Annotated in this window: 193 protein-coding genes, 4 tRNA genes and 1 pseudogene (2 of these 198 only partly in view); 122 read left to right on the top strand and 76 right to left on the bottom strand. The window is 35.8% G+C overall.

What is annotated here, in order from left to right; all coding sequences use genetic code 11:
* The 4 genes from EKL96_RS01485 to EKL96_RS01470 form a co-directional block, all read left to right on the top strand.
* Window positions 1-2835, top strand: partial view of a carboxypeptidase regulatory-like domain-containing protein gene (locus tag EKL96_RS01485; RefSeq protein ID WP_126457628.1) — the 3' portion only. It extends 411 nt beyond the left edge of the window; 2835 of the gene's 3246 nt are visible here — the last part of the coding sequence; its start codon lies beyond the left edge, outside the window; its stop codon occupies window positions 2833-2835.
* A gap of 261 nt (window positions 2836-3096) precedes the next feature.
* A complete protein-coding gene (locus EKL96_RS01480; protein WP_126457627.1) occupies window positions 3097-6390 on the top strand; it encodes a TonB-dependent receptor in 3294 nt (1097 codons plus the stop codon).
* Between the two features lie 96 nt (window positions 6391-6486).
* Complete coding sequence (locus EKL96_RS01475) at window positions 6487-6921, top strand: hypothetical protein (RefSeq protein ID WP_126457626.1); 435 nt, start codon at window positions 6487-6489, stop codon at window positions 6919-6921.
* A gap of 84 nt (window positions 6922-7005) precedes the next feature.
* Entirely contained in the window at window positions 7006-7518 is a 513-nt protein-coding gene (locus EKL96_RS01470; RefSeq protein ID WP_126457625.1) for a septal ring lytic transglycosylase RlpA family protein, read from the top strand.
* Between the two features lies 1 nt (window position 7519).
* On the opposite strand, the gene EKL96_RS01465 is transcribed toward EKL96_RS01470, so the two are convergent.
* On the bottom strand, window positions 7520-7987 hold the full coding sequence (locus EKL96_RS01465) for a CYTH domain-containing protein (protein ID WP_126457624.1): 468 nt from the start codon (window positions 7985-7987) through the stop codon (window positions 7520-7522).
* Window positions 7988-8375: 388 nt separating this feature from the next.
* On the opposite strand from EKL96_RS01465, the gene EKL96_RS01460 reads away from it, so the two are divergent.
* The 3 genes from EKL96_RS01460 (at window position 8376) to EKL96_RS01450 (ending at window position 12210) form a co-directional block, all read left to right on the top strand.
* On the top strand, window positions 8376-10460 hold the full coding sequence (locus EKL96_RS01460; RefSeq protein WP_233579247.1) for a site-specific recombinase: 2085 nt from the start codon (window positions 8376-8378) through the stop codon (window positions 10458-10460).
* Between the two features lie 60 nt (window positions 10461-10520).
* Entirely contained in the window at window positions 10521-11600 is a 1080-nt protein-coding gene (gene dinB / locus EKL96_RS01455; RefSeq protein ID WP_126457623.1) for a DNA polymerase IV, read from the top strand.
* A gap of 94 nt (window positions 11601-11694) precedes the next feature.
* A complete protein-coding gene (locus EKL96_RS01450) occupies window positions 11695-12210 on the top strand; it encodes a PAS domain-containing protein (RefSeq protein ID WP_126457622.1) in 516 nt (171 codons plus the stop codon).
* Window positions 12211-12270: 60 nt separating this feature from the next.
* On the opposite strand, the gene EKL96_RS01445 is transcribed toward EKL96_RS01450, so the two are convergent.
* Together EKL96_RS01445 and lepA are read right to left on the bottom strand one after the other, a co-directional pair.
* Window positions 12271-13041, bottom strand: a complete 771-nt coding sequence (locus EKL96_RS01445; protein ID WP_126457621.1) for a Bax inhibitor-1/YccA family protein — start codon at window positions 13039-13041, stop codon at window positions 12271-12273.
* 172 nt (window positions 13042-13213) lie between these two features.
* The gene (gene lepA / locus EKL96_RS01440) at window positions 13214-15010 is read right to left on the bottom strand and encodes a translation elongation factor 4 (protein ID WP_126452060.1); all 1797 of its coding nucleotides are present in this window, start codon (window positions 15008-15010) and stop codon (window positions 13214-13216) included.
* 294 nt (window positions 15011-15304) lie between these two features.
* Here lepA and dusB point away from each other — a divergent pair, with 294 nt between their 5' ends.
* On the top strand, window positions 15305-16297 hold the full coding sequence (gene dusB, locus EKL96_RS01435; RefSeq protein ID WP_126457620.1) for a tRNA dihydrouridine synthase DusB: 993 nt from the start codon (window positions 15305-15307) through the stop codon (window positions 16295-16297).
* Window positions 16298-16419: 122 nt separating this feature from the next.
* Here dusB and EKL96_RS01430 read toward each other — a convergent pair whose 3' ends face one another.
* Together EKL96_RS01430 and rbfA are read right to left on the bottom strand one after the other, a co-directional pair.
* Window positions 16420-17619, bottom strand: a complete 1200-nt coding sequence (locus EKL96_RS01430; RefSeq protein ID WP_126457619.1) for an ABC transporter permease — start codon at window positions 17617-17619, stop codon at window positions 16420-16422.
* A 3-nt stretch (window positions 17620-17622) separates the two neighbouring features.
* The gene (gene rbfA / locus EKL96_RS01425; RefSeq protein WP_126452046.1) at window positions 17623-18015 is read right to left on the bottom strand and encodes a 30S ribosome-binding factor RbfA; all 393 of its coding nucleotides are present in this window, start codon (window positions 18013-18015) and stop codon (window positions 17623-17625) included.
* Between the two features lie 556 nt (window positions 18016-18571).
* On the opposite strand from rbfA, the gene EKL96_RS01420 reads away from it, so the two are divergent.
* From EKL96_RS01420 to EKL96_RS01410, 3 genes are read left to right on the top strand one after another with little or no spacing between them, the layout of a single operon-like run.
* Window positions 18572-21409 (top strand): carboxypeptidase-like regulatory domain-containing protein, encoded by a 2838-nt coding sequence (locus tag EKL96_RS01420; RefSeq protein ID WP_126457618.1) that lies wholly within the window; start codon window positions 18572-18574, stop codon window positions 21407-21409.
* Window positions 21410-21419: 10 nt separating this feature from the next.
* Window positions 21420-22775: a DUF5689 domain-containing protein gene (locus EKL96_RS01415; RefSeq protein WP_126457617.1), complete on the top strand. Its 1356-nt coding sequence runs from the start codon at window positions 21420-21422 to the stop codon at window positions 22773-22775.
* 60 nt (window positions 22776-22835) lie between these two features.
* Entirely contained in the window at window positions 22836-23297 is a 462-nt protein-coding gene (locus EKL96_RS01410; RefSeq protein ID WP_126457616.1) for an FKBP-type peptidyl-prolyl cis-trans isomerase, read from the top strand.
* Window positions 23298-23624: 327 nt separating this feature from the next.
* Here the strand turns inward: EKL96_RS01410 and EKL96_RS01405 are convergent, their stop codons facing one another.
* On the bottom strand, window positions 23625-25805 hold the full coding sequence (locus tag EKL96_RS01405) for a glycoside hydrolase family 97 protein (RefSeq protein WP_126457615.1): 2181 nt from the start codon (window positions 25803-25805) through the stop codon (window positions 23625-23627).
* 597 nt (window positions 25806-26402) lie between these two features.
* On the opposite strand from EKL96_RS01405, the gene hflX reads away from it, so the two are divergent.
* Complete coding sequence (hflX, locus tag EKL96_RS01400; RefSeq protein WP_126456307.1) at window positions 26403-27653, top strand: GTPase HflX; 1251 nt, start codon at window positions 26403-26405, stop codon at window positions 27651-27653.
* A 226-nt stretch (window positions 27654-27879) separates the two neighbouring features.
* Here hflX and truB read toward each other — a convergent pair whose 3' ends face one another.
* From truB to EKL96_RS01380, 4 genes are all read right to left on the bottom strand, one after another.
* On the bottom strand, window positions 27880-28581 hold the full coding sequence (truB, locus tag EKL96_RS01395) for a tRNA pseudouridine(55) synthase TruB (RefSeq protein WP_126457614.1): 702 nt from the start codon (window positions 28579-28581) through the stop codon (window positions 27880-27882).
* Window positions 28582-28587: 6 nt separating this feature from the next.
* A complete protein-coding gene (locus EKL96_RS01390) occupies window positions 28588-29397 on the bottom strand; it encodes an undecaprenyl-diphosphate phosphatase (protein WP_126457613.1) in 810 nt (269 codons plus the stop codon).
* 72 nt (window positions 29398-29469) lie between these two features.
* Complete coding sequence (locus EKL96_RS01385) at window positions 29470-29709, bottom strand: DUF3098 domain-containing protein (RefSeq protein WP_126457612.1); 240 nt, start codon at window positions 29707-29709, stop codon at window positions 29470-29472.
* A gap of 59 nt (window positions 29710-29768) precedes the next feature.
* Window positions 29769-30644: a cell division protein FtsX gene (locus EKL96_RS01380; protein WP_126457611.1), complete on the bottom strand. Its 876-nt coding sequence runs from the start codon at window positions 30642-30644 to the stop codon at window positions 29769-29771.
* A gap of 405 nt (window positions 30645-31049) precedes the next feature.
* Here EKL96_RS01380 and leuS point away from each other — a divergent pair, with 405 nt between their 5' ends.
* From leuS to EKL96_RS01355, 5 genes are all read left to right on the top strand, one after another.
* Window positions 31050-33971 carry a leucine--tRNA ligase gene (gene leuS, locus EKL96_RS01375; protein WP_126457610.1) on the top strand — a complete coding sequence of 974 codons (2922 nt, stop codon included), beginning with the start codon at window positions 31050-31052 and terminating at the stop codon, window positions 33969-33971.
* Between the two features lie 177 nt (window positions 33972-34148).
* Window positions 34149-34997, top strand: a complete 849-nt coding sequence (locus tag EKL96_RS01370) for an alpha/beta fold hydrolase (RefSeq protein ID WP_126457609.1) — start codon at window positions 34149-34151, stop codon at window positions 34995-34997.
* A gap of 2 nt (window positions 34998-34999) precedes the next feature.
* A complete protein-coding gene (locus EKL96_RS01365) occupies window positions 35000-35470 on the top strand; it encodes an RNA polymerase sigma factor (RefSeq protein ID WP_126457608.1) in 471 nt (156 codons plus the stop codon).
* Window positions 35460-36056 (top strand): hypothetical protein, encoded by a 597-nt coding sequence (locus EKL96_RS01360; protein WP_126457607.1) that lies wholly within the window; start codon window positions 35460-35462, stop codon window positions 36054-36056. The genes EKL96_RS01365 and EKL96_RS01360 overlap by 11 nt, the downstream gene beginning before the upstream one ends.
* A gap of 95 nt (window positions 36057-36151) precedes the next feature.
* Window positions 36152-36838 (top strand): zinc metallopeptidase, encoded by a 687-nt coding sequence (locus tag EKL96_RS01355; protein WP_185964876.1) that lies wholly within the window; start codon window positions 36152-36154, stop codon window positions 36836-36838.
* Between the two features lie 173 nt (window positions 36839-37011).
* Here EKL96_RS01355 and EKL96_RS01350 read toward each other — a convergent pair whose 3' ends face one another.
* The 3 genes from EKL96_RS01350 to EKL96_RS01340 form a co-directional block, all read right to left on the bottom strand.
* Window positions 37012-37482: an Lrp/AsnC ligand binding domain-containing protein gene (locus tag EKL96_RS01350; protein WP_126457606.1), complete on the bottom strand. Its 471-nt coding sequence runs from the start codon at window positions 37480-37482 to the stop codon at window positions 37012-37014.
* A gap of 280 nt (window positions 37483-37762) precedes the next feature.
* Complete coding sequence (locus EKL96_RS01345; RefSeq protein WP_126457605.1) at window positions 37763-38512, bottom strand: uroporphyrinogen-III synthase; 750 nt, start codon at window positions 38510-38512, stop codon at window positions 37763-37765.
* Between the two features lie 13 nt (window positions 38513-38525).
* The gene (locus EKL96_RS01340; protein WP_126457604.1) at window positions 38526-39197 is read right to left on the bottom strand and encodes a DUF4271 domain-containing protein; all 672 of its coding nucleotides are present in this window, start codon (window positions 39195-39197) and stop codon (window positions 38526-38528) included.
* Between the two features lie 103 nt (window positions 39198-39300).
* Here EKL96_RS01340 and EKL96_RS01335 point away from each other — a divergent pair, with 103 nt between their 5' ends.
* Genes EKL96_RS01335 through EKL96_RS01325 form a run of 3 tightly spaced genes read left to right on the top strand, consistent with a single transcriptional unit; the run spans window position 39301 to window position 41834 of the window.
* A complete protein-coding gene (locus tag EKL96_RS01335; protein WP_126457603.1) occupies window positions 39301-40026 on the top strand; it encodes a polyprenol monophosphomannose synthase in 726 nt (241 codons plus the stop codon).
* A 12-nt stretch (window positions 40027-40038) separates the two neighbouring features.
* Window positions 40039-41379, top strand: a complete 1341-nt coding sequence (locus EKL96_RS01330; protein WP_126457602.1) for a dihydroorotase — start codon at window positions 40039-40041, stop codon at window positions 41377-41379.
* Window positions 41380-41390: 11 nt separating this feature from the next.
* Window positions 41391-41834 (top strand): DUF4296 domain-containing protein, encoded by a 444-nt coding sequence (locus tag EKL96_RS01325; RefSeq protein WP_126457601.1) that lies wholly within the window; start codon window positions 41391-41393, stop codon window positions 41832-41834.
* Here the strand turns inward: EKL96_RS01325 and EKL96_RS01320 are convergent.
* Entirely contained in the window at window positions 41831-42832 is a 1002-nt protein-coding gene (locus tag EKL96_RS01320; RefSeq protein ID WP_126457600.1) for an NAD-dependent epimerase/dehydratase family protein, read from the bottom strand. The two genes, EKL96_RS01325 and EKL96_RS01320, sit on opposite strands and share 4 nt — an antisense overlap.
* 94 nt (window positions 42833-42926) lie before the next feature.
* On the opposite strand from EKL96_RS01320, the gene tyrS reads away from it, so the two are divergent.
* Genes tyrS through EKL96_RS01305 form a run of 3 tightly spaced genes read left to right on the top strand, consistent with a single transcriptional unit; the run spans window position 42927 to window position 44676 of the window.
* Entirely contained in the window at window positions 42927-44219 is a 1293-nt protein-coding gene (gene tyrS, locus EKL96_RS01315) for a tyrosine--tRNA ligase (protein WP_126457599.1), read from the top strand.
* 32 nt (window positions 44220-44251) lie between these two features.
* A complete protein-coding gene (locus EKL96_RS01310; RefSeq protein WP_126457598.1) occupies window positions 44252-44458 on the top strand; it encodes a hypothetical protein in 207 nt (68 codons plus the stop codon).
* Window positions 44458-44676, top strand: coding sequence for a type II toxin-antitoxin system RelE family toxin (locus EKL96_RS01305; RefSeq protein WP_126457597.1), 219 nt, complete (start codon window positions 44458-44460; stop codon window positions 44674-44676). Before EKL96_RS01310 ends, EKL96_RS01305 begins: the two co-directional genes overlap by 1 nt.
* A 22-nt stretch (window positions 44677-44698) precedes the next feature.
* Here the strand turns inward: EKL96_RS01305 and EKL96_RS01300 are convergent, their stop codons facing one another.
* The 4 genes from EKL96_RS01300 to EKL96_RS01285 form a co-directional block, all read right to left on the bottom strand.
* Complete coding sequence (locus EKL96_RS01300) at window positions 44699-45805, bottom strand: acyl transferase (RefSeq protein WP_126459029.1); 1107 nt, start codon at window positions 45803-45805, stop codon at window positions 44699-44701.
* 144 nt (window positions 45806-45949) lie between these two features.
* A complete protein-coding gene (locus EKL96_RS01295; RefSeq protein ID WP_126457596.1) occupies window positions 45950-46288 on the bottom strand; it encodes a T9SS type A sorting domain-containing protein in 339 nt (112 codons plus the stop codon).
* A 106-nt stretch (window positions 46289-46394) separates the two neighbouring features.
* The gene (locus tag EKL96_RS01290; RefSeq protein WP_126457595.1) at window positions 46395-47606 is read right to left on the bottom strand and encodes a hypothetical protein; all 1212 of its coding nucleotides are present in this window, start codon (window positions 47604-47606) and stop codon (window positions 46395-46397) included.
* Between the two features lie 178 nt (window positions 47607-47784).
* Window positions 47785-50565 (bottom strand): TonB-dependent receptor, encoded by a 2781-nt coding sequence (locus tag EKL96_RS01285; protein WP_126457594.1) that lies wholly within the window; start codon window positions 50563-50565, stop codon window positions 47785-47787.
* Between the two features lie 175 nt (window positions 50566-50740).
* Between EKL96_RS01285 and EKL96_RS01280 the strand changes: the two genes are divergently transcribed.
* The 3 genes from EKL96_RS01280 (at window position 50741) to EKL96_RS01270 (ending at window position 55101) form a co-directional block, all read left to right on the top strand.
* Window positions 50741-51424: a response regulator transcription factor gene (locus EKL96_RS01280; protein WP_126455532.1), complete on the top strand. Its 684-nt coding sequence runs from the start codon at window positions 50741-50743 to the stop codon at window positions 51422-51424.
* The gene (locus tag EKL96_RS01275; RefSeq protein ID WP_126457593.1) at window positions 51425-52477 is read left to right on the top strand and encodes a sensor histidine kinase; all 1053 of its coding nucleotides are present in this window, start codon (window positions 51425-51427) and stop codon (window positions 52475-52477) included.
* A 362-nt stretch (window positions 52478-52839) separates the two neighbouring features.
* Complete coding sequence (locus EKL96_RS01270) at window positions 52840-55101, top strand: inorganic phosphate transporter (RefSeq protein ID WP_126457592.1); 2262 nt, start codon at window positions 52840-52842, stop codon at window positions 55099-55101.
* A 71-nt stretch (window positions 55102-55172) separates the two neighbouring features.
* Here EKL96_RS01270 and EKL96_RS01265 read toward each other — a convergent pair whose 3' ends face one another.
* From EKL96_RS01265 to EKL96_RS01250, 4 genes are all read right to left on the bottom strand, one after another.
* Window positions 55173-56264: a glycosyltransferase gene (locus EKL96_RS01265; protein WP_126457591.1), complete on the bottom strand. Its 1092-nt coding sequence runs from the start codon at window positions 56262-56264 to the stop codon at window positions 55173-55175.
* A 94-nt stretch (window positions 56265-56358) separates the two neighbouring features.
* Window positions 56359-59790: a hypothetical protein gene (locus EKL96_RS01260; protein ID WP_126457590.1), complete on the bottom strand. Its 3432-nt coding sequence runs from the start codon at window positions 59788-59790 to the stop codon at window positions 56359-56361.
* 158 nt (window positions 59791-59948) lie between these two features.
* Window positions 59949-61205 (bottom strand): aspartate kinase, encoded by a 1257-nt coding sequence (locus EKL96_RS01255; protein ID WP_126457589.1) that lies wholly within the window; start codon window positions 61203-61205, stop codon window positions 59949-59951.
* A 26-nt stretch (window positions 61206-61231) separates the two neighbouring features.
* Window positions 61232-61738, bottom strand: coding sequence for a GNAT family N-acetyltransferase (locus tag EKL96_RS01250; protein WP_126457588.1), 507 nt, complete (start codon window positions 61736-61738; stop codon window positions 61232-61234).
* A gap of 259 nt (window positions 61739-61997) precedes the next feature.
* Between EKL96_RS01250 and fbp the strand changes: the two genes are divergently transcribed.
* The gene (fbp, locus tag EKL96_RS01245) at window positions 61998-63017 is read left to right on the top strand and encodes a class 1 fructose-bisphosphatase (RefSeq protein ID WP_126457587.1); all 1020 of its coding nucleotides are present in this window, start codon (window positions 61998-62000) and stop codon (window positions 63015-63017) included.
* 46 nt (window positions 63018-63063) lie between these two features.
* On the opposite strand, the gene EKL96_RS01240 is transcribed toward fbp, so the two are convergent.
* Window positions 63064-63495 (bottom strand): TerB family tellurite resistance protein, encoded by a 432-nt coding sequence (locus EKL96_RS01240; protein ID WP_126457586.1) that lies wholly within the window; start codon window positions 63493-63495, stop codon window positions 63064-63066.
* Window positions 63496-63674: 179 nt separating this feature from the next.
* Here EKL96_RS01240 and EKL96_RS01235 point away from each other — a divergent pair, with 179 nt between their 5' ends.
* The 4 genes from EKL96_RS01235 (at window position 63675) to EKL96_RS01220 (ending at window position 66546) form a co-directional block, all read left to right on the top strand.
* Window positions 63675-64268: a HupE/UreJ family protein gene (locus tag EKL96_RS01235; protein ID WP_126457585.1), complete on the top strand. Its 594-nt coding sequence runs from the start codon at window positions 63675-63677 to the stop codon at window positions 64266-64268.
* Between the two features lies 1 nt (window position 64269).
* Window positions 64270-64701, top strand: coding sequence for a deoxycytidylate deaminase (locus EKL96_RS01230; protein ID WP_126457584.1), 432 nt, complete (start codon window positions 64270-64272; stop codon window positions 64699-64701).
* Between the two features lie 70 nt (window positions 64702-64771).
* Entirely contained in the window at window positions 64772-66343 is a 1572-nt protein-coding gene (locus EKL96_RS01225) for a S41 family peptidase (protein WP_126457583.1), read from the top strand.
* A gap of 20 nt (window positions 66344-66363) precedes the next feature.
* Complete coding sequence (locus EKL96_RS01220) at window positions 66364-66546, top strand: hypothetical protein (RefSeq protein WP_126457582.1); 183 nt, start codon at window positions 66364-66366, stop codon at window positions 66544-66546.
* A gap of 44 nt (window positions 66547-66590) precedes the next feature.
* On the opposite strand, the gene EKL96_RS01215 is transcribed toward EKL96_RS01220, so the two are convergent.
* From EKL96_RS01215 to EKL96_RS01200, 4 genes are all read right to left on the bottom strand, one after another.
* Window positions 66591-67175 (bottom strand): lysophospholipid acyltransferase family protein, encoded by a 585-nt coding sequence (locus EKL96_RS01215; protein ID WP_158615210.1) that lies wholly within the window; start codon window positions 67173-67175, stop codon window positions 66591-66593.
* A 232-nt stretch (window positions 67176-67407) separates the two neighbouring features.
* On the bottom strand, window positions 67408-67974 hold the full coding sequence (locus tag EKL96_RS01210; RefSeq protein WP_126459026.1) for an NAD(P)/FAD-dependent oxidoreductase: 567 nt from the start codon (window positions 67972-67974) through the stop codon (window positions 67408-67410).
* 44 nt (window positions 67975-68018) lie between these two features.
* The gene (locus EKL96_RS01205) at window positions 68019-68219 is read right to left on the bottom strand and encodes a hypothetical protein (protein WP_126456406.1); all 201 of its coding nucleotides are present in this window, start codon (window positions 68217-68219) and stop codon (window positions 68019-68021) included.
* A 127-nt stretch (window positions 68220-68346) separates the two neighbouring features.
* Window positions 68347-68922: a MarC family protein gene (locus EKL96_RS01200; RefSeq protein WP_126457580.1), complete on the bottom strand. Its 576-nt coding sequence runs from the start codon at window positions 68920-68922 to the stop codon at window positions 68347-68349.
* Between the two features lie 428 nt (window positions 68923-69350).
* Between EKL96_RS01200 and EKL96_RS01195 the strand changes: the two genes are divergently transcribed.
* From EKL96_RS01195 to EKL96_RS01170, 6 genes are all read left to right on the top strand, one after another.
* Window positions 69351-69917: a DUF3109 family protein gene (locus EKL96_RS01195; RefSeq protein ID WP_126456402.1), complete on the top strand. Its 567-nt coding sequence runs from the start codon at window positions 69351-69353 to the stop codon at window positions 69915-69917.
* A 261-nt stretch (window positions 69918-70178) separates the two neighbouring features.
* The gene (locus tag EKL96_RS01190; protein WP_126457579.1) at window positions 70179-71156 is read left to right on the top strand and encodes a ribonucleotide-diphosphate reductase subunit beta; all 978 of its coding nucleotides are present in this window, start codon (window positions 70179-70181) and stop codon (window positions 71154-71156) included.
* Between the two features lie 219 nt (window positions 71157-71375).
* Window positions 71376-73790 carry a ribonucleoside-diphosphate reductase subunit alpha gene (locus EKL96_RS01185; RefSeq protein ID WP_126457578.1) on the top strand — a complete coding sequence of 805 codons (2415 nt, stop codon included), beginning with the start codon at window positions 71376-71378 and terminating at the stop codon, window positions 73788-73790.
* Window positions 73791-74107: 317 nt separating this feature from the next.
* Window positions 74108-74584 (top strand): RDD family protein, encoded by a 477-nt coding sequence (locus tag EKL96_RS01180; RefSeq protein WP_126457577.1) that lies wholly within the window; start codon window positions 74108-74110, stop codon window positions 74582-74584.
* A gap of 104 nt (window positions 74585-74688) precedes the next feature.
* On the top strand, window positions 74689-76032 hold the full coding sequence (gene dgt, locus EKL96_RS01175; protein ID WP_126459023.1) for a dGTP triphosphohydrolase: 1344 nt from the start codon (window positions 74689-74691) through the stop codon (window positions 76030-76032).
* 90 nt (window positions 76033-76122) lie between these two features.
* Window positions 76123-78780 carry a T9SS-dependent M36 family metallopeptidase gene (locus EKL96_RS01170; RefSeq protein WP_126457576.1) on the top strand — a complete coding sequence of 886 codons (2658 nt, stop codon included), beginning with the start codon at window positions 76123-76125 and terminating at the stop codon, window positions 78778-78780.
* Window positions 78781-78823: 43 nt separating this feature from the next.
* Here the strand turns inward: EKL96_RS01170 and EKL96_RS01165 are convergent, their stop codons facing one another.
* The 3 genes from EKL96_RS01165 to EKL96_RS01155 all read right to left on the bottom strand — a co-directional run bounded on the left by EKL96_RS01165 (window position 78824) and on the right by EKL96_RS01155 (window position 82685).
* Window positions 78824-79774, bottom strand: a complete 951-nt coding sequence (locus EKL96_RS01165; RefSeq protein WP_317125127.1) for a DUF3078 domain-containing protein — start codon at window positions 79772-79774, stop codon at window positions 78824-78826.
* A 123-nt stretch (window positions 79775-79897) separates the two neighbouring features.
* Window positions 79898-81679: a 1-deoxy-D-xylulose-5-phosphate synthase gene (locus EKL96_RS01160; protein ID WP_126457574.1), complete on the bottom strand. Its 1782-nt coding sequence runs from the start codon at window positions 81677-81679 to the stop codon at window positions 79898-79900.
* A 34-nt stretch (window positions 81680-81713) separates the two neighbouring features.
* Window positions 81714-82685 carry an energy transducer TonB gene (locus tag EKL96_RS01155; protein ID WP_126457573.1) on the bottom strand — a complete coding sequence of 324 codons (972 nt, stop codon included), beginning with the start codon at window positions 82683-82685 and terminating at the stop codon, window positions 81714-81716.
* 61 nt (window positions 82686-82746) lie between these two features.
* Between EKL96_RS01155 and EKL96_RS01150 the strand changes: the two genes are divergently transcribed.
* Complete coding sequence (locus tag EKL96_RS01150; RefSeq protein WP_126455127.1) at window positions 82747-83190, top strand: nucleoside deaminase; 444 nt, start codon at window positions 82747-82749, stop codon at window positions 83188-83190.
* Window positions 83191-83445: 255 nt separating this feature from the next.
* Here EKL96_RS01150 and EKL96_RS01145 read toward each other — a convergent pair whose 3' ends face one another.
* Together EKL96_RS01145 and EKL96_RS01140 are read right to left on the bottom strand one after the other, a co-directional pair.
* Window positions 83446-84990 carry a ribonuclease E/G gene (locus tag EKL96_RS01145; protein ID WP_126457572.1) on the bottom strand — a complete coding sequence of 515 codons (1545 nt, stop codon included), beginning with the start codon at window positions 84988-84990 and terminating at the stop codon, window positions 83446-83448.
* A 315-nt stretch (window positions 84991-85305) separates the two neighbouring features.
* A complete protein-coding gene (locus EKL96_RS01140; RefSeq protein ID WP_016989051.1) occupies window positions 85306-85596 on the bottom strand; it encodes an HU family DNA-binding protein in 291 nt (96 codons plus the stop codon).
* A gap of 132 nt (window positions 85597-85728) precedes the next feature.
* On the opposite strand from EKL96_RS01140, the gene mutY reads away from it, so the two are divergent.
* The 4 genes from mutY (at window position 85729) to gldD (ending at window position 89214) form a co-directional block, all read left to right on the top strand.
* A complete protein-coding gene (gene mutY, locus EKL96_RS01135; protein WP_126457571.1) occupies window positions 85729-86766 on the top strand; it encodes an A/G-specific adenine glycosylase in 1038 nt (345 codons plus the stop codon).
* A gap of 44 nt (window positions 86767-86810) precedes the next feature.
* Window positions 86811-87251: a single-stranded DNA-binding protein gene (locus EKL96_RS01130; protein WP_126457570.1), complete on the top strand. Its 441-nt coding sequence runs from the start codon at window positions 86811-86813 to the stop codon at window positions 87249-87251.
* Window positions 87252-87274: 23 nt separating this feature from the next.
* Complete coding sequence (locus EKL96_RS01125; protein WP_126457569.1) at window positions 87275-88570, top strand: gliding motility-associated protein GldE; 1296 nt, start codon at window positions 87275-87277, stop codon at window positions 88568-88570.
* Between the two features lie 80 nt (window positions 88571-88650).
* On the top strand, window positions 88651-89214 hold the full coding sequence (gene gldD / locus EKL96_RS01120; RefSeq protein ID WP_126455137.1) for a gliding motility lipoprotein GldD: 564 nt from the start codon (window positions 88651-88653) through the stop codon (window positions 89212-89214).
* 193 nt (window positions 89215-89407) lie between these two features.
* Here the strand turns inward: gldD and EKL96_RS01115 are convergent, their stop codons facing one another.
* The gene (locus tag EKL96_RS01115; RefSeq protein ID WP_126455139.1) at window positions 89408-89785 is read right to left on the bottom strand and encodes a heavy-metal-associated domain-containing protein; all 378 of its coding nucleotides are present in this window, start codon (window positions 89783-89785) and stop codon (window positions 89408-89410) included.
* A 108-nt stretch (window positions 89786-89893) separates the two neighbouring features.
* Between EKL96_RS01115 and EKL96_RS01110 the strand changes: the two genes are divergently transcribed.
* Window positions 89894-90760, top strand: a complete 867-nt coding sequence (locus EKL96_RS01110) for a DMT family transporter (protein ID WP_126457568.1) — start codon at window positions 89894-89896, stop codon at window positions 90758-90760.
* Between the two features lie 95 nt (window positions 90761-90855).
* Here the strand turns inward: EKL96_RS01110 and EKL96_RS01105 are convergent, their stop codons facing one another.
* Window positions 90856-92904, bottom strand: coding sequence for an insulinase family protein (locus EKL96_RS01105; RefSeq protein WP_233579246.1), 2049 nt, complete (start codon window positions 92902-92904; stop codon window positions 90856-90858).
* A gap of 11 nt (window positions 92905-92915) precedes the next feature.
* Window positions 92916-94241: a M16 family metallopeptidase gene (locus tag EKL96_RS01100; RefSeq protein WP_126457567.1), complete on the bottom strand. Its 1326-nt coding sequence runs from the start codon at window positions 94239-94241 to the stop codon at window positions 92916-92918.
* A gap of 237 nt (window positions 94242-94478) precedes the next feature.
* On the opposite strand from EKL96_RS01100, the gene rplU reads away from it, so the two are divergent.
* From rplU to EKL96_RS01080, 4 genes are all read left to right on the top strand, one after another.
* Window positions 94479-94901, top strand: coding sequence for a 50S ribosomal protein L21 (rplU, locus tag EKL96_RS01095; RefSeq protein ID WP_126455145.1), 423 nt, complete (start codon window positions 94479-94481; stop codon window positions 94899-94901).
* A gap of 23 nt (window positions 94902-94924) precedes the next feature.
* On the top strand, window positions 94925-95191 hold the full coding sequence (gene rpmA / locus EKL96_RS01090; RefSeq protein WP_086453627.1) for a 50S ribosomal protein L27: 267 nt from the start codon (window positions 94925-94927) through the stop codon (window positions 95189-95191).
* 1148 nt (window positions 95192-96339) lie between these two features.
* Window positions 96340-99927 carry a M4 family metallopeptidase gene (locus EKL96_RS01085; protein ID WP_158615209.1) on the top strand — a complete coding sequence of 1196 codons (3588 nt, stop codon included), beginning with the start codon at window positions 96340-96342 and terminating at the stop codon, window positions 99925-99927.
* A 70-nt stretch (window positions 99928-99997) separates the two neighbouring features.
* Window positions 99998-103288 carry a reprolysin-like metallopeptidase gene (locus EKL96_RS01080; protein WP_126457565.1) on the top strand — a complete coding sequence of 1097 codons (3291 nt, stop codon included), beginning with the start codon at window positions 99998-100000 and terminating at the stop codon, window positions 103286-103288.
* A gap of 290 nt (window positions 103289-103578) precedes the next feature.
* Here EKL96_RS01080 and EKL96_RS01075 read toward each other — a convergent pair whose 3' ends face one another.
* The 3 genes from EKL96_RS01075 to ahcY form a co-directional block, all read right to left on the bottom strand.
* Window positions 103579-103917 carry a DoxX family protein gene (locus tag EKL96_RS01075; protein ID WP_126457564.1) on the bottom strand — a complete coding sequence of 113 codons (339 nt, stop codon included), beginning with the start codon at window positions 103915-103917 and terminating at the stop codon, window positions 103579-103581.
* Window positions 103918-103924: 7 nt separating this feature from the next.
* Window positions 103925-104263, bottom strand: coding sequence for a DoxX family protein (locus EKL96_RS01070; RefSeq protein WP_126457563.1), 339 nt, complete (start codon window positions 104261-104263; stop codon window positions 103925-103927).
* An 865-nt stretch (window positions 104264-105128) separates the two neighbouring features.
* Entirely contained in the window at window positions 105129-106445 is a 1317-nt protein-coding gene (gene ahcY, locus EKL96_RS01065; RefSeq protein ID WP_126457562.1) for an adenosylhomocysteinase, read from the bottom strand.
* 281 nt (window positions 106446-106726) lie between these two features.
* On the opposite strand from ahcY, the gene EKL96_RS01060 reads away from it, so the two are divergent.
* From EKL96_RS01060 to EKL96_RS01000, 12 genes are all read left to right on the top strand, one after another.
* Window positions 106727-107356, top strand: a complete 630-nt coding sequence (locus tag EKL96_RS01060) for a 4'-phosphopantetheinyl transferase family protein (protein ID WP_126457561.1) — start codon at window positions 106727-106729, stop codon at window positions 107354-107356.
* Window positions 107357-107504: 148 nt separating this feature from the next.
* Window positions 107505-108224 (top strand): geranylgeranylglyceryl/heptaprenylglyceryl phosphate synthase, encoded by a 720-nt coding sequence (locus EKL96_RS01055; protein WP_126457560.1) that lies wholly within the window; start codon window positions 107505-107507, stop codon window positions 108222-108224.
* Window positions 108224-108853 carry a nicotinamide riboside transporter PnuC gene (pnuC, locus tag EKL96_RS01050; protein WP_126457559.1) on the top strand — a complete coding sequence of 210 codons (630 nt, stop codon included), beginning with the start codon at window positions 108224-108226 and terminating at the stop codon, window positions 108851-108853. Before EKL96_RS01055 ends, pnuC begins: the two co-directional genes overlap by 1 nt.
* Window positions 108808-110928, top strand: a complete 2121-nt coding sequence (locus EKL96_RS01045) for a DUF4301 family protein (RefSeq protein ID WP_126457558.1) — start codon at window positions 108808-108810, stop codon at window positions 110926-110928. Before pnuC ends, EKL96_RS01045 begins: the two co-directional genes overlap by 46 nt.
* 13 nt (window positions 110929-110941) lie before the next feature.
* Complete coding sequence (gene arfB / locus EKL96_RS01040; RefSeq protein WP_126457557.1) at window positions 110942-111346, top strand: alternative ribosome rescue aminoacyl-tRNA hydrolase ArfB; 405 nt, start codon at window positions 110942-110944, stop codon at window positions 111344-111346.
* A 305-nt stretch (window positions 111347-111651) separates the two neighbouring features.
* A complete protein-coding gene (locus tag EKL96_RS01035; protein ID WP_233579245.1) occupies window positions 111652-113742 on the top strand; it encodes a TonB-dependent receptor in 2091 nt (696 codons plus the stop codon).
* A gap of 350 nt (window positions 113743-114092) precedes the next feature.
* On the top strand, window positions 114093-114335 hold the full coding sequence (locus EKL96_RS01030) for a hypothetical protein (protein WP_126457555.1): 243 nt from the start codon (window positions 114093-114095) through the stop codon (window positions 114333-114335).
* A gap of 64 nt (window positions 114336-114399) precedes the next feature.
* The gene (locus tag EKL96_RS01025) at window positions 114400-115116 is read left to right on the top strand and encodes a GLPGLI family protein (protein ID WP_126457554.1); all 717 of its coding nucleotides are present in this window, start codon (window positions 114400-114402) and stop codon (window positions 115114-115116) included.
* Window positions 115117-115456: 340 nt separating this feature from the next.
* Window positions 115457-116182, top strand: a complete 726-nt coding sequence (locus tag EKL96_RS01020) for a GLPGLI family protein (RefSeq protein WP_126457553.1) — start codon at window positions 115457-115459, stop codon at window positions 116180-116182.
* A gap of 28 nt (window positions 116183-116210) precedes the next feature.
* A complete protein-coding gene (locus tag EKL96_RS01015; RefSeq protein WP_126457552.1) occupies window positions 116211-118901 on the top strand; it encodes a TonB-dependent receptor in 2691 nt (896 codons plus the stop codon).
* A 376-nt stretch (window positions 118902-119277) separates the two neighbouring features.
* Window positions 119278-119994, top strand: a complete 717-nt coding sequence (locus EKL96_RS01005) for a DsbA family protein (protein WP_126455170.1) — start codon at window positions 119278-119280, stop codon at window positions 119992-119994.
* 138 nt (window positions 119995-120132) lie between these two features.
* Window positions 120133-121116, top strand: coding sequence for a Gfo/Idh/MocA family protein (locus EKL96_RS01000; protein ID WP_126457551.1), 984 nt, complete (start codon window positions 120133-120135; stop codon window positions 121114-121116).
* An 81-nt stretch (window positions 121117-121197) separates the two neighbouring features.
* Here the strand turns inward: EKL96_RS01000 and EKL96_RS00995 are convergent, their stop codons facing one another.
* On the bottom strand, window positions 121198-121869 hold the full coding sequence (locus EKL96_RS00995) for a hypothetical protein (protein WP_126457550.1): 672 nt from the start codon (window positions 121867-121869) through the stop codon (window positions 121198-121200).
* A 390-nt stretch (window positions 121870-122259) separates the two neighbouring features.
* Here EKL96_RS00995 and EKL96_RS00990 point away from each other — a divergent pair, with 390 nt between their 5' ends.
* Window positions 122260-123534 carry a Y-family DNA polymerase gene (locus EKL96_RS00990; protein ID WP_126457549.1) on the top strand — a complete coding sequence of 425 codons (1275 nt, stop codon included), beginning with the start codon at window positions 122260-122262 and terminating at the stop codon, window positions 123532-123534.
* Complete coding sequence (locus tag EKL96_RS00985; protein WP_126457548.1) at window positions 123525-123965, top strand: LexA family protein; 441 nt, start codon at window positions 123525-123527, stop codon at window positions 123963-123965. The genes EKL96_RS00990 and EKL96_RS00985 overlap by 10 nt, the downstream gene beginning before the upstream one ends.
* A gap of 108 nt (window positions 123966-124073) precedes the next feature.
* On the opposite strand, the gene EKL96_RS00980 is transcribed toward EKL96_RS00985, so the two are convergent.
* The 4 genes from EKL96_RS00980 to EKL96_RS00965 all read right to left on the bottom strand — a co-directional run bounded on the left by EKL96_RS00980 (window position 124074) and on the right by EKL96_RS00965 (window position 130360).
* Window positions 124074-127250, bottom strand: a complete 3177-nt coding sequence (locus EKL96_RS00980; RefSeq protein ID WP_126456161.1) for an efflux RND transporter permease subunit — start codon at window positions 127248-127250, stop codon at window positions 124074-124076.
* A 76-nt stretch (window positions 127251-127326) separates the two neighbouring features.
* Complete coding sequence (locus EKL96_RS00975; RefSeq protein ID WP_126457547.1) at window positions 127327-128394, bottom strand: efflux RND transporter periplasmic adaptor subunit; 1068 nt, start codon at window positions 128392-128394, stop codon at window positions 127327-127329.
* A 5-nt stretch (window positions 128395-128399) separates the two neighbouring features.
* Window positions 128400-129764, bottom strand: coding sequence for a TolC family protein (locus EKL96_RS00970; RefSeq protein WP_126457546.1), 1365 nt, complete (start codon window positions 129762-129764; stop codon window positions 128400-128402).
* Window positions 129761-130360: a TetR/AcrR family transcriptional regulator gene (locus EKL96_RS00965; protein WP_126457545.1), complete on the bottom strand. Its 600-nt coding sequence runs from the start codon at window positions 130358-130360 to the stop codon at window positions 129761-129763. Before EKL96_RS00965 ends, EKL96_RS00970 begins: the two co-directional genes overlap by 4 nt.
* Before the next feature lie 201 nt (window positions 130361-130561).
* Here EKL96_RS00965 and EKL96_RS00960 point away from each other — a divergent pair, with 201 nt between their 5' ends.
* Complete coding sequence (locus tag EKL96_RS00960; protein ID WP_126457544.1) at window positions 130562-131536, top strand: polyprenyl synthetase family protein; 975 nt, start codon at window positions 130562-130564, stop codon at window positions 131534-131536.
* A 127-nt stretch (window positions 131537-131663) separates the two neighbouring features.
* Window positions 131664-132014, top strand: a complete 351-nt coding sequence (locus tag EKL96_RS00955) for a hypothetical protein (RefSeq protein ID WP_126457543.1) — start codon at window positions 131664-131666, stop codon at window positions 132012-132014.
* On the opposite strand, the gene EKL96_RS00950 is transcribed toward EKL96_RS00955, so the two are convergent.
* Window positions 132015-133346: an alkaline phosphatase D family protein gene (locus tag EKL96_RS00950; protein ID WP_126457542.1), complete on the bottom strand. Its 1332-nt coding sequence runs from the start codon at window positions 133344-133346 to the stop codon at window positions 132015-132017. It lies immediately after the preceding gene.
* A 9-nt stretch (window positions 133347-133355) separates the two neighbouring features.
* Complete coding sequence (locus tag EKL96_RS00945) at window positions 133356-133898, bottom strand: hypothetical protein (RefSeq protein ID WP_126457541.1); 543 nt, start codon at window positions 133896-133898, stop codon at window positions 133356-133358.
* A 120-nt stretch (window positions 133899-134018) separates the two neighbouring features.
* On the opposite strand from EKL96_RS00945, the gene EKL96_RS00940 reads away from it, so the two are divergent.
* Together EKL96_RS00940 and odhB are read left to right on the top strand one after the other, a co-directional pair.
* Complete coding sequence (locus tag EKL96_RS00940) at window positions 134019-136793, top strand: 2-oxoglutarate dehydrogenase E1 component (protein WP_126457540.1); 2775 nt, start codon at window positions 134019-134021, stop codon at window positions 136791-136793.
* A 159-nt stretch (window positions 136794-136952) separates the two neighbouring features.
* Window positions 136953-138182 carry a 2-oxoglutarate dehydrogenase complex dihydrolipoyllysine-residue succinyltransferase gene (gene odhB / locus EKL96_RS00935; protein WP_126457539.1) on the top strand — a complete coding sequence of 410 codons (1230 nt, stop codon included), beginning with the start codon at window positions 136953-136955 and terminating at the stop codon, window positions 138180-138182.
* A 55-nt stretch (window positions 138183-138237) separates the two neighbouring features.
* Here the strand turns inward: odhB and EKL96_RS00930 are convergent, their stop codons facing one another.
* Together EKL96_RS00930 and EKL96_RS00925 are read right to left on the bottom strand one after the other, a co-directional pair.
* Window positions 138238-138993: a hypothetical protein gene (locus EKL96_RS00930; RefSeq protein ID WP_233579244.1), complete on the bottom strand. Its 756-nt coding sequence runs from the start codon at window positions 138991-138993 to the stop codon at window positions 138238-138240.
* A 28-nt stretch (window positions 138994-139021) separates the two neighbouring features.
* The gene (locus EKL96_RS00925; protein ID WP_126457538.1) at window positions 139022-139459 is read right to left on the bottom strand and encodes a retropepsin-like aspartic protease; all 438 of its coding nucleotides are present in this window, start codon (window positions 139457-139459) and stop codon (window positions 139022-139024) included.
* A 155-nt stretch (window positions 139460-139614) separates the two neighbouring features.
* Here EKL96_RS00925 and EKL96_RS00920 point away from each other — a divergent pair, with 155 nt between their 5' ends.
* The 6 genes from EKL96_RS00920 to EKL96_RS00890 all read left to right on the top strand — a co-directional run bounded on the left by EKL96_RS00920 (window position 139615) and on the right by EKL96_RS00890 (window position 146601).
* Window positions 139615-140394 (top strand): TatD family hydrolase, encoded by a 780-nt coding sequence (locus EKL96_RS00920; RefSeq protein WP_126457537.1) that lies wholly within the window; start codon window positions 139615-139617, stop codon window positions 140392-140394.
* Between the two features lie 67 nt (window positions 140395-140461).
* Window positions 140462-141598: a 1-acyl-sn-glycerol-3-phosphate acyltransferase gene (locus EKL96_RS00915; RefSeq protein WP_126457536.1), complete on the top strand. Its 1137-nt coding sequence runs from the start codon at window positions 140462-140464 to the stop codon at window positions 141596-141598.
* A complete protein-coding gene (locus EKL96_RS00910) occupies window positions 141588-142616 on the top strand; it encodes an asparaginase (RefSeq protein ID WP_126457535.1) in 1029 nt (342 codons plus the stop codon). The genes EKL96_RS00915 and EKL96_RS00910 overlap by 11 nt, the downstream gene beginning before the upstream one ends.
* A 60-nt stretch (window positions 142617-142676) precedes the next feature.
* Window positions 142677-142764, top strand: a tRNA-Ser gene (locus EKL96_RS00905).
* A 617-nt stretch (window positions 142765-143381) separates the two neighbouring features.
* The gene (locus EKL96_RS00900; protein ID WP_126457534.1) at window positions 143382-144860 is read left to right on the top strand and encodes a Fic family protein; all 1479 of its coding nucleotides are present in this window, start codon (window positions 143382-143384) and stop codon (window positions 144858-144860) included.
* 1039 nt (window positions 144861-145899) lie between these two features.
* Window positions 145900-146601 carry a porin family protein gene (locus tag EKL96_RS00890; protein WP_126454357.1) on the top strand — a complete coding sequence of 234 codons (702 nt, stop codon included), beginning with the start codon at window positions 145900-145902 and terminating at the stop codon, window positions 146599-146601.
* Here the strand turns inward: EKL96_RS00890 and EKL96_RS00885 are convergent.
* On the bottom strand, window positions 146596-147201 hold the full coding sequence (locus tag EKL96_RS00885; protein WP_126457532.1) for a hypothetical protein: 606 nt from the start codon (window positions 147199-147201) through the stop codon (window positions 146596-146598). The genes EKL96_RS00890 and EKL96_RS00885 overlap by 6 nt on opposite strands.
* 223 nt (window positions 147202-147424) lie before the next feature.
* Between EKL96_RS00885 and EKL96_RS00880 the strand changes: the two genes are divergently transcribed.
* From EKL96_RS00880 to EKL96_RS00820, 13 genes are all read left to right on the top strand, one after another.
* Complete coding sequence (locus tag EKL96_RS00880; RefSeq protein ID WP_126457531.1) at window positions 147425-149866, top strand: bifunctional UDP-N-acetylmuramoyl-tripeptide:D-alanyl-D-alanine ligase/alanine racemase; 2442 nt, start codon at window positions 147425-147427, stop codon at window positions 149864-149866.
* Window positions 149867-149958: 92 nt separating this feature from the next.
* Window positions 149959-150375 (top strand): large conductance mechanosensitive channel protein MscL, encoded by a 417-nt coding sequence (gene mscL / locus EKL96_RS00875; RefSeq protein ID WP_126457530.1) that lies wholly within the window; start codon window positions 149959-149961, stop codon window positions 150373-150375.
* A gap of 363 nt (window positions 150376-150738) precedes the next feature.
* Complete coding sequence (locus tag EKL96_RS00870; protein WP_126457529.1) at window positions 150739-151728, top strand: aspartate-semialdehyde dehydrogenase; 990 nt, start codon at window positions 150739-150741, stop codon at window positions 151726-151728.
* 156 nt (window positions 151729-151884) lie between these two features.
* A complete protein-coding gene (locus EKL96_RS00865; RefSeq protein WP_126457528.1) occupies window positions 151885-152229 on the top strand; it encodes a hypothetical protein in 345 nt (114 codons plus the stop codon).
* A 74-nt stretch (window positions 152230-152303) separates the two neighbouring features.
* Window positions 152304-154688, top strand: coding sequence for a TonB-dependent receptor (locus EKL96_RS00860; RefSeq protein ID WP_126457527.1), 2385 nt, complete (start codon window positions 152304-152306; stop codon window positions 154686-154688).
* 22 nt (window positions 154689-154710) lie between these two features.
* A complete protein-coding gene (locus tag EKL96_RS00855) occupies window positions 154711-155268 on the top strand; it encodes a type 1 periplasmic binding fold superfamily protein (RefSeq protein ID WP_126457526.1) in 558 nt (185 codons plus the stop codon).
* A 152-nt stretch (window positions 155269-155420) separates the two neighbouring features.
* Window positions 155421-156434 carry a YhcG family protein gene (locus EKL96_RS00850; protein WP_126459014.1) on the top strand — a complete coding sequence of 338 codons (1014 nt, stop codon included), beginning with the start codon at window positions 155421-155423 and terminating at the stop codon, window positions 156432-156434.
* Window positions 156435-156965: 531 nt separating this feature from the next.
* Window positions 156966-159068 (top strand): prolyl oligopeptidase family serine peptidase, encoded by a 2103-nt coding sequence (locus EKL96_RS00845; RefSeq protein WP_233579264.1) that lies wholly within the window; start codon window positions 156966-156968, stop codon window positions 159066-159068.
* A gap of 333 nt (window positions 159069-159401) precedes the next feature.
* Window positions 159402-159797, top strand: a complete 396-nt coding sequence (locus tag EKL96_RS00840; protein WP_231507410.1) for a (deoxy)nucleoside triphosphate pyrophosphohydrolase — start codon at window positions 159402-159404, stop codon at window positions 159795-159797.
* Window positions 159794-162937: a DUF3427 domain-containing protein gene (locus EKL96_RS00835; protein ID WP_126457524.1), complete on the top strand. Its 3144-nt coding sequence runs from the start codon at window positions 159794-159796 to the stop codon at window positions 162935-162937. Before EKL96_RS00840 ends, EKL96_RS00835 begins: the two co-directional genes overlap by 4 nt.
* 20 nt (window positions 162938-162957) lie before the next feature.
* A complete protein-coding gene (locus EKL96_RS00830) occupies window positions 162958-163227 on the top strand; it encodes a hypothetical protein (protein WP_126457523.1) in 270 nt (89 codons plus the stop codon).
* 120 nt (window positions 163228-163347) lie between these two features.
* Window positions 163348-163665 carry an HPF/RaiA family ribosome-associated protein gene (locus tag EKL96_RS00825; protein ID WP_126454329.1) on the top strand — a complete coding sequence of 106 codons (318 nt, stop codon included), beginning with the start codon at window positions 163348-163350 and terminating at the stop codon, window positions 163663-163665.
* Between the two features lie 189 nt (window positions 163666-163854).
* The gene (locus EKL96_RS00820; RefSeq protein WP_126457522.1) at window positions 163855-164682 is read left to right on the top strand and encodes a Bro-N domain-containing protein; all 828 of its coding nucleotides are present in this window, start codon (window positions 163855-163857) and stop codon (window positions 164680-164682) included.
* A gap of 189 nt (window positions 164683-164871) precedes the next feature.
* Here the strand turns inward: EKL96_RS00820 and EKL96_RS00815 are convergent, their stop codons facing one another.
* Window positions 164872-166449, bottom strand: a complete 1578-nt coding sequence (locus tag EKL96_RS00815) for a murein L,D-transpeptidase (protein ID WP_126457521.1) — start codon at window positions 166447-166449, stop codon at window positions 164872-164874.
* Between the two features lie 504 nt (window positions 166450-166953).
* Here EKL96_RS00815 and EKL96_RS00810 point away from each other — a divergent pair.
* The 7 genes from EKL96_RS00810 (at window position 166954) to EKL96_RS00780 (ending at window position 171680) form a co-directional block, all read left to right on the top strand.
* Window positions 166954-167463 carry a nuclear transport factor 2 family protein gene (locus EKL96_RS00810; protein ID WP_126457520.1) on the top strand — a complete coding sequence of 170 codons (510 nt, stop codon included), beginning with the start codon at window positions 166954-166956 and terminating at the stop codon, window positions 167461-167463.
* A 359-nt stretch (window positions 167464-167822) separates the two neighbouring features.
* On the top strand, window positions 167823-168500 hold the full coding sequence (gene trmB, locus EKL96_RS00805) for a tRNA (guanosine(46)-N7)-methyltransferase TrmB (RefSeq protein WP_126459008.1): 678 nt from the start codon (window positions 167823-167825) through the stop codon (window positions 168498-168500).
* A gap of 45 nt (window positions 168501-168545) precedes the next feature.
* On the top strand, window positions 168546-169181 hold the full coding sequence (locus EKL96_RS00800; RefSeq protein ID WP_126457519.1) for a LysE family transporter: 636 nt from the start codon (window positions 168546-168548) through the stop codon (window positions 169179-169181).
* A gap of 49 nt (window positions 169182-169230) precedes the next feature.
* Entirely contained in the window at window positions 169231-169560 is a 330-nt protein-coding gene (locus tag EKL96_RS00795; protein WP_126457518.1) for an MGMT family protein, read from the top strand.
* Between the two features lie 190 nt (window positions 169561-169750).
* The gene (locus tag EKL96_RS00790) at window positions 169751-170878 is read left to right on the top strand and encodes an Mrp/NBP35 family ATP-binding protein (RefSeq protein WP_126454314.1); all 1128 of its coding nucleotides are present in this window, start codon (window positions 169751-169753) and stop codon (window positions 170876-170878) included.
* Between the two features lie 70 nt (window positions 170879-170948).
* Window positions 170949-171188: a NifU family protein gene (locus EKL96_RS00785; protein WP_126454312.1), complete on the top strand. Its 240-nt coding sequence runs from the start codon at window positions 170949-170951 to the stop codon at window positions 171186-171188.
* Window positions 171189-171362: 174 nt separating this feature from the next.
* Entirely contained in the window at window positions 171363-171680 is a 318-nt protein-coding gene (locus EKL96_RS00780; RefSeq protein WP_039110363.1) for a 2Fe-2S iron-sulfur cluster-binding protein, read from the top strand.
* 85 nt (window positions 171681-171765) lie between these two features.
* Here EKL96_RS00780 and EKL96_RS00775 read toward each other — a convergent pair whose 3' ends face one another.
* The 5 genes from EKL96_RS00775 to EKL96_RS00755 all read right to left on the bottom strand — a co-directional run bounded on the left by EKL96_RS00775 (window position 171766) and on the right by EKL96_RS00755 (window position 176070).
* The gene (locus EKL96_RS00775) at window positions 171766-172548 is read right to left on the bottom strand and encodes a DUF3050 domain-containing protein (RefSeq protein ID WP_126457517.1); all 783 of its coding nucleotides are present in this window, start codon (window positions 172546-172548) and stop codon (window positions 171766-171768) included.
* A 91-nt stretch (window positions 172549-172639) separates the two neighbouring features.
* Window positions 172640-173818, bottom strand: coding sequence for an acyl-CoA dehydrogenase family protein (locus EKL96_RS00770; protein ID WP_126457516.1), 1179 nt, complete (start codon window positions 173816-173818; stop codon window positions 172640-172642).
* A gap of 372 nt (window positions 173819-174190) precedes the next feature.
* Window positions 174191-174898 carry a tRNA1(Val) (adenine(37)-N6)-methyltransferase gene (locus tag EKL96_RS00765; protein WP_126454304.1) on the bottom strand — a complete coding sequence of 236 codons (708 nt, stop codon included), beginning with the start codon at window positions 174896-174898 and terminating at the stop codon, window positions 174191-174193.
* Window positions 174899-174975: 77 nt separating this feature from the next.
* Window positions 174976-175500 (bottom strand): ribosome maturation factor RimM, encoded by a 525-nt coding sequence (gene rimM / locus EKL96_RS00760; protein ID WP_126457515.1) that lies wholly within the window; start codon window positions 175498-175500, stop codon window positions 174976-174978.
* Between the two features lie 15 nt (window positions 175501-175515).
* Window positions 175516-176070 carry a 30S ribosomal protein S16 gene (locus tag EKL96_RS00755; protein WP_126454300.1) on the bottom strand — a complete coding sequence of 185 codons (555 nt, stop codon included), beginning with the start codon at window positions 176068-176070 and terminating at the stop codon, window positions 175516-175518.
* 199 nt (window positions 176071-176269) lie between these two features.
* On the opposite strand from EKL96_RS00755, the gene EKL96_RS00750 reads away from it, so the two are divergent.
* Both EKL96_RS00750 and EKL96_RS00745 read left to right on the top strand, forming a co-directional pair.
* The gene (locus EKL96_RS00750) at window positions 176270-176746 is read left to right on the top strand and encodes a DUF6252 family protein (protein WP_126457514.1); all 477 of its coding nucleotides are present in this window, start codon (window positions 176270-176272) and stop codon (window positions 176744-176746) included.
* Between the two features lie 154 nt (window positions 176747-176900).
* Window positions 176901-177263: an RNA recognition motif domain-containing protein gene (locus EKL96_RS00745; RefSeq protein ID WP_126454296.1), complete on the top strand. Its 363-nt coding sequence runs from the start codon at window positions 176901-176903 to the stop codon at window positions 177261-177263.
* A 99-nt stretch (window positions 177264-177362) separates the two neighbouring features.
* Here the strand turns inward: EKL96_RS00745 and leuB are convergent, their stop codons facing one another.
* The 4 genes from leuB to leuC all read right to left on the bottom strand — a co-directional run bounded on the left by leuB (window position 177363) and on the right by leuC (window position 182402).
* Complete coding sequence (leuB, locus tag EKL96_RS00740) at window positions 177363-178424, bottom strand: 3-isopropylmalate dehydrogenase (RefSeq protein ID WP_126454295.1); 1062 nt, start codon at window positions 178422-178424, stop codon at window positions 177363-177365.
* A gap of 96 nt (window positions 178425-178520) precedes the next feature.
* Window positions 178521-180101, bottom strand: a complete 1581-nt coding sequence (locus EKL96_RS00735; protein WP_231507411.1) for an alpha-isopropylmalate synthase regulatory domain-containing protein — start codon at window positions 180099-180101, stop codon at window positions 178521-178523.
* Between the two features lie 129 nt (window positions 180102-180230).
* Window positions 180231-180827: a 3-isopropylmalate dehydratase small subunit gene (leuD, locus tag EKL96_RS00730; RefSeq protein WP_126457513.1), complete on the bottom strand. Its 597-nt coding sequence runs from the start codon at window positions 180825-180827 to the stop codon at window positions 180231-180233.
* Between the two features lie 180 nt (window positions 180828-181007).
* On the bottom strand, window positions 181008-182402 hold the full coding sequence (leuC, locus tag EKL96_RS00725) for a 3-isopropylmalate dehydratase large subunit (RefSeq protein WP_126457512.1): 1395 nt from the start codon (window positions 182400-182402) through the stop codon (window positions 181008-181010).
* Between the two features lie 639 nt (window positions 182403-183041).
* Here leuC and dnaE point away from each other — a divergent pair.
* The 10 genes from dnaE to EKL96_RS00680 all read left to right on the top strand — a co-directional run bounded on the left by dnaE (window position 183042) and on the right by EKL96_RS00680 (window position 192828).
* Window positions 183042-187577, top strand: a complete 4536-nt coding sequence (dnaE, locus tag EKL96_RS00720; RefSeq protein WP_126457511.1) for a DNA polymerase III subunit alpha — start codon at window positions 183042-183044, stop codon at window positions 187575-187577.
* Window positions 187578-187754: 177 nt separating this feature from the next.
* Window positions 187755-188618: an outer membrane beta-barrel protein gene (locus EKL96_RS00715; RefSeq protein WP_126457510.1), complete on the top strand. Its 864-nt coding sequence runs from the start codon at window positions 187755-187757 to the stop codon at window positions 188616-188618.
* A 352-nt stretch (window positions 188619-188970) separates the two neighbouring features.
* Window positions 188971-189288 (top strand): thioredoxin, encoded by a 318-nt coding sequence (trxA, locus tag EKL96_RS00710; RefSeq protein WP_126454285.1) that lies wholly within the window; start codon window positions 188971-188973, stop codon window positions 189286-189288.
* A 163-nt stretch (window positions 189289-189451) separates the two neighbouring features.
* Complete coding sequence (locus EKL96_RS00705) at window positions 189452-190378, top strand: DUF58 domain-containing protein (protein ID WP_126457509.1); 927 nt, start codon at window positions 189452-189454, stop codon at window positions 190376-190378.
* Between the two features lie 86 nt (window positions 190379-190464).
* A tRNA-Asp gene (locus EKL96_RS00700) sits at window positions 190465-190538 on the top strand.
* Window positions 190539-190756: 218 nt separating this feature from the next.
* The gene (locus EKL96_RS14260; protein ID WP_199739561.1) at window positions 190757-190993 is read left to right on the top strand and encodes a hypothetical protein; all 237 of its coding nucleotides are present in this window, start codon (window positions 190757-190759) and stop codon (window positions 190991-190993) included.
* Complete coding sequence (locus tag EKL96_RS14255) at window positions 190951-191127, top strand: hypothetical protein (protein ID WP_233579263.1); 177 nt, start codon at window positions 190951-190953, stop codon at window positions 191125-191127. The genes EKL96_RS14260 and EKL96_RS14255 overlap by 43 nt, the downstream gene beginning before the upstream one ends.
* Window positions 191128-191325: 198 nt before the next feature.
* Window positions 191326-191895: a hypothetical protein gene (locus EKL96_RS00690; RefSeq protein ID WP_126457508.1), complete on the top strand. Its 570-nt coding sequence runs from the start codon at window positions 191326-191328 to the stop codon at window positions 191893-191895.
* 4 nt (window positions 191896-191899) lie between these two features.
* Complete coding sequence (locus EKL96_RS00685) at window positions 191900-192403, top strand: transcriptional regulator (RefSeq protein ID WP_158615208.1); 504 nt, start codon at window positions 191900-191902, stop codon at window positions 192401-192403.
* Window positions 192403-192828 (top strand): hypothetical protein, encoded by a 426-nt coding sequence (locus EKL96_RS00680; protein WP_126457506.1) that lies wholly within the window; start codon window positions 192403-192405, stop codon window positions 192826-192828. The genes EKL96_RS00685 and EKL96_RS00680 overlap by 1 nt, the downstream gene beginning before the upstream one ends.
* A gap of 337 nt (window positions 192829-193165) precedes the next feature.
* On the opposite strand, the gene EKL96_RS00675 is transcribed toward EKL96_RS00680, so the two are convergent.
* A complete protein-coding gene (locus EKL96_RS00675; protein WP_126457505.1) occupies window positions 193166-193666 on the bottom strand; it encodes a DUF456 domain-containing protein in 501 nt (166 codons plus the stop codon).
* Window positions 193667-193986: 320 nt separating this feature from the next.
* Between EKL96_RS00675 and EKL96_RS00670 the strand changes: the two genes are divergently transcribed.
* Window positions 193987-194463 carry a hypothetical protein gene (locus EKL96_RS00670; RefSeq protein WP_126457504.1) on the top strand — a complete coding sequence of 159 codons (477 nt, stop codon included), beginning with the start codon at window positions 193987-193989 and terminating at the stop codon, window positions 194461-194463.
* 84 nt (window positions 194464-194547) lie between these two features.
* Here the strand turns inward: EKL96_RS00670 and EKL96_RS00665 are convergent, their stop codons facing one another.
* Window positions 194548-195648: a glycosyltransferase family 2 protein gene (locus tag EKL96_RS00665; RefSeq protein ID WP_126457503.1), complete on the bottom strand. Its 1101-nt coding sequence runs from the start codon at window positions 195646-195648 to the stop codon at window positions 194548-194550.
* A 7-nt stretch (window positions 195649-195655) separates the two neighbouring features.
* Window positions 195656-196642 (bottom strand): lysylphosphatidylglycerol synthase domain-containing protein, encoded by a 987-nt coding sequence (locus EKL96_RS00660; protein WP_126457502.1) that lies wholly within the window; start codon window positions 196640-196642, stop codon window positions 195656-195658.
* 163 nt (window positions 196643-196805) lie between these two features.
* Between EKL96_RS00660 and ruvC the strand changes: the two genes are divergently transcribed.
* From ruvC to EKL96_RS00630, 6 genes are all read left to right on the top strand, one after another.
* A complete protein-coding gene (ruvC, locus tag EKL96_RS00655; protein WP_091203117.1) occupies window positions 196806-197360 on the top strand; it encodes a crossover junction endodeoxyribonuclease RuvC in 555 nt (184 codons plus the stop codon).
* Between the two features lie 105 nt (window positions 197361-197465).
* Window positions 197466-197750 carry a four helix bundle protein gene (locus tag EKL96_RS00650; protein ID WP_126457501.1) on the top strand — a complete coding sequence of 95 codons (285 nt, stop codon included), beginning with the start codon at window positions 197466-197468 and terminating at the stop codon, window positions 197748-197750.
* A gap of 127 nt (window positions 197751-197877) precedes the next feature.
* Entirely contained in the window at window positions 197878-199005 is a 1128-nt protein-coding gene (gene hemW, locus EKL96_RS00645) for a radical SAM family heme chaperone HemW (protein ID WP_126457500.1), read from the top strand.
* Between the two features lie 421 nt (window positions 199006-199426).
* Window positions 199427-200215 carry a cyclase family protein gene (locus tag EKL96_RS00640; RefSeq protein WP_126457499.1) on the top strand — a complete coding sequence of 263 codons (789 nt, stop codon included), beginning with the start codon at window positions 199427-199429 and terminating at the stop codon, window positions 200213-200215.
* A gap of 20 nt (window positions 200216-200235) precedes the next feature.
* Window positions 200236-200607, top strand: a complete 372-nt coding sequence (locus EKL96_RS00635; RefSeq protein ID WP_126457498.1) for an MmcQ/YjbR family DNA-binding protein — start codon at window positions 200236-200238, stop codon at window positions 200605-200607.
* A gap of 68 nt (window positions 200608-200675) precedes the next feature.
* Window positions 200676-201386, top strand: coding sequence for a PH domain-containing protein (locus tag EKL96_RS00630; protein WP_126457497.1), 711 nt, complete (start codon window positions 200676-200678; stop codon window positions 201384-201386).
* Between the two features lie 75 nt (window positions 201387-201461).
* Here EKL96_RS00630 and EKL96_RS00625 read toward each other — a convergent pair whose 3' ends face one another.
* The 3 genes from EKL96_RS00625 to EKL96_RS00615 form a co-directional block, all read right to left on the bottom strand.
* On the bottom strand, window positions 201462-202562 hold the full coding sequence (locus EKL96_RS00625; protein WP_126457496.1) for a DUF4407 domain-containing protein: 1101 nt from the start codon (window positions 202560-202562) through the stop codon (window positions 201462-201464).
* A gap of 195 nt (window positions 202563-202757) precedes the next feature.
* Complete coding sequence (gene pckA, locus EKL96_RS00620; RefSeq protein ID WP_126457495.1) at window positions 202758-204359, bottom strand: phosphoenolpyruvate carboxykinase (ATP); 1602 nt, start codon at window positions 204357-204359, stop codon at window positions 202758-202760.
* Window positions 204360-204433: 74 nt separating this feature from the next.
* On the bottom strand, window positions 204434-204826 hold the full coding sequence (locus tag EKL96_RS00615) for a DUF423 domain-containing protein (protein ID WP_126457494.1): 393 nt from the start codon (window positions 204824-204826) through the stop codon (window positions 204434-204436).
* Between the two features lie 226 nt (window positions 204827-205052).
* Between EKL96_RS00615 and EKL96_RS00610 the strand changes: the two genes are divergently transcribed.
* The 3 genes from EKL96_RS00610 to EKL96_RS00600 all read left to right on the top strand — a co-directional run bounded on the left by EKL96_RS00610 (window position 205053) and on the right by EKL96_RS00600 (window position 208489).
* Window positions 205053-206423, top strand: a complete 1371-nt coding sequence (locus EKL96_RS00610) for a saccharopine dehydrogenase family protein (RefSeq protein ID WP_126457493.1) — start codon at window positions 205053-205055, stop codon at window positions 206421-206423.
* 517 nt (window positions 206424-206940) lie between these two features.
* Window positions 206941-207621 carry an Abi family protein gene (locus EKL96_RS00605; RefSeq protein ID WP_126562132.1) on the top strand — a complete coding sequence of 227 codons (681 nt, stop codon included), beginning with the start codon at window positions 206941-206943 and terminating at the stop codon, window positions 207619-207621.
* 505 nt (window positions 207622-208126) lie between these two features.
* Window positions 208127-208489: a hypothetical protein gene (locus EKL96_RS00600; protein ID WP_126457491.1), complete on the top strand. Its 363-nt coding sequence runs from the start codon at window positions 208127-208129 to the stop codon at window positions 208487-208489.
* Between the two features lie 180 nt (window positions 208490-208669).
* Here EKL96_RS00600 and EKL96_RS00595 read toward each other — a convergent pair whose 3' ends face one another.
* The 4 genes from EKL96_RS00595 to EKL96_RS00580 all read right to left on the bottom strand — a co-directional run bounded on the left by EKL96_RS00595 (window position 208670) and on the right by EKL96_RS00580 (window position 212618).
* Complete coding sequence (locus EKL96_RS00595) at window positions 208670-210130, bottom strand: energy transducer TonB (RefSeq protein WP_126457490.1); 1461 nt, start codon at window positions 210128-210130, stop codon at window positions 208670-208672.
* Complete coding sequence (locus EKL96_RS00590; RefSeq protein ID WP_126457489.1) at window positions 210127-210501, bottom strand: BlaI/MecI/CopY family transcriptional regulator; 375 nt, start codon at window positions 210499-210501, stop codon at window positions 210127-210129. Before EKL96_RS00590 ends, EKL96_RS00595 begins: the two co-directional genes overlap by 4 nt.
* A gap of 1 nt (window position 210502) precedes the next feature.
* A complete protein-coding gene (locus EKL96_RS00585; protein WP_233579243.1) occupies window positions 210503-210853 on the bottom strand; it encodes a hypothetical protein in 351 nt (116 codons plus the stop codon).
* A gap of 376 nt (window positions 210854-211229) precedes the next feature.
* Complete coding sequence (locus tag EKL96_RS00580) at window positions 211230-212618, bottom strand: dipeptidase (protein ID WP_126457488.1); 1389 nt, start codon at window positions 212616-212618, stop codon at window positions 211230-211232.
* 107 nt (window positions 212619-212725) lie between these two features.
* Between EKL96_RS00580 and EKL96_RS00575 the strand changes: the two genes are divergently transcribed.
* Window positions 212726-212807, top strand: a tRNA-Leu gene (locus EKL96_RS00575).
* 284 nt (window positions 212808-213091) lie between these two features.
* On the opposite strand, the pseudogene EKL96_RS00570 reads toward EKL96_RS00575, so the two are convergent.
* From EKL96_RS00570 to EKL96_RS00540, 6 genes and pseudogenes are all read right to left on the bottom strand, one after another.
* Window positions 213092-213244: pseudogene (locus EKL96_RS00570) on the bottom strand (RHS repeat-associated core domain-containing protein); the annotation flags it as partial.
* Window positions 213232-213492, bottom strand: coding sequence for a type IV pili methyl-accepting chemotaxis transducer N-terminal domain-containing protein (locus EKL96_RS00565; protein ID WP_126457486.1), 261 nt, complete (start codon window positions 213490-213492; stop codon window positions 213232-213234). The pseudogene EKL96_RS00570 and the gene EKL96_RS00565, both read right to left, overlap by 13 nt.
* A 12-nt stretch (window positions 213493-213504) precedes the next feature.
* Window positions 213505-214092, bottom strand: a complete 588-nt coding sequence (locus EKL96_RS00560) for a DUF4202 domain-containing protein (RefSeq protein WP_126457485.1) — start codon at window positions 214090-214092, stop codon at window positions 213505-213507.
* A gap of 29 nt (window positions 214093-214121) precedes the next feature.
* Window positions 214122-214472, bottom strand: a complete 351-nt coding sequence (gene nirD / locus EKL96_RS00555) for a nitrite reductase small subunit NirD (protein WP_126457484.1) — start codon at window positions 214470-214472, stop codon at window positions 214122-214124.
* Between the two features lie 447 nt (window positions 214473-214919).
* Window positions 214920-217079, bottom strand: a complete 2160-nt coding sequence (locus EKL96_RS00545; protein ID WP_126457482.1) for an alpha/beta hydrolase family protein — start codon at window positions 217077-217079, stop codon at window positions 214920-214922.
* Between the two features lie 905 nt (window positions 217080-217984).
* Window positions 217985-218057: transfer RNA gene (locus EKL96_RS00540), tRNA-Phe, on the bottom strand.
* 143 nt (window positions 218058-218200) lie between these two features.
* Between EKL96_RS00540 and EKL96_RS00535 the strand changes: the two genes are divergently transcribed.
* The 6 genes from EKL96_RS00535 (at window position 218201) to EKL96_RS00510 (ending at window position 224452) form a co-directional block, all read left to right on the top strand.
* Window positions 218201-218935, top strand: coding sequence for a type III pantothenate kinase (locus EKL96_RS00535; RefSeq protein ID WP_126457481.1), 735 nt, complete (start codon window positions 218201-218203; stop codon window positions 218933-218935).
* Window positions 218928-220178: a hypothetical protein gene (locus EKL96_RS00530; RefSeq protein WP_126457480.1), complete on the top strand. Its 1251-nt coding sequence runs from the start codon at window positions 218928-218930 to the stop codon at window positions 220176-220178. Before EKL96_RS00535 ends, EKL96_RS00530 begins: the two co-directional genes overlap by 8 nt.
* A gap of 45 nt (window positions 220179-220223) precedes the next feature.
* Window positions 220224-220778 (top strand): LPS export ABC transporter periplasmic protein LptC, encoded by a 555-nt coding sequence (lptC, locus tag EKL96_RS00525; protein ID WP_126457479.1) that lies wholly within the window; start codon window positions 220224-220226, stop codon window positions 220776-220778.
* 11 nt (window positions 220779-220789) lie between these two features.
* Window positions 220790-220984, top strand: coding sequence for a hypothetical protein (locus EKL96_RS00520; protein ID WP_126457478.1), 195 nt, complete (start codon window positions 220790-220792; stop codon window positions 220982-220984).
* Between the two features lie 3 nt (window positions 220985-220987).
* Window positions 220988-222247 carry a hemolysin family protein gene (locus EKL96_RS00515; protein ID WP_126457477.1) on the top strand — a complete coding sequence of 420 codons (1260 nt, stop codon included), beginning with the start codon at window positions 220988-220990 and terminating at the stop codon, window positions 222245-222247.
* Between the two features lie 108 nt (window positions 222248-222355).
* On the top strand, window positions 222356-224452 hold the full coding sequence (locus tag EKL96_RS00510; protein ID WP_126457476.1) for a peptidylprolyl isomerase: 2097 nt from the start codon (window positions 222356-222358) through the stop codon (window positions 224450-224452).
* Between the two features lie 104 nt (window positions 224453-224556).
* Here the strand turns inward: EKL96_RS00510 and EKL96_RS00505 are convergent, their stop codons facing one another.
* Entirely contained in the window at window positions 224557-225474 is a 918-nt protein-coding gene (locus EKL96_RS00505; protein WP_126457475.1) for a GYDIA family GHMP kinase, read from the bottom strand.
* A 51-nt stretch (window positions 225475-225525) separates the two neighbouring features.
* Window positions 225526-226842, bottom strand: a complete 1317-nt coding sequence (locus EKL96_RS00500; RefSeq protein WP_126457474.1) for a hydroxymethylglutaryl-CoA reductase, degradative — start codon at window positions 226840-226842, stop codon at window positions 225526-225528.
* A 179-nt stretch (window positions 226843-227021) separates the two neighbouring features.
* On the opposite strand from EKL96_RS00500, the gene EKL96_RS00495 reads away from it, so the two are divergent.
* Together EKL96_RS00495 and EKL96_RS00490 are read left to right on the top strand one after the other, a co-directional pair.
* Entirely contained in the window at window positions 227022-229193 is a 2172-nt protein-coding gene (locus EKL96_RS00495; protein ID WP_126457473.1) for a S9 family peptidase, read from the top strand.
* 9 nt (window positions 229194-229202) lie between these two features.
* Window positions 229203-230686 carry the 5' portion of a peptide MFS transporter gene (locus EKL96_RS00490; RefSeq protein WP_126457472.1) on the top strand. It continues 61 nt past the right edge of the window, so 1484 of the gene's 1545 nt are visible here — the first part of the coding sequence; its start codon is at window positions 229203-229205; its stop codon lies off the right edge, out of view.

Below are 230686 nucleotides of genomic sequence, written 5' to 3'. Positions count from 1 at the left end.
GCGCAAACAGTAATTAATTCTGATAAAATCAATTCATTACCTTCCTTATCCAGAAATATTTCTGATTTTGCACGATTAACACCTCAAGCTCAAATAAGGGGAGATGATCAATTATCTATTGGTGGTCAAAATAACAGATTCAATGCGATTTACATCGATGGAGCTGTAAGTAATGATGTTTTCGGGCTAGCTGCTAATGGAACTAACGGAGGACAAACAGGTGTAAGTCCAATCTCTGTGGATGCAATTGAGCAATTTCAAGTAAGTGTAGCTCCCTATGATGTGAAACTTTCAGGTTTTGCTGGTGGAGCAATTAGTGCAATTACTAAGTCAGGAACCAATGATTTTGAAGGATCTGCCTATTTTTTCAATAGAGATGAGTCTATTTCTGCTAAAACGCCCCCTTCATTGGCAGGTGCAAACGGAAGACAAAAGTTAGCTGATTTTTCTGCGCAAACGTACGGAGTTCGTGCAGGTGGATCAATTGTAAAAGACAAATTGTTTTATTTTATCAATTATGAAAAACAAAACAATGAGACACCACAACCGTTTGAATTTGGCACTTATACAGGAAGTTCTACATTAGCAAATATAGCGGCCTTAACTGCAAAATTAGCAGGTTTTGGATATGATCCAGGTTCTTATAATAATAATGTCAGAACACTTAAGAGTGATAAAATTATTGCTAAGTTAGACTGGAACATCAGTGACAATCATAAATTATCTTTGAAACATAGTATTGTTGATGCGGAGAATTTCGCTCCAAGTCGCTCCTCTGCAACTGCAATTAGTTTTATCAACGGAAGCCAATTGTTCAATTCAAGAACAACTTCAACAGCCTTAGAATTAAATTCAAGATTTAGTAACAAATTCTCTAATAACCTTGTTGTAGCTTACACTAAAGTGGTTGATGATAGAGACGCTTCAGGCAGTCCGTTTCCTACAGTGCAAATTAGAGATGGTGCTGGTAATATTTTCTTTGGTGCTGAAGCCTTTTCAACAGCGAACTTGTTAGACCAACAAACATTGACAATTTCTGATAATTTCGAGATAAATCTTGGAAGAAATAAAATCACGATTGGGACACATAATGAATTTTCACAATCTAAAAACGTATTCTTTGGTAACAATTTTGGTGCCTATCGGTACGATAATTTAGCTGATTTCTTGGGAGATAAAAGACCAAATAGATTTTTATTAAACTATTCTTTAATCGGTGGTAGTGGAGATGAGTCATTAGGAGCAGCTGAGTTTGGAACAAAACAATTTGGTTTGTATGTTCAAAATGACATGAGATTGACTGAAAATTTCAAACTTTCTTACGGAGTAAGAGTTGATATGCCAGTATGGGAAGATGGTTTAGTAAATAATGATTTTAATGTTAGAACGGTTGGTTTATTACAAGCAGCCGGTAAAAACTTGAAAGATGCCAGAGTAGGTCAAGGGATATCTAATTATGCTCATTTTGCACCGCGTTTGGGTTTTAATTATGATGTAAACGGTGCCAAATTGACTCAAATTAGAGGTGGATTTGGAGTATTTACTTCTAGATTACCGCTAGTATGGCCAGGTGGAACATACAATAATAATGGAGTTACTCAAGGTGCAATTCAAATTACAGGAACAACTAATACTCAAATGCCAGTATTTAACCCTAATCCAAGTGTTGATAGTCAAATAGCGCCGCTTCCTGCGTCTTTTCCTAGACCGGGTTCGGGTAGTAGAGGTGGTAACATTGATATTTTTGCAAAAGATTTTAAATTACCACAGGTGTTTAAAGCAAGTTTTGCAGTAGATCAAAAATTACCATTAGGCTTCGTATTTACATCTGAAATTACTTATAATGACAATATCAGTGCTATAAAGTATGAAAATTTGAATGTCAAAGCATCGACAAGTAATTTAACTGGAGCAGATACAAGACCTACTTATAACGCAAACAATAGAGTGGACAGCAAGTATTTAGGGATCTATTTAGCCTCTAATACAGATGAAGGAAAAGCTTATAATGTGTCTTTCACGTTAACTAAAAACTTTAGATCACCATTTATTGACGGTAATATTTCTGGTACGTATTCTTATGGTAAGTCTACCGTTCTATTGGATGCAACCTCATCTCAAAACAGTTCTCAGTGGAATAATACTGAAACCGTTAATGGAGCTAACTTCCCAACCTTGTCAAGATCTGATTTTGATCAAGGCGTAAGAATTATTTCAAATGGGAACGTTACTCTAAAATGGAGTAAATTCACAAAATCAAGAATCGGTTTCTTCTACGAAGGGGCACAAGGAACTCCAATTAGTTATGTTTATAATGATTTTGGAAATTTGTTAAAAGATACATTCTCTAATTCAGCATTGATTTATGTTCCTGCTGCAAGATCTGAAATTAATTTAGTTAGCACAACTAATGGTTTGACTGCTGATCAACAATGGGATGCACTTAGTGCTTTCATTGAAGGAAATGAGTATTTAAGAAGCAGAAAAGGTGGATATGCGGAGCGTAACGGAGATCGTTTAAAAACGACTCATGTTGTCGATTTGAAATTTGCTCAAGAATTTACTATCAATGTAGGGAATAAGAAACACACTTTAGAATTCACTGCTGATATTTTCAACTTTACCAATCTTTTAAATAAAAATTGGGGTAAACGATATTTCACTAGCTTCGACCAAGTGCAATTGCTTCAACAAGTTGGATTCCTAGCTAATGGTACTACACCAACTTTTAGATATAACCCTGCTGTAGGGAATAATGTTAACCAAGTTGATGATGTAGGTCTTAACTCATCAAGATGGCAAATGCAGACTGGTGTTCGTTATACGTTCAACTAGTTTAGCAAAAAATAAAAAAACCCTCATTTCAATTTGGAATGAGGGTTTTTTTATGACAAAAAAATACTTTTGTAGCTTTTTATAAAGAACAAACAGGAACAAGATAAAATCAAAACTATGGTTTTGTTCTAAAAAACATAAAAAATGTTTGCAGTCAAAAAAAATGTTTTAAAGTACAATATTCTTAACACTATGTTAACTTTTTAGGAAATTAATGTTATAGTTTTGCCAAACTTAATAAACTAAACAAAAAAAACAAAAATGAAAAAAATTATTTTTATTTTGATTATTTTTCTATCAGTTATAGCGCATTCGCAGGTTACTAGTTCTGCTATGTCTGGTACTGTTAAATCAAATGCTGGAGAGACTCTTCCGGGAGCTTCAGTTGAGGTTGTCCACATGCCTACAGGCACAAAGTATTTCTCTACCACAAGTGCTAATGGAGGCTATGCGGTTCAGGGACTTAGACCAGGTGGTCCGTACACCGTAAAAGTGACTTATGTGGGTTACAAAACAACTCAAATTACAGAAATTAATGCTCCTTTGGGGAATAATCTAACTGTAAATATTGTTGTAGAAGAAGAATCAAATGCTTTGAATGAAGTAATTGTTTCTACTAAATCAAAAGGGACTTTCAATAAAGGAAGAACTGGAGCATCTCAACAATTTTCTAACAGAGAAATCACAGCTGTGCCAGTAACAGGAGCACGTTCCATAAATGCTATTACCAAGTACAATGCCAATGCAGGTAGTAACGGTACTTTTGGTGGACAGGATTCAAGATTAAACAATTTTACTATTGACGGATCGGTATTCAATAATGGTTTTGGTTTAGGTAGTGATTCACAAGCAGGAGGAAGAACCGGTTCTACAGCTATCTCTTTAGATGCTATTGAACAATTACAGGTAAATATTGCTCCTTATGATGTACGTCAATCTGGGTTTTTAGGTTCTGGAATCAATGCGGTTACCAAAAGTGGAACCAATGAAGTGGAAGGATCAATATACAATTCATTCCGAAGCAACAAAAAAGACTTCATAGGAAGTAAAGCAGGAGAAAGAACAGTAGTGCCTGGAAAATTTGAAGAAAAAATTTGGGGTGCCAGAATTGGAGCACCAATCATTAAAGATAAATTATTTTTCTTTGGGAATGTTGAAACTATAGAGAACATTAGTCCGGCTACTACTTGGACATCTACAGGTTCGCCACAGGCAGGAGGTCAGGTTTCAGCACCTACTTTTACTGAAATGCAAACACTTTCTACTTTCTTACAAGATAAATTTAATTACACAACTGGACCTTGGGAAAACTATGATTCCGAAAGAATTTCCAAAAAATTCCTAGCCAGACTGGACTGGAATATCAATGAGAATCATCAATTGACAGCTCGTTATGTATTCCACGATTCAAGTTCTGACGAATTAACGTCTAACTCTTTTTCACTAGGGAATGGTAATAGAAGAACAAGCCCTCTTGCAATGTCCTTCAAAAATAGCGGATACGTTATTCAAGATAACACTAGATCAGCAGTTTTAGAATTAAACAGTAAATTAAGTAATTCTTGGCACAATAACTTCATAGCAGGTTACGATAAACAAATTGAAGATAGAGCATTACAAGGCGGTGGTTTGTTTCCAACAATCGATATCAAGAATGGATCAAACACTTATATATCAGCTGGTTTAGATCCATTTACACAGGGAAATAAACTTTCCTATTCTACTTTGCATTTTACTAATAATTTGACCAAAACGATAGGTAAACATTCATTATTGTTCGGTACTAACTTTGAGTATTTCAAATCAAGTAACTTGTTCTTCTCAGGTTCAAATGGTGTTTATATCTTTAACTCATTAACTGATTTTTATGCGGCCGCTAATCAATCTGCAAACACAGGAGGGGCGCCATCAACAACTGCACTTCCTGCACGTTTCCAATTTAGATATTCTGCATTGCCGGGAGCTCAAGAACCATTACAAATATTTAAGTCTAATAAATTAGATTTATATACTCAAGACGAAATGAAACTGAGTGACAGATTCAAATTAACAGTAGGATTACGTGCCTCAGCAGTATGGTTTGCTGATACAGCACTTGAAAATCCTGCAGTTACTGCTTTAACTTTCGGACAAGGAGAAAGATTTAATACTGGCGAAATGCCTGAAACTCAGTATTTGTTGGAGCCAAGAGTTGGTTTTAACTTAGACTTAAATGGCGATGCAACGACGCAACTTCGTGGAGGTAGTGGTGTTTTTACAGGAAGAGCACCTTCAGTTTATTTATCTAATGCAATTGGTAATAATGGAGTGCTTACAGGTTTTGTTGATGTAAGTGGCACTGCATTGGCTTCTGGTGGGTATGGTTTTACTCCAAACCCAAATGATTATTTTATTCCGGATACCCCAACGCTTCCTACTACTTTTGAATTGGCTTTCACCGATAAAAAATTTAAGTTTCCGCAAGTTTGGAAAACTAATATAGCGGTTGATCAAAAACTTCCTTTTGGTTTTGTAGGTACAGTAGAAGGGATTTTTCAAAGAAATATTAATGCGATACATTATTATAATGCTAATTTTGATGCGCCAGTTGGAACTTTCAGCGGTCCGGATAACAGACCAAGATATGCTCGTACCGATGCAGGTGTTCGTGTTAATGATAATGTTTCCAGTGCCGTTGTTTTAACAAACACGGACAAAGGATATTTTTATTCTTCAACCTTTAAATTAGAGTATCCATACAAAAAAGGGCTATGGGGATCGTTTGCATACACGTATTCAAGTGCTAATGATTTGTTATCTCCGGGTTCTATTGCTTCTGGTTCGTGGACGGGCGCTAGATCTGTAAATGGAAATAACGACTTACCTTTAGCATTGTCTAACAATAATACACCACATAGATTAGTTGGTATTTTAGGATACAAAATTGAATACGGTAAAAATGTAGGGGCGGCAACTTCAATCAATTTAGGATACATTGGAGAACAATCCGGACCGTTTTCCTATTCTTACGGGGGTGATATGAATGGTGACAGAGTAAATAACAATGACTTGATTTATGTCCCTAAAAATGCAAATGAAATTCGTTTTCAATCACTTTCAGTAACAAATGGGACTGTGACAACAGTCTACACTGAAGCGCAACAACAACAAGCTTACGAATCCTATATCAATCAAGATGATTACCTTTCTACTAGAAGAGGGCAGTATGCAGAGAGAAATGGAGGAGTTTTACCTATGCTACATAGATTAGATTTATCAGCAACTCAAGATTTTTATATTACAATTGCGGGTAAAAAGAATAATTTTCAATTCAGAGCTGATATCCTGAACTTTACTAATTTCATTAATAAAGATTGGGGAGTTACACAACGAGTTACAAATACAAATGTTTTGAACTACAGAACAACGACTACGAATGTTCCTTTTTATCAATTAGCGACTCAAGTAGAAGCTAACGGAACTCGAGTTTTAATAAAAGACACTTTTCAAAAAAATGCTTCAACTTTTGATGTTTGGCAAGCACAATTTACACTTAGATACATTTTTGGTAAGTAGGAGTAATTTAAGTGTTTGAATATTTAAAACCACGTTGAAAAACGTGGTTTTTTTATGCCTTTTTTGCTTATATTTGTTAAAACAAAAATATTATTTATGGAGGATTTTATTCAAAAATTTCATTCTGGCTGGGCTTATCTCGCACTTTTAGTTTTAGTGGTGGCTGTGGTTAATTCTTTGATAGGGATGTTTTCTAAAAAAGAATTTACTTCCAAAGACAGAAAGATAGCGCTGTTTGGCTTAATAGCAATACACACTCAATTAGTAGTAGGTGTACTTTTATACTTTGTGTCTCCCAATGGTTTGAATATGATAAAAGCCGTTGGAATGGGTGGGCTGACAACGGAAAGCCGATTGTTGGCTTTAGAACATCCTTTGATCAATATAATAGCAATTGTCTTGATTACTATTGGGTGGTCAAAACACAAAAAAGCAACTACAAGCGAATCTAAATTTAAAACATTTTCTATTTTTTATGGTTTAGGATTAGTGCTTATTTTAAGCCGAATCCCATGGAAAATATGGTTTTAAAAAAAACCGTGAAAGCTCTAGAAATAGAGCTTTTTTTATCTAGGTATGGTTTTTGTAAAATAGATTTAACTAAAAAAGACATAAATGAAAAAATCAATAACATTATTTTTTTTGTTGGCAATAATCACTTTAGCCAGTAGCCAAAGTTCCATCTCTGAAAGACAAAAAGCCACCATACAAAAAGCCACCATACAAAAAGCCACCATACAAAAAGACAGCATCAAAAAAAGTCGAACCGCAATGGAGCTGGAAGAAAAAAAAATAGACTCATTGATCTCTTCTTTAGGAAAATTTAAAATCTACAAAAAAGCCGCTCACGCATCCTATTACGCAGATAAATTCAATGGCAGAAGAACGACCAGCGGTACAAAATTTGACAATAATAAATATACCGCCGCCCACAAAAAACTGCCCTTTGGTACCAAAGTCAAAGTGACCAATGAAAAAAACGGGAAGTTCGTAATTGTAGAAATTACAGATAGAGGCCCATTTGTCAAGTCTAGAGAGATTGATCTTTCTAAACGAGCATTTATGGATATTGCAGCTAATAAAAACAGCGGAGGGCTGCAGGTAACTATAGCCGTAATGAGTAATTAGATTACCAGTTTCTAAAAGGCGAAGTGCTCAAATAAGAATTGTAATAGCGGGAGTCTCCGGTGACTTCCTTGTCCAGCCAAGCTGGTTTTTCAAAAAATTCTTCTTCAGAGTTTAATTCAATTTCTGCCACAACCAGTCCTTGATTTTCACCATGAAATTCATCTACTTCAAAAATATGAGAGCCCACTTTTATTTCAAAACGAGTTTTATCAATAGCTCCCTTTTCACACAAAAGCAGTAATTTTTCAGCGTCACTAATGGAAATTTCTTTTTCCCACTCAAAACGGGACAGTCCGGAGGTATTAGAAATCCCCTTTATCGTCAGAAACCCCTTTTTTCCTTTTATTCGTACCCGTACCGTTCGCGCTGGCGCGGAACTCAAATAGCCCTGCGCAATATGATTTTGAGTAAAAGCAGATTCTTTATAGGAATCATCTTTGACTAAAAATTTTCTTTCTATTTCTATCATTTCAAGCGGAATTTGTTATTTTTTGTTATTTATTTTTTCAGTTTACTTGGCTTGTATCCAGATATTCATTTCAATTGTTACTCATAAATCTTTTTTCAATTTGTAAAAAACAGTTTTTTTCAATCGACGATTTTTCATTGCTATTTGGGCTGATACCAGCAACCAAAGGTATTAAATATTTTGCTTTTGTTCCGTTTTTATCTCGTTGATAAAAGCGGGGGTTACGCTAGTTTGCTGTTTTTTATGTTCCAATTCGGTGTGTCGATTACCGATAATAGGAAGGAAATTTTGCGAATAGGTCTTTTTGTGCGTCCTTGAGCAATAATTTCAGGGATTTGTTAATGAAAAATGATCAGTCTGTTCGTATTTTTACAAAAATTAAACAAAGTTGATAAAACCATTTTTTAAAAGAAAACACAAGCCAACTCCAGTGGGAGTGCTAACTGAATTTTTTGGGGAAGCAGAGTCTTGGCGTGATACAGAAGACAACCTGGAGCCTTTAGTGGAGTTAATTCGGTTGATTCGGCCTTTGCAAACAAAAAAATTGGCAACCGTGGATTTGCAGGATATTATTACTTTTTTGAAAGAAAATTATTCTTGTCGGAAACAACTTTCCCTTTATCTCAAAGAAATTCTCAAAGACATTAAGTTTAATAAAATCCTCACAGACGCAGCTATTTTACAAGATGTAGATTTTCTTTTTGAAGTCAAAAAAAGAATCTTTGCTAAGATATTGCCTTATCAACCTCAAAAAGACACTTTAGAATACATTTTCAATCAGGTTTTTTACCTAGCCAATGATGGGATTTGGGTAAATAAAATTCCAGTGGAGCAATTAGAGGAATTATACAGCCTTTTAAAATTCAAATCTATTTATGAAAATGTAGCACCTCACTCCGTTTTATCAGAAATACTTGTTGCAATGCATCTTATTACACAACGCATCAGCGGTCGTGCCATGGAAACGGATGTGATTAAAATGGTACCTGAATTTGATGATTTTGAAAGTCCTTTTTCAGCTTTTGAAAAGGAATTGTTTCAAATAGAAGATCAAGTCCGGAGTTCTGAAAATCATTTCATCACTATAGATGATTTATCTTATTCCCAATTGATGGTTTTGCATAAGCAATGCGAAGAATTTGTGGACAGAGCCTTTCATAATAGTTCTAAATATGGCATTTCACTTCGGGTAAACCAGAATTTACTAAAAATCAGACAGCAATTAGAGCGGCTTAAATTTTTAATTCCGTTGCTGATCGTTGAAAAAGAGAGTGATAAAAAAAACAATGGAATTATTTTAGCCTTACGTTTGATAAAATTCAATTGCTACAAGAACAATGTTAGGAAATTCATAGCCGAAAGTACGCAATTAATCTCCTATGAAATTACTCAGCACACGGCTAAAACAGGGGAACATTATATCACAGAAAGTCGCAAAGAATATTTTAAAATGTTCCGTACCGCCCTAGGTGGAGGGTTTATTGTAGGTATATTATGTGTCATTAAGGTTTTGCTTGCTAGCGCTGACACTAGTTTTTTTGGGCATGCTTTTCTTTATAGTATGAATTATGCTTTTGGATTTATTGCTATTTATCTTCTGGGGTTTACTTTAGCTACAAAACAGCCAGCGATGACCGCCGCGGCCTTGATAAAAGCTCTAGAAAAAGGAGTTGCAAAACAAGGGAAGGAGGCGGAAAAATATGAAGCTTTTGCCATTCTTTTTGCACGTGTTTTCAGGTCCCAGTTTATTGCATTTTTGGGGAATGTAATTATGGCTTTTCCAGTTTCATTGCTTGGAATTTGGGCTATTGATTACTTATTCCATTATAATATTGCTGCAACTAAATGGGAAACGTTACTTATAGACATTAGTCCCATTCATTCATTAGCTATTTTTCATGCGGCAATAGCAGGATTTTTTCTGTTTTTATCTGGAATTATTTCGGGAAGTATTGCCAATAGGGATAAGCATAATCAGGTTTTTTTCCGAATAACGGAACACCCTATGTTGAAAAGAAGCTTAGGAAAAGTACGTACTTTAAAATTAGCCAAGCTTTACGAAAAAAGAGGAGCTGGAATTATTTCTAATTTTTGGTTTGGCGTTTTTATGGGAAGTACGGCTTCCGTTGGCTTGTTTTTAGGGTTAAATCTAGATATTAGACACATCACTTTTGTAAGTGGCAATCTTGCCTTAGGAGTGTATGGAGCAAATTATCAAGTAAGCAATACTATGTTGTTTTGGGGCATTTTTGGGATTGGAGTTATTGGGTTAGTGAATTTTACAGTCAGTTTTAGCCTTTCGTTGGGATTGGCGCTCCGCTCCAGGGCTATTTCTTTGTTTGAATTGCGATTTATTGCTGCTTCTATCTGGAATCATTTTAAATCCAGACCCATTAGTTTCTTTTTTCCAACGGAAAACAAAAAAAAATCAAAAGTAGTCGTCAATTATTTGAGTTCAGACGGTAAGAATTAATCAGAATGCTAGGTTTACTTGGAAGAAATCGAAGGGGAGTATTCAATTAGAAAATTATGCATGGATTCATTCCCAGAAAGAAAAATTATTCACGTTGACATGGATGCTTTCTACGCCTCTGTGGAGCAATTGGACAATCCATTGTTGCGGGGAAAACCCATTGCAGTGGGAGGTTCAGAGAATCGAGGAGTTGTCGCTGCAGCAAGTTATGAGGCTAGGAAATTTGGCGTAAGGAGTGCCATAAGTGGCGTTATGGCTAAAAAAAACTGCCCAGAACTTATTTTTGTTACACCGAGATTTGATCGGTACAAAGAAATATCAAAAAAAATTCACAAGATTTTTTATGAATATACGGATCTAGTAGAGCCACTCTCACTCGATGAGGCGTATTTAGATGTCACTACAAATAAAAAAGGAAATCCTAGCGCCACTTTATTGGCACAGGAAATAAGACAACGCATTTTTAATGAAGTAGGTTTGACAGCTTCGGCAGGGATTTCAGTTAATAAATTTGTCGCTAAAATCGCAAGTGATTATAATAAACCCGACGGGCAGAAAACAGTCGATCCAAATGAAGTGATTGCATTTTTGGAAGAATTAGCCATTCACAAATTTCATGGGGTTGGAAAAGTAACCACCGAGAAAATGTACCAATTAGGGATTTTTACGGGAGTAGAATTAAAAAGTAAATCATTGGAGTTTCTGGAGAGACATTTTGGAAAATCAGGACATTTTTACTACAACGTAGTTAGGGGAATTCATAATAGTGAGGTTAAATCCAATCGAATCACAAAATCAGTAGCGGCAGAACATACTTTTGACATCAACCTTTCTTCAGAAATTTTCATGATGGAGCAACTGGATCCTATTGCAAGTGCCTTAGAAAGAAGATTAAAAAAACAAACTATAGCTGGAAAAACAATCACTTTGAAAATTAAATACAGTGATTTTACCCAACAAACCCGCAGTAAAACCTTGCCTTATTTTATATCTGGCAAAGGACTGATTCTAGAGGTTGTGAAAGAACTTTTGTACCAAGAGCGCATGAAGGATTCCGTTCGTTTGCTGGGGATTTCTCTAAGCAATTTGAATACAGAGCAGAAAAAATTTGTTGTGGTGCAGCTGAAATTTGATTTCTAATGGAGAATGAAGGAGTTCAACAATGGTTAAAATCTGAAATTTGTAATTTTATCTTTGTGAATAAAATTACATTTGGTTCATTAAATTATATGTTATGAGCAATTTTAAAGAATATGAAGACGCTATTGCGATGTATCACAGCGCTTTAAGTATTAAGACGGTTCCTGTTTGTTCTTGGGATTTTCATAATGAATTTTTGAGTTCAGTCAAGAATGTTTTTTTGGATTTAAACAAGCTAAACTCAATTGCTTTGCAAAATAAATGGTCAAAGAATGATTGGGATCTCAATAGTAGCCTGAAAGAAGAGGTTGTTATTGTTACGGATGTAAAATTGAATATTATATTTGCTTCACACAACATGAAAAAAATGAACGGCTATGCAGAATCCGAAGTTTTGGGAAAAAGCCCTAAGATTTTTCAAGGGAAAGCAACGAGCAAGAGTACTTCAAGTGAAATTCGTACGGCAATAGTAGAGCAGAAACCTTTTGAAAAAACAGTGTTGAATTATAAAAAAAATGGGACTATTTATGTTTGTTTCATAAAAGGGTTTCCTATTTTCAACAATAAAGGGCTTTTAAGTCATTACATTGCTTTTGAGAAAGCAGCATAAAAAGAGTGACTCTTTTACACTTTAAAAGGTTCACTCTTTTTTATACAGCTATTAGCACGATTAGTTTTTACTGTTTAATTTTGAGAGCAATCTTAAAAATTCAATATACAGCCAAACAAGGGTGATCATTAACCCCATGGCACCATACCATTCCATGTATTTTGGCATTTTTTGTTCAGCTCCTTTTTCGATGCGGTCAAAATCCAAAAACAGATTTAAAGCAGCAATCACAATTACAAAAACACTGATTCCAATACTCATCCATGAGCCGCCATAATGCACGGGCACAAAACTGGTGAACATTGAAAATACCCAAGATATAAGATAATACGTGGCAATAGCCAATGTTGCAGCCACAACTACCGATTTGAATTGTTCTGTTACCTTCACAATTTTATATTTATATAATCCCAGACAAATCATGAAGGTTACAAATGTAGCTCCTACGGCCTGAATGACAATTCCAGGATACATTGCTTCAAATATTGCTGAAATTCCACCAATAAATAAGCCCTCAAAAAGTGCGTAACCAGGAGCTAAATAGGGGGAGTATTGAGGTTTAAACGCTGAAATTACGACTAGAATAAGCCCAACTACTGCACCGCCAATTGCCGGGACCATTGGGTTCATCCCATTAAAGGTCAACCACCATATTACTATAGCCGAAGCAGTAAGTAGTAAAAATAAAATCAAACTTTTATTTATGGTTCCTGACAAGGTCATCTCGTCATTATAATCAAGAATTGTGGTTTGATGTACTTGATCATTTTTTGAAACTGCAGTAGAAAAAGTTTTAGTATTTAAAAATGGATTTTTAGAATTAAAATTCATAATTGTTATATTTTTTTGTTATTCAAATATACGCTTTTGTCTCTTTGTTTCTGAACACTAAAGTAAACAACCAATTTCGTATTTAAATGTGGCATGAAATACCTAGTTCACTCCTCTAAAAAAACCGGTACTATCGTCAGGGTAATTAATGACGAGAAAAAATGTCAGGTCATTAATCATTCAACTTCAAAACAGCCATGAACGCTTCTTGCGGAATTTCAACATTTCCAACCAATCTCATTCGTTTTTTACCTTTTTTCTGTTTTTCCAATAATTTACGTTTACGGGAAATATCTCCACCATAACACTTAGCGGTAACGTCTTTACGCAATGCTTTTATTGTTTCGCGAGAAATCACTTTTACCCCAATAGCCGCTTGAACAGGAATATCAAATTGTTGGCGCGGAATCAATTCTTTCAGTTTTTCACACATTTTTTTTCCTATTTGATATGCGTTGTCGGCATGCATCAAGGAGGATAATGCATCCACAATCGTAGCGTTCAATAAGATGTCTACTTTCACTAAATTAGAAGTTCGCAACCCAATTGGCGTATAATCAAAGGAAGCATATCCTTTAGAAACGGTTTTCAAACGGTCGTAAAAATCAAATACAATTTCTGCCAATGGCATATCAAAAGTCAACTCTACACGTTCCGTAGTCAAATAGGTCTGATTCGTAATCAACCCACGTTTTTCAATACACAAACTCATTACATTTCCAACATAATCGGATTTGGTGATGATAGTTGCCTTAATAAAAGGCTCTTCCACGTGGTCTAAACGAGAGGGCTCCGGCAAGTCCGAAGGATTGTTTACAATAAGTGGAGTTGTTGGATCCTTTTTGGTGTAAGCCAAATACGAAACGTTGGGAACCGTAGTAATCACTGTCATGTTGAATTCACGCTCCAAACGCTCTTGGATAATTTCCATGTGCAACATTCCCAAGAATCCACAACGGAAACCAAATCCCAAAGCAGCTGAACTTTCCGGTAAAAATACTAATGAAGCATCATTCAACTGCAATTTTTCCATAGAGTTTCGCAACTCCTCATAATCTTCCGTATCCACAGGATAAATTCCCGCAAAAACCATTGGTTTTACCTCTTCAAATCCTTTAATTATATTCGTTGTTGGCGTTTTCGCATCTGTCAATGTATCACCTACTTTTACTTCTTTCGCTTCTTTAATTCCAGAAATTAAATACCCAACATCACCGGCTGAAATCACTTGTTTCGGAACTTGGTTTAATTTTAAAGTCCCAATCTCGTCTGCAAAATATTCGTTTCCGGTAGCCATGAATTTTATCTTCTGACCTTTTTTAATCTGACCATTTTTTACCCGGAAAATAACTTCGATTCCTCGAAATGGATTGTAATGCGAGTCAAAAATCAAGGCTTGTAATGGCTCATCAACACTTCCTTTTGGAGGAGGAATTCGATCGATGATGGCTGCCAAAATATTTTCGACACCAAAACCAGTTTTACCAGATGCATGAATAATATCTTCTAATTTACATCCAAGTAAATCAATAATATCGTCACTTACTTCCTCTGGATTCGCGCTTGGTAAATCTACTTTATTCAAAACCGGAATAATTTCCAAGTCATTTTCTAAAGCCAAATATAAATTCGAAATCGTTTGTGCCTGAATGCTTTGCGCTGCATCTACAATCAAAAGTGCGCCTTCACAAGCGGCAATCGACCGAGAAACTTCGTACGAAAAATCCACGTGTCCAGGAGTGTCAATCAAGTTCAAGATGTATTCTTGTCCTTTATACGTATATTCCATCTGAATCGCGTGACTCTTAATCGTAATCCCACGTTCACGTTCTAGATCCATGTTGTCCAGCAATTGCGCTTTTTCCTCACGAGCGGTAACGGTTTGTGTAGCGCCAAGTAATCGGTCAGCAAGCGTGCTTTTCCCGTGGTCAATATGTGCAATAATACAAAAATTCCGTATGTGTTTCATTTTCTGTTGATATCAAATTTATTTGGGTTTACCCTGATTTTTTTTCAGGGCGTGACCACAAGGGTCGGGCTTTCCGCTACAATCTTTTCCTTTTTTAAAGAAAAAAGGAAAAGGATTTCCACTGCAATCCCTCACGCAATCGCCAAACAGCGACTATTAATCTGCAAATATAAGCTAAATTCAACAGTTTCAAAGTCCCGAATTCGTAAACCAACACCTTTAATACGAAGTCTTTCTCCTTTCTTCTTTTATCCTTTCAGCTAAATGTCGTAATTTTGCAAAAAATTAAGGACGATGATCAAGATTGGCAACATAATATTACCCGAATTCCCTTTACTTCTCGCACCAATGGAAGATGTGAGTGATCCGCCTTTTCGCAGATTGTGTAAAGCGCACGGTGCCGATATGATGTATTCTGAGTTTATTTCTTCCGAAGGATTGATTCGGGACGCCATCAAAAGCCGCATGAAATTAGACATCTTTGATTACGAACGCCCCGTTGGGATTCAGATTTTTGGTGGAGACGAAGAAGCGATGGCCATGTCCTCTAAAATTGTGTCTGCCGTAAACCCGGATTTAATCGATATTAATTTTGGTTGCCCTGTTAAAAAAGTCGTTTGCAAAGGAGCCGGAGCCGGCGTTCTTAAAGATGTAGATTTAATGATTCGCCTGACTAAAGCCGTTATTGATAGTACCCATTTGCCGGTAACCGTAAAAACCCGTTTGGGTTGGGACGATAACTCGATTAATATTGATGAAGTAGCAGAGCGTTTGCAAGATATTGGTGTTGCCGCTTTGAGCATACACGCCAGAACTCGTGCCCAAATGTACAAAGGCCATTCCGATTGGTCGCATATTGCCCGAGTTAAAAATAATCCAAGAATCACGATGCCTATTTTTGGTAATGGCGACATTGATTCTCCGGAAAAAGCATTGCAATATAAAAATGAATATGGTATCGATGGCATTATGATTGGTCGTGCTGCCATTGGTTATCCTTGGATTTTTGACGAAATCAAACATTACTTTAAAACGGGAGAACATTTGCCAAAACCTACCGTTATTGATAGAGTCGAAGCAGTTCGAAATCACCTTACTTGGGCCATGGAATGGAAAGGAGAAAGATTAGGAATTGTGGAAACAAGACCACATTACACCAATTATTTCAAAGGAATTCATTCTTTTAAACCCCACAAACAAAAATTAGTAACGCTGGACCGCCCTGAAGAATTATTCGCTGCTTTGAATGAAATCGAAGAAGCGTATGCGGGATATGAGTTGGTTTAAGCAGTATATATTAATCAACTTCTACCGCCAATTCGCTAATTTATAATAGCTTATTAATTAAACATCTTTGCTAAATCTAAAGAGTAATTTTTTTAAAAATTAGCGAATTAGCGGTAAAAAACTTACTCCAATAACTTCTTACTCACGCGACTACTTGCAATCAAGGATGCAATAAAGCCAAGCGTAATAATCGTCCCCATAACAATAAGTACATTTTCGAGAGAGAAAATCACAGGATAAGCCAGTGTAGGAGTAATCATCACAAGCTGAAGATGTTCTTGAAGTAGTACAATTATAATCCCTAAGGTTAGCCCAATAATTCCGCCAAAAACACTCAATAAAGTCCCTTGAAGCAGGAATATTTTTCGCAAATTTTTGATTTCAGTTCCCAAATTAAAAAGGGTTTTTAGATTCCCTTTTTTGTCTAAAATCATCATAATTAACGCGCCAATCAAGTTGAATAGTGCCACAACAATTACCAGAGTAAAGATTAAATAAACAACGATATTCTCGGTATTCAACATTTTGTAGAGCGAGTCGTTAAGTTGAGCCCTATTTTTTACGGTGATTTTATTCTTAAAAATAGTTTGAAGTTGATTTATAATAGCAGTTTCATCAGCACCAGTTTTTGCTTTGATTTCAATCCCGGAAACCTGATTGGTTTTGTATTCCAATAGTTCCTGCGCTAAACCCAAATCAGCAAAAACATATCTAGAATCTAAATCTTCGCTAATGGCGTAAATACCAACAGGAATTATATCCGTTTTGTTAAAGGCCTGTTCTTGATTTTCAATCGTGCCTTTTCCAGCTTTAGGCACCATTACTTCCAAATGATTATTAAAATCCAATAATCCCATCGAGAATTTCTGAGCAATTCCATACCCAACAACTACTTGATAGGTGTCAGGTTTAAACCATTGCCCATTGAAAAGTTTGGATTCAATAGCATTTACTTTGCTAAAATTAGCATCAACCCCTTTTAAGTACGTAACTTGTTGTTTTCCGTCAAAAGTAAATAAAACACGCTCTTCGATGATTTTGGTATACCAAGCAAGACCGTCTATTTTTTTGATTTGGCTCTCCTGATTGGGAGAAATCAAAAAGGATTTTCCTAAAGTGCTGCTTATTTTTAAATCCGGATCGATGTCATTGGTAAACGAAAGACTAAATACTTTTAGCCCGCTAAAAACGGATAAAACAACAAACAAAGCCATTGCACCAACAATAATTCCCATGCTGGCAATGCGATTGATGATGTTTATAGCATTGTTTTTACTATTGCTGAGGATGTATCGTTTGGCTATGTAGAGGGAGAAATTCAAACTTTATTGGAATCTGCGTTTGTCTAAAAGATCCCTGTTTTCAATAGGATTGTCTCTGTTGGCTAACGCATTGTCAATTTTTTCAATGTAATCTAAAGAGTCGTCAATAAAGAAAACCAAATTAGGAACTTTTCTTAATTGTAAACGAACGCGTTGTGATAAATCATGTTTTATAGTTTTAGCATTGGACTTCACCGCCTCTAAAATTTCTTTCGCTTTGTCCTGAGGGAAAACGCTTAAATGCACTGTCGCCACTGATAAATCTGTAGTTACAGTAACTTTGGATACCGAGATAATTAAATTAGCTACTCCATTTTTTCTCACTTCACCTTGCAGAATATCAACCAAATCTTTTTGGATAACCCCACCTATTTTTTTCTGTCTATTTGTTTCCATAGTGCAAAAATACTACTTTTAAGTTTTATCCCGAAGTTTCGGGGCAAATTTTAAAAGTTACCTAACAATTGGTGCGTTTTTAGACGCTTTTTCCGAAGAATAAAAAAACACTTTAACTTTTATCAGGCCTTCAAATCGATAAAATCGCTAGTATTGGAAGCAAAAACAACAGATAATATTTGAATAAATAAGCTTAGGATCGTTTGAAAAGAATGAAAATTTTCAACTAAAACCGCGATTTTTTGTATGTTTTTTATTTTTAACCTAAAGAGTAATTTATTTATTGAAAATCAATATGTTATTGTTTTTTTTGTACATTTAACATTATAATTCGTTCGTGACAACAGGCTGAATTTTAAATACCACTTTTTTCAGCATTATAGTAGTAAGGTTTTATACTCTTTTTCCAAAATTCATTTTTAATTGTTTTCAAAGTTATTCCCTTTCGGATGACGCTTTCTATGTTTTAGTTCAACCGTTGCAATTCATTGTAACGGTTGAACTTTTTATTGGAATTTATAATTTTTATTAAATAGAACCCTCATCGTTTGAATATATGAATAATTTTTACATAGCTTTCTTTTTCATGGTTCAACTGGGATGCATTACGGCACAAAATAACACAGGCTTTTTTGGAAAAATCATCGATTCAAAAACGCAAATTTCGTTAGGTTTTGTGGTTGTCAGTGTTCAAAACACGACTTTAATGCAACTCACTAAAACGGATGGTAATTTCAGTTTTGATACCGTTCCCACAGGAAATATTTTGCTTCTGGTACACAGTCAGGGTTTCAAAGATGGCTTGTATCCCGTTGAAATTACCGAAGGACAAATGCTGGATTTGGGAACCATATCTTTAGAACAAGACCAATCCATAGAGCAGCAAAACAGTATCATCACACTTATTGAAAGTGATTTTGGCGAAGACAACAGCAGTTCCGAAAGTACTTCCGGACTCTTGCAATCCTCCCGAGATGCTTTTTTGCAAGCTGCCGCTTTCAACTGGGGACAAGCTCGTTTTAGAGTTCGGGGATTAGACAGCGAACATTCCACAATGATGATCAATGGCGTTTCCATGAATAAAATTTATGACGGCAGACCGCAATGGGGTGCATGGGGCGGATTGAATGACGCGCTACGTAATCAGGAATTTACCCTGGGAACTGCCCCTTCGGATTATACGTTTGGGGGTATTTTAGGGACACAGGAAATCAATACGCGAGCCTCTATTTACAGACCAGGTTCTCGAATTTCATTTTCTGGGACCAATACCAATTACAGTTGGCGCACCATGGCTACGCATGCTTCCGGAATGAATTCCCGTGGCTGGGCTTTTGTAGTTTCGGCAGGAAAGCGCTGGGCGCAAGAAGGGTATTTTGAAGGCAGCAGTTATGATGCGAATTCCTTTTTTATAAGTCTCGAAAAAAAAGTAGGCGAGAAGCATTCGTTGAATCTCACGGCACTGTACACTCCGAATTCCAGAGCCAAAAATTCCCCTAATACAGCTGAAGTTACCCAATTGACAAACGTAAAATACAATTCGTATTGGGGTTTTCAAGAGAATGAAAAAAGAAACGCCCGCATCAAAACCATTGAAGAACCCATGATAATGCTGAATCATTATTTTAAAATCAATGATAAAACCAATTTGAATTCGAGTGTGACGTATCAATTTGGAACAATTGCCAACAGCAACATCGATTATCAAAATGCGAATAGTCCTGATCCAACGTATTATCGAAATATGCCCAGTTATTACAGCTCTCTTTATGCGCCTGATAATGGAGAATTCTCGGGTGCATTTACTCCGGATTATGAAAATGCAGAAAAAAGTAAAGCGGAATTTTTAGCCAATTCGCAAATTGATTGGACCGCATTGTACCAAGCCAATCAAAATCCGGTTTTGGATGCTAATGGAACAATTACGGGCTACGAACCCACAAAAAGCAAGTATGTTTTGTATGAAGATCAAATAGAAGATCAAACAGCGGTGGCCACAACAAATTTGAGTGCGCAACTGTCGGAAAATATTTTTTTGAATGCAGGAGCATCTTTCAAAAAACTAAAATCGCATAATTCACAAAAATTGTTGGACTTGCTTGGCGGTTCCTATTTTGAAGATATCGATGCTTTTTATAGTGGAAATCAATCCCAGTCTGATTTGAATAGTCCCGACCGTCAAGTAGTTGTTGGGGATACGTACGGATACAACTATAATTATTTTGCCAATACTGTAGAAGCGTTTACCCAATTCAAATTCACCTACAACAAAGCGGATTTTTATCTGGCCCAGCATTTTTCTACTGCCAATTATCAAAGGGAAGGTCTGTACAAAAACGGAATTTATGAAACCAATTCCTTCGGGAAAAGCGAAAAAACAGCATTTGAAAACTTTGGCTTCAAAGCCGGATTCAATTTCAAAATCTCCGGCAAACAGCTGGTGACTTTTAATGCGGCGCATTTGACCAAAGCACCTTCTTTGAAAAATACGTTTGCGAATTCCCGATTGAATAATGCGATTGTAGACGGAATTGAAAGTGAGAACATCAGCAGTTTGGACGCCAGTTACATCTATCGTTCCCCAAAACTCAAAGCCAGACTAACTGCGTATTATTCCTTAATTAAAAATGCTACTCAAATTTCCTTTTTTTATGCCGAAGGAATTTTTGATGATGGCTCCGGTTATTTAAATACCGATGCTTTTGTGAGTCAGACATTAACACAATTGAATAAGAAAAATGTAGGGGCCGAATTCAGTTTGGAATACCAATTAAGCCAAACATTTAAAACCACTTTTTCGGCCGCTTTCGGGGAATATACGTATGACAGTAATCCAAGAGTGACTTTGACAAACGATGCTGAAGCAACTCCAGAAAATACCAGTCCGGTTTTTGATTTTGGAACGGCTTCCCTCAAAAATTATAAGCAAGCGGGAATGCCACAACGCGCGTATTCCGTGGGAATTGAATATCGAGATCCAAAATATTGGTGGATTAGCGCCAATGTAAATTACCTCACCAACAGTTATATTGATATTTCTCCTATTTCCAGAACCGAAATATTTTATAAAAATCCCGCAAGCGGTTTCAATTTTCCAGAGGCAACGGAGGAACGGGCTACAGTACTTATAAAACAAGAAAAATTTGATCCAACGATGTTGCTCAACCTTGTGGGTGGAAAATCATGGAGAATTTACGGAAAGAATGTTGGGATTTTTGCCAGCATCAATAATGTACTCGATGTTACCTATAAAACGGGTGGTTATGAACAAGCCCGAAACGCAAATTTCAGACAAATTAATCAAGATGTTTCCAGTGGCACGCCTTCTTTTGGACCAAAATATTTTTACGGATACGGAAGAACGTATTTTGTCAATCTTTATATCAATTTTTAAATTAAAGCACATGAAATCAATATTCAGCAAACCGGTTCTATTTTTACTGTTGACAATCACTTTCAGCAGTTGCGTAACGGATGAGGTTGTGGCTCCAAAACTCATGTGCACCCAGCCAGATTTAGTTATAAATAAAACAGTTAACGAAGTTCATGCGGTTGCGAATGCCATTGTAACACAGTACAAATACGAGGATATCATCGAGGCGTATGTGGTTTCCAGCGATGAATCGGGGAATTTTTTCAAGTCGATTTCCTTTCAGACTTTGGCAACAGCCACAACGCCAGCTATAGGATTTAGCGTTCCTGTGGATGCTACCAACTTGTATATTGACTATAGATTGGGCAATAAAGTATATATAAAATTGAAAGATCAATATACGGATATTTCATTTGGCGGGATGCGTATCGGAAGTATTTTTGTGAATTCCTATAATGAAGGTGGAGTGGGGCGACTTTCACAAAATGAGTATAAAAAAGTGTTGAATGCGTCGTGTAGGAATGTAAAGGAGGAGGTTTTGGTTCGGTCGTTAACCATGTCGGAACTGCTGAATGATTCTAATTTGAATACGTTGGTCGAATTGTCTGATGTTCAGTTTTCAGCTTTGGCCATAGGGCGTCATTATTTTGAGGAAACCAATAATGTGGGCGGTGCGACAAATTGGGGATTAGTAGATAAATTAGGCAATCAAGTCTATTTTAGAACGAGTAGTTTTTCTGATTTTTCGACTAAAGTTGTTCCCGAAGGAAGCGGAAAAGTAAGGGGAATTTTGACAAAATACGGAACGGATTACCAATTATTGCCGCGTTCCGAAAAAGATGTGGTGATGACTGGAAGCAGAGCTGTTCCTTTTTTCTCCCAAGATTTTGAAAAAGTTGTCGATAAGTCGAATTTGAGTCTTCCCGGTTGGGCAAATATGGTTCAAAAAGGAACACTTTTCTGGAAAGGCACCGTTTATTCCGGTAACGGGTATGCCGAGTTTGCCATTAGCGGAACTAAAGTTGTTTCGAATGTGGCTTGGTTGATCTCGCCAAAAATTGACATGGATGTTCATACGAAAGAAGTCCTTACTTTTAGAAGCGCTCAGCATCATTTAGACGTTGATTCCCAGTTAAATTCCTTGGAAGTGTATGCTTCCAGTAATTTTGACGGATTGAATTTTGCAACTGCCACTTGGATTCCTTTAATGGTTAATTTGCCCAAACAAGCCACGCCTTGGTATCAATTTGTAGGAAGTGGCGCAGTAGATTTATCTGCATTCCAAGGTAAAATCAGCATTGCTTTTAAATATACAGGCTCCGGAAAAAACCTGGCTTTGGATGGCGCTTTTCAAGTAGATGACGTCCAGATTTTTGGTGATAAATAATTTTTATAAAAGACTTTGCTTGAATTACTATATTTGCAGCATTAACGTTTAAATTAAATTATGAAATCTACTTTATTAGCCCTAATTTCTTTATTATTTGTTTCTTGTTTATCGGATAACGAAGCATCTAAACCTGTTGATTACACGGTTCAAAACGAAAAAGAAATCGTGGATTACATTGCGAAAAAGAAATTGACTGCCACAAAAACCGATTCAGGATTGTATTATGTGGTTAATGAAGCGGGAACTGGCGCTCAACCAACAGCTTCATCTAATGTAACAGTAGCCTACAAAGGATATTTTACTAATGGAAATGTTTTTGATCAAAGTGATGCTTCAGGCATTTCATTTGGTTTGAACCAAGTGATAAAAGGATGGACAGAAGGTATTCCCTTTTTTAAAGAAGGAGGAAACGGAGTTCTTTTAATTCCTTCTCATCTGGGTTATGGAAGCAACGGTAGTGGACCTATTCCAGCAGGATCTGTTCTTGTTTTCAATGTTAAACTGATTAAAGTAAATTAGTTAAAGAGAAAGATAAAACTAAAAAAGGCTGTCTAGATTTTCTAGGCAGCCTTTTCTGTTTTATGAATTTATGTGGTAGAATGAATTACAATACACGGATTATTATTATGAACTCGTTGGGTGTAATTAAAGAAAATTTCAATTAATCTTTAATAAAAAATTTGAACCGCATAGAGACATAGAAAAAAAGAGTAAGATAGCCTAATTCTTGGGTTCACATAGCTATGGTTTTCTAGGAAAAAGTGGAACGCATTACGGAATTTTAAAATCTATATTTCTATGTGGTTAAAAAATTAAACAAATTGAATTACACCCAACGGCTTATTATTATTTAATTTCAACGATGCTTATCGCATAACCTCCACCGGGCGCACTGAGTTGTGCCAGTTTTGATTTGTTAGTCACCGTCATTTTACGAATCGTATAGGCTTGTGGATTGGTTTTATAATGTGCCTCTTTTGCATCAGCATAAATAGTGGCAACATATTTTTTTCCTTTTTCCAAAAAATCAAATTTGATGGTTGATGTACGAGAAGTATCGCCATTTACATTACCAATAAACCAATTGTTCGTCACTTTTGCTTTACGCGCAACAGTAACATATTGACCAGGTTCTGCTTCAAGGTATTTGCTGTCAGACCAATCTACGGCTACATCTTTGATGAACTGAAAAGCATCAGGAAAGCGATCGTAATTTTCCGGTGTATCGGCTGCCATTTGCAACGGGCTGTACATCGTTACGTACAATGCCAATTGATTTGCAATCGTACTGTTGACATGGGAATTATTATCCGGATTCAATTTGCTTAAATCCATTTCAAAAATCCCAGGAGTATAATCCATCGGTCCGCCTACTAAACGGGTAAAAGGCAACACTGTCACGTGATTGGGTTTAGAACCACCAAAAGCTTGGTATTCTGTTCCTCTTGCTGCTTCGTTACCAATTAAATTGGGATAGGTTCTTGAAATTCCCGTTGGACGAACCGCTTCGTGAGCATTCAACATAATTTTATATTCGGCTGCTTTTTCCAAAGCATATTGAAAGTGATTGACAATCCATTGGCTGTAGTGGTTTTCGCCTCTTGGCATAATATCACCTACATAACCACTTTTTACAGCATCGTATCCATTGTCTTTCATAAACTGATACGCTTTATCCATGTGGCGCTCATAGTTACGCACAGATCCTGAAGTTTCATGGTGCATCATCATTTTAATACCTTTTGATTTGGCATATTCATGCAATCCTTTGACGTCAAAATCCGGATACGCAGTCAGAAAATCAAAAACATAATCTTTGGAATGACCAAACCAGTCTTCCCAACCTTCATTCCAGCCTTCTACTAAAACGGCATCAAAACCGTGTTTAGCTGCAAAATCAATGTATTTTTTTACATTAGTGTTGTTGGCACCGTGTTTTCCATTTGGTTTCGCTTTTGAAAAATCAGAAACGCCAAGTTGTACCGTTGGAAATTCATCCGTATACGCCCAAGAACTTTTTCCGGTGATCATTTCCCACCAAACACCTACATATTTAACGGGTTTTATCCATGATGTATCTTCAATTTTACTTGGGTCATTTAAGTTCAATGTCATTTTTGAAGCCAGAATTTCTCTTGCGTCATCACTAACAATGATGGTACGCCAAGGCGTATGATTTGGAGCCTGCATGTATCCTTTGTCTCCTTTGGCATCTGGTGTTAACCAAGATTCGAATACCATATTTTTATCATCTAGATTCAAATGCATGCACGAATAATTGATTAATGCTGCTTCATGTAGATTGATATACAATCCATCTGCTGTTTTTAGCATTAGCGAAGTCTGTACTCCTGTTGTAGAAAAAGACTTTTGAGAAACATTTGCGGTAGTTGCTTTTTCTGATAAGCCTCGGATTTCCGATAATTTTGATGTGGTGTAATCGTATTCTTGAGTGTCATAATCACCCGGAATCCAAAATGCAGTATGATCTCCTGTCATGGCAAACTGAGTTCTTTCTTCTTTAATTACAAAATAAGTAAGGTTCTTTTGCGAAGGAAATTCATAACGAAATCCTAAACCATCGTCAAACAAACGGAAACGAATCACAATCTTTCTGTCTGTTTCTTTTTGATTTAAGGTTACTGCCAATTCGTTATAATGATTGCGAATGGAAGCTACTTCTCCCCAAACGGGTTTCCAGTTTTCATCAAAAGTGGCTGTTTGGGTATCTGTTATCGTGAAATTATTTAACAACGAATTTTTATCAAATAGTAATTCTTTTTCAGCGGGATTAGTACTATATGTCAAATCAAACAACATTGTTTTTTTGTCGCTTTTTAGTTCGAGACCCAGTTTACTAGGTTTTATAACGACGTTATTTTTGTAGCTCAAAGTGTAACTTGGAGTGCCGTCACTTAACAATGAAAAATCCATTGTGAATTTTTGGTTGGGTGATTTTAATTGTTGTGCCGCAACGTTACTCAAGAACGTTAAAGTGAATAGTAGTGAAAAAAGATAATGCTTCATTTTTATTGAATATAAATTACTAGTTGATTTTTGGTTTTATAATTCGGCTTGATTTTTACGAAATCGTTTTATTTAAAACAGTAACAAAATTGTAGTTATCGTTGCAATTTCTTAAAAAGTAAAAGTAAACTCTTTATTGTTTATTTCACACTCTTTCCAGTGGAATAAAATTTGGAATGATGTGCTGTTTTGTTCAATTTAATTGATAGTAGGTCAAAATTAGCGCCTAAACTGTTTTCAAATGATGCACTTTATTAAAATAGAACTAACATTTAATGTGCGTAAGACAAAAACAAGGGTTTTTAAAATAACTTCAAATTCGACAAATTTTTTTAGCCACGAATTATCCGAATTTTCACTGATTTTTTTGAAATCAAATGCTAATCTGTGGCAAAACTTTTCTCGTTCTGGAGTTAAATAGCAGTTTCATCTGGAGAAATACACGGCTGAATTTATTTTATTCGCAGGAAAACATTTCAACAGTATAATTTTCGGATCGACCAAAAAACTATCATTATTCACGGCTACTAATTTTTTATAAACCCAGAACTCAATAAGTCCCTGACAAATCATTAAATTTGTAACTTATTCAAAAATATGTTAGAAAAAGAAGTAATAAATTTCGAAAAGACGGCTATAGTTGGTATTGTAACTCAAAACCAAAGTGAAGAGAAGCTGCGCGAATATCTTGACGAATTAGAGTTTTTGACTTTTACCGCAGGAGGGCAAGTGGTGAAACGTTTTTCGCAAAAAATGGAACGTCCTAATCCCAAGACTTTTGTTGGTACCGGAAAAATTGAAGAGATTCATCTTTTTGTAAAAGAAAATGATATCTCGACTTTGGTATTTGATGATGAATTATCACCTTCACAACAAAAAAATATATCTAAAATCATAACGGAATGTAAAATTCTGGACAGAACGCACCTTATCTTGGATATTTTTGCGCAACGTGCTGAAACTTCGTACGCCAGAACGCAAGTAGAATTAGCGCAATGTCAATATTTATTACCAAGGCTTTCCGGAATGTGGACGCACCTTGAACGCCAAAAAGGGGGAATTGGAATGCGTGGACCTGGAGAAACCGAGATTGAAACCGACAGACGTATTGTTCGTGACCGAATCGCGTTATTGAAAGAAAAAATAAAAACCATCGACAAGCAAATGGGTGTGCAGCGCGGCAATCGTGGCGCTATGGTTCGTGTGGCTTTGGTGGGATATACTAATGTGGGGAAATCAACCTTGATGAATGCCGTTGGTAAAAGTGATGTTTTTGTAGAGAATAAACTTTTTGCTACGCTGGACACCACCGTCCGAAAAGTAGTTATTAAAAACCTGCCTTTCTTGCTTTCGGATACGGTAGGATTTATCAGGAAATTGCCAACACAACTGGTTGATTCTTTCAAAAGTACGCTGGATGAGGTTCGCGAAGCGGATTTGTTATTGCACGTAGTTGATATTTCGCATCCTGAATTTGAAGATCATATTGCATCCGTAAACCAAACTTTATTGGATATTAAGGCAAATGACAAACCGGTAATTATGGTTTTCAATAAAATTGATGCTTACCAGCATTTGACTATTGACGAAGATGATTTAATGACCGAAAAAACGCCAAGACATTATACGCTGGAAGAATGGAAATCGACTTGGATGAGCAGAGTAGGCGAGCAAAATGCGTTGTTTATTTCGGCTACTAACAAGGAAAATTTTGAGGAATTCAGAGAACGTGTTTATGAAGCCGTACGTCACATTCACATTACCCGTTTTCCGTACAATAAGTTTTTATATCCGGATTATAAAGACGCGGTGGAGAAAGAAGACAAAGACGCGGAAGAAATGGAATAATTTTTTCCAAAACATAAAATAAACCAATCCCTTTTGAAGTTTTAAGAGGGATTTTTTTTGGGCATGCCCAGCTGTATCAGGTTGTAGGCTGCACAACAAGTTCTCATAAAAGATGGCTGAACGAAGTAATTTAAAAAAGATATAATTAGAGATGAATTAATTTGGAAATTATTCTCGTTTTAAAAAAGCAACTAAGAATGTTGTTAGGGTTGAAAGTCTCAAAACACTAATTATTGGAGTCTAAATTATTTTCAAAAACAGTAACAGCTACACCATTCTTTACATCATAATCGCCAATTTTGGTTCGGCGTAAAGCCGTTAAGTGCGAACCAGAACCCATGGCTTTTCCAAAATCAAATGCCAAGGAACGAATGTAAGTTCCTTTGCTGCAAACTACTCTAAAGTCTATTTCAGGAAGTGCAATTCTGGTGATTTCAAATTCGTGAATCGTTGTTTTTCTGGTGGCAATTTCAACAGTTTCTCCTGCTCTGGCATGTTCATACAAGCGCACGCCATCTTTTTTTATAGCCGAATAAATAGGGGGTTTTTGATCTATTTCGCCTAGAAACTGTTTTATGGTATCATGGATTAAAGCATCATCAATATGATCTGTCGAGAAAGTTTGATCGATCTCCGTTTCTAAATCATACGAAGGCGTAGTCGCTCCAATGTAAAAAGTTCCGGTATATTCTTTGGCTTGACCCTGAAGTTCAGTGATTCTTTTGGTGAATTTTCCGGTACAAACTAACAGTAATCCGGTTGCCAAAGGGTCTAACGTTCCAGCGTGACCTATCTTGAATTTTTTTGGCAGATTCAGTTTAGTGATTAATGCCCATTTCAATTTATTCACCGCCTGAAAAGAAGTCCAGTTCAAAGGTTTGTCAATCAGTAAAATTTGTCCGTTTTGGTAATCTTCGGCTGTCTTCAAAGGAAATTATTTAAAGTATGAAAAGTAGATCAATAAAAAGATACCTACAATTATTCGGTACCAGCCCCATGGTTTGAAACCATATTTTTTGATAATTTCAATAAAAAATTTAATTGCTATAATGGCAACGATAAAAGCCACGACATTACCAATCAGGAATAATTGGATGTTTTCGTTAGACTTTAAAATCAATTCGTAGCCTTTCATTTGTGAAGTTTCGTAGGTTTTCAAGAACACAGAATAGCATGTTACCGCCATCATTGTTGGCACGGCCAAAAAGAAAGAGAATTCTGCCGCAGCATGCCGCGTTAATCCTTGTTGCATTCCCCCAATTATCGAGGCAGCGGAACGACTTGTCCCCGGCATCATGGCTAAACATTGCCAGAAACCAATAATTACAGCTTTTTTTACAGTAATATCTTCTTCTTGAATGACAGTGGGGCTTTGAAAACGACTGTCAATAAAAAGCAGAATTACACCTCCTATAATTAACACCACCGCTATAGGGATAGGATCACCCAAAATAGCTTCAATTTTATCGTCAAATAATTTTCCTAAAACCAAAGCAGGAATTACGGCACAAATGAGTTTAATGTAAAAATTGAATTTGGAGAAATCGAAGAATTTTTTCCAGTACAATACCACGACAGCTAAAATAGCTCCAAACTGAATAGAAACCTGAAAAAGCTTCACAAAATCATCTTCTTGAATTCCAAAATAGGAACTTAGGAAAACCATGTGTGCTGTGGATGAAACGGGCAAATATTCTGTTAATCCTTCGATTATGGCAATTAAAAAAGCTTGTAATGTATTCATTATAGCGTGATCAGTGTTCTGTTTTTAGTAGTCTGTTAATCAGTATTGTAACTTATAATGCGTCAATGTTTGTTATTTTTTTGGGTTTTTAAGAATGGCATATACAGTAATGCCAAAACCAATTAAAACAGTTGTTGGCGCAAGTCGAATTCTTCTAAAATTGAAGATGTCTTCGCTAAATACATTTGGATCATCACTTCCTCCGCCGGCCATTAGAATAAATCCCAAGGCAATTACACCAATCCCGATTAAGAGAATTTTATAATTTATTTTGTCAAAAAGAAATTCTGGTTTGTGGTTGTTGTTTTCCATAAAATCATTGCGAGGAGTTGCGCGGCACGAAGCAAAGCAATCTTATCCTCATTGTTTAATTAATAAAGGTCGTCTGTTCTTAAATTCAAGAACCGTTGTGTTGCAAAATGCGTGCTTAACCAGGTAATTAAAATACCAATTCCTAGAACACTCAATAAAACAAGTCCAATTAATGCTTTGTCTTCTAATATGCCAAGATTTGGAAAACTGGTTTCTATATAAATCAGTACACCAGTCAAGGCTATTATGGCTAAAAAAGCTCCAATCATGCCCAGTTTTATACTTCGCATTACAAAAGGTTTTCTGATAAATGATTTGGTAGCACCTACCATTTGCATGGTCTTAATGATGAATCTGTTAGAATGTATGGACAAACGCAACGAACTATTGATCAGTAATACGGCAATAAAAGATAAAAAACCGCTGATTATCAAAATCCACATGCTTACTTTTTTGATGTTGTCGTTCACCAGATTTACTAATTGTTTGTCATACACAATATCGGAAATCATAGCGTTTTTGCGTAAGCTAGCTTCAATTTTTGTTATGCTGTCCTTTACTACATAATCTCCTTTCAGGTGAATGTCATACGAGTTTTGCAACGGGTTTTCTCCCAGAAATACCAGGAAATCCTCCCCAATAATATCGGTATGTTGTTTTGCTGCAGCTTCTTTGGTTACATAATCGTATGATTTTACAAAGTGACTTGCTTTTAATTCAGTTCCAAAAGCTTTTAATATCGTGTCATTGGCTTCGTTTTTGAAAAAAACGGTCATGGCAATATTTTCTTTGAAATCGTTCGCTAATTTTTTAGAATTTATAATGAAAAGACCCAATATTCCAAGTAGAAACAAGACCAAGAATACACTTAGCACTACTGAGAAATAAGAGGAAATTAAACGACGTTTTTGGAAATTATCAAAGGAAGAACTCATAGTTTACTGAAATTATTGGGTAAAAATAACAAAGAATTTCTTTATTTAAAGTTAATAACGCTCAAAGTTTCAACTTTCGTACAATAAACGTAAATTTGCCACCTAAAAATAGTCATCGTAATAAAAGGTAGAACCTCAGTTGCTCATTTGTTCAGAACCTTATAAAAAGGACTTGAGTGCGCGACAGCATGACTCCATTAAAAAACAATAAAAAAGAGGAATGACTTGAGTGCGCGACAGCATGACTCCATTAAAAAACAATAAAAAAGAGGAATGACTTGAGTGCGCGACAGCATGACTAGACTTGAGTGCGCGACAGCATGACTCCATTAAAAAACAATAAAAAAGAGGAATGACTTGAGTGCGCGACAGCATGACTCCATTAAAAAACAATAAAAAAGAGGAATGAAATACAATCCGAACGAAATAGAGACCAAATGGCAGCAATATTGGTTAGAAAACCAAACATTTAAAGCCGAAAACAACTCAGAAAAACCTAAATATTACGTACTGGATATGTTTCCGTATCCATCTGGAGCGGGATTGCATGTTGGGCATCCGCTGGGATACATTGCCTCAGATGTGTATTCTAGATACAAAAGACACCAAGGTTTTAATGTGTTGCACCCTATGGGCTATGACAGTTTTGGTTTGCCTGCTGAGCAATATGCGATTCAAACTGGGCAGCGTCCTGAAGATACTACTTCGGTAAATATTGACGGCGGAACGGATAAAGAAGGAAATAAAATTGCAGGATACAGAAAGCAATTGGACAAAATTGGATTCTCTTTCGATTGGAGTCGAGAAGTGCGTACTTCAAATCCCGATTATTACAAACACACACAATGGATTTTCATTCAATTATTCAATTCATGGTACAATAAAAACAGCGATAAAGCCGAAGATATTTCGACTTTGGTTTCGATTTTCCAAAAAGAAGGAAATGCAAATGTCAATGCGGTTTGCGATGAAAATATTAAAATTTTTTCAGCAAATGAATGGAACGCTTTCGCAAAAGAACAGCAGGAGAAATTGTTGTTGCAATACAGATTGACCTATTTGGCCGAGACTGAAGTAAACTGGTGTCCGGGATTGGGAACGGTTTTAGCAAATGACGAAATCGTAAATGGTGTTTCAGAGCGTGGTGGTTTTACAGTGGTGCGCAAGAAAATGACGCAGTGGAGCATGCGAATTTCGGCTTATGCAGAACGTTTACTGCAAGGATTAAACGATATTGATTGGAGCGAAAGCATTAAGGAAAGTCAGAGAAACTGGATTGGGAAAAGTGTTGGGGCGACAGTTTCTTTTAAAGTCGAAAGTCAAAAGTCAAACGTTGAAAGCGAGCAGCAATTTATCGATGTGTTCACAACGCGTCCTGATACCATTTTTGGAGTAACGTTTATGACCTTGGCGCCAGAACATGAATTGGTAGCTCAAATCACAACGGCAGAACAAAAAGCAGCAGTCGATTCTTATATAGAAAAAACGTCAAAACGTTCCGAAAGAGAACGTATGGCCGATGTTAAAACCATTTCGGGCGTTTTCACCGGAGCGTATGCCGAACATCCGTTCACGAAAGAACCAATTCCGGTTTGGATTGGGGATTATGTTTTGGCAGGTTACGGGACAGGCGCGGTTATGGCGGTTCCTTGTGGCGACGAAAGAGATTATGCTTTTGCTAATTTCTTCAAAGGTCAAAACGGAATGCAGGAAATCATAAACATTTTCGCGAATGTCGATATTTCTGAGGTTGCATACGGTTCGAAAGACAATGTAATTATCGCCAATTCTGATTTCCTAAACGGACTGACATACAAAGAAGCAACTAAAAAAGCGATAGAAGAATTAGAAAAACTAAACCAAGGAAAAGGAAAAATCAATTACCGTTTGCGTGATGCTGTTTTCTCGCGCCAGCGCTATTGGGGAGAGCCGTTTCCGGTATATTATGTGAATGGCTTGCCGCAAATGATTGCAGCAAAACATTTACCAATCATCTTGCCGGAAGTAGAGAAATACTTACCAACCGAAGACGGGCAACCGCCTTTAGGTAACGCTTTGGTTTGGGCTTGGGACAGTGTAAATAATAAAGTGGTTTCGAATGAGCTTCTCTCCCCTCCTTCGGAGGGGTTGGGGGAGGAAACTATATTCCCATTAGAATTGAACACGATGCCAGGTTGGGCGGGAAGTTCATGGTATTGGATGCGTTATATGGATGCGCAGAACGAAAGCGAATTTGCAAGTAAAGACGCATTGGCATATTGGGAAAGCGTAGATTTATATATTGGCGGAAGCGAACATGCCACCGGACATTTATTGTATTCCCGTTTTTGGAACAAATTCCTAAAAGACAAAGGTTTTGCACCAACTGAAGAACCGTTCAAAAAATTGATCAATCAAGGGATGATTTTGGGAATGAGTGCGTTTGTGTATAGATTAGACGGAACAAATACGTATGTTTCTAAAAATAAAATCGGTGGACAAAACGTGCAGCCAATTCATGTTGATGTTTCAATGGTTAATTCTTCTGATGAATTAGATATTGACAGCTTTAAAAGCTGGAGAGAAGATTATGCAGATGCGGAATTTATTTTAGATGAAAACGGAAAATACATTGTAGGTCGCGAAATCGAAAAAATGTCGAAATCCAAATACAATGTAGTAACGCCAGACGATATTTGTAACGAATATGGAGCTGATACATTGCGTTTGTATGAAATGTTCTTAGGACCATTGGAACAAGCAAAGCCTTGGAATACAGCAGGAATATCAGGAGTTTTTGGTTTCTTGAAAAAATTATGGCGTTTGTATCATACTGGACCAGACGACTCTTTCTACGTTTCTGACTCCCCTTCTTCGGAGGGGTTGGGGGAGAATCTAAAATCATTGCACAAAACTATCAAAAAAGTGGCAGAAGATATTGAAGGGTTCTCTTTTAATACATCGGTTTCACAATTTATGATTTGTGTGAATGAATTGTCCACGCAGAATTGCCATTCTCGTGCAATCTTGGAGCCTTTAGCGATTGTGATTTCGCCGTATGCACCACACATCGCCGAAGAATTATGGTCGTTGCTAGGAAATAAAGGTTCGATTGCAACAGTTGCTTTTCCTGTTTTTGAAGCTAAATATTTAGTAGAAAGTGAAAAGGAATATCCGGTTTCTTTCAATGGAAAAATGCGTTTCACGATGGTTTTACCTTTGGATTTAACCAAGGAGCAAATCGAGAAAATTGTAATGCAAGACGAAAGAACTATCAAACAATTAGAAGGAAGAACGCCAAACAAGGTGATTATTGTTCCGGGAAAAATCATCAATTTAGTGGGGTAATAATCTGTCCACAGTATATAATCAATCCTAATCCTAAATTTTAGAATTAGGATTTTTTTTGTTTTGCAAACAGCTAATAAACAGAAAATTAAAAATTACTTTTAACTTTTGTAACATTTTAATAGATCCTGTATCTAAAAAGCAAATTGGATCATTTAACAACTTAAATCTATTAAAATGAAAAAGTATCTCTTCTTGGTTATCGCTCTATTATTTACAGCATTGTGTTTAAATGTATTTGGGCAAACTAAATCGTATCCGTTTGAAATTGCCAAAACAGGAAAGGGAAAACAATCCATAATATTTCTGCCTGGATTTGCCAGTTCTGGAGATGTCTGGAATGAAACAAAATCTAATTTTGAAAAAGAGTTTACTTGTTACACTTTTACAATGGCTGGTTTTGCGGGGGTTAAACCACAACCAAATGCTACATTTGAAAATTGGGAAACAGAAATTGTGAACTACATAAAAGCGAACAAAATCGAAAAACCAATTCTAGTTGGTCACAGTATGGGTGGAGGACTTGCGTTGGCTATTGCTTCGGATTATCCGGAATTAATAAACAAAATTGCAGTTGTTGATGCGCTTCCTTGTTTGGCAGCTTTGAGAGATCCTTCTTTTAAATCACAAGTAAATAATGATTGCACGTCAATGCTCAATCAAATAACGGCTATGTCTGAAGATGAATTTTATCAAATGCAAAAAAGAAATATAGCAATGCTTTTAGCAGATGCTACAAAACAAGATGAAGCAATTAGGTGGAGCATGAAATCAGACAGAAAAACTTTTGGAGAAATGTATTGTGATTTTTCCAATACCGATTTGAGAGAAAAAATTGGGAATATAAAATGCCCTTCATTAATATTATTAGAATTTGGTTTTTCAAATTATAAAAGGCCTATAGAGGCACAATATAAAAACTTAGAAACTGCGAGTTTTCAATATTCAAACAAAGGGTTACACTTTATTATGTATGATGATAAAGAATGGTACTTAGCACAACTAAATAACTTTATAAAATCATAATAATGGAGTTTGAACAGTTATACAAATCCTATTGGCAGAAGGTTTTTCGCCTGTGCATGGGTTATGTAAATGATTATGACATAGCACAGGACATTGCGCAGGAAACATTTATAATCGTTTGGCAAAAACTCCACACATTTAGAAATGAAGCCAGTATTGGAACTTGGATTTTCCGTATTGCATCTAATAATTGCTTGAGACAAATTGATAAAGAAAAACGATTTCCCAAGTCAGAACTTCCAATACATATTACAGAAGAAAAGCACTATTCGCCAGAACCTCAGATTCAATTTTTGTACAAATGCATTGCCGAATTGCCAGAAATTGATCGTATCATTATTTCACTAGAACTGGAAGAAGTAAAACAAGCAGAAATTGCCAATATTGTTGGGCTATCAGAGGCTAATACAAGAGTAAAAATTCATAGGATAAAAGAAAAATTAACTCAAAAGTTTAAAGAAAATGGACAATAATATAGACTTTAAAGATTTGTGGAGACAACAGGCTGTAAGTCCGCCAAATATAGAAGAATTGCTTTCTAAACTGAAACATTTCAAGAGAGTGAGTCTGCGAAAATTAGTTATAACAAATGTGCTGCTTATCGCAACAAGTGTATTTATTATTTTTATCTGGTATCATTATCAGCCTGAATTTATTTCAACCAAAATCGGAATCATTTTAGCCGTTTTTGCTATGATGCTTTATTTATTCGTCTACAATAAATTAGTTTCATTTTATAAAACTATTGATGGCACCCAAAGTAATAGTGAATACCTGCAAAAATTAATTTCGATTAAAACAAAACAGCATTTTTTGCAATCTACCATGTTGAGTTTGTATTTTATACTGCTTGGATCCGGGTTATGTTTGTATATGTATGAATACACATCCCGTATGACAATATTTTGGGGAATTTTCACTTATGTAGTAATGTTGGGGTGGATTGGGTTTACTTGGTTTTATTTAAGACCAAAAGAAATCAAAAAAGAGCAGGCTAGAGTCAACGGTTTGATCGTTAAATTTGAAGCTGTGAATAAGCAGTTGAGTGTTAATGAATAATGTTGTTGCTATTTTCTTGTGCCATTTTGACATTGTAAAAAAATGGTTCAAAATTTGATGTTTTATTTTAAACAATACAATTAAAAAACAAAAATATGGGAATGGGTTATTTGATTCTTGCCGGAGCAATCATGCTTTTCAGCTGGTTAGTTAGTTCAAGACTAAAAAGCAAATTTGAACATTATTCTAAATTGCAATTGCAAAACGGAATGTCCGGTGCTGAAATCGCCGAGAAAATGCTTGCCGATAACGGGATTCGTGATGTACGAGTAATCTCTACACCGGGACGTTTGACGGATCATTATAATCCATCTGACAAAACTGTGAATTTAAGCGAGGCCGTTTACAACCAAAGAAATGCGGCAGCGGCAGCTGTTGCGGCTCACGAATGTGGACATGCGGTGCAACACGCTGTAGGGTATCAGTGGCTGACAATGCGATCTAAATTAGTGCCGGTGGTAAATGTAGCCTCTACGTATATGCAGTGGATCTTGCTAGGAGGAATCTTGATGATGAAGACTTTTCCGCAATTACTACTGGTGGGAATTATCATTTTTGCAGCAACTACTTTATTCTCTATAGTTACTTTGCCGGTCGAATATGATGCGAGTAATCGGGCGTTGGCTTGGTTAGAAAACAAAAGGATGCTAACACAACAAGAACAAGCGGGAGCCAAAGATTCGCTTAAATGGGCTGCTAGAACGTATGTTGTGGCTGCTTTAGGATCCATCGCTACACTCTTGTATTATGTTTCGATTTATATGGGAGGAAGAAGGAATTAGATGTTTGCTAAAAAAATACAAATCCGTCTTGTGTAAGAATAAGAACAAGACGGATTTTTTTGCCTCTATTTCATCTCGACGGAGAAGAAATCTCATCAAGTTATTCAGATTGTATGATTTATCCTACGCAGAAATAACAAAGTTCATGGAGTCACAAAGGGATAAAAGTGGTGCTACAATTGAATTTGTCTTTCAATTTGTTGGTCCAGAGAAATAAAAGTTTCTGTTCTGGAAACGCCTTCTATCGCTTGGATTTTGGTATTGAGTAATTGCATTAAATGTTCGTTATCTCGACAAATTATTTTAATAAGAATAGACCAGTTTCCTGTCGTATAATGGCATTCTAGTACTTCAGGAATTTTTTTTAGATCACGTACCGCCTCTGGATTTCTAGCCGCCTTGTCCAGATAAATTCCAACAAAAGCCATCGTGTTATAGCCCAAAATTTTATTGTTTACCGTAAATTTTGATCCCGAAATAACGCCGGATTGTTCCAGTTTTCGCAAACGTTGATGAATCGCAGCTCCGGAAATTCCAATTTTATTGGCGATTTGAAGAATTGGTTTTCGGGCATCTTCCATCAAGTCGCGCAAGATTTCTTTATCGATACCGTCAATTTCTACTACTAGTGAATTGATTTTCATAGGTTGTTGTTTTAAACTAAACTATTAAATTTAGTTTGAATTGAAAATCAAATTTAAAAAAAAAACGATTAAATTTAGTATTTGTTGAGTTTTATGTGATATTGAGCGCAGTCTGGATGCTAAAATGATTTTCGATTGTGCTCGAACTGACAGTAGTACTAATTTATATGTATCAGTAATACACGATAAAGAACCACAACGGAATTTTAGATTTTGTATTATCAAAAAAGCCATTCGGATTGCGAATGGCTTTTTTGATTTTATTTCGAAAAGTAATTTTTTATTTTCCTTTGTTGGCTTCCATAACATATTTCTCTAAAGCCATTGTCATCGAGGGAGTTTCCGGGGTTGGTGCAAGAATATCGATCCTTAAGCCATGATCCAAAGCTTCTTTTTGGGTGGTACTGCCAAAAACAGCAATTCGAGTATTGTTTTGCTCAAATTCTGGAAAATTCATGAACAATGATTTTATTCCGGTTGGACTAAAGAAGGCCAAAACATCATAATATACATCGGCTAAATCAGACAAATCGCTCATCACTGTTTTGTAAAAAATAGCGGGAGTCCAGTCTACTTTTAAGGCGTCCAGCGTTATTGGAGCATCCGCATTGAGTTGATCTGAAGCAGGTAATAAGAATTTTTCGTCTTTGTATTTTTTAATCAGTGGGGATAAATCGGCAAAGTCTTTTGGTCCAACGTAAATTTTCCGTTTTCGATATACCACATATTTTTGCAGGTAAAAAGCGACTGCTTCTGATTGGCAGAAATATTTTAATCCCTCGGGTACTTTAAATCGCATTTCTTCGGCCACTCTGAAAAAGTGGTCTACTGCATTTCTACTGGTTAAAATAATTGCGGTGTAATGATTAAGATCAATTTTTTGAAGGCGGATCTCTTTTGCATTAACTCCTTCTACATGAATAAAAGGCCTGAAATCAATTTTTACTTTATGCTTTTGTTGAAGTTCAAAGTATGGGGAATTTTCCACTTTAGGCTCTGGTTGTGATACCAAAATTGTTTTCACTTTCATATTTTAACGTTTTCTAAGCACTCCCTTTTGTGAACCAATAATACATGAAATAATAGGGAGCTATTTCGAGAGCGCAAAGATATAAAATAAAATAAAACAACTTACCGATTATTAAATTTTGATAATTTTTTATTGAAATAAAATAAGTTATAACATTGATTGTCAATATAATGCCTATAATTAATAATGGAATATTTATTGAGATTGTGTCGTTATAAAACAAAATAATATTGAATGGCAGTATGATTAATCCAATATAGGTCCTGTAAGTTACCTTTTGAAGGTTGAACTGCTCCATAAATTCTTCAATATTGAATGAGGTTGCAATTATTTTTTCGATTAAATACTTTGCTAAAACGAAGAAGATCAAGAACGTAAATATTTGAATATAAAGCAACCAGTCCGTTTTTGAAACAGGGCCAAAATAGCTCAATGCAATTTGGATGAAGAACGCAAGGGAGATGATTTGAACCAAAAATAAAGCAACAGTGAATCCGCTTTTGAGATGACTGCTGTCACGGTATACTTTGGTGTATTTATTGGAGAAAATAAGGTTCGCAAAATCACCAAAACGATTTTCGAAAATGGATCTAGTAATAGCAATAATAGCAAATGACAGCACAAAAAGTACGGTCGCCCAGTCTTTGTTCTCTGTTATTCTTGGATGAAGTATGGTTTCTATCATAACAGTGCAAAATTACTAATTTTTATGCCATTCTTTTTATTATAATTTTATTAAGGATCAAGTGGCATAAAAAGTTTACTTTTGCGGTGAAATTAGCCTAAATATGAATGATTGTATTGTTATAATTCCTACCTATAACGAAATTGAAAATATAGAAAGCATTATCCGATCGGTGCTTTCTCAACACAAACCCTTTCATGTGCTTATTATTGATGATAATTCACCAGATCACACTGCTGATAAGGTTGTTTTGCTTCAGAGAGAATTTGCAGGCAGATTGTTTTTAGAAAAAAGAAATAAGAAATCAGGTTTGGGAACGGCTTATGTACATGGATTCAGATGGGCATTGGAGCGCCGATATGAATATATTTTTGAAATGGATGCCGATTTTTCTCATAATCCCAATGATTTAGAAAAATTGTACAGTGCCTGTCATTTTGGGGATGCTGATTTAGCAATTGGATCTAGATATGTAACCGGTGTCAATGTGGTGAACTGGCCTTTAAGCCGGGTGCTAATGTCATATTTTGCCTCTGTTTATGTGCGCATGATTACCGGAATGAAAATTCATGATGCTACCGCTGGGTTTGTCTGTTACAAAAGAAAAGTTTTAGAAGAATTCCATTTAAATTCCATTAAATTCGTTGGGTATGCCTTTCAAATTGAAATGAAATATAGAACATATTGTAAGAATTTTCAAATCGTAGAGGTTCCAATTATTTTCACTGATAGAACCAAGGGGCAATCCAAAATGAGTAATTCAATAATTATTGAAGCCGTTTTTGGAGTTATTTCGCTTAGATTAAAAAGACTTTTCAATACATTATAAGAAAAAAATACGATGAACAGGGTTTTAATAAAGAATGCCAAAATAGTAAATGAAGGAGTCATTTTTGAAGGTGATTTGTTAATTGAGAATGACCTTATTGTTGAAATTGCAGAAAGCATCAGCGCTAAATCCTCTGAATGTAAAATCATTGATGCCGAGGGAAATTATTTAATTCCCGGAGCCATTGATGATCAGGTGCATTTTAGAGAGCCAGGACTCACGCACAAAGGCGACATCGAATCCGAATCTAAGGCCGCAATTGCAGGGGGAATTACGTCCTTTATTGAACAGCCGAACACGGTTCCGAATGCGGTTACCCAAGAAATATTAGAACAAAAATACGAGTTGGCTGCCCAAAAATCGTATGCGAATTATTCGTTTATGATGGGTGCAACCAATGATAATTTAGAAGAGGTTCTAAAAACAAATCCAAAGAATGTTGCCGGAATCAAAATATTTTTAGGATCCTCAACGGGAAATATGCTGGTGGATAATGAAGCCACATTAGAAAAAATATTTTCCAGTACACCACTGCTTATCGCGGTACATTGCGAGGATGAAACGACTATCCAAAATAATTTAGCAAAATACAAAGCAGAGTATGGAGAAGATGTTCCCATTACCGCACATCACCTGATCCGCAGTGAGGAAGCGTGTTATATTTCGTCTTCCAAAGCGGTTGCGCTGGCAAAGAAAACAGGAGCGCGTTTGCATGTTTTTCACCTTTCAACTGCTAAAGAAATGGATTTGTTTACCAATAAAATTCCATTGGAAGACAAGAAAATCACAGCTGAGGTTTGTATCCATCATTTGTGGTTTACCAATGATGATTATGCAACCAAAGGCAATCTGATCAAGTGGAATCCCGCGGTAAAAACTGCGAATGACCGGAAAGTGCTTTGGGAAGCCTTGCTGGATGATAGAATCGATGTGATTGCCACAGATCATGCGCCACACACATTAAAAGAAAAAAAACAATCGTATTTGAATGCGCCTTCCGGTGGGCCTCTGGTTCAACACGCTGTTGTGGCTATGTTTGAAGCCTTTCATCAAGGTAAAATTAGCGTGGAGAAAATTGTGGAAAAAATGTGTCATAATCCGGCAAAGATTTTCAAAATAGAAAAACGTGGTTTCATTAAAGAAGGCTATTATGCGGATTTAGTGATCGTAAATTCAGGTTTGCCGTGGAGTGTTAAGAAAGAAAATATTATGGCTAAATGTGGGTGGTCACCATTTGAAGGTTTTACTTTTAAGTCCAGAATTACCCATACTTTTGTAAATGGACAATTAGTATATAACGCATTTAAGGTAAAAGACATTCGTGTGGGCAAACGGTTGTTGTTTGAAAGATAAATTTTTGATAAATGAAAAAAATTATAGCATTTTTAGCGATCGGGACTCTCTTATTAGGTTGTAAAGAGGAAGTAGTCAAAAAACCGGAACGGCTTATTGATAAATACGTTATGATAAATGTGATGTATGATTTGTCTGTTTTAGAAGCGATAAAATACCAAAATCCAGCCTCCCTGGACACGTTCAAAATAAATCCTACACAATATATTTATAAAAAATATAAAATTGACAGCCTGCAGTTTGCCAAAAGTAATATTTATTATGCGTCCGATTATGAGGGTTACAAAGTGATGTTTGAGCAAATGACCCAACGATTGGAGGATAACAAAAAACAAGTTGATTCTTTACTTACCATAGATAAAAAGAAAAAGAAATCCCTTCTTTTGAAAAAGAAAAAAACGCCTGTAATTGTTAAGGATACTTCGCGATTAAAACAGAATGAAGCGCCCTTTTAAAGCGCTGAAATGTCTTTTATGTAGTCGGTGATATTTGTAAAATCTGTTTTTAATCTGTTTTTAATCTTTTCATTGGAATACCTGTTTTTCGAGTAGGAAGCTTTTGCGGTAGCGTGCGATAATTTTCTCTTTTGTTGAAAAATAGTAGAAACGCACCAATCCAATCTCCAGAGAATTTCCATGAAAAAGGGTTTTGCATGAGTTTCAGGTCGTTTCACGCCCAATGCATCCGCCATAGTATTCAGGATGTCCCGGTAAACACTGTTTTCTGCAATCAAGGTAAAGCGTTCATTCTTGATTTCGCTTTGCATCAATTGATGTGCAATTCGGACCACATCAGTAACGGCAACAAATCCGGTTGAACCTAGCGTGTAAAATTGCAGTCCCTTTTTTACTTTCGTAAAAAGTTGTCCGCTTCCTTGCTCCCAATCCCGAAACTTCGGGACAGGCCCGAGAATGATGCCTGGATTTACAATTATCACATCTAAACCTTCTTGTTGTCCGCGCCAGATTTCCATTTCGGCACCATATTTAGAAATAGCATAATCAGTATGGTACTTTTCCGGATTCCATTCGGTTTCTTCGGTGATGAATTTTTCATGAGGCAGCAAATCACCCAAAGTGGCAATGGAACTTACAAAACACAGTTTTTTTATTTTATAAGCGATACAAAAATTCACAATATTTGCGGTGCCTTCAATGTTTGTTTTTCGCAAAGCATCTTCATCTTTTGGATCAAAAGAAATCAAAGCGGCACAATGGTAGACGGAATCAATATTCTGGAAGGCGATTTCTAACGAAGGGATTTCGGTAATATCTGCGAGAATCCATTCGATTTGCTCGAATAACGATTCCTTTTTGTAGATGACAAATAGGGATTTCGTTTTCTCCATCGAGACGGCACTTCGATAAATAGCACGTACTTTTTTACCATTATCAATTAAATGAAGCAATAAATGTGCGCCTACTAAACCCGTTCCTCCTGTGACTAAAATCATGCTACGAAAATACGAATAATTTTTTTCGAATAACCTATTAAACAAATAACCGAATCCACAATAAATTTTATCTTTGTGGAAATTGATTAAAAAGATGAAGAATTTTATTGAAGAAGTAACTTGGAGAGGAATGCTCCACGATGTTATGCCCGGCACAGAAGAACATTTGATGGAACAAATGCGTGTGGCGTATGTGGGAATTGACCCAACTGCCGATTCATTGCATATAGGACATTTGGTGGGTGTGATGTTGTTGAAACATTTTCAACTATCGGGACATAAACCATTAGCGTTAGTGGGTGGTGCAACAGGAATGATTGGTGATCCGTCCGGAAAATCAAATGAAAGAAATTTATTGGACGAAGCGACCTTGCGTCACAATCAAGAAGCGATAAAAGGACAATTGGCTCGTTTTCTGGATTTTACTTCCGATGCGCCAAATGCGGCGGAATTAGTGAATAATTACGATTGGATGAAGAATTTTTCTTTTCTCGATTTCATTCGGGATATTGGAAAGCACATTACGGTAAATTATATGATGTCCAAAGATTCTGTGAAGAAACGTTTGTCTTCTGAAGCTGCCGAAGGAATGTCATTTACTGAGTTTACGTACCAATTGGTTCAAGGGTATGACTTTTTGCATTTGTACAGAGAAAAGAATTGTACGTTGCAAATGGGTGGAAGTGACCAATGGGGAAATATCACCACGGGAACTGAATTAGTGCGTAGAATAGCGAGTGGAAAAGCGTATGCATTGACTTGTCCGTTGATTACAAAAGCGGATGGAACCAAGTTTGGAAAATCTGAAGGAGGAAATATTTGGTTGGATGCCGTTAGAACTTCTCCTTATAAATTTTACCAATATTGGTTGAACACTTCGGATGTTGATGCGGAGAAATACATTAAGATTTTTACTTTTTTATCCAAAGATGAAATTGAGGTTTTAACTGAAAAACATAAAGAAGCACCGCATTTACGTTTGTTACAAAAACGTTTGGCCGAAGAAACTACGGTATTGGTACATTCAGCAGAAGACTTAGAAAACGCCATAAAAGCATCGAATATTTTGTTCGGAAATTCCACTTCAGATGATTTGAAGCAATTGAACGAAGCTACTTTCTTAGATGTTTTTGATGGTGTTCCTCAAGCGGAAATCAATAGAAATGAGATTGAATCAGGAATCAATATTGTTGATGTTCTAAACGAAAAAACAGGATTTCTAAAATCGAATGGCGAAGCAAGACGCGCTTTGACAGCTAATTCTATTTCAGTAAATAAAGAAAAAGTAACCGAAGAATTCTCGCTTTCGAACAAAGATTTAATCAACAATCAATTTGTATTGTTGCAAAGCGGTAAGAAAAATTATTTTGTGCTTCGGGTTAAATAATTGTATAACTTTACTTGAAATAACGAAAAGCTATGGAAACTCAATTTTTAACTGACGAAAAAGGAAATAGAACCGCAGTTGTATTGCCTATCAAGAAATATAATAAATTGATTGAAAAATTGGAAGATTTAGAAGATGTACGTCTTTATGATGAAGCCAAAAAAGAGGATGACGGTTATCGAATTTCTATAGACGAAGCTTTTAAAATTATTGAAGAAAAGCGCAAATTAGCGAAGTAATGGCTTATACTATCGAATTTAGAAATAAAGTTTTGAAAGCTTTAATCAAAATTAATGAGCCTCACTATTCAGCAATCAAAAAGCAAATCTATGATTTAGCTGAAAATCCACGGCCGCAAGGGTATAGAAAATTGAAAGGAAGAAAAGGATATAGAATTCGCGTTGGAGATTACAGAATTATTTATGAAATTTTGCTCGTTAATTTGGTTAACCGATGAAATAAATTAACGATTAACCTTTTTACAAGACCATCAAATTACAACCTCGAATATCAGAATTATCAAAACGTCCCAATACTTCAAAAGAGTTGTTGGGATTTTTTTTGCCCAAATCCTGCGTAGCAATAAAGGAACAGGAATTGATGTTAGCTAAATCAATCACGTTGATACCGCCCGTTTTTCCGTCTGGAATGTAGGTCAAAGCATCTTCGGTATCGCGAACAAGGATTTGCACCCAAGATGGGCATTCAAATACGCCGTTTCCTAAGGAATACGCTTGCGAAAGCAACTCGGTCATTCCATATTCAGAATGTATGGCTGAAACGCCAAATCCTTTACACAATTGTTCGTGTAGTTCTTCTCGAATCATTTCTTTACGTTTTCCTTTCATGCCGCCTGTTTCCATGATAATGGTGTGCTGCAGTTGAAACGAATGTTTTTTTTCTGAAAGTTCAGTTGTTTGCCCAAGGTCATCACGAACCTTCTTTTTTTTATCTAAAAAAGAACTTTTTTCGTTGAAGGTTTCAATTAAGTCCAATAAAGCAAAAGTAACCCCAATCAGGATTACATTTTGACCCGCTAGATCTAAAGCGATAAGCTTGGCAATCAGTTCGTCGTGATTGTGCAGGTAAAAACCACTCTCAGGATGATTGGAAAGTTCAATTAAATCCTTGACCATGTAAATTAAGGAAGATCCTTCCCGTTCCAGATAGGAAGGAAGCAAGGCCAAAACAACATAATCTTCAATATTGCCATAAAATTCGGAAAACCCTTTGCGGTAACTTTCTTCATACAGAGTGACGTCCGTAACTAAATGTTTGCTAGTTATGGGAATTACTTTTTTATCCAAATTTCCCCCTTTATGGGCTACGGGGCTTGTGGTTCCGCTGCTGGTAAAAGTTTCCTGAATGGGATTGGTATTCGAAACCACTTCATGACTCTTAAAAAACTGAATCGGTAAAAATGGAATTTGTTGTAGCGATTTTACTTTGTGAGGATCTGTTTTTAAAAAATCGCAAAATTCCTGATAGACCAAGTTGTTTTCGTATTGGAAACGAAACACTTTCAAAGCAATTTTCTCAAACTGTTTTTGACTGGAAATGGCAAATATATCGGAAGATGTGATCAATATTTTTTTTTGCAAAAGTAATCAAAAATTTAAAGGCAAACCAATAACGGAATGGTATAAACTTGAATCTGGGAGTTGATTTGGTTTGAGCATTATACAAAAAAGCCCCAACAGGATTGGAGCTTTTCTGATGTATTTTTGAAATTATCGGATGATTAATTTTCTGGTCGCTGATGCTTCTTTTTCATTGATCTTGATGATGTAAACACCAGAGGTTAGATTAGAGACATTTAGTTCTTTTGAGCTCAATATGGTTTGAAGTACTTTTTTTCCTAAAACATCAAAGATGATAATTTCTTTATCAAAATCGTTTTTTGTAGAAATGTACACTCTACCATTACTCACAGGGTTCGGGTACAAGCTTAATCCTTCAATTGAGACGTTTTCTTGTGTCTTTGATTGTTGCTTAGTTTCCTGAGCACTAATGCCAAGGGAAAATAAAAAAACCAATAAAGTAATAGTATAAAAGTAGTTTTTTGCCATTAGATTAATTTGAATAGTAAATATACAAAATATATTTCAAAAAGCATACCAAAAAAAAACATCCTGAATTTTCAGGATGTTTGATATAAATCGATTGGATTGTTAATTACAAATTCCCTAACAAATTAACGCCATCAACAATTGCCCATGTTCCAGGAGTTAATGCCGCTCCAGTTGCTGAAGTGCTTGTTGTGTAGTTTGCAGATGGGAAAGCTACAGTAAATGTACTTGCACCAGCTCCAGATAATGGAGTATTATCAGAAATTTTAACATTCAACATTTTTATTTTACCTGAAAGAACTTGATTTGTGTTCGTATTGGCATCTTGAATTCTAACGGCAACGGCATTTGTTGTTGTAGTTCCGGAAGTTACAGAATTAGTATATCCTGAAATTACGACATTAGAATATTCTCCGTTTCCTTCTTTTTTAAATTGGATTGCATCTATTTCTGTAGGATTGCCAGACTCAGTTACAGTTCCAGCGGCTCTTCTTAAAGTGATGTTTGATACTTTAGGACCAAATGAATTATTTACACTTTTCGATTCGATTTCCATTCCGAAATTTCCAGCTCCAGTTTGATAAGCATACCAGTTAGTATTTGCTTGACCTTGCCATCCATCTTGCCAGTCAAAAGAATCATCTGTATTACCGTATGAAATTAGATTTTTAGCACTTACTGTTCCTCCATAAAATTCAAAACCATCATCGGCTCCTTTATAAGCTACAAGATTTTCTAAAACTGTTCCGGAACCTACTGAATAAAATGAAAATCCATTCATCTCAGAATTTCCATCAAGAATCTTTTTACCAGCGTATTCTACTCGTACATATTTTAATGAACCACCATTATGTGATGCATTTGTACCTCCGTAAACAATATTTGTACCATCCTCAGAAGTTGCTGTTGTAATCGGAGTTCCGTCACTTGTTTTTCCTGATACAATTGGAGCATCACCAAACATGATAATACCACCCCAAGAACCTGCAGTTTTTGATTTTTCAGTAAAGACAACAGGCTCTGCAGCTGTACCTGAAATATTTAATTTCCCTCCATTTTCTACTAATAGAACATCAGAACCATCCGTAACGTCAGCAGTAATTACTGAGCCCGCTTCAAAAGTTAGTGTTGCACCACTTTTAATTCTTACGGCTCCAATCAATTTGTAAGTACCTTTAGTGTAGGTTTTTGATGTTGTAACGTCACCTGTGATATCGCCTGTTGCAGTTGGTGTAGTTGTTACTGTTTCATTATCACTTGATGTGCAACTTGTAAAAACCAAGGTAAGTAATGCAAGACTAAATACTAATTTTTTCATTTTTAATAATTTAAAATTATAAGTTTTTTTGTTTATTATTTTAATCAAAATTACTCTAGAGTTTTTGTAATTTAGTTATGTAATTGTTACTAAAGTATTATATAACAATCAATTTGATGTAAAGTTTACGTTACTATAAAAACCAAAAAAAGAGCCGTTACAGCTCTTTTTTTGGTTTTTAAAACGTATACCCTATAGTAAAGGAGAACCCAACACCCTTTTTGAATTCTCTTAAAACTAGAGAGTCTTCAGTAATGTTCAAAGTGCTTTTCCTTCCTAACTCTTTTTTATAGCTTGGATTTAGTATATTGTCTATTCCAAATTTAAGTTCAATACTTTTAGAAATAGAATTTGTCCAGACAAAATCTAATTTACTAAAAGATTTCTCGTAGATATGATCAATTCCTGAAGAACCTACAGCAAAGATTCTATCTCCATAAACGTTATACACTAAGGTCATAGAGTTTTTCCAATCTTTGTTAAGAATGAAATCATACTTTAAATCAGAATTAATTAACCAGCTTGAAGCACCTTGTAATTTACGGTTGGTACTGTTTTCTAATTCATTTCCTTGTTTTTTAAGATCAATTTGAACATCAGTACTCATTAATGATGTGTTGAAACCTAGAGAGAAATTAGAAAGCGATTCGTTTATTCTGCTCAATTGGATTAGCATTTCTATTTCGGCACCATAAATAACGGCTTGCTGCGAGTTTTTAAAAGTAGTAATCTGACCACCACTATTCGCAGTAGGTTTGAATACTCTTTCAATTGGATTATTAATCATTTTTCCAAATACTCCTATTGCAAACATTTCTTTATTATTAGGAAATAATTCGTATTTAAAATCTACATTGTAGTTTTCGCTATCCTTCAAATCTTTATTTCCACTTTCAGAGGTTCCGTCAGCATTAATGTAATTTATTGGCAACAACTCCACAGCTACAGGTCTAGTGATTGTTTTTGCTAATGAAAGTCTAAGGTTGCTGTTTTCATTCAAAATACGTTTTGCATTTACTGATGGTAAGATATCAAGTTTGTCATCAGTTTTTTTGCGATAAGCGCTTCCAAAAGGATCGCCTTGCTCTCTATATTTTATTTCACGAGTAGAGCTTTCTGCTCTAATTCCAGCATTTAAATCCCATTTTTCTCCAATATTCATGAACAAATTGAAGTATCCCGCATTAACGAACTGATTTAATTTGACTTTATAATCACCATTGGATTCCTCTTTAACATATACAATTCCATTGTTTATGTCTTGATTAATATTCTCACTAACAGTGTTGACATTTGCAGTGTAAGGTTGTGTATTAGTTCTGCTTTTCCCTGAAAAGAAGCGATAAGTAGACTGCATGTCATTTAGGGAGCTATTATATCCTATTGATAATTTATTGGATTCTTCTTCATTTCCAAATTTTAAATTATATTCTAAGAGAGACGAATAATAAAAGTTTCCTTTTACGTCTAGATATTGACGGTTTAAATTATTACCACCGTATATCATGTCAATTTGATTGTCATTTATTCGTCCTGTAATGAATTTTCGGTCGGGCTGTTGGAATGAAGTCTTTACATAAGAACCTCCAGCTTTAAGGGAATGTTTGCCATCTTCAGTTAACTTATAGTCTCCAAATAATTGTGTATTCCAATACTTAGATTCCTCATATTGGTTCATTCGTATTAGATTATCAGTAATATTGGCAGCACTATTAACATATCCTATTTGATCTTGAATTTTACTGTCAGTCGCTTTAATTAAAAAAGTATTGAAGTTTAAGTTGAATCGGTTTGTTTTGTATTTCATTCCAGCTAATCCAGAAAAAGTAGTCTGATAACTATATTGTTTGTTGTATAAATTATTATCGTAATTACTCTGTCCAAGGTTGAAGGTTCTGTCTACACCTTCTCTGTAAGAGTATTTATTATCAAAATTGAAAGACATAATGTAACTTATATTACTTTCGTTTTTAAGATTGAATTTTTGAGCATGTAAAAATCCAATGCTTGAATTCAAGGGGCTTTTAGTATTGTTAACGTCCCATGATTTTTTACCAAAACCATTTTCATATTCTGAAGGAGAAAGTTCTGCACCGTTAGGAATAGAACCAAAAGCACTAGGAAGTGCTCTGTCATTCCCAAGCATTCCTAAAGACCCTTTAGTAGAATTTGCATCATTGGACAGCAAAAATGCTTCAAGATTGTTGTTTGTGGTATAACCAAAACCAATATTCAATTTTGTGATATTTTTCGGCTGAGGTGTTTCAATATTGACAGTCGCTCCAGCAAAATCTCCTGAAATATTAGGATTGAATGTTTTGTATACATTTAAAACTCCTACAACGTCAGTAGGAAATAAATCCAAAGGAATAATTTTTTTGAAAGGACTATTAGAAGGGGATTGTAGATCGTTTATCAACAAGTTATTATAACGGTCTTCTAAACCTCTAATAAATAAACCTCTTCCGTCTACTTTTGTAATTCCGGTAATTTTCGTTAATCCTTCCTCGACATCGCTTACCCCTTTACGAGCCATTTCTTGTGAACCGATACTTTGTTTTATCACGACCGCTTGTTTTTGATCTAATAAAAGAGCGGTTTCCTTTTCTCTATTTACAGTAGATCGCACCACTACATCTTCTAGTTTGTAGCTTCCGGAACCTAAAGTTTTGTTTAATGTTACAGTTTGATTAGCAACTACTGTTACAGGAACTTCTACAGATTCATATCCTACAAAACTAAACTGTAAAGTATATTTTCCGGGAAGTATTGTTATGGCATATTTACCATCAATATCAGTATTTGTTCCTATATTAGTTCCTTTAATGAGAACGTTAGCAAATGGTAATGATTGGTTGTTAGAATCCTTATCTGTCAAGATACCTGCTATAGTTCCTTTGTTCTGTGAAAAAGAAACAGCGGTTATAAATAACGTTAAAAATAATAATTTGAATTTCATCTGGTTTAAATTTTTTGCAAAGTAACAGCCGAAATGTAAAATGTAAGTTATTGGTTTGTTATGATTATGTTTTATTTTACATCATAAAGAGGCTTCAATATTAAATTACCGTTAACAGCTTTTCAATAGCTCATTTATGATTACATTTACAATTCAAAATAATTTTTGGTGCTTTATGAAGAAAAAAAATACTAAAATTCTACTAGTAGACGATGAACCGGATATCTTAGAAATTGTAGGGTATAATCTCGCTCAAGAGGGATATCAAATCAGTACTGCCACAAACGGGAAAGAGGCTATAGCAATCGCTAAAAAAGAATTGCCGGACCTAATTATAATGGATGTAATGATGCCGGAAATGGATGGCATGGAAGCTTGCGAGAACATCAGAAAAATACCGGAACTCAGTAATGTAATCATAACTTTTTTAACCGCCAGAAGCGAAGATTACTCTCAAGTTGCGGGCTTTGATGCCGGAGCTGATGATTACATCACTAAACCAATAAAGCCTAAATTATTAGTCAGTAAAGTAAAAGCCTTACTGCGCCGATTAAAAGAAAAAGAACAAAATAGCGAAACTCTTAATGTTGGTGGAATCGAAATCAATCGGGAGGAATACAAAATTGTAAAAGATAATATCGAAATTGCCTTACCCAGAAAAGAATTTGAATTGTTTTATTTATTGGCTTCAAAACCGGGAAAAGTTTTCAAAAGAGATGAAATTCTGGATAAAGTGTGGGGCAATGAAGTAGTTGTTGGTGGTAGAACCATAGATGTTCACATCAGAAAATTACGTGAAAAAATTGGCGAAGAGTTGTTCAAAACAATAAAAGGAGTGGGATATAAGTTTGAAGTATAAATGACAATAAATTTTAAAAAAACATATCGTTTTGCCGTAAAGTCGGCCCTGTATATTACCCTTTTTTCTACTGCATTGGTTAGTTTGCTGATTTACCTTTTTTTTACTTTTTCCTACCAGTTTAGCCTGATTTTTGCCATTTCAATTGCTACTTTTTCATTTATAGTGATTCAATATCGGGTGGAGCGTTTTATTTATAAAAAGGTAAAAAAAATATACGATGACGTTTCTTTATTAGAATCTAGCACCTTCAGAAACCAGCCCATAACCACTGACATGGCGACTCTTACAAGGGAAGTCAAGAAGTTTGCTACTGACAAAAAGCTGGAAATTGAAACCTTAAAAGTTCGGGAGGAATACCGGAGAGAATTTCTGGGAAATGTCTCTCACGAACTAAAAACACCTCTTTTTATGGTTCAGGGCTATCTGTCAACCTTACTTGACGGAGCCATGAATGACAAAACAATCCGAAAAAAATACCTGGAACGCGCCGAAAAAGGAGTCGAAAGACTGATCTACATTGTGCAGGATCTGGACATGATTACCAAACTCGAAATAGGGGATTTGCATCTGGAAATTGTCGAGTTTGACATCGTTAAACTCGTTCAGAATGTATTTGATTTGCTCGAAATGAAAGCATCTAAAAAAGATATTTTGTTGATGTTTGACATGAAATACAACAAACCCGTTATGGTCATTGGAGATCAGGAAAAAATACAACAAGTGGTGATGAACCTTATTGTAAACTCAATTAAATACGGAAAATTAAAGGGTTCTACCGAAGTAAGTATTGAGGATTTGACAGCAGAAAAAGTCATCGTTCGTGTCACCGATAACGGAGAAGGAATTGAGAAAAAAAATATCCCAAGACTTTTTGAACGTTTTTATAGAGTAGATAAAAGCGGAGCAAGAACAGAGGGAGGCTCTGGGCTGGGATTGTCCATAGTAAAACATATTATCGAAGCACATGACGAGAAAATTTATGTAGACAGCACGTATCATGTTGGATCTGAGTTTTCATTTACCCTGGAAAAATCCAAGTCAGGGGAATAAGTACGGCCATCTAAATTCCTTCAGGTCAAATAGAATTAATAATATCCTTTACCTAATAAGCACAATTATTTTAGGATCATTCACTTGTGTTATTGATGTTATTAAGTTGATGTCAAAATAATAATTTAGTAACGACAGTCTTACTTTCGAGGGTCATATTTGCAAAAGACTCCACAAGTTTGTTGGGGTATATTTATGATGACATCCAATTGTAACCGTACCATCACGACGCTTTTTTTAAGTATAAAGCAACACTCAGGCATAAATCATCATGAGGTTGTCGTACAATGAGACAGTTGTTTTGAAGGCCAACTAATTCCATCAGAGCAAACAAAATTTCACCTTTCACTTTAAATACAGATATGGAACAAATATATATAGTAATGCTTGTGGTTTTAGGCATTTTGGCAATAATTGATCTAGTTGTCGGGGTTAGTAATGACGCAGTAAATTTCTTAAATTCGGCAATTGGTTCTAAAGCAGTGTCGTTTCGTACTATTATGATTGTGGCCAGTCTGGGTATTTTAGTAGGAGCGCTATTTTCCAGTGGTATGATGGAAATTGCCCGAAGTGGTATTTTTGTTCCCGCCATGTTTAGTTTTAATGATGTTATGATTATTTTCCTGGCCGTAATGATCTCAGATATTATATTATTAGATGTTTTTAACTCAATAGGATTACCAACTTCGACAACAGTATCCATTATTTTTGAACTTTTAGGGGCAGCGCTCTGTTTGGCAGTCTATAAAATTTATGTTTTGGATGATAGTTTTGATACTTTAAGTGATTATATCAACACTGAAAAAGCATCACAAATTGTTTTTAGTATCCTACTGTCTGTCATTCTTTCTTTCACTCTTGGAAGTTTTGTGCAATATGTTTCTCGATTAATTTTTACTTTTCAATATGAAAAAAGAGTCAAATATATAGGTGCAGTTTTTGGAGGATTAGCCATTACTGCGATTACTTTTTTTATCCTGATTAAAGGATTGAAAGGAGTTTCTTTTATCGATCAAGCTACTCATGTCTGGATAAAAAGCAATCAATTACTGATAATAGGAGTAAATTTTGTTTTTTTCACACTGCTTTCTCAAGTGTTGATGACTTTCTTCAAAATAAATATTCTCCGAGTAATCATCATAGTGGGGACTTTTGCTTTGGCTTTAGCTTTTGCCGGGAATGATTTGGTTAACTTTATCGGCGTTCCTATTGCTGCCTATAATTCCTATGAAATTTTCAATGGTTCAGGAATTTCTGGAGATCAATTTATGATGGGAGCTTTGGCTAATGATAATATTGTGGCGCCATTTTATTTTTTAGTTTTTGCAGGAGTGGTTATGGTTATTACACTTTGGACTTCAAAAAAAGCCAAAACTGTCATCGAGACCGGCCTTAATTTATCCAGGCAGGGTGATGGCGTAGAGCGTTTTTCACCCAATATGTTATCCAGATATATTGTGCGATTTGGCGTTTATATCGGACTGGGAATTAATTATTTTTTACCAAAATCAATCCAAATTAAAATTGATAAGCAATTTGAGAAACCGGAAGTCAAAGGAAAAAAACGAAAAGACGAACCTGCTTTTGATATGGTTCGTGCTGCTGTAAATTTGATGGTAGCCAGTATTTTGATATCGATAGGGACTTCTTTAAAGTTGCCACTTTCTACAACCTATGTTACTTTTATGGTGGCCATGGGTACTTCATTTGCAGATCGCGCTTGGGACCGCGAAAGCGCAGTGTATCGTATTGCAGGGGTTTTTAATGTGATTGGAGGATGGTTTGTAACAGCAATTGTCGCATTTGTTTCGGCCTTTATCTTTGCGTATTTCCTCAAAGTAGGTCAAGTATATGCTTTCATCGGATTGCTGGTTGGATTAGGAATTCTTTTGTATCGAAGTTCAAGAAAGCATACTAAAACCATAAAAGCCCAGCAAGAATTATTGCTCTTGAAAAGAGAAGATATTGTTACCATAAATGAAGTTATTAGGGAGTGTACCATTCAGATTTCCAGAGTGATAAGCGGTTCAAACACGATTTATAGAGAGGTTATCGAAAATCTTAGCCTTCAGGATTTAGGGAAGTTAAAGGAGAATAAAAAAGACATCAAAAAACTCGAAAAAGAAGTCGATGAATTAAAGAGTAATGTATACTATTTTATAAAGAATCTGGATGAAACCTCGGCAGAGGGCAGTATGTTTTATGTCATGATTTTGGGTTATCTTCAAGACATGATTCAGTCCCTTGGATTCATCTCACAAAACAGCTATGCACATATCAATAACAATCACAAACAATTGAAATTCAATCAAATTAGGGATTTGAAAAGCTTAGACAATAAGCTTGAAAAATTATTTGAAGATATTATTGTTATTTTTCAAGAAGGTTCGTTTGACAAAATTGATGTTCTTTTAGAAACCAAAATGGAGATTTACGATCAAGTATCTAAATTAATTAAAAAACAAATTGAAAGAATTAGAACGGTAGAAACCAGTCCTAAAAACAGCAAGTTGTATTTCGCGTTACTTTTAGAAACTAATGATTTGATAAAAGCAACGATGCACTTACTCGAATTATTCAAAGAATTCAATAGCCATGCTAATTCAAAAGGTACAAATCTGTAATTCAGGAGTGCTTCTTTTTTTGGTAAACATTCAATACTAATCTTAAAAAAACCATTTGAGAGAATGGGTTTTTAGGGGTTAAGGGTACTTATTTTTGTGTTTTGGAAAATATCAAAAAGCGATTTCCAGTCAATATTGCAATGCAAGGTTTGTAAACCACGGTAGGACACTACTTCACTAAGATTTTCAATTTTGAAATCGTCTTGATTTGCATAGGGAACTAACCCTTCTTTTTTTAGCTTTCTGGCTAAATATTCCTGTTCGTATTGGCCTGGAGTTGGAATAAAAAAAGCCTTTTTACGGAGTTGGGCTAGATCCATAATTGTGGTGTATCCGGAACGGCACAGCACCATTTCACTTTCGTTAAAAGCCTGCTCTAACTGGGAAGAATTCATGTAATTATAATAGGTAACAGGATTGATTTGAGTTACTATTTGTTCGGTTTCAATCTTTCCTTCAATAAATATGACATTCCCGCGGTATCGTGCGATTTCTTTTTTCAGGGAATCCTCCAGCAAGCCGCGCTGAGGTTCTGGTCCGGAAAGAATAATCATTAAATCATATTTTTTTGGGACTAATTTTTTTTGCAATCGACTCAAAGGACCAATGTATCTAATTTTGAGATTTGGATCGTCAACATGTCCCATTTTTCCGGTTAGATTAATTGATCCGGCAAGATCTGGAACCCAGCATTCTGTGTATTTTTTTATAATATGTTGGTGGATCTTACTGGTAATCCAAGTGGTATTGCCAGTCATTACATTCAATTGATGGGTAATAAATACCGAAGGAATTTTTTTGCTGAACACACCCAGTCGGTTGTCGGATATAATCCCGTCTATCCTATATTTTGAGATCCATTTTTTAATTATTTTTTTTTCTTCCCAAATTGCTTCAAGCATTTTTGGGCTATTTTTTAATAATTTCCATTTAAAGTGAGCTCCATTTTTTGCATATTCTATCTGGTAGGATGGCAGTTCCAGCGTTTGTACAGTAGGGAATTCCTTTTTTAGCAAAGCCAATGCAATTCCATCAGAAGCAATTATAGGAATGTAGTTGTTCTCTAATAAGGCCTTAATAATTGGAATACAACGTGTAGCATGGCCTAAGCCCCAGTTTAATGGCGCAATCAAAATAGTTTGTTGGTTGGCATTCAAATCCATGTGGCTTTGTAGTTTAGTGGTTTAAATTTGAAAGATAGACAATGAACGTGTATTTAATATTGCGAGGGCATTACCAAACTATTAAATTGTGGTATTAAAAATAGGCTCTCAATTGAATATTTCCAGTATGTATGGCCTGGGTTGTTTCACTTTTCCGACCCTGATAATTAAAATTAACATCTAAAAACTGGGTGATATTTTTTTGTAAAAGAAGCCTCCAAGTGATGTTTTGTCCGGTTTGTAGCCCTTCCAGCATTTGAAATCCAACCGAAGAGAATTCATTTCCTTCGAATTTATTTTGGTAAAAAGAGACTTCGCCGTTCATCGTAAATTTTTTTGTGCCTGCATACGAAAAGGCAGTTCCAAAACGGTTTTGCAGCAGCGTTTCTGAAACCCCAATTTGGTTTTTTTTATTCTGTAATTCATAAAAGAGGTCCCAGCTCGTGCTTTTAGAAAACAGATAACTGATTTTAGGAGCTAATTGATAACCGTTTATAGCATAATTTTTCTCCGGGAAATTTTCTGATTCAATGGTTGTTTGTATCGTTTTGGCAAAAAAACCAAGTAGCCAGCTTTTCTGGTACAAATGATTGTACTGCAATTGATGCGAATTGTTGGTAGCCTCTTGAGAGCCTATAGACAACAAGTTTTTAGTTTTATTTTGCAGATAGGAATACGTGGCGGAGTGGTTTTGTTTTCCTCTATTGTAAAACAAACTGTTCCTTAAACTCGAGTTTAATCCCAACACATTTTCAGTAGAACTGCTGAACGGATTTAATTCGAAATTATCACCCTCACTTCTAGTTTTTCGGTCGATGATGAAAGCGGTTTGATTGTAGAAATACGAAAGTATTTTCTTAAAACCTTTTTCGTTCTGCCAGTGATTGGGATTCAGGGTCACGGATTGCGAGAATTTGTTTTGATGTGTTTTTATGTAAACCCTGTTGGGAAGAAAGATGCGGATGAATTTTGCCTGGTCAATAAACGTGGCGACTTCAAACTCCTGTAATTCCTGAATTCCATTGCCGTTATAGTCGTTCCAGGTGTAAATTCCCTGGCCCGCAGGAACTTCCAGATACGTGAATTCCTGTTGGGGAATGGTCCCGGAATTCGTTTCATAAACCGTTGTGCTTTGTATCAATTGATTGAAAAAACGATCCGTATAAATTATTCTGGAATTTAACGTAGGTTCTCTTTTTCTTGTTGCATCCACAAAATCCAAGATTCTGTAATTAGCATATAGGGATAAATCGCTTTTATTAGTTTGAATCAATTTTGATTTCAAAAGGAAAGTCTGAGACGAATTGACCCTTTGGATCAGTCCATTTTGTAAACTGTCATTGGATCTTCTTAGGTATCCCAATTCTACAAAAACTTTGGTGCTGTCTCCGCGACCGGTAAAAAATCCGTACTCTGTAAATTTTTGACTCAAAGCCGAAAATTCATTTGAAATTTTATTTTTCTCCTGATTGTCCTCTAAGCGCAAGCGAGAGCCAATCCAGTTTTTGTCAAAATGAAAACGGATTTGGGATTGGTTTCTTAAAAATTCAGAGGATGAAATCGTTCCGTCACTTTTTAGGGAACTGCCTTGATTTTGAAAAGTCCAGTTTTTTATTTGAAACAAGCCATTTAAAACATGTCGATTTCCCGAAAAATTTCCCGAAAAATCCAGTTTTTCAAACTGATACATCAATAGTCCTTTGTTTGTTGAGTTGGGTTTAGGGTTTAAATCCAATTGCAGTCCGGAAATTAACAAACTTTGATTTCCTATAGCCGCAGTTCCTAAGTTCCAATCCCGGTCAAATTCGATGTTGTACAACCGTTCTACAGCCCTGAAATTTCGCTGAATAAATTGATAATTCGCAAAAGCATCTACGTGCCATTTTTTTGAAAAAAGCCGTTGCTTGGCATTGATTTTTGCAGCCAGGCCCTGATTGTTTGCATCGTCAACGGGCGAAAATAAATTGCTGTCGTTATTGCTGAGACCAATTTCAAAATCGAGTACCGTTTTTTCAGTGGGATTGTATTTCCCTAAAAAGGTGGCCACTTGGATTTTTGTAGGAGCAATCAATTGTATGATGGGTTCATAATTTCCTTGCGGAACGCCGTTAATGGGAGCTATATACTCATAAACCCGGGTGATCGTGGCTGAATTTGTCAAAATATAATTTCCATTATTCAGTCCTACTAAAGTAAATCGTACATTGAATAATTCCTGCTGTGCTTCATTTGAGTACTCAAAAATTTCCACAGCATTGAGGATTGTTTTTCGGTACAGCACCTTGTTTTCAGAATAGGAATCTGCAAATGCTGACGGGGCAACCATTAAATCTGGATTGTCTCCTGAATTAACTAGTATCTGGGCTTGTTCTTGGGATAAATTTTGTTGTAAAGGTTGGTTTTTCAGGTCGTTTTCCGAATATAAATAGCCTCCAAAACTCCAGTTTTTATTTTCGTGCGTGGCGCCTGCATAGGTTATAAATCGAGTGTAATTTCGATCTGAATATTGGTATTCTATGGCAATTCGCATTTCGGAAGTAATCGTGAAAAGCGGGGTAAACACGATTTCACCCGCATTATAATCAATCGTATAATCATTGTTTTCGCCTCGTTTTAATAAAACGCCATTTACATACACCCGCTCTGATCCTGAAATAACGAGTACATACAGCTCTCCATTTTGCCCTTTTAATTTATAGGGACCCTGATTGCCTTCTTGGCCCGCGATATCGCTTTTTGCATATTGTCCTCGGACCAGCGCTGCTGAGGCAAATACATTTGTTTTGTTTTCTTCGGTTCCAAAGGTGAAGGTGGTGGCGAGTCCCTGCACTTTTTTATTGAAATTCAGGAATTGGGATTTCTTGTTCTCTAGAAAAATATCACCCGCTCGAATGTTCCAATCGGCACTGAATAATTCCATGAATACATTATCGAACTGGTCTAATTTTTGGGAATAACCGCCATCCTGCAGCGGAATGTTACTGTCTTGAATGGAGGCTCTTAAGCTTACTTTTTCAGAGATTTTTCCTGTGATTTGTAAGTCTAAATTGGAGTTCAAAACGGCATTTTGATTGTTTCCTATGGTAATGCCACGGGTAATACTTCCGGATGTGTTCAAGCCGTCAAAAGGCACATTTTTATTTGGGTTTTTATTTTTGAGGGTATATAAATCACCTGATCCGGCTTCGTTGCTTACTACTTTGGCAGAATCATAAATGCGGTATTCTTTAGTAAGGATCTCCGGAAATTTCAAATAGTGTACGGTTATTGAATCGTTGTATTGGGCGCTGTTTTCTTTTAAAAACAAAGTCCCTTCACTGAAATTTACCGTATAAAAAGTGATTTCGATGGGTTTGCCATTGGCGTCAAGCAATTTGAAAAAACTGGAATTAATGCTTTCTTTTTCAAGATGAATGGTGTCACGGGAAAAAGGGATTTTTTTGGTTTTGTACAACGAATTTATTTCCTGTGCGTGGAGCCCAGAAATACAGCTTATTACAGTCCAAAAAAGTAATTTTTTCAACATAAATACTATAACTCGAAAGTGTCAAAAGTAGTATTTATAATTTGATAATTACAAAAGGTTTTGATTTTAGCGTTTGGGTTTTAAAGTATTAAAAGAATGGAGATCAGAATCAATTTCTGATCTCCATTTATATTTTGGGTTGCGCATCTTTTTTAGGGTTACACTTCCTTTGTGATCACTTGTATGGTTTCCCGACTGACCTGTTTCAATAACACAACTTTGTTTTTTTCAACGGTTTCGGCTGCTGTTTCGTTAAAATGTCGGATGGTGTATAAGGTGACATTTTCATTAAACTCTACCTTAAACTTTTTAGACAAGATAGCATTCAGGGCTTTGAAATTGTCAAATTTATCTTCTACACATACGGAGAAACTAATTGCTGAATTCTGAATCAAGTTCACTTTTATTTTGAATTGATGGAATAATGCAAAAATTTCGCTGATGTTTTCTTCCATGATAAAAGAGAAATCGATAGAGGAAAGCGAAATCAAAAGCTGGTTTCTTTTGACGATGAAACACGGTAAATAAGGTTCTAAGTCGACTCCTTTGGAAACGCTCGTTCCTTTTAGTAACGGATTTATAAAGGATTTTACATACAACGGAATTTCCTTTTTTTGCAAAGGTTGTAGTGTTTTTGGGTGAATAACCGTTGCCCCATAAAAAGCCAGTTCTATGGCTTCACGGTACGAAATCTGATTCAATAAACTCGCATTTTCAAAATATCTTGGATCGGCATTCATTACTCCGGGAACATCTTTCCAGATGGTCACGCTTTCGGCATTTAAGCAATACGCAAAAATTGCAGCCGTATAATCAGATCCTTCTCGGCCTAAAGTGGTGGTAAAGTTATTTTCGTCAGAACCTAAGAATCCTTGTGTAATGTTTAGTGTTTTACGTTTTACGTTTTTGGCAATGTTCTTCTGTGTCAATTCCCAATCTACTTCCGCATCCCTGTATGTAGCATCGGTTTTTATGAAATTCCGAACATCCAGCCATTGTGTTTTTATGCCCATGAAATTCATGAAATGACTTAGGATTGTGGTCGAAATTAATTCGCCATAACTGACAATTTGATCGTAGACAAAATTATAATTGGGTGATTTATTGTGGGTCAGGAAATACTCTAAATCTGAAAATTGAGTGTTAACAGCTTTGAAGACTTCGTTTTTTTCGTCCTCGAATAAATCTATCAAAATTTGATTGTGGTACTTTTTTACTTCTTGAACAGATGAATTTAATTCAGCGGATTTATCGAAATAATTTTTTATGACAACCTCGAGCGCATTTGTGGTTTTTCCCATTGCAGAAACGACCAACAATACGTCTTCATAACCCACTTTTTGTAAAACGTCATACACGTTTTTAATTCCTTCAGCATCTTTTACAGAAGCTCCTCCAAATTTGAATACTCTCATATTTTAAACAAAAATTGTTCTTTATTTTATTTCAATTTATTCTCTACAAAATTGGTGATTCCCAATTCGTCCATGTGAACAACATACCAATCACGGAGTACTTTGGCGCCTGATTTTTCATAAAATTCTATTGCTGGAGTATTCCAGTCCAATACATTCCATTCTACTCTTCGAACCTGATCTTTTTTACCCTGTTTTATAATTTCAGAATATAAAGCATATCCTAATCCGGTGCCACGCATTGTCTCTTTTACCACTAAATCTTCCAGGTGAATTGTTTTTCCTTTCCAAGTAGAAAATCGGTAGTAGTACAAGGCGATACCTACAATTTGTTTTGCCTGTTCGCTATTGCTCGGGTCCGCTTGAACCTCGGCAACAAAAACATGAAATAGTGGCACCGGGCCAAAACCATCTCGAATTAAATCGGCAACAGTTACAAGGACGGCATCGGGTTCTTTCTCGAATGTTGCTAATTCTTGGATGAGCCCTAAAACAGCTTCCATATCTTCAGGATTTCCTTTTCTGATCGTCATGTGCGGGATGTATTTGTGTTTTTTAGTTGAATAAGAAATTTGCTTTTTCGATTGGCTATTGGATCAATCTCCAATACGGCTCATTTCATAATTTTTTATTTTAATGCTTCAATATCGCAATAAAATTAGATTTTTACGTATTAATTTTATGTTTTAATCAGCAAATATACAATACGGTTAAACTAAGCAACTATTTTTCAAATCAATTTCACAAAAAAAACGATATTTGTGACTTCAAAACAACTACAACGATTTCTTAATGGAAGAACGCAACAAAACACTTGGAGAATTTATCATTGAAAACCAGAATGCTTTTCAATATTCGTCCGGCGAATTATCTCGAATTATCAACTCCATCCGATTGGCTGCCAAGGTAGTCAATTATAAAGTAAACAAAGCTGGACTGGTTGATATTGTGGGTGCTGCCGGAGAGCAAAACATACAGGGGGAAGATCAGCAAAAACTAGATGTATATGCCAATGAAGTTTTTATTCAAACATTAATTAATCGCGAGATCGTATGCGGAATCGCTTCTGAAGAAAATGATGATTTCATTACTGTGGAAGGAAGTGACCACAGCCACAATAATAAATATGTAGTGTTGATGGATCCCCTTGACGGCTCGTCTAATATTGATGTTAATGTTTCTGTAGGGACAATATTTTCGGTTTACAGGAGAATTACCCCAATAGGAACACCAGTTACGTTGGAAGATTTTTTACAGCCGGGGATCAATCAGGTTGCTGCAGGCTATGTGATTTATGGGACTTCGACTATGTTAGTTTATACAACTGGGCACGGTGTGAACGGATTTACGCTGAATCCTGCTATTGGTACTTTTTACTTGTCTCATCCTAAAATGAAATTCCCAACCGATGGCCATATTTATTCCATCAATGAAGGTAATTATGTCCATTTTCCGCAAGGAGTAAAGGATTATATCAAATATTGTCAGCTGGAAGAAGGAGACAGGCCTTATACTTCTCGATACATCGGAAGTTTAGTTTCTGACTTTCATCGCAATATGATTAAAGGAGGGATTTATTTATATCCAACAAGTTCAAAAGCATCCAAAGGGAAATTACGATTGTTGTATGAATGCAACCCATTAGCTTTTATCGCAGAACAGGCTGGAGGAAAAGCATCGGATGGATTTGATCGGGTGATGGAAATTGAACCAACGGAACTGCATCAGCGTGTTCCTTTTTTCTGTGGAAGCTACAATATGGTTGAAAAATCGGAAGAATTTATGCTTAAAGCAAAACTAAGCAAGTACTAAAAACAAAAAGCTTCCGTCTTGGCGGAAGCTTTTTTATAGGTATAATCTACGTATTGATATTTTGTATTTCAGTAATGAACGTATCCAAATCTACTTCTTTTTCTACAAGCAGAAGCGCATTTTCTACAATTTGATTTATATTTTCAGGGTCAAATCCTATTCCAATGCCAATTTTCCGTAACATCAGCTCTTGTTTGTCTCCTAAATGGTGGTCAACATGAACGATTCTGGCTAAATCATACAGTCGCTCTATCCTTTGTTCATATAAATAAGGAGGATTGATAGGGTATTTTAGCGGATCCTGTAAAATTTCTTCATATTCTGCAGGAGAAATTTCTAATCGAACGGCTAATTTATCTACAAATGCTTTTTCTTCTGGAGAAATCTTCTCGTCAGTTAGTGCTACGCGGACAATAGATGAAAAATGACCTCTATTTCTTTGTTTGAATTCGCTATCAAATAAATCTGAAAATGACATAATTGTGGTTTTTGTATCGTACAAAGATATATCTATTTTAAAGTATTAATTTTTATTTTTTTTTATATTTTTTCTTTCGACATACCTGCTTTTGATTTGTATTTATTTGAATGTTCAAATGAATCATTTTCAAAATTAATCGTAAGTTTACAACCCTTTATCAACTTAATACTTTACTGATGTCAGAATTTTGGATTTACTTTCAAATAGGATTAAAACACGTTTTGGATATTCACGCTTATGATCATGTTTTATTTTTAATCGCCCTAGCGGTTCCTTTTTCTTTCAAGGACTGGAAGCGAATTGTACTTTTGGTTTCCCTTTTTACCATTGGTCATACCATGGCTTTACTGCTTTCTGTTTTTGGTATAATTGCCATAAAAGTAAATATTGTTGAGTTGTTAATCCCAATTACAATTGTGATAACCGCATTGTTTAATCTTTTTACGGCAGGAAAATCGAGCAAGAAAGAAAGCCTCAATCTGATGTTTTTTATCACGCTTTTCTTTGGGATAATTCATGGGTTGGGTTTTTCAAATTATTTCAAATCGATTCTTGGAGGAAATGCTATGTCTAAAGTCTTGCCACTGTCAGAATTTGCACTAGGTATAGAAGCCGCCCAGATTGTAGTGGTTTTTTTGGTTTTGATTTTAGCCTACATTGTTCAGACTGTTTTTAGATTTTCAAAACGCGACTGGACATTAGTAATGTCAGCATTTATAATAGGAGTAGTGATACCAATGATTGTGGAAAGTGAAATCTGGATAAGATAAAATGAACGAAAAAAAATTAAATAAATACGACAAAGCATACCTTAGAATTGCCAAAGAATGGAGCTTGCTGTCCTATTGTAAACGAAAACAAGTTGGTGCAATTATTGTGCGTGACAGAATGATAATCTCAGATGGGTATAACGGAACGCCCTCCGGTTTTGAAAACTGTTGTGAAGATGAGCAAGGATTAACCCGCTGGGATGTTTTACATGCTGAGGCAAATGCGATCCTCAAGGTAGCGCGATCCACACAGTCCTGTGAAGGAGCCACCTTGTATATCACACTTTCACCTTGTAAGGAGTGCAGTAAATTGATTCACCAGTCGGGAATAAAAAGAGTGGTCTATCACAATGGCTATCGCGATGATTCCGGCATTCAGTTTTTGATAAAAGCCGGAGTAGAGGTTGAGCATATTCCAGTTTTGGAGGAATAAAAGAACGTGCAAAAAAAATTAAAACGATGATGCACGTCAGGTTATATTATTTTTTTAATGATAACTTTATATGAAATTTAATACAAAATATTTACCACTACTCCTTTTCTCAACACTTGCTTTTGGCGTTGTGTTGGGCGGGATGTTGCATTTTCCCGGTAGAGCTGATTTCACAGCTAAAAATAATTCTAAAACTAAGCTGAATACACTCATTGATTTTATTGATACTGAATACGTTGATGCGGTTGATACGGATTCTATTGTAAATCTTACCGTTGATAATATTCTTGCGCAACTTGATCCGCATTCCGTATATATTCCCGCTAGCGAGCAGCAACAGGTAATGGAAAGCATGAAGGGTAATTTTGTGGGAATAGGAGTGAATTTTTATATGTATAAAGATTCTGTAGCGGTCATAAAACCTGTAGAAAACGGCCCTTCGGCAAAAGCAGGAATAAAATCAGGTGATCGGATTCTATATGCTGATAAAACCAAATTGTTCGGACGTAAGTTGCCCACAGACAGTTTGTTTTCTAAATTAAAAGGGGCCGTAGGTTCTAATATAGAGCTTACAATATATAGAAAATCAGAACGTAAAAAACTCAAGCTAAAACTAAAACGCGATGTTATTCCCTTAAAAAGTGTTGATGCCGCTTTGCTCTTGAGTAATGCGACAGGATACATAAAAATAAATCGTTTTGCCGAAACTACTTACAAGGAGTTTATGCAAAATTTGTCTGCACTTAAGCAACGAGGTGCGAAGTCACTTATTATTGATGTTCGAGATAACGGTGGCGGTTATATGGAAGAAGCAATTGCTATCGCGGATGAATTGTTGCCAAACAAACAACTGATTGTTTTTACCAAAAACAAAAAAGGTACTATAGACAAGACATTTGCAACCCAAAAAGGTAGTTTTGAAAAAGGAAATGTTTTTATTCTAATTAATGAAAACAGCGCTTCAGCAAGTGAAATTCTTGCAGGAGCCGTTCAGGATAATGACCGGGGAACTATTGTAGGCCGCCGTTCTTTTGGAAAGGGATTGGTGCAACGAGAAATAGATTTTGCTGACGGTTCAGCAGTTCGCTTGACCACTGCCAGATATTATACGCCCACAGGCCGGTCTATTCAAAAACCTTATTCAAAAGGGAATGAAGCGTATTTTAAAGAATCAGAAATGCGTTTTGAAAATGGGGAACTGTATCAAAAAGACAGTATTAAAGTTTCAGACACCTTGCAATTCAAAACTAAGAAAGGTAAAATTGTATATGGCGGTGGCGGTATTGTTCCTGATGTTTTTGTCCCGCTTGAGGTGGAACATGGAAATGAAAGTACCGCTTATTTATTGCAATCGGGAATTGTAGGGAATTTTGTTTTCGAACAATTGGATAAAAACCGGAGCGCCTTTAAAGGACTTACTTTTGCTCAGTTCCAATCTAAAATGAATCAAACAGAGGAATATTTCAATTCATTTCAGAAATTTATTTTTGGCAACGGATTGGATTTGAAATTTGGAAAAAGCAAATCATTGGTAAAACGATACCTGGCTGCTGAATTTGCTCGGCAATTGTATGGGGAACGGTCTTATTATGAGATTGTATTGAAAGAGGATGCCATGATTAAGGCAATTTTGAAAAAATAATAATCACTATATTTCACAGTATGGAAAGTAAGTTTTCTGGAATGACAGTTAATGAGCGTTTGTATGTTGGAGGTCTTATAAATGACTTTGATAATGCTCTGGAACAAAAAAATGTGGAAGGAATTAAAGCTGTTTTAAAGAAAGTGGCACTAAATGAAGATTCTATTTTTGAGATGCTTATTAGCTTAGGACTTGATGCTTAATTAGAAAATTTCACTCTTGATTTTGTTTGCCCTTAAAAGGAAAACTAATTTTGATTGTCCCAATCTTTTCTATATCGAATGAGTTCGTTATCTATCATTTTCTTTGACGTACTTAATAAATAGGCTGCATCTTCAGAATAAATAGCCGGAAAATAAGTTATTTTAATTTCAGTGGTCCGTTTTCCAAAGCATTTTAAAAAATGCGGAATGAAAGTGTCGTCACCAATAAAAGCGTCTGTTTTTTCTTTATAATCTATTGCAATAGGAATCACGGCAGCTTTAATCTTAGTAGCCATTACAAAAGAGCCGTAATTGAAATCAAGAGTCGTTGGCAAAACCGCTGTTGTCCCCTCTGGAAAATTAATGATCGAATATCCTTTGGCAAGAACTTCTCGGATATTTTCGGCGGTTTCTTGTCGGCTTTTTGGACACTTTCTATCTACAAATAAAACGCCGGATATTTTGCAGATGTAGCCAATCATAGGCCATGAGGCAACTTCTTTTTTCCCTACAGGAAAAGCATGTATTTGGTTTACGATAACAATTGGGTCAAAATAGGAACGGTGATTGGCTACGATTAGTCCTTGAACTTTCGGCTTGTCGCCATAGATAATAGTGCGTATGCCCAAAAGGGTATTTGAGGTGCGAATTATAAAGTCCCGCAGGATAAGAGCTTTTTGGGCGTTAATTTCGTTGCTTCGAAAAAAAGAAAAAAGAAAAAACACAATCGAAAAAAAAGAAACAAATCCGATAAAAATCAGAAGTCTTGCCAGTCCCAAAAAAAATGATCCCATAAAACAGTGAATTGAAGGTGTAAACCTAACACTATTTTTTGAGAGATTTTCCAGAATGAAATTCTATTTATCTAATGCTATCATGAGCATGAGTCTGAATTCCGCCATTCCATAAAGTTAGAATATCTGTTGCTACTGCAGCTCCACTGCCTGCAGCAATGGCCAGTTGGCTTCTCCATCCGGCTAAAGTGCCTATCACGTAAATGCCTTCCTTGACTTTGTGATCGCTGTTTTTGAGTTGGATTCGTTGTTTTTCGGGAAGGGATTTTTGATGTGGTTCTACAGATGGCATTAAACCTTCAATAGCAAAAGTATTTGCAGATCCGACACCTACAACAATTATGCGGGTCTTGTAGGTTTTTTTATTTGTAGTTACAGCAAACTCAGGAGCGGTGCCCTCAATTTTTAGTACTTTTTCGTTGGGAATTTGTGTAATGTGCGGATATTTTTCTAAAAGATGTCCTGTACTTTCTTTCAATAAATCAGCGCCTAATGTGCCTGCAGGGATTCCGTAGACATTATTGAATAGCGCTTCCTTAAGGGCAGAGGTTTTTTGATGGGTAAACACCCCGATTTTTTTATTAGACACAAAGGGTTTGTTGTTTGCAGAACCCAAAACTAGAGCGCATGACATGCCAGATACGCCACCGCCAAGGATAAGTACATCAAAGACCAAGGCTATTTTTCGTTTGTTTTTTCTTCTATTTTCTTTGACATTCTGAATATTAGAAGAATCAATACAGCACAAAAAGAGGCTGCCATTCCGATAAATGCAACTACGCTATCTCCTTGAAATGGATTTTTGAAATCCAGTAAAGTAACATTAAATAGGATTAGCGCTATTGCTAAAAATACCAAGATGTTAGTGAAAATTTTCATAAGATGTTTTTGTTTTTGGTAAAAAATGCAGATGTTTGGAGGGGTTATTTATTTAGAATAAAATGCTCCAAAAAAATCAGATTTTTTATTTTACAATAATTTAAGGGTAAATTTAGGAAATTATATTTTAGACAAACAAACCTTTAACATTCGCAGCGAATAATTTAACAGCAATCGCCAGAAGTACTACGCCAAAAGTCTTTCTGATTACACCAAGTCCGTTTTCGCCTAATAATTTTTCTATTTTTGAGGATGATTTTAAAACGATATAGACCAAAATGATATTTAATAAAATGGCAATTACAATATTTATGGTATAAAATTGGGAGCGTAAAGAGAGTAAAGTGGTCATTGTTCCGGCTCCAGCAATCAAAGGGAAGGCAAGGGGAACAATTGAGGCAGAACTGGCTTCTTCGTCCCGGTAAATCCGAATTCCTAAAATCATCTCTAATGCCAAGAAAAACAACACAAAGGATCCGGCTACAGCAAAAGAATTGACATCGATTCCAATTAGTTTTAAGAGTTCTTCTCCGGCAAAAAGAAAAACAATCATGATGACGGCGGCTACAATGGATGCTTTTTCGGATTCAATATGTCCGTGTTTTGCTCTTAAATCAATGATAATCGGGATGGATCCCACGATGTCAATTACGGCAAAAAGTACCATTCCTACGGTGATTATTTCGCGAATATCGAATTCCATAACAGACTTTTTTTATTTATGGTAAAAGTAGATAATTTCCCTGATTATTGGAGGAGTAGATTTTTTAATTTTAATGCCTTTTTTTTGAGAAGATTTTTTTTCCCAGGAGGGAATAGTTGACCTGTATTTCATAGTCCTAAAAAAGTAACAGTTTGATTTTATCGTTTTTAGGGCACAACTAAGGCAATTAATACTCAATATTTTTTAAAACCATTTCAAATGGTTCTGTGTTTTTGGTTGGTGAAAGAGGATGAACTGTAAAGAAATAAAAAATGCAATTGTTTGTATAAGTTTGAAAACAAAAGTAAACGAAGTTAAAAAATCAGGAGTATAAAATTAGGTAAATTCGTTTTAATTTTATTCGGTTTTGTTTACGAATTTATGAGTTGCTGAGGTGCTTTTTCAAATTTCTTGAATATCTTTGCAGAATGTTTCAACTAGGAAAAACCATAGTCTCAGAAGACTTACTCGAAAAAGATTTTGTTTGTAATTTGACTGCTTGTAAAGGCGCTTGTTGCGTAGATGGTGACGCTGGTGCACCATTGAGTTTTGAGGAGACTCAAATCCTCGAATCTATTTATCCAAAGATCAAGCCTTTTTTACGCAAACAAGGAATTGCTGCAATTGAAGCGCAAGGAACTTGGGTAAAAGGTACCGATGGCGATCTTGAAACGCCACTGATTGACGACAAAGATTGTGCCTACGCAATATTTGACGGTAAGACCGCTCTGTGTGGTATTGAACAAGCCTATAATCAAGGAGCAATTAGTTGGAAAAAACCAGTTTCTTGTCATTTGTATCCAGTTCGGGTGAAAGATTTTACGGAGTTTGCCGCTGTTAATTATGACAAATGGGATATTTGTGATCCCGCCTGCTCTTTAGGTCAGGAACTTGAAGTTCCGGTATATAAATTTGTCAAAGAAGCCCTGATTCGTAAATTTGGCGAAGACTGGTATGCTGAACTTGAAAAGGTGGCGCAAGACATGAAAAAATAAGTAAATAAGAATTCTGTTTTTCTTGTTTAATTATTTAAAAAAACTATATTTTACGGTGCTTCATTCCTTTAATTATTATTTAAAATACTGAATTTAAGTGTTTTAAAATTTGTATGAAAAATATCTTAATTTTTCTATTTGTTAAAAACTATAGGGGATTGTGAATAAGTTTGGCTTTTATTAACCGCAATATTTTACAATCTTTGTATCTCTCAAAAAGCTTAAAAATTTGTTAAAACCTCAAAAAAACAAACAATTATAATGACTCAAGTTGAACCAATTTTACAAGAAAATAAAAATCGTTTCGTAATTTTTCCTATCAAACACCATGACATTTGGGAATTTTATAAAAGTATGGAAGCCAGTTTCTGGACGGCTGAAGAAATCGATTTGTCACAGGATTTAAATGACTGGAACAACAAACTCTCGGATGATGAGCGTTATTTTGTGAAGCACATTTTGGCGTTTTTTGCTGCTTCAGATGGCATTGTAAATGAAAATCTGGCAGAAAATTTTGTAAACGAAGTGCAATATGCGGAAGCGAAATTCTTTTACGGTTTTCAAATTATGATGGAAAACATTCACAGCGAAACCTATTCGTTATTGATTGATACCTATGTAAAAGATGAAGTGGAGAAAGATGAATTATTCAATGCTTTAGAGGTTTTTCCGGCGATTAAGAAAAAAGCGGACTGGGCTTTGCAATGGATTGAATCGGATTCATTTGCAGAACGTTTGATTGCTTTTGCAGCAGTGGAAGGAATTTTCTTTTCGGGAGCATTTTGCTCGATTTATTGGTTAAAAAAACGGGGTTTAATGCCAGGATTGACGTTTTCTAACGAATTGATTTCTCGTGATGAAGGAGTGCACTGTGATTTTGCCGTGCATTTACACAACCATCACTTGGTGAATAAAGTGCCAAAAGAAAGAATCAGAAGCATTATTGTAGATGCTTTAAATATTGAAAGAGAATTTATCACCGAGTCACTTCCGGTAAGTTTGATAGGAATGAATGCAGTGTTAATGACACAGTATTTAGAATTTGTTGCCGACAGATTGTTAGTCGAATTAGGTTGCGACAGAGAATATAACACTACAAACCCATTTGATTTTATGGATATGATTTCGCTTCAAGGAAAAACAAATTTCTTTGAAAAGAAAGTGGCTGAATATCAAAAAGCAGGTGTAATGAACACAGATGGTGATGCTCAAAAAATATCTTTTGACGCTGATTTTTAAATTTTGAATTCTTATAGATCCATTAAATATTTTTTGTGCTACTCTTGCAATAGCCCAGATAGTAATGGAAATCCTTTTTATTTTTTTCTTTAAAAAATAAAAAGATTGCAATGGATAGCTGGAAACAGCTTCAAAAAAGGTGCCGAAACAAGTTCAGCATAAATTACAAATAACGAAAAACAGCGAAGGGATTTTCTGTTTTAAAAAACAAATAAAAGTATGTACGTAGTAAAAAGAGATGGCCACAAAGAGCCGGTAATGTTCGACAAAATCACAGATAGAATTAAAAAACTATGCTATGGTTTAAATGATTTAGTAGATGCCGTGAAAGTCGCAATGCGAGTAATTGAAGGGCTTTATGATGGAGTTTCTACGTCAGAATTAGATAATTTAGCAGCCGAAACTGCGGCTTCAATGACTATTGCGCATCCTGATTATGCACAATTGGCGGCGAGAATTGCAATTTCGAATTTGCATTCCAATACTAAAAAATCATTTTCGGAAACAATGAACGATATGTTTCATTATGTAAACCCGAGAAATGGACAAGATGCACCTTTATTATCTGAAGAAGTACATCAGGTGATTATGAAAAATGCGGAGTTTTTAGATTCCCATATTATATACAATAGAGATTTTAATTATGATTATTTTGGTTTTAAAACCTTGGAAAGATCCTATTTGCTTAAAATAAACGGCAAAATAGTGGAGCGTCCGCAACACATGTTAATGCGTGTTTCGGTTGGGATCCATTTAGATGATTTAGATTCGGTTATTGAGACGTACGACTTAATGTCGAAAAAATTCTTTACGCATGCAACCCCTACATTATTCAATGCGGGTACTCCAAAACCTCAGATGTCTTCTTGTTTCCTTCTGGCGATGCAAGACGATAGTATTGACGGGATTTACGATACGTTGAAACAAACGGCAAAAATCTCTCAGTCAGCAGGTGGTGTTGGGCTTTCTATTCACAATGTAAGAGCAACTGGTTCTTATATTCGTGGAACCAATGGAACGTCAAACGGAATTGTTCCGATGTTACGTGTTTTTAATGATACAGCACGTTATGTAGATCAAGGTGGTGGAAAACGTAAAGGTAGTTTTGCAATATACATCGAGACTTGGCATGCGGATATTTTTGAATTTTTAGATTTGAAAAAGAATACTGGAAAAGAAGAAATGCGTGCCAGAGATTTGTTTTTTGCGATGTGGACGTCTGATTTATTTATGAAACGGGTTCAAGAAGACAGTTATTGGACGTTGATGTGTCCTAATGAATGTCCGGGATTGTATGATGTGTATGGCGAAGAATTTGAAACCATGTACATTGATTACGAGAAACGTGGAAAAGGTAGAAAAACCATTAAAGCGCATGAACTTTGGGAGAAAATTCTAGAATCGCAAATCGAAACTGGAACGCCTTACATGTTGTATAAAGATGCCGTCAATAGAAAGTCAAACCAGAAAAATTTGGGGACGATTCGTTCTTCGAATTTGTGTACCGAGATTATGGAATTTACATCCAAAGATGAAATTGCAGTTTGTAATCTGGCTTCTCTTTCCTTGCCGATGTTTGTTTCTAATGGGAAGTTTGACCATGAATTGATGTATACCGTTACAAAACGCGTAACCAGAAACTTGAATAAAGTAATCGACAGAAATTATTATCCGGTAATTGAAGGAGAAAATTCTAATAAACGCCACCGACCAATTGGTCTTGGAGTGCAAGGATTAGCCGATGCTTTCATTATGTTGCGTATGCCGTTTACGAGCGACGAAGCTAAAAAACTAAATCAGGAAATTTTTGAAACATTATACTTTGCTGCGGTAACCGCTTCAATGGAAATGGCCAAAGAAGAAGGGCCTTATTCGACATTTAAAGGCTCGCCAATATCTCAAGGAGAATTCCAATACAATTTGTGGGGAATGAAAGATGAGGAATTGTCAGGACGTTGGGACTGGGCTTCATTACGAAAAGAAGTGATGGAACACGGAGTGAGAAACTCGTTGTTAGTGGCACCAATGCCAACAGCTTCGACCTCACAAATTTTGGGGAACAACGAAGCATTCGAACCTTATACTTCTAATATTTACACCCGAAGAGTCCTTTCGGGGGAATTTATTGTGGTAAACAAACACTTATTACACGATTTAGTGGAACGTGGTTTGTGGAACGAAACATTGAAACAAGAATTAATGCGAAATAACGGTTCTGTTCAAGACCTGAATATTCCGCAAGACCTGAAAGAATTGTACAAAACAGTTTGGGAAATGTCTATGAAAGACATTATCGACATGTCCCGTCAGCGTGGTTATTTTGTGGATCAATCACAATCGTTGAACTTGTTTATGCAAAATGCCAATTATTCTAAATTGACATCGATGCATTTCTATGCTTGGCAATCCGGATTAAAAACGGGAATGTATTATTTAAGAACAAAAGCTGCGGTGGATGCGATTAAATTTACATTAAACAATGATAAAAAAGCGGAGCCAATCGAAATCAAGGAGCAATCAATCGTTATTCCTGCAGTCGCTGAAGCAGTAGAAATGACTTCGGATGAATACAGAGCCATGCTCGAATTGTCTAAAAATGCAGGTCCGGACGAGTGTGAAATGTGTGGGTCGTAGGCCATTGCGAGAAACGAAACAAACTCATTTTGAAACCATTTTGTTGACATCAACGAAATGGTTTTAAAACAAAAAAGCAGTTATTGTAATGATAACTGCTTTTTTTTTGGAGCTATCTACTTCGTCAGTTCGCTTCGCTCGTGTCCCGCTTTCCGTTGCAATCTTTTTATTCACCAAAAAAAGGCGAATAAAAAGGATTTTCACTTTAATCGGGGCTAAAACACCAAGATTTAACAGTAATATTTGTAAACAATTCACTATATTTGAGATAGTTATTAGCCTTAAAGACTTTTTTATAATAATCAAAACGATAAAAAATGGAAAATAAAAAATTTACTATTACAGATGATTTATTAGCTTCCAAAAGCCAGCGTCTACTGAATTTCAGTATCGATCTATTTATAATTTATGTTATCGAAATCAGTATTGGTACGACCATAATTCTAATTGGAGATTTAACGAATAGTGATACTGCATCAAATTGGGTTACATCATTAAGGATCGTTGAAAGTTTTTTCTTTGGATTAGTAATACTCTTTTTTTACTATGGACTTAGTGAAATGTATTTTTCCAGAACTTTCGGGAAGTATTTCACGAAAACAGTGGTTATTAAGCATGACGGTTCAAAACCAAATATGAAAAGCATTATTGTACGAACGGTATCCAGATTAATTCCTTTGGAGCCTTTTTCTTTTTTAACTGCTGAGCGAGGATGGCACGATACTTTATCGGTTACGTATGTGGTGAAAAAGCATGAGTTTATAGCCAAGAAAAAATTATTTACGGAAGAATAAGACAGTAGATAAGATAAAAAAAGCAGTCATTTTAGACTGTTTTTTTGTTTATAAACACAACCTTTTCTTTATATTCGCTCCTTGTAAAAACCAAAAATATAATGATGCACTGGGAACAACTTTTATCACTAAAACGACAAGGAGACAAAGGCAAACGATTGCGGATAGAACAAGACGACACCCGTTTGGGTTTTGAGGTGGATTATGACCGTATTATCTTCTCGGCTGCCTTTAGAAGTTTACAAGATAAAACGCAGGTTATTCCGTTATCAAAAACTGATTTTGTACACACCAGATTGACGCACAGTTTAGAAGTTTCTGTCGTGGGGCGTTCTTTAGGGCGATTGGTGGGTAAAAAAATCATCGAGAAATATCCGCATCTACAAGAAGTGCATGGCTATCACATGAATGATTTTGGGGCTATAGTTGCCGCTGCATCATTGGCTCATGATATTGGGAATCCGCCTTTTGGGCATTCCGGTGAGAAAGCAATTGGTGAATATTTTTCCATTGGGAAAGGACAACAATACAAAAACCAGCTTACGGCAAAAGAATGGCAGGATTTAATTGATTTCGAAGGAAATGCGAATGGATTTTCGGTGTTGACGGCCAGTCGTCCGGGAATTGAAGGAGGACTTAGAATTTCGTTTGCAACTCTGGGTGCTTTTATGAAGTATCCAAAAGAAAGCTTGCCGAAGAAACCAACCGCAGCTATTGCCGACAAAAAATACGGTTTCTTTCAAACGGATAAAACTTTTTTTCAAGATGTGGCTTTAGATATGGGATTGATTCCAAATAAAACAGGGATGGATATTGGTTTTGAAAGACATCCTTTAGCGTATTTAGTCGAAGCGGCTGATGATATTTGTTATACCATTATTGATTTTGAAGACGGAATCAATTTAGGACTAGTTTCCGAAGATTTTGCTTTAGAATATTTGATAAAATTGGTAAAAGACAGCATTGATACTTCAAAATACAAGACCTTAGAAACCAAAGAAGATAGAATAAGTTATTTGCGCGCTTTGGCAATTGGAAGTTTAATCAATGATGCCGTAAAAGTATTTGTCGAAAATGAAGTGCTGATCCTGAACGGAAAATTCCCGTATGCCATAATGGATAAGAGCAAATACAAAGCGCAGATGGACGATATTATCAAAATAAGTGTGGATAATATTTACCAAAGTCGGGAAGTCATTGAGAAAGAAATTGTAGGCTACCAGATTATTCAAACCTTGTTAGATAAATTCATAACGGCTTTCAATAATAAATTCGATGGGAATGCATCTAATTACGACTCTTTAATTCTGAAAATGTTGCCTGAAAAGCATCATTTGGAAAAAGAAAATTTATACGGAAGATTACTTCATATTTGTCATTTTATCTCATTACTGACAGATGGAAATGCGTTGTTGTTTTATAAAACAATTACTGCTGTTAAAAATTAACAATTGTGTACTAATCATTAATTTGTTATTGTAGATTAAAAAAATTAGATTTGTTTTCAGCTTTTATGATTGATGAATTATTAGATTTTTATGAAAAAAATTATACTTTTTTTAGTTTTTTTAACGCATTTTTTTGCTTTAGGACAATCGAACACTTTAATTATTCAACGATATTTAAATACTCCTAATGCTAAAATTAATGTTTCGAAAAGCGATTTTAAGGATTGGGTAATACAAAGCGATGGTGGAGCGACCAGCTCCGGAATACAAAATTGTTATGTAGTGCAACGTTATAAAGGTATTGAAATCTTTAGGGCAGTTTCTAATTTTTCAATACAGAATAGTGAAGTTATTGATGTTCAAAAACGAATAGTGGATGGTGTTTCTAAAAAAGTAAATACAACCAAACCCTCATTATCAGCAGTAGATGCTTTGACTAAAGCGTATTCGCTCTTGGGCATGAAAGCCGATGAAATTTTCACTGTTATAGAAAATAAAGAAGCTCATAAATTTAAAATAAGCAATGGGTTAGGCATTCAGGAGCCAGTCACTGCTAATTTAGTTTTTCATCAAGCCAGTAATGGTAAATTAATTTTGGCTTGGGATTTTACCATTTATACACCAACTCAGGACCATATATGGAGCGTGAGAATTGATGCCACTGATGGGGGACTGTTAGAAAAAAATGATTTTGTTATTTCTTGCAGTTTTGATCATAGTAAAGCAATCGGTCATTCTCATGAGTCTTGGGCAAATTCATTTGACTCCAGTTACAAACAAATTTTTTCGGCCTCTCCAACGCAAACAACTAGCGGGTCCTACCGAGTGATACCATTCAATTTTGAAAGTCCCAACCACTTTGCTTTTCAACTTGTTTCGAACCCAGCGAACAGCCATGCATCTCCTTTTGGCTGGCATGATGTTGATGGTGTGGCGGGACATGAATTTACGATAACCAGAGGAAATAATGTATGGGCTAAAGAGGATTTTGTCAGCACTAATTCAACTTCGGGTTTTAGCCCTTCAGGTGGAGCATCACTACTTTTTGATTTTCCTTATGGTGGTACAAATGTACAGGCATCAACCTATATAGATGCGGCAATTACGAACCTTTTTTATATGAATAATGTCATGCATGATGTTTGGTATCAATATGGTTTTGATGAAGCAAATGGAAATTTCCAAGTGAATAACTACAATCGTGGCGGGAAAGATACGGATCATGTTAATGCTGATGCACAAGATGGATCATTAGTGGTACCAATGAGTTTAAATAATGCTAATTTTTCAACTCCGGTGGATGGGAGTAGCGGAAGGATGCAGATGTTTCTGTGGGATCGAGGTCCAGAAATTAAGCCAATAATAATTAATTCGCCTGCAAGTATTGCTGGAAGTTATGTAGCAAGGCAAAACTCCTTTAACCCAGGACGTGTTGATTTGCCTGTGGCTCCCAATTTCCTGCAATCTGATGTAGTGCTCTACTTAGATAGTACGGGAGGCACCTCCCAAGGGTGTGTAGCGCCTTCTAATGCTGCGGCAATGAGTGGGAAAATCGTTGTGCTGAGAAGAGGGAGCTGTACGTTTGTAGTAAAAGTAAAAGCGGCGCAAAATGCTGGGGCTATTGCTGTAATTGTTGTTAATAATGCTGATGGAGATTTAATTATGTCAGGAGCTGATGAATCGATTACCATACCTGCCATAAGTGTTACTCAGTCCGTTGGGGAGAATATTATAACCCAAATGCAGACTCAAGCCGTAAATATAAAAATTCAATTAGAGGCTTCTCCTTTTATAAATTCAGATGGTGATTTCGATAATGGGATTATTGCACACGAATATGGTCATGGGATTTCTACTCGTCTGGCCGGCGGGAGCAATAACTCCAGTTGTTTGAATAATGCGGATCAAATGGGAGAAGGCTGGTCTGATTGGTTTGCATTAATGATGCAAATTAAACCTGGAGATTCTGGTGGTGCCAAAAGAGGAATAGGGACTTTTGTTTCTTCACAAGCCACAGATGGCAGGGGAATACGAGATTTTCAGTATTCTACGGACAGGGCGATTAATCCAATGACATACGCCTCTACCAATAATTATCAGTTTATTGACACAGATAATGTATCAAAAACCTCCGTACACGGGGTAGGTTCCGTTTGGGCTACTATGCTGTGGGATTTAACGTGGGCTTATATCAATAAATATAGTTTTGATAATAATAAATATACAGGATCAGGCGGGAATAATAGAATTATGCGAATTGTATTAGATGGAATCAAATTACAAGCTTGCAGTCCTACTTTTGTAGATGCAAGAAATGCTATTATAGCTGCAGATCAGGCAATAACAGGCGGTAAGGATTTCTGTTTGATTTGGGAAGTTTTTGCTGCCAGAGGACTAGGAGTAAACGCATCTGCTGGAGACAATAATGTCGGGAATGATCAAGCTGAAGATTTTACAAGACCCGTATCAGGACCAAATTGCGCCTTAGCGGTAGACAACTTTGAGAGTGATGTGATGCGCGTATTTCCAAACCCATCCAAAGGGCCAATAACAATTAAAATTGATCAATACTCTGGTAGGGTAAATATCCAAGTAATAGATCTTAACGGACGAGTGCTTTATGATGTTAAAAACCAAGAATTCAGTAGAGTAAAATCAATTGATTTAAGTGCATTGGCAACCGGGATTTATATATTGGATATAAAAGGAGAAAATTTACATTATGTTGAAAAAATAATTAAAAATTAATAGCATAAATTTTAAAGCCCTGAAAAAATTTTTCAGAATTTTTTTAAAACAAATATTGTATTCCAACACCTATAGCTTGCCGTACTTGTACTTTTGGGCCTTCAGTGACTTGAATTCCCGCTATTTCTCTTTTTGATTTAATGTCATCATCATAAATAATATGTGCGCCAATATTCGCTTTTACGTATTGGTTTACCACTAATTCAAATTGGAGGTCGTAATCGATATCTATGTTGCCAAAATGATTCACATAATCAGAATATAAACTGAGGCGATTTTCTAAATGAATATTTTTAAAAATTTCTTTTTTCAGATGACCCGTAAATAAAAATCCGAGCTCTGTTCTGGATTTTTCGCCTTTTTCGATCAAATTTCCGTTCAGATCGTAAATGGCTTTAGTGACACCAAAAGCACCTTGATTCGCTAATCTTTGATCTAAAACCAAGGTTGTTTTAAATGTAAATGGGGAAATATAAAACGTTCTTTTTTTCTCTTTATTTATATTCTCAGCTCCTATTCCCATGAAGGCATAAGCGGGTGCAAAGGGCTTTGATATTGCAGTTTGAGTATTTGGATAAGAATAACCATTAGTGAACTGCGTATTGAAATTTAATTTTGCGGAATGGTACCAATTCGAAAGGGTGTCTTTTCGATAACCAAATGTTGAGTTTAATAAAAGGGCATCATCCGTTTTTCTTACTTCGATGCGGTCTTGTTTGTTTAAACCATATCGGATTAAAAGTTCATTGGTCCAATTGTAATTGCTTCGGTTGTACGTTCTCAGAAATTTTCCGTTGAACAACCCGGAAACGGAGCTTGTTCCTCCGGGACTCCAGTTGATAAAAGCGACTTCGGATATGTCAAATCCTAAACTATTTTTTTTTGTCCAATACGATAAAGGAACATGTGGTTTCTTAGTTCGTATATTGACTACTACGGTCAGCGGTTTCTTTACTTTTGTGAGTGTTGTTACAGGTTCAAGTGCAGTTTTCATAGTACTGACTGTTGCTTCTTGGGAAAAACTATTTATAGAAACTGAAAATAAAAAAAGTAAAAATGCAGTAGGGAGTAATTTCATTACGGGGGAGATTAAATTTAAACGTGCAAAATAATTATTTTAATAGCTTGAAAAAAGGATTTCAAGACTTTTAACGTCAATTTTGCAATATTGTTGTAATTCAGCTACTGTTCCCTGTTCAATAAATTCGTCAGGAATGCCTAATATTTTTATTTTTGAAGTGTAATTATTTTGGGAAGCAAATTCAAGTATAGCACTCCCAAAACCGCCATTTACAACGCCGTCTTCTAGCGTGATTATAGTTGAAAATTTAGTAAAAATGGTATGTAGTGCTTTTTCGTCTAATGGTTTGACAAATGAAAAATCATAATGGGCAATGGTTTCCTGATGGTCTGTCTTGGCTATAGCCAAAGTGACATTGTGACCAATAGTTCCATTTGATAATACTGCGATATGTGTTCCTTTTTTAATACAAATGCTTTCTCCAATTGCTATTTTTTTATACTTTCCCAGATGTTGATCTTGCCAATTCTGAATCACACCGCGACCTCTTGGATAACGGATAGCGATGGGCTGATTCAATCCCAGTTGTGCAGTATAGAGAATGTTTTGAAGCGCTATTTCGTTCATTGGGGAATAAATAATCATATTAGGAATACAGCGCAAATAAGCAAGATCAAAAACACCGTGATGCGTTGCGCCGTCTTCTCCCACTAATCCCGCTCTGTCCAAACAGAAAATTACCGGTAAGTTTTGCAGTGCTACGTCATGAATGACTTGGTCGTATGCTCTTTGCAAAAAAGTAGAATAAATATTGCAAAATACGATCATTCCTTGTGCTACCATTCCGGCCGCTAAGGTAACGGCATGTTGCTCGGCGATTCCTACATCAAAGGCGCGTTTTGGGAAAGCTTCCATCATGAATTTGAGGGAACTTCCCGAAGGCATTGCAGGTGTAATTCCTATTATTTTTTCGTTTTTTCGGGCCAAATCCAATACGGCCAAGCCAAAAACATCCTGGTATTTCGGCGGTAAATTCTCTTCTGATTTGATGTGAATTTCCCCAGTTGTAGCGTCAAATTTCCCCGGCGCATGGTATTTAACCTGATTTTCTTCGGCTTGTTGCAGTCCTTTACCTTTGGTGGTGATGATATGGAGAAATTTTGGTCCTTTTACTTTTTGCAAGCGTTTGAGTTCCTTGATAACCGCAAAAAGATTATGCCCGTCAATAGGACCCGAATAATCAAAATTCAATGATTTAATCATGTTGTTCTGCCTCGGATTTTTCCCTTCTTTTACGGCAGTAAGATACTTTTTTAACGCACCAACGCTCGGGTCAATGCCGATGGCGTTATCATTAAGAATCACCAGTAAATTAGCATCAGTAACTCCGGCGTGATTTAATCCTTCAAAAGCCATTCCTGATGCGATGGAGGCATCTCCAATCACTGCAATATGTTGTTTATCGTATTCGCCTTTCAAATTAGAAGCAATCGCCATTCCTAATGCTGCTGAAATGGAAGTCGAAGAATGTCCTACGCCAAAAGCATCATAGATACTTTCACTTCTTTTTGGGAAACCGGAAATACCGCCGAGTTGCCTGTTGGTGTGAAAATTTTCTCTTCGGCCGGTGAGTATTTTATGTCCATAGGCCTGATGGCCTACATCCCAGACCAACAAATCATTTGGTGTGTCAAACACATAATGCAAAGCGATGGTGAGTTCAACAACACCCAAACTGGCCCCAAGATGGCCTTCTTTTGCGGCTACAATATCAATTATGAAATTGCGTAATTCTTGAGCGACCTGAGGAAGTTGGGTTTCATCAAGCAGGCGTAAATCGGTTGGATTGTTGATATTATAGAGAAGGCTATTTTTCATTATTTGCAAAAAAAACAAAATTACATTTTTAATGTTAGAACATGTCGTTTTCGTACTTGGTAATTCGTTTAATTTGTAAAGTGTCAATCTTCGTTATAATTTTGGTTCTAAAAAAAGACTTTTTAATGGTGTCTGGTATAATTGTAAGTGATAATTGAAATTCACAATTTCTTTTTTTACCATTCTCTTCTCCAGGATACCATTTTGGAGAAGATTTTAAAACTCTAGATAATTCCTCACTGCTTATAACTCCTATTCCTTTAATAATTTTCACATCGTTTAATCTTCCATCTTTTTCAATTACGAAAGAAGCTTGAATTTCTCCTACTTCTTTTACTTTTTTAGATAAGTGGTAATTATCTTTAACAAAAGAATAAAACTTAGACATACCACCTATATAATTTGGATAAACGCTAATTCCTAGGCCGCCATAGATAGTATTATCTTCGTAGATAACGCTTGTTTCATTTTTTGTTTTTTCTTCTTTTTTCGATGTTACTTCTCCACATTTAATAGTTTTAGGCTTTTTAAATTTTACTTGATTTACTTTTGATGTGGGTTGTAATTTATGATTCAACGAATCATTTGATTGTGGAGGTAATAACTTACCAACACCAATAGTTTTAATTTCACTCGTATCTTTAACAATCTTTATTTTATCAATTTTTTGCTTTTTACCATTTTCATTTTTACAACTAAATAGTGTGGTTCCCATAGCGATAAACAATGCCAATAAGAACATTTTGTGATAATGTGTTTGTGTGAATAAAACACGACTCGGAATATGAATCGTTATCGTATCTAATTGTGATTTTCTAAATCTTCCGCAGATATTTTTGTTTTGATTTTGAATGAAAAAATGCTGTATTTCCTGAGGTAACATTGTTGTAAAATCGATGACCGACTTGGAGCAACTTAAGCAAAAACGACCGTTTTCGTTTGGAGTCATTTCATCCCAGTTTTCGCTACAAGGTTCGGGAATCGCTATTTTGTACTTTCTTTCCATTTTTAAATTTCAATATTTAAATGTACTGAAAAATAAATTGTAAAGCCCTATTTTTGTAGTTATGATAAATCCTTTCACCGACGAATATTTTATGAAAAAGGCTTTGCAGGAAGCCGAAATGGCTTTTGAAAAAGGCGAAATTCCGGTTGGTGCCATTATTGTCATTGATAATAAAGTTATTGCCAGAAGTCATAATTTAACCGAATTACTTCATGATGTTACGGCTCATGCGGAAATGCAATCCATAACTGCCGCAGCTAATTATCTTGGCGGAAAATATTTAATGGGTTGTACGCTGTACGTCACACTGGAACCTTGCCAGATGTGCGCCGGCGCTTTGTACTGGAGTCAGATTTCGAGAATTGTCTATGGAGCCACTGATGAAAATAGAGGTTTTGTGAAAATGGGAACACAATTGCATCCTAAAACAACTGTTGTGAAAGGTGTCTTGGCAAATGAAGCTTCGGAGTTGATGAAGCGATTCTTTGTGGAGAGAAGAAAATAATTCTATTTACACAAATCCCTAGCCCAGATTACTTCACTTAATGTTTATTTTTTATAGGAGTTCAGTGAACTTCGTTTGTAGTGGCATCCTTTTGCAAAGCTTCCAGCCTTTTGAAGGGTGAAAGCTTTGCAAAAGATAGAACGGATAGCTGGATTAGCTCCAGATTGCTTCGTGCCTCGCAATGACCGCTTGCTTCTAAAAATCTCGCAATGACGCACAAAAAAACCGCCAATCTTACGAAAGGCGGTTTATAATTTATTCTATGACAGCATTTTCTTTTTTGTCGTAGAAATGATATTCTAAATACGTGTAAGCATCACGAGGTATGATTTTCACCCACTTTTTATGTTCAAGAAACCATTTTGAACGTAATGATGGAAAACCTTTGGTAAGGTATGCGGCCACAAACGGATGTACATTAAGCACAACATCTTTGTGGTTTTTTAATACTCTTTCCAGATCAAAAGCGATTTTATCAATGATTTGAATTGGTGCTTCAATTTCGCCACTTTCATTGTTTGGATCTTCTTCTCTAGTTTTAATATTTACTTCTGGTCTTACTCTTTGTCTTGTAATTTGAACTAGTCCAAATTTGCTAGGGGGTAAGATCTTATGTTTTGCTTTATCATCGCTCATTTCTTCCCTGAGGAAGTCGAACAACACTTTGCGATTTTCAGGATTCGACATGTCGATAAAATCAACCACAATGATTCCGCCCATATCACGAAGACGCAGTTGTCTTGCAATTTCGGCTGCTGCTATCATGTTGACTTCCATGGCTGTATCTTCCTGGTTGGTAGCTTTATTAGAACGGTTTCCGCTGTTTACGTCTATAACGTGCAAGGCTTCAGTATGTTCGATAATAAGATACGCCCCTTTACTCATGGATACTGTTTTTCCAAAAGAAGTTTTGATTTGTCTCTCTATGTTGTATTTCTCAAAAATAGGTGTGTCATTTGATTGATAAAACTTCACTATTGATTGTTTCGAAGGGGCAATTTCTTGCAAATAATCCTTCGTTTGGTTGTACAACTCTTCATCATCAATTTGAATACCACTAAAGGTATCATTAAATACATCTCTTAATATCGAAGAGGCTCTATTGAGTTCTCCTAATACTTTGGAAGGATGATGAGCAGTTGGTAATTTTTTACACATTGCAGTCCATCTGCTGAGCAGGTTCTGCAAATCTTTTTCTAATTCGGCTGTATTTTTGCCTTCGGCTACTGTGCGAACAATAACACCAAATCCTTTTGGTTTGATGGATTGTACTAATCGTTTCAAGCGTTCTTTTTCTTTTTTGTCTTCTATTTTTTGAGAAATAGAAACACGATCAGAAAACGGAACCAAAACTATAAATCTTCCGGCAAGAGAAAGCTCAGCGCTAATCCTTGGTCCTTTGGTAGATATAGGTTCTTTGACAACTTGTACTAAAACAGATTGATTGGCACTCAAAACATCAGTAATGGTACCATCTTTGTCTATTTCTTTTTCAAACTGAAAGTTTTTTAGGGAGAAATCTTTTAATTTACCTGCGCTTACAAGTTTTATGAATTTCAGTTGGGAAGCTAAATTGGGTCCTAAATCATGATAATGTAAAAAGGCATCTTTTTCAAAGCCAACATTTACAAAAGCAGCATTTAGTCCGGCAACGGGTTTCCTGATTTTGGCAATAAAAATATCGCCAACTTGGAAGTTGCTTTTTTCTTCTTCTTTGTGTAATTCAATTAGTTTTCCATCTTTTAATAAGGCAAAATCTACGGCTTCAGAACTAGATCGGATGATTAATTCTTTATTCACGCTGTACATTTTTATCTATTCGCTGTGGCGAACAAATGGATTAAACAATATTTTTAACAGGTATTGAACCCGGGGAAAATTAGCTGGCAGTTTGCAGTGTTAAGTTCGCAGTTGACTGACTACTAAAAACTGAATACTGATTGCTAACTTTCAATTTCAATGAACATTTAAAAAGAAAAAAGTAGTTTAAAACTACTTTTTCTTTTTGTGACGATTAGCTCTCGCTCTTTTTTTACGTTTGTGAGTTGCTACCTTATGTCTCTTTCTTTTTTTACCACTTGGCATATCTTATGATTTTATGATTAATTAATATTATTATTTTGCTTCGTTATTTATTTTCACCCCTTCAACAAAAACTTTTGCAGGTTTGAATGCAGGAATGTTGTGTGCAGGAATTTTTATTGTAGTATTTTTAGAAATGTTTCTTCCAGTTTTCTCTGCTCTGGTTTTCACTATAAAGCTTCCAAAACCTCTTAAATAAACATTGTCTCCAGTTTCTAATGAATTTTTTACTTCATTCATAAAAGTCTCTACAGTTGCCTGTACATCTCCCTTTTCAAGACCTAATTTTTCTGAAATTTTTGCTACGATATCTGCTTTCGTCATTTTCTTTCCTATTTATAATGTTGTACTATTTTTTTGAGTTTGCAAATATAGGAATTTAAAAAACAATTATTCAAGCTAATTCATTAAATTTTAATCACATAAACTTTTACTTTTGCAGTCTAATATTTTAAAATGAATTTTTCTAACCTGCTGATAAAATGGTATTTACAAAATAAACGGGATTTGCCATGGCGAAACACTACGGATCCGTATCCTATTTGGCTCTCCGAAATCATGTTGCAGCAGACACGCGTTGCCCAAGGAATGCCTTATTTTATGTCTTTTACTGCCGCTTTTCCTACTGTTTTTGATTTAGCAAAAGCCAATGAAGAACATGTTTTGAAACTTTGGCAGGGATTAGGATATTATTCCAGAGCGCGAAATTTGCATAAAACGGCGCAATATGTGGCCTCAGATTTAGGGGGAAGTTTTCCGGATAACTATGCGGATTTACTAAAATTAAAAGGCATTGGGGAATATACCGCTGCGGCCATCGCTTCTTTTTCTTATAACGAAGCCGTTCCGGTTGTTGATGGAAATGTATTCCGAGTTTTATCGCGTTATTTCGATATAGATACAGATATTGCTCAGGCTTCTGCCAAAAAAGAATTCGCTGCTTTGGCTTTCGAACTGATGCCAAAAGATAACCCGGCAACCTTCAATCAAGCCATTATGGAATTTGGGGCTTTGCAATGTGTTCCTAAAAGTCCAAATTGCGGTATTTGTGTTTTTAACGAAAGTTGCGCTGCTTTGCAAAAAAACAAAGTTAATCAGTTGCCTGTTAAGACTAAAAAACTAAAAGTGAGAAGCCGTTACTTTAATTATCTGGTTGTTGCAGATGAAAATGACAACACCATAATTCAAAAACGAACAGACAAAGGAATTTGGCACAATCTCTATGAATTCCCTTTGATAGAAACCGAAAAAGAGGTAGATTTTGATTGTGTTAGCGAAGCTATTCAAGCGGATTATTTTAAAGAAAATACTGTTGTAAGTATGTTAGAATACAACGAAAAAAGTATCCTTCACAAATTGTCACACCAGCATTTACATATTAAGTTTTGGAAAGTGAAAATTGAAGGAACAATTGAAAACGGAATTGACGTTGAAACTTTGAGAACTTTTCCGTTCCCAATTGTGATTCATAATTTTATTGAAAAGGATTTATAGAGTTTCTAAAAAAATGTATCTTTGATAAAATACCATATTCTAAAATGAACGGAACATTAAACAAGGTTATGCTAATTGGTTTTCTTGGCGACGACATCAAAATGCATTATTTTGATGGAGGCAATTGTATTGGAAGATTTCAGTTGGCCACAAACGAAGTGTATATCAACAAAACCACAAATGAAAAAATCACTTCTACGGAGTGGCACAATTTAGTTGTTCGCAACAAAGCGGCGGAACTTTGTGAAAAATACCTTTCTAAAGGCGATAAAATTTACGTGGAAGGACGCATTAAATCCCGTCAATGGCAGTCAGAGGATGGAAGTACAAAACACACCACTGAAATTCAGGTAACCGAATTTACTTTTCTGTCAACTAAGAAAGATACTGAAAGTAATAAACAAATTCCTGTATCTGATGTCCCGAAAAACACTAATTTTGACACCGAAAAGAATGTCTTGCCTATAAACGACTTGCCATTTTGAGTGTTTAACTAATCCTTACCAATTTGGACTCAGAGCCCAGTTTGCTTTTTGCTTACGCAATAGATACTAATTTAGCATTTGGTTTTACAGTAATAATCATATTGCTGTTTTGTTCCGCATTAATTTCAGGTGCCGAAGTAGCCTTGTTTTCGTTGTCACAAAAAGAGATTGATGAAATCATTCAAGAGAATGATTCTAAAGGAAAAATCATTGCCGCGCTTTTAGAAAAACCCAAAAAACTGCTGGCCACACTTCTGGTTGCTAATAATTTTGTCAACATAGCGATAGTAATATTTTTTTCATATACTGGCAAAAGCATGTTTGCAGCGATAACCCAACCGGTATTGAAATTCATCTTGGAAGTATTGGTAGTCACTTTTTTGATTTTGCTCTTTGGGGAAGTCTTGCCTAAAGTATATGCCAGTCGAAATAATACCAAGTTTGCCAAACTTATTGCTTACCCTATTTTCTTTTTAGATAAGCTTTTGACGCCTATTAGTTTACCAATGCGTGCAGCAACGATTTATTTGCATAACAAATTAGGAAAACAAAAAACAAATTTTTCTGTTGATCAATTATCACAGGCTTTAGAGCTTACGGCTTCGGATGAAACCTCTTCCGAAGAGCAAAAAATATTAGAAGGAATTGTGAGTTTTGGAAATACGGATACCAGACAAGTAATGAGTCCGCGAATCGATATTTTTGCTTTAGAAATAGAAGAATCTTTTGCTGCTATTTGTCCCAAAATTATAGAAAAAGGATATTCCAGAATTCCGGTATATCGAGACAATATAGACCAGATAGAAGGCGTTTTGTTTGTCAAAGACTTGCTTCCGCATATTAATACAAATGAATTTGACTGGAAAGCATTGCTGCGAGAACCTTTTTTTGTCCCTGAAAACAAAAAGCTGGATAATTTGCTGAAAGATTTTCAGAACAAGAAAAGTCATTTAGCGATCGTGGTAGATGAATATGGAGGAACCTCAGGGTTAGTTTCTCTTGAGGATGTTATTGAAGAAATTGTTGGGGATATCAGCGATGAATTTGATGATGAGCAGATTAGTTTTTCTCAAATTGATGAAAAAAATTACCTTTTTGAAGGAAAAATAAACCTGAGAGATTTTTATCGGATTATTGATGTTGATGAAGAATTATTCGAAATTAAAAAAGGAGAAGCCGAAACATTAGCCGGATTTATTCTGGAAATTTTAGGCAATTTCCCTAAAAAAGATCAAAAAATTGCATTCGAAAACTGTCTGTTTACTATAGAAGCAGTGGATAAAAAACGAGTTAAACAGATAAAAGTAACGATTGAATAATCCTTCCATGGTCCTCTGCGAAGGAAAGAGAGCCATTGGAATGCGTTTTCTTAAAATTTGTAAGATTAAAAAAAATAGAAATGTTTAAAAAAACAATCCCTTTTCTGGTAATAGCACTAACGTCATTGTTGAGTTTTAGTTGCAAAGACGCCGTGATCCCAAAACCATCCGCTTATTTGCGGTTGGATTATCCGCAAGCCAGTTATATGAATTTTGAAAACGAATGTCCTTTTGCTTTTGAAATGAATTCAGAGGCCGTTATCCAGAAAGAGCCCAATTGTGGTTTCACGATTACCTATCCAAAAATGAAAGCGACTATTTATCTCACCTATAAACCAGTCACTAAAAACATTAATGAACTGTTGCGGGATGCACAAAAATTGACTTATGAACACGTGATAAAAGCAGATGATATTCTGGAACAACCGTATTTGAATCCCGATAAGAAAGTGTACGGTATGTTTTATCAGGTAGAAGGAAATGCAGCAACGAATTCCCAGTTTTATGCTACGGACAGTACTAGTCATTTTTTGACGGGATCCGTTTATTTTTATGCGAAACCCAATTATGACTCGATTATGCCAGCGGCAAGTTATATCAAAAATGATATGCAGCGGCTAATGGAAACCTTGAAGTGGAAATAACAACAATAGCCATTTACCGGAATAGTACAAAATAAGCAATACTCTTTTTAGAATAAATAAGGCTTTTAAGTTTAAATTAGCCTGTTAACACTAACTGTACGCTTTTTTTAATGACCTTCAACATCCTTGTGTGGTTCAAAAAAAAACATCCCCGTAAAGAGAATGTTTTGTTGCGATAAAGGTAAAGTTCTATTTAGGACTTCATTTTAGAAACCTTGTATGTTTTGCCATCAGCAGCGGCTTCAACCACTGTTGTCAATTTTTCTGGTGTTTGAACTGTTTTGTCAAAAGTTACAGTGGCCATTTTAGTATCAAAATCTACTGTTGCTTTTTGAACACCATCCTGTGCGGTTAGATCTTCTTGAATCGTTTTGGCGCAGCCTACAGCGCACGTCATTCCTTCTACAGAGAAACTCGCTGTTTGAAGATTAGCAGCTGCAATTTCCTTTTTAACTTTTGGAGCAGTTGTTTCAGCCGTTTCTTTTGAAGCTATGTCTGTTTCTTTTTCTTTGCAACCTACAAATAAAAGACTTGTAAGTACCAATGTTGCGATTGATTTTTTGAAATTCATTATAATGTATATTTTGAAGATTAACTACTTTTTTATGAATTACAAAATTAATTAAAAAAAGAAGGACTAATTCATAAAATAATTACAATTTTGGGCAAAATTATTTTTATGGCATCGAAGCAGTTAAAATGGGTGTATTTGTTGGTTCTTGCCTTGGTTTGGGGAAGTTCCTTTATACTGATAAAAAAAGGATTAATAGGTTTGACAGCGTTACAATTGGGATCGTTGCGAATTATTTTTGCAGCTGTTTTTTTAATATTAATAGGGTTCAAAAGTTTGTCTAAAATCCCAGTATTTAAATGGAAATACATTGCTTTAACATCTTTATTCGGGACATTTATACCCGCTTACTTGTTTGCAATTGCACAGACTGAAATTGATAGTTCCGTGAGTTCTATTTTGAATTCCCTGACCCCTTTGAATACGCTGATTCTTGGCGCTTTGGTTTTTGGACTGCAGTTCAAAAGAAATCAGATTTTTGGAATTCTAATTGGTCTATTAGGAAGCGCCTTGTTGATTTTGAACGGTGCCATGCATCATCCGGAACAAAATTATTATTATGCTATTTTGGTTTTAATAGCTTCGATATGTTACGCAGTCAATGTCAATTTAATCAAAAAATATTTGCATGATTTGAGTCCGCTGAGTATTACTACCGGGAATTTTATGGTGCTGTTTGTTCCGGCATTCATAATCTTGTTTTTCTCCGGTTTTTTTGAAGTGGTACATGATGTGAAAGTGCAGGAATCAATTTTGTTTATAATGGTTTTAGGTATGGTAGGAACTGGAATTGCGAATATTCTGTTCTTTAAATTGATCCAGATGTCATCGCCGGTTTTCGCTACTTCGGTAACGTATTTGATTCCCGTAGTTGCTTTTTGCTGGGGATTATTGGATAATGAAATGCTAACGCCAGTTCAGTTTTTTGGTGCGTTTATTATTTTAATCGGCGTGTATTTGTCGGCTAAGAAGTAGTAGCTGTTCTTGATCAATTTGTGTTTAGGATCTTATTAAAAATAATAAAGGCTGTCTAAAAATAGACAGCCTTTATTTATTTATTCAAGATTTGATTATAAAAAATCAGCATCGGTAACACCTTCATTGATTTTTACATCAGACATTTTTATGTCTAATTCAAAACCTACATTCTGGATGATGTTAAAAGGAACTTTAACTCCTTTTACTTCTTTGTAATCTCCATAATTTGTAGTTTGAGTAATGCTTTGCCCACCTTGTTCAACAATTTTAGATTCGGCTAATTTTAAACCAGTAGTTACATCATAGAATAGTGTAGTTTTCCCGTTTTTAACAGCGTAAGCATCTTTTCCATTGATGGACTCGATAGTTTCCAGCGTTAAACCTTGGTTTTTAGCAAGAGACAATTCTTCAAATGGTGTTGCAGTTGCTTTCATGTCCGCTAGCATTGTTCCTTCAATATTCTGACGTTGCCCTTGTTGCATTACGTAAGCTCCTTTTTCATTTACCACTTGTTTCATGATACTCATTGTGCCCATTGCTAGTTCAACCATCAATTTTCCTTTGGCATCAATTTTTGAGGTGAAGCTTAATGGAGAAGGCGCTTGCGGAATAGTTGTTGTCCCGTTCATTACAATTGTTTTTACAGCCAATGCTGCTTTTTCTCCGCCGATAGCTTTGATGTAATTATCAATAACGCTTTTTGCAGTAACTCCTGCTGGAACTGGTTTTTTTAATTCTGGTTTAGCTGTTGCATTTCCGTATTTATCGAAGTATGATACTGGAAACTTTAATTTTTCTAATCCAGAAGCTACATCCGCTGCTTTTCCTACAATAACAATTCTGCTATTATCAGCCAAGAAGTATTTATTAGCCACTCTCAAAATATCGTCAGCAGTTACAGCACTGATATTTTTAATGTAATTTTCATAAAAATCAGCTGGCAAGCTTTGCGTTTGGATTCTTAAAGCGTAACCTGCTACCGTTTGTGGTTTTTCAATTTGCATTACAAATCGTCCAATGTATCCTGCTTTTACGCTAGCTAACATTTCATCAGTCACTTTCTCAGTTCTGATTTTTTTGAATTCTTTGAAAATCTCAACAACAGTGCTGTCCGTTACTGCGTTACGAACTTGCGTAGAAGCATTAAACGTAGAAACGCGTTTGTCTCCGTAAATGCTTGTTCTTGCACCATAAGTCCATCCGTGCGCTTCTCTTAAGTTCATATTAATGTAACTATTAAAGTCACCACCTAAAATTTGGTTCGCAACTAAGACAGCAAAATAATCCGGATCAGTCATTTTAAGATTTGACATATTTACCACAGCAACCTCTGATTGAACTGCATTTGGCATGTCAATAAAGTTGATTTGTGTAGCGGAAACATCTATTGGATCGCTATAAGAGATCGATGGAGCAGCTGCTTTTTTCCATGAGCCAAAGAATTTCTCTACCATTTTTTTTGTCTCGCTGAATTTTACATCACCCACAATAATTAGGTAAGCGTTGCTTGGCACAAAATATGTTGTGTAGTTTGCTTTTACATCTGAAAGAGTTACGTTTTTCAAGGTAGCTTCGCTAACATATTCGCCTGCAGGATGGTTTTTCCCATAAGTCAAAACATCTACAACTCTTGCTGCTACTGCTGAAACGCTTTTTTCATTGGCTTTCAAGCCTTCAATAAGTTTTGCTTTTTCTTTGTCAAATTCCTCTTGGGTGAAGTTTGGGTTTAATGCACCATCAGCCATTAGCTCTAAAACTCTCCCCGAATATTTAGATAAGGAACTTGCTGAAGCGCCATTAGAACTAAAATTGATGTTAGCGCCTAAGAAATCTACTTCTTCATTGAAAGCTGTTTTCGAAATTTTAGTGGTGCCGCTTCCGATTAATGTACTGGTCATGTCGGCAACCCCTTTTTTGTCGCCTTCAGCATACGGATCATTGTCTAAGGTAAGACTGAATGCTACTCTAGGAAGTTTATGGTTTTCGACAACCATAACTTTTAATCCATTTTTTAATTCAAAAGTTAACGGTTTTCCGATTTTTATTGATGGTGCTACACCAGGTTTTGGCTGAGGGATGATTTGTCCTTGCATAATTACGGTTAAGAACAAGCTTGATAAAATTAATATTGATTTTTTCATAATGATGTATCTTAGTTTTGAGCTTTGTCTTTAGATGGAACATAATCCAAAACTAATCTTTGGTTTGGATTTAAATATTTCTTAGCAATATCTCTGATTTCTTCCCGAGTGATAGAATGATAGATTTCAATTTCGGTATTGATTAAGTTTACATCACCGTATAACAAATGATAGGAAGCCAGATTGTCTGCAATACCGTCAATGGTAGAGTTGCTGTTGACATATTGGTTTTCGAATTTGTTTTGTAGTTTTTGTAAGTCTTTTTCTGAAATTAATTCTGTTTGTAATTTTACAATTTCAGAGTCAATTTCGGCAAGAATATTTTCGGTTGTGTTAGGCGCTTGAGGCAAACCGTAAATGATATAGCTGCCGTAGTCTTCTTGGCTGTTACTAAAAGCGCCAATTTGCAAGGCCATCTTTTTGTCATCAACTATTTTTTTGTATAGTCTAGAACTTTTTCCATCGCTTAAGATGGATGAAATCATATCCAGTACTCTTGCGTCTCTGGTTTTCATAGATGGCGTTCTGTAGGCTGCTACAATTGCGGGGATTTGGATATTAGCATCTTGAAATTCTGCTTTTATAGTTTGAGTAATCGGTTCTTCAACAAATGTTTCTCTTTGTATGGGAGCTCCTTTTTTGATCGGTCCAAAATATTTTTGAATCCATTCTTTTGCTTGCTCTTTTTTGAAATCACCAGCGACAATTAAAACAGCATTGTTCGGAATGTAAAATTTCTTGTTGAAAGCTTGGAATTCTTCTAATGTTGCAGCGTCTAAATGGCTCATAGAACCTATAGTTGCCCAACGGTATGGGTGTTTTGTGAAAATATTCTTTTTTACTTCCGCCAAAAAATTTCCGTAAGGCTGATTGTCAACGCGCAATCTCTTTTCTTCTTTCACCACTTCGTTTTGAGTATCAACACCAATTTGATTGATCACTGGGTGCAGCATTCTTTCTGCTTCCATCCATAAACCTAATTCTAAGTTGTTAGATGGGAAAACCTCATAATAATAGGTTCGGTCATCCGTTGTGTTGGCATTATTTACACCACCGTTTCCAGTTACAATCTTAAACCACTCACCGCGTTTGATGTTTTCGGTTCCTTCAAACAATAAATGTTCAAAAAAGTGAGCAAAACCAGTTCTTTCCGGATTTTCATCTTTAGCGCCTACATGGTACATTACTGAGGTAATAACAGTAGGGGCAGAAGGATCGTTGTGCAAAATCACATGCAGTCCATTGTCTAATTTGTATTCTTCAAAAGCTACTTTCTGAGCAGAAGCTACTCCTCCTAGCATAAACAAAGCACCTAAAGCCATTAATGAATTTTTCATAAGGTTAATAATTTTGTTAATATGCATAATTAGTAGTGGTTTTTAATTTTTGTTACATAAAAAGCGTTTCGCTGTGAGAAATTTAACACTAGTTAAGCGTTTTATTTTGTAAAATTATTTCAAAAGTCTATTTAATAAGTAATTATGATGTATTGGGTATTTTTTTTCTTCAACAAATTGCGAGGTAATTATTTAATTGTATATTTGCAACCTTAAAAATTTATAAAACAATTTGTTATGTATGCAATCGTAGAGATAGCAGGGCAACAGTTTAAAGTTAGCAAAGACCTAAAGGTTTACGTTCACCGTTTAGCAAATGAAGAAGGAACTCAAGTTTCTTTCGACAAAGTTTATTTGTTAGATGATAACGGTACAATCACAATAGGCGCCCCAGCTATAGAAGGTGCTTCAGTAGAAGCCAAAGTGTTACAACACTTAAAAGGAGATAAAGTTATCATTTTCAAAAAGAAAAGAAGAAAAGGATACAAAAAGAGAAACGGACACCGTCAGTATCTTACTCAAATTGTAATCGAAGGTATTACTGCAGCAGGTGCTAAAAAAGCGGCTCCTAAAAAAGCAGCAGTTGAAGCAACTACAGAAGAAGTTGAAGCTCCTAAGAAAAAGGTAGCTAAAGCTAAAAAAGAAGATACTCAAGAATAATAACAAAATAAAACTAATACGTCATGGCTCACAAGAAAGGTGTCGGTAGTTCTAAGAATGGTAGAGAATCAGAATCAAAACGTTTAGGTGTTAAGATTTTTGGTGGTCAAGCTGCTATTGCTGGGAACATCATCGTAAGACAAAGAGGTTCAAAACATAATCCAGGTGCAAATGTTTACATCAGTAAAGATCACACCCTACACGCAAGAGTAGATGGAGTTGTTTTTTTCCAAAAGAAAAGAGATAACAAATCTTATGTATCTATACTTCCATTTGAAGTTGAAGCATAATTGATTTTCTCAATTATTAAAAAACCCGTTTCGAAAGAAACGGGTTTTTTTTTGACCTTAGCCAAGGGCCTCCGGAATCTTCAAAGGAAAAGAAGGCAGAATCAAAATTGATGGTTTGCCTGATTTTTAAATTATATTTGATTTTATCAGGGTATAAGTATTGATTATATTCGTAGTTTTTTATTGCTGGTCTAGGGGAGTTTAATAAACTAAATTTCGGTTCAAATAAAATGCCGTATACTGTTTTGGAAGGGATATTTTGTAATTAGAAACTGTTGTGATTCTTTTATAGGTTTTACAAATCAGAACTGTTTTTAGAAAATCATCTTCTAATTAAAATATAAATTTTCACTTGTATAGGTGATTACTGCTTGTCTGTAATTTTTTTGGACACTCAAAGACACTGTAGTGTTTTTTTTCTTTCAAATTTTCCCTCTCCATTATATTCTTTATAAACGCATCTCTTTTTTTGATATAATTTCACTAATTCAGAAGGTTATTTCTAGTTTTAAACGGTATCTGATTTTATATAGCAACATAAAGATTAGATTCATTACTCTCTAATAGTTTAAATCTATAGGATTTTTTTTTAATTAATAAATTGAAATTAATTTTTAAATAATTTATTGTTTTAATATTGATTAGAAATTAAGTTTATTTTTTTTTAACCTTTTTTTTTGATAAAAAATTAATTAATTAATTCTTTTTTGGATTAAAATATAATAATTATGTTTTTTAAAGTCAAAATTTTGATTAAAATTTATTTTAATCAATTTTAATCAAATATTTTTTTTGGAATAATAGTTACGAGAATGTTGGTTTTACGAGTCAAAACAGCATACCGTGATATAGTTAATATGATTCTGTTTAATCAGATTAGACATTAAAAATGATCTTGTCTAAGTGGTTTATTGATTGTTCGTTTGAATTAATGATTTTAAAGACTACAAATACTATTAATTAATAAATATTAGCGCTAATGAAATAAAGTATCAAATTACACAGCATTAAACAATAAGGACAAACTCAATTAGTACACCAAATTTTACAGCACAACTATGAATAAACTATTACTCACATCTAGTTTTTTGTTTTTTACCTTTTTAATTTTCGCTCAAAAAAGTAAAACTCAAAATAATGAAAAATATTTGCAATCAAATACAAATATCCAGGAATTTAAATTTAATAAAAGTCGCCAGAGTCCTTCTTTACTAAAAATTAAACCGGACTATAATTTAAATTTAGCTGGTGTTCCTGCTTTTTTAGTGGAAGTACTGCAATTAGATAAAAATTCATTTGAATTTAAAGAAATTCACACCAATACCACCAAAGGAAATTTTAATATCGTTACTTTTTCTGCCTTCTATAATGGGGTGAAAGTGGAGCATGCGCGATATAATATTGTTCTTAAAAAAGATAAAGTAACTGCAATTACACTAGAGCATTATGTTATGGGTGCTAATGTTTCTAAGACAAAGTCATTGTCCCAAGACCAAGCATTAGAAAAGGCAAAGCAACATGTTGGTGCTGAGAATTATGTTTGGGAAGATATTTCAAAAAGTTTAAAAGTTACGGTGAATCAGAAAGAGATACAACAATTACAAAAATCATATAATGAATATTTGCCTAAAGGCGAATTAGTATATGTTGATAATTATAAGACAAAAGAGGTTGACTTAACGCTTGCATACAAATTCAATATATACGCATCAAAACCATTATCAAGAAACAATGTTTTTGTTGATGCTGCCAATGGCCAGATTTTATTAACGGATGCAATTATTAAACATGCAGATGAAATTAATAAAAACATCGAAAAGAATAAAATAAACACCACTAATTCAGCAGCAATTTTAGCCTCAGTTGAAGGGAACGGAGCTACAAGATATGCTGGAAACAGAAAATTTCAGACTACATTAGATGCAGTCAATAATCGCTATTCATTATTCGGGACTATTCCGGTTCTTGTGAATGGATTGCCGGTTGTTATAGAAAACGAAACGCGTTCTTATAATGGAGTAGGTGGAGCGCCTATTGGTGTGCCTAATATTCCATCGTATTCTATTTATGATGGTGATGCTCCATCAGGACAATTAAAAGTTGAAATTGGAGACAACAACTGGACCGCAGATGAACACTGGAGAAGTCGTTTCACTACTCTAAAATACCCTGTTGACAATGAAACAAAAAATGATGATATTGCTTTAGATGCGCATTGGGGAGCTGAAATAGTAATTAAATATTGGGGAGCTATTCATAATCGAAGTAGTTATGATAATCGTGGTACCAAAGTTATTAATTATGTACATTATGGTGATGCGTATGACAATGCTTTCTGGAATGGTACTGCAATGACCTACGGAGATGGAAGTTATCAAGGCGGTACGAAGCCTAATGGTTCTTTTGGACCTTTAACATCCATGGATGTTTGTGGACATGAAATAGGACATGGTGTCTGCTCTAATACATCTGATTTAGTTTACGCCAGAGAATCCGGTGCTATGAATGAAGGTTTTTCGGATATCTGGGCAGCATCTGTAGAAAACTATGTATTGACTACAATTGATAGTTCGTTGCCTTACGATCCGTGGGGAATTGGAGAACAAATTGATGAACGTGATGGTGGGTTAGCTCCGGGCGCAGCTGGATCTACTGCTTTGCGTTGGATGGATGATCCAAAAGCAAATACAGATCCCGACAGTTATGGAGGTAAATTTTGGTCTGACCCACAATGTGTACAACCTAGCTTAGCGAATGACCAATGCGGAGTCCATAGTAATAGTGGAGTTCTAAATAAATGGTATTATTTATTAGTAGAAGGTTCTGGAAAGAGTTTTACTCGTGGGAAAGCTAAAGCGGCTGCAGATGATCAAATAAATGATGCTTTGAAGGTCTACAGTGTCAAAGGTTTAGGTTTTCTTATTGCTGAACAGATTACTTTTAAGGCCGAAGTGCTACTTACTCCAAACGCTACTTTTCAAGAGATGAGAGATGCAAGTATACTTGTTGCAGGACAAGAATATGGAACGTTTTCTAATGAAGTGAAACAAGTAACGAATGCCTGGTATGCGGTTAATGTAGGGAATGAATTTATTGCGCCTGATCCAAACCAACTTTTCTTTGAATCGGCTAATGTTTCTGTAGTCAACGAGCAGACAGCAACACAAGGGTGTGCTGTTTTTAATACAATAGAGGTTAAGGTTACTGGGGTAAACATCACTTCTCCTCAAACCATTAATTTAGACTTCTCAGGTTCTACAGCAACTATTAATAAAGACTTTACTACATCAGCAACTAGTTTGTCTTTTGATAAAGATGGGACTAAAACAATTTTACTCAACATTTTTAATGATGGTATAGTTGAAGGTGTAGAAAATATTATAATCAAGTTTAATGTAAATACTCCTGTAGCGCAATCTAGAATTCAAAACATCACAATTGTTGATAATGATTATGTACCAGCTATTGGTATAGGTACGGTAGAGATTTTTAAAGAAACTTTTACTACTTCAAATATTCCATCTGGTTGGGAAACTAAAAGTGTAATAGGATTGGATCCCAATGTTTGGCTTTTTAATGGGCCAAATACTTTAGGAAAAGCATACGTTTCAAATGGCACTGCATCTCAAGGCGCCACTTATGATTCAACCCAAAACGGAAATCTACTTCTCATAAGCAAATTGATTGATACAAAAGGGATGAGCGATGTTACTGTAGCTTTTGACTGGGAAGCAGGAGGAGAAACGGACCAAGTAGATAATACTGCGTTGTTTGATTATGGTGAATTTGTATACTCTTTAGATGGCGCTAATTATAATTCTTTAGCCTTTTTTGCAGGTACAGCATCAGGAGCTGTTATGTCTTCAGGTAAGTATAATAAAGCGACACCGGCATTAAATAACACACAATTTCATTTAGCTTGGAGATGGTATAATGATGCTTTGCTAGGTACTGCTTTTAGTTTTACTTTAGACAACGTAGTAGTAAGCGGAACACCAGCTTCAGTAGAATCTGATTTGATGCAATTTGATAGTGAAACCGTAAAAATTGGTAACCAAGTATACTTTTTGAGCGATCAGGATGGAGATGTCATTGGGATGATAGAAAATGCGACTAAGGATCTGGGTTGTGTTACGCTAACTATTAGTGAGTCAGGTAGTAAATCTAACTTTACTAATATAGCAGGATCTCATTCAGGGAAAGTTATCAAAGTAGAAGCAGATGGATTGAATGCACCAACAGCTTCCTATGACTTAACACTATTCTTTACAGATGCTGAAACAAGTGAATTTTCAGACCCTAGCGGGTTAAGAGTTATAAAAGTAAATAGCAACTCTATCAATGATGCTAAAAATTACCCTAAGAATTTTCAAATAAACGGAGGGTTAGGTGCTGCATATTCTGCGGAGCAATATCGTACTTATAAAGGAAATCATACCGGATCTGGAACTTTTGCTTTGGTAACACAAGCGACTTTATCTACGCAAAAAATTAATGGGGAAGAATTTAAAATATACCCAACTGTTTTATCGGCTGATAAAGTAATTACAATTTCCAGTGCAAGAACGCCAATTGATCGAGTTGACATTTATACCCTAAATGGAGGTTTAATAAGCGCTTTGCAATTAGAAAGTAGTAATGAAGCTAAAATACCTGTTAGTAAATTATCCAGCGGAATGTATTTTCTTGTTATAAATGGTAATAAATCAGATACATTTAAGTTTCTGATGCAATAAATAATTGATTCAAAATCCCCCATCGTAGAAATGCAATGGGGGATTTATTTTTTACCTAAATTTAAAGATAATGAATACTAAAAATAATTTTCTTTTACCCCTACTGTTTTGTTTTTCCTTAAGCATATCATGGGGGCAGAATAAAAGTGATTGGACCGCTTTATCCGAAAACAGTCGGCTCAAAATTAATAATATTAGTTTTGATAAAGAAAAAATGCCTACAAAATTCAAACTTTATACCGTTGGTATAGCCTCTGTTAAAAATAAACTACAGAATACTCCTAAAAGAGGTGTGTTTTTTGGGACTTCTCAAAATATAATCAATGTGCCTAATGAAGACGGTTCTGTTGAAAACTACCAAGTTTTAGATGCCCAAATTTTGCATCCGGATTTGGCTGCAAAATTACCAAATATTAAAAGTTATGTTGGTAGTTCATTAGTACATCCTGGTAAATATATTCGGTTTAGTTTATCGCAAGCCGGATTTCATGCTCAGGTTTTTGAAGCTGGAAAATCAACTTATTTTATAGATCCCTATACAAGTGATAAGTCAGTATATATTGCTTACAAGAGAGATGATCTAGTCAATAATTCATCTGATGTTTTTACTTGCGAGACAGATAATTCACTTTCTAAAAAAACTGGAAATACGCAAATAAATAAAACGATAGGTGCTACTGATGATAGTAAAATTCGGTTGTATGAATTAGCAATGTCGTGTACAGGAGAGTATGGTGCCTTGTTTATTGGTAATGCCACGACTGATTTTGAAAAAAAATCAAATATCATGGCACAAATGGTTGTCACAATGACACGAGTAAATGGTATTTATGAGAAAGAATTAGGTATCACCTATCAGTTTGTACCTAAGAATTTTGACATTATGTATTATGATGGAACTACTGACCCTTGGGGTACAGAATATAATGACCAAACTCAATTGACCATAGATGCTAATATTGGAGATGCAAACTACGACATAGGCCATAATTTTAATACAGCTGGCGGCGGTAATGCAGGTTGTATTGGTTGTGTTTGTAATTCCGGAAATAAAGGAAGCGGTATGACTGGTAGATCAAATCCTACTGGAGACTCTTTTGATGTTGATTATGTCGCTCATGAGATTGGGCATCAAATGGGAGGGTATCATACCCATAATGGAACAACTACCTGTTTGAAAAGTGGAAATAATACCGAAGTGGAACCCGGAAGCGGATCGTCAATAATGGGGTATGCCGGAATTTGTACGGGGCAAAATGTACAGGCAAATTCGGATGATTATTTTAATTATGTGAACATACGAGACATAAGTGCTAATATTCAAGGGGGTGTGAGTTCTGCCTGTTTTGATGAAATCAAGGTTAGCAACTTACCGCCAAAAGCCAATGCAGGAGCAAATTATAGTATTCCTGTAGGTACCGCATTTCAGTTGTCAGGAACAGGTTCTGATCCTGACTCAGGAGATCTTCTTACTTATACGTGGGAACAAAACGACAATGAAGAGATGCAAAGTCCTATTCAGCCTCTCCCAACGTCTATTCAAGGTCCTATGTTTAGAACCCGAAGAGGAACTACAAAACCTAATAGGTATTTCCCGCAATTAACAGATATTTTAAGTAATAATCTGATGCCTACTTGGGAGGTAATCCCCCAGGTTCAACGGAGTTTTGAGTTTGCTTTTACGGTTAGGGATAATGTTGTTTACGGAGGGCAAACGGCAGCTGATTTGATGACGTTAAATACAATCCAAACGGCAGGACCCTTTAAAGTTTCAAGTCAAAACTCAAACACGACTTGGATACAAGGAGAAACTCAACTGATAACTTGGGATGTTGCAAAGACCAATTTACTTCCGGTAAACTGTTTGTTTGTAAATATTTTATTTTCGGCTTTAGGAGATTTTACCGATACTATTATATTAGCGGATAAGGCTTTAAATAGTGGTTCTAAAAGCATCATTGTACCCTCTTCTTTGACGGAATCAGGGCGTTTAATGATAAAAGCGGCTGACAATGTTTTCTTAGATGTAAATGACGCAACTATAATAATTAAGCAAGTTACAACTCCAACATTCTTTTTGACAGCGCTTGAAGTCTCAAAAATCCAATGTGCAAATGATAATAAATCAACTTTTAGTTTTGATTATATTCCTTCTGCGGGTTTTACGGGGGTAGTGAGATTTGCTGCGACAGGTTTACCATCTGGTTCCACAGCTAGCTTTACACCAACAACAGCAAGTACCTCAAAAGAAACAATACTAATGACCGTTAGCGGATTTTCTAATTCAAACCCTAAGGATTATTCTATCACTTTCGCGGGTACTTCTCCGTCAGAAACCAAAACTCAAGTTGTTGTATTAACGCTAAAGGGAGGTGTTTTTTCGGAGCCTGTGCTGAGTAGTCCAGCTAATACAAGTGTGAAACAATCAACTTATCCATCCTATATCTGGTCTAAAGATGGGAATAACAGTGCTGAATTTTTTGATGTGGAAGTTGCTTCTGATTCAAATTTTCAATCTATAGTAGAAACCGCAACTGTCTCAAAAAATGGATATAATCAAAATAAAGGGTTAAGCGAAAATACGTTATATTATTGGAGAGTTAGGCCTAAAAACGAATGTGCAAACGGTGTTTTTAGTAGGCCAAGTAGCTTTACAACTGGTTCAAACAAGTGTTTTAGTAGTACTAACACTAATCCTTCTGTAATAGTATCAACCTTAACAACAACAAACACAATAGATATAGCAACTGATATCCCAATTTCAGATATTAATGTTTCGATGAAAATTACCCATAGTTATATAGGAGATATAGTTGCGGTACTGACAAGTCCATCAGGGACCAATGTTTCACTGATAGCTAGTAAGTGTGATTCTAAGTCGGATTTGGATGCTACTTTTGATGATCAAGGGTTGGCTGTAATAAACTGTTCTTTAACAAGTCCAGCAATCTCTGGTGTTTTAAAGCCGGCGCAACCGCTTTCTGCTTTTAATGGAGAAAGTGCTAAAGGCGAATGGAGACTTAATATAACGGATACAGGATTAGGGGATGATGGTATACTGACATCATGGGCAATAGCGTATTGTGGAGTAGAAAGCTTAAGCCTTAGCGCTAAAAAATTCGATACTTCCCTAATTCAGGTCTATCCAAATCCTGCAAAAAACAGCATTACGGTTCAATTTGAAAAAACACAGCACTTAGATGTTGCAGTATTTGATTTGTTAGGAAGACAGATTTTAAGTACAGTACTAAAGTCTTCTAGTAATACGATAGATGTTTCTTCTCTTTCGTCTGGAACGTATATCATGCAGCTAATTGATGATGAGAATAATAAAACCAGTAAAAAAATTATTATTGAATAATTTCAAAATGTGATAAAAGCGTTATGCTGAAGCATTATTGATTTTCTCAATTATTATAAATAAGTCGAAAGTTTAAAAGTCGTAAAGTCAAAAGAATTAACTTTAAGTAAAGCAGCTTTAAATCAGATTGTTATGTAATTTTATCTTGATTTTAAAATACGACATTATACCATGGTTATTACTTAGTACCCATTTCAATTATTATTGGAATGGGTATTTTGTTTTAATTTAAAATTAGAACAAATAGTGAACTGTTTAGTGGTAAATATTAAAAACAACTTAGTGTTGATTTATTCTAAGGTTCTGCATAAAATATAGAGATTCAACACAAAGTAAAAAAAAGCAGGAGTAGAAACCAATAAAGAATCTTTCATCTTTATTCTTACCCCTGTACCAAGAAGCATAAGCAAAGCTAGGCCTCCGGAAGCAAGAACTAAAACAGTATGATTTTGAAGCCCAATAAATAAACCGATAGCCCCTGCCAATTCTAAAACAGCAATTAATGGTCCAAATTTTTCAAGTCCAAAGCGTTTAAATTCATTTTTCATATTCGACGAGGCAAAATACGCCATTCCATAGATAAGAAAGGAGGTTGCCGAAAATAAAATAAGTAAATGCAATAAATTCATGTTTTGATTATTTGGAAGCGCATAATGCAACAAAAAGAGATAATGCCAAAAGGAATAAAGAAGGAAGGTGTTTAGACCATGGGTTTTTTGCTTTAAAATGAAAAAATTGTGCGCTTATCATTAGAAAGGCCATTATAAGTGCCGGTATAAATACTAATTCAGGATACCAAATTCCTGTTATTAACAAGGTTGATAAGGCTATTTTTGTGGCTCCAACAACATTTCTTGTCAAATCAGACAGGCCATATTGTTTGAATTCTTTTACAATGTTGTCAAATCTGAAAATCCATACGTAACCTACGGACACTGCGATTACAAGCTGGGCGATAATAGAATAAGTATTCATGGTTTTATCATTAAAGGGTTTTATCTTTTGTTGTGATATACAAATTAATTAGCAGCTGTATGTCTCTTAGAATTTATGTTATTCAAAGATACCATAAACTTATATTATTATAAGGCTTGCCGAATTGATTTATTTGTAAATCGAGAGGTTTCTTTATTATTTTATCGGATTAGCTCTCAATTTGAAACTAAAACAGGTTGGTTTTTTTGGTTCAAAAATGCATCAGGAATTTTCATGGTTATCAGCTCTAATGTTGTTTATCAAAAGGAATATTAACCTGTTGGGCGTATTTAGTTTTTGATAATAATTTTCGTCAGTTCTAGTGATTTTCTTCTGAAGCCTCAGGGAAAAATTATATCGACAACTAGAAAATTAGTATTAAAAACAGTTCTCAATATATTTTTTGTCTCGTTTTACGCCACAAAAACATGAGAAATGGAGGTTAGAATAGTTGCATCCAAAGGGTTAAGATTAATTATTTTCTTGCCATTTTTCAGTAAAGTAGTAAGAGTATTTTTTCTTATTGTATCGAATTTTTTTTAAAACTCAAAAAAACAAATTCTATTCGTATGAAAATCGGATTACTTTTTTCAATCCAGAATCAATTCTACGAAATAAGGATCAACCTTTTTGGTTGCGTTTAGTAGTAGTATTATGATGGAATTGCGTGAGGGATAGTAGTGGAAATCCTTTTATGAATCTCGTTTTTTAACGAGAACATAAAAGATTGTAACGAATAGCCCGACCCGTAGTTTTTGCGAAGGGTCACGCCCAAAAACAAAAAACCCTTGCTCCCGAAACTTCGGAACTGCAAGGGTTTGTATTATAAGAGTGAGAATTGCTTCGTTTCCTCGCAATGACTCGACTAGTATCTGTAATATTCTGGTTTGAACGGGCCTTCAACTGGAACGCCAATGTAATCCGCTTGATCAGTACGTAACGTCTCTAATTCAACACCCAATTTAGCTAAGTGTAACATGGCTACTTTCTCATCAAGATGTTTTGGTAACATGTACACATCATTGTTGTATGCCGCACTGTTTTTCCATAATTCGATTTGAGCCAGTGTTTGGTTAGTAAAGGAGTTACTCATTACAAAACTTGGGTGACCTGTAGCACAACCAAGGTTTACCAAACGGCCTTCAGCCAATACAATAATATCATTTCCAGCAATAGTGTATTTATCAACTTGAGGTTTGATTTCGATTTTTGATGCACCGTGGTTAGTGTTTAACCAAGCCATATCAATTTCGTTGTCAAAATGTCCAATATTACAAACGATAGTTTTGTCTTTCATTTTCTCAAAATGAGAACCCAAAACAATATCTTTATTTCCAGTAGTGGTAATGATAATATCAGCAGTTGCAATAACCGTATCTAATTTTTTTACTTCAAAACCGTCCATTGCTGCTTGAAGCGCACAAATTGGGTCAATTTCAGTAACCGTAACAATAGAACCAGCACCTCTAAAAGAAGCTGCTGTCCCTTTACCTACGTCACCGTATCCACAAACGATTACTCTTTTTGCAGCAAGCATCAAGTCAGTGGCACGACGAACTGCATCAACTGCTGATTCTTTACAACCGTATTTGTTGTCAAATTTCGATTTAGTAACCGAGTCATTCACGTTGATTGCCGGCATTGGCAATGTTCCTGCTTTTACTCTTTCGTATAATCTGTGTACTCCAGTGGTAGTTTCTTCGGATAATCCTTTGATTCCTGCAACTAATTCCGGGTAACGGTCTATAACCATATTGGTCAAATCCCCACCGTCATCAAGAATCATGTTCAATGGTTTTCTGTCTTCACCAAAAAATAATGTTTGCTCAATACACCAGTCAAAATCAGGTTCGTTCAACCCTTTCCAAGCATATACCTGAATTCCAGCAGCAGCAATCGCAGCAGCAGCCTGATCTTGTGTAGAGAAAATGTTACAAGAACTCCAAGTCACCTCAGCACCAAGAGCGATCAACGTTTCAATCAAAACTGCAGTCTGGATTGTCATGTGCAAACATCCCGCAATACGAGCACCAGCAAGTGGTTGTTCGTTTTTGTATTCCGCACGAAGCGCCATTAAACCTGGCATTTCAGCTTCTGCTAATTCAATTTCTTTTCTTCCCCAAGCCGCCAGGGAAATGTCTTTTACTTTGAAAGCCACAAAAGGCATAGTTGTAGTACTCATTTATAGTATATTTGTAATTACTTCGTCCGTTCGCCTTTCAGGCTCGGGTGAAAATTTTTTGCAAATTTACGCAATAACTTTAGAATTTTACGGTTTTCCAGAAGATTTATGAATTGTTTAATTCGCTAATCTTTTGAACATTAACTAAATAATTTCTTTAAGCTGAACTTGTTTCAGTTTCTGGAGCTATTTCCCGTTATTCGCTATATCTTTTTACACGCAAAAAAGCGTGAAAAAAGGATGTCGCTGCTACCGGGGCTAAAAATCAAGATCACAACACGATGCCACTTTATAAAATCATACGTCCTAATGCCGCCACCCAAATTTTAATTTGGAAAATAACGGAACCTTTCTCCGAATTAAACCAGCAGATTGTTCTTAATGTAAACAATCAAAATCGACTGGACGGAATGAAATCCGAAATGCACCAACGCGCCTTCCTGAGCGTTCGTAAGGCATTGCAACAAGCCGGATATACTGATTTTGATTTGTATTATGACACCTTCGGAAAGCCCCATTTACACGATGGAAAGCACATTTCCATCACACATTCTCATGAGTTTTCGGCCATCATAATCAGTGACGAAACTGTAGGAATCGACATTGAATTGCAACGCAATAAAATCATCAAAATAGCACATAAATTTTGTGACAGCGAGTTTCAATTCTTGGATATGGACAGTGAAGAATATATCCGAAAATTAACGGTTATTTGGGGTGCCAAAGAAGCCATTTTCAAAATTAGAAACGAAAGAGGAATCAGTTTCAAAGATCATATAAACCTAGATGATTTTGAATTAGAAAGTAAACAGACTATCGCCGAATTTCATTTTAATAGTTTAATAAAAGATTTCAAGGTCCATTTTGAAGAAATACAAGATTTTACGTTAGTTTATGCTTTCGAAAAATAGTACACAGTATTTCATCGCGCAGTTTGTCATTGCTTTGACCGTACTGGTTAAGCAATGAAAAGACAATTAATAAACAACAATATAAAGTATCAGAAATCCGTTTAAATCCGTTTAAATCCACAAAATCCACGTTATCTGCGTACCAAAAATGACAAACATTTATAACGAAATCATCCAATCTAAAGTCGAATGTCAAAAGCTCCTGGCGATTCTTCTGGATCCTGATAAAATAGTTCTGGAGAATTTACCTAGTTTAATTTCAAAAATCAATCAATCACCCGCAACACATATTTTCATTGGCGGAAGCCAGGTTGAAAACAACATTTTAGACGAATTAATTATAGAAATAAAAAAAAGCAGCACATTGCCTATCGTTTTATTTCCTGGAAACCCATCTCAGATTTCAGATAAAGCCGATGCGATTTTATTTTTGTCTTTAATTTCTGGTCGCAATCCTGATTTTTTAATCGAACACCAAGTAAAAGTGGCACCCATTTTAAAACAAACCCAACTCGAGATCATTTCTACCGGTTATATTTTGATTGAAAGTGGCACTGAAACCGCAGTAGAACGCATTAGTAAAACAAAACCTTTAGATAGAAATAATCTGGATTTAGCATTGGCTACGGCACAAGCCGGCGAAATGTTAGGTAATAAACTGATTTATCTCGAAGCGGGAAGTGGCGCTAAACAAGCTGTTCCGTTAGAAATGATTGCATTAGTTACTCAAAATATTGAAATTCCGTTACTTGTTGGTGGTGGTATTGTAGATTTGCAGGGAATTCAAAACGCGTATGCTGCCGGAGCCGATCTAGTAATTATAGGAACCGCTTTTGAAAAGGATATTAATTTTTTTAACTTTAATTAATGATAGACTATTTTTTTTCGCAGTACAGCGAGTATTCAACATTAGATATTATCTTGGAAATTATAGCTGTCATTTTTGGATTATGGAGTGTTTGGTACGCCAAAAAAGACAATATTCTGGTTTTTCCAACCGGATTAGTGAGTACGTCCATATTTGTGTATTTGCTCTGGAAATGGACCTTGTGGGGTGACATGATGATTAATGGCTATTATTTTGTAATGAGTATTTATGGATGGTACCATTGGACCCGCAAAAAAGACGATACGAAAGAATTCCCAATTTCAAAAATTTCAAGTTCTGAAAAACGAATTGCGATAATTCTTTTTATATTTACGGTCGCTTTTGTGGTTTCAGTATATCACTATTTTGGTAAATTTACCACTTGGTATGCCTATGTAGATACATTTATTACAGGGATTTTCTTTGTGGGAATGTGGCTCATGGCCAAAAGGAAAGTCGAGAATTGGGTGTTTTGGATTATTGGAGATGTAATTTCCATTCCGTTGTATTTTGCCAAAGGCTATACCTTTACCAGTTTTCAATACATAGTATTTACAATAGTTGCCATTTTTGGCTATTTAGAATGGAAGAAAATCTCAGACAGCTCTCAAACGGAGTTACAAAAATAATTAAAATAGCTTTATTTGGTCCTGAAAGCACTGGCAAAACTACCTTGGCCAGACAGCTTGCGGACTATTATAAAACGGAATGGGTTCCGGAGTTTGCACGTGATTACCTGCAAGAAAAGTGGGATTCAAGTCAGCAAATATGTACCGTTGATGATATGCTGCCCATTGCTTACGGTCAAGCTAAATTAGAAAATGAACGAACGCTGATTGCCAATAAATATCTTTTTTGTGATACGAATCTAATGGTGACCAAAGTTTTTTCGGAGGTGTATTACAACTATTGTGATCCTTTGTTGCATGAAGCAGCTCGTGCACATGAATACGATTTGTTTTTTCTGACAGATATTGATGTACCCTGGGAAAAAGATGATTTGCGAGACAAAGCAGAAGGAAGAGAATCTGTTTTTGCCGTGTTTAAACAATCTTTAATCGATAATAATAAACCATTTATAACCCTTTCCGGAGACCAGGATTTGCGTCTCAAAAAGGCAATTGCAAGTGTTAATGACTTAACTTTAGCAAGGGAACTCGGGTTTTCCTCGGATGATTTTCTGTATATTCAGGAGTATGGAATCTCAATGAAAGACATTCAAAAGCAATTGAATTTTTTTAAAAACGGTATCCCCAAAGCAGATTTGGTTCGTCCGGCAACAGTGTCTAATGGTATTTTAAAGCTATCTGAAAAAGATTTTCAAGAAAAATCCCTTTTTTTTGATACCCATAAATCAAATCTGAAATTACAGAAATTTGTGCCTGCTTCCGGAGCAGCCAGCAGAATGTTTAAGTTTTTGGCGGAATTTATAAATGAATTTGATGTTGAAAATGAATCAATTAATTCCTATATCAACCGAAAAAAAGCAAATAAACTTGCTGTTTTTATCGTGGGAATGGAAAAACTTCCCTTTTTTGAAGCAATCGATAAACGACTCAGAGCCGAGTATGCCGCTTTTGATACTTTAGATCCAAGTTTGAAAAATTATTATTTTATAAAATTCATTTTATCATCTGATTATTTTGACTTTGCAAATCAACCAAAAGGGACTCTTCCTTTTCATAAATACAAAACCCATATTGCAACTCCTGTGGAAGAGCATTTACAGGAATGTACGCATTATACGAGCACTAATAACTGTTCTTATTTGCATTTTACAGTGTCAGAATCCCATCAAAAAAAGTTTGAAAGCCGCATTGATGCAATTAAATCTAAAATTGAAAAGCAATCGGGTGTAACAATACAGGTTAGTTTTTCCTATCAAAGCAAGCGGACTGATACACTTGCGGTTACTATGAAAAACAAGCCGTTCCGAGATGAAAAGGGACAATTAGTTTTCAGGCCCGGAGGACACGGTGCTTTGATTGCCAATTTGAATGATTTAGAGGCTGATATAGTATTTATCAAAAACATTGACAATGTAATTCAAAACAATTTAGAGAAAATTTCTTTGTACAAAAAAGGGTTGGCGGGAATTTTGCTGGCAATACAGCAGCAGGTTTTCAGGTATTTAAACGCCTTGGATACTGTGGCAATTGAGTCCGCGTTTGTAGATGAAATTATTCTTTTTTTGAAGGAAAAATTGAATACTACAATGAAGGACGGTTTTCATACGGATACTCTGGACAATAAAATCAAGGAAATAAAAGCGATTTTAAATAGGCCGATTCGCGTATGCGGAATGGTAAAAAACGAGGGTGAACCCGGAGGAGGGCCGTTTTGGGTCCGGGATCATCAAGGAGGAATTTCATTGCAAATCGTAGAAGGTTTCCAAGTCGATTTGGCAAACGACAATCAAAAGACGATTCTGGATGCTGCTACCCATTTTAATCCGGTTGATTTAGTCTGTAGCCTAAAAAATTATAAAAAAGAGAAATTTGATCTCACTCACTTTGTGGATTATAGTAGTGGTTTTATTGTGGAAAAAAATGTAGCGGGCAAAAACATCAAAGGGTATGAATTGCCTGGTTTATGGAACGGCGCAATGGCTAAATGGCTGACTGTGTTTGTTGAGGTGCCTTTGATTACTTTTAATCCGGTCAAAACGGTGAATGATTTGTTGAAACCGGCACATCAGTTCTAAAATTTACGCATCAATGGAAATAGAAAAAATCGTATCCGAATTAAGTTTTAAAGCAGTCCGGAGCAGTGGAGCCGGCGGTCAGAACGTAAATAAAGTATCCTCTAAAGTGGTGTTGACTTTTGATCTGCACCATTCTCTGGCTTTAACGGACGAAGAAAAACTTTTGATTGCAACTAAATTATCGTCCAGACTTACCACTGATGCTGTTTTAATTTTAAATTGTGAGGAAGACCGAAGTCAATTTAGAAACAAAGAACTCGTAATCAAACGATTTTTGGAATTAATAAAAAATGCATTGCTTGTTCCAAAAGAAAGAAAACCCACCAGAATCCCTAAATCAGTCATTAGAAAAAGAATAAAGGATAAAAAGACTATTTCTGAAGTCAAGAAAAACAGGAGAAAACCAAATTTAGAATAAGATTTTATTTTTTATTTCTAAAATTCGAACAAAAAAAACTACTTTTGCGCTGTCTCAAAGGGGTGCTCTAAATAACGAGCTGAGATCATACCCAACGAACCTGGGCGAGTAATGTCGCTAAGGGAAAAAATGACAAAGAAAATAGCGTGCACACTATCTATTTGTCATAGGAAACAATCATTTATTAATTTAACAAAAGGAATAATTCCCCCTTTTATTCGTAATCTTATTTACGGATGAATACTATTTTAGTCTCAAAGTCTCAAAGTCTTAAAGTTTCAAAGTCCAAGAATCTGACATATTTTATGTCTTCTGTCTTTCTCTTTACATCATTTATCTCTTTTTCTCAAGTTAAAGACACTACGAAAGTAAACCAACTTGATGAAGTCTTGGTTTCGGCGGTGCGGGTCACTACAAAAACGCCGGTAAGTTTCAGTAATTTAGACAAAAAGGAAATCAAATTCCGAAACTTAGGACAGGATATTCCTATTTTAATGAATTATTTGCCGTCAGTTGTGACGACTTCTGATGCGGGAAATGGAGTAGGGTATACCGGAATTCGCGTACGTGGTAGCGATGCAACAAGAGTGAATGTCACTATCAACGGAATTCCTTACAATGATTCTGAAAGTCAGGGAACCTTTTGGGTAAATATGCCAGATTTTGCTTCATCATTAGAAAGTTTGCAATTGCAACGTGGCGTAGGAACGTCTACGAATGGAGCGGGTGCTTTTGGGGCGAGCTTAAACATGTTGACGGACAATTTTGCCAAAGAAAGCTCTGGTGAAATATCGAACTCTGTGGGTAGTTTCAATACCAGAAAACACACCGTAAAATTCAGTACGGGTTTGATGAACGACCATTTTGAAATCGCAGGAAGGTTATCAGCCATCAAGTCTGACGGGTTTGTAGATCGTGGCGCTTCTGATTTGAAATCCTATTTTCTGCAGGGAACGTATGTCGGCAAAACGACTTTGATAAAAGCATTGGTTTTTGGAGGTACTGAAAAAACGTACCAGTCTTGGAACGGAATAGATGCAGAAACGCTGCAGAATGACCGAACGTTTAATTCATCAGGTGCTTTTACGGACGAGCAAGGAAATGCTCGTTTTTATGATAATGAAACGGATAATTACCAGCAAGATCACTCTCAATTGCATTGGAACGAAAAAATATCTGAAAACTGGAGTACTAATTTTGCTTTGCATTACACCAAAGGAAAAGGATTCTATGAAAATTATAAAGAAGATGCTAAATTTTCCAGCTATAACTTGACGCCAATTACTATTGGAGGAACAACAATAAATAGAACGGATTTAGTGCGTCAAAAATGGTTGGATAATGATTTTTACGGTACTACTTTTTCTGCTAATTATAAAGAGGAAAAACTGGATGTAATTTTTGGTGGTGGATGGAATAAGTATGAAGGCGACCATTTTGGAAAAGTGATCTGGGCACGAAATGCCTCACAGAGTGAGTTAGGAGATCGCTATTACGATGATTATGCCAATAAAACGGACGGGAATATTTTTGCGAAAGCCAATTACCAAATCACAGAACAGCTAAGTTTATTTGGAGATTTGCAATATCGTTCAGTGAATTACAAGGCTAATGGTGTTCAACCAACACTTGTGGATGATACGTTTAATTTCTTTAACCCTAAAACGGGATTGACCTATACGATCAATTCCGGAAATTCCGTGTATTTGTCTTATGCCAGAGCCAATCGCGAACCGAATAGGAGTGATTATGAAGGCGGAAACGTAAAGCCAGAGAAACTAAATGACTTTGAATTGGGGTGGAGATATGTTGCGGAAAAAGTACAATTTAACTCGAATGTGTATTATATGGCCTATAAAGACCAATTGATTTTGACAGGGAGTTTAGACGATGTAGGTGCTCCTATACGCTCCAACAGCGAAAAGAGTTACCGTTTAGGGCTGGAAGTGGATGCTACAATAGCGTTGACAGACCAATTGATTATTCGTCCAAATTTTACCTTGAGTGCCAATAAAAATTTGGATTTAGCTGTTGAAGGTCAAAATTACGGAACTACTGAAATTGCGTATTCACCATCAATAATTGCGGGAAATATTTTGGTTTATACGCCCATTGAAAATCTTCATATTTCATGGTTGCAAAAATTCGTTGGGGAACAATACATGAACAACATCGAATTACCGGCTGCAAAGTTGGCGGATTATTTTGTGAATGATTTTAATGTTGCTTACACTTTTAAACCTAAAAACATCTTCAAAGAAATCGTATTGACCGGTTTAGTGAATAACTTTTTAGATAAGCAATACGTTTCTAACGGATACATGTATGACGTTTATCCATATTATTACCCACAAGCGGGAATTAATTTCTTGGTGGGATTGACGTTGAAGTTTTAGCAATAGTTCGTTAGTTCTATTTTTTTTAAATCCTGATGGCTTAGCTATCAGGATTTTTTGTTGTGTGTTTTTTGCGATGAATTCTGTTCTCAATCTAATGGAACTTTATTGTTTTTTTTTAAACAGGAATAGTTTGTGTAATCTTCGGGAATCCCTAGTGGTGTTAGCGAATTGAAATTTAGGGGGTTTGGTCAAGTGCTTTGTTTTTAAGTAATTATGGTTTTTATTTTAAAAAACACCTTGTTAAAGTTTAGTTAAACAATTCTTAAAAATAGTGTGAGGCATTTTAATTTTGTCAAGTTTACTATGGTTAGCCACTAAATATTTTATTAATTTAAACAATATTAAAAATGAAAAAATTATTATTTACCGCTCTGGCAGTGGTAGCGTTTAGCGGAGTTGCAATGGCAGGAACTCATGAAGTTAAAGAAATGGAAGTATTGTCAGAAGAATGTTATGTAAAAGCTGCTGATTATGTAGACAATGAGTATGACCCTAATGGCACGCACACTGATGCACAAAATGAAGCTGCTTATCAGGGGTATTACGATGCTTGTGAAGCTAATAAAACACCTCGTATAACCGAAAATTAATGTAGTACTTATAACTAGCAAACAAAACTAAATTTTAGTTTTGCTTGCTTCTACAATGAAAACAATGAAAAAAGTAATAATAGGATTCTGTTGTTTGTTATTTACAGTGACAGTTGACTGCTACAGTCAATCAGTTTCAGGAAAAGTGATTTATAAAACTCAATTAGCTGGGTACGGTAGCGGTAATAAAAATTCAAAATTTCTTCCACTAAATGAAGCTATAATCAAGATTGCAAACAAGCAAACCCTTACGCTAAATTTTAATAGCGGGCAATCGAGTTCTGTTTTGGATAAATATTTAATTTCTGACGCGGACGACAATGAATTAAATAAAATGGCGAGGTCGTTGGCTTTTGTGGTAACTAACGGTAGCGATTATTTTTTTGAAAAAAGCACTAATACGGCTGTAGAGCGAAAAGACAACGGAAGTTTAACCAAGAAAATACATAAAAAATTAGAATGGGACATCACAACAGAAAGTAAGATGATTGGTGATTATTTGTGCTACAAAGCGATCTATTTAGAAAAATTTATCAATAGATTCGGTAAAAATACTAGTGTTCCCATTACCGCATGGTTTGCACCAAGTTTACCTTACGCTTATGGTCCGAAATATTTTAATGGTTTACCGGGGCTTATTTTAGAATTGGTGGATCGTGAGACTACTTTTTATGCCACATCAATAACGATTTCAAAAGATAAAGAATTAGTAATAGATTTTCCAAAAGGGAAAAGTATTAAGGAGGAAGAATATACTAAAAAAGTGATACCAATTAAATAAATGAATAGTATTTACCTCTTCCTTTTTTTTTACAATAGTAACCTTTTCACAATCCCACACCATAATTGGTGTAGTCTCTGACGATAGAAATAAACCGTTAGAATCCGCTAATGTAATTGCTAAACCGCAGCAAGAAGGAGCAAGCCTTAAATTTGCCATTGCGGATAACAAAGGGCGTTACCGCTTAGAACTGGATAAAGAAGAGTTACTTTTTTAGCATCTAAGATAACCACTTGTAACGAAAGTGAAGCAACCATCGATTTTCCAAAAGGAAAAATCACTCCAAAAGAAGAGTACGACAAGAAGATGAAATCTCAATATTAAATGTAATAGTGTAACTATGAAAAAAGCAATAATAACAGTAATGTTAATCGCCTTTGCAGCAGTGCAGGACTGTTACAGTCAGTCTCTTTCGGGGAAAGTGATTTATAAAATTCAATTGATAAATAATCAAGTAGACCTCAAAAACTCACCAGATAGAGAATTAATTGAGAACACAATTGAAATTGCTAACAAACAAACTACCACACTGCTTTTTAATAGGACGCAATCTAGTACTATTTTAGATCAATATTTGATCCAAGATACTGGCGGCAACACCGGTTTAAGGAAATGGGCCCAAAAAATGGCTTTTATACAAACTGTCGGGAGCGATTATTTTTACGATAAAGTTAGTAATACAGCTGTAGAACGAAATAATAGTGGGACGTTAGTTAAGAAAACAAACAAAAAATTAGAATGGGACATCACAACAGAAAGTAAGATGATTGGTGATTATTTGTGCTATAAAGCGATTTATTTAAATAAATTTATTAATAGATTAGGTAAAAACACTAGTGTTCCCATTACCGCATGGTTTGCACCAAGTTTGCCATATGGCTTTGGCCCAAAATATTTTAATGGATTACCGGGACTTATTTTAGAACTAGAAGACAGAGAAACCACTTTTTTAGCCTCATCTATAATTATTTCTAACGAAAGCGAAGCAACCATCGATTTCCCAAAAGGAAAAACAATCACAAAAGAAGAATTCGAAAAGAAAATGAAATCTCAATATGGATCCTAAGATCATAAGAAATTAAAAGCAAATCTCTATGTTGACGATAAACATCAAATACCTAGCACTCTTTTTTTTGATGTTATTTGTCTCTCCGGCAGGCTTTTCACAATCCCACACCATAACCGGTGTAGTCTCTGACGATAGTAATAAACCGTTAGAATCCGCTAATGTAATTGCTAAACCACTACAAGAAGGAGCAAGCCTGAAGTTTGCCATTGCGGATAATAAAGGGCGTTACCGCTTAGAACTGGATAAAGAAGTAGCGTATGAAATCACGGTTTCCTATATTGGTTTTGTCGAGGAAATGCTTTTTTTGGACCCCAATTCAGTAATTGCTAACTATGATTTTAAACTCAGACCTACCGGTGTAACACTCAAGGAAATTGTCATCAAGCACGAGTTTAAACCCATTATTATCAAAAAAGATACGCTGATATTTGATGTAAAAAGTTTTGCTAATGGGAACGAACGGAAAATGAAGGATATTCTCGAAAAACTTCCAGGTGTAGAAGTCGATAAAAACGGTGGAGTAACAGTTCAGGGAAAAAGAGTTACTCAAATGCTTATCGAAGGGAAATCATTCTTTGGTGGTGGATCAAAGTTAGCAGTCGAGAACATTCCTGCTGATGCGCTGGACAAAATTGAAGTCATTGATAATTTCAATGAAGTGGCATTCATGAAAGAGGTTTCGGATAGCGATGAACTCGCGATAAATGTAAAATTAAAAGAAGATAAGAAAAATTTTGTTTTTGGAGATGTCGAAGCCGGTGCCGAAGTAGGAACTGAAGACAATGGTTTTTATCTGGCACATGCGGCGTTATTTTATTATGCGCCAAAAACCAATTTGAGTTTTATTGGGGACTTAAATAACATAGGTAAGAGTACTTTTACGTTTGATGATCTCACGCGCTTTGGTAGTGGAGCAAGTGCGTTTTTGACGGGCAGGAGATCGTTATCTAATTTGTTTTCTTTTGCCAATGATAATAGAGATGTGGTTCAGAATAAATCGCAAGTTGGCGCTTTCAATTTTAGTCATGATACTTCCTCAAAGCTTTCTATTTCTGGTTTTTCTATTTTTTCGAAAGTATTGACGGCTACACGAACAGAAAGCGCTAATGAATACTTGCAAAATAGCGCTATCGCCTTTGAGAATAAGTTACAAAATGGGGACAATCGCTCGGTTTTGGGAATTGCCAATGTAAAACTGGATTATTCGCCCAGCGCTAAAGAAAAATGGTATTATAACGGACAATATCAATCGAGTACTAATAATTTTTCAAGTACCATTAACTCTATAACCAATCTTAATGCTAGTATTTTTGAAACCATTAACCAAACGGATAATGTAGCAATAAAACAATTTATTGAGTGGCATAAAAGTTATAATGCACATCATACCACCACATTTGTAGTCAATCAGTCGTATGATTACAACACGCCACAAACACAATGGTTTACGGATCAGCCTTTTTTGACAGGACTGATTCCACTGCAAGACGATGATTCCTATACCATTGAACAAATCAAGAAAGCCAAAAATAATAGTGTGGATGCGTTGGTTAAACATTATTGGGTCATTGATAATTTCAATCATTTGTATACTAATGTGGGAAATAATTATGGAACATCTCGTTTTGAAACTTCAGAGAAACAACTATTGACCAATGGAACAGTTAATGATTTTGCGTTGGCTGGTTTCGGGAATGACGTTAAGTACCAATTGAATGATGCATATATTGGAGTCGAATACAAATTCCGTATTGGTAAATGGACTAATAAACCTGGTTTATACATGCACTGGTACCATCTACAGACAGAACAGCAATTAGGAGTGCGGACATTGTCTAAAACACTCTTGCAACCGCAGTGGGACAGCGAATTTGAATTTAATAAATCAGAAACGGTAACTTTTACGTATAAACTTGAGAATAGTTTTCCGCAGGTGAGCCAAATGGCGGATCAGTTTAGCTTGCAAAATTATAATTTGGTGTACAGAGGAAATGCGTTGTTGCAAAACGAGCGCTATCATTCGGCAAATTTGCGGTATTCAAAAATTAATAGTTTTAGAGGCATTAGGATGGATGCCACAGCTAGTTTTAATAAAAAAGTAAAAACGATTCGGAACGAAATCCTATTAGATGGAATCAATCAATTTAGCACACCCATTCTAAGCGATAATCCTGAAACGAATTACAATGTACATGGTTCTATATCTAAGCAAATATACCGTTTCAGTTTGCGTTTCAATACGAGTTTGCGTTGGTTTAATTATTTACAAACATTGAATAATGTATTAACGGTAAATGACAGAAACAATCAAAGAATGGGTGTTTCCTTTCGGACAGCCCATAGGAAATGGCCTAATTTGAGTATTGGTTACACTAAAGGTTTTAGTCAGTTCTCCGGTTTGACTCAATCGAATTTTCAGACGGATGCCTTAACTGCTAATGCTGACATAACCTTTTTTAAATTTTGGACCTGTAAATTTGAATACGAAAATCTCACGAATACGAATAACAACAATCAAAGTAATTTTTATGATATTGCTAATACATCATTGCGATATCAAAAGAAAAATAGTCCTTTTGGCTTTCAATTGACTGTCAATAACCTATTTGATATCAGAGTGAAAAATGATTATTCATTCTCAGACTTTTTAATCAGCGAGCGAACTACTTTTGTTTTACCACGAGTGTTTTTATTTTCAGTGAGTTATAAATTGTAGTTAATTATAAACACAAATCGGTTTATAAATTAATTATTTTGACCGGTTTAGTGAATAACTTTTTAGACAAGAAATACGTTTCTAACGGATACATGTATGACATCTATCCGTATTATTATCCACAAGCAGGAATTAATTTCTTAGCGGGATTAACGTTGAAGTTTTAGTATAATGATTATAGTTGACAAAAAACCATCACGAGCAATTTTGATGGTTTTTTTGGTTCTATTATAAAGGATTACTTTTCTGACTTTCTGATTCAAATAAATATTTACTATTCCAGTATCTATAATTAAACACTAAAACCCCAAAAGCTCAAAACTGAATTGATTAATTTTGTATTATAAAATTAATTTTTGAATTTAATTAAAGGAAAATGGGAAATACATTAAAAATACAAATCTGGTCGGATATCATGTGTCCGTTTTGTTATATTGGAAAAAGAAGAATAGAAGGTGCTTTACAGAATTTTGAGCATAAAGATGCAGTTGAAATTGAATGGAAAAGTTTTCAGTTAGACGCCGGCTTTGTTGCTTCTCCAGAGGATGATATGGTTGAGCATTTGGCCGAAAAATATAGAAAAGATAAAGATTGGGCACAAGAGATGCTGAATAATATGACTGAAAATGCTAAAAATGCAGGATTGGATTTCAATTTTGAAAAAGCGGTTATGGCCAATTCGCTGCATGCACATCGCTTGTTGCATTTGGCTAAAAAATATGATTTGGCAAATGACTTAGAAGAATTACTGTTCAAAGCCTATTTAACGGATGGTAAGAATATTAATGATTTGGATACATTGAAAGCGTTAGGACTGGAAGTAGGACTGAATGGCGAAGCTATTGATGAAGTGCTAAATTCTGATGCGTACGCAAATGAAGTGCAGCAGGATATAAATGAGGCGCAATCTGTCGGGGTTCAAGGAGTTCCTTTTTTTGTTTTCGATAATAAATATGCAGTTTCGGGTGCGCAACATGTGGAAACCTTTGTGAAAACACTTGAAAAAGTATGGGAGGAAGGCAAATTTGATTCGAAAGTCACGGTATTGAATACCACCGATGGAGACAGTTGTGGAATTGATGGTTGTGAGTAAAACGAGAATTTCAAACGATAAGCAATTAAGTTCCATCCAGCGTTTTATCTACAAGAAGCATAGTTTCTTTCTGGTTAACTATTACGCAAAACAGTCGCAGTAGCGCACAATCGTCTGAGACAATGAAAAATTATCATTATGAGTGAACCTACAAAAGTAATCCGCTGGGGAATATTAGGCTGTGGCGATGTTACCGAACTGAAAAGTGGTCCTGCGTACCAGAAAACGGATGGTTTTCAAGTGGTAGCAGTAATGCGAAGAGATGCGGTTAAGGCTGCGGATTATGCTAAAAGACACGGAATCAGCAAATATTACACAAATGCCGATGATTTGATTAATGATCCTGAGATTGATGCGATTTATATTGCCACGCCTCCGGATGTGCATAAATTGTATGGACTCATGGTGGCTGCAGCCGGTAAAATATGTTGTATCGAAAAACCTTTGTCTCCAAATTATCAAGACAGTCTCTCGATTTGTACTGCTTTCGCAGCAAAAAAAATTCCGTTGTTTGTAGCCTATTATCGCCGAACATTACCTCGTTTTGAACAAATAAAAGCGTGGCTTGATACCAATAGCATTGGTGACATCAGACACATAAGATGGCATTTGAGTAAACCTGCAAGTTCTACGGATTTATCAGGCGAATACAATTGGCGAACTGATGCGTTGATTGCTGCAGGCGGTTATTTTGATGATTTAGCAAGTCACGGCCTGGATTTATTCACGCATTTACTGGGAAATATAAAAGAAGTTTCGGGGCTTAGTATTAATCAACAAGGATTGTACGCTGCTAAAGATGCCGCGACTGCCTGTTGGTTGCATGAATCTGGAATTACAGGTACCGGAAGCTGGAATTTTGGGTGCTATGAACGGGAAGATAAAGTGGTCATTTATGGAAGCAAAGGAAAAATAACGTTTTCTGTATTTGAAAATGATCCTGTAGTGCTTTCGAACGCACAAGGACAAACAGAAGTACTCATTGACCATCCTGAAAATATTCAGTTGTATCATGTACAGCAAATGCGAGAAGACCTTCTTGGGCACAGTACACACCCTTCTACAGGTTTGACAGCAACGCATACGAGTTGGGTTATGGACCAAATTATGGGGAATTTGTAGTGTTTTCAATTGTTCAAACAAAAATCCCGTTGATACGAATACCAACGGGATTTTTCAAACAAACCATTTATAACTAACAAACTATCTTCTATTGATTACGATGGCTACGCGACCGGTTCCTTTCGTTTTTTCAATTTTTGCTTTGGGGCCATTTGTTCTGTAATAGTAAGAGTCGTCGTCCTCTGAGTTTTGGTTGCCACCAAAATCATTGTCGTAATCACGATCATTTCTGTTTTGACCGTATTGGTAACTTCTACCACCTTTTACAGCGCCAACAGTTTCAACAATCAGGCCATGACGGTTGTAGATTATTTCTAAACCTCCTACGCGTTCCAATGCAAATCGGTTGTAGGTCATATACACGGAACCCACTCGTTTGATGCGGTCATTTGAATCATAGTTGATAAACACATTTCCTACTTGTCTTACTCTCCCCATATTATCGTGTGCTACTTTTACCCCATAATTCCCGTTTCGCACATTGCCTGGCGCACCATAGGTTTTGTTTACCCCATTTTTTCGGCTTGACTTATAATAGATATCCCGTCCAATTGTAGGACGTGTATTAAAATCTAATTGTCCGTCAGGGAAAATAAAAAACTCAATTCCTCTTTCTGTGAATACAATTGGGTCGGCATCTCTAAAATCTACTGGAGATCTTCTTTCTACAGAAAAATCGATTTTTTCTGTGGCATTCGCTATACTACCTCCCAATATGAAGATACTAGCTACTAAAAAGGTAATTTTTTTCATGATACAGTTCTTTTGAATTTTGCCTACTCTTGAGCTTTTCGGCTTTCGCTTTTTGTGTTATTTGATAAGGGATATTCAAGGAGCATGCCAAAATTTTTAATCAAGGGGTTGTGTCTTTAAAGTACGGCCTGATTTTGTAGACTTAATCCACTTAAAATCAGTACTTTAATTTGCGTGAAGGACAAAAAATAATTTTATTGAAAAGCAATTATTATGATTTTTTTTCATAAAATTACTGTACCTGTTGATGTTTTTCATAAAAGAAGAATGCCAGTAAAGGAGCATTAGCTACTTTTAAATCCTTTTCACTACAAAAACTACTTATCAACAGTGCTTAAAATTAACTGTTGTTACGAACTCGCTTCAACTGATATTGAGTAATTTTGCAACATGTATGCTTTAGTTGATTGTAACAATTTTTACGCTTCCTGCGAACGTGTTTTTCAGCCGAAATTCAACGGAAAGCCGGTTGCAATATTATCAAATAACGACGGTTGCGTGATTTCCAGAAGCAATGAAGCAAAAGCGGCCGGGATTCTTATGGGTGCGCCGGCATTTCAGATTAAGGAATTGGTAAAAGAGAAAAATATAACATTATTTTCATCCAATTATGCACTGTATGGAGACTTGAGCAATCGGGTGATGGCTATTTTAGGGCAGTTTACACCAAATCTAGAAATTTACAGCATTGATGAAGCCTTCCTGAATTTTGATGGTTTGACGATTTCCGATTATCATGAGTATGGAATCCAAATGAAAACCCGGATACGAAAATGGGTAGGGATTCCGGTTTGCATTGGCTTTGCCGAAACCAAAGCATTGTCTAAAGTAGCCAATAAAATTGCCAAGAAATTCCAAGACAGAACGCAAGGCGTTTACGTTATTGATACGGAAGAAAAACGAATCAAAGCCTTGAAATGGACAAAGATTGAAGATGTCTGGGGCATTGGTTACCGGATGAATAAAAAGATGAAAGCTAAAAATATTGTGACGGCTCTGGATTTTACGGCACCACAACACGAAGCTTGGATCAAAAAAGAAATGGGTGTGATTGGGATGCGTTTAAAATATGAACTCGAAGGAAAATCAGTATTGGATTTAGAGCCCATTGTTGACCAAAAGAAAAGTATTGCTACGACCAGAAGTTTCCCAAAACAAATTGCTGATTTTGATTTGCTGCGCGAACGTGTAGCAACTTTTGCCGCGGTTTGTGCAGAGAAATTACGCAAACAAAATTCCTGCTGTCATACCATTATTGTAATGTTAGTGGTGGATAAACATACGGTACAAACCTCAAAATATTATTTTAATATGGCGATTACATTGCCGTATGCGTCAAATTCTACATTGACAATTTCTAATGTTGCTATCGCAATGTTGAAGAAACTGCACCAAGGAAATGAACATTTGAAATTCAAGAAAGCGGGAGTGATCGTCACGGAATTGATTGATCAAAACAAGAAACAATTGCAGCTGTTTGACGAAGAAAACCCAAAACATTTGCTGCTGATGAAAGTGATGGATGGTCTCAATAACAAAATTGGAGACAAGAAAGTAAAGTTGGCTACCCAAAATTTAAGTCTGACCTGGAACATGAATCAGAACCATTTGTCACCCGGATACACCACTAATTTTAAAGACATACTCGAAATCAAATGCCAATAAATAACGGACAAAAACTAATGTTCTTTCTACCTGATTTTGAAAGTGAATTGCAAATTCCTTTCATAAACGAAGGGGTTTCGGCGGGATTTCCATCACCGGCCGCAGATTTTATGGAAATGAGCATTGATTTGAACAAGCAATTGAGTGAAAACCCATTAGCTACTTTTTACATCAGAGTCAAAGGAAATTCTATGATTGATGCTGGAATCAATGATAAAGATGTTCTTGTTGTGGATAGAAGCTTGGAGCCACAGAACAATAAAATTGCAATTTGCTTTATCGATGGAGAATTTACGGTGAAACGCATACAACTGAAGAAAGACTGTTTGTATCTGATGCCTGAAAATCCCAATTATGCTCCGATAAAAGTCACGGAAGAAAATCAATTAATCATCTGGGGAATTGTGACCTATGTGATTAAGAAGGTGTAAAAGCCAGTTGTTGCTATTGTTAAAATTGAATTCTTAATGGATTTTTAGCCATAAAAAAACCTGTTCAAACTAATGAACAGGTTTTATCTTTTATAATAAATTCAGATTTTAAACGGTATGTTTTGGATTAAATCCATCTTCACTTAGTTCTTTATGCTCATAATCGGCAACCATTTCAGCTTCATAATCAACTTTTTCTCCTTTCGAAAGTCTACTGATGGCTTTTTCCATAATTTGGTAAATTACCGGAACTACTACTAAAGTCAAGAATAATGAGGAAATTAATCCCCCAATAATTACCCAAGCCAAACCGTTTTTCCATTCCGCTCCAGCTCCAGAGGCTAGCGCAATGGGGAACATACCAAATACCATCGCGATAGTGGTCATCAAAATTGGACGAAGACGCGCATGATTTGCTTGGATTAATGCTGTTCTGACCGTTTCGCCAGCTTTACGCCTTTGATTGGTATAATCTACAAGCATAATCGCATTTTTACACACCAGACCAATAAGCATGATGATACCTAAAATGGTAAATATATTCAGTGTATTATTGGTTAAAGCCAAAGCCAACATTGCACCAATAAAGGAAAGCGGGATGGCAAACAATACCACAAATGGATGTACAAAACTGTCGTATAACGAAACCATTACCAGGTAAACCAAGACAATCGCAGCTAATAACGCAATTCCTAATGTACCAAAACCTTCGGACTGGTTTTCCTGATCACCACCCCAAATATAATTTACACCGGTTGGTTTTTTTAATTTTTCAATTTTTTCTTGCCATTGTGTTACAATAGTTCCTGAAGCCACACCCACATTTTGGCCTTTTACAGTTACCGATGCTGATTTGTCTCTTCGTTCTAATTCACTTGGACCGGAACCTTCGGTTACGGTTGCAAATTGATTCAGTTTTATTTGTTGACCACTATCGTTTATGAAAATTAAGTTTCTGACATCTGCGATACTTTTTCTGTCGAATGCATTGTATTTAATATTGATGTCATATTCGTATTCACCAGCTCTAAATCTACCATCAGTATTTCCGCTAAAAGCAGTTTGCATGGTCATACCTACTGTTTGCAAACTCAATCCTAAAGCGGCCATTTTATCTCTATCGACTTTTACGTTTACTTCTGGATTTCCATCTTCTACAGACAATTCGATTTCTGTTGCTCCAGGAATGGTACGTAATTCTTTTTCTGCTGCTTTTGCAAATTGCATGGCGCTTTCTACATTTGGCCCCGTTACAATTAATCCTAAAGTAGCATCTTCTGCAGTTCCTAAAATACCAACTGGAACTGTTTTTACTTTGGCACCAACTAGTATTTTTTCTAATTTGCGTTTGGTTTTTGCAGCATACACATTTGCAGGTTCATTACGTTTGTCTAATCCAACCATTTTTACGTTTATCTCCGATTTGTAAGCAGTGGCTTGCGAAGCACCAAGACCTTCACTGGTTTGACCAATCGTTGTAATTTGACTAAAAACATACTCTTCTTTCTGCAAGAATGCTTCTGCTTTTTGCGTCATGAAATTGGTTTGCTCTAATGAAGCATCTTTTGGCATTTCTATCTGAACTAAAAACTCACCACTATCAGACGCGGCAAAGAATTCCCCACCAATAAATCCACCGCCAAATAAACTAATCATCGATCCAAAAAAGAGTACTAAAACGATAGCTAGTGTTTTAAAATAATGATCCAAACACCATTCCAATAATCTGGAGACCCAATTTGTAAATCGTGTTAAATAGCTTTCAAATCCAAGGATGATTCTTCCAAAAAGATTTTTACCTTGAATGTGTTCTAATTTCCCGTATCTTGAAGATAACCATGGAATGATTGTAAATGAAGCGACTAATGACAGCAATGTCGAGATAATAACCGTTACACAGAATTGCGTAATAATGTTAGAAACCAATCCGGTACTCATTGCAATTGGTAGAAACACTACTACAATTACTAAAGTAATCGATACAACAGTTCCACCAATTTCTGCAGTTCCATCATAAGCAGCTCGAACTTTATTTTTACCCATTTCCATGTGCCTGTAAATATTCTCGAGAACTACAATGGCGTCATCCACAAGAATACCCACCACAAGAGAAAGTCCTAATAAACTCATTAAGTTTAAGGTATACCCCATCAAATAAATTCCAATGAACGTAGCAATTAACGAAGCAGGAATAGAAACCATTACAATCAATGAGTTTCTAATGCTGTGCAAGAAAAACAACATTACAAGAGCCACTAAAAGTACCGCAATTAGTAAATCATGCACAACAGCATCGGCAGCTTCTAATGTGAAAATAGTACTGTCTTTTGCTATTTCAAGTTTTAATCCGTTTGCTTTATAATCCGTTTCCAGTTTAGCAATTGTTTTAACTAACTCTTCACTTACCGCAACCGCATTGGCATCCGATTGTTTGATGATTTGTAAAATAATAGCACTTTTTTGATTGACACGCGCTATTTTTTCAGGAATTTTTTGAGTATCCTGAACATCAGCAATAGCATCTAAACGAACTTGTATTCCGTTTTTAGAAGATACAATTAAGTTTCTTAATTCATCAACAGTTTTATATTTTCCGGCTAAACGGATTAGTATTTTTTGCTCACGAGTTTGAATGTTTCCTGTTGGAAAATCCAAATTAGAAGATAAAATAGTTTGTTGCACTTGCGGAATCGAAAGTCCGTAGGCTTGCATTTTTACCGCATCAAGATTTACTTGAATTTCTCTTTCTTGTCCGCCAATAATATTTACTTGTGCTACACCTTCTACTCGAGAAATAACGGGTGCTAATTTTTTATCAATTAAGTCGTAAAAAGCAACTTCATCCATTTTTCCGTTGGCACCAATAGTCATAATTGGTAAATCGCTTAAAGAAAATTTAGTCAATGAAGGCGTTTCAACATCATCAGGCAAATCACTAAGAATAGCATTTATTTTACGCTGCGCATCGTTCATGGAAATATTAACATCAGCCGAAGACGTTAATGTAATGGACACTGTTGATAAACTTTCGTAGGACTTCGAGTCTATTTTTTTAATATTTTCTAAGGATGCAATGGCATCTTCAATTTTTTTGGTAACCGTATTTTCTACCTCACTTGGTGATGCACCCGGATAAATAGTGGCAACAGTAATTACATTGGTTTCGAATTTTGGAATCAATTCGTAACCCAATTGGCTGTAACTGAACAGTCCACCAAGTGTTAGAATCGTAAACAATACAATTACTAACGAAGGACGTTTTATGGATATTTCTGCTAATTTCATATATTTATATTTTTAGGTCTTAACGTATAAGGTCATGCCGTTTTCTGCTTTTGACCTTTGGGTTTACAACTTTCGACTATTTAATGACATCCACTTTAGATCCGTCCTGAAGGTTGATTTGACCTGTGACAATTACAGTTTCGCCATTTGAGAGTCCGTTTAGAATTTCTACTTTGTCCCCAAGAATTCTTCCAGCTGTAACTGTTTTCAATTTGGCAGTTCCGCTTTCAATTACAAAAACCTGATTGCTGCTTACACCTCCTACAAAAGCATCTCTAGGAACAATCATCAACGATTGTTTTTGTTGTTTCGATGCAAATTCAGCGGTTCCGTACATACCCGCTTTTAAACCGTTGGAAGCGTTGTTTGTAATTTCAATCTCGATGGGGAAATTTAAAATTTCGTCCGCTTTTGAGGCGATAAAAGTGATTTTCCCTGAGAAAATTTGGTCTGGATACACGCTTGCTACAACTTTTGTGACGGTACCTACTTTTAAACTGGCCACTTGGCTTTCGTTAACGTTAACTTTTAGTTTTAGTTTGGAAACATTTACAATATCAAACAATTCCGTAGCAGGTGTAGCAGAAATGATTGATCCAACCTCGATGTATTTCTTATTGATAAACCCACTAATTGGCGCTTTGATTCTTGTATCTCCAACATTGATATTTGCTTGTGTTAACTGGAATTTAGCATTTACCATTGCTAGTTTTACCTGATCTACTTGTTGTTTAGTTACGCCGCCTGTTTTGTATGCATTTTCAAATCGGGTGTAATCAGCCACCGCATTTTGATACACCGCATTAGCGTTTTGCGCATTTACGTTTATAACATCGCTTCGTACAATGGCAAGTGTTTGTCCTACTGAAACATAATCGCCTTCTTTTACAAGTATCTTTGTTATTTTACCTGATTTTTCAGCAGAAAATTTTAATTCTTGTATGGGTTCAAAATTTCCATTGGATGAGAAATCTAATGAAACAGCTTCGGTTTTTACGGTTTCAACTCTAACAGAAACGGAGGCGTTTTTCTCCGCAACAATAGTTGTTTTGGCTTCGTTTTCTTTTTTATTATTGGTTAACACGTAGGCAATTAGTCCTAAGGATGCTACAATTACTACTACTGTTATTATTATTTTTTTCATTTTGATTATTTATTGGTTAGTGTTTTTAATTCCCCTTTGGATTTGACTAATTGTATTTCTGCCAGTTTGTACTCTAATATAGCTGATGTGTAGTTGTTTTGAGCTTCGGTCAATGAGTTTTCAGCATCCAGTAAATCAGTCAGTGTGGTTAATCCTTGTATATAGTTGTTTCGGGTGTTATTTAAAACCTCTTTGGCTAATTGGGCATTTTCTTTCTGATTGTTGATTGTGGTTAAGCTGTTGTCAATTTGCGTTTTTGCATTGGCAAAAGCCAGGTCAAGTGACAACTTGGTATCAACCAACTCTTCGTGGATAGTTCGTAGGTCAACATCGGCTTGTCTCACTTTTGCACGAGTGCCAAATCCAGTAAATATCGGTACTTTCAAATTCAAGCCAATCGAAGAGAAATCAGACCAGTACACTCCTTTAGAAGGTTTTCCGCCCAAAGGCATTACAGGACCCTGACCAATATAATTGTACCCGGCATTCAGTGATAATGTTGGGTAATAAGCAGCTTCAATAGCCTTTTTTTGATAAAATAATAGTTGTTCTTGTTTTTTCAAAAGCAAGTATTCCGTTCTGTTTGCCGTATTTGGAATTTCAGACAATGCTTGTGGCCCTACTTCAAAGGCAGTTTGTGGAATCTCGATTTGGGTTTCTATGGGCATTCCCATATAAAATTTCAAGGTATTTTCTTGTATTTGTACGGCATTCAGTACCTGTTGACGTTGTGTATTGATGTTTGAAATTTTTACTATAATTCGATCCAAATCAATTTTCTTGGCTAGACCATTGTCATATTGTCCTTTGATGATGTTTCTTACTTTGGTGGTATTTCTTAAAGTGCTGTCAATCACCGTTAGTTTTTGTCGCTGCACATAGACTTGGTAATAATTATTGGCCACACGCTCAATTACTTGCTCTTCTGTTAGTTGATTGTTGATCTGGTAAAATTCTCTGGTAGATTTTGCTGCTTTTAGGCCGGTAAAAACAGTTTGGTCGAAGATAGCCTGTGTCAGAGAAACTCCGGCAGTAGAAATCCATGGTTGGCCAAAAGCGGCTTGGATGGTAGTTCCCGGAGCGCCAAATCCTGCTCCGTCAATAACAGTTGTTTGTATTACAGGATTGTACGTCAAATTGCCATTAGCTGAAATTTGAGGCAAAGCTCTGGAGCGTATTTCCTGAATTTGGTATTCACTGTTCTCTACTTGTAATTTTGCTTTTTTGGCATCTGCTTTGTTTTCTAGAGCATAGTTGACGGCTTCTTTTAGCGTAAGTGTTTGTACGGGACTTGTACCTGGGTTGCCTGAGTTTTGTGATTGAGCCGAAATACCAAAGGTCAGGATGGCTAGTAAAATTATAGTTTTCATTTTGTAGTATAGTTAAGTAAATGTTTTTCAAGTTCAATTATCCCGCTGGGAGTTGCCATAGCTCTGGTATGGTATTCTAAAATCTCAAGTTCTATCTTTTGAGCTTCTTTTTCGGAACTGGTACAGCCCTTTATACTGAAAATTAAATAATAATAAAATCGCGTGTAACTTTTAATATTTATATTGTCGCGGTAAAAACCTTGTTCGATTCCTTTTTTTATGTTTTGTTCAAAAGTGGTGTTGCATTCATTGATTTCTCTTGTCATCACTTTCTCATAAATTTCAGGATAATGTTTTTTTAATTGGTAAATGGGGGAGTCGTCTGAGGATTGAAACATTTCTTTAAACATTTTTCGTATTTCAAAATTTTCTGCGATAGCATTATAATTTTGGGCAATAATACGGTCAATAATTTGATGGATTTGTTTGTGAATTGCAGTGGTGCTTTCCTCAATAAGTAATTCTTTATTGCAGAAATATTTATAAATCGTTTTTTTAGAAATACACATTTCTCCTGCAATATCATCCATGGTGATGCTCTTAAAACCTAGTTTTAAAAACATCTCACTTGCTTTAGTTATAATTTTTTCTTTCATTTTTAAGGCTGAAATGGTTTCAGTATTTTTTAATTAAATTCAAATTTGTTGATTTGAACGATTAATTTCGAGTGCGAATATAAGACGGAAACTTTAAACACCAAAATAGTTTCCGATGTATTTTGGTTTATTTAACATTTGAAGGTAAAACGATGTTTGTAATACAATTTGAATAGAGTAAATTAGCCAAAAATTTATTTTATGCATTCCATTTATCAATATCAGGGGTTTCTTTCGGAGTATTTGCAGGCACAATATGAAACCAAAGAACCAAGAAATTTGTACGAGCCCATCCGGTATATTTTAGACCTTGGCGGAAAAAGAATTCGTCCGGTACTGACCTTAATGAGTGCCGAAATTTTTGATGCGCCGTATCAAAAAGCATTGCCTGCCGCATTAGCCGTTGAAGTTTTTCACAACTTTTCGTTGGTTCACGATGATATTATGGATGATGCGCCACTACGAAGAGGAAAAGCAACGGTTCATGAGAAATGGAATATAAACACCGGAATTTTATCTGGGGATGCGATGCTGATTTTAGCCTATCAATATTTTGAACAATATGAGCCCGTTATTTTTCGGGATTTGGCCAAGTTGTTCAGCAAAACAGCGCTTGAAGTTTGCGAAGGGCAGCAATGGGATGTCGATTTTGAAGAACGCAATGATGTTACCATTCCAGAATACCTGATGATGATTCAATACAAAACGGCTGTTTTGGTAGCAGCAGCCATGAAAATGGGAGCGATTATTGCAGAAACTACCGAGGAAAACGCAAATCTGGTGTATGATTTCGGCCTCAATTTAGGCTTGGCTTTTCAATTACAGGATGATTTCTTGGATGCTTTTGGGGATCCAGAAACCTTTGGAAAACAAGTAGGCGGTGATATTATAGAAAATAAAAAAACGTATTTGTATCTAAAAGCAGTAGCTTTTTCAAAAGAAGAGGAAGCTAAAGAATTGCGGTATTTGTTTTCTGTTCAGCCGGAAAATAGTACGGATAAAATAGAGACGGTGAAAGCACTTTTTAATAGTTCTGGTGCGGCTACGGCAACACAGGAAGCAATACAAGATTTTACTTTTAAGGCGTTTCAGACCTTGGATAAAATGAATATTAGCGCCGATAAAAAAGCAATGTTGAAATCTTTTGGGGAGAATTTAATGGGCAGAAAAGTGTAATTCAATTTCAATAATCAATTTCAACATTGACTTTGAAAGTTTATATTTAAAATTTAACAAGAAGTATAGTGTATAATAATAACAATATTGAAAATTGACATTCATATTGCCATTGATATTTAAAGATATGTTTATAGTTCCAAAAAATACCGATTTACTACTTGCTGAAGCCGCGGGTGAAAACTTATATTTGAAATTAATCGAACAAATGAATAAGGATTTCAATCTCGCTAACGAAGCAATTGATTTTCCGTTGGGTATTTCTCCCAGTGAATTGAAGTTGCAGCTTCACGAAAAAATATATCGACTTATTCAATACAAATTTGCTGAATACCTCAATTTATTATACATAATTGATGTTTCCGAAGAAGAAATAAAAAAACTAGACGGATCTGATTTAGTAGTTCTGGCAGAACAAGTCGCTTTTTTGATCCTAAAAAGAGAATGGCAAAAAGTGTGGTTCCGGAATAAGTATTAGTTATTGTAAGTCTTTTTTTAAGATTGTTTTATTCCATAATTCAGTTCCCGCAGTATCAAAAACAGTTAGTTTCATTTGGCGGTTTTCCTTTGAACCCAAGAATGAAATCATACCAAAATTATGTTGCGTAATCAAACTGCCTTTGGATCTGTAAATATTGTTTTCCTTTAATGCCCCTTCAGCGGCAACACCGGAAGTTAGCGGTGAAACGGTCCAGTCAAATAAAGAGTAGGCATTCTCGCGGGGAACTTCGGAAAATTCAGTAAAATGCCTATCACCGCTTAGGAATAAAACGCCCTTAATTTTATTATCAAGAATTTCTTTTAGCAATTTTTCTTTCTCTTTGGGGTAGTTGCTGTAGTTTTCCTTTTCCGCTACGGAATTTAATACTTGTACGCCCATTACAATTATTTTAAAACTGGCTTTAGAGGAACTTAGTGCGTTAATCAGCCATTCTAATTGGGTATTTCCTAAAACCGTTCTTTCGCCCGTAATTCTGTTATTTGGGGTCTTGAAAAACCGATCGTCCAATAAAAAAAACTGTGCATCACTCCAGCTAAAGGTAGAATAAATACCCTCGTTTTGTTCAGCATTCATACCGTAGCTTTTATTTGCCCAGAAATCTTTAAACGCTTTTTGAGTTAGAAATTTGTTATAAAAACTGCCATCGCTATCATCCGGACCAAAATCATGGTCATCCCAAATGGCAAAATTTTGAGTTTTTGCCAGCAAAGGCTGAATTTCTTTTACCGACCTTGAATGCGTATACCGATGATAAATCCCGGTTTTACTATCCCAGTCCGCTTCTCTGAGATAAATATTGTCACCACTCCATATCATGATTTCTGGATTTTTTTTGGCAATACTTTCAAAAATGCCATACTCACTTCCGTAGGCTTTTCCTGGTCTGTCCAGCGGAGTTTCATTAAAATAGGAACAACTTCCAATGGCTACTGTGAAATCAGGAGCATCTTCGCGCCATTCCCAAAGTTTCTTTGATGAAAAAGAAGTCTCGTAGGGCAAGATGATTTTTTTGTCATTTATGAAAACAGCATACGTATATTTTTTTCCGGGTTCTAATTGATCTAAAATAATATGATGCGTGAAGCCAACTTCTTTTGAAGATGAATACACGTCGGAGTAGAATATATTAGTAGGATTGTCAAGGGCAAAATAAGCTATTTTCACCGAAGCTTTTTTGTTGGTTTGCAACCAAATCATCGCTTCGGTCATTTCGCAATACCCCACCATGGGCCCAGATTGTAAAATATTGTTTTGAGCAAAACTGTAACTTATAAATAAAATACAGCATAATTGAAAAGTTTTTTTCATCGCAGATAATTAAAAATACACTCTAATAAAAGGCATAAAGGCACTGCCGTAAATGTTGTTTTTGTCAGTCAAAACATTATATCGCCCACCAATAGTGGCGTTTCCAGATCTGTAACCAAGGCCGATGAATAAACCTGTATTCCAGTAGTTTTGAGAATTGCTATTGGATCCATCCAGATTTACATTGACTCTTAATTGTTCCAGTTCCGTCGAAAGTTGGATTTCGGGGATTGGATTAAATAATCCTATAACACTACCGCCATACAAATGAGAAGCAAAAAAATCGCGTTGCTTCAAATATTTATACTGCACTCCCAGTCCCAAAGCCACATATTCATTAAAATTATAAATGGCACTTGGCGCTAACGAAATGTCCGTGTAGCCGGAACCAAAGCCTAAACCCAGTCCACCTCCAAATTGTACATTTCTCCAAAACTGGTTTGGCATAGTGGTATACATTGTATTTTGTTGTGCAAACAGAGCACTTGCAAAAAACAAGGCAATAAGTACTAAAAACGATTTGGTAACCTCGAAAAAGCGCTTTTTTGCCATAAGTTTCTAGATTTTTAACAATTTAAGATGTAAAAGTATCTTAAAATAAATTATAAATTTATTGTATTATTGTACTTTTGCCAAACTATTTTAATCAAAAAGGTATATTCACTAAATATTATGGATAGGTTTTCATTTTTAAACGCAGCACATACAGAATTTTTCGCTCAATTATACGATCAATATATAGAAAATCCAGACAGCGTTGAGCCTAGTTGGAGAAGTTTCTTTCAAGGTTTTGACTTTGGGATGAGTTCTTACGGCGAGGATCATAAAGTCGAGCAAATTGCAAATTTTGCGGCTAATAATACAGATATTAGCTTGGTTTCTGACAAGCTTCAAAAGGAGTTCAATGTATTAAAATTAATAGATGGATACCGCTCTCGCGGTCATTTGTTTACTAAAACAAATCCGGTTCGAGAAAGACGAGTATCATCACCAACTCTAGAAATCACAAATTTTGGACTTTCATTAGCAGACTTAAATACTGTTTTTGATGCAGCCAAGGTTATGGAAATACAGCCTTGTACGCTTCAGGAAATCATAACGCATCTTGATACAATATACTGCCAGCACATCGGGGTGGAATATATGTATATCCGTAAACCGGAAGTAGTGGAGTGGATTCAGAAAAAATTAGGCTACAATGACAATCAGCCTAAATTTTCATTGGACGAAAAAAAATCCATTCTTAATAAATTAAACCAAGCCGTTTCTTTTGAGAATTTTTTGCACACTAAATATGTAGGTCAAAAACGCTTTTCTCTAGAAGGTGGGGAATCAATTATTCCTGCATTAGATGCTTTAATCGAGAAAGCAGCTGAAAAAGGAGTTGAGCAATTTGTTATGGGAATGGCACATCGTGGTCGTTTGAATGTGTTGGCAAATATTTTTGGCAAATCGACCCAAGACATCTTTGGAGAGTTTGACGGTAAAGATTACGATCAAGAATATTTTGACGGCGATGTAAAATACCATTTAGGACTTACAGCGGATAAAGTGACCAGTACCGGTAAAAAAATTAATATAAATTTAGCTCCTAATCCGTCGCACCTTGAAACAGTAGGTGCAGTAATCGAAGGAATCACAAGAGCCAAACAAGATAAATATTTCCCTAACGATTTCTCAAAAGTATTGCCAATCGCCGTTCACGGAGATGCTGCAATTGCGGGTCAGGGAATTTTGTATGAAATTGTGCAAATGGCACAATTGGATGGTTATAAAACTGGAGGGACCATACATATTGTTATCAATAATCAAGTAGGTTTTACCACCAATTATCTGGATGCTCGTTCCTCTACCTATTGTACTGATGTTGCTAAAGTTACCCTTTCGCCCGTTTTGCATGTCAATGCAGATGATGCTGAAGCTGTAGTTCACGCGATGTCCTTTGCATTGGATTTCAGAATGGAATTTGGTAGGGATGTGTTTATTGATTTATTGGGATATAGAAAATATGGACATAATGAAGGCGATGAGCCTCGTTTTACCCAACCCGTATTGTACAAAATCATTGCAAAGCATAAAAATCCAAGAGACATCTACATGGAGAAATTGCTTGCCGAAGGAGTTGTTGACAGTACTTTTGTAAAAGGATTAGAAAAAGAATACAAATCAAATCTAGAGGTGAATTTAGAAGCCTCCCGTAAAAAAGATTTGACTATTATAACACCATTCATGAAAAACGAATGGAAAGGTTTTGAGCAGGTTTCGGATGTTGAAATGCTCAAAAAAGTAGATACTACTTTTCCAGTAGTAGGACTTACTGAGGTTGCAAACGTAATTTGTAATTTACCTGCAGACAAAAAATTTATCAGCAAAATACAAAAACTTGTCAACGATAGAAAAACAATGTTTTTTGAAACAAACAAGCTGGATTGGGCCATGGCAGAGCACTTAGCCTATGGGTCACTTTTAAAAGAAGGATATGATGTTCGTATTTCGGGGCAAGATGTAGAGCGAGGCACGTTCTCTCACCGTCATGCCGTTGTAAAAGTAGAGGATTCAGAAGAAGAAGTGACTTTGTTGAGTACTTTAGAGGGCGCAACAGGGAAATTCAATATATTCAATTCGCTGTTGTCTGAATATGCTGTTTTAGGGTTTGATTATGGGTATGCTTTAGCCAACCCAAATACATTAACCATCTGGGAAGCACAGTTTGGGGATTTTAGTAACGGTGCCCAAATTATAATTGATCAGTATATTTCTTGTGGCGAAGATAAATGGAACAATCAAAACGGAATTGTTTTATTGTTGCCGCACGGATACGAAGGACAAGGAGCGGAGCATTCATCAGCCAGAATGGAGCGATACTTACAACTTTGTGCCAGACACAATATGTATGTGGCAGATTGTACTACACCAGCCAACTTCTTTCACTTATTGAGAAGACAAATGAAAACAACGTTTCGTAAACCACTTGTTGTGTTTACGCCTAAAAGTTTGTTGCGGGATACAAGGGTAGTATCTACCGTTGAAGAATTCGCAACAGGGAGTTTTCAAGAAACATTTGATGATGAAACAGTGAATAAAGCGCATGTGAAAACGCTGGTTTTTTGTACCGGAAAATTCTATTATGACATTACTGCCGAAAGAGAAATTCTGGACAGAAATGATGTAGCCGTAGTTAGAATCGAACAATTGTTCCCATTACCGGTAGAACAATTAAAAGCCATTATCGCTAAATATCCCAATGCAGATGATTATGTTTGGGCACAAGAAGAACCAAAAAACATGGGTGCTTACAGCTTTATGCTAATGAATTTTGATTTAGTAAAATGGAGATTGGCCTCACTAAAAGCGTATGCGGCACCGGCCTCAGGAAGTTATACAAGAGCAAAACGCCGTCAGGCTGATGCCTTGCGAATGGTTTTTGATAAAAATTTATACCGATAATAAGGAGCTATTTCCTGCTGTACGCTATATCTTTTCCTAGCTAAAGAAGCTAGAAAAAGGATGTCGCTGCCATCAGGGCTAAAAAACAATACATCTAACACACATAAGTTGTTCAAGAACAATTTAAAACTTAAAATTCATAATTTAAAATAATAGAACATGATTTTAGAAATGAAAGTCCCATCACCAGGGGAATCTATAAAGGAAGTTGAAATCGCAACTTGGTTGGTAAAAGACGGAGATTATGTAGAGAAAGACCAAGCCATTGCTGAGGTTGATTCTGATAAAGCAACATTAGAATTGCCAGCAGAAGCCAGCGGAATCATTACTTTGAAAGCGGAAGAAGGAGATGCAGTTGCAGTAGGAGCAGTAGTTTGTCACATTGATACGGACGGCGTAAAACCAGCAGGCGATGCGCCAGTTGCTGAAGCTACAAAAACAGTTGAAGCGCCAAAAGTGGAAACTAAAACAGAAGCGCCAAAAGCCGCTCCAGTAGCAGCAGCAACTTACGCTTCAGGAACTCCATCTCCGGCAGCACGAAAAATATTAGACGAAAAAAATATAGCAACAACTTCAGTAACAGGAACTGGAAAAGACGGAAGAATCACTAAAGACGATGCCGTACATGCGGCGCCTTCAATGGGGACGCCTACCGGTGGGTCTCGTGGATCCGAACGTTCAAAATTATCAATGTTACGTCGTAAAGTGGCAGAACGATTAGTGGCTGCTAAAAACGAAACCGCCATGTTAACTACTTTTAATGAAGTAAACATGACGCCAATCAACTTGATTCGGAATGAATACAAAGACGCATTCAAAGCAAAACATGGCGGAATTGGTTTAGGGTACATGTCTTTTTTTACTAAAGCAGTGACCAGAGCATTAAAATTATTTCCAGATGTAAACTCAATGATGGATGGGGATCATAAGATCGCTTTCGATTTTTGCGACATTTCTATCGCAGTTTCAGGACCAAAAGGATTAATGGTTCCTGTCGTTCGTAATGCGGAGAACTTGACTTTCCGTGGAGTTGAAGCCGACATTAAAAGATTAGCCCTTAAAGCGCGTGACGGACAAATCACAGTGGATGATATGACTGGTGGAACCTTCACGATTACTAATGGTGGTGTTTTTGGAAGTATGTTGAGTACGCCAATTATCAATCCGCCACAGTCAGGAATTCTTGGAATGCACAACATTATCGAGCGCCCAATTGCCGTAAACGGAAAAGTAGAAATTCACCCAATGATGTATGTGGCGTTGTCTTATGACCATAGAATTATTGATGGTCGTGAGTCTGTTGGTTTCTTGGTGGCCGTAAAAGAAGCCTTAGAAAACCCAATGGAATTATTGTTAGAGAACAATCCTAAAAAAGCATTAGAATTGTAATTGAATTAATTCGTAAAATAAAAAATCCGTTTAGTTCTAAAACTAAACGGATTTTTTATTTTTTTATTAAAATTCCTTTGAATTCCACAACATCAAAAAGTGCGTAATTTTGGCTTTTCGGAATGTGGTCGCCTATAAATTGTAAATTTTCGACACTGCAATAGATGTTAAATTTGGTGTTTTTACCATAATTAAGTCGGACACTTGCCATAATTGCATCATTGATTTTCCAACTTACATTGTATCGCCCATTAGAAGTAAGGGATAATTGTAGTGTAAGATTATACCATTGTCTTCTTTTGATTTTCCTTTGAACAGATTGGAACGGATAGCCCTGTGAGATCATGTATACGATAAGATCGTCTGGTTCTGCTGCTAATTGATTTCGAATGGCTTGTGATCCATAGCCAATCTCAAAATCGAGTTCGTGTGTGTCATTATTATATAAAAAAGCTCCAATGTTAGCCATGTCACCAACGCCCATTTCGGGGATATAAACATTCCAGCTATAGGTTCCAGCGGCAAAACTTGAAATCGTTTTTACTTTTGATCTTTCCCACGTATTTGGATTTGTGAAAATACGTAAATTCCCATTTTCAATCCAGTAATTTGGATTGCCAACTTGAGTAGCATCTTCCCATTCCGTTAAATTATCGAAGTCCCAAATTTTTGAATAGCTGGTTTTTAAAATACTGAGATTGTTAGAATCTGAATTAGTTATTGTTTCATTTTCGTTAGTTAAGTCGGCGGGAGAACAAGAAAATAAAAGTAGTCCCATAAATACCAATAATTTTTTGAAAATATTTTTCATGTTTCTTTAAGGTTTTAAGGTCGTTTTTCTATTGTAAATATAAGCAATAATTAAAATAGTCCACGATTCCTTTTCCTTTCATTAAAACATCGGCTCCTATGATTCCATGAACGGGTTTTGATTTGTGTTGTGTTAAAGCTTCGTTTATATGAGATAAATCGAAAATTACGACGTCAAAAGCACTGTCTTTCCAAGTGCCTAGTTGCAATTGATTTTTTGTAGCTATTTGTGTCAACATTCCGGAAGCTCCAGCTCCTGAAGCTTTAGTTTTTGATTTTTTAGCTTCCAATAGAAACAAATCAACACATTCAAATCCGATACAACTACTTGAAGCACCTGTATCTAAAATGAAATTTCCTTTGATACCGTTGATTTTGGCTTTAATCAAAAGATGTTGGGTTTTAGTAATCTTAAATTTTACTTTTTTGTAGTTTTCTTTTTTAAGGATTTTGTGGAGGTTTTTCATCTAGGCAGAATTTGTTTTCGGAATTATAGTGTCCCTTTTACAAAGATACAAGTTGTTGTATGCAGTTTTGGAATCTTTTTTCTGTCGCAATCTTTGTTAAACCATTTTTTTGACTAGTTTAATTCTTGTAATTTTGTATTCTTAAAAGACGACACTTGGAAACAAAAGTAATAATTACCGATACCCATACTCATTTATATTCTGAGGAATTCAATCAAGATCGGGACGAAATGATGAAGCGCGCCATTGGAGCGGGTGTGTCGCGTTTTTTTATTCCGGCAATCGATTCGACGTGCACCGAATCCATGTATATTTTAGAAAAAAAGTATCCTGAAAACGTATTCTTGATGATGGGCTTGCATCCCACGTATGTGAAAGAGAATTATCTGAAAGAATTACAGCATGTGGAAAACGAACTGGCGAAAAGAAAATTCTACGCTGTTGGTGAAATTGGGATCGATTTGTATTGGGATAAAACCCATTTGCCTCAGCAACAAATTGCTTTCAAAAAGCAGATTCAATTGGCTAAAGAATATAAGTTACCTATTGTGATTCATTGTCGGGATGCATTTGATGAAATTTTCGAAATTCTGGAACAAGAAAAATCGGATGATTTATTTGGTATTTTTCATTGTTTTTCTGGAACGTATGAACAAGCTTTAAGGGCAATTTCGTATAATATGAAGCTTGGAATAGGCGGGGTTGTTACTTTCAAAAACGGAAAAATCGATCAATTTTTGAAACAGATCGATATAAAGCATCTTGTTTTAGAAACAGATTCCCCATATTTAGCCCCAATTCCTTTTCGTGGAAAAAGGAATGAAAGTAGTTATATAGTCAGCGTAGTCGATAAGTTAGCCCAGATTTATGGCCTTTCAACACATGAAATAGCAATGCGAACCACCGAGAATTCTAAAGCTATTTTTGGGATTTAAAGTAGAATTCACTTTATTTTGACTTTTTTTTTGTTCATTTGCCCACACAAATATAGAAAAATCAACAATGCAGAAATTTGACGCTATTCGGCCATTTTATGATTCCGAAATAAACGAAGCACTTCAAGATGTGATTAATCACCCAATGATGAAAGCATTGATGAACTTTACTTTTCCGGGTGCTGCTGACGAAGTTTGGAAAGAACAACTCAGGAAAACGCACTCCATTCGGGATTTTCAATGTAATTTTATATACCAATCGGTTCAAAGAATACTAGAAAAAAGTTCAGAAGGAATGACCACTTCCGGTTTTGAAAAGTTAAAGAAAAACACTTCTTATTTGTTTGTCTCAAATCATCGGGACATCCTTTTGGATACTACGTTATTAAACACAGCCTTATTTGAACATGGGTTAGTGATGACAGCCTCAGCGATTGGGGATAATTTAGTAAAAAAATCGTTTCTGAATACCTTGGCAAAACTGAACCGTAATTTTTTAGTACAACGGGGATTGACTCCAAGAGAAATGCTGCAGAGTTCAAAACTATTGTCGGAATATATAGGGAATTTATTGCTTCATGAAAACCGTTCTGTATGGATAGCACAGCGAGAAGGAAGAACGAAAGACGGCAAGGATGAGACCAATCCGGGTGTTTTGAAAATGGTGGGTATGGGTTCTGATGAAAAGAATTTAATGGATTATTTCAAGAAAATTAAAATTGTACCCGTATCTATTTCGTACGAGTATGATCCTACTGATGCTCTGAAAATGCCACAATTGATGGCTGAAGCCAATAATGAAGTGTATGTCAAGGAAAAGAATGAAGATTTCATGACGATTCTGAGTGGCGCTCTAGGGCAAAAGAAGAGAATACACATTCATGTTGGGAAAGTTTTAGATATTGAAATTGATGCCATTATTACAGAAAACGAGAACTCAAATAAGCAAATAGTAGCTTTGGCACAAGTAATTGATAATGCCATATTGAGTAATTACAAATTATGGCCAACGAATTTTATTGCTTTTGATATTGTAAATAAGACCGATAGATATTCCCATTTGTATACTGAAAATGAAAAATCATTGTTCGAGCGCAGACTGGAAATGCGAATTGATCATGACAATCCAGTGGCTCTTGAAAGTTTTTTGGCCATGTATGCAAATCCAGTTGTGAACAAATTAAAATACCACGATGTTGTATAAAGCCAAAATACTTTTAATATATACCGGAGGAACTATTGGTATGCGAAAAGATTTTGAAACAGGAGCCCTCAAGGCATTCAATTTTAGTAAATTGTTACAGCGAATTCCAGAATTGAAACAATTGGATTGTGAGATCGAAACCGTTTCTTTTGAAAATCCTATAGATTCCTCGAACATGAATCCTGAAAAATGGGCAAAAATGGCTATAATTATTGCAGATAATTATACTTCATTTGATGGATTTGTTGTGCTTCATGGATCCGATACTATGTCGTATTCTGCTTCAGCGCTGAGTTTTATGCTTGAGAATTTGTCAAAACCAGTTATTTTTACCGGTTCCCAACTGCCTATTGGGGATTTGCGTACCGATGCTAAAGAAAACCTGATTACAGCCATTCAAATAGCGTCTCTGCAAAATAATAATCAGCCTGTTATCAGTGAAGTGTGTCTTTATTTTGAATACAAATTATACCGAGGCAATAGAACTACAAAGATTAATGCGGAACATTTTAAAGCATTTACGTCTCCAAATTATCCTGAATTGGTGGAGTCTGGGGTGCATTTAAAGTTGAATCCTGAATTGTTTTTGCCTGAAAAAGGAACGGAGGAATTCAAAGTGCATAAAAATTTAGACAATAATGTTGCCATTATAAAGATGTTTCCTGGAATCAGTGAAGCAGTTTTATCCGCTATTTTAAATATTCCGAATCTTAAAGGTGTTGTTTTAGAAACCTACGGAGCTGGGAATGCACCTACAGAGGATTGGTTTTTAAACCTCTTGAAAAAAGCGATTGCCGGCGGGTTACATATTGTTAACGTTACCCAATGTTCTGGCGGGAGTGTCAGTATGGGGCAATACGAAACCAGTACCGGACTGAAAGAAATTGGTGTGATTTCCGGAAAAGACATCACCACCGAGGCGGGAATCACAAAATTGATGTATTTATTGAGCAAAAAAATAGCCCCAAAAGACTTCAAAACTATTTTTGAAACTTCTTTACGAGGAGAAATGACATAATATTTAGATTTTACTTTTCTAACTCGTTTTTTTTCGTGTTCTTTGCAGCCGTAATGAAATAGAGAGGTGGCCGAGTGGCTGAAGGCGCACGCTTGGAAAGCGTGTATATGGCAACATATCGAGGGTTCGAATCCCTTCCTCTCTGCCAGTAGAAATACAAAAAGAAGCAAACCCCACTAAATTCTAGGATTTAGTGGGGTTTTTTCATTTACGGTAAATCAAATTATTCATTAAATCTCAAAACTTAGGTGTCTTTTGAGGTGTCACTGAAATTATATTTTTTAAGTGACACCTATCTCAAAAGATACCAGTTCAACATTTGTTCAAATACCTTTTCACTATTTGAACATCTTGTTTGGAAGAATTACAAAGTTTAAATTTAATAATAACTAAAAGGTCACCAACCATGAACACAGCCGTATCCGTTCTCTTTTATATAAAGAGATCAAAAGTCAATAATGATGGCATCTGCCCTATTTATGTACGTGTCACCGTACAATATGGGAATTTATAAATTTACATAATACAGTAAGATTAACATATTTGCATCGTTTTATTGATGTTCTATTTCCAGCTAATACGCCACAAACTGATTTAGTTGTTGAAGAATTACAAACTTGGCTAACTGGTTTAGAAAAACTATAATTATTACTGGAAAAAAACACCCATTCATACCCCAACATTCGTTTATAATGGAAAAAAAAGCCGGATAAATACTTTTTAGTGGAAAATAAAGTATAGTTTTGCTTCAATAAAGCACCACTAATGGAAAATTTTGTCCCAACACACCTTCAAGAAATTATTTATTCATCGAGCGATAAAAAAGTAAGAAAACAAATTGCTTTGCTTGAAAGTACAGGTAAAATTAAAAAAATTGCTCCTCGTATCTTTACTTCCAATTTTATTGATACGGACGAGGTTATTATCAAAAGAAATATTTTTTCTATTCTGGGCAATTTATATCCCGGTGCATTATTAAGCCACCGTTCCGCAATAGAATTCAAACCAACTGCAACAGGACAAATATTTGTTACCTATACCTACACCAAAAAAATAGAGTTGCCTGGAATAACCATTCGTTTTATGGAAGGTATTGGAGCAATTGAAGGTGACAATTCATTTTCGGGGGAGTTATTTGTTTCACAACAAGAAAGAGCATTTTTAGAAAACCTACAACCGTCCAGAAAATCGGGTCCAGAATCTAAAACTATTTCAATTGCTGAACTCGAAAACAAACTAGTGAAAATAGTACAAGCTAAAGGCGAAGAAGGACTAAATCAAATTAGAGATAACGCAAAAGTAATCGCCGATAAATTAAGAATGCAAAGTGAGTTTGAGAAACTAAACAAACTAATTAGTGCCTTATTATCTACACAGCCTTCCAAAATATTATCGTCTCCACGAGCCATTGCACGAGCATTTGGAAATCCTTATGACCAATCAAGAATAGATTTGTTTGAGATATTATTTTTAGAGTTAAAGCAAAGAGAATTCAAAAATGCGATAGATAGAAATACAACTAATACAGCTTTTCAAAATTTCGCTTTTTTTGAAGCCTATTTTTCAAATTATATTGAAGGAACTCGATTTGAAGTGATTGAAGCAAAAAACATTATTGAAACCGATACCCCAATGTTCAATCGTGATGAAGATTCACACGACATATTAGGAACGTATAAATTGGTCAGTAATAAAATCGAAATGAATGTTACGCCAACTTCTCCGGAAGAGTTCATTAGCATTCTTCAATACAGACATCGATTACTTTTGGAAGCAAGAATATCAAAAATGCCAGGCGTATTTAAAGATAAAAACAATCGTGCTGGAGAAACATTTTTTGTCGATTTCGAATTAGTAAAAGGCACATTAATAAAAGGGTTTGATTTCTACAAAGTACTAACAGACCCATTTGCAAAAGCAGCTTACATTATGTTTATGGTAAGTGAAATACACCCATTTTTGGACGGTAACGGAAGAATTGCAAGAGTAATGATGAATGCCGAATTGGTCAAAGCTGAACAAACAAGAATAATAATTCCAACAGTATATCGTGATGATTATTTAGGAGCTTTACGAAGATTAACAAGGCAACAAGATCCATTAGCCTATATAAAAATGCTACAACGAGCACAAGATTTTAGTGCAACATTAAAAGCAGATACTATGGAAGATTTAGAATTGCAATTAAACTCAAGTAACGCTTTCAAAGAACACGACGAAGCCAAATTAAAGATTATCGTATAAAAAGACACGGGCAATCCTTTCGATTGATTATGAAACAAATTTTAGTCAATTAAACCACATAAAAAAGACATCACTATTCCATGTGTCACTTTGTGACATAAATGGCAGAAATACTCATCATAAATAGAAGTAAATTGTCGCTTCTGAACGAAAGGAATTATTTACTATTTTTATTGAGTGCTAGAACTTGAATCATAGAGGTTTCAAGTTAGGCAACGCCCAATCAAAGCCATAGATAGAGTATGAGAACCGAAAACAAGAGATTGTGTATCTACCCGAAAGACATACAACGCATAACAGGAAAAAGTTATCGTCAAAGTATTAGACTGCTTCAAAAAATCAGACAAGAGCTCAATAAGCTCCAAAATGAGTTTGTATCTATTGAGGAATTTTGCCAATACACCAGCCTAAAAATTGAACAATTTGAACCCTTGATAATTGGATAGAAATTAAATTTTAGGCAACTAAATTTTGAACTTTACCAGTTCAAAAAATATTGTCTAACCAGTTCAAATTATTATAATTAATCATTAATTCCAGCAAAAAAATCCTTATATTTGAATAATTGAAATTTAGAACAATTTGCTAACATATTGAGAGGTGTCAGTTGAGGTGTCACTTAAAATAAAAGCTTTGCAAAGCCTTATTTTAAGACACTTTATAAAAACAAACAACTCCTTCCTCTCTGCGATGAAATAATGCTTCCTAAAAGGGGAGCATTTTTTGTTTTAGGGCGTGGTCAATTTTTTAGTTTGTCAAGAGAGTAAACAAAAAAAGATCAGCAGGCAATACCAGTATTAATTTTTTGTGAGCCGTCCTTCCTTTAGGTCAACAAGGGTAGTTCAGTCCTTTCTGTCAAATAGAATTCCGTGGCTGCAAGAACTGTAGAGCGTTTTTATCTTTAAAGGTCTTAAAAAGGATTATTTGTGGTTGTTATTTATCACAAAACCATCAAAATGGTATATTTGTATCGTTTTAATGAGAATTGGAAGCCAAAGGTGTTTGATAGAATCATTGAGCGATTTAAAACCAAAAAATTATGCGAATTTTTCTTAGTTGTTTTCTGCTGCTAATGGTTGCTACTGTTTTTTCTCAGGAAAATACACCATCACAAGATACTCTAATTATGAAAGTGGATTCCTTGTATCGTGAGGATCAGTTCTATTTTGGGATCACTTACAATATATTGACGGACGGCCCTTCGGGGTTGTCACAAAGCAAATTTTCGTCGGGTTTGTCAGGTGGTTTTTTGCGGGATATGCCTTTAAATAAAAAGAGAACCGTTGCAATAGCTTCCGGTATTGGATTTACATATAATAATTACAATCAAAACATAGCCATTTCTGCAACAGACGGTATGCCAGTTTATGCCCTGATTGATGCCAATAGGGATTATAATAAAAATAAGTTTTCCCTACTTTCAGTTGATGTTCCTGTTGAGTTTAGATGGCGAACCTCTACTTATGAAAGCCATAAATTTTGGCGCATTTATACAGGAATAAAGTTTAGTTATTTGCTCTACGACAAGTCCGTTTTTGATAGTGCTCAAGGCAAAGTGGTGGTTACAGGAAATAAAGATTTTAATAAATTACAATACGGGGCTTATGTCTCTGCAGGATACAATACAATTAATTTGTATGCCTATTATGGTTTAAATTCAATATTCAAATCGGCAAAAATAGAAGACAAGTCAATTACCATGAAAGCATTAAATATTGGCATAGTATTTTATATTTTATAGCCATAAAACCAATAGAAGCAATTGTGGAATAATTCCCAGAACAAAACCTAAAAGGAGTTCTTTAATGGTATGCGCTTTCATTTCCAGTCTAGAAGTCGCGACCACGCCATTCAACAGTAGTAGTAATGCAATAGTAAAAATATTTTGAATTTGAAGGTGCAGGCTTAATCCAATGATAAATACAGTCAAAGAGCTGAAAGCTATCATGTGCAGGCTTGCTTTTATCTGCAGAAATAATAGGATTAGAGCTAATAATGAACTCAAAAGTCCCCCCAATAAAAAAAAATGCAACTCTGGATAGGAATCAATAGTGATACTTTTTCGAACTAATAAGATGATCAAGAAACAATGAAGTATTAAGGGTATTTTACGCTGGGATATTTTAGAAACCATTATGGAATCTATATTTCCTGTAGCGCGTAAGAGAAAAAAGGCCAAAACAGGAATTAACACCGTCACAATCAACACCTGAAAAAAAATGAATATCTTTTCTTGACTCACAAAATCAGATCCATTAAAAAAAAGGTAGAACAATGTTGCCATTGCCGGAATGAATATTGGATGGAAAATATAAGAGAAAAGGGGAAGGGTTTTTTTCAATAGTTTTGATTTTGTATCAAACAAATATAGGTAATCTGTCAAAATTAGTAAAGCATATCAAAAGAGTTTCTTGTTTTTAATAAACGAAATTGCTCATAATTATCGTATATCTGTCGCTTCGTTTTGAAAAGAAGTGCTATTTTTGAGGAAGTTTTGCAAATAAACAGCCTGTTGAAAGTATCATTTTCAAAAAAGAAATTCACCTCAATCTTTTTTTTATTCCATGAGCAAAAAAATTCTAAATAGCATACAAAATATTCCCGCAAAGTTTATTGGAACCAGCAGTACGATGGCTATTGATTCTATTTCTATAGACAGTCGTTCTTTGCAAAATGGCCCGAAAACGCTGTTTTTTGCATTGGTTGGAGCCAATACGGATGCGCACCTTTATCTCAAAAATTTAATTGCAAGTGGCGTCCAGAATTTTGTAGTTACCCATATTCCTGAAGATTGTGAAGGGAAAGCTAATTTTTATGTAGTGACCAATACCTTGTTGGCTTTGCAACAATTTGCCGCAGCATATCGCAGTCTCTTTGATTTTCCTGTCATTGGGCTCACGGGAAGTAACGGTAAAACGATAGTCAAAGAATGGCTTAATTTTTTATTAAGTCCGGATTATAACGTTATCCGAAGTCCAAAGAGTTACAACTCTCAAATTGGTGTTCCGCTGTCTGTGATTGCGATAAATGAAAAACACAATTTAGGAATTTTTGAAGCCGGTATTTCTACGGTTTCAGAAATGGAAAAACTCGAAAAAATCATTAAACCTACGATTGGAATTCTCACGAATATAGGGACGGCACATGACGAAGGTTTTGCTGATATCAGTGACAAAATCAAAGAAAAATTGAAACTTTTCCAGGATGTCCAAGTCATTATTTATCATAAAAATCCAACAATTGATTTGTTGATCCGTCCCGATACCGCCGTTTTTTGCTGGAGTTATAACGATGCTAAGGCTTCGGTTCTGATTACTAAAAAGGGAGTTTTAGACAAGACCGTTTTGACGGTGCTACAAAACAACAACAAGTTTGACATAAAAATACCATTTCAGGATGAGGCGTCGATAGAAAATGCAATTTCCTGTTTGATGGTTTTGTTGTATTTTAAATACGATGACAGAACGATTCAAAACCGCATGGAGTTGTTGTATCCGGTAGAAATGCGATTAAAAGTCAAAAACGGAATCAACAATAGCAGTATTATTGATGACAGTTACAGTTCTGATTTTCAATCCTTAAAAATTGCGTTGGATTTTCTTGAAAGTCAAAAACAGTATAAAAAGAAAACAGTCATTCTATCTGATATTTTTCAAAGCGGTTTGCCTAACGATGTGTTGTACGCGAAGGTGGCTGAGCTAATTGTTTCCAACCGGATTACGCGGGTAATTGGTATTGGCGAAACCATTTCAGCATTTAAAAACAAGTTTGCTAACTGCAGTACTTTCCAAAACACAGCTGCATTTGTCGCTGATTTTGAAAACTTGGACTTTGGTAATGAAACCATTTTGATAAAAGGGGCGAGATCGTTCCAGTTTGAAGAAATTGTATATTTATTAGAGGAGAAGACACATGAAACGGTCCTAGAAATCAACCTGAATGCTATTAGTTACAACCTGAATTTTTTTAAATCAAAGTTGCTACCAAAAGTAAAAATTATGGTTATGGTAAAAGCATTCGGGTACGGAAACGGCGGACTCGAAATTGCTAAATTACTGGAACATCATAAAGTAGATTATTTGGGCGTGGCTTTTGCCGATGAAGGAATTTCATTAAAAAACGGGGGCATTAATTTGCCTATTATGGTCCTTAATCCAGAGAATACTAGTTTTTCGGCTATTATTCAACATCAGTTGGAACCGGAAATTTACTGTTTAAAAGGTTTATATGCGTTCTTGAAAATAGCAAAACAAAAAAATTTAAAGCATTTTCCAATTCATATTAAATTCGATACCGGCATGCATCGATTGGGCTTTGAAGAAAATACCCTCGATGAACTGATAGCTGCGCTAAGAGGAAACAGTACCGTGCAAATAAAAAGTATTTTATCACACTTGGCTACGAGCGATGATCTTGAACACATGGATTTTGCTCATTCCCAAATTAATTTGTTCGAGAAAGTATCCTCTAAATTGATGTCTGAATTGCAAATAAAACCCTTGCGTCACATCCTGAACACCTCTGGAATAAGCAATTTTCTGGATTCGCAATACGATATGGTTCGGCTAGGAATTGGTCTTTATGGAGTTTCAAATGATGCCCAAGAACAAAAGCAACTCGAAAATGTGGGGACACTAAAATCCGTGATCTCACAAATAAGAACGATTGCTGCTGGAGAAAGCGTAGGCTATGGCCGCCGATTTGTAGCCGAAAAACCAACAAAAATTGCTACAATTCCCATAGGATATGCTGATGGGATTTCCAGAGGCTGGGGAGATGGTTTGGGATTTGTTATGGTAAAAAATACCAAAGCCTATATCGTTGGGAGTATTTGTATGGACATGCTGATGGTTGATGTCACCGGCATTGAATGCAAAGAAGGTGATTCAATACTTATTTTTGGCGAAAATCCAACGGTTTCTTTTATAGCCCAGAAATTAAATACAATTCCCTATGAAATTTTGACCAGTATTTCGCAACGGGTGAAACGCGTGTTTTATAGGTAGCGATTAAATTTAGAAGAAAGGACTGTTACTACTTTTAAAATTTTTATTAAATTCGTTTGTCAGAAGTAAATTTTAACCTAAAAAAATAAATTATGGGATTTTTTAGTGATTTCAAAGCCTCTTTGATGAAGGGAGACGTTTTAAGTTTAGCAACTGCGGTTGTTATTGCTGGAGCATTTGGCAAAATTGTAGGCTCAGCTGTTGATGATGTCATAATGCCAGTTGTTGGTTTGTTAACCGGAGGAATTGATTTCACCCAAAAATTTATCACCTTAGACGGAAATAGTTACGAAACGCTGGCTGCTGCAAAAGCTGCAGGTGCCGCCGTGATCACCTACGGTAATTTGGTCCAAGCCATTATCAACTTCATAATAATTGCATTCTTTATTTTTGTAGTTTTAAGAGCTGCTGAAAAGGCCAAGAAAAAGGAAGTTGTTGCCGTCGCTGCTCCAGCTGGACCAACACAGGAACAATTGCTGACTGAGATTAGAGATTTATTGAAAAAGTAATTTCGACTACAGTATAGCTAAACCGCTTTGGAAAAGAGGCCTTTTTTTCTTTATTCAAAAGGTTATATAAAACAAGATGATTTTCATCCTTAACATAATAAGGTGCCGGGAGAAATACTTTACAACTTAGTTTTCTTAATCTCTTAATGGTTTAAAATACTATTTATAGGTTTGCGATTAAAAAAGAGCAGATTTTTTAATGGGAAATTTGAGGTTGTCTTTTAATTTGTTGAAAATATAACATTTTGTTATTTTTTGTTAACCTCCTTGTTTTGATTCCAATATTACTTACTTTTGTACTTCAAATTTAATATTCACCCGAGCCTGAAAGGCGAACGGACGAAGTAATACTAAAAATATACTATGAGAATAGCAGTTGTAGGAGCTACCGGAATGGTTGGCGAAGTAATGTTGAAAGTTTTGGCAGAAAGAAATTTCCCTGTAACCGAGTTAATTCCCGTTGCTTCACAGCGCTCAGTGGGTAAAGAAATTGAATACAAGGGCAAAAAATATAAAGTGGTAGGCATGCAAACTGCAGTAGATATGAAAGCAGATATTGCTTTGTTTTCTGCAGGAGGCGACACTTCACTGGAGTGGGCTCCAAAATTTGCAGCAGCAGGAACAACCGTTATCGATAATTCATCGGCTTGGCGAATGGATCCGACTAAAAAATTAATCGTTCCGGAAATCAATGCAACAGAATTGACCGCCGCAGATAAAATCATTGCAAATCCAAATTGCTCTACCATTCAAATGGTATTGGTTCTGGCTCCGTTGCACAGAAAATACAACATCAAACGGGTCATTGTTTCTACCTACCAATCCATCACTGGAACAGGCGTAAAAGCAGTGCAACAATTGGAAAATGAATACGCAGGCGTTCAGGGTGAGATGGCCTACAAATATCCAATTCACAGAAATGCGATTCCACAATGTGATTCTTTTGAAGAAAATGGGTACACGAAAGAAGAGATGAAATTGGTACGTGAAACCAAAAAAATATTAAGCGATAATACAATTGCTGTTACAGCGACTGCGGTACGGGTGCCAATTGTAGGCGGACACAGTGAAGCGGTAAACGTAGAATTTACGAACGATTTTGATGTAAACGAAGTACGAAACATTTTGCATCATACCGATGGCGTAGTCGTACAGGACAATAATGACACCTACACGTACCCAATGCCAATGTATGCGCAAGGAAAAGATGACGTTTTTGTAGGTAGAATTCGTCGTGACGAAAGCCAAGAAAATACTTTAAATATGTGGATTGTTGCGGACAACTTGAGAAAAGGAGCAGCGACAAATACCATCCAGATTGCTGAATATTTGATCGCAGCTAAATTGGTATAATACTTTTTAGATCCAAGATAGCGACTTGTTTTCTCCTGCTCGAGGATGAGAAAAATGTTTATAGTAAGTCAATTTTAAATCCATTTGTTTCAACAAAAGCTATATTTTGTGAAAAACAAATGGATTTTTATATTAGGATGCCTATATTTGCCTTGCATGAAAAAGAAATTTTCTATAGTAAACCTTGTATTAATGATTGCGGTATTGTTTTCAATACTGATTCAATCCCTACATAGTTATGAGCATATAGTAAAGCAATTTTCTGAAAAAAAATGTGAGCATAAATATACTTCTGCCGCAGAAATTACACATCAACATCATAAATTTGACAGCTGTTATTTATGTAATTTTACAATTAGCAGTTTCACATCTTCGGATGTAAAGTCTTTTGAGTTATATAAAATAGAGATGAATTCAAGTAATTCTTCGGCTATCTCAAAACAAATTACACAATTCTTTAAAGGAAGCCTTTTTGCGCTTCGAGCTCCTCCTCAGGTTTAAAATAATATCCACATCAATACATCATTTCAAATATTGGAAGTGATTCATATGTTTATATATTTTGAACGAGGAAAATGCAAACAAAAATTTATATTGTTTTCTGCTTCTGTTTGTTTTGCACCGTAGGTTTTTCGCAAAATACAGTTAGTGGAAAAATTACTACTCAGGAGGGCATGCCGCTTTCCGGGAGCCACGTACACATTGGGACAAAAACGGTATCTTCGGATGTTTCCGGTAATTATCTTATAAAGAGATTGCCTTCCGGGACCGTCAAGGTATTTGTGTCATATGTTGGTTTTCAGTCTGTTGATACGCTGGTAAATTTAGCGGGTGACCAAATTTTGAAATTTTCTCTAAAACAAAACACTGCCCAACTGCAGGAAGTAGTCATCAGACAAAAAGCCAATACGCTGAATAAATCGATTTTGGAACAAAAGATCAAAACGGAAACGATTGAAAAATTCAGCAATCAGACGCTTGGAGATATTTTGAAAGAAATAGTAGGTGTTTCCAGTCTAAAGACAGGAAGTTCTGTGGTGAAACCAGTTATTAATGGTTTGTTTGGAAGTAGAGTTCCGGTAATCAATAACAATGTCCGCATGGAAGATCAAGAATGGGGAACGGAACATGCGCCTAATTTTGATATAAACGCTGCAGGGAAAATCACGGTGATCAAAGGGGCTTCTGGACTTCAATTTGGCGGTGATGCCGTCGGTGGTTTAGTGGTTATAGAGCCAGTTTCAGTCAAAAAAGATACGCTGTTTGGCAAAACTATTCTGAATTTGGCGTCTAATGGCAGGGGCGGTTCTATTAGTTCGAGTCTGCACAAAGGAAATGATAAAGGATGGAGTTGGAATGCACTGGGAACATTCAAGTATTCAGGCGACAGAGAAGCACCGGATTATGTGTTGTCTAATTCTGGGAATCGGGAAGCTAATTTTTCCGGCGATGTAAAATTTACAGGAAAAAAATATGATATTTCCGGGTACTACAGTTTTTACAATACGACTATTGGTATTTTAAGTGCATCACATACCGGGAATGTAAACGATTTGTACAATTCCATTACCAATAAAATTCCTTCAGTTGTCAATGATTTTACGTACACCATTAGAAATCCGAAGCAGAAGGTACAGCATCATTTGGCTAAAATGAACTACAATTACTATTTTGATGAAACGGCTTCTTTGGCGGTACAGTACTCTTTTCAGTTTAATAAAAGATTGGAATTTGATGTGCGCAGGGGAGATTTTAATGATGTAGCCGCTTTAGACTTGGATTTGACCACGCATGCCGTTAATGTTGATTATAAAAAATCATTGCACGACTGGAGCTTGAAAACTGGATTTAGTTCTTCTATTCAGAATAATTTTGCAAATCCGGCTACAGGAATAAAGCCGCTGATTCCTAATTTTGATCGGGTTGAATTTGGAACTTATGGAATAGCTACTTATGATTTTTCTGATAGCTTTTCTGTGGATGCAGGAATGCGTTATGATTTTTCCCGTGTGGAAGCCACCAAGTTTTATTTGAAATCACGATGGGAGGAAAGAGGCTACACTCCTGAATTTGATAATTTTATAGTGGGAGAACAAGGCAATCAATGGTTGACAAAGCCTAGTTTTACATTTCATAATATTTCAGCCAGTGCAGGGTTTTACAAGGAATTTGAAGCAGACCTGAATTGGTATACCAATATCAGTCTTGCTACAAGAAACCCAAATCCCTCCGAGTTTTTTAGTGATGGTTTGCATCATTCCACTGGGGTTATTGAGTTAGGCGATTTAGCGTTAGACAAAGAACAGGCAATCAAACTATCGACAACATTACAGAAAAAATGGACTGCTTTCTCGGTTGAGGTGAATCCTTTTATCAATAGTATCCATAATTTTATGTTTTTGCGTCCTGTTGGTTTTGAGACGACCATTCGTGGTGCTTTTCCTGTGTGGGAATACCAGCAGACCAATGCGAGATTGGCAGGAGTTGACGTGCAAACCCATTGGAAAATAAGCAAACAATGGCAACATGATTTCACCTTGGCCTATGTCAATGGTAAAGACATCACAAACAAGGAGTCCTTAATAGATATTCCGCCCTTGAATCTGAGTAACAAAATTCAGTTTTCAAAGAGAGAATGGCATGATTTGAAACTCGAGTTAAAAAGTGAAATCGTACTGCATCAAAATCAGTTTCCTAACAATAATTTCACAACAAACATTGTGGTAGATAATGAGCTGGCTCCGGTTCTGGTAGACATCAGTACACCTCCGCCAGGGTATCAATTGTTGCATTTTTATTCGGAAATGAACTTCAAGACTTTCGGAAAAACCAATGCAACGATTGCGTTTTCCATTCAAAATATTTTAAACACTAGGTACAGGGACTATCTTAACAGGCAACGTTTTTTTGCCGATGAAATGGGTAGAAACTTTCAAATTCAATTAAAATTCAATTATTAAAAAGTAAACAAAAAACAATAAAATGAAAAATTCAAAAATTCTAGCAATCGCATTAATATCAATATCCATCTTTTCATCTTGTAGCAATGATGATCCAATTGCAGTAAATGAGGAAGAAGTAATCACAACGGTGACCACAACTCTGAGATCAGGAAGCCAGACAGTTACGATGATTTCGAGAGATCTTGACGGCGACGGACCAAACGCTCCAGTGATAACAGTGTCCGGGGATTTAGTGGTAAATACAACCTATACAGGGGCTGTTAGTTTCCAAAACGAGTCCGTGTCACCAGTTGATGACATTACATTGGAAATAAAAGAAGAAGGGGATGAACACCAACTATTCTTTCAGGCACCAACAGCCATTGGAGCATTTACATATACTGATGCCGATGTTAATGGGAAGCCTATTGGGTTGACTTTTACATTAAAGACAGGTACTACAGCAACAACAGGAAATATAGTGGTCATCTTGAGGCATGAGCCAATTAAAAATGCTGAAGGTGTTGCATCCGGTAACATTGCAAATGCAGGAGGTGCAACAGATGCGCAAATTACATACCCAGTTCAGGTCAAATAAGCACCTCATTCTGATGTCAACCATTCTAAAAACGCTATTCGAAAGAGTAGCGTTTTTTTTAGTTTAAGAACAAAAAGCATTTATTACTGTTTCAGTGCTTTTTTCGTATTATTGTGTACAGAATCGAATGAATTTTACAAACCAAAATAATGATGCTACAAAACCAATCTGTAATTCCTGATATTAAAGCCATTATAGCAGCTTCGAAAGACAAAGCGATTAAAGCGGTGGACAATGAAAGAACCTTGATGTATTGGTATATTGGGCAACGTATTTTCGTGGAAGAACAAGACGGAAAGGACCGTGCTGATTATGGAACATACTTAATTAAATTCCTTTCGCAACAATTACAACCAGAATATGGAAGTGGCTTTTCAGTGAGGCAATTAGAGAGATACCGACAGTTTTACCGAATGTTTCCAATTGCGTCCGCACTGCGGACGCAATTGAGTTGGACACAATATAAATTCCTTTTGGCAATTGACAATCAATATAAAAGAGCGTTTTATGTTGCGGAAAGTGTAAAGAATAATTGGACATCAAGACAACTCGAACGTCAAATCAACAGTGGCTTATACGAACGCCTTTTGATCAGCAATGATAAAGAAAGCGTACTCGCCGTTGCCAAAAATGAAAAACTGCCTTCGGATGCTAAAGAGATTATAAAAGACCCGATGTATTTAGAATTTTTGGGACTAAAACGGGAAGCAGCTTACTATGAAAAAGATTTAGAAAGCGCCATAATTACTCATTTGCAAGATTTTTTATTGGAACTGGGAAATGGTTTTTCATTTGTCGCGAGACAAAAAAGAATACACATTGATGGCGATGAATTTTTTACAGACTTAGTTTTTTATAATCGAATATTGCAATGCTTCGTCATTATCGAAATCAAGACAGATAAACTCACGCATCAGGATATTGGTCAACTGCAGATGTATGTCAATTATTATGATCGAGTAGAAAAACTGCCTCGTGAAAATCCAACTATTGGTATTTTGCTTTGTGCCAATAAAAATGACGGTGTCGTAAAATTTACGCTGCCGGAAAACGAAAAAAATATTGTAGCCAGTCAATATAAATTATACCTGCCAACGGAAGAACAGTTGTTGGAAGCTGTGAATATTGAATTACAGAATTTTCAGCAAGGAAAAGAAAATAAGTAAGTAAACGACATAACGGTAGCAAAATACGTTATTCGACAGAGTAGCGTTTTTCTTTGCACCATAAAATAAGTTTTTAGGCTGTTATTTTTAACATATAAGTCATATTAGTATGAAGCTCAAAATGTGACACAAACGAATTCGTTTTAAACTTAAATGACCTTAAAGACCTTATATGGTTTATTTTTTTTGCTGCACACGTCAATTATTTCTAAACTTAAAAAAAACTTATATGACTTATATGTTTATTATTTTCAGCATTAGGAATGTATAATTCGGTTTAAATTGTCACAACTGTAATAAAAAAACATTTTAGAGGCTAACTCTTTTTAAGACTTTCCCTCATTTAATACACTAACAATTTCCCTATTTTTGTAACAACCTAAAACAGAATTTAATGAAATGAGCACGAAGGTAATTAGATCACAAACACCAATGATAATATGCGACTCGAGCATAGCGAACAGGTGAAACAATTACAAATGACCTATAAAAAACAATAAATATCAACATATGAAAAACACTTTTTTAATAATGGCTGTAACTTCTGCAATGGCGACTTTCGGCCAAAACCCAAATCCAAAACCGCTAACCTATCCCACTACAAGTAAAGGGGAAACCGTGGATGTGTACTTCGACACTAAACTTCCGGATCCATACCGCTGGCTCGAAGATGACAAATCAGCGGAAACGGGTGCCTGGGTAAAAGCCCAAAATGAAGTGACCTACGGGTATTTGGCGCAAATTCCGTTTCGCGATGTCTTGAAATCAAGAATGGAAAAACTGTGGAATTACGAAAAAATAGGAGCGCCTTTCAAAGAAGGAAATTTCACGTATTACTATAAAAATAACGGCTTACAAAACCAATCAGTGTTGTACAGAAAAGACGCCAAAGGAACTGAAACCGTATTTTTGGATCCCAATACGTTTTCTAAAGACGGAACAACTTCGTTGGGTGGGTTAGATTTCTCCAAAGACGGTTCTAAAGTTGCCTATGCCATTTCAGAAGGCGGAAGCGACTGGAGAAAAGTCATTATCATGGATGCCATTTCTCAAAAAATAATTGAAGACACTATTGTCGATGTAAAATTTAGCGGTGTGTCTTGGAGAGGAAATGAAGGTTTTTACTATTCCAGTTATGACAAACCAAAAGGAAGCGAATTGTCTGCAAAAACTGACCAGCATAAACTGTATTTCCATAAATTAGGGACTGCACAAAAACAGGATCAAGTGATTTTTGGTGCCGACCAAAAACGACGTTATGTAGGTGGTGGAGTTACGGAAGATGACCATTATCTGGTAATCACAGCGTCTAATTCTACCTACGGAAACGAATTGTACATCAAAGATTTGACAAAGTCAAACAGTCCTATTGTGACTATAGTGGATAATTTCAAGAGCGACAACAACATTATTGAAAACGAAGGCGGAAAACTATTCATAGAAACTGACTTAAATGCGCCCAACAAACGCATTGTTACCGTAGACGTAAAAAACCCGAAACCGGAAAACTGGAAAGATTTTATTGCTGAGACGGAGAATGTGTTGTCTCCTTCAACAGGTGGCGGGTATTTCTTTGCTAATTATATGAAAGATGCCGTTTCGGTGGTGAAACAATATGATTATTCCGGAAAACTAGTTCGTGAAATTAAATTGCCAGGCGTAGGAACTGCAGGTGGTTTTGGCGGAAAGAAAAAAGAAAAAACGGTGTATTATTCCTTCACGAATTATATTACTCCGGGTTCTACTTTTTCATTCGAGCCAGCAACCGGAACTTCGGCAGTGTATGAAAAACCAAAAGTAGATTTCAACAGCGAGCAATACGAGTCCAAACAAGTGTTTTACACTTCCAAAGACGGAACCAAAATCCCGATGATTATCACCCACAAAAAAGGATTGAAACTTGACGGGACAAATCCAACAATGCTTTACGGTTACGGAGGATTTAACGTGAGTTTGACACCAAGTTTCAGTATTGCCAATGCCGTTTGGATGGAAAACGGAGGCGTTTATGCCGTACCCAATTTACGTGGTGGTGGCGAGTACGGGAAAAAATGGCACGATGCGGGAACCAAAATGCAAAAGCAAAACGTATTTGATGATTTCATCGCAGCGGCTGAATATCTGATTGCTCAAAAATATACATCTTCACAATATCTTGCCATTCGTGGTGGGTCAAACGGAGGATTGCTAGTGGGAGCTACCATGACGCAACGTCCTGGTTTAATGCGAGTTGCATTACCAGCAGTGGGCGTAATGGACATGTTGCGCTACCACACCTTTACTGCAGGAGCAGGTTGGGCGTATGATTACGGAACGGCGCAGGACAGTAAGGAAATGTTCAGCTACATCAAAGGCTATTCTCCAGTACACAACATACAAAAAGGGATTCAATATCCAGCAACCATGGTCACTACAGGGGATCACGATGATAGAGTAGTACCGGCGCACAGTTTTAAGTTTGCTGCTGAATTACAGGAAAAACAAACCGGAACAAACCCGACACTAATCCGTATTGACATCAATGCAGGACACGGCGCCGGAAAATCCGTAGCGGCAACCATCCAGGAAAATGTAGATCTTCAGGCCTTCACGTTGTACAACATGGGAGTGGTGTTATTGCCAGAATTGGAATAATAACAATTGTGATACCGATTTTACCCTGAGCGCAGTCGAAGGGAGGAGCTTATTCCTGCTGTACACTGTATCTTTTCCTCCGCCGAAAGTGGCGGAAGGAAAAGGATGCCGTTCCCATCAGGGCTAGGGCATTCGATTCCTTAGATAATTGTCATTACGAGGAGTTGCGAGGCACGCGGAAAAGCAGTCACATCACAAATTGATAAATTTTTAAAAAACGCTACTCGAAAGAGTAGCGTTTTTTTATCAGTTAGCTTTTATTTTAAAATAGTGATATAAAAACTAACTATCTTTCGTACAAATTAAACATTACTCTTGTTAATTATTCATAAAATGTTAAACATCATAAACGTCACTTGTGCTATTATCTTAATTGAGAATAAAATTTTAGTTGCTCAGCGCAGTGATAAAATGAAATTGCCTTTGAAATGGGAATTTCCAGGAGGAAAGTTAGAAGAAAACGAGACTGAAATAAATTGTGTTAAAAGAGAAATTAAAGAGGAGATAAACATAGATATTGAAGTTGTAAAAAAGCTTTCCAGTAGTATTTATGATTATGGAGCTTTTAAAATTAATTTAATTCCTTTTATAGCAAAATATATTCATGGTGAAATTAGATTGGCAGAGCATAAAGATTACAAGTTATTAGAAAAAGTAGAACTATTAAGTCTTGATTGGGCAGAAGCAGATTTGCCAATCGTTGAAGAATTTTTAAAACTCGAATTATGAACCAAGGACTGTATGAGGAATTAGTTACTAAGCTAATCAACTATAAAATAAACGAATTAGATAAAGATACTTTTCAGGTTAAGAAAACTTCAATAGATAAAGCCGAAGCCGCTCAATTATTATCGCAACATATCGGTAAAACAATTAAACATGCTTTTACTTTAATTAAGGGTGATGATGTTGTAGAGACACAAATAGAGATTGCTAATAAAATTATTTTATTTCTGAAAGAAGAATTAAAAAAAGAAGAGTTTGAGGATGATTTAATAGAAACAGAAGGTAAAATTCTAAAAGCTGTTTTTACAAAAGTGGATGCTCATTTCACTGATTTGGATTTGCATTTAAAAGAAATTACTCCTTACACAAGATTGATTCATAGTGAACTTTTTACAGGTGGAAATTCAGGAACAACTCTTGAAAGCGAATTGAGAAAAGAGATTTTATCTTCAGATAGAATTGACTTATTAGTTTCTTTTATCAAATGGAAAGGAATTAGAATTCTAGAGAGTGAACTTAGAGAATTTACAGAAAGAGGCGGGAAATTAAGAGTGATTACAACTACGTACATTGGAGCTACAGATGCTAAAGCGGTAGAGTTTTTAGCTTCTTTAGAAAATACAGAAGTAAAAGTTTCATACAATACGGGTAATGAAAGATTACATGCAAAAGCCTATTTGTTTCGAAGAAATACGGGTTTTCATACAGCATATATCGGTTCTTCTAATTTTTCCCGTTCGGCTTTAACTGATGGTTTAGAATGGAATTTAAAAGTAACAACGAAAGAAGTAGGGCATATTATTGACAAGTTTAAGAAAACATTTGAAGCATATTGGCAAAATTCAGAATTTGAATTATATGATCAAAATATTCATTCTGTTAAATTAGTCGAAGCTTTAAAACAAGGAAAGTTTTCAAAAGAATATACTTTTACAACATCGTATTTTGATATTAAACCGTTTCATTATCAGAGTGAAATACTTGAAAAATTAGAAGTTGAAAGAACGGTTCATAATAGATATAGAAATCTTTTAGTTGCCGCTACAGGAACTGGAAAAACAGTTGTTTCTGCATTTGATTATAAAAACTTTAGAAGTAATAATAAATCATCAAAGTTGCTTTTTGTGGCTCATAGAAAAGAAATTTTGCAACAAGCAAAAGCCACATTTCAAGGAGTTTTAAAAGATAATAATTTTGGAGATTTATGGGTTGATGGAATGGAACCAAGTTCTAATGAATATGTTTTTGCTTCGGTTCAAACTTTAAATAACAGATTAAAAGATATTACTCTAACTCCCGAATATTATGACTTTATAATTGTTGATGAAGTGCATCATATTTCGGCATCGACTTATAGACCAATAATAAATTATTTCAGACCAAAAGTTTTATTGGGATTGACAGCAACTCCTGAAAGAATGGATAATGAAAACATATTAGAAGATTTCTGTAATCGTATCGCTGCTGAAATTAGACTTCCAGAAGCATTAAACAAAAAATTATTAAGCCCATTTCAGTATTTTGGAATCACAGACAGTATAGATTTAACAAATGTGAAATGGGAGAAAGGGAAGTATGTAGCAAGTGAATTGACTAGTTTATATACTAAAAACAATATTCGAGTTGGAGAGATAATTAGCAACCTTGATAAGTATACAAATGATTTAAATGAAGTTCGTGCAATTGGATTTTGTGTAACAATTGAACATGCCTCATTTATGGCTGAAAAATTTAATTTAGCAGGATTAAAAGCAGAATGTTTAACGGCTAAAAACTCAAGTGAACGTGATAGAATTAGGGAGCAATTCAAGAAAAAAGAATTCAATTATTTATTTGTTGTTGATATTTTTAATGAAGGTGTTGATATTCCTGAAATTGATACAGTTTTGTTTCTAAGACCAACGGAAAGTTTGACGGTTTTTCTTCAACAATTAGGACGTGGATTGCGTTTATCAGAAGGAAAAGATTGTTTGACAGTTCTAGATTTTGTTGGAAATTCTAGACCTGAATATGATTTTGAAAGTAAGTTTAGGGCGTTAATTGGAAAAACAACAACCTCGGTTCAAAAAGAAATAGAAGACGATTTTCCACATTTACCTTTGGGATGTTCAATAGTTTTAGAGAAGAAAACAAAAGAAAATATTCTTGAAAACATAAAAAAAGCAACATCATTAAATGTAAAACAGTTAGTCAATAAAATTATAAATTTTCAGCATCACGCTAATTTAGACTTAACTTTAAAGAATTTCGTAGAATTTTATCACATTCCAATTGAAACAATTTACTCTAAAAAAGAAACTTGGTTAAGATTATGTCAAAGAGCCGGAGTAATTGAAGATTTTGAGAACATTAATGAAAAACAAATTTATTCTGCAATAAGCAATAAGTGGCTTTCTACAAACTCAACAAGTTATTTTAATTTTATCCTTAAAATAGCCAAGCAAGGATTTGAAATTAATTGTAATGATTTCGATGAGAATGGAAAAGCTATGTTGTTAATGCTACATTATGATGTTTGGCAAAGTGCTGGAGGTTTTGAATCTTTAGAAAAAAGTATTAAAGCGATTAACAATAATAAAGTTTTAGTAAAAGAGATTATTGAAGTTTTAGAAATATTGATTGATAAAATTGGTTTTAAAGAAATTGATATTGAATTACCTTATAATCAACCATTAAAATTACACGCGCGTTATACAAGAGATCAAATATTAGTAGCTTTCGGTTTAAGTTCATTTGATAAAAAGTCATCTAATAGAGAAGGAGCGGCCGAAAATAAGAAGTTAAATACCGAAATTCTCTTTATAAATTTAATTAAATCAGAAGAAAATTTTTCTCCAACAACAATGTATGATGATTATGCAATCAGTGAAACTTTATTTCACTGGCAATCACACAACGCTTATGGTCCTGAAACAGGCAAAGGATTGTCATATATAAATCATGGTGAATTGAATAAAAAGATATTACTCTTTGTACGAGAAAAATCAAATGACATAAACGGAAATACTCTTGGTTATGTTTTTATTGGAGAAGCAAATTTTATAGAAACCGAAGGTTCAAAACCAATGAGTATTAAATGGGAACTTAGTGAGCCAATGCCAAATTATCTTTGGAAAGAATCTGCAAAAATGTCAATTGGATAATTAATTTAAATTTTATAGTAATGACACTACTTGCAAAAATCGAATACTTAGAGCAACTTCTCAATCAAACAGAAGAGAATTATGCTGACACTTTCAAAGCTGACATTACTATGTTCTTTGATGATAATTTTTCTGAAGAAAATTCACAGTTGCTTTTTTTGGATACTCTAAATTCAAAACAAGAAATTGAAAATTGGATAGAAAAACTAACTTCTAGGTTTGTAATGAAATTTGATTCAGAGTCTGAAACCGAGAATGACTTTATTTATGATTATTTAGAAAATGGATAATCCATTCCCTTCCTTAACTCCACAATTTCACTTTTTTCTTTTCACAATGTTTTATTAATTGGTTCGTTTTTTCATACTGCAATGGGTAAATTTGAAAGACAACATTAAATTAATAAAAACATGACAGTACAAATCAACACAGACAACAATGTAGAAGGACACGCACGTTTGAAAGCGTATATTACCGAGGAATTGGGAACGGCTTTGGTGCGTTTTGAAGATAAAGTAACCCGTTTAGAAGTACACCTTGGTGACGAGAACAGTGATAATAAAAGCGGTGTCAACGACAAACGATGCTTGATTGAAGCCCGACCTATAAATATGCAGCCTGTAGCGGTTACCAATCATGCTGATACTACCGAAAAAGCATTTCATGGTGCCTTAGACAAAATTAAAAAAGTGTTGGAAACAACTTTCGAAAAAAAGAAAACTCATTAAATAGTTGCCATTTGGCAAACAAAAAAAGGACACTGTCTCTATAGGATAGTGTCCTTTTTTTTGGTTGAGATTCTTTAAAATTTGGATAGTGGTTTTAATAATTTTAGCAGTAAATTAGTACTTTCAATATAATTCCGAAAAGCGTTGAAAAGTTGCAATTTGAGAAAATGAAATTTATAGAATAAATTAATGGAAAACATAAAATTATTTGAAAGCCAAAAAATCCGTTCCTCATGGGATAACGAACAAGAGAAATGGTTTTTTTCGATTGTAGATATTATACAAGTTTTGACGGATAGTCCAAGACCAAGGAAATATTGGAGTGCGCTGAAAACAAAACTAAAAAATGAAGGAAGTGAACTGTCCCATAATATGGGACAGTTGAAAATGATGGCTGATGATGGTAAAATGAGACAAACGGATGTGGCAGATACGGAGCAACTATTCCGTTTGATTCAATCCATTCCTTCGCCTAAAGCAGAGCCTTTTAAACAATGGTTAGCCAAAATAGGCTATGAAAGAATAGAAGAAAGTCAAGATCCTGAAAAGGCTATTGATCGTGCTATGGAAAATTATTTGAAATTAGGATACTCCACAGCATGGATTAATCAGCGGCTGAAAAGCATCGAAGTTAGAAAAGAACTCACCGATGAATGGGAAAATAGAGGTGTTAAGAAAGGACAGCAATTTGCTTCACTTACCGATATAATTACCCAAGCTTGGAGCGGAAACACAGTAAAGCAGTACAAGAATTTAAAAGGCTTAAAAAAAGAAAATCTAAGAGATAATATGACCAACTTAGAATTGGTATTAAATATGTTAGCAGAAGCAACCACAACAGAAATTAGCAAAGAAAACAATCCTAAAACCTTTGCAGATAATAAAAAAATTGCCCGAAAAGGTGGTGAAATTGCCGGCGATACCAGAAAGCAAATAGAAGCACAAACGGGCAAAAAAATTGTTAGCTCACAAAATGCTAAAGTTTTAAAAGAGGAAAAGAATAAATTAAAAGAATAGTTCAAACAATAAACAGGATAAAATACTAGTTCTAAGTTAGTCTCAAATTTAGTTTTAAACGATTTTTTTAGTGTATTTCACTTTCGGGTTTTAAAAACATTTACCACAACTTCGCAAATTATTGATACAGATTCGACATGTTTAATTTGCGCATTTGTGGGTTTAAGATTATTTAAAACAAAATAAATTTTACTTATCAAACAGTAAGTTTGCTAAAGCTTCGTCTCTTTTATAGACATCTTCATAGAAATGAACCACGCCGTCCGCATCTACCCAAGCGGTAAAATAACCAATATATACTGGAATTTTGTTTTTAAGCGTGTACCAGTATTCCTCTTCGCCATTCATCGCGGTTTCTATCTTTGCAGGATTCCATTTTTTATCGTTCTTCATAATCATCGCAGCAAGTTCTTTTGGCTTGGCTACTCGAATACATCCGTGGCTAAAAGCGCGATCTTCCTTCCCAAATAAACTTTTGGATGGCGTATCATGCAAATATATCGCATTCGAATTGGGAAATAAAAACTTGACTAATCCCAAGGAGTTCTCCGGTCCGGGTCTTTGTCTCACGTAATTGTCTTTCCATTCCATGTCGTGCTCGGCCAAGTAATTGGGATTGTTTTCAATGGCAGGAAGAATCTCTTTTTTGAGAATACTTGCCGGCACGTTCCAATACGGTCTGAATACAATGTACTGCATTGGCGCACTAAAAATTACGGTTTTATGCATGGCTTTTCCTACCACAACCTTGGAGCGTAATTCTGGTTTCCCATCTCTTAAAAAAGTCAGTTCATAGGCCGGAATATTCACCACGATTAATTCCTTGGATTTGGTAATATCATTCGAAATCCATCGGCAGCGTTCCATATTGACCATCACAGTTTTGATGCGGTCTGCAACAGATACATTCATGTAGCGGATGTGTTCCGGAAGTATCGTTTTGTTCAGTAGATTGCCACTTCTCTTTTTGAATTTCAATACTCCAGCCGCTAATTCAGCATCATATACGGCACTTTTAGAATCTCTGGCAAGATCATCCGTGACAAACAAACGTGTTCTGATTTGCGCAATGGCAGTGGCACTGTCTCCGGGTTTATAGGATTTTACACTTGGGTTTAATTCAGTGGTTTTCCATCCACCTTTAGTTTCTATTTTGCGGTATTCCTGTAGTACAGCTTTAAGGAGGTAATACTGTTTCAATACGCCTTTTTCGTCTTTGTGAATTAACGATGGATTGATCAATAGTGAATCCAGATAATCGCCATAAGATTGTTTTTTTCGAGGCAAAAACCACTCTAAATCCTTCGATTTTTGAGTGTCGATCCCATCATATACTTTATCCGCATAAAAGAAGTATAACGCAGAACTCAACAACTCAGTATTGATACTTGCTTTTTGATTGTCTTCCGGATTGTCATAAATGTCATCTAGTTTTTCCTTGTACGGAATCGCAGTTTCAATTCCTTCCTGCGTCAGATTATTCACTTTGTTGTATAATAAACCTGCAAATTCATTGAGGCCATCCTTGTCAAACCAGATGTAATGAAACTGATGCTTGCGGTATAACTTTTCTACTTCTGTTTGGTAAGGCTGCAGTTTTGGATATTTTTCAAAAAACGTTTTGATTTGTGTACTGTCAAAAGCAACTGCAACGGTATTTAAACTCGTTTCCTTTTTAGTGTCATTTACATCTTTCTTTTTACAGGAAACGAGGGTAAATAGTAGTGCAAAAATAATAAGTAGTATGGAGGTGCTTAACTTTCTCATAATCGTAACTTTAAATCTTACATTTTACTGTCTAAACAATACAAAAATACGTCAAAACTAGATGTGTAATACCGCCTTGGGTTAGGCGGTTCTTTTTAGTTTGAAATCAGATTTGTAATTGAAGTGTCTAGATTAAAAATAAATTATATTCAATAATCTTTTAATCAATTGGTTACGGTATTTTTTTTGTTTCTAAAACTAAATTTGAAATCAAATAGGATTGTCAAAATCCAAAAATTATTTCTTTCGGCTGCGTTCTATGAATCAACACAACCACTTTACAAAAAATAGAGCTATTGCTTTACGTATTTTGGACCTTGTGGTTTGGATTTCAAATGACTTTCAGTTGTTTGAATAATTAGTTTAGAGCGATTCATTGCTATATCGGATGTTTTTATGCTACCTTGTAATTCAAACAGAAAAGGACTACGAGGAGACCGGTAGCTGTTGATCGAAAAATAAAAATAAGATGGAATAAAAAACCATAAATAAATACCGAATGAAATGAAAAAACTACTAGCTTTTTTGATAGTAATAACCGTGTCTGGTTGTAAAAGTGTGATGGTAAAACAAAGCGATTCAAAAAACGAAATCAATGTTACATTAGATACTTGGCATAAAGCTGCAGCAGATGCTAATTATGACGCATACTTCGGCTTGATGTCAGATGATGCAATTTTTATAGGTACTGATGCAACAGAGATTTGGAATAAAACAGCTTTTCAGGCCTATGCAAAACCACATTTCGATAAAGGAAAAGCATGGGGTTTTACAGCTTTAGAACGTCATATTCATTTTGACAAAACAGGTAAAATAGCTTGGTTTGATGAATTACTGAATACTCAAATGAAAATTTGTCGCGGCTCAGGCGTGTTAGTCAAAATAGGGCAAAAATGGAAAATAAAGCAATACGTTTTGTCTATGACAATCCCAAATGATAATTCAGGTGAAGTGATTAAAGTTAAAACTTTTATCGAAGATGCCATGATCAAAAAATTACAAGCAAAGCAATAAAATTTTTAGTTTTTGTTTTATTCTTAAGTAGCAAGAAAGATATATTGTCGCAATTATTAAAAAGAGTTTTTGCCACAGATTGTAAGGATTAAAAAGATTTTTAAAATTACATAACGAATTAATCTGTGCTAATCTGTGGCAAAGAAATTTAGTGCTTTATTAAAATATGACATTAAATTTGAGTCATTACTTAGTTTAAAATTTCTTCATAAAATGTACTGTTGTTTAAAAGCCATCTTTAATTAAATAATAGTTTAAAGGGTGCATTAAATGTTGTTTTTAAAACGTTTTTCATTTTTTGGTCCCTAGTTCGCTCCGTCTTATATATTTCCTTAATTTTGCCAAAATATACTAAAAAAGTGGGAAGCAAAAACAAATTAAAAAGATTCAAGGAAAACGAGACATTCAACAACGTTTTTCAACCAACGAGGGAAGAAGTAGTAGGTGATTTATTTCCGTTGAAAGGGAAATGGAATACAGAATTTTTCAAAAATGAAAATCCATTGGTGCTGGAACTAGGCTGTGGGAAAGGAGAATATTCAGTAGGTCTGGCAGAAAGGTATCCCAATAAAAACTTTATCGGAATTGATATCAAAGGCGCGCGTTTCTGGCGTGGTGCTAAAACTGCTGTGGATACCGGATTGCATAATGTGGCTTTCATTAGAACTCAGATCGAATTGATCAATCATATTTTTGATGAAAATGAAGTAGACGAAATCTGGATTACTTTCCCCGATCCCCAAATAAAATACAAACGGACCAAACACAGAATGACAAATTCCGAGTTTTTGCAATTGTATAAAAAAGTACTTAAAAAAGACGGTATTGTAAATCTTAAAACAGACAGTGAATTCATGCATGGATATACCTTAGGTTTGCTGCATGGCGAAGGGCATGAAGTATTATATGCCAATCATAATGTGTATGTAAATGAAGGAAGTCCAGAGGAAGTAACTGCTTTTCAGACATTTTATGAAAAACAATATTTGGAAGTTAATAAAGCAATTACGTATATTCGATTTAAAATTAAAGAATAGTTTTATATTTGGGATTGTTTTTTTGAATACTGGTACCGTTTGCTTATGAATTTAATCACTTCCTTGTTTTTGGGTTTTGTTACTGCCTTTGTGGGGATTACTCCCCCGGGACTTCTCAATATGACAGCTGCTAAAGTAAATCTGAAAGAAGGGAAGAAAAGCGCTTTTTGGTTTGTTTTGGGAGCAGTAATCGTAATTTTTGTACAAGCCTATCTCGCTATTTTATTTGCACAATTTATCGAAGTGCGCCCGGATGTGATTGTTTTATTGCGAGAAGTAGGATTTGTCATCTTTACTGCGTTGACTATTTTTTTTTTGTTGGTTGCTAAAACCCCAAAAATTAAAAAAGGCAAAATAAAAAAGAAGAGTACTTCCACTCGTTTTTTCTTAGGAGTTTTGCTCTCCTCTCTTAACTTTTTCCCTATCCCTTATTATGTTTTTGCAAGCATTACTTTGGCTTCTTATAATTTGTTTCTGTTTGATTTTTCAAATGTTTTTGTTTTTGTGACAGGAGTGGTGTTGGGCTCTTTTTTGGGGTTTTATTTGTACATTACTTTTTTTCAAAAAATACAAGAGAAGTCGGATTATATTATGCGAAACATGAATACAATTATTGGTAGCATAACCGGGTTTATATCATTAGTTACTTTGATTAATATTGTCCGTTATTATATGGGGTAATTGGCTCACCGGGTCTCCCATAAAACCTTTTTTCACTAGATTTAAAATCATGTCAAACGATACTTTTTTTGAACGCGTATATGACATCGTCAGGCAAATTCCATACGGTAAGGTTACTTCGTATGGCGCTATTGCAAAGGCTTTAGGAACGGCACGCTCTGCCAGAATGGTAGGCTGGGCAATGAACGCCTCCCATGGTCTGGAGGATGTTCCGGCACACCGTGTAGTCAACAGGAACGGTTTGCTTACGGGGAAATTACATTTTGACGGCACCAATCTGATGCAGCAATTATTGGAAAGCGAGGGAATAATCGTGACCAACAATCAAATTGTAGATTTAGAAAAATATTTTTGGCAACCGGAAGTCAGGACAGAATGATTTATAATAGTTCAGATTCCGGGGTTCTAATCTCAACAAATACCCAATAACGACCAGCAATCTGTGCATCAATAAATGCGATGCAAATCCTTTATAATAAGAACTTTTCATAGTATCTTTGTAATCTGAAATCAGTTTAAATAAAGATAATATTCTGGTGGTATAAGCCAATAGAAACAGTAAACTAAAAATGAAATTAGAAAGAAAAGAAATTCTTAAAGCCTTAGAAACAATTACTATAGCCGGAGAAGGGAAAAATATGGTTGAAAGCGGAGCAATTGCAAACGTAGTCACTTTTGGCGATGAAGTAGTGGTAGATCTAGTATTACATACCCCAGCAATGCACATCAAAAAACGTGCGGAAGACGACATCAGAAAAACAATTCTTGAATTAGTATCTCCGGAGGCTAAAATCAAAATTAATAGTAAAGTGGAAGTGCCGGACAAACCAGAAATCAAAGGGAAACAAATTCCAGGTATAAAAAATATTATCGGAGTAGCCTCTGGTAAAGGCGGTGTAGGTAAATCTACCGTTACTGCAAATCTTGCAGTATCATTAGCTAAAATGGGATTTTCAGTAGGGATTCTAGATGCGGATATTTATGGTCCGTCCATGCCTATTATGTTCGACGTAGAAAGTGAAAAGCCCATTTCTGTCATGGTAGACGGAAAATCAAAAATGAAGCCCGTAGAAAGTTATGAGGTAAAAATTCTTTCGATAGGATTTTTTACAGCACCAAGTCAAGCAGTAATATGGCGAGGGCCCATGGCTTCTAAAGCCTTGAACCAAATGATATTTGATGCAGATTGGGGGGAATTAGATTTTATGTTAGTCGATTTGCCACCAGGAACAGGAGATATTCACCTTTCTATCGTGCAATCCTTGCCAATTACAGGAGTTGTCATCGTAAGTACTCCTCAGGCCGTAGCTTTGGCCGATGCCAAAAAAGGAGTTTCAATGTTCCTCTCAGAAGCTATAAATGTACCAGTTTTAGGAATTATAGAAAACATGGCGTATTTTACACCGGAAGAATTGCCTGAAAACAAATACTATATCTTTGGAAAAGAAGGGGCCAGAAATCTTGCCGAAGACTTAGATGTTCCATTCCTTGGTGAAGTGCCCATCGTACAATCGATTCGGGAAGCAGGTGATTACGGTCGTCCCGCAGCCATGCAAACCGGTTCAGTTATCGAAACAGTTTTTGAGGAAATCACAAAAAATGTAGTGCAGGAAACCGTCAACAGAAATAAAAATTTACCTGCTACCGAAGCTGTGAAAATTACAACTATGGCAGGTTGTTCCGCAGTAAAAAAATAAAAAATTGAACGCATGAAAATAATTTTCAATCGTTCAATTTTCTAATCTTTTGAATCTTTAAACAAAGACAATGACAACAGAACAATTAACCCTAGAAGTTCAAAAAGCGCTAGAAGAAATAAGACCTTTTTTGAATTCAGATGGTGGTGACATTACCCTTATTTCCATAGAGGACGGGAAACACGTAAAAGTGCGTCTCGAAGGAGCCTGTACCAGTTGCAGCGTAAATCAAATGACATTGCGTGCCGGAGTAGAAACAACCATCAAAAAGTTTGCACCACAAATAGAAACTGTTGTAAATATCCTATAAATTAACAGGGCGTGCCCCTTTTAAGAAAAAAGGCTACTTGTTTTAACGGGTATAGGCCTTTTTTCTTAAAACGGTCGGGCTATCCGCGCTACTTCGGTAGCCAGCTTCTATCCCTCACGCAGTCCGTATTTAATAACCAACACCGTTTGCCTAAAACCAAACACCCACAATCATATGGATGTATTAATAAAAATAAAAGATCGAGAAGGAGTCGTGCATGAGTTACAGGCTCCCACGGATATGGCCATGAATATCATGGAATTATGCAAAGCCTATGAGCTTCCTGTAGAAGGAACCTGCGGCGGTATGGCCATGTGTGCTTCCTGTCAATGTTATGTTCTTAATGATGTTGCCTTGCCAGAAATGGGCGATGATGAAGAAGCAATGCTTTCAGAAGCCTTTTATGTAAAAGCAAACAGTCGTTTGGGCTGTCAGATCCCAATTACCGAAAGCCTCGAGGGATTAGAACTCGAATTGGCTCCTGAAAATTAATAAAAAAGCATCTTGTTACTAAAACAAGATGCTTTTTTTAAGGGTATTTTCTAAAGAAGTGTTGCGTTATTTGAAAGTATTAGTTTTATGCCAATTCAACATTCATTAGGATAGTTTCTTCGATGGCGTCCCAAAGACCAATGCGTTTCTCTAAAGCTAATTTTGATACTTCCTCAACATCAGACCATTTTTGAGCATCTGTACCGCAAAGTTCTGTTATCATTTTCATCGCCATTGGCCCATGTTCATCCGCATCCAATTCGATGTGTCTTTCAAAATAATAAATCAGTTTGCTCAAATCCGTTTCAGGGAAATTCTCCTGAAAGTTTTTCAAAATAGCGGTAAACATACTCGGTATCAAATCTTCTCTTCCAAAAGTAAAAGCCGCTGCAATTTCATGGGATTTCCCTTCCTCAATAACCCTGAATGTGAAATCCAGGAATGCTTTAATATTGGGGTGTAAAGTGCTGGTTTTTATAGCGACAAATATGTTTTGAAGGGAATCTACTTCAGTTAAAAAATGTTCAATACCTTCAGTATTTGCTCCACAGGATTGCATGGCTTCAATATACATTTCATAATGACTCAAACGGCGTCCGTCTAATGTTAAGTCAGATTCTTCAGCAAGGACAATTTCGTTTATTAAATATCTGGTTTGTGGATTTTCCGTTGCAAACCAGGGTGTTGTTGTACAAGTTAATTTGGATTGTAATGCTTTTAATAAAGACATGAAATCCCAAACGGCATAAATATGATTTTCTAGAAAACATTGTAAATCCTCAATAGTTTTTACTTTTTTATATAAAGGATGGTGTAACAACAGTTCTTTTTGAGGCTGAATACTATTGTTGATGGTTTGGATATTCATAAAGAGTATTTTTGTGTAAATATAAAAAAGCTTCTTGGTATCAAGAAGCTTTTATTATCAATTTTATTAATAGTTTAATAACTGTTTACCACTACTTGAAAGCAGGAATTCCAGTGATGTCCATACCGGTAATTAACAAGTGTATATCGTGCGTCCCTTCATAGGTGATTACAGATTCCAGGTTCATCATGTGACGCATGATCGAATATTCTCCAGTAATTCCCATTCCGCCTAGCATTTGTCTGGCTTCTCGGGCAATTTCCACAGCCATCATTACATTATTTCTTTTGGCCATTGAGATTTGGGCCGTTGTCGCTTTACCTTCATTTCTTAAAACACCTAATCTCCATGTTAATAATTGCGCTTTTGTGATTTCAGTAATCATTTCGGCTAATTTCTTTTGTTGTAATTGGGTTCCTGCAATGGGTTTGTCAAACTGAATTCTTTCTTTGGCATAACGCAAAGCCGTATCGTAACAATCCATGGCAGCACCAATAGCGCCCCAGGCAATTCCGTAACGTGCTGAATCCAGACAACCAAGCGGTGCTCCTAATCCAGATTTATTGGGCAATAAGTTTTCTTTCGGAACTTTCACATTGTCAAAAATCAATTCTCCAGTTGATGAGGCACGAAGCGACCATTTGTTGTGCGTTTCCGGAGTGGTAAAACCTTCCATTCCGCGTTCTACAATTAAACCGTGAATTCTTCCTTCTTCATTTTTTGCCCAAACAATGGCAATATCAGCAAACGGAGCATTTGAAATCCACATTTTGGCACCATTCAATAAATAATGGTCGCCCATATCTTTGAAGTTGGTAATCATACTTCCTGGATCTGAACCATAGTTAGGTTCCGTTAAACCAAAACAGCCCATGTATTCTCCAGTGGCTAACTTAGGTAAGTATTTCATGCGTTGTTCTTCGTTTCCGTACTTCCAAATAGGATACATCACTAAAGAGGATTGTACAGATGAAGTGGAACGAACGCCAGAATCACCGCGTTCTATTTCTTGCATGATCAAACCATAAGATATTTGGTCTAGACCCGCACCGCCGTATTCTTCTGGGATGTAAGGACCAAAACCGCCTATTTCGCCCAAACCTTTAATGATTTGTTTTGGGAATTCGGCTTTTTGAGCATATTCTTCTATAATAGGTGATACTTCACGTTTTACCCAAGCACGAGCAGAGTCACGTACTAGTTTGTGTTCTTCTGTTAGTAAATCGTCAAGGTTGTAGTAATCTGGAGCTTGAAATAAGTCTGGTCTCATGGTTATTAATTTTTATGGAACAAATTTACAGAAAGAAATATAACAAAAGCATTAACAAATGTTATATTTTTTTATTTTAAATAGAAATAAGTAAGTCGAAAGTTTAAAAGTCGTAAAGTCAAAAGAATTAACTTTAAGTAAAACAGCTTTAAATCAGATTTTTACATGATTTTATCCTGATTTTAAAATACGACATTATACCATGGTTATTACTTAGCTTATTTTTTAACAAATAAGTCCTTTTATATACGGGATTTTATTAAAAAAGGTATTATCCTCTAAATTACAATAAAAATTAACTTTAGCAGAGATCAAAGGTGTTTTAAATAAGATTACGGAATGGTTTAGGTGTTATTTAGAATCATTTTGGACTTACATCTTCATATAAAACTCTTTAGTCAATGCAATGTATTCGGGAGTATAAATGTGTCTTGCAGTTTCGATAATCAATTCGTCAACGGGATAGTTCGAGCTTTCTTCTCGGCTAAAGGCCAATAAACTGCGTTTAATTTCGGTAGTTGGAGTTCCTTTTACGTGTGTAATTTTAATTGGATACAATTCGTATTCTTTGGCAAGAGCCAAGAAATTTTCTTCTTCTTTGAAAGGAATTATAACTGTGAATATTCCGTTTTCTGAAAGCAATAAATCAGCAGCCTCGATTAAATCCTCAAAAGGCATCGCGTCAGCAAAACGGGCTAAATCACGTTGTTCGTTATCAGATTTGTAATCATCAGTATAAAATGGAGGATTGGAAACAATTAAATCATACTCGTCTTCCGGTTCTTCGACGAATTCATCTAAACCGGCATGAAAACAAAATAAGCGATCACTCCAAGGGGAGTTTTCAAAATTATCTACGGATTGTTCATACGCTTCTTCGTCTATTTCCAAAGCGTCAATTTGTTCCGCGTTACTTCTTTGTGCCAGCATTAGTGCGATTACTCCTGTTCCGGCTCCAATATCTAAAATACTAATAGGATTGTTTTCAATAGGAGTCCATGCACCAAGTAAAACGCCATCGGTTCCAATTTTCATGGCGCAACGATCTTGCTGGATTGAGAATTGCTTGAAACTAAACATAGGGAATTTTGATTTCAGATTGTAGATTAACGATTTTTGAGGAATTGAACACTAAAAACTGAATACTGAACACTAATTTAAAGGTACATTTCAATAAGTCCTTCTGGTAGATCCATGATAACTTTTTTGTTTTCACGGTCAATTTTAACCAAGAAAAGATCAATCATGGGGATAAGAATCTCAACATCACCGTTGAGGACTTCAAAAAGGGGTTGGGCAGTAGTATCATTAATGGATTCGATCTTTCCAACAACACCAAGACGTTTGTCTTCAACTTCAAAACCAATTACTTCGTGGAAATAGAATTTATTGCCGCTAAGTTTCGGCAACATCTTCAAAGGAAGGTAGATGGCATTGCCTATAATGGCGTCTGCCTCTTCTTCGGTAGTCATGTCTTCAAAACGAATTCTAAGTAAATCGTTTTTGTGCAGCGAACTACTTTCAATAAAAAAAGGAACCAAGTGTTTGTTACATTCAACAAACACTGATTCCAAGTTTTCATATAACTCAGGTTCGTCCGTGTCTAAATAGGCTAGAATTTCCCCTTTGAAACTAAATTTTTTAGCGATTTTACCTAAATAGAAACAATCTTCTTTACGCATAGTCGCCTTCTAAAATTATGCTTCAGTTGTTTCGTTATTTTCTTCTGCGGCAGGAGCTTCTTCAGCTTCAGCAACTTCTTCTTCAACAGCTGGAGTTGCAGCAGCGATAGCGTCAGCTTCTGCTTGAGCAGCTGCAGCTAAACGTTTTGCATTCACATCTTGTTCTGCTTTGAAAGCTTTAGCTTTAGCATCCGCTTGCACTTTTGTTAAGCCGTCTTTTTTAGCATCTACTTTTCCAGTTTTTGCCTCTAACCAAGCATTTAATTTAGCATCAGCTTGTTCTTGAGTTAAGGCTCCTTTACGGATACCACCGTCAAGGTGATGTTTCAATAAAGCTCCTTTGTAAGAAAGAATCGCTTTAGCAGTATCTGTTGGTTGAGCACCATTGTGCAACCATTTTACTGCACTATCAAGGTTTAAGTCGATAGTTGCTGGGTTTGTGTTTGGATTGTAAGTACCAATTTTTTCTAGGTATTTACCATCTCTTTTTGAGCGTGCATCTGCAGCTACAACCCAGTAAAAAGGTTTTCCTTTTTTACCGTGTCTTTGTAATCTAATTTTTACTGACATAATCTTGTGATTAAATTTTGAGGTACTCGACCTCTGTTAATTAAGGGTGCAAAGATACCTTTTTTATTGATAAATACTAATTGGATTGTGGTTTTAATCTGTGGCAGTGCACTGTAGGTGGTTTTGATTCGTGTTTTTTTGTCCTGTTATGTTTTTTTTTAGCATTAATGCCCTATTTTTGTTAGTAAAAGAAGGTTTTATGAAAAAATATTTGATATTTCTAGGGGTACTTTTTTTAATGATTTCATGTGCGGAAGAGGTGAGTTTTAATACTCCTTCTTTACAAGGAAGGAAAGACAATGTGTTTTGGAGAGCGACAGCTTCCAAAGCGACTTTAGCTTCTGATGGTTCACTAGTAATTGAAGGGTTTACTGGAAATGAGGTTTTGACTTTGAAGACAACCTCCATATCACCTCAAGTGTATCCATTGGGAACCAGTAATTCCAAGACAGCTGTTTACGTATTGACTGGAGGAAGCGATGTTTCATTTGCAACAGGTATTGACATGGGTAGCGGGCAAATAGTAATTACTGATTATGATGAGAAGGGTCTTACGGTTACAGGTACTTTTAAATTTAGTGCAGAAAATGCAAATGGCAACCCATCAGCAGGGACTGTTTTGAATTTTCAACAAGGCGTATTTTATAAGGTTCCGGTAAGTCTGCGGGTTCCCTAAATTCACACGGTTAAGATTCTTAAATTGCAGGAGTTGGGTATTTTAGTAGCTTCATTTTCTTTTTGAATTTAAAATAAAAACATAAATAAGCTAATCTATAGTAGATTGCAAAAAAAATAGCAGTACATTTGTTTTATTATTTAAATAAGAACATATGAATATTTTTGTTGGAAGTCTTCCATTCAGTATTGAGGAAGCAGATTTAAGAGAGTCTTTCGAGGCTTATGGAGCAGTTGATTCAGTTAAAATTATTACTGATAAATTCACTGGAAGAAGTAAAGGATTTGGTTTTGTTGAAATGCCAAATGATGAAGAAGCTCAAAAGGCTATTGATGAATTGAATGGTGCTACTGTTCAAGGACGTGCAATCGTTGTAAACAAATCGGAGCCTAAACCAGAAGGTGAAAGAAGAAGTTTTAACAATAACAGTCGTGGTGGAGAATCTCGCGGTGGTTATGGTGGTGGAAACAGCCGTGGTGGAGAAAACCGTGGTGGTGGAAACAGAGGTGGATATTAATATTTTTCTCTACAACTATAAAAAAAGGTGTCAATGTAAATTGACACCTTTTTTGTTTCCTCACCCCAGCCCTCTCCCAGAGGAAAGGGGGGTTGGATTTTATAAATTAGCAACTAACCAGTCACCTACTTCGCTAGTTTTGTATGCCTTAGCCCCTTTAGCAACTAAATCTTCAGTTACAATTCCTTGTTCGAGTGATTTGTTGACTACAGCTCTAATCGCAGCCGCTTCTTCTTTTAAGCCGAAGGCATCTTCAAACATCATTGCAGCAGATAATACGGTCGCTAATGGATTGGCAATATTTAGGCCTGTGGCCTGTGGATAGGATCCGTGAATGGGTTCGTACAATGAAGTATGTTCTCCAACGGATGCAGAAGGCATTAATCCCATTGATCCGGATATCACTGAAGCTTCATCAGTCAAAATATCTCCAAATAAATTTTCTGTAATCAAGACATCATATGAATTTGGCCATTGTACTAAACGCATCGCTACGGCATCCACAAATTCATAACTTACCGTAACTTCGGGATAGTCTTTTTCCATTGCTTGTACGGTTTCTCTCCACAAACGAGAAGTTTCCATTACGTTGGCTTTGTCTACACAACATAGTTTTTTAGTACGAGTCATTGCTAGTTCAAAACCTTTTTTAGCTAAACGTTTTACCTCTGATCTGGTATAGGTACAAGTGTCAAACGCTGTTTCACCACCGTCTTTTCTTCCCTTTTCTCCAAAATAAATTCCGCCGGTAAGTTCCCTTAAAAAGATTAAATCAGTTCCTTCAATACGCTCTCTTTTTAAAGGAGAATTGTCAATCAAAGAGGGGAATGTAAATGTTGGGCGAACATTAGCAAACAGCCCTAGTTTTTTACGCATTAATAACAAACCTTGTTCTGGACGAACCGGAGCGCTTGGATCATTATCGTATTTTGGATGTCCAATGGCTCCAAATAAAACAGCATCAGCAGCCATACAAATTTCGTGAGTCTCATCAGGATAAGGAACTCCTACGGCGTCAATGGCACAAGCTCCTGTAAGTGCAGGAGTCCAGATGATTTCATGGTTGAATTTTTTAGCGATCGCATCCGAAACTTTTACGGCTTCATGGATTACTTCTGGTCCAATTCCGTCTCCGGCTAAAAGGGCTATTTTTAATTTCATATTAATTGTGTTTTCCTCCTCCCAGCTCCCTCCAAAGGAAAGGGAGACTGGGTGTTGAAGGATTGGGTTTGTAGTTTGTGTTGTATTTCTTTAATTTTATTTCAAATTTTCAAGCTCCAATTTCGGCTTGGCTCCCTCGCCTTCGTGGAGGGCTGGGGCTGGGATTACGTTCAGCATTTTTTGGGTTGCTATAATTGCGGCAACTGTTTGGTCAGAGTCCAGCCCTCTGGTTTTGAATTCTTTTTCATTATTTGTCCAGGTGATTATGGTTTCGCATAAGGCGTCAGAACTGCTTCCTGGTGGAATTCGTACGGCATAATCAATCAGTTTTGGCAATTCTAAGTTTTTGCTTTTATATATTTTTGCCAATGCATTCATGAAAGCATCAAATTGTCCGTCTCCTTGTGCGTGCTCTTCAATGATTTCACCATCTATTTTTAAAGATAAAGTAGTCGATGGACGCATGCCTTTTGCATGAGATAATATATAGGACTCAACAACAATTTTTTCCTGATAGGTTTGGCTGTCCAAAACATCAGAGATAATATAGGGTAAGTCTTCTTTAGTAACGGTTTCTTTTTTATCTCCTAATTCAATGATTCTTTGGGTAACTAACTTTAAATCCTCAGGGTTTAATTGAAGGCCTAATTCTTGAAGATTTTTCTCGATATTGGCTTTTCCAGAGGTTTTACCAAGGGCATACTTTCTTTTTCTTCCAAAACGCTCCGGTAGTAAATCGTTAAAATACAGGTTGTTTTTATTGTCACCATCGGCATGAATACCAGCAGTTTGTGTAAATACATTGTCGCCCACAATAGGTTTGTTTGCAGGGATTCTGTATCCGGTAAACGTTTCTACTAATTTGCTAACAGAATATAACGAAGATTCTTTTACGCCAATTTCTATTTCGGGTAAGAAATCATTGATTACCGCAACAGTGCTTTCAAGGGGTGCATTTCCAGCCCGTTCTCCCATCCCATTAACAGTTACGTGAAGCCCTTGAATACCAGCTTTTACGGCTTCCATTACATTGGCGATACTTAAATCGTAGTCGTTGTGCGCATGAAAATCAAAATGAGTATCAGGGTATTTCGTTATAATTTTTGCAATAAATTCAAAAGTTTCAGAAGGGATTAAAACCCCTAAAGTGTCCGGTAATAAGATTCTTTTGACCGGTTGCTTAGTTAGAAAGTCTAAATATTGAAATACATATTCAGGGGAATTACGCATTCCGTTACTCCAATCTTCCAGATATACATTGGTTTCAATATTATTTTCCTGAGCTAAGGCTATGGCTTGCGCAATTTCAGAAAAATGTTGTTCGGGTGTTTTTTTTAACTGGTGGGTTAAGTGGTTGAGCGATCCTTTGGTTAGTAAATTCTGAACTTTAGCTCCGGTATTTTTCATCCATTCAATAGAAAGTCCCCCGTCTACAAAGGTTAAAACTTCAATTCGGCTGCTGTATCCTTTTGTTTCGGCCCAAGCCATAATTCCTTTTACTCCTTGAAATTCACCCTCGCTTACACGAGCCGAAGCAACTTCGATTCGGTCAATATGAAGCTCTTCCAGTAATAATTGTGCAATGGTTAATTTTTCTGCAGCAGAAAAGGAGACTCCGGAGGTTTGTTCACCATCACGGAGCGTCGTATCCATTATTTCAATTTTTCTTTTTTTCATTATAAATGGGATTCGATTTCGATTTCATGAATCAGAAATCGGGATATCTTGTTTTTATCAAAAACTAAAAACAGTTGCTTCGGGGAGAACCCAAAGAAAATCTTTAGCCAATACCTTTTCGGATTATGTTTAGTAAGGAAGTTGATTGGCAAATTCCACCACTTCTGATTTTATATTTTGCAAATAATCAATATCGTCAAAACCATTGATCATATTGTCTTTTTTATAACCCGAAATATCAAAAAATTCTTTTTCGCCAGTTGCTTTAATGGTAATGGTTTGTTCTGGAAGATTAATTTCTAGTTCCGTTTTTGGATCTTCTTCGATAGTTTTAAATATTTTTTCTGCAAATCCAGCACTAACCTGAACTGGTAAGACGCCAACATTCAGGCAGTTATTTCTAAAAATATCAGCAAAAAAACTAGAGACCACACATCTAAAACCATAATCGTAAACCGCCCAAGCAGCGTGTTCTCTTGAGGAACCTGAACCAAAATTTCTGCCTCCAACAAGAATTTTTCCGCTGTAGATTGGATTATTCAGTACAAAATCAGCTTTCGGAGTTCCGTCATTATTGTATCTCCAGTCACGGAAAAGGTTGTCGCCAAAACCAACACGTTCGGTTGCTTTTAGAAATCGAGCAGGAATAATTTGATCCGTATCTACATTTTCGATAGAAAGCGGAACTGCGCTACTGGTAAGAATATTAAATTTATCGTAAGCCATTTGATTTTTGATTTTTGATTAACGATTTTAGATTTTTGATTTCCTGTTTTGAAAATAAATCTTTAATCGCTACTATTTTTATTTTTTTACTATTTTAATCTGGATTTTAAAAATTCAAATTGGATTTTGACACTAACGAAATCTGCAATCAAAAATCGTTAATCTTCAATCTGAATTCTTTTAAAGAAGTTCTCTAGGATCTGTCAAAACTCCAGTTACAGCGGCAGCAGCAGCCATAAACGGACTTGCTAACAACGTTCTTGAGCCAGGTCCTTGACGTCCTTCAAAGTTTCTGTTGGAAGTACTTACCGCATATTTTCCGGCAGGAACTTTGTCGTCATTCATTGCTAAACAAGCGGAACATCCTGGCTGACGCAAAACAAAACCAGCTTGGGTTAATACCTCAAGAATTCCTTCTTCTTTAATTTGTGCTTCTACGACATGTGATCCTGGAACCAGCCAAGCGGTAACATTATCCGCTTTTTGGCGTCCTTTTACAATGGAGGCAAAAGCTCTGAAATCTTCAATTCGACCATTGGTACAACTTCCTAAGAAAACGTAATCAATTTGTTTTCCAATCATGGCTTCTCCTTGATGAAATCCCATGTATCCTAAAGATTTTGCATATGTTTCTTCTCCTTCGGCAACGTCTTTTGAGTTTGGAATGCTTTTAGAAATTCCCAGTCCCATTCCTGGGTTTGTTCCGTAGGTAATCATAGGTTCAATATCCGATGCTTCAAAGTTGATTTCTTCATCAAATTTGGCATCAGTATCTGTTTTCAATGTTTTCCAATAGGCTACTGCTTTATTCCAAGCATCCCCTTTTGGAGTATACAAACGTCCTTCTAAATAATCAAAAGTAGTTTGGTCTGGAGCGATCATTCCGCCACGAGCACCCATTTCGATACTTAAATTACAAACGGTCATACGGCCTTCCATGGTCATGTGTTCAAAAACTTCACCTGCATATTCCACAAAATAGCCGGTAGCCCCTGAAGTCGATAATTTAGATATAATATAAAGTGCCACATCTTTGGGAGTAACCCCAAAGTGAAGATTACCGGCAACATTAATGCGCATTTTTTTAGGTTTAGGTTGCATAATGCATTGGGTAGAAAGTACCATCTCAACCTCAGACGTCCCAATTCCGAAAGCGATGGCGCCAAAAGCTCCGTGAGTTGATGTATGTGAATCACCACAAACAATGGTTGCTCCGGGTAAGGTAATTCCGTTTTCAGGACCCACCACATGAACAATTCCATTTTTTTGATTTCCTAAACCCCAATGGCTAATGCCGTATTCAGCAGCGTTTTCTTCTAATGCTTTGAGTTGATTGGCAGACAATGCGTCTTCAACCGGTAAATGTTGATTTATAGTTGGTGTGTTGTGATCTGCAGTAGCAAAAGTGCGCTCTGGGTATAATACTGAAATGCCTCGTTCTTTTAAACCTAAAAAAGCTACAGGACTAGTAACTTCATGGATGAAATGACGGTCAATAAAAAATACGTCTGGTCCGTCTTTAATTTTGCGCACCACGTGCGAATCCCATACTTTGTCAAATAATGTAGTACTCATTTTAATATGTTTTAATGTGTTTTGTTTATAGCCCAAAAGGCTACGATGATAACAATAAAGACAAAGCTAAAAAAACAATCAAGGCTTTACGTATCAATATTCCATTATATACGATACCCAAAATCCCATTCGGATATTTCTTTGTTGATTTTTGTCTTTTTACTTTTTTTTTGTACGGTACTTTTTTATTTAGATCTAATAAAAAATCAATTTGTTGAGTTTTTTGATGTTTATTGAATCGTTAAATTAGGCTTCTTAAATGCAGTTATATTTACGAATATTTAATTAAATGGTATGAAAAGTAACTTTTTTTTAATTTTAAATTCACTAATTCACTTTTGTGACAGTTGTTTTTTAAAATGGTTTTCGTAGTAAACAACATTTTTTTTAGCGGTATTTCATTGTTTTTTTTTGATGAAATACTACGACATCCAAAAAAGCAATATGTCGTCTTTTTATCTTTTAATAAGATGCAATCAAACTGATTTGTTGAAAGTGATCGTAGTTTTAATAGGAGAATAGCCTTGGAAAATAATTTTGTTTTTTGTTGATAATTTACTTCTATTCTACTCTAAAAAAACTAAATTTGAAATTCATTTTTCGCGATTTTTTAAAATCACAAACTCTTCAAATCCAGCTATGTACTTAATATTCGATACCGAAACCACAGGATTACCAAAACGTTGGGGCGCACCCATTTCAGATACGGATAACTGGCCACGATGTATTCAAATCGCGTGGCAGTTGCACGACGATATGGGTAAACTGATTGAGCATCAGGATTATTTGATCAAGCCCGAAGGGTTTAATATTCCGTTTGATGCCGAACGAATTCACGGTATTTCTACAGAATTGGCGGAAGCCGATGGGATTTCGTTGGCAGAAGTGCTAGAAAAGTTCAATGCTGTTTTAGGCAAAGCTAAATTTATAGTGGGTCAGAATTTAGGTTTTGATATCAATATTATGGGGTGCGAATTTTACAGAATGGGAGTGGAGAGCCAAATGAGCTCGATGCCAATTCTGGATACTTGTACAGAAGTTACGGCTTCGTTATTAAAATTACCAGGTGGCCGTGGCGGTAAATTTAAACTGCCTACGCTAACGGAATTGCATTCGTATCTTTTTAATAAACCTTTCGGTGAAGCGCACAACGCCACTGCCGATGTGGAGGCAACGACGCGTTGTTTCTTAGAGTTAGTTCGTCGTGATGTTTTTACAAAAGAGGAGCTCGACGTTCCGGGCAGTTATTTTCAAGATTTTCAAAGCAAGAATCCAAGTGAGATTAAACTCATAGGTTTAAAACATATTAATCTAAAGGAAGCGTCCGATAAAATTCGTCAGCAGTTTGGCGAAAAACAAGCGCCGACAGTTTCGAAAGCAGAACTTTCAGAGAATAAAAAAGTACTTATTGATGCGCCTTTCGTGCATTTGCATAATCATACGCAGTTTTCGGTATTGCAATCGACGATCAGTATTGCAGCATTGGTAAAAGCGGCGGCACAACAAAAAATGCCGGCAGTTGCCATGACCGATCATGCGAATTTGATGGGTGCTTTTCATTTTGTCCGCGATATTTTATATCATAATAAAGTGGCTGAAGCCAAGAATAAAGAGGCGATTGAAAATGGGGATGAACCTACTGAAGTTCCGATGAAACCTATTGTAGGTTGTGAATTTTTTGTATGTGAGGACCATAAAAACAAAAAAATTAAAGACAATGGTTACCAGATAGTACTTTTGGCGAAGACCAAAAAAGGGTACCATAATTTGGCTAAAATGTCTTCCATTGCGTATACCGAAGGTTTTTATTATGTGCCAAGAATCGATAGGAAAGTCATCCAGGAATTCAAAGAAGATATTATTGTTTTATCCGGAAATCTTTATGGTGAAATTCCAAATAAGATTTTAAATATTGGTGAAAACCAAGCTGAAGAAGCTTTGCTTTGGTGGAAAAACGAATTCAAGGAAGATTTTTACATTGAGGTGATGCGTCATAATCAGGAAGATGAAAATCGGGTGAATGCGTCTTTGATTTCATTGGCCAGAAAGCATGAGGTCAAGATTATAGCGACAAACAATACCTTTTATATAGATAAGGAAAATTCGAATGCGCACGATATTTTGCTTTGTGTGCGTGATGGCGAAAAGCAAACCACGCCTATTGGTCGTGGTCGAGGGTATCGGTACGGATTGCCCAATCAGGAATATTATTTCAAGTCGGGAGACGAAATGAAACAACTTTTTGCAAATTTGCCCGAAGCAATTTCAAATATTTCGGAGATTGTGGATAAAATTGAAATTTTCGATTTGGCACGGGAAGTTTTATTGCCAAAATTTGAAATTCCGATTGAATTTAATAATCCGGAAGATGCTGTTGATGGCGGGGTACGAGGAGAAAATGCGTATTTGAGGCACCTTACTTTTGAAGGAGCAACAAGACGATATCCCGTAATGACCGAAGAAATTCAAGAACGACTTGATTTTGAATTGTTGACGATATCTAATTCAGGATATCCAGGATATTTCCTGATTGTGCAGGATTTAATTGCTGAGGCGAGAAGCATGGGCGTTTCTGTAGGGCCGGGAAGGGGTTCTGCGGCGGGATCGGTGGTGGCGTATTGTTTGAAGATTACCAATATTGACCCCTTGATGTACAACCTGCTTTTTGAGCGTTTCCTGAATCCGGATCGGGTGTCTTTGCCCGATATTGATATCGATTTTGATGATGAAGGACGCAGTAGCGTAATGGATTATGTGATCCGTAAATACGGTTCGAAACAGGTGGCGCAAATTATCACGTATGGTAAAATGGCTACCAAATCAGCGATTCGAGATACTGCTCGTGTGTTGGATTTACCTTTGTTTGAAGCCGATAAAATAGCCAAATTGATTCCGGGAATGATGCCTTCTAAGTGGAATTTAGCTCGTTTTTTAAATGAAAAGGACGATGTAATTAAGAAGGCCGTTCGTCCCGAAGAGTATGATAAAATAAAGGAATTAATAGGACTTGCTAATGAAGATGATTTGGGCGGAGAAACCATTCAGCAAGCCAAAGTTTTAGAAGGGAATCTTAGAAATACAGGAATTCACGCCTGTGGTGTCATTATTACGCCAAGTGATATTACTGATTTTGTTCCTGTAGCAACCGCCAAAGATTCGGATTTGTATGTGACCCAGTTTGATAACTCGGTGGTGGAAAGTGCCGGTTTGTTAAAGATGGACTTTTTGGGTTTGAAAACCCTTACTCTGATAAAAGATACGGTTAAATTAGTAAAATACAGAACTGGAATTGACCTGAACCCGGATGAGTTTCCTATTGATGATTTGAAAACCTACGAGCTTTTCCAGCGTGGAGAAACTGTAGGAATTTTTCAATATGAGAGTCCGGGAATGCAAAAATACATGAAGGAATTAAAGCCTACAGTATTTCCCGATTTGATTGCCATGAATGCCTTGTATCGTCCGGGGCCAATTGCCTATATTCCAAGTTTCGTCAAGCGAAAAAACGGTGAAGAGGAAATTATTTATGACCTTGACGCCTGCGAAGAATTACTAAAAGACACCTACGGAATTACCGTTTACCAAGAACAAGTAATGCTTTTGTCCCAGAAACTAGCGGATTTCTCAAAGGGGGATGCGGATGTTTTGCGTAAAGCGATGGGAAAAAAACAAAAGGATGTTTTGGATAAAATGAAACCTAAATTTATCAGTCAGGCTGCGGCCAAAGGGCATCCTGAAGATAAACTGGAGAAAATCTGGAAAGACTGGGAAGCCTTTGCAGAATATGCGTTTAATAAATCACACTCGACTTGTTATGCCTGGATTGCCTACCAAACGGCATTTTTGAAGGCGAATTATCCGGCTGAATATATGGCTGCGGTTTTGTCCAATAACATGAGTGATATCAAGCAAGTTTCTTTCTTTATGGAAGAATGCAAACGCATGGGATTACAGGTTTTAGGACCGGATGTGAATGAATCGTTTTATAAATTTACGGTAAACGATGATTATGCGGTTCGGTTTGGGATGGGAGCTGTAAAAGGTGTAGGTTCTGGCGCTGTGGCTACGATTGTGGAAAATAGAAAAGACGGAAAATACAAATCTATTTTTGATTTGACCAAACGGATTGATTTGCGTGCGGCCAATAAAAAAGCATTGGAGAATCTGGTTTTGGCGGGTGGTTTCGATTCGTTTTTAGGAACTACTAGAGCACAATATTTTCATGATGATGGCGATGGAATTACCTTTTACGAAAAAGCAATTCGGTACGGAGCTAAATTTCAGGAAAATGAAAATTCAGCTCAAGTAAGTTTGTTTGGAGAAAGTAGTGATGTGCAAATTGAAGAACCTGTTGTTCCGCCTTGTGAGGATTGGAGCACAATGGAAAAATTAGCCAAAGAAAAGGAAGTGGTGGGGATTTATATTTCTGGGCATCCGCTGGACGATTACAAATTTGAAATGAAATATTTTTGCAATGCCAAGTTAGAAGCACTCAAGAACATGGAATTGCATGTCAGTAAAAATTTGACTTTTGGGGGGATTATCAATAATGTACAACATCGTGTTGCCAAAAACGGAAAAGGCTGGGGCATATTTACATTAGAAGGGTACGATGAAAGTTATGAGTTTCGGATTTTTGGGGAGGAGTATTTGAAGTTTCGCCATTTTCTGATTCAGAATAATTTTACGTTCATGAAAGTAATGGTCAAGGAAGGCTGGACGGATCGGGATACTGGAAAAAAAGGGGATCCAAGATTACAATTTGTGCTGGTGCAATACCTGCAGGATGTGCTGACTACATTTGCTAAAAAGCTAATTTTACTGTTGAATATTAATGATTTAGAGGCGGAATTTATCCATAAGTTAAATCATATTTTTCAAGAAAACAAAGGCGATAATACTGTAGCTTTTGAAATTATGGAGTTGGAAAAAATAAAGCGATTAGTAGAAAATGTAGTGGTACTTCCGGAAAATGAAGAAGCCGTTTTTGTAGACGAAAATGAGGAAACCGATTCTCTAGAATCAGGAAATCCCGAAATTAGTACGGCAACTGAAGTAGAAGAAATAAAAGTAGTGACTAAACTGACCATGCCAAGCAGAAAATTGAAAGTGAAAATTTCAAATGAATTGTTGGTTGAACTGGAAAAAATGCAAATTAATTTTAAGTTAAACTGATTTTTTAACAGTTAAATTTAATTTTTTTTAGTGTTGTTTTTGTTAAAATTATGCGCGCACAGTAAAAATTTAGCTTGGCGTTTGACAGAACTGTTGTTTGCGCTTTTTACGGCCTAAAAAGCCCGGAATCGTTGGGTAAATTTACATTATGTTTGTGTGAATTAAACAACAATAATCATGAAAAAGAATTTATTTTTATTTGGATTTATGTTTTGTTCTATGATTGTGATAGGGCAAACGGAAAAAAAGGAAAGTTGGTATTTTAAATTAGGAGGATCCTATTTTCTTCAGACAGCCGCAACTGAATTCCCTACTGTTGGAGGCCAGTCTGCACTAAGTACAGTTTATGTAGGAGGCGATTTAGTTTCAGAGGAGAGTGTTACGGGGTCTTTTGGAGAAGGTTTTCGCACATCTGGCAGTGTTGGATACCGTTTTACGGATCGTTTGGGTCTGGAAATGGGAATCAATTATTATAATAGTACGGATAAAACAATGGTCAAAAGAGTCGATGATGGCGCTACAACACTGCGATCCGTTGGGCAAATTAGAGCTTTTGATTTAGCTCCTGCACTTGTGTTTTTTCTGGGAGAAGTAAAAGGATTTGAAACCTACTCTAAAGTTGGGGTAATTGTGCCTGTTCACGGGGATTTGACGATTGAAACAAATGCCGTTGCTGGCGCTGGTGTAAATGTATTTAGCAAGGATGTCATCAAGCCAAATCCTACAGTAGGTTTTCAAGCGGCGTTAGGGACTTCGTATAAATTGGCCAAAAACCTTTCGGCTTTTGCAGAATTGGAATACCGTAACTTTACTGTTCATGGAAAAGATAAAGAAACAACGGAATTTACGGTTAATGGAGTAGATCGATTGAATACGCGTACAATATCTCAGATACATTCGAATTATTCAGACCGTTTAGACAGTAACTCTAATAACGCTCAGTTTAATACCGTGGATACTTCCAGACCTACGGATGAGCTGAGTTCTTATGTTGGAATCAGCGGATTGGGATTAACACTTGGAGTAAAATACAGTTTATAAACACAAAAAGTTAGATTTTTTAAAAAGACTATCTGAAATGACGGTCTTTTTTTAGGAATAAATATTCTAGTTTTCAGGAAACCCCTAGCCCTGATGGGAGCGGCATCTCCCGATTTAGAAAAACAAGGCTTTTTTAGCCGTAGTTTTTGTTAATCTGGAATACAGCGTACAGCAGGAAATAGCTCCAAATAAGTAATAAATGGAGGTACACTGAATGTGTTGAATAAGAATTGGCAATGTGTTAATAGTCAAAACTAATTCAGGAATAGTGTTTGATTAGTTTTTAATTTCTAAATTTGTATTCTAGTTTTGAATTTTAAAAATTCAAACGATAAACTTTAAATAAAATAGTATGGCATTAGCAATAACAGACGCGAATTTTGAAGAATTGGTTTTGAAATCTGACAAACCGGTAATGGTGGACTTTTGGGCTGCTTGGTGTGGGCCGTGTAGAATGGTAGGACCAATCATTGATGAATTGAGTACGGAATACGAAGGAAAAGTAGTGATAGGAAAAGTAGATGTGGATGCAAATCAAGAATTTGCTGCCAAATACGGAGTAAGAAATATACCAACTGTTTTGGTTTTTCACAACGGAGAAGTAGTAGGAAAGCAAGTAGGAGTTGCTCCAAAGCAAACCTACGCGGATAGTTTAGACGCATTGTTGTAATCAGTAGATTATGATTTATATAGGATCTGTACTGGATTCAGAGAAAAGGTTTGGCGAGAGTCAAGCCTTTTTTTTGTTTAAGCTGAATTTATTTCAGTTCCTAAATTGAGTTTCTGTAATAGTTTAATTTTTAAATCGTTCAATCTTTTAATATATTTGGGATATGAAGATCGAATCGCAAATAGAGAAAATTTCTAGTTTCCAGCATCTGGAATTGCTGGCGCATCAAGTGGTGGAAGGGTTTATTTCTGGAATGCATAAAAGTCCGTTTCATGGATTTTCGGCTGAATTTGCGGAGCATAAAGTGTATAACGCAGGCGAAAGTACCAAACATATTGATTGGAAGCTGTTTGCCAAAACGGAACGCTTGTACGTCAAGCGATTTGAAGAAGAGACAAATTTGCGGTGTCATATTATCATTGATAATTCCTCATCGATGCATTATCCGAAATTGAAAGAGAATCAGAATTTTTTTGAGAATAAGATTGGTTTTTCAGTTTTGGCTTCGGCAGTATTAATGAATCTCTTGAAGAAGCAACGTGATGCTGTGGGGCTAAGTGTGTTTTCGGACAGTTACGAGTACTACGCGCCTGAAAAAGGCAGTGATCGCCACCATCGAATGATTTTGAATGCGCTTGAAGGACTTTTAGAGAAATCTGCGACTACTAAAAGTACGGATGCAATTACTTTCTTGCATCAAATAGCCGAGAAAATCCACCGCCGTTCGATGATTATTGTATTTACCGATATGTTTCAATCCGGTAATGAAAAAGCGCTGTTTGATGCCTTACAACATTTGAAACACAACAAGCATAAAGTGGTTTTGTTTCATGTTGTTGACAATAAAACAGAGCTTAATTTTGACTTTGATAACGCCCCGCGAAAGTTTATTGATATAGAAACAGGAGAGGAAGTAGCAGTTTTTGCCGATAATGTGAAGGAGGAATATGAAAAACAAGTAGAAATGTACTTCAAGAAGTTGGCTTTAACGTGCTCTCAAAACCGAATAAAGTACATTCCGGTGAGTGTGAATGAAAGTTTTGAAAAAATAGTACTGACGTACTTGGTTGAAAAACAAAACTTTGGGTGATAGTACGGTTTTTTATCAATTATTTTTTCAAAAAACACTTGCGTAAACGGAAATCTATTGTATCTTTGCCACCGCAATAACGCAGAGGTTTGGTAGTTCAGTTGGTTAGAATACATGCCTGTCACGCATGGGGTCGCGGGTTCGAGTCCCGTCCAGACCGCAATATTGGGGAAAGCCTTTCGTAACAGAAAGGCTTTTTTGCCCCTAAAAGGTTTTTAACGTTAGTTGTGTTGTTTGCTGCGAATTTGTAACTCGTAGCGGGTTTAGTAGTTAGACCAATGAAAAGCTTTCCACTTTGTGGATAGCTTTTTTGATTTAATGGCTGTTTCTTAACGGCTAAAATTTCTCAATCTCAGGAGGAAAAAGGCTCACTTTTAGGTGTGCATCCTATTAGAAGATTTACTTTTTGATGGCGTGGAAAGAGGTACAAGAGAGGATTTTGTTAAGGAGTACGGACAAGAACCACTTGGCATATTCATTAGAAGTATTATTGGTCTAGATGTAAAAGCAGCACAAGATGCTTTTGCAGACTTTCTAAGCAATGGAAACTTAAGAGCAGACCAAAAACCTTTATTCAAAACATCATTTCGTACCTTACTAAAAACGGCACCATAGAGCCTAGTATGCTCTTTGAATCACCATTTACAAATGCAAATGACAATGGTTTATTAGGGGTTTTTGATGATGGCGATGCTCATAAAGTAATCAGCATAATAGAAAAAATCAGTGAGAATGCTATGATCGGGTAAAGCAGATAGAAATAAATAACCTTTTTAGGAAAACAAAGAGGATGTTACAAATAGCCTACAACCTATTGTTTTTAAAGTCTTTGCGAATAACATAAGATGTAATTGAGGAAGAAACAAGATTTTATGTTAATAACTAAGTTTCCATAGTATTGTAAAATCATATAATTTTGCTAAAAAATAAACCTATAAGTTGATTTTATGAAAATAGTTCCTATATTTGCCCAAGAAAATAAGCAGGGATTATTTTCTATTCACCTTCCAGGAGAACCAGAAGATGAAGCAACTAAATGTATCGACCAATGGTTATTAGACCCTCAATATTTACACGATTTTTTCACTTTGCATCAAAACGATTTGAATAGTGGTTATTATGGAAAAACTATCAGCATTCAACAAGCAATTTCATACACAAGGGATGAAGCCTTATTTTTATTTGAAAGACTCAAAGAATTGGCAATTTCTGGAACAAAAAGTAATGACGAAACATTATCATTAGCTTTTAAACCGTTACGAGACGGTGACTATTCTCAAAAAGAACTTCAACAAGAAAAAGCCAAAACAAACAGCCAGAAGAAATGGTTACGTATATACGCCATTAGAATAGCACCTAATACATTCATAGTTACCGGAGGAGCAATAAAGCTCGTAGGCACGATGAATGACAGACCACATTTACAAAAAGAATTACTAAAATTGAATGACGTTAGAAATTATCTAAAAGAAGAAGGAATTCTAGACCAAGATGATTTTGAAACGTTTGAAATTTAAAGCCATGACACAAAACGAAAGATTAGAAAAATTTGCAAAATTAGTAAGTAATGAACCATCTAATTTTCTTGCAAAGTTGGACCATTATAAAACCAACAAAAAAAGATTAGATCAATCAGCAAAAGTAGCAGTTAATGTTCTTGAAGCATTAAAAGACAAAGGTTGGTCACAAAAAGATTTAGCAGAAAAAATGAACGTTTCTGCACAGCATGTGAATAAAATTGTCAAAGGCCAAGAAAACATGACTTTTGAAACGGTTGATAAGTTAGAAACCGCATTAGGAATTGTCTTGATGGAAATTATTGATTACAAGCCAGTAAATGAAATTGAAATTAAAGCAGAAAATATAAAAGCAATTCAAGAAAGTTGGTCGGAAGATTTGGCTTCAACTGGCAATTCATATAGTAAACCATTGAGTAATTTTAAGAAAAAAGAAGGTTCAAATATGAAAGTTGTTTATAACATATTAAATCAAACAACTTTTCAACCTTTAGAAAAGGCAATGTAATGGAAGATAATAATAAAATTAGTTTCAGCTTAATTCAGATAAAAACTGAGCAGTTTGCTTTATTTCCAGAAAATCATTCTGAAAAAGGTAAAATTAAACTGAATACCAACTTAACTTTTGGCTTAAATTCGGATGACAAAAGATTTTCAGTTACAACGAAATTTACTTTTGAAATGAAGCAAAAACCATTTATGAGTATTCAGGTAAGTTGTTTTTTTCAAATTGATAATTCCGCATGGAAAAGTTTTGCCAAGGAAGGTAAAATGATTTTTCCAAAAAATTTTGTCGCTCATATGGCAATGCTTACAATTGGTACAACTAGAGGAGTTTTACACTCTAAAACAGAAGACACACCCTTTAATCAGTATATTTTACCCACAACGAATGTTGCAGAAATAATTGATGAAGATGTAGTTTTTGATTAAAACAAAAAGATATAGCCATTATTAAATCAATAAAATAGACATACAATTCGGAAACATAAAAAAGTAAAACAACTTAGATCACTGATAACAAAACACATAGATTAGTCCCGTCCAGACCGCAATATTGGGGAAAGCCTTTCGTAACAGAAAGGCTTTTTTGCCCCTAAAAGGTTTTTAACGTTAGTTGTGTTGTTTGCTGCGAATTTGTAACTCGTAGCGGGTTTAGTAGTTAGACCAATGAAAAGCTTTCCACTTTGTGGATAGCTTTTTTGATTTAAATGTAGCAGGTTTGGGAGTTCAGTGGGTTAGCATACATGCCTTTCATTTCGTATTTCCCTTAAAATAACTCAGATTTATAATTCCAGACAATCCACACAAACAATCCTAAATACATCACGCAAACCACAAATTTCATAAAGCTGGATGCCAGAAACCCTATAAAGGAACCTGTAGCCGCTCTCAAAGCTCGATTATGGTCTTTAAAATCATAAATAAGTTCACCTATCAACGCACCAACAAAAGGGCCGATAATGAATCCAAAAGGGACAGGAGCAAGAATCCCCACGATCAATCCGATGTTAGTGCCCCAAATACCATAGGAGCTTCCGCCAAATCGCTTAGTTCCCTTTGCCGGAATCACGTAATCTAAAACCGATAGGATCACGGTGATCAATAAAGTAATTCCTAAAATCCAATAATTTACCGGAACAGCATTTGTGAAATACAGTAATGCCAATCCAACCCAACTGATGCCAGGTCCGGGCAGAACCGGTAAAAAACTACCCAAAACGCCTAAAATCATACACATAAAACCAAGAACCAAAAGCAGTACATCCATAAATTTATTTTTACTAATTTTGAACACTCAAAAGTATTGAATTTTTATTTGAAAGAGTTTGATGCGCTTTTTTTGATTTTTTCGATAAAAAATCAGACCCAAACTCGGTATTGAATTAGGAGGAATTTTATAAATATACAATCCAAACTGCTGTTCTTCCAGATCGATTGGTGGCTTCGTATTCCGATCAAAAAGAAATTGCCGCTGCGATCAAAAAGAAATGGTTTGCTGAAAACTACGAAGATTATTTGCTTTCGAAAGCATCTCAAAAAAAATAATTGTATTTTTATAGAATATTAGTCCAATTCAAACACAAAACCTTGAAGCAGAATTACCTTTTTTTAGTATTTATATTTTTTAATTCCTGTCAATACTTAGACAAGCAAATTCCCTCGGAAAAAGAATTGTTGCAAAAGGAACTGAAATCCATCAACTGGAAAGAAGTCGATGAATACCCATCAGTAGTAGATTGTGAAAAAATAGAAGATAAAAAGCAACGCCAACAGTGTTTTTTTGATGTTTTAACCCAGCTGATTCAGGAGAAATTGAGTGTGGATACCCTTGCAATTCTTTATCCGGAACTGGATACGATTGAAGTTAAGGTCACGGTTTTTCCAAATGCAACGATGCAATTTGAGCCGCAGTTTCCCAAAGATTCCGTGGCTTATGACAAAATCAAAATTGACAGTATTCTTAAAGTTCGTTTAGTTGATTTTCCAAAAATTAACCCAGCTATAAAGCGCGGTATTCCCGTAAAAATACAATTTATTCTTCCGGTGATTCTCAAAGTAGAGTAGTTCTTAAAAGGATTTTCGAATGAAGAGTAGCTATTTTTGATTTCAGATTACGTTAGTATTTACTTTTTGGCTCGGATCAGGATTCTAAAATCTTCTGCCTTTCCATTCGTATTTTCCAAACACAGAATACAAAGCCACGCTTGTACTAAAAAAAGGATAAAACAAACTGCTCAAAATCAAATAACGTATTTTGGTTTTGGTTAAAAAAGAGTTGGTTTCGTATATCAAAACAGCATCAACAAGAAATTTTAAAAGGAACAGTAAAACTATATTTAGAAACGGAATAACGCCCAACACCCAACACCCAGCGCCTATCACCAAACACAAATTCCCCGCAAATACTAACAGTCCCAATCCTTTCCCGAAAGTACTTTGATACGAACTTGTTTTAGAGGCCCAGCGAACGCGCTGATGGAATAATGATTTCCAATTGTTCAATGGCCTTGTGGTGACAATAGTATTTCGAGATTTTAGATAATGCACCTTTTCAGGGGATTTTGCAATCGCTTTTTGCAACAGGAACACATCGTCGCCACTGGCAATGCTGTCATTTCCTTCGAAGCCATTCAGTTTTTGGAAAAAGGATTTCGTGTACGCAAAGTTGGCGCCATTGCACATAAATCCTTTGTTAATACCAAAACTCCCAATGGTTGCGCCTTGTAAACTCGCCAAATCCAATTGCTGAAAATGATGCAAAAATGAATTGCCACAATCATACGTTACTGCCCCGGCAATCATCGCCACATCATGGAGCTGAATGTAATTGTCCAAGGTCAATAACCAGTTTTTATCAACTACACAATCGGCATCGGTGGTGATAATCCAGTCTGCATTTACAATTTGCATCGCATTTACAATTGCATCTTTCTTGGGTGAGTTTGAAATCCGAATGTTCTTTATTATCCGAACACGGAACAATGAGCACGGGACACTGAACACTTCTTCCGATTCATCATCGACCAAAATCACTTCGAACAATTCCATCGGATAATTCAGCTTCGACAAACTGTCTAATAGAATGGGTAAATTTTCAGCTTCATTCCGAAAAGGAACGATAATTGAGAATTTTGTTTTTGGCTGTAAGCCAATATAATCAATTGTACTCACTTTAATGAGACCATAAATCAAAAGTCCAATAAAAACGGCATAAATCAAAAGTACCAAAAATAAAATATTTGTAATCATAATTATTTTAATAAGTTTTATCTCTCTCACCTTTAGGGAGTCCCGAAGCTCCGGGAGGAGAGAGGATTTTAAAGTTCAACACATAATAAGTGCCAATTATTACGGGTAAAACCACATTCAAAAACCACATTAAAGTCGAAATGAAAATAACAATCCATTCATTTACACCTAAAATCCCAAAGAAATAAACCGCAACACTTCCTTTTACGGCAAAGTCTAAAAATTGAAAAGTAGGCAAGGAAGAAGCTAAGAAATAAACAGAGGAAATGGTGGCAATTAGGGTAAAATAAGGCAAATCAACATCAAAAGCCAGAAACAAAAAGTAGTATTGGTGCGAGAAAACAAGATAGCGACAAATACCCAAAAAGATATTTTTTTGATGAATGGGTTTTGGAATTTCATTAATCTTATGGATCAGTTTTTCGATCGAATACCCTTTGATAGTAATTTTTTTGGCCGAAAATAAAACAATGAAGAGAAGTATCAGAAATCCAAAAAGTAACGCTACTGTTTTTGTGGTAATCACATGGTACTGCGCATTAAAAAATAGCAATCCGAAAACTCCAAAAATAACGGTCAATATCATTTGGATTCCGTTGCAGATCAGATTTAAGAATATGACTTTTTTAGTGTTTAATTTATCAAAAAAAAACGCTTTCCCGGCATATTCTCCAACTCCATTGGGTGTAAAAAGTCCAGCGGTTAATGCGCCAAGAACTTGTTTGGTTGCTGTTCCTACTGAGATTTCATGAATGAATTCAACTAAGTTTTGCCATTTCAAAATTTCAAAAAACCGATTTAAAACACTCAGTAGTAAAATAAAGGCGATTCCGCCAATAGACTGATTTTTCTGGAATAAAACGATGAATTTCTGCCAATCCAGTTTGTCATTATTAGCCAATTGATTGTAAATAAAATAAAACGCACCGCCCACAATCAAAACTTTGATTAGAAGTACGAGGAATTGCTTAGTTTTGTGTGGAATTGTAATCATACCGCAAAGAAAAGAAAAAGTATTTTGAAAAAGCTATTTCACAAAGATTCACAAAGAAATTACTAAGCAGTGCAAAGTTTTTTGTTTGGTCGATTGTAAAATTAATCTTTGTGTACCTCTGTGTTCCCTTTGAGTATCTTTGTGTAATAAAAAACTAAAACTTTTGGCAAACGAGCGCATCATATTAGGAATTGACCCCGGAACGACGATTATGGGTTTTGGATTGATAAAAATTGTCAATAAAAAAATGGAGTTTTTGCAACTGAACGAATTGCAATTGTCCAAATACGACAATCATTATCAAAAACTCAAAATCATTTTTGAACGCACCATTGAGTTAATCGATACCCACAATCCAGACGAAATTGCGATTGAAGCGCCTTTCTTTGGTAAAAACGTACAATCGATGCTAAAGTTAGGACGCGCGCAAGGCGTGGCTATGGCAGCGGGACTTTCGAGAGACATTCCCATTACGGAGTACGAACCTAAGAAAATAAAAATGGCGATTACCGGAAATGGAAACGCCAGCAAAGAACAAGTTGCCAAAATGCTACAGCAACTTTTAGGATTAAAAGAATTGCCTAAAAATCTTGACAGTACAGATGGATTAGCAGCTGCGGTTTGTCATTTTTTCAATTCTGGGAAAGTGGTGGGAGAGAAAAGTTATACCGGTTGGGATGCTTTTGTGAAACAAAACGAAGAACGAATAAAAAAGTGATCAGTGTTCAGTGCTTTAGTGTTCAGTTGTGTTGGACTGGGATGAGTAGTCAGTTTTCAGCAGTTTTAATTAAGTAAGAGTATTCTGTTTTTTAAATTGTATCATATGAGATTCCAAGATTTATTAGCCTATAAAAAATCATTTCCAAAGGAAGAAACCTATTCATTAACGGATCAAATTCGGCGTTCTTCAAGGAGTGTTCCTGCAACTATTGCCGAAGCCTATAGAAAGAGGATTTACCCTAAACATTTTTATAGTAAGTTGACCGATTCTGATGGAGAAAATTCAGAAACACAAGTGTGGTTAGAGTTTTCTGTGTCTTGTAAATATATTTCTGAAGCTATTTATCAGGAATTTATCTCTGAAAAGTTTGGAGTTAAAAAGGAGTGATTAGTGTTCAGTTTTTTAGTATTCAGTACATATATGATTACTAAATAACTGCTCACTGAACACTTTCTTAAGGCTGAACACTAAAAATCTGACCACTGACCACTTTCTTAAAACTGAACACTACTAAATGAGCGGAATCTACATCCATATCCCTTTTTGCAAGCAGGCGTGTCATTACTGCGATTTTCATTTTTCAACATCGATGAAGAAGAAAGAAGAAATGGTTTTGGCTATTGCCAAAGAAATTCAAATGCGCAAAAGCGAATTTAAAAACGAAATTGTCGAAACCATTTATTTTGGCGGAGGAACGCCAAGTGTTTTAACTTCAGCAGAAATTAATTTCCTGATTGCGGAAGTGTACAAATACTATTCTGTTTCAGATAATCCTGAAATTACACTGGAAGCCAATCCAGATGATTTGTCAAGTGAACGAATAATCGAATTATCTAAAAGCAAAATTAATCGGCTAAGTATTGGGATTCAGTCGTTCTTTGAAGACGATTTACAATTGATGAACCGAGCTCATAATTCGGCGGAAGCCAGAAAATGTTTAGAAGTTGCTACTCAGTATTTTGACAACATTTCTCTCGACCTAATATACGGAATTCCGGGAATGAGCGATGAGAAATGGAAACAAAACATTGAAACAGCATTGAGTTTTGGGATTCCGCATATTTCGAGTTATACTTTGACGGTAGAGCCTAAAACAGCGTTGAATAAACTGATACAAACAGGAAAAATTGCCGCTCCCAAAGATGAAGTGGCACAAGAACATTTTGCTATTTTGGTACAAACGCTCGAAGCCAATGCTTTTATTCATTATGAATTATCTAATTTTGGGAAGTCAACTTATTTTTCCAGAAACAATTCGGCATATTGGTTAGGAAAAAAATACATTGGAATTGGTCCTTCAGCACACAGTTATGATGGTGTTTCCAGAAGTTGGAATGTGTCGAATAATGCGCTGTATTTAAAATCCATTCAAGAGGGTAAAATACCCAATGAAATCGAAATTCTTTCTGTTATGGACCGATATAATGAATATGTTATGACGGGCTTGCGAACGATTTGGGGTGTTTCATTGGATAGAATTGAAAGCGAATTCGGAAGTGGATATTTGGAATATTTGAACAATCAATCTCGAAAATTTCTTGATGATGATTTGCTTTTTATTGAAAATGGGATTTTAAAGCCAACCAAAAAAGGAAAGTTTTTGACAGATGGAATTGCTTCAGATTTATTTATCGTGAACTAGTTTCAGGATCTATTGAATTTTAATTGATTTTGTATGGAAAAAGGATTTACATATATTTTGACGAATAAAAACAGTACTGTTTTGTAGGTGGGTGCCACAAAAAATTTAAAAAACAGAATTGATTGTCATAGAAATGGTACCGGCGCAGTTTTTACAAAAAAATAGAATGCTACAATTTTAATCTATTTGGAAGATTTTGAGGATTTAAGTGATGACTAAAATTTAATGTCGTATTTTAATAATTGCGACAATATATCTTTCTTGCTACTTAAGTGCTATCTTTAAAAGAGAAAAACAACTTAAAAATTGGCATAAAGACTGGAAATGGAATGTTGCAAAATTTTTAAATCCTGAATTAAAAGATTTATATTTGAACTTATAAAGTATCTCCAGATGAGATGCTGAAATAAATTCAGCGTAAATGTTAGCAACAATCCAACATAACAACCAATCCATTGAAGTCGATTTATCAAAACCCATTGATATTTCGATTCCATTAACAAATACAGACGAGAATCCAATTGCTTGGTATATCGAGAAACCAGTCATTGAACCCGTTATTTTTGGGGATTGGATAGGGAAAGTTTCGGAAGGAAAGTCGTCTACTAATTTCAATAATATTTTCTTCAATCCACACGGACACGGAACGCATACGGAATGTTTGGGACATATTACACGTGAATTTTACAGTGTTAATCAATCTTTGAAACAGTTTATTTTTTTAGCTGAGTTGATTTCGGTTGTCCCGGAAATGCAAGGAGGAGATTTAGTGATTACACTGGATAACATCTCGACTGCGCTCGATGTGATACTGAAATTAGGTGTTCCAAAAGAAGCCTTAATTATCAGAACACTTCCTAATTTTAAAATAAAAAAATCTTTAAAATATTCGAATACGAATCCGCCTTATCTAAATGAAGATGCTGCGCGTTTCATTCGCGAAAGCGGGATTCAGCACTTGCTAATTGATTTGCCCAGCGTGGATAAAGAGCATGATGAAGGGAAATTATTGGCACACAAAGCTTTTTGGAATGTGACCGATGTCAACAATCTGAATGCAGAAGCCAGATTGAATTGTACGATTACGGAGATGATTTTTGTGGCTGATGAAGTGAAAGATGGTGGTTATTTGTTGAATTTACAAATTGCCTCTTTTGAAAATGATGCGAGTCCGAGTAAGCCGGTTTTGTACGCTATTTTAAATGATTGAATGAAAAATAATTTCAAGAGATGAACCTGGAAACGTACTACGAATATTGCTTGTCTAAAAAAGGAGTAACGGAACACTTTCCTTTTGACGAAGATACATTGGTGTTTAAAGTGGGTGGAAAAATGTTTGCATTGTCTTCTTTAAGTCAGTGGGAGAAAGGACAGCCATCAGTTAATTTAAAATGTGATCCAGAGCGTGCTCAGGAATTGCGCGCTGAATACGTTGACATTCAACCGGGTTTTCACATGAGTAAAGCCCATTGGAATACAGTTGCTGTAAATGAATCAGTTGCGGATGCATTACTCAAAGAGTTGGTGGATCATTCCTATGATTTGGTTTTCAAAAGTTTAACAAAGAAATTGCAGAGTGAAATTCAAGAATTAGTCAATTAGGCATTACTTTTGCGAATATATTTAGATTAAAATTATAAATACTTACTGAGATAAATTCAGCATATCACATGAAAGAACAATTTAAAAAGTTTTTAAACGAAGAACAAGACCCAAAAGCCATTGAAAAAATCGCTTCAAAACTGAGTGATTTATTGATGAAAAATGAAGAAATCGGATATATTGCTGTTCAAAAAAAACCAGCGATTACTGTTTTGCCGGATAGTATTGTGATGACGAATAAAAGAATTATCATTTGTCAGCCTAAAAATCTGGGACTTTCAATGAATTTTATTGATTACACTTGGGATGAAATAGAAGGCACATTTGTGAAAGAAAACATTCTGGGATCCGAGTTTTCTTTCACAACGAGAACCAATATGGAAGTTTCTATTGATTATATTCCTAAAATCCAAGCGCGTAAAATTTTTACGTATGCCAAAGAACAATTGGATATATTGAAAACAGGAGCAGTATTAAATGCAACACTTGTAGATGCAATTCCGTTTTCACCAATGGCAGAAGATGAAATTATTGAAGAAATGGAAACGGAAGAAGTGACTAATTTTGCTGAACTAATGCCTGTTTCACCAACTAATTTCACTGCTGAAAATCAAGATTTTGAAGAGTCTACAGTAATATCAAAAGACAAATCTTTAAGCGATTTATCGCAAGACGAACTTTTTGAAAAATTGCAGAATTATAAAAAATTGCTAGATAACGGATTGATTTTACAAGGCGAATATGACGCTTTCAAAAAAGAAATTTTGAGTTTTATGTAATTAATATTAAAGTCGAAAGTTATAAAGTCAAAAGATATTTACTTCCTTTTGACTTTAGGACTTTCGACTTTCGACTTAAAGTGTTCTTTTCTGCTTTTCTACAAAATTATTTGATTGTAATTCGAGCAAATCGGCAGCGTTTTTTCGTTGTAAATCATACAACTGTTTGTCTTGAGCAATGTCTCCGTACACTTTGTCGTGCATAGTGGCGCTAGTTTTTACCAACAAAGTGCGTTGGTATTTGTCTTGCTCGATTGTTGCTTTCAACGCTGTTTCTATATCTTCTAATTTATAGTCGTATTCCCCTTTTGGAGATAAAAGTTTAGCAATAATAGGAGAAGTTTCAATGGCTAAAAACAAGAGTGTGATAAAGAACGAAGGCAGCCACGGTAATTTATCCAAGGCATTGATTCGTGCCATTAGACCGTCAAATCCATCAATAATAGGTTGGGTTTCGGTAACTTTTTTGTCTAAATCGGTTTGCAGCGTTTTGGTATTTTTCTCCATTTCGGCAATTTTAGCCAAGTTGGTTTTTTGTAGGTTGTCCAGTTCTTGTTTTGCCATATCATGTTTGGCAATTTTTTCTTTAAAAACAGGGCCTTTGCCTAATTTTTTGGTTCCTGCGGTTCCTTCGGCTTCGGTGATGTACGTTTCATAAAGCGAGTTAACTTCTTTTTCTTTCTTAATAATTTCCGATTTCAAACCTGCTATTTCGGTTTTGTTCTTGTCTAAATCCGATTTGAAATAATTGGCCACTTCCTTTTTGTTATTTAAAGCCATCGTATTTTTCTCTTTCAATAAAACGGTGTTGATTTCTTTCTCGAAGATTTTAATTTCTAATGGTTTCGAAATGACGATCGCAATGATTACCGCCAAAATAATTCGGGGAGTTGCCTGCAGAAATTCACTTCCAAATTTATCTCTTTTTCGAATAGTGGAAACAATAAAACGATCCAAATTAAATAGGAGTAAACTCCAAACGATACCAAATGCGATTGCGGGATACATACTGTCAAAGACGGTGAACAATGCATACGAACTGGCAAGAAAAGCCATGACCGCAGTAAAGAAAACAGTGGCGCCAATACCTACATATTTGGTTTGTTCGCCCTCGGAACAGCCTACGAGTAGGTCTTTGTCTGAGCCGGAACACAGAATGAAAAATTGTTTTAACATAATTGATTTTTGATTGCTTCACCAGATTGCTATTCCGGCGCGGATGATTGATGTATATAAATTTAACGACAAAAAATGGATTGTGGTATAAATACTTGATAGGTATTTATTTATGGCTTTTTGTTACGGTTTGTCCTAAATAAAATAGAGCCGCTCTTTACGAACGGCTCTATTGGTTTTTGAATTAATAATACCTTATGTTAATGGTGCTCCTGCCATAATTTCGGCATTGGCAAATTCTTCAAATTTGGTGAAGTTGGCTTTAAATTTTTGAGCTAATTCTATTGCCTTTTTATCGTAAAGTTCTGGGTCTTCCCATGTATTTCTGGGATTTAGAATTTCGCTAGGAACATTTGGACAGGTTTGCGGTTTTGCAATTCCAAAAACGTGGTGGTTCTCATACGGCACATCGTCCAATTCTCCGTTTAATGCAGCGGTAATCATGGCACGGGTGTATTTTAATTTCATTCGGCTTCCTACTCCGTAAGGGCCACCAGTCCATCCTGTATTGATAAGCCAGACTTTTACATTGGCATCTTTCATTTTTTTAGTTAACATTTCAGCATATCTTGTTGGGTGTAATGGCATAAATGGCGCTCCAAAACACGTCGAGAAATTGGGTTGAGGTTCTGTGATTCCTGCTTCAGTTCCGGCAACTTTTGCTGTGTATCCTGAGATGAAATAATACGCTGCTTGTCCCGGAGTTAGTAGTGCAATGGGAGGCAGGATACCATACGCATCCGCGGTCAAAAAGAATATATTTTTAGGATTTTCTCCAATGGAACCTTGCTGAATATTATCAATATGAAAAATAGGATAACTTACTCTCGTGTTTTGTGTAATGGAAATATCCTCAAAATCAACGTCATTCGTATCTTTATTGATAATTACATTTTCCAGAATTGCTCCTTTTTTTATAGCGCGAAAAATGTCAGGTTCATTTTCTTCAGAAAGGTTGATGACTTTTGCATAACACCCTCCTTCAAAATTGAAAACGGTATTTTCATTCGTCCAACCATGTTCATCGTCGCCAATTAATTTTCTGTTAGGATCAGCTGATAAAGTTGTTTTTCCGGTTCCTGATAATCCAAAGAAGATAGCTGTATCACCATCTTTACCAACGTTGGCACTGCAATGCATTGGTAAGGTGTTTTTGAAAACTGGCAAAATGAAATTCAAGGCAGAGAAAATCCCTTTTTTTATTTCACCTGTATATCCGGTTCCGCCTATTAAAACTACTTTTCGTGTAAAATCAAGAATTGCGAAATTGCTTTGACGTGTTCCGTCTATAATTGGATCTGCCATAAAGCTAGGCACGCAAAGTAAAGTCCATTCGGGGTCGAAGTCTGCTAATTCCTCCATTTCAGGTCTTAAAAACATGTTGTAGCAAAATAAGTTGGCCCAAGCGGTTTCTGTCACTACTCTGACATTTAATCTGTAATTTTGGTCTGAACACACATAAGAATCTCTCGCAAAAATTTCTTTGCCGGATAAATAAGCGGTAACCTTGTTGTATAATTTTTCAAAAGCTTCTGGCGAGAAAGGGATGTTTACTTTTCCCCACCACACTTCGTTTTCAGTGACGCTGTCTTTCACGATAAAACGATCCAGCGGAGATCTGCCTGTGTATTCTCCTGTGTTGACCGCTAATGATCCACTTGAAACTTCGATTCCTTGACCAGATTTGATGGTGATGTCGTGTAATTCATCAGGAGATAACTGGTAATGAATTTTTGCATTTTCAATTCCTAATTCTTTTAACGAAATCGATTGCGTGAAAAGTGTGTTATTGTCCATAAATATTTTGTTGTGTAGTTTGTTTTTATAGACTGCAAAAGTAGATATTAAATTTCAGATAGAATTTGTTTCGTCTAAATTTGTGACTTTTTATTTAAAATATTTATCAATAAAACGCCCCAGGCCAGTATTAATAGGAGTCCGCCAATAGGAGTTATAAATCCAATGATGCTAAAATCAAACGAAGTAAGGGTGTTTGTTGCCAATAGATAAATGGAGCCAGAAAATAGAATTACACCGAAAAGCACTAAATTATAGAGCGTTTTTTTTGTTTTTTGAGAGAGGTCTTTCAGGAGTCCAAGAAACAATAAAAACAGTGCATGGTACATTTGGTAGCGTACGCCTGTTTCAAAAGTATTTAATTGCTCAATAGACAGTACTTTTTTTAGGGCATGTGCGCCAAAAGCACCAAAAATTATTGCAATCATTCCCAGAATAGTTCCCGTTGTAAGTATCTTTTTGTCCATGATAATGATGTTTGATGCAAAAGTATTTCATATCTCCTAACTTTAAAAGTATTTGGCACGATACTTTCAAATGAACTTAATTTAACGGTAGACTAAGCAGACTAATTTTTTATTTTTAAAACGTAAAAGAAAGAACGAAAAGAATAAAAGCTTTCTCAGCAAATTATCTTGAGTTATTTGTTATAAATACAACATTTTTGTATGTTTGTGTTGTAAATAAATAAAAATGAGAACAATTTTAATCATCGGGGCGGGAAGATCAGCTTCCTCTTTGATACATTATCTTTTAAGTAAATCAGAAAAAGAAAACTTGCATTTAATTATTGGTGATTTATCATTGGCTTTAGCTCAGCGTAAAACCAATGATCATAAAAACGCAACTGCTATATCTTTAGATATTTACGATAATGAGCAACGAAAAAAAGCAATTGAAAATGCTGACATTGTCATCTCGATGTTGCCGGCTCATTTGCACATCGAAGTGGCTAAAGATTGTATAATATATAAAAAGCATTTGGTTACCGCCTCTTATGTGAGCGATGCCATGCAGGAATTAGATGCTGCCGCCAAAGAAAACAATCTCATTTTCATGAATGAAATTGGACTTGATCCAGGTATTGACCACATGAGTGCGATGAAAGTGATTGATGAAATTAAAGAAAAAGGCGGAGAAATGCTTCTTTTTGAATCTTTTTGTGGTGGACTCGTAGCGCCGGAATCCGACACGAATCTTTGGAATTATAAATTTACCTGGGCACCACGCAATGTGGTTTTGGCAGGACAAGGAGGCGCTGCCAAATTTATTCAGGAAGGAACGTATAAATACATTCCGTATTGTAATTTGTTTCGCAGAACGGAATTTCTAGAAGTGGAAGAGTTTGGCCGATTTGAAGCCTATTCCAATCGGGATTCCTTGAAATACCGCAGCGTGTATGGCTTGGATAATGTACTGACTTTATACCGAGGAACGATCCGTAGAGTTGGTTTCTCTAAAGCTTGGAATATGTTTGTGCAATTAGGAATGACAGATGACAGTTACGTAATGGAGGATTCTGAAAACATGAGTTACAGGGAATTTGTGAATTCTTTCTTGCCGTATCATCCCACGGATTCCGTGGAAATCAAGACTCGTTTGATTCTTAAGATTGATCAGGACGATATCATGTGGGACAAATTGTTGGAATTGGACTTGTTCAATCGCAATAAAATTGTAGGCTTGAAGAATGCCACGCCGGCACAAATTCTGGAAAAGATCTTGACTGATAGTTGGACGCTTCAGCAAGATGATAAAGATATGATTGTCATGTATCACAAATTTGGATACGAATTAAATGGCAAAAAAGAGCAAATAGATTCCAAAATGGTTTGCATTGGGGATGATCAAACCTATACAGCCATGGCAAAAACAGTAGGCTTGCCTGTTGCAATGGCAACATTATTAATACTGAATGGTAAAATTACAACTCCCGGAGTTCAATTACCGATTCGTAAGGAAGTTTATGTGCCTATTTTAAAAGAATTAGAGGAATACGGTGTAGTTTTCAAGGAACAATCCATGCCATATTTAGGATACAATCCTGATAAAGAGTTTAGTTAGTAGTTTGTTTTTAGATTTTTAGTTTGATAAATCCGCTCCTTTTGAAGCGGATTTGTTTTTTAAAATTCTTTATTTATGCTGAGCGTAGCCGAAGTATGGGCGTGACCCTGCAGTTGGCTTCGTCATTCCTCCTCGCCACTTTGGGTCGGGCTGTTCGCTGCAATCTTTATGTTTTTAAAGAAAAAACATAAAGGATTTTCGCTGCCATCCCTCACGCAACGCACGGCAATGACGCGTCTTTTTTTTAATGACTTGTAAGAAAGTTTTAATATATTTGGGAAATGTAAAGCGAAATAGACCTTCTTTAATCTAAAAAGATTTAGGAGTATATGAAGGTTTTTCCACTTGTGTAGCAGTGGTGGTTAATATTAAAAAAGCTCCTCGGAAAAACCAAAGAGCTCTAAGTAAAATCTTTCACTTAATTACGTTTTCTTTAGGAGAAAAGAGGCTTGATTAAGCATTACAGTGTAAAGATATGGCATATATTTGTAAAATCAATCTTTTTAGGAAAAAATTAATGGAATATAATAAGCTTGAATACTATCTTTCTCAACCTAGATTAAACAGATTTTTATTAGCTTCAGGTAACTCAAAAACAAAAGCGCAAAAATTATACAGAGCAAACTTAAGAGTTGCACAATCTTTTTATCCAGTTTTAAACTTATTTGAAATATTCCTGAGAAATATTTTCAACAATCAAGTATCTGCACATTTCGCAAATCCAAACTGGATTATTACAGAGAAAAATGGTTTTATGAACGACCATTCATTACATTCGTCTAGATTCTTTCTTAAAAATTCAATCTTAACTGCTGAAAGAACCATAAAACGAAAAGGCGGGTTGGTAACAGCTGGAAAAGTTGTTGCTGAACAATCTTTCGGCTTTTGGACTAGTTTATTCGATACGCACCATTACCGGCTCATAGGTGGAATTGTTATACATTCATTTAGTAATAAACCAGCCGGAATTAATAGAAGTGCAATAAGTCAGAAACTAAACAGAATAAGAGAATTTAGAAATAGAGTTTATCATAACGAACCTGTTTGCTTTTATGGAAATGCAATTGATTTTTCATATGCAGAAAATATCAAAAATGAAATATATGAAATGCTGAATTGGATTGATGCAGATTTGACAGACTATGTTGAGTATTTTGACGCAATTGACAATAAAATAAGTATTGCGAAACAGATATAAATTAATACTTGGCACGATAGCTAGACTTTCGCCTCGTAGGCAATACGAACAATCAAACCTGGCTTTAATATGCAGGAAAACCGATTTTATGTTGGTGAACACTATGGAGTTTTCGTAAAAAGGTTAGCTAGAATAAGAAGAGGATTTGGCCCTCTTTTTTTGGAGAAATATTTTTGGGCGTGACCCTGCAAATTGCTTCGTCATTCCTCCTCGCCACTTTGGGTCGGGCTGTTCGCTGCAATGTTTATGTTTTTAAAGAAAAAACATAAAGGATTTTCGCTTCCATCCCTCACGCAAAACATCCTACTCAAGAGTGTTTTTTCAATAATTTGTAAGATAATTTTAATATATTTGAAAAACGCAAAGGGAAAGAAACCTTCGCTAATCTATCCAGATTTAGGCGTTACATATGGAGGTTTATTTCGGTTATAGACTAGTTTTAAGTAATTTTAAGGAACACTGTAACAAAAAGAAAAGATGAGATACTAATTAAAAAAACCAAAAAATGAAAAAAATAATTTTAGTGCTAGTCGGAATTTTAATTTTAAGCTGTTCAAAAGAATCGGAAACAAAATATGCAACGGATTCTGAAAAAGTATTTTTAATAATTACAGAAAACACAACTGAGAAAGAATTGACAAAAATAGCATCTGAATTTAAAACAGAAAAAGATATAATTATTGACTTTTCCAAAACTAAATTTTCTAAAAATGGAAAAATTAAAACACTGAATTTGGCAGTGGATTGTAATGATGGTTTTAAAGGAACCGCAACAAGTTCTGAGGTGATTTTAAAAAGTAAAAATTCTGGGTTTTCTAGAGACTATGCTGTAAATTCTAAAGTTTCGTTTATAATTGGAGGAATGTAATTAAAAATAGAAAAACTACTTACAATTGCCGTTTGGCGAGATTGGGGTTTTATGCTTAATTTACATTTGGTTTTGTAAGTGCGAAATTAGTGTTTAACCGAAAAACAATGCTTCCTCCACTAACGGGAAGTTAATTTAACATATCCGCTCCTTTTGAAGCGGATTTGTTTTTTTATACTATTATGATTTTGAGTGTAAAGTTATTGGGAGGCTATACATTACTCTCACAGGGACGCCGTTCATTTTCCCGGGAATCCATTTCGGGCATATTTTCAAAACGCGTATGGCTTCTTCACCGGTTCCAAAACCAATGTCTCGTATGTTTTTTATGTCGCTTAAACTGCCGTCTTTTTCTATTATAAAGGTGATGTATACCTTTCCTTTTAAGTTAGGTTGTTCTGGAGTTTTAAAATTATTGCCGACAAATTTGTAAAATTCTGATATTCCTCCGGGAAAATCTGGTTTTTCGGTTAATCCGGCAGTGTTGTAGACTTCATTTTCCCCTTTTTGGACTAACTGATTTTCAGAATTGAATGTGTCTATTTCAATTACTTCAGGAGCTCCTTTGCTTAAAGTTGCCAGAAGCTCTTCATTTGTAGGTAGTTTTTTTTGCTTTGATAGGATAGAAGGTATAGCTCTCTTTTCGATAGGAGTTAGTTCATTGTATTTTTTTTCGCTGGTAATCTTCCCTTTTTCATCTTTAATTTTAAAGGTGGTTTTGTCGTAATACGTTTTAAATAAATTTCCAGGTTTTACAGGAGTAGTTTCTTTTTTCACATTGGTTTCTTGCGCAACGACTTTCGTACACAATAAAAATAATAAGGCAGTTACTACCGGAATTAACGTTGCTTTTTTTAATAAAGCTTTCGTTTTTGATGTGGTTTTTGTCATCATAAGTAATCGTTTTTTAGTTATTAAATAATTCAAATTACTGGCCAAGTAAAAAGTTTGATTCTCGTTTGCTTTCGATAGCAATAAAGATTGGTAAAACGGAACGTTATTATAAGAGGTCACTACTTTCTCGTCAGCAAGAAATTCGTGATTGAGTTGAATGGCTTTTTTGTAAAAAATAAAAATAGGGTTGAACCAAAAAACGGTTTTCAATAGTTCGATGAATAAAATATCCAAAGTGTGTTTTTGGGTTACATGTGTGAGTTCATGCGTGTACAATTCAGCTTCAATTTGACGGTAGTTGTACTCCGTTTCGTTGATAAAAATCGTATTCAGGAACGTGTGCGGTAGCGTTTTTTTGGGTAGCAAAATCAATTTGGCATTCTTATAATCAATTGGCGTGTTCGACTTCATTTTAGACGAAATCTTGATGATATTACTGATAAAACGTATCGCCAAAACGAGTGTTACTACAGCATATAAACTCCATAATCCTATTGCTAGATAGTTTGTTTCTTCAAGTACTACAGCGTTTCCTTGCAGTATTTGGATATTTCCCGGATTGACTGCAGAGTGTGCTATTTCCTGAATAACTTCGATAGTAATAAAGGGAATCACCATTGAGAAAACAAGGCTGAACAACAGGTAAAACCTATTGAAAACGTGTATTTTTTCTTTTTCCAAAAACAAATAATACACTGCCAATAATATGAATAAAGTGATAGTTGATTTGATTAGAAAGTCGCTCATTTTTTCTTTTTTTGAATTTCACTGTCGATTATTTTCTTGAGTTCTTCCAGTTCCGTTTGAGACAAATTCGTTTCGGTGGTAAAGAAAGAAGCAAATTGCGACGCCGAATTATTGAAAAAACTACTTATCAATCCGTTGACGTGTTTGGAGAAATAATCCGTTTTTTTGACCAATGGATAATATTCCCGGGAGTTCCCAAATTCAGTATACGCTACAAATTGCTTGTCAATCATTCTTTTCAATAAAGTAGCCACGGTTGTGGTTGCCGGTTTTGGTTTTGGATAGGCTTCAAGCAAGTCTTTCATAAAGGCTTTCTCGAGTTTCCAAAGGTGTTCCATGAGTTGTTCTTCTGAGTTTGTTAATTGTTGCATGTTATTTAATTTCTATTTCGGAAACTGATTCTCCGTTTTTGTATTTCTTTATCGTTATTAGTTTTCCATGTTCATTAAAGAACTTCCAGTCACCAAAATAAAACCAATGTGCGTACTTATCGCTCGTTTCCATTTTTGTTTTTCCTTTGGACTGTATTTTTCCATTTTCATGATAAAAAGTAGTGTTGCAGATGTTGTCTTTGTATTTTTCTCTTTTTATGATTCTACCATTTAAAAAATAACTCCATTTTTTTACGGGATCACCTTTTCTGTATTTTCCAATTGATTTATAATGGGAACTATCCTGTGAGTATTGTTCAATCCAAAGTCCTTCTCTAAGTTTATTTTTCATCTGATTGGTTTTGCAACTAAAGAGGAAAAATAACAAGCCGATTACAATAACAGTTTGTCGCATAAAATAATTTTGTTCTACGAAAATAGAGTTAGCTCTACAAATATAGAATATAAATTGAAATAAACAAATTTTTATGAAAAATATTTTGGTAGTCAGCGGTTTGCGTTAAGGATGGGAGTGGAAATCCTTTTTATTTTTTTGTTTCAAAAAATAAAAAGATTGAGAACGGACAGCCTGACCACGCTGGAACGATAGTGGAAGCGTGGGAACGCCCAAAAAAAATCCGCCCTGTTTAGAGCGGATGTAGGTTCTCGATACTTTTTTGTTCCGTTTCTCTTTACAAAAAAACTCGAACGGACGGTATCGCTAACTATTATTTAGAAAGTTCTACAAAATATTTGTAAAACAACGGAATGGTTTCAATCCCTTTCAGGTAATTGAAGATTCCGAAATGTTCGTTTGGCGAGTGAATGGCATCACTGTCCAGACCAAATCCCATCAAAATAGTTTTGCTTTTCAGCTCTTTTTCGAATAACGCCACGATAGGAATACTTCCTCCGGAGCGCACGGGAATTGCGGGAACGCCAAAGGTTTCTGTATACGCCATATTCGCGGCTTTGTAGCCAATGCTGTCCGTGGGGGTTACATAACCTTGTCCGCCATGATGTGGTTTTACTTTTACGGTAACGCCGGCAGGAGCAATGCTTATGAAATGTTTTGTAAATAGTTCCGTGATTTGTTCCCAATCCTGATTAGGAACCAAACGCATGGAAATTTTAGCGAAAGCCTTGCTTGCAATAACGGTTTTGGCACCTTCACCGGTGTAACCACCCCAGATTCCGTTGACGTCCAGTGTAGGGCGAATGGAGTTTCTTTCGTTTGTGTTATAGCCTTTTTCGCCGTAAATGTCATTTAAGTCTAATGCTTTTTTGTAATTGTCTAAGTTGAAAGGCGCTTTGGCCATTTCGGCTCTTTCTTCCAAGGATAATTCTGCTACATTATCATAAAAACCAGGAATGGTAATGTGGTTGTCTTCATCATGAAGCGAAGCAATCATTTTGGCTAAAATATTGATTGGGTTGGCAACCGCTCCTCCATATAATCCGGAATGTAAATCACGGTTTGGTCCCGTAACTTCGACTTCTACGTAACTCAATCCACGTAATCCTGTTGTAATCGACGGTTGTTGATTAGAAATCATTCCGGTGTCCGAAATTAAAATCACGTCATTTTTTAGTTTTTCCTGATTGCGTTCTACGAACCAGCTCAAGCTTTTGGAGCCAATTTCCTCTTCGCCTTCAATCATAAACTTCACATTACACGGCAAAGTATTCGATTGAACCATATATTCCAATGCTTTTACGTGCATGTACATTTGGCCTTTGTCATCACAGGATCCACGGGCAAAAATAGCGCCGTCGGGATGAGTTTCGGTTTTCTTAATTACGGGTTCAAATGGCGGCGAAGTCCATAATTCAACTGGATCTGCGGGTTGTACGTCATAATGGCCATACACTAAAATGGTTGGTAAACTTGGGTCGATTATTTTTTCGCCATACACGATTGGGTTGCCTGGGGTATCACAGATTTCAACGAAATCGCAGCCTGCTTTTTCCAAACTTGCTTTTACGGCAGCAGCAGTATTGATGATATCTAGTGAGAAAGCAGGATTTGCGCTCACGGAGGGCATTTTTAATAATTCGATTAACTCGTTGATAAAGCGGTCTTTGTGTTCTTGAATGTATGCTTTAATATTTTCCATTATTTAATAATTTTATAATCTCAAAAGTACAAAAAACTGAGTAAATAATTTTTTAAGAAATTCCTTTGAACTTAAGAAGTAATGCTTATATTTGCACTCAGAATTTCGCGGATATGGTGAAATTGGTAGACATGCCAGACTTAGGATCTGGTGCCGCAAGGCGTGTAGGTTCGAGTCCTATTATCCGCACTTTAAAAACCCAAAGTACTAATTATTAGTGTTTTGGGTTTTTTGTTTTTAAGAGTTGACCTAATAACAACTCCGTTTCGTGTTGTGAAACTAAAATGAACCTATTTTAATGTAATATAATTAGATTGATACAATAAGTTAAAAACTGTTAAACAGTATTTTTATAACATTATTTTGTCTGTTTCTATAGTCTTAACTTGAAATAATAAAAGTTTAGCAGTTTGTTTTTTTGTCCTTAAATAAATGTCTTTGTTTCGTTTTCTGTGTAAATTATCTTATTGAGGTAATGGGTTGTTCAGCACATAGGCATACCGATTGTAATTTTGGGTATTCTCCGGTTGCTGGATAAAATTATCCGGCATTAAGAAAGAACGTAAAACAGGATCATATAAACGACCGTTCATATGAATTAAGCCAACTTCTGCTAAATGTTCGTGGTTTTAGTATTGGGATCAGCAATAAATCCCAAAATTAAAATTTCTTTTGTCAATTTCTGGCTCAGCATTCTTTGTTTACCCGAAATATTGATTATTTTAGAATCGCTCAACTGACGGTTAAGGTTGGACTGAATTAGAAGTTGACTTAACAGAACCGTAACCGCAATAGTCAATAAGGCAAATAGATAGAATCGTCTTAGATTTTTGAAGATGTCTTTGTCGGCAGATGCTGTGGCTCTGTTTTTCATAAGCATGTCGATTTACAAACCAAGCGCTTCTTTTATCAAATCGAAATTTTCAGCACTAAATTTTATTTTTAGGGCTTCCTGTTGTCCTTTTTCAGACATTTTATTCCAGGTTTTCAAGATAATATTTTTCATTTTCTCTCGGTCGTGTTTTCGAACAAAAGGATCCAAATAAAATTCCATAAACACCAAACAAATTACATCTTCAAGGAGTTGTGTTTCGATATCTTTTTTGAGTAATTTTTTTTCGATAAGGAAAGAAACCCGTGCAATAAATGCTATGGAATACCCTGCTTTTTCTAAAATTTCAGCAGTGGTTTCAGCGTGAAATTTTTTCAAATCTTCGCGCCATTTTAGATAGCCCACTCGATCCATTGGGTAGGATTCTCGGGGCATTTTCCATCGGCAAATGTGTTGTGCTTTGGCCGAAATTTGAACAGCTTCGGATGCATTTGGATAAAAATCCATCAGCCTTTCGTACATTCGATTAGAGTACAATAGTTCCTTTGGCTGCGAAACAGAGTGGTCTGTTTCATGATTTGGATCTTGTGCATTTTCTGCATCAATCCATGCGCTGGCATTTTGGAATTGTAAGATTGTCATTTGAAAGGTTTAAAATCAAAGATACATAATTAATCCAAAAAGCCAACGAATACCTCGTCACCTACAATTTTTACAGAATAAGTCGCAATTTTTAGATCGTCTCCATTTAAATTGGTACCGTCCACAAGTGAAAAAGTTCTTTTGTGCAAGTGGCAGGATATTTTGGGAATATCTCCCATAGAACCCAACATTCCTCTGGAAAGAGCCATTTTCATTTTATGAGGGCAGGCGTTCTGACGGGCATACCATTCTTTTTTGCGTTCAAAGTTGATGATGGCAATTTGCTTGTCTTTGTATTTGAGGCAACCGCCTCTATTGCTTGGAAAATCGCTTGTTTTTCCGGCCTTTAACCAAGTTTTCACATAAGTGAACGCTATCATAAGCGCGTCTGGGCTCTTCTCCAAATACGGTAATTTGATATTTTTCCTGTCTGGGTTTTGCAATGAATTTTTCGCAAAACTTGTATCCTAGCATGCCGTTTCCGACTACTGTTACTTTAATCATAATCCAATTAATTAAGTATTGTTACGCAAATACAAGTATTAACCCGTTGGGTGCAATTATTCAAAACGTCAGTTCGAGTGTTTTTTGTGTAGTAAAACGGAACAAACTTCTCGATACGCTTCGCACTCGAAGTGACGTGTATCGAGAACCGTTTTTAATACTAATTTTCTAGTTCTCGATATAATCCCGCCCAAAAGTGGGATCACTCGAACTGACGAAAATTATCATCAAAAATTAATTGCACCCAACGGGTAAGTATTAATACTTATATAAACGTACTTAATTTAATTTTTTTATTCTACGTAATTTTAAAATTGAGTTTTTTATTTTTTAGCAATCCATCTTTCAAAGAATTCATAGGTTCGCAACATTTGATCCATTCGCTGTCTGTTGTCGCCATTGCGAGTGATTTCGTGTGTTGCTCCCGGATGGACTACATATTCAACGGGACGCCCCAGAACCTTGAGACTGCGATACATCATTTCTCCCTGAACGAATCCCGTACGACGGTCATTGCCTCCATGAAAAATAATAAATGGTGTCTTGATGTTTTCAACGTATGTCAAAGGGGATTCTCTCGCCAGAATTTCTTTTACTTTGGGTTCCCACGGATAGCCGCCAAAATAATTAGGAACCAGTCTCCAGGCATTTCCTTCGCCAAAAAAGGTGTTCAGGTCGTACACGCCACGTTGTGCGCAGGCGGCTTTGAATCGATTGTCATGGCTGATAATCCAAGCCGTCAGGTAGCCAGCATAAGAACCTCCGGTTATCAATAGTTTATCGGGATCAGCCCAGCCTTGATCGATAGTTTTATCTAAAGCGGTCAGCACATCGCTTGCAGGACCTTTGCCCCAGTCATTGATGTTACCCCGTAAAAAATCTAAACCATAACCGCCGGAACCCCTAGGATTGCTATACACTACACCATATCCTTTGCTACAAAAATATTGGTATTCGTGCCACATGCTTTCTTCACCTGGTCCCCACATTGCAGATGGCCCTCCATGAATTTCCAGCAACAAAGGGTATTTTTCTCCTGCTTGGTAGTTGGCAGGCTTCATTACCCAATACTCAATGGTCATCCCTAAATCGTTGACAAACGTTTTCTTTTCAGGAAAGGATAATTTTTTAGTTTGCACCCAATCATTAAAAGTACTGGCTTTTCTTTCTTTTTTGAAATCCGTAGTGGAAAAATACAGTTCGGATGGATTTGAAATCGCTGTTTTAGAATAAACAAGAGTTTTGTTTGCAATGTCAAAACTGCTAATGCCAATCTCACTGCTCGATAAAGAATCTACTTTTCTTGTGGCAATAGTGACTTTGTTCAGGACATTTCCACCATTGCTTTGTCCAGTGAAGTAGAGGTGTTTGTCATCAGTACTCCAAATGAGATTTGTTTTATTGCGATCAAATGGGATCGTTATAATGTCTTTTTCGGTTCCATTTATTGGCATTATTGCTAAGGTAGGGACTGAGACGAAAGAAGTAGAACTGAAAAGAAAGGCAAGCCATTTTCCGGAATGCGATACGGAGGCATTGCTGTATCTTTTGTCCTTTTCGCCTAAGATCATTTTTAAATTAGTCCCATCACTATCCGCTAAATAAATTTCGCTTTCTAAAGAGCGATCCGGATTTTCTGCGGTGTCCATATCGCCCGAGAAAATGAGTTGTTTGCCGTCTGGAGTATAGTCAGCATTGGTAAAACTATAAAATCCTTTTGTGAGCAGTCGTGGCGCAGCATCTTTAGTCACATTGATATCAAAGAAATGGTTATAAGTCATTTCGGATGAGATAGCCGACTCACTTTGAAAGTTTAATTTGTTTAGGACGATTGCTTTTTTATCCACGGCATTTTTTTCGAGATAGGCTCTTATCTGGGATAAGCTCCCATTTGGGTTTGGTTTGTCGCTATTGGGTAACAAATGTTCATTATTGGTAAAACCAGGTTTTTCCATGGCCCAAGTTGGTATGTCATGTGATTTGTTTAGGGTAGAGTCTGCAATTAATTCTTGTAGAGAAAGACTTGATGAAAAAAGTATTTTTTTGCCATCTGGAGACCATTTTGGGTTGTTTGCGCCGTACTTATGGCTGGTCAATTGCATAGATTCTCCTCCATCAAGGGATAAAATAAAAACTTGAGATTTGTCTTCTACGGAGCGCGTAAAAGCAAGCTGCTTTCCGTCTGGACTCCATGCGGGTTTTGCAGCACCTTCTTTGCTAGTGGTCAACTGCAACGGAGCGGCTGTGTTTGCCGTGGATGCGCTATATATCTGGGTTCGATACTTATAATCCAGCGTACTAGTCTGGTCAGGCTCGATAGTGGTCAGGGTAAAGGCCACTTTTGTTCCGTCTTTAGTTAGTGTGACGTTGTTGATGGTTTTAATTTTTAGCAGATCTGTAAGGTGTACGGGTTCTGTTCCGTTTTGAGCAATAGTGGCTTGCAGCGTGGCAATAAAAAGCAGTAACAGGGAAATTTTTTTCATAGTGTAATGGTATCGCTAATTTTTATTTAATTCAAGAGAAAAGGCATACAGGCAACTAATTCTTGGTGTTACAATTTATCATAATTTGCTTGTTCCGGCAAAAAAGGAAGTTTGGTTTTTTAGTAAATATAGGAAAAAAGAACAGTGTAGTCCGATAAAAACATCAAAATAAGAGTATTCTTCTCCTTGTTGTCATTACTCTTTGATAATTCTGAGAACCTTTTTTGTAAGGAAAGCAAGAAATAAATCTTTACAAGACGCCAAGACCAGTTGTAGTTGTATCATGGCCACTGGGCGATGCTCGGTATGATTTTTGAAATCCGTATTGGAATACCTGTTTTTTCTTTCAATACAAATGTGGGCGAGAAAGCGACTGTGGGAGATGTTGCTGCCGGAAAAAAAATGCAAAGCTAAATTGTAAAAGGACCTCTTTTTACTCGGTCTTTATTTTTCAGGTGTATGTGTTATTCCTTTTATAAGCCTGGTTTTCCTACTTATTTAAAAAGTGTTTTTTGCAAACATAGAAGTGGAATGTTTTTGTAGGAAAATTATTAAAAAGATAAGAAGGGGTTCGTGTGCGATTGTTTTTTTTGCAATTAGGCCTATTTGTTTTTAATTATAAAGAATATGAAGGCAATGCATTAAACGAGAGTGCGGGCTGTTTTTATGGAGTTTGTACACGGAATAAAATATTTTTTTGGGAACAAGAGGGGAACTACTGATTCCAGAAACGAAGGCGCTTTTTGAGGTCTTTTGAAGGGAATTTTATTGCTGTACGAGTATTTTGTTTCTTGCAATACTGCTTTGAGCAAGGACGAAAGGAATGTGTTTTAGATCAAGTCTTGAACAAAGTTGTTTTTGATTTTGTATAAAAACAAAAAACCCACTCGTTTGAGTGGGTTTTGTGGTACCTCCAGGGATCGAACCAGGGACACATGGATTTTCAGTCCATTGCTCTACCATCTGAGCTAAGGTACCTCGCTATTATCTCACTTTGCTCTTATTTTAGTAGGAGTTCGATGAACTTGTTTGCGGGTGCAAATATAGTATGATTTTTAGTTTATCCAAAACAATTTTAAAAAAAAATCAATTCGTACCTTTGTCCCATCAAAAAAGAAATTATGATTTTAGTAGTTGATGTGGGAAATACCAGAATTAAAGCCGCTGTTTTTGAGGGTGCTATGCTTTTGGAGGTTTTTGTTTTTAGCCAAATTGAATTGGAAAAAAATATTAAAAATATTTTAAAAAACTTTAAAAAAACAACTGATTTGGTGGTTTCTTCAGTTGGAGATCTCGGAAAACAGCCGTTTTTAGCTTTCGATAAAGAGATAAAAGTGCATTTTATCTCGAATAAGGATTCTTTTCCGTTCCAAAATAAATACGCAACGCCACAAACTTTGGGAATTGACCGTATGGTTCTTGCTGCAGGGGCTACGCTCCGGTATCCGGATCAAAACCGGCTGGTCATTGATGCCGGAACTTGCATTACCTATGATTTTATAGATCAGGAAAATAATTATTTAGGGGGAGCGATCTCGCCGGGACTGCGATTGCGCTATGAAGCATTGCATCAATACACCGCAAAATTACCTTTATTGTCTCTGGGGATTCCGGAAGATTTGATTGGGAAATCAACTTCAGAATCGATTCATTCCGGAGTGGTAAACGGTTTAGTTTATGAGATTGACGGGTTTATAAATCAATATAAAGCACGGTATTTAAATTTTATAATAATTTTAACGGGTGGAGACACAGATTTTTTGGCTAAACGATTAAAAAATACCATATTTGCCAATTCAAATTTTCTTCTGGAAAGTTTAAACCAAACATTTCAACATAAAACCAAAAATGATTAAAAAAATTATAATAAGCGCCTGTTTGCTTTTATCATTAGTATCTTTTGCTCAAGAAGGAACAGCGTCCCCGTATTCTTTTTATGGAATAGGAGATGTTAGGTTCAAAGGAACGTTGGAAAACCGTTCGATGGCAGGAATAGCCATTGAACAAGACAGTATACACATGAACTTGCAAAATCCAGCCAGTTATGCAAGTCTTAAACTAACTACTTTTACCCTGGGTGGTACGCATGCGACCACAAAAATGAAAACAGATACTGAAGCTGCAAATACAAGAAGAACGACTCTGGATTACCTGGCCGTGGGTTTGCCTATTGGTAAGTTTGGGTTGGGTTTTGGATTGATTCCGTATTCATCGGTAGGGTATAAAATAGAATCTATTGCTACTGATCCCTCGCAAAACAGCAAGCGTTTCAAAGGTACTGGTGGTTTGAACAAGGCCTTTTTAGGAGTAGGGTATAAAGTGACGCCGAATTTTAGTGTAGGTGCCGATGTACAGTATAATTTTGGAAAAATTGAATCTAGTAACCTTGAATTCGTTACTGGAGTTCCCGTTGGAACCAGAGAATTGAATACGATTGATTTGTCTGGCGTGAATTTTAATGTAGGGATGATGTATCAGACTAAAATCTATAAAAAAATCTCTTTTTTTAGTAGTGCAAATTATACGCTGGAAAATACATTGGTGTCTAAAAACAACAGGAATATTTCGACAGTGGTTTTTAGTTCAAATTTTGATGTGGTGGTTGTAGATGCGCTGGATGATGTAAAGGGCCAAGTGAATTTGAAAATGCCGAGTAAATTAGCATTAGCAGCAGGTTTTGGCCAGGCCAGAAAATGGCTCGTAGGAGTTGGTGTGACGCTTCAGGATGCAGGATCCTTGGCAAATAATTTTAATTCAATGCCAAATGTTACCTACGAAAAGCATTCGAAATACAGCATTGGAGGGTATTTTATTCCTAATTACAACTCGTTCACAAGCTACACAAAAAGGATTACGTACCGAGGGGGTTTGAAATTTGAAAAAACCGGAATGGTGATCAATTCAGAATCCATTGATGATATGGGATTAACTCTAGGCATTGGATTGCCACTAACAGGTCAGTTCTCTAATGTGAATATTGGATTTGAATTAGGCAAAAAAGGAACTACAGCATCTAGTTTAGTTCAAGAAAACTACGCCAATGTAAGTGTGAGTTTTTCTCTTAATGACCAATGGTTTATCAGAAGAAAATTCAACTAGAATAAAAAGAAGTACTTTCTCCAATTTTTTCGTCCAGGCCAACTTATGACAGTAGTCAAAAAATATTATATCAAATTAGGGGTTACGGTTTTTGCCGGAGCGCTTTTTTTGGGGTGCGAAAGTAATTTTAAGGAAATACAAAAAATAAATTTTTCCGAGTTTGTTCCCAGTAGTGATGCTGATATGGTAAATCTCAAATATACAGATTCAGGAAGGATTACATCCATTTTGATCAGCTCTAAAATGTTAGATTATTCTAACGTTAGCTTTCCTTTTACGGAATTCCCAAAAGGGATTGATGTTACTTTATTTGACAAAAAAGGGAAGAAAACATTTATCAAATCAAATTATGCCATTTCTTACAAAGGAACAGCAGTAATTGATCTGCAGGGAAAAGTAAGGATCTCTAATGAAAATGGACAGCTGTTAGAAACAGAACAACTTTATTTTGATCAAAGGAATGAGTGGTTTTTTACCGAAAGAAGGTTTAAATTAACAGACCCAAAAGGTGTTTCAAATGGACAAGGAATCGATTTTAGCAAGGATTTCAAAGTGATTAATTCTCAAAAAATAACCGGCGAACTCGAAACCGCTGAATAACACAACACCCTATGAACTATTTAAAATACACACAATACGTTTATCTTGTTTTTGGAGCCTATTTTATTTATGATGGCTTCATAAAGTTAAATGCCGAGGAAGAAAATCCGTGGTTGAGTTTCATGTTTGCCGGATTAGCCGTTTTTATGTTTTTCTTTAGAAGAAAATTTGCTAAAAAGTTTGAAGACCGAAACAAAAAATCCTAATTCATGGAGATTAGTGTTATTTTCCTGTGTCTAATACTAAGTGCTTTTTTTTCAGGAATGGAGATAGCGTTTGTCTCTTCAAATAAAATATATCTTGAAATTGAAAAAAAGCAAGGCGGTTTTGTTTCCAGAATACTGACAAAGCTTACTGAAAAGCCCTCCAAGTTTATCGTAGCCATGCTCATTGGGAATAATGTCACCATGGTGGTCTACGGTTTTTTTATGGGCGAATTATTGATGCGCTGGTTTGTTACTCTGGGGCTTCAGTTTTCGGATTTCTTGGATTTATTAATTCAAACCATAATTTCTACTATCATTGTGCTGATTACCGCAGAGTTCTTGCCAAAAGTTTTTTTTCAAATTTATGCCAATTTTCTATTTAAGTTTTTTGCAATTCCCGCCTATTTCTTTTTTAGTATTTTCTATTTTATAGCTGCATTTTTTATTTGGGTTTCTGATTTTGTTTTGATAAAATTCTTCAAAACCGAAGGCGATAATGTACAGCTTTATTTCAGTAAAATTGAGCTGGGGAATTACATTACGGAACAAATGAGCAGTGTTGAAGATGATGATGCCATGGATTCTGAAATTCTGATGTTTCAAAATGCATTAGAATTTTCAGGAGTCAAAGCCAGAGATGTGATGAATCCCCGTACTGAAATTATAGCCATTGACTTGTCGGATACCATCATAGATCTCCGAGAATTGTTTATAGAAACAGGCTATTCTAAAATAGTGGTGTTTCAAAATTCACTCGATGACATTGTAGGCTACGTGCATTCCTTTGATATGTTCAAGAAACCAGACAGTATCAAGGATATTGTGATTCCGGTAGAATTTGTTCCGGAAACAATCTTTATCAAAGATGCGATGAGTTTGCTGATCAAAAAACGTAAAAGTGTAGCTATTGTATTAGATGAATACGGCGGCACCTCCGGAATTATTACCGTAGAGGATATTGTGGAAGAGCTTTTTGGTGAAATTGAAGATGAACACGATTCAGATGAAGAATTGATTGAAAAAGAACTCGGTGATGGCGAATACGTTTTCTCAGCCCGGTTAGACGTCGAGTACCTTAATGATACCTATAAACTGGCTATTCCGGAAAGTGATTCGTATGGAACACTTGGGGGGTTTATTGTGAATTTTACTACCGAAATTCCTCAAAATGGAGCGGTTATCACCATTGGAGCGTATCGTTTTGTAATTGAAGAAGCAATAAATAAGAAAATAGAATTAGTAAATATGACCGTGCTAGAGTAGTTTTTTTTGTAAAATTGAAATTTCTTATAAAATAAAACGCTACTACTATAATTATTAATTAGATAATTGTATTTTCGCAACCTGAATATAAAAATTAACAACAATAAAATGGCATTATTACAAAAAATTAGACAACGTTCGCTTCTTCTGATCTTAGTTATTGGGTTTTGTTTATTAGCATTTATCATAGGTGATATATTTAGCAGTGGAGGTTTCAGCAGCACATCAAAAGATGTAGGAAGCATTGACGGGAAAGATATTTCATTTGAAGATTTTAGAGTTAAAGTGAGTAATGTTGAAAAAAGTGGTCAAGGAATTACTTCAACTGAAGCGGCTAACAGAGTATGGGAACAAGAAGTTTCGGTTGCTTTGCTAACGGCTGAATTTGAAAAATTAGGATTACGAGTAGGTGAAAAACACCTATTAGAAGTGCTGAAAGGCGATCAAAATATTGGTGGGAATCCATTGTTTTTGAATGCAGCCGGTGTTTTTGATATTGCAAAATTTAAAGAATATTTCAAAGCAAATCCTGCCCAAGCTCAGTTTTTGAAAGACAGAGAAAAAGATGCAGATCTTAATGCTAAATATCAAATCTATACTACATTGATTAAAGCGGCCGTTTTTACAACGGAGAGCGAAGGCAAGTTGCAGTATGAGATGGAAGCAAATAAAGTAAACTTTGCCTATGTTGCAGGATTATATTCAACAATCAAAGACAGTCAAGTAAAAGTGACTGACGCTGAAATTGTTGATTACATGAAGAAAAATGAAAAAAAATTCAAAGCAGACGAATCTCGTGAAGTAGAATATGTCTTGATCGAAGACAAAGCCTCACCAGCTGATGAAGCCGAAGTAAAATCAAAAATAAATGCATTGTTAGCCGGAACAGTAGTATACAATCAAGCTACCGGAAAAAATGATACCTTACCAGGATTCAGAGCAGCAACTAATACAATTGAGTTTGTGAATTCAAATTCAGATGTCCCTTATGATTCGTCTTATGTGGCCAAAAAAGATTTGCCTGCAATTGATGCAGATAAATTATTTAATCTTGCTCCTGGAGCCGTTTATGGGCCATACATATACGGGAAGTATTTCTGTATTTCAAAATCAATGGGAATGAAATCAGGTGTGAATGCAAAAGCAAGTCATATATTGATCAGTTATGAAGGGACTCAAGTTCCAAATCAAAAGGAAAAAAGAACAAAAGAAGAAGCAAAAGCAAAAGCAGAAAGTATTTTAGCACAAGTTACTGCCAGTCCGGATAGTTTCTTGATGTTAGCTTTCACAGCTTCTGATGATTCGTCTTCTCAACAAGGGGGAGATTTGGGTTATTTTGGTCCAAACCAAATGGTAAAACCATTTAATGATTTTGTCTTCAATAGCAGTATTGGGAAAATAGGGTTAGTAGAAACGCCTTTTGGATTTCATATTATCAAAGTTACTGATAAGCAAGACGGAATTCGTTTGGCTACTGTAGCTCAGAAAATAGAAGCATCTGAGGCCACTTCAGATAAAATGTTTACGCAGGCAACTAAATTAGAAATGGATGCTGTGGACAAAGATTTTAACAAAGTTGCAAAAGATATGGGGCTTGTAGTAGCTCCGGCTGTTTCTGTAAAAGGGATGGACGAAAACTTTGGAACTTTAGGAAATCAAAGATCAATCGTTCGTTGGGCTTTTGAAAAAGGAGTAAAAGTAGGTGCTGTAAAAAGATTTGAAGTGGCTAATGTAGGTCACGTAATTGCAAAATTAAAGAGTATTGACAATTCTGGTTTAGTAGCTGTTTCTGTGGCGAGACCTTATGTGGAACAAATACTAAAAAACAAGAAAAAAGCAGCATTGATAAAGGCAAAAATGACAGGTTCTTCGCTGGAAGCAATCGCGAAAGCAGTAGGAGCTACCGTACAACAAGCTACTGACTTGACAATGCTAAACACGATGTTGCCAGGTGTTGGTCAAGAGCCAAGTGTAGTAGGAAATGCATTTGCTTTAGCAGCAAATAAAATGTCAGCTCCAATTGAAGGAAACACAGGTGTTTATGTAGTGAAAAACAATAGCACTGTAAAAGCGCCAGCATTGAAAAGCCATGCTTCTTATGTTTCTAAATTAAAAGAACAAAGCGCTTCAGATGCTAATAGAGTAGTTCCTGCCTTGAAAGGAAATGCTAAAATTGAAGACAACAGACAGGAATTCAATTACTAGTCAAAGCGTAAGTAATCAAATAAAAAATCCCGATACATGCTGAATGTATCGGGATTTTGCTTTTCTATAGCTTTTTCTACAGCTATGATTATTGATACAAAAAATTATGGTAAGATCATTTCATCATAAAAAATGATAGTTTCATATCCTTTTGAAATAAAATAGTCAGTTGGATTTTCAATTGCAATTGCCATTACAAAATCGCCTCCCCAAGCTCCCAGGCTTTTTATCACGCCATTGAAATCTGGAAACAAAGACTCTTTTATCGTTTGTGTTTCCAGAACAATACTCATTTGTACTTCGTGTTTTTGTAGTGCTGCAGCAAAAGATTGAATTGTAGTCGCATTCAAAACTTCAGAGGTTATCACGTCATTTAAAGCAATCGTTCTCGGGAGATTATTCTTTTTATTCATATCGTAGGCTGTTATTGCGCTTTTGCTGCTTTGCTTTTTATTCAGATAGACAAAGTAAAGATTGTTAGTGAAATCCGGATTAAAAGATACTTTTTCAACAATAGGAGTACCTTTTTCCAAATGATAGACAATAGGGGTGTCGTTTTGTGCACAGGCAATATCATAACCACTACCTCCAAAACTGTTTTTAAGTAATGTAAAAGCATCGATGTCTAACCACTGAGCAATGTTGTTTATCAAAGTCGATGACGTGCCCAAACCCCAGCTTTTGGGAAAGCTAAGTTCAGTCGTGATTGTGTATCCCTCTGAATTTAAAATGAAACCCGGATTTAATTTGAATGCCTCGTGCAAAATAATCTTAAGTGTAGCCTTGACCGATTCATTTTTAGTTTGAACTTCCTTTGAAATATCAGAAAATAAAAGGGTGTCTTTAAACCAAATACTTCCATCTGCATCATAACTTTTCCAGATGATTTCCTTATTATTTCCCTTTTCTATAATGAGGTTTTGCCCCATTTTTGTTGGTAATGCAAACGCTTTGGCGCCATCAAGGACTAGATATTCTCCTGTGATTAAAAGTTTTCCGTTACTGTAAAATGTTTTCTTCATTGTCTTTGCGAGGAACGAAGCAACCTTATTCTTTGTTGCTTCAAGATAAAATTATTTTCTTAAACTTTCAATATAGGTGACCACAGCGCTATGCGAAACGGGATTTTTTTTAAAATATTTCAGGATTAAAATGCGCTCTTCATCAGTGGCTTTAAGCTGATTGATGATGTTGTTCAAATGCATTTTCATGTGTCCTTCCTGAATTCCTGTGGTAGTCAAAGAACGCAATGCGGCAAAGTTTTGGGCTAAACCGGCTACGGCTACAAACTGCATTAATTCCTTGGCAGATGGTTTTTCCAACATTTCGAGTGATAATTTTACCAATGGATGTAAGGAAGTCAAACCACCAACCGTTCCTACTGCTAAAGGGATTTCTAGCCAAAAAGTAAAAATACCATTTTCTATTTTGGCATGGGAAAGACTGGAGTATTTTCCGTTTCGCGATGCATAGGCATGAATTCCGGCTTCGACAGCGCGGAAATCATTCCCAGTTGCCAAAACTACTGCATCTACTCCGTTCATGATTCCTTTGTTATGCGTAACGGCTCTGTACGGCTCGACTTCGGCGATTTGTACGGCTTGCACAAATTTCTCTGCAAATTCTTGAGGATTTAAAATGTGTTTTTCTTCCAAGTCAGCAATCGGACAAGAAACTTCGGCTCTTACGATACAATTAGGAACGTAATTCGAAAGGATACTCATTACTACTTCAATCTCTTTTTCTGATTCGGTGAATAGACTATAGTTTTGGACCTCTTCTTTTAAGGTTTTAGCAAACTGTTCCAGACACGAATTGATAAAATTAGCGCCCATGCTGTCTTTGGTTTCAAAAGTGGCATGCAGCTGAAAATAATGGGGCAATAAATCGGTTTTGTCTTTTAAAATAATGTCTAAAATTCCGCCACCACGTTTTTGCATATTTGTGGTAATCGACTCGGTTTCTGAAAAGAATTTATTTTTGTGTTGGACAAAAAACAAATTCAATTTTGAAACATCACCTTTATAAATAAAATGAACCTGACCAATTTTTTCGGTATTGATTACGGTTGCTTTAAATCCGCCACGCGTAGACCAAAATTTAGCACCTTTCGCGGCAGCGGCAACCACAGAACTTTCTTCAATAGCCATGGGAATCGTGCTGTATTTTCCATTAATCAGGAAATTAGGAGCAACTCCAAGCGGTATATAGAAATTGGTTATCGTGTTTTCGATGAATTCATCGTGTAATTTCTGTATTTTTTCATCAGAATTCCAGTAGTTTTTCAGCAAGGCGATGGCTTCTGTGGGTGTTGAAAAATATTGATCGGCAATCCATTTAATTTTTTCTTCTTTGGATAGTTTAGAAAATCCGCTAATGGCCTTATTCATTTTCAATTGATTATAGTATAATTAAATGCAAATATACGGTTTTAGCCGTTTTAGTAGCAATCCTATTATCCTCAATAAAAGGGGGTTTAAAATATTGTTTTTAAGATTTAACACATATAATGTGAAATTATTGTAAATTTTTCACTAAAATTGACGGTTTTTATATTTAAATAAATATCATGTATTCAAGAAAAATTATTGCATTATTTTTATTCGTTTGTTTTGCAGTTGCAGGGCAGCAAAAAATCACCATTGATGCCATTTATAACGGCACTTTTCGGGCGCAAGGCATGGATGAATTGCAGTCGTTGAAAAACACAAATCAATATACGGTTTTGAATACCGACAGACAGTCCAGAAGCATGCAGATTGATTTGTATGATTTTGCAACTTTAAAAAAAGTGTCCACATTAATAGATACAAAATCGTACGCCGAATTATCAGGAGGGATTGACAGTTATACGTTTGACGCTTCAGAAAAAATGATTCTATTGGCTTGCAATACCAATCAAATCTTCCGCCACTCCTTTACAGCGGATTACTATTTATATGACATTGCCAATAAGAAATTAAGAAAACTATTCGATTCTCCCGTTCAGGAGCCTACTTTTTCACCTGATGGGAAAAAGATTGCATACGCCAAAGAAAATAATCTGTATGTACATGATTTAGCTGCTGATAAATCAACTCCAATAACTACAGACGGACAAAAAAACAGTATTATTAATGGTATTACGGATTGGGTTTACGAAGAAGAATTTGCTTTTGTAAAGGCTTTTGACTGGAGTGCTGACAGCAAAAAAGTAGCCTACATACGTTTTGACGAAAGTCAGGTTCCGGAATTTTCGATGTCAATGTTTGGAAAAGACTTGTACCCAACGATGCAAACGTTCAAATATCCAAAAGCCGGGGAGAAGAATGCTCTAGTTTCTTTACATATTTATGATGTAAATTTGAATGCAGTAAAAAACATAAATCTTGGGAATTATAACGATTTTTATATTGCCAGAATGAAATGGACAAATGATGAGAATACACTATCAGCACAGGTATTGAATCGCCACCAAAACAATTTGGATTTGTTGTTTATCGATGGAAATTCAGGAGCTGTAAAAGTAGTTTTGAACGAAAAAGACAAAGCCTACGTTGATGTGACAGATAACTTGACTTTCTTGAAAGACAACAGTTTTATTTGGACCAGCGAAAAAGACGGTTTCAATCATATTTATTTATATGATAAAAATGGAAAATTGAAAAACCAACTGACCAAAGGAAAATGGGAAGTGACGAATTATTACGGTTTAGACGAAAAAATAAATACAGTTTTCTATCAGTCGGTAGAAAACGGATCTATTAACAGAGATGTTTATAGAATAGGTCTTGACGGAAAAAACAAAGTCCGTTTGTCACAAAATACAGGAACTAATGCGGCAACATTCAGTCCGAATTTCCAATACTACATCAACACGTTTTCTAGTGCGTCTCTACCTCCGACGTATACATTGAACGAGGCCAAGGCTGGAAAACAAGTACAAGTTATTGAAAACAATGAATCATTGGCTACGAAACTAAAAAGCTATAATTTACCGGCCAAAGAGTTTTTTGTTTTAAAAACAGCAAAAGGACATGAGCTAAATGCTTGGATTATGAAACCAAAAGATTTTGATTCAACTAAAAAATATCCTGTTTTTATGATTCAGTATTCTGGTCCAGGTTCTCAGCAGGTTGTGAACGGATGGGGAAGTTCTAATGAATACTGGTTTATGATGTTGTCGCAACAAGGGTATATTGTGGCTTGTGTTGACGGGAGAGGAACTGGCTTTAAAGGAGCTGATTTCAAAAAAGTAACCCAACTGCAATTAGGGAAATACGAAGTAGAAGATCAAATTGATGCTGCGAAAGTAATAGGAAATTACGCATTTGTTGATAAGGCTAGAATTGGTATATTTGGCTGGTCGTATGGTGGTTTTATGGCGTCTAATTGCATCATGAAAGGAAATGACACGTTCAAAATGGCAATCGCTGTAGCTCCGGTGACGAACTGGCGTTTTTATGACAGTGTGTACACGGAACGTTACATGCAGACCCCACAAGAAAATGCTAGCGGATACGATGATAATTCCCCAATAAATCATGTAGATAAATTGAAAGGGAAATTCCTTTTGATACACGGTTCAGGAGATGATAATGTTCACGTTCAAAACTCCATGCAGATGATGGAAGCTTTGATTCAGGCTAATAAACAATTTGATTCCCAAATTTACCCGGACAATAATCACGGAATTTATGGTGGGAAAACCAGAATTCAATTGTACACAAAAATGACTAATTTCATCAAAGAAAATTTATAACAGCGCTTTATGACGAACGACGCATTGATTAAAAAAGATTTTTTTGGACATCCAAAAGCGCTTTTTATATTGTTTTTTACCGAAATGTGGGAGCGCTTCTCCTTTTATGGAATGAAAGCCTTGTTGATTTTTTATCTGACAAAGTACCATTTGTTTTCGGATACTTCGGGGAATTTATTAATTGGTAGTTACGCTGCTTTAGTGTATGCCGTTCCAGTGTTAGGAGGTTTTATTGCTGATAAATATCTGGGATTTAGAAAAGCCATTGTTTTTGGTGGGATTATGTTGGTGTTGGGTCATATAGGAATGGCTTATGAAGGAAATGCTGCCACACAATCCATTACCGGCGCAATTACACGGGACGAAACCGCCTTGCAAATATTTTACTTTTCATTATCGTTAATCATTGTCGGGGTTGGTTTTCTTAAAGCCAATATCTCTTCATTAGTGGGAGAATTATATGAAAAAGGCGATAAACGAAGAGATTCTGGATTCACGTTGTTTTATATGGGAATCAACTTAGGATCTTTTATGGCTACGCTAATATGTGTTTGGTTGGGCGAAACGTACGGTTGGAGTTATGGTTTTGGTGCAGCTGGTGTCGGAATGTTTTTTGGACTATTGACTTTTATTTCCGGCAGAAAATTATTGATGGGAAAAGGAGAATCAAACAACCCTTCTTTCCTAGAAAACAAATTGTTTGGATTTAAAAATGAGTGGTTGATTTATATTGGAAGTGTTTTGTCAACGGTATTGTTTTGGCAAATGGTCCAAAATCACGATGCAGTTTCATGGGCTTTAAAAATTGCGGGTGGAATTTCTTTTATTTATATTGTTTATTACGCAGCTACACAACTCGATGGTAAAGCACGTGATCAGTTGATTGCGTTAACTATTCTGATCGTATTTACTATTGTCTTCTGGGCATTGTTTGAACAAGCGTATACTTCCATGAATTTATTTGCTGACCGGATTTTAGACCGAACTATATTTGGTTATGAAGTTTCTGCCGGGCAGTTCTTAAGTTTTAATGCCTTGTTTATAATATTGCTAGCGCCTGTCTTTGCTTGGATTTGGCCGAAATTAGGGAAATACAATCCGAATACAGCTGTAAAATTTGCATTAGCATTAGCATTAGTAGGACTAGGCTTTGGAGCATTAGTGATGGGAATAAACCTTTCTGGTGCTGGAAAAGTAGCAGCGATTTGGCTAATATTGGCTTATTTTTTACATACTTGTGGAGAATTGAGTTTGTCACCAGTAGGACTTTCTGCAGTAACTAAATTATCTCCGGCAAAAATCGTTGGGTTCATGATGGGCGTTTGGTTTTTGGCAACAGCCAGTTCTGAATTTATTGCGTCTATTTTAGCAAATATTGCTTCGGTAGACACCTCAAATGGTACAGCACCTGATTTAAATTTAGCAAAGCAGAGTTATTTAGTGCTTTTTGAATATTTATTTTATACGGGTCTTGGTTTTGGGGTTGTTTTACT

Origin of the sequence: Flavobacterium sp. LS1R10, assembly GCF_003968825.1 — a bacterium.
Taxonomy (GTDB): Bacteria; Bacteroidota; Bacteroidia; order Flavobacteriales; family Flavobacteriaceae; genus Flavobacterium.
The sequence above is the reverse complement of the archived record's forward strand: the minus strand, read 5'-3'. Positions and strand labels throughout refer to the sequence as shown.

Excerpts from the sequence above, each read along its gene's own strand:
- EKL96_RS00870 (WP_126457529.1), top strand. The coding sequence starts at position 150,739 with ATGAGAATAGCAGTTGTAGGAGCTACCGGAATGGTTGGCGAAGTAATG.
- rimM (WP_126457515.1), bottom strand. The coding sequence starts at position 175,500 with ATGCGTAAAGAAGATTGTTTCTATTTAGGTAAAATCGCTAAAAAATTT.
- EKL96_RS00815 (WP_126457521.1), bottom strand. The coding sequence starts at position 166,449 with ATGAGAAAGTTAAGCACCTCCATACTACTTATTATTTTTGCACTACTA.
- EKL96_RS00650 (WP_126457501.1), top strand. The coding sequence starts at position 197,466 with ATGAGATTCCAAGATTTATTAGCCTATAAAAAATCATTTCCAAAGGAA.
- EKL96_RS00515 (WP_126457477.1), top strand. The coding sequence starts at position 220,988 with ATGGAGATTAGTGTTATTTTCCTGTGTCTAATACTAAGTGCTTTTTTT.
- EKL96_RS00500 (WP_126457474.1), bottom strand. The coding sequence starts at position 226,842 with ATGAATAAGGCCATTAGCGGATTTTCTAAACTATCCAAAGAAGAAAAA.
- EKL96_RS00900 (WP_126457534.1), top strand. The coding sequence starts at position 143,382 with ATGGAAAATTTTGTCCCAACACACCTTCAAGAAATTATTTATTCATCG.
- EKL96_RS01405 (WP_126457615.1), bottom strand. The coding sequence starts at position 25,805 with ATGAAGCATTATCTTTTTTCACTACTATTCACTTTAACGTTCTTGAGT.
- EKL96_RS00665 (WP_126457503.1), bottom strand. The coding sequence starts at position 195,648 with ATGATTACAAATATTTTATTTTTGGTACTTTTGATTTATGCCGTTTTT.
- EKL96_RS00975 (WP_126457547.1), bottom strand. The coding sequence starts at position 128,394 with ATGAAAAAAATAATAATAACAGTAGTAGTAATTGTAGCATCCTTAGGA.
- EKL96_RS00565 (WP_126457486.1), bottom strand. The coding sequence starts at position 213,492 with ATGAAAAACAGAGCCACAGCATCTGCCGACAAAGACATCTTCAAAAAT.
- EKL96_RS01265 (WP_126457591.1), bottom strand. The coding sequence starts at position 56,264 with ATGGATTTGAATGCCAACCAACAAACTATTTTGATTGCGCCATTAAAC.
- EKL96_RS00825 (WP_126454329.1), top strand. The coding sequence starts at position 163,348 with ATGACAGTACAAATCAACACAGACAACAATGTAGAAGGACACGCACGT.
- EKL96_RS00745 (WP_126454296.1), top strand. The coding sequence starts at position 176,901 with ATGAATATTTTTGTTGGAAGTCTTCCATTCAGTATTGAGGAAGCAGAT.
- rbfA (WP_126452046.1), bottom strand. The coding sequence starts at position 18,015 with ATGGAAACAAATAGACAGAAAAAAATAGGTGGGGTTATCCAAAAAGAT.
- EKL96_RS01480 (WP_126457627.1), top strand. The coding sequence starts at position 3,097 with ATGAAAAAAATTATTTTTATTTTGATTATTTTTCTATCAGTTATAGCG.
- mscL (WP_126457530.1), top strand. The coding sequence starts at position 149,959 with ATGGGATTTTTTAGTGATTTCAAAGCCTCTTTGATGAAGGGAGACGTT.
- EKL96_RS01420 (WP_126457618.1), top strand. The coding sequence starts at position 18,572 with ATGAATAATTTTTACATAGCTTTCTTTTTCATGGTTCAACTGGGATGC.
- EKL96_RS00640 (WP_126457499.1), top strand. The coding sequence starts at position 199,427 with ATGTTAGCAACAATCCAACATAACAACCAATCCATTGAAGTCGATTTA.
- EKL96_RS01330 (WP_126457602.1), top strand. The coding sequence starts at position 40,039 with ATGAACAGGGTTTTAATAAAGAATGCCAAAATAGTAAATGAAGGAGTC.
- EKL96_RS00585 (WP_233579243.1), bottom strand. The coding sequence starts at position 210,853 with ATGAAAAATAAACTTAGAGAAGGACTTTGGATTGAACAATACTCACAG.
- dinB (WP_126457623.1), top strand. The coding sequence starts at position 10,521 with ATGGATTCATTCCCAGAAAGAAAAATTATTCACGTTGACATGGATGCT.
- EKL96_RS00925 (WP_126457538.1), bottom strand. The coding sequence starts at position 139,459 with ATGAAAAACCTCCACAAAATCCTTAAAAAAGAAAACTACAAAAAAGTA.
- EKL96_RS00980 (WP_126456161.1), bottom strand. The coding sequence starts at position 127,250 with ATGAAATTAGCAGAAATATCCATAAAACGTCCTTCGTTAGTAATTGTA.
- EKL96_RS01165 (WP_317125127.1), bottom strand. The coding sequence starts at position 79,774 with ATGAAAACTGCACTTGAACCTGTAACAACACTCACAAAAGTAAAGAAA.
- odhB (WP_126457539.1), top strand. The coding sequence starts at position 136,953 with ATGATTTTAGAAATGAAAGTCCCATCACCAGGGGAATCTATAAAGGAA.
- EKL96_RS01290 (WP_126457595.1), bottom strand. The coding sequence starts at position 47,606 with ATGAAAAAATTAGTATTTAGTCTTGCATTACTTACCTTGGTTTTTACA.
- EKL96_RS00560 (WP_126457485.1), bottom strand. The coding sequence starts at position 214,092 with ATGACAATCTTACAATTCCAAAATGCCAGCGCATGGATTGATGCAGAA.
- EKL96_RS01255 (WP_126457589.1), bottom strand. The coding sequence starts at position 61,205 with ATGAGAGTATTCAAATTTGGAGGAGCTTCTGTAAAAGATGCTGAAGGA.
- EKL96_RS01155 (WP_126457573.1), bottom strand. The coding sequence starts at position 82,685 with ATGGAAAGAAAGTACAAAATAGCGATTCCCGAACCTTGTAGCGAAAAC.
- EKL96_RS00915 (WP_126457536.1), top strand. The coding sequence starts at position 140,462 with ATGCAGAAATTTGACGCTATTCGGCCATTTTATGATTCCGAAATAAAC.
- EKL96_RS00630 (WP_126457497.1), top strand. The coding sequence starts at position 200,676 with ATGAAAGAACAATTTAAAAAGTTTTTAAACGAAGAACAAGACCCAAAA.
- EKL96_RS00495 (WP_126457473.1), top strand. The coding sequence starts at position 227,022 with ATGTATTCAAGAAAAATTATTGCATTATTTTTATTCGTTTGTTTTGCA.
- EKL96_RS01190 (WP_126457579.1), top strand. The coding sequence starts at position 70,179 with ATGACTCAAGTTGAACCAATTTTACAAGAAAATAAAAATCGTTTCGTA.
- EKL96_RS01035 (WP_233579245.1), top strand. The coding sequence starts at position 111,652 with ATGTCTTCTGTCTTTCTCTTTACATCATTTATCTCTTTTTCTCAAGTT.
- EKL96_RS01320 (WP_126457600.1), bottom strand. The coding sequence starts at position 42,832 with ATGATTTTAGTCACAGGAGGAACGGGTTTAGTAGGCGCACATTTATTG.
- tyrS (WP_126457599.1), top strand. The coding sequence starts at position 42,927 with ATGAAGAATTTTATTGAAGAAGTAACTTGGAGAGGAATGCTCCACGAT.
- EKL96_RS01140 (WP_016989051.1), bottom strand. The coding sequence starts at position 85,596 with ATGACGAAAGCAGATATCGTAGCAAAAATTTCAGAAAAATTAGGTCTT.
- EKL96_RS01470 (WP_126457625.1), top strand. The coding sequence starts at position 7,006 with ATGAAAAAATCAATAACATTATTTTTTTTGTTGGCAATAATCACTTTA.
- EKL96_RS00955 (WP_126457543.1), top strand. The coding sequence starts at position 131,664 with ATGTTTATAGTTCCAAAAAATACCGATTTACTACTTGCTGAAGCCGCG.
- EKL96_RS01350 (WP_126457606.1), bottom strand. The coding sequence starts at position 37,482 with ATGAAAATCAATTCACTAGTAGTAGAAATTGACGGTATCGATAAAGAA.
- EKL96_RS01185 (WP_126457578.1), top strand. The coding sequence starts at position 71,376 with ATGTACGTAGTAAAAAGAGATGGCCACAAAGAGCCGGTAATGTTCGAC.
- hflX (WP_126456307.1), top strand. The coding sequence starts at position 26,403 with ATGTTAGAAAAAGAAGTAATAAATTTCGAAAAGACGGCTATAGTTGGT.
- EKL96_RS00545 (WP_126457482.1), bottom strand. The coding sequence starts at position 217,079 with ATGAAAAAAATTTCCCTGTTACTGCTTTTTATTGCCACGCTGCAAGCC.
- mutY (WP_126457571.1), top strand. The coding sequence starts at position 85,729 with ATGAATTTTTCTAACCTGCTGATAAAATGGTATTTACAAAATAAACGG.
- EKL96_RS00845 (WP_233579264.1), top strand. The coding sequence starts at position 156,966 with ATGGCTGTAACTTCTGCAATGGCGACTTTCGGCCAAAACCCAAATCCA.
- EKL96_RS01340 (WP_126457604.1), bottom strand. The coding sequence starts at position 39,197 with ATGATAGAAACCATACTTCATCCAAGAATAACAGAGAACAAAGACTGG.
- EKL96_RS00910 (WP_126457535.1), top strand. The coding sequence starts at position 141,588 with ATGTTGTATAAAGCCAAAATACTTTTAATATATACCGGAGGAACTATT.
- EKL96_RS00810 (WP_126457520.1), top strand. The coding sequence starts at position 166,954 with ATGAAAAAACTACTAGCTTTTTTGATAGTAATAACCGTGTCTGGTTGT.
- EKL96_RS00685 (WP_158615208.1), top strand. The coding sequence starts at position 191,900 with ATGACACAAAACGAAAGATTAGAAAAATTTGCAAAATTAGTAAGTAAT.
- EKL96_RS01045 (WP_126457558.1), top strand. The coding sequence starts at position 108,808 with ATGGAAGAAAATCTCAGACAGCTCTCAAACGGAGTTACAAAAATAATT.
- EKL96_RS00880 (WP_126457531.1), top strand. The coding sequence starts at position 147,425 with ATGAGCAAAAAAATTCTAAATAGCATACAAAATATTCCCGCAAAGTTT.
- EKL96_RS00635 (WP_126457498.1), top strand. The coding sequence starts at position 200,236 with ATGAACCTGGAAACGTACTACGAATATTGCTTGTCTAAAAAAGGAGTA.
- EKL96_RS01110 (WP_126457568.1), top strand. The coding sequence starts at position 89,894 with ATGGCATCGAAGCAGTTAAAATGGGTGTATTTGTTGGTTCTTGCCTTG.
- arfB (WP_126457557.1), top strand. The coding sequence starts at position 110,942 with ATGGAAATAGAAAAAATCGTATCCGAATTAAGTTTTAAAGCAGTCCGG.
- EKL96_RS00995 (WP_126457550.1), bottom strand. The coding sequence starts at position 121,869 with ATGAAAAAAATTACCTTTTTAGTAGCTAGTATCTTCATATTGGGAGGT.
- pckA (WP_126457495.1), bottom strand. The coding sequence starts at position 204,359 with ATGGACAATAACACACTTTTCACGCAATCGATTTCGTTAAAAGAATTA.
- EKL96_RS00780 (WP_039110363.1), top strand. The coding sequence starts at position 171,363 with ATGGATGTATTAATAAAAATAAAAGATCGAGAAGGAGTCGTGCATGAG.
- EKL96_RS01240 (WP_126457586.1), bottom strand. The coding sequence starts at position 63,495 with ATGTCATTTTCAGATTTATTTGATAGCGAATTCAAACAAAGAAATAGA.
- EKL96_RS00765 (WP_126454304.1), bottom strand. The coding sequence starts at position 174,898 with ATGTTTAGTTTCAAGCAATTCTCAATCCAGCAAGATCGTTGCGCCATG.
- dusB (WP_126457620.1), top strand. The coding sequence starts at position 15,305 with ATGATCAAGATTGGCAACATAATATTACCCGAATTCCCTTTACTTCTC.
- EKL96_RS00830 (WP_126457523.1), top strand. The coding sequence starts at position 162,958 with ATGACACTACTTGCAAAAATCGAATACTTAGAGCAACTTCTCAATCAA.
- EKL96_RS01105 (WP_233579246.1), bottom strand. The coding sequence starts at position 92,904 with ATGAAAAAATCAATATTAATTTTATCAAGCTTGTTCTTAACCGTAATT.
- EKL96_RS00590 (WP_126457489.1), bottom strand. The coding sequence starts at position 210,501 with ATGCAACAATTAACAAACTCAGAAGAACAACTCATGGAACACCTTTGG.
- EKL96_RS01475 (WP_126457626.1), top strand. The coding sequence starts at position 6,487 with ATGGAGGATTTTATTCAAAAATTTCATTCTGGCTGGGCTTATCTCGCA.
- EKL96_RS00930 (WP_233579244.1), bottom strand. The coding sequence starts at position 138,993 with ATGAAAAATATTTTCAAAAAATTATTGGTATTTATGGGACTACTTTTA.
- EKL96_RS01355 (WP_185964876.1), top strand. The coding sequence starts at position 36,152 with ATGGGAATGGGTTATTTGATTCTTGCCGGAGCAATCATGCTTTTCAGC.
- EKL96_RS01205 (WP_126456406.1), bottom strand. The coding sequence starts at position 68,219 with ATGAAAATTTTCACTAACATCTTGGTATTTTTAGCAATAGCGCTAATC.
- EKL96_RS00610 (WP_126457493.1), top strand. The coding sequence starts at position 205,053 with ATGAGAACAATTTTAATCATCGGGGCGGGAAGATCAGCTTCCTCTTTG.
- leuD (WP_126457513.1), bottom strand. The coding sequence starts at position 180,827 with ATGGCTTACGATAAATTTAATATTCTTACCAGTAGCGCAGTTCCGCTT.
- EKL96_RS01380 (WP_126457611.1), bottom strand. The coding sequence starts at position 30,644 with ATGAGTTCTTCCTTTGATAATTTCCAAAAACGTCGTTTAATTTCCTCT.
- EKL96_RS01230 (WP_126457584.1), top strand. The coding sequence starts at position 64,270 with ATGAACGAAAAAAAATTAAATAAATACGACAAAGCATACCTTAGAATT.
- EKL96_RS01325 (WP_126457601.1), top strand. The coding sequence starts at position 41,391 with ATGAAAAAAATTATAGCATTTTTAGCGATCGGGACTCTCTTATTAGGT.
- EKL96_RS01450 (WP_126457622.1), top strand. The coding sequence starts at position 11,695 with ATGAGCAATTTTAAAGAATATGAAGACGCTATTGCGATGTATCACAGC.
- EKL96_RS00755 (WP_126454300.1), bottom strand. The coding sequence starts at position 176,070 with ATGTCAGTAAAAATTAGATTACAAAGACACGGTAAAAAAGGAAAACCT.
- EKL96_RS00705 (WP_126457509.1), top strand. The coding sequence starts at position 189,452 with ATGAAGATCGAATCGCAAATAGAGAAAATTTCTAGTTTCCAGCATCTG.
- EKL96_RS01075 (WP_126457564.1), bottom strand. The coding sequence starts at position 103,917 with ATGAATTTATTGCATTTACTTATTTTATTTTCGGCAACCTCCTTTCTT.
- pnuC (WP_126457559.1), top strand. The coding sequence starts at position 108,224 with ATGATAGACTATTTTTTTTCGCAGTACAGCGAGTATTCAACATTAGAT.
- rpmA (WP_086453627.1), top strand. The coding sequence starts at position 94,925 with ATGGCTCACAAGAAAGGTGTCGGTAGTTCTAAGAATGGTAGAGAATCA.
- lptC (WP_126457479.1), top strand. The coding sequence starts at position 220,224 with ATGACAGTAGTCAAAAAATATTATATCAAATTAGGGGTTACGGTTTTT.
- EKL96_RS01235 (WP_126457585.1), top strand. The coding sequence starts at position 63,675 with ATGTCAGAATTTTGGATTTACTTTCAAATAGGATTAAAACACGTTTTG.
- EKL96_RS01225 (WP_126457583.1), top strand. The coding sequence starts at position 64,772 with ATGAAATTTAATACAAAATATTTACCACTACTCCTTTTCTCAACACTT.
- EKL96_RS00940 (WP_126457540.1), top strand. The coding sequence starts at position 134,019 with ATGGATAGGTTTTCATTTTTAAACGCAGCACATACAGAATTTTTCGCT.
- EKL96_RS01200 (WP_126457580.1), bottom strand. The coding sequence starts at position 68,922 with ATGGAATTCGATATTCGCGAAATAATCACCGTAGGAATGGTACTTTTT.
- EKL96_RS00625 (WP_126457496.1), bottom strand. The coding sequence starts at position 202,562 with ATGTTAAAACAATTTTTCATTCTGTGTTCCGGCTCAGACAAAGACCTA.
- EKL96_RS00600 (WP_126457491.1), top strand. The coding sequence starts at position 208,127 with ATGAAAAAAATAATTTTAGTGCTAGTCGGAATTTTAATTTTAAGCTGT.
- EKL96_RS01220 (WP_126457582.1), top strand. The coding sequence starts at position 66,364 with ATGGAAAGTAAGTTTTCTGGAATGACAGTTAATGAGCGTTTGTATGTT.
- hemW (WP_126457500.1), top strand. The coding sequence starts at position 197,878 with ATGAGCGGAATCTACATCCATATCCCTTTTTGCAAGCAGGCGTGTCAT.
- EKL96_RS00750 (WP_126457514.1), top strand. The coding sequence starts at position 176,270 with ATGAAAAAATATTTGATATTTCTAGGGGTACTTTTTTTAATGATTTCA.
- EKL96_RS00615 (WP_126457494.1), bottom strand. The coding sequence starts at position 204,826 with ATGGACAAAAAGATACTTACAACGGGAACTATTCTGGGAATGATTGCA.
- EKL96_RS01170 (WP_126457576.1), top strand. The coding sequence starts at position 76,123 with ATGAAAAAAATTATACTTTTTTTAGTTTTTTTAACGCATTTTTTTGCT.
- EKL96_RS00860 (WP_126457527.1), top strand. The coding sequence starts at position 152,304 with ATGCAAACAAAAATTTATATTGTTTTCTGCTTCTGTTTGTTTTGCACC.
- EKL96_RS01020 (WP_126457553.1), top strand. The coding sequence starts at position 115,457 with ATGAAAAAAGCAATAATAACAGTAATGTTAATCGCCTTTGCAGCAGTG.
- EKL96_RS01210 (WP_126459026.1), bottom strand. The coding sequence starts at position 67,974 with ATGTCATGCGCTCTAGTTTTGGGTTCTGCAAACAACAAACCCTTTGTG.
- EKL96_RS00775 (WP_126457517.1), bottom strand. The coding sequence starts at position 172,548 with ATGAATATCCAAACCATCAACAATAGTATTCAGCCTCAAAAAGAACTG.
- EKL96_RS00945 (WP_126457541.1), bottom strand. The coding sequence starts at position 133,898 with ATGGCAAAAAAGCGCTTTTTCGAGGTTACCAAATCGTTTTTAGTACTT.
- EKL96_RS01360 (WP_126457607.1), top strand. The coding sequence starts at position 35,460 with ATGGACAATAATATAGACTTTAAAGATTTGTGGAGACAACAGGCTGTA.
- EKL96_RS00840 (WP_231507410.1), top strand. The coding sequence starts at position 159,402 with ATGTTAAACATCATAAACGTCACTTGTGCTATTATCTTAATTGAGAAT.
- EKL96_RS00510 (WP_126457476.1), top strand. The coding sequence starts at position 222,356 with ATGGCATTATTACAAAAAATTAGACAACGTTCGCTTCTTCTGATCTTA.
- gldD (WP_126455137.1), top strand. The coding sequence starts at position 88,651 with ATGTTTAAAAAAACAATCCCTTTTCTGGTAATAGCACTAACGTCATTG.
- EKL96_RS00660 (WP_126457502.1), bottom strand. The coding sequence starts at position 196,642 with ATGATTACAATTCCACACAAAACTAAGCAATTCCTCGTACTTCTAATC.
- EKL96_RS01115 (WP_126455139.1), bottom strand. The coding sequence starts at position 89,785 with ATGAATTTCAAAAAATCAATCGCAACATTGGTACTTACAAGTCTTTTA.
- EKL96_RS01195 (WP_126456402.1), top strand. The coding sequence starts at position 69,351 with ATGTTTCAACTAGGAAAAACCATAGTCTCAGAAGACTTACTCGAAAAA.
- EKL96_RS01260 (WP_126457590.1), bottom strand. The coding sequence starts at position 59,790 with ATGTTGAAAAAATTACTTTTTTGGACTGTAATAAGCTGTATTTCTGGG.
- EKL96_RS01415 (WP_126457617.1), top strand. The coding sequence starts at position 21,420 with ATGAAATCAATATTCAGCAAACCGGTTCTATTTTTACTGTTGACAATC.
- EKL96_RS01030 (WP_126457555.1), top strand. The coding sequence starts at position 114,093 with ATGAAAAAATTATTATTTACCGCTCTGGCAGTGGTAGCGTTTAGCGGA.
- EKL96_RS01385 (WP_126457612.1), bottom strand. The coding sequence starts at position 29,709 with ATGGAAAACAACAACCACAAACCAGAATTTCTTTTTGACAAAATAAAT.
- EKL96_RS01130 (WP_126457570.1), top strand. The coding sequence starts at position 86,811 with ATGAACGGAACATTAAACAAGGTTATGCTAATTGGTTTTCTTGGCGAC.
- EKL96_RS00985 (WP_126457548.1), top strand. The coding sequence starts at position 123,525 with ATGCCAATAAATAACGGACAAAAACTAATGTTCTTTCTACCTGATTTT.
- EKL96_RS01180 (WP_126457577.1), top strand. The coding sequence starts at position 74,108 with ATGGAAAATAAAAAATTTACTATTACAGATGATTTATTAGCTTCCAAA.
- EKL96_RS00785 (WP_126454312.1), top strand. The coding sequence starts at position 170,949 with ATGACAACAGAACAATTAACCCTAGAAGTTCAAAAAGCGCTAGAAGAA.
- EKL96_RS00675 (WP_126457505.1), bottom strand. The coding sequence starts at position 193,666 with ATGGATGTACTGCTTTTGGTTCTTGGTTTTATGTGTATGATTTTAGGC.
- lepA (WP_126452060.1), bottom strand. The coding sequence starts at position 15,010 with ATGAAACACATACGGAATTTTTGTATTATTGCACATATTGACCACGGG.
- EKL96_RS01410 (WP_126457616.1), top strand. The coding sequence starts at position 22,836 with ATGAAATCTACTTTATTAGCCCTAATTTCTTTATTATTTGTTTCTTGT.
- EKL96_RS01285 (WP_126457594.1), bottom strand. The coding sequence starts at position 50,565 with ATGAAATTCAAATTATTATTTTTAACGTTATTTATAACCGCTGTTTCT.
- EKL96_RS00530 (WP_126457480.1), top strand. The coding sequence starts at position 218,928 with ATGATTAAAAAAATTATAATAAGCGCCTGTTTGCTTTTATCATTAGTA.
- EKL96_RS01310 (WP_126457598.1), top strand. The coding sequence starts at position 44,252 with ATGGAAACTCAATTTTTAACTGACGAAAAAGGAAATAGAACCGCAGTT.
- EKL96_RS00970 (WP_126457546.1), bottom strand. The coding sequence starts at position 129,764 with ATGAAAACTATAATTTTACTAGCCATCCTGACCTTTGGTATTTCGGCT.
- EKL96_RS00680 (WP_126457506.1), top strand. The coding sequence starts at position 192,403 with ATGGAAGATAATAATAAAATTAGTTTCAGCTTAATTCAGATAAAAACT.
- EKL96_RS00965 (WP_126457545.1), bottom strand. The coding sequence starts at position 130,360 with ATGAAAGAAAAAATTATAACTAAAGCAAGTGAGATGTTTTTAAAACTA.
- EKL96_RS01365 (WP_126457608.1), top strand. The coding sequence starts at position 35,000 with ATGGAGTTTGAACAGTTATACAAATCCTATTGGCAGAAGGTTTTTCGC.
- EKL96_RS00605 (WP_126562132.1), top strand. The coding sequence starts at position 206,941 with ATGGAATATAATAAGCTTGAATACTATCTTTCTCAACCTAGATTAAAC.
- EKL96_RS00520 (WP_126457478.1), top strand. The coding sequence starts at position 220,790 with ATGAACTATTTAAAATACACACAATACGTTTATCTTGTTTTTGGAGCC.
- EKL96_RS01080 (WP_126457565.1), top strand. The coding sequence starts at position 99,998 with ATGAATACTAAAAATAATTTTCTTTTACCCCTACTGTTTTGTTTTTCC.
- EKL96_RS01280 (WP_126455532.1), top strand. The coding sequence starts at position 50,741 with ATGAAGAAAAAAAATACTAAAATTCTACTAGTAGACGATGAACCGGAT.
- EKL96_RS00835 (WP_126457524.1), top strand. The coding sequence starts at position 159,794 with ATGAACCAAGGACTGTATGAGGAATTAGTTACTAAGCTAATCAACTAT.
- EKL96_RS01000 (WP_126457551.1), top strand. The coding sequence starts at position 120,133 with ATGAGTGAACCTACAAAAGTAATCCGCTGGGGAATATTAGGCTGTGGC.
- EKL96_RS00770 (WP_126457516.1), bottom strand. The coding sequence starts at position 173,818 with ATGAGACCAGACTTATTTCAAGCTCCAGATTACTACAACCTTGACGAT.
- leuC (WP_126457512.1), bottom strand. The coding sequence starts at position 182,402 with ATGAGTACTACATTATTTGACAAAGTATGGGATTCGCACGTGGTGCGC.
- EKL96_RS01005 (WP_126455170.1), top strand. The coding sequence starts at position 119,278 with ATGGGAAATACATTAAAAATACAAATCTGGTCGGATATCATGTGTCCG.
- EKL96_RS01070 (WP_126457563.1), bottom strand. The coding sequence starts at position 104,263 with ATGAATACTTATTCTATTATCGCCCAGCTTGTAATCGCAGTGTCCGTA.
- trxA (WP_126454285.1), top strand. The coding sequence starts at position 188,971 with ATGGCATTAGCAATAACAGACGCGAATTTTGAAGAATTGGTTTTGAAA.
- leuS (WP_126457610.1), top strand. The coding sequence starts at position 31,050 with ATGAAATACAATCCGAACGAAATAGAGACCAAATGGCAGCAATATTGG.
- EKL96_RS00690 (WP_126457508.1), top strand. The coding sequence starts at position 191,326 with ATGAAAATAGTTCCTATATTTGCCCAAGAAAATAAGCAGGGATTATTT.
- EKL96_RS01015 (WP_126457552.1), top strand. The coding sequence starts at position 116,211 with ATGTTGACGATAAACATCAAATACCTAGCACTCTTTTTTTTGATGTTA.
- fbp (WP_126457587.1), top strand. The coding sequence starts at position 61,998 with ATGGAAGAACGCAACAAAACACTTGGAGAATTTATCATTGAAAACCAG.
- EKL96_RS00850 (WP_126459014.1), top strand. The coding sequence starts at position 155,421 with ATGCTACAAAACCAATCTGTAATTCCTGATATTAAAGCCATTATAGCA.
- EKL96_RS01100 (WP_126457567.1), bottom strand. The coding sequence starts at position 94,241 with ATGAAAAATTCATTAATGGCTTTAGGTGCTTTGTTTATGCTAGGAGGA.
- EKL96_RS00950 (WP_126457542.1), bottom strand. The coding sequence starts at position 133,346 with ATGAAAAAAACTTTTCAATTATGCTGTATTTTATTTATAAGTTACAGT.
- EKL96_RS01295 (WP_126457596.1), bottom strand. The coding sequence starts at position 46,288 with ATGGCAAAAAACTACTTTTATACTATTACTTTATTGGTTTTTTTATTT.
- EKL96_RS01305 (WP_126457597.1), top strand. The coding sequence starts at position 44,458 with ATGGCTTATACTATCGAATTTAGAAATAAAGTTTTGAAAGCTTTAATC.
- EKL96_RS01390 (WP_126457613.1), bottom strand. The coding sequence starts at position 29,397 with ATGAATACATTACAAGCTTTTTTAATTGCCATAATCGAAGGATTAACA.
- EKL96_RS00715 (WP_126457510.1), top strand. The coding sequence starts at position 187,755 with ATGAAAAAGAATTTATTTTTATTTGGATTTATGTTTTGTTCTATGATT.
- EKL96_RS01060 (WP_126457561.1), top strand. The coding sequence starts at position 106,727 with ATGCCACTTTATAAAATCATACGTCCTAATGCCGCCACCCAAATTTTA.
- EKL96_RS00790 (WP_126454314.1), top strand. The coding sequence starts at position 169,751 with ATGAAATTAGAAAGAAAAGAAATTCTTAAAGCCTTAGAAACAATTACT.
- dnaE (WP_126457511.1), top strand. The coding sequence starts at position 183,042 with ATGTACTTAATATTCGATACCGAAACCACAGGATTACCAAAACGTTGG.
- EKL96_RS01150 (WP_126455127.1), top strand. The coding sequence starts at position 82,747 with ATGATAAATCCTTTCACCGACGAATATTTTATGAAAAAGGCTTTGCAG.
- EKL96_RS00535 (WP_126457481.1), top strand. The coding sequence starts at position 218,201 with ATGATTTTAGTAGTTGATGTGGGAAATACCAGAATTAAAGCCGCTGTT.
- EKL96_RS00795 (WP_126457518.1), top strand. The coding sequence starts at position 169,231 with ATGTCAAACGATACTTTTTTTGAACGCGTATATGACATCGTCAGGCAA.
- EKL96_RS01055 (WP_126457560.1), top strand. The coding sequence starts at position 107,505 with ATGACAAACATTTATAACGAAATCATCCAATCTAAAGTCGAATGTCAA.
- EKL96_RS01345 (WP_126457605.1), bottom strand. The coding sequence starts at position 38,512 with ATGAAAGTGAAAACAATTTTGGTATCACAACCAGAGCCTAAAGTGGAA.
- EKL96_RS00865 (WP_126457528.1), top strand. The coding sequence starts at position 151,885 with ATGAAAAAGAAATTTTCTATAGTAAACCTTGTATTAATGATTGCGGTA.
- rplU (WP_126455145.1), top strand. The coding sequence starts at position 94,479 with ATGTATGCAATCGTAGAGATAGCAGGGCAACAGTTTAAAGTTAGCAAA.
- dgt (WP_126459023.1), top strand. The coding sequence starts at position 74,689 with ATGCACTGGGAACAACTTTTATCACTAAAACGACAAGGAGACAAAGGC.
- EKL96_RS01335 (WP_126457603.1), top strand. The coding sequence starts at position 39,301 with ATGAATGATTGTATTGTTATAATTCCTACCTATAACGAAATTGAAAAT.
- EKL96_RS00505 (WP_126457475.1), bottom strand. The coding sequence starts at position 225,474 with ATGAAGAAAACATTTTACAGTAACGGAAAACTTTTAATCACAGGAGAA.
- EKL96_RS01160 (WP_126457574.1), bottom strand. The coding sequence starts at position 81,679 with ATGAAAAATAGCCTTCTCTATAATATCAACAATCCAACCGATTTACGC.
- EKL96_RS01465 (WP_126457624.1), bottom strand. The coding sequence starts at position 7,987 with ATGATAGAAATAGAAAGAAAATTTTTAGTCAAAGATGATTCCTATAAA.
- EKL96_RS01025 (WP_126457554.1), top strand. The coding sequence starts at position 114,400 with ATGAAAAAAGTAATAATAGGATTCTGTTGTTTGTTATTTACAGTGACA.
- EKL96_RS01275 (WP_126457593.1), top strand. The coding sequence starts at position 51,425 with ATGACAATAAATTTTAAAAAAACATATCGTTTTGCCGTAAAGTCGGCC.
- EKL96_RS00855 (WP_126457526.1), top strand. The coding sequence starts at position 154,711 with ATGAAAAATTCAAAAATTCTAGCAATCGCATTAATATCAATATCCATC.
- leuB (WP_126454295.1), bottom strand. The coding sequence starts at position 178,424 with ATGAAATTAAAAATAGCCCTTTTAGCCGGAGACGGAATTGGACCAGAA.
- EKL96_RS01270 (WP_126457592.1), top strand. The coding sequence starts at position 52,840 with ATGGAACAAATATATATAGTAATGCTTGTGGTTTTAGGCATTTTGGCA.
- EKL96_RS01445 (WP_126457621.1), bottom strand. The coding sequence starts at position 13,041 with ATGAATTTTAATTCTAAAAATCCATTTTTAAATACTAAAACTTTTTCT.
- EKL96_RS00960 (WP_126457544.1), top strand. The coding sequence starts at position 130,562 with ATGCATTCCATTTATCAATATCAGGGGTTTCTTTCGGAGTATTTGCAG.
- EKL96_RS00735 (WP_231507411.1), bottom strand. The coding sequence starts at position 180,101 with ATGAAAAAAAGAAAAATTGAAATAATGGATACGACGCTCCGTGATGGT.
- EKL96_RS00580 (WP_126457488.1), bottom strand. The coding sequence starts at position 212,618 with ATGGAAAATATTAAAGCATACATTCAAGAACACAAAGACCGCTTTATC.
- EKL96_RS00890 (WP_126454357.1), top strand. The coding sequence starts at position 145,900 with ATGCGAATTTTTCTTAGTTGTTTTCTGCTGCTAATGGTTGCTACTGTT.
- nirD (WP_126457484.1), bottom strand. The coding sequence starts at position 214,472 with ATGATAGCGTTCACTTATGTGAAAACTTGGTTAAAGGCCGGAAAAACA.
- EKL96_RS01370 (WP_126457609.1), top strand. The coding sequence starts at position 34,149 with ATGAAAAAGTATCTCTTCTTGGTTATCGCTCTATTATTTACAGCATTG.
- EKL96_RS00990 (WP_126457549.1), top strand. The coding sequence starts at position 122,260 with ATGTATGCTTTAGTTGATTGTAACAATTTTTACGCTTCCTGCGAACGT.
- EKL96_RS00595 (WP_126457490.1), bottom strand. The coding sequence starts at position 210,130 with ATGAGCGACTTTCTAATCAAATCAACTATCACTTTATTCATATTATTG.
- EKL96_RS00800 (WP_126457519.1), top strand. The coding sequence starts at position 168,546 with ATGAATTTAATCACTTCCTTGTTTTTGGGTTTTGTTACTGCCTTTGTG.
- EKL96_RS01250 (WP_126457588.1), bottom strand. The coding sequence starts at position 61,738 with ATGACGATCAGAAAAGGAAATCCTGAAGATATGGAAGCTGTTTTAGGG.
- ahcY (WP_126457562.1), bottom strand. The coding sequence starts at position 106,445 with ATGAGTACTACAACTATGCCTTTTGTGGCTTTCAAAGTAAAAGACATT.
- EKL96_RS00820 (WP_126457522.1), top strand. The coding sequence starts at position 163,855 with ATGGAAAACATAAAATTATTTGAAAGCCAAAAAATCCGTTCCTCATGG.